The organism is Burkholderia sp. Bp8986, from assembly GCF_003854225.1.
Lineage (GTDB): Bacteria > Pseudomonadota > Gammaproteobacteria > Burkholderiales > Burkholderiaceae > Burkholderia.
Window position 1 is genome coordinate 1 of record NZ_QTQM01000008.1, and the last position, 185276, is coordinate 185276.

Consider the following 185276-nt stretch of genomic DNA (forward strand, 5'->3'; position numbering starts at 1 on the left):
ATCTCGGGTGCGATCCAGCATCTGGCCGGCATGAAGGATTCGAAGGTGATCGTCGCGATCAACAAGGATCCGGAAGCGCCGATCTTCAGCGTGGCCGACTACGGCCTCGTCGGCGATCTGTTCGAACGGGTTCCGGAGGTGGTCGATGCCGTCTGATGCCGCGATGCGCGCCGGCGGTGGCCGCGTGGCGCCGGCCCAGTCGTATCTGTTCGTGCCGGGGAGCAAGCCGGAGCGCTTCGACAAGGCGCTCGCAAGCGGCGCCGATGCGATCATCATCGACCTCGAGGATGCCGTCGAGCCGGAGGCGAAAGTGGCGGCGCGCGATGCGATAGCGGCGTGGGTTTCGCCCGAGCATCCGGTGCTCGTGCGGATCAACGCGCGGAACACGCGATGGTTCGAGGCCGATGCCGCGCTCGGCGCGTTGAAGGGCGTGGCCGGTATCGTGCTGCCGAAGGCCGAGCGTGCCGACGACGTGTGCGCTGCCGTTGCGCTCGCGCGCCGGCGTGTGCCGGTCTATCCGTTGATCGAAAGCGCACACGGCATGTGGAACGCGCTCGATGTCGCGAAAGCGCCGTACGTCGAGCGGTTGATGTTCGGCACGCTCGATTTCATCGCGGACATGGGCATGTCGGACGATGGCGTTTCGCTCAATCACTTCCGCTCGCAACTCGCGCTGATCTCGCGGGTGGCCGGGATCGAATCGCCGGTCGACGGCGTGACGCCGGATATCGATGACGGCGAGCGTATCGCGCGCGATGCATTCAACGGCAAGCAGCTGGGGTTCGGCGCGAAGCTGTGCATCCATCCGAAGCAGATCGGGTTCGTGCACCGATGCTTTCGACCGAGCGACGACGAAGCGCGCTGGGCCCGGCGGGTGCTCGATGCGATGCGCGATTCGAACGGCGGCGTGGTGACGGTCGACGGGAAGATGGTCGATCGGCCGGTGCTGTTGCGCGCCGAGCGGATCGCCGCGCTGGCTGCAGCGGTCAACGCCGGATCGAACGCCGCCGCCGGCGAATGCTCGGCGGCGTGAGTCGGGGTGGCCACGGCTGTCCGCTATCGTCGGATCAATGAACGGGTGCGTGCATGCCTCGGCGGCTTGCATCAGGCGGCGTTGCTTCTGTATTCGGTCGACCGAAGGAAGATGGTGGAGATGCAAAAGTCTGGGCGCCGGGAAGATGATCGTCGACGACGGTGATCGGCGTGGTCTTCATCTGGTCGACTCGCCACGGCGAAAGCGTTTCGACGAACGAGGGCACGGCGGCATGGGGTGAGCCGCGATCACGGCGCGACAACGCACTTCGTCATCTGCCTCGTTGCGGTCGAAATAAGATGGACACCCGATCGACGATGCGCGTATGATGGTTTCGTTCGAGCCTCCGTTTGCTGTTCGACCGCTCGCCCTCCACCTGCCACCGTGTTGCGTCGCGCATTGCCTCGCGCGCAACGTTTGTCCCTTTCACCACGACCCGTCGCGCCATGCATCAGGCGATGCTGGCTGCCTACGCTCGTCCTTGCGAGTCGCCGAGAAGCGATCGTCAGGAGTTCATGATGAGCATGCATATCTACCGTGGATTCGAGATCTATCCACTGATTTACCCGCACGTGCCTGCGCTGGATGGCTTGCCGCACAACTACGAGGCCGGCTTCGACGCAGCGGTCAAGATTTGTCTTCGCGGCACCACCGACACGCTGACGCAGAGCCAGACTTTCAGGCTCCTCGGCGACGGCCCGTTCGACACTGCCGGTGACGCACGGCGTGCGTCACTGCGTTATGCCGAGCGCGTCATTGACGACGATCGCGAAAAGCTGGGCTTCTTTTCGGACGCCCTCTGACAAGACTCGCATGGCAGCGTGACTTGCCATCAATTTGGAGAGCGAAATGATCGTCGACGAGCTTCTCGATCTGGTCCAGCGGTGCAAGCTCACTCGGAGCGATGCTGTCCTGCCCGCTGGAATGACCCATTCTGCGCGGTGCCATCAACAAGAGCTGCAGATGTTCGCGGCGGTGCGCGCATTTTCGATCGGAGCCGGGTATTCGGAGTTCGAATCCGACGCGATAGCGAGCACCGTCATGACACGACTCGGCTAGTTTTATTCGAACGTTTTCCAACAGGCATTACATGACAACCATCACACTGAAGATCAACGAACCCATCGATGTCGCGCTGCGGCGCTTCCGGCGCGGTATCGAGAAGACCGGGCTGATTCGCGAGTTGCGCAGTCGCACCAGCTACGAAAAGCCCACGACGGAGCGCAAGCGGAAAAAAGCCAGTGCCGTTGCCCGGCAGCGCTTGCGGGCGAAGCGCATGTTGCCGCCCCGCAAGATGTACTAGAAGAACGGCGGGAACAGCGTGCCGGCCGAGGGGGGGCATTACGGCGCCATCCCGATCCCCGGCGTGCGGTACCGCGGCCGGACGACGCAGGCAGCATGCCGGCCGGCCGCCGCGCAGCGGCAGGAAGAATGATCGGTACGCGCGTCGCGCCGTGCAGCAACCAGGATGAAAATCATGATCAGAAGGCGGCAAACATGAGCTGGTACTGCGACGCGGAACGCGAGTTGGCCCATATCAGACGATCGGTCGGGCTGCTTGAGCAAGCGCAACACGCCTTCATCAACCGATCGTCCGTGAACGATCCCGCGTACTGGAGAGTCAAGCTCGACAAGCTCCGCACACGATCCGAGCGAAGCAAGGTCCTCGCACTGCAGGTGGACGCGCTTTTGGTCCGCCTCGAACGCATTCAGGATTCGCGCTGCCGAAAATAGGAAGCTGCTCCTTCGTTCTCGTCTTGTTCCGGGTGCACGCGCATGGCAGGGAGCAGCCCACGGGAGTCGCATTCGAATTTCGGAGCAACACATGATTGACGCTAACCCAGGCAACACGTTTCGACACCTTCCACTCTCGCCCGAGCAAGACGCGGAAATCCGGCACTATATAAAGAAGAAGGCGCAAAAGGGCGAACCATGGGACACCCCCGAGTTGGCCATGATGCTCGCAGACATGCTTTCCCCGCCGCCTGGCGACGACGAGCAGCCAGAGACTATCGTTGAAGAAGTGAAACTGGCCTGCGAATATGCATTGACTTCGATCGACGAAGCCATGGAATCCGTATCCGCGAGTGAAGAGCGGCTCGCCGCGATGGAAGCCGAGGAAATGAAGCATCCCAGGCGGTAACGCAGCCACGATGCCCGACGCTCGAGCCACAGCTGCGCCACCGCCTTCTTGCCTTCAGCCAAATTGAGCGGCCAGCCATCCCTGCGCCCATTGCGTCGCGTACGCAATCGCATCGTCGCGCGCATCGAAGCCGGCCAGATCGCCGCTGGAATGCACCTCTCTCTCACCTCCGTCCAGCAGCGTCGTGGTGATTCTCGCATGTGCGATGTACTCGCCATCGGCCCTGCGGGGCGTCGGATCGATCCGGAAGCGTGTCGTATTGAAGAGCATGGGCTCCTCCCTGTCTGGTTGTCGCGAGCGGGGCTGCCGTGCGGGGCCGCACGAGCAGAAGCGTCCGCCGTCAGGATGTGTCGCGATCCGGCCGGCTTCACCATCCGGCCGTGGCCGCGCACGCTTCGATCGGGTCGATAACTTCGTCTGCAATGCGAACCGTTGGACCTCGTCGCGATGAAAATGGAAGAAACAACTGTGCTCACGAGAATTGATCACCGTTCGGTACCCTGTTACCTGATCCTCCGCGGTGGCTGGTCGACCTGTGTGCTGAATGCGGACCGTGTCGTTCTGCGCCGTGAAGCCAGTCCGCTGTTGCGCGCCTTTGCACGAACCCGCGGAGAATGGGCAAGTATCGACGGCGTCGCATGGAACACCTTCTCCGATGCTGAAGGCCTTTCTGCGATCGAGCGACGGGAGACGCGATGTTATGCGCTGGTCAAGGGAACGGAAACCGAACACCAGTTGCGATTGTTGATGACCCTCTGACGTCAAGGTGCGGGCGAGTCTCGTGCGGTCCGACGCACGGGAAAGCTGAAGTTCGGTGGCGTGTGCGGGATGGTCGTCGCGGTCTCAAGTATGCTCGTCGACAGTCGGGCAAATTCGCCTATAAACACCACGTTTCCGGTCGATTCATGGGCAATTCGTACTCCGTGAGTACCTTTGACTTTTGCGACTGCCATCCCCGCGGCATCGACTTGACCGGAGCGTGATTTCGCCGCGCTTCGTGCCAAATCGGCAGTGTCGATGCTTTGACATTCAAGCGAAGATCGGCGCATGGTAGCCAGCAAGCGACTTCGACTCATGGCGCTATCCATGACGACGATGCCGCGTGCCGCACAGCATCGTTGCAGTACATCGCGATATGCTGACGGGGTGGCAAGCTGGACTCGCGCTGCGCCGAGGGCAGTCCGATTCGGCCTGATGGGCGACGAAGTCAGCCTGCGAGGCCGCAGGAACGCGAATTGCACGGTGCTGGGCGTAGCCGAATTCGCGGCCGCGGATTCAAGCTGAAGCTGCGTCACTGGAGAAGTCGGTGAGCACCGAGAGAGAGCTTTTTGAACAATGGTGGTTCCGCGACACGCCGGTGGAATATCGCGCCGACCTGGCCTATCGCGTTCGGGACCAGGGCGGCTACGTCAGGGGAACACGTGCGGCGGCCGCCTGGGATGGATGGCAGGGGGCACGTCAGGGCCAGAACTGGATTCCGGCGGATCGGCACTGCCCGACGCGTCAGGATGCGGACTCGGCGTCTAATGTGTTGGCGTGGGATTCACGAGGATTTGCGGTCGTCGCTCGATTCGACGACGTCGCGCTGCTGCAGTCGGCGTACACGCACTGGATTCCTCTGCCGCCCGCGCCGAAGGATTAGCTGCGGCGTCACGACGCGAGGTCGCCGGTTACGGCGCAGCTTGCAGGCGCCCCATGTCGGCGGCCCGGCCAATCGCATGAGCAGCCTCATCGGTTTCCCGGCCACGGGCCATGCCCCCCGAGCCGATCCGCCGCGCCGCCCTCAGTCGAAATACGGTTCCAGCACCCGCTCGATCCAGTCCATGAACGCCCGAACGCGCGGCGACAGATTGCGCCGATGGGCCACGACGAGCCACGCGGCCAGCGGCTCCGGGCGCAGATCGGGCAGCACCTCCACCAGCGCGCCGCTTTCGATGTGAGCCGCGACCCCTGAATACCCGGCCTGGATCAAGCCGATGCCGGCCAGCCCGGCAGCGTGATAGGTCTGCACGCTGTTGACCTGCATCGCGCTCGGCAACGGCAGCGACGCATAGCCGGTGCCGTCCGGGTACTCCCATCCCGGATGACGCGCGCCGAGTGTCAGCGTGTAGTGGACCATCCGGTGTCCCTGGCCGAGCAGATCGTCGAGCGTATGCGGTACGCCGTATCGCGCCAGGTAGCCGGGGCTCGCCGCATTGATCATGCGCAGCCGGCCCAGCGGTCGCGCGATCAGCGTCTCGTCCACGATCGGGCCCAGACGGATCACGCAATCGAAGCCTTCCTGGACGAGATCGACACGCCGATCAGTGCTCGACAGCTCCAGTTCCAGCTCCGGATGCGCGGCCAGCAGTTGCGGGAGTGCGGGAACCACGACACTGCGGGCCAGTTCGGTCGGCATGTCGACGCGCAATCTTCCCCGCAGTCGCGTGCCGTTGCCGGAGAACATCGATTGCAATTCCTGGACTTCGGCCAGCAGGTCCCGTGCGCGCGAATAGAACGCGCGTCCGTCCTCGGTCAGCTGCACGCTCCGCGTCGTCCGATGCAACAGCGCAACGCCCACGTCGCGCTCGAGTCGACGGATCACCATCGAGACACGTCCCTTCTGGATGCCCAGGCTTTCGGCCGCCCGCGTGAAGCTCGTCATTTCGGCGACACGGGCAAAGATCAACAGCGCATCGAGGTTTTGCATTGTTCACTCGGCGAGTAACAGAACGTTCAATCGGCCGTCATTTATAACTCAATTGCGACCCAGTAGAGTGCTTTCCGATGTCGTCTCCCGACGACCACCTGAACGAAAGGGCGCAACCATGACACAACACATCGCACCGGTTAAGACGGCCGTCGTCTACCACTCCGGCTATGGGCATACCCGGTGTATGGCAACGGCTGTCGCCGAGGGCGCCGGCGCCGTCCTCGTCGCAATCGACGCCGACGGAAACATCGCGCCGGACGCGTGGGACACGCTCGCGGGCGCCGACGCCATCCTGTTCGGCTCGCCGACCTACATGGGCGGCCCCAGCTGGCAGTTCAAGAAGTTCGCCGACGCATCGTCGACGGCCTGGTTCGACGGCCGGTGGCGCAACAAGATCTTCGGCGGCTTCACCAATAGCGCGAGCGTCAACGGCGACAAGCTCAATACGCTCGAATACTTCGTGCTGCTCGCCGGGCAGCACGGCGGTGTCTGGGTGAGCATGGACATCAAGCCGGCGAACCTGAAGGCGTCGATGCGCGACGACCTGAATCGCATGGGCTCCTATCTCGCGCCGATGGCGCAGACGCCGGCCGACGCGTCGCCCGACGAGATGTCGCCGGGGGATCTCGAGACGGCACGCCGCTATGGCGCACGCGTCGCAACGATCGCCGGACAGTTTCGGGCAGGGCACGCGCGAATCAGCTGACATCCCGGCGTGCGGGGCGCCTGACCGGACGCCACCGCATGCGTTCCAGCCGACCATGAGGAAACGGCCATGAAATACAAGCAACTGGGCCGCACCGGCCTATATGTCTCCGAGCTGTGTCTCGGCACGATGACGCTGGGCGGCAATGCCGATGCCGGCATGTGGGCGTCGATCGGCGCGGTCGGCCAGGACGACGCGACCCGGCTGATTTCCCGCGCACTGGCCGAGGGCATCAACTTCATCGATACCGCCGACATCTACTCGTTCGGTCAGTCGGAACGCCTCGTCGGACAGGCGCTCCGGGACCTCGGCGTGCCGCGCGGCGAGATCGTGCTGGCGACGAAGACGGCGGGCGTGATGGGCCCGAAGCCCAACGATCAGGGGGCGTCGCGCGGCCACATCATGGATTCCGTGCAGCGAAGCCTGGAACGGCTCCAGGTCGACCACATCGACCTCTACCAGATACACGCGAACGATCCCGTCACGCCGATCGAAGAGACGCTGCGGGCGCTCGACGATCTGACGCGGCAGGGGCTGGTTCGCCATGTCGGCGTCTCGAACTGGCGCGCCGGAAAGATCGGCAAGGCGCTCGGGCTCAGCCAGGCGCTCCATGCGACGCGCTTCGAGACGCTGCAGGCCTACTATTCGATCGCCGGACGTGACGTGGAGCACGAACTGGTGCCGCTCGCGGTCGACGAGCAGATGAGCCTGCTCGTCTGGTCGCCGCTCGCCGGGGGACTGCTTTCGGGGAAGTTCGGCCCCGGGGCGCCGGCCGAAGCAGGGGCGCGGCGCAGCCATTTCGATTTTCCGCCGGTCGATCTCGAGCGGGCCTGGCCGTGCGTTGCCGCGATGCGCGCCATCGCCGACGCGCGAGGCGTGTCGGTCGCGCGGATCGCGCTCGCGTGGTTGCTCGCCAAGCCGCATGTCACGAGCGTCATCATCGGCGCCAAGCGGGTCGAACAGCTCGAAGACAATCTCGGCGCGGCCGATGTCGCGCTGACCGCGGACGAACTCGCGCATCTTGATGCCGTCAGTGCGGTGCCTGCCGGCTATCCCGGCTGGATGATCGATCGCCAGGCGGCGGGCAGGCGGCCGCAGCCTTTCACGCGCGGCGGGTCGAAACAGGACCGGTGACGCCGCATCGCGCGGCGCGGCGTTCGGCCCGCGCGATGCGGTCGCCGCGGCGGTAACGGCTAGAATTGCGGTTTTAGCCCGGAACACGTCCATGTCTTTTGCCTCGCTAGGCCTGATCGATCCCTTGCTGCGTAATCTGCAGGACCTCAATTACCAGACACCGACGCCGGTGCAGGCCAAGGCGATTCCCGCGGTGCTCGGCGGCAAGGACGTCATGGCTGCGGCGCAGACCGGCACCGGCAAGACGGCGGGTTTCGCGCTGCCGCTGTTGCAGCGGCTGGTGCAACACGGGCCGGCGGTGTCCAGCAACCGTGCGCGTGTCCTGGTGCTGGTGCCCACGCGTGAGCTGGCCGAACAGGTGCTGCAGAGCTTCGTCGCGTATGGCAAGGGCCTCGACCTGCGGTTCCTGGCCGCCTACGGCGGTGTGAGCATCAACCCGCAGATGATGAAGCTGCGCAAGGGCGTGGATGTGCTCGTTGCCACGCCGGGCCGTCTGCTGGACCTCAACCGGCAGAACGCGGTGCAGTTCGATCAGGTGCAGGCGCTGGTGCTGGACGAAGCCGACCGGATGCTCGATCTGGGTTTTGCGCGCGAACTCAACGCCGTCTTTGCTGCGTTGCCCGCCCGGCGCCAGACGCTGCTGTTCTCCGCCACGTTTACCGACGATATTCGCGCGATGGCGGCGACCATTCTGCACAGCCCGGTCGATATCAGCGTCAGCCCGCCCAACGTCACGGCCAGCAAGATCAAGCAGTGGGTCGTGCCGGTGGACAAGCGCAACAAGCCCGACCTCTTCATGCACCTGGTGGCCGAGAACAACTGGGACCACGCGCTGGTGTTCGTCAAGACCCGCAATGGCGTGGACTACCTGGCGGCGATGCTGGATGAAGCCGGCTATGCGGTCGACACCATCCACGGCGACAAGCCGCAGCCCGCGCGCCTGCGTGCGCTGGAGCGCTTCAAGGTGCGCGAAGTGCAGATGCTGGTCGCGACCGATGTGGCGGCGCGCGGGCTGGATATCGACGACTTGCCGCTGGTGATCAACGTGGATCTGCCGATCGTCGCGCAAGATTATGTGCACCGTATCGGCCGTACCGGCCGCGCGGGCGCCAGCGGCGTGGCGGTGTCGCTGGTGTGTGCCGATGAAGCACCGCAGCTGGCCGCGATCGAAGCGCTGATCCGGCAGACGCTGCGCCGTGAAGAAGAGCCGGGTTTCGAAGCCGAACACCGCGTGCCGGAAACCAGCGCGACGGGGCAGATCATCAAGAAGCCCAAAAAGCCGAAGAAGCCCAAGGTGCCGCAAGGTGGGGCGGGTGCCATGCCGGCGGCCGGCAAGAAGCCGAAGCCGCAAGGTGGGGACGGCAAGCGAAAGGCCGAGGGGCAGCGTGCCGGCGCCGCGGGTAAGGCGGCAAGCGTGTTGAGCGGCAGTCCGTTCAGCGTGCAAAAGCCGCGCGGCAAACCCGCCGGCAAGGCGGCTGCGGGTTCACGCAAGCCGGCCGGGAAACCCGCCGGTGGTCGCGGCAAACGTCAATCCTGATCTCCGGGGATGAGGCGTGCCGGCCGCCGCCGCTCGGCCGGAGCTTCCCGATCGTCGTCACGCGTTCTGCAACCGTCGACGTTCAAGGCGGTTGCGCAACAGGCCCGCGATCAACGCGCCGATGATCAGGCACACGTAGAGGGTGACGAGATAGTGACGCCACGCGTCAAGGGCGAGCTGGTGTGAAACCAGTTTCGGATCGGGGGGCAGATACAGCGAGCCCTTCGCCTCGACGACGCGCATCATATGAACAAAGCCGCCTGCGGAGAGCAACGGCAGCAGGGCGACGAATGCCAGCAGCGCGGGTTTGGCGCGGCACGCCCGCGGATGATGGCGCAACCGGAACCACAGTCCGAGACATCCGTGTATCCAGCCGGGTGCGAGCAGGGCCAGTTGCAGGCCCTGCGTGCCGCTGGTGAGCAGCACGGTGACGACACGCTCGTAGTCCGGCTCGAAGCCGTAGAGCGAGGACGCGAGCCGGGTTGTCACCGCGTGGCGGATCAGCAGCAGCGGCAGGCTGAGGCCTGCCCAGAGGCGGAGCCATTCGGCGGGCGGCAGGGTCCAGTGGCGGCGCCCGTATATCGTGTGCAACGCCAGCGCAAAATGAAGCGAAGCCGCGCCGTACAGCACGAACGTCCCCGGTGCGCTGCGCCAGAGCCGCAACGCCAGCACGAGACCGCGTCCGGCGAGTTCGAGTGACCAGATTCCGAGTGCATGATTGATCAGGTGCAGAAAGAGATAGGTCAGCAGCACCACGCCCGATCCGAGCTGGAGACCGCGCAGCACGGATTGCATCCGGACTTTCGATTCACGGTGCGGTGTGCGCACCGCGGGCGATTCCTGTTTGGTATCCGTTGCATGGGCCGTGTCGATGATGTCCATAGGGGTCACCCGGTTCGTGTTTCCTGCAATACCGTGAGCACACGACGGTTATTCCCGGATTCGACGGGACTGCCGGGAGAAGGCAATCCGAGGGGCGACCGCGCTCGACGCGCACGAGCACGTTGCAGCGGCGTTTGGTGAACGCTCAAACCGACGCATGAGCGGCGCTTTGCGAATGAGGCTCGACTTCCTCAGCCGCCATCGACGAATCTCGATCCGGCGGGATTTCCCGGCCTTGATCGAAAGGTATTCGCAAGGCATGGTTTTGATTTCGGTTAATCAGGGTATTTTTGATTTTTGACGTCCGCGATTTTTACTTCCTGCCAGTCGTCAAAAATATTCTTTCGGCCGATCGCGCGATCTGCTTCGATTTATTGCGGAACCATACCCTAAAAAATTCGGGCCATCCGATTTTGGTCATGTCGACCCCGGTCGGTGTCTCCGCCGTCACTGCCGGTTTGACGCTCAGCCCCGCCAGACGGCGTAATGCGAAGGAAGAGACGAGAGATCTCTCGGAAAACCGCGCGGATTTTCAGGCACTGATCGGTGCATCAACGCCCGATGCCGTTGGCGTTTCGTCTGAGAAAATCAATGCTCAACGATATCCCGAATGACCGAGAATTTCCCTATTCAACATATGAAAGTTTCGCAATATGCACTGCGAACTGCGACCCCTTTACTATTTACCGCTCAAATGTAAAAAGACGTGACCCGTCAATCAGTTCCGGAATCCAGGTCAGAACAATTCCGCATACTCCGTATCAGCAGAAATTGCGCCCGGTCCGACCCTTCTCTCGGCGCATTCAGCGCTCGTTACGTCCTTTGCATTTCGTAACAACTCGGGTTGATTCGTCAGGGCTCGCTGTTTTAAATTTTGCCGGTCGCCCAGCAGCATCCGGCAGTCGGGCGACCTTTCAATCTGCAAGTCACGCATGCCGGATACCCGGGTGGCCAGCCACCCGACACTGCAGGTCCGCACGCGGTGCGGGCTTGATCAAGTGGTCGAACTCGCGATGGGTGTCGGTTCGACTGCATTCAGCCCGTTGCGACCAGACGCACCGGAATGGGCTCACCACGTTGTTCATGTCATGCCGAACTGGAGCCAGCTTGATAGCGGAATCCATGATCGAATTTTGATGTTTGCGTCGCAATCCTAAATATGTATCGACGGAATTCGCCCAGATTCACGACGGTACAACTTAACTTTGCGCACCGCGCCGATAAAGGACAGAAAATGGAATTCGTACGAATGGGAATCGTCTATGTTCATCTCATTGCCTGCTGTGTCGCGATTGGTCTCGTGCTGACCAGCGACATTGCCATGGTCAGGCAACTGCTGGATACCGACGCGCCTACCGATCCTGCCCAGGTTCATCTGGCCAGCCTGCAGCGCACCGTCACGTTGGCGCTGACGATTCTCTGGATCACCGGCATCGCGATCATTGCGTTCGACATGCGGACCCAGGGTCTCCGGTATCTCGGCAATCCCAAGCTGCAGGCCAAGATCGGCATCGTCGCGTTGCTGACCTTCAACGGTATCGCGCTGCACTCCGCGGTCCTGCCGGCATTGCGGAAAGCGGGATCCTTGCTGAAGCTTTCGTTCGAACGGCGCATGGTTGCCATTTTCGCGGGCGTGATTTCCGCCGTCTCGTGGTTCTATGCGGCAATGCTTGGCGTCGGGCGCCCGTTGAGCTGGAAGTATTCCCTGGTCCAGATCCTGGCCGCTTACCCGGCACTGATCGCCGGTGGCATCGCCACCATGTTGTTCATCACGGCAGTGGCGAAATCCAGGACGTCCGTGGAACGACGCAATACCGAAAAGGTGGCGGCCTACTGATCGCCGCCCTCCGGGGGATGCGCGCTGCTCGCGGCAGTGCGTATCCTCTCGTCACACACGTGTGCGTGCTGGCCAGCGTCCAATTCCAAACGTTCGGCTGCACGCGGGCACGCGGGCACGCGCCAGGCGTGCGTTGTCCCCATCCCCCTCCTCGCGCAGAGCCGGATCGTACGTGATCCGAAGCGTTCGCCGCCGGAAGAACGAACCGGCGACGCGATCAATGAAAGAAGAGCGCCCGCATGCCGAACGTGTGATGCGCTTCGGCCGCCATCAGCACCATGAGCACCAGCAGGCACAGCGGCGGTATCAGGATCGCGTACACCAGCGCCAGACGCTCCCACATCATGTGCATAAAGATCGACACGATCAGCCCGGCCTTGGCGATCATGAGCACGACGATCAGCACCCAGCGCACCACGCCTTGCACCTTGAAGTAGTCGACCAGGTACGACAACGTGCTCAGGACGAACAGCAGGCCCCAGATTTTCAGGTAGATGCCGATCGGGTGCTGCTGGCCGTGCGCGGCGTCGGGTCGATCGGCGGGATCGGTGTGGTCCATGGCCTGCCTCACCACAAATAGAACAGCGCGAAGATGAACACCCACACCAGGTCGACGAAGTGCCAGTACAGGCCGGCGATCTCGACGATCTGGAAGTTGCCGTGCTCGGTGAACCCCGGCTGCAGGATCTTGCGTGCGATCAGCAGCAGGTAGATCACGCCGCAGGTCACGTGAAAGCCGTGGAACCCGGTGATCATGAAGAAGCATGCGCCGAACTGCGTGGCGCCCAGCGGGTTGCCCCACGGGCGGATGCCTTCATGGACGATCAGCTTGGTCCATTCGAAGGCCTGCATCGACACGAAGGTCACGCCGAGCAGCGCGGTCGCCAGCAACAACGCGGCGGCGCGCCGGGCATTGCGCCGATAGCCGAAATTCACGGCCATCGCCATGGTGCCGCTGCTGGTGATCAGCGTGAACGTCATGATCGCGATCAGCAGCAAGGGCACCTCGACGCCGGCCACGGTGAGCCCAAACACCTTGGACGGGTCGGGCCACGGCGCCGTGGTCGACATGCGCACCGACATGTAGCCGATCAGGAAGCTGCTGAACACGAAGGTGTCCGACAGCAGGAAGATCCACATCATCGCCTTGCCCCACGGCACCTTGAAGGCTTCGCGGTCGGCCGACCAGTCCGTGACGATGCCGCGCCAGCCGTCGGGCCCGGCGTCGGCGGGCGGGGTGGTGGCGGATTCGGGCGGGAGCGGAGGCGAGGTCATGGCGCGGCTCCATACAGCGGTCCGCAGATGGCGGCGACAACCGCGGGGGTGAGCCACCACATTGCCGCCAGCAGCACGAGCCAGACCGCCAGCAGGAAATGCCAGTAGAGCGCGCACAGCGAAATGGCGCGCTGGGCGCGGAACGGATCCGCACGCCGGCGCTGCGCGATCGTCACGGCCCAGGCCGCCAGCCCGCCCAGCACGTGCAGTCCGTGCAGGCCGGTGAGCAGGTAGAGGAAGCTGTTGGAAGGATTGGCGACGACGGTTTGCCCGGCCGCCGACAGCATGCGCCAGGCGATCAGTTGCCCGATCACGAACACGGCGGCCAGCACGCCGCCGCCCACCAGCCACGCGACGCGATGCCCGGTCAGCTGCCGGGCACGCTGCATGGCGACGCTGGCCAGCGCGAGCGCGCCGGTGTTCCACCACAGCAGCGCCGGATGCGGGATCGGCTGCCAGTCGGGCTCGCGCATGCGCATGCCGTAGGCGAGCAGCAGCAATGAAAACAAGGCCGTCGCCACGGCCATGAACACGATCAGGCCGACGCGGCTCGCATTCGGCAGGACGGGCGGCGGCGTGTCGGGAACGAAGGGGCGCGGCAGCGTGGTCATTTGCGTGCCTCGCCGGGTTGAACCGTCGGGCGGGCCGGTTCCGGCTCCGGCGCCGTTGCAGGCGGCTGGTTTTGCGGGACGAAGTCTTCCGCTTGTCCCGGCGGGCTGTATTCGTACGCCCAACGGTAGACGACCGGCAGCGCGGCGCCCCAGTTGCCGTGCACCGGCGGCGTTTGCGGCGTCTGCCATTCCAGCGTGGTGGCCCGCCACGGATTGCCGTCGGCACGCTTGCCGCGTACGAGGCTCCACGCCAGGTTGTACAGGAACAGCAACTGTGCGACCCCCACGATCAGCGCGGCGACGGTGATGAACGTGTTGAGCGTCTGCGCCGAATGCGGAATGAAGCTGTAGCCCTCGTACGCGTAATACCGCCGCGGCATGCCGAGGATGCCGAGATAGTGCATCGGGAAGTAGATCGCGTACGTGCCGAGGAAGGTGATCCAGAAGTGCGCGCGCCCGAGCCTGTCGTCGAGCATGCGGCCCGTCACCTTCGGATACCAGTGGTAGAGGCCGCCGAACACCACCAGGATCGGCGACACGGCCATCACCATATGGAAGTGCGCGACCACGAAGTACGTGTTCGACAGCGGAATGTCCACGCTCACGTTGCCGAGGTAGAGCCCGGTCAGCCCGCCCAGCACGAAGGTGCTGATGAAGCCGATGGCAAACAGCATCGGCACGGTCAGGTGGATATCGCCGCGCCACAGCGTCAGCACCCAGTTGTAGACCTTGAGGGCGGTCGGGATGGCGATGATGAGCGTGGTGGTGGCAAAGAAGAAACCGAAGTACGGATCCATGCCGGCGACGAACATGTGGTGCGCCCAGACCACGAAGCTCAGTGCGCCGATGACGACGATGGCCCACACCATCATCCGGTAGCCGAAGATGCTCTTGCGCGCGTGGGTGCTGATGAGGTCCGACGCGATGCCGAAGGCCGGCAGTGCGACGATGTAGACCTCCGGATGCCCGAAGAACCAGAACAGGTGCTGGAACAGCAGCGGGCTGCCGCCGGCATGCTTGAGCGACTGCCCCATCGACACCACGGCCGGTATGAAGAAACTGGTGCCGAGCGTCCGGTCGAGCAGCATCATCACGGCCGACACGAACAGCGCCGGAAACGCCAGCAGCGCCATGATGGTCGCGATGAAGATGCCCCACACCGTGAGCGGCATGCGCATCAGCGTCATGCCGCGCGTGCGCGCCTGCAGCGTCGTGGTGACGTAATTCAGGCCGCCCATGGTTGCCGCGACGATGAAGATCGCCAGCGACACGAGCATCAGCACGATGCCCCATTCGACGCCCGGCGTGCCGGGCAGGATGGCCTGGGGCGGATACAGCGTCCAGCCCGCGCCGGTCGGCCCGCCCGGCACGAAGAAGCTCGCCACCAGCACCAGCACGGCCAGCAGGTAGACCCAGTAGCTCAGCATGTTGAGAAACGGGAACACCATGTCGCGCGCGCCCAGCATCAGCGGGATCAGGTAGTTGCCGAAGCCGCCGAGGAACAGCGCGGTCAGCAGGTAGATCACCATGATCATCCCGTGCATGGTGACGAACTGGTAGTAGTGGTTGGCGTCGATGAAGCTGAACTTGCCGGGAAAGCCGAGCTGCAACCGCATCAGGTCCGACAGGACGAGGCCGACCAGGCCGATGGCGATGGCCGTCAGCGCATACTGCACGGCGATGACCTTGTGGTCCTGGCTCCAGACATAGCGCGTCCAGAAGCTTTTCGGGGCGTGGTCGAGGTGCGCGTAGGGCATTGCGTCTGCTCCGCTAGGGCTGGCGGTTGCCCGTGCTGCCGGCAGCCGTGCTGCCGGCAGCCGGGCCGCCTTGCGATTCGATGTAGGTCACCAGCGCGGTCAGCTCCTGATCGCTCAGGTCGAAATGCGGCATGATGGGCGAATAGCCCTTCACGACGCGGGCCGCCGGATCGCGGATGAAGGCGCGCAGATAGGCGTCGTCCACCTTCGCGGTGCTGCCGTCGGCCATCGTTTCGGTCTTGCCGTACAGGCCCTTCCAGGTCGGACCCACGCGCGGGCTGCCGTCCACGGTATGGCAGGCGAGACAGCCCTTGGCCGCGGCGAGCGCCTTGCCCTGGTCGGCGAGCGCCTGCGCGCTGCCGCCTGGCGTTGCCGCCGCGGCCTGAACCTTGGCCTGCTGCCGCTGCGCGAAGGTGGTCTGCTGCGCGAGCCAGCGCGAGAACGCTGCATCGTCTTCCACCACCACCACGCCGCGCATGCCCGCGTGCCCGACACCGCAAAGCTGTGCGCACAGGATGTCGTAACGGCCTGCCTTGGTCGGCGTGAACCAGAAGGTCGTCACCATGCCGGGCACCATGTTCATGCGCGCACGAAACGGCGGGACATAGAAGTCGTGCAGCACGTCGAGCGACCGTGTCAGGACCTGGATCGGCCGGTTCAGCGGCAGATGGACCTCGGGCGTCTCGATCAGGTAGTTGTCGCGGCCGTTGGGGTCGGCGGGGTTCAGGCCGAAGGGATTGTCGCTGCCGATATAGCGCACGTCCGTCGTGCCCAGCTTGCCGCCGGGGCCGGCGAAGCGGAAGCGCCATTGCCATTGCCGGCCGAGCACCTCCATCTGCAGCACGTTGCGCGGCGGCCGGATGTAGTCCGCATAGACGAACAGACCGGGGGCCAGCAACGCCGCGACGCCGACGGCGGTCAGGCCGATCAGCCACCATTCCAGCCGCCTGTTGTGCGGCTCGTAGGCCGCGCGATGCCCGCCGCGGTGGCGGTAGCGCATCAGCGCGATCGCGATGAACAGGTTGATGGCGATGAAGAACGCGCCGGTGATGACGAGCGTGATCGTCAGCATGTCGTCCATGCGCACCCAGTTCGACGCGATCGGCGTGATCCACCAGGGACTGGCAAAGTGAAACCCCACCGCCAACGCGATGATCACGATCAGGGCAATCGCAAGCACCATGGGCCGCCTCGCCGCGCGTCACTCGCCGGAGCCGCCAACCGGCGCTCCGGGCATCGTCGTGCCGCCTTGCCGAATTTCGTACGATTGTTTGCCGGCAATCCACCAGGACCGATTCGCCAGGCGGCGTCGGCGGCTCTAAAGAAAAAGGTAGTCTGCTGCCTTGCATCGCGCAAGGCAGCGCAAGAGGAAGGAGGGAAGCACCCCATACCCGCGTCGCACCACGGACGGCGTCACCTGCCGCGACAACATGCAAAACGGCCGCCTCCGGCGTGAGTTGTCGAGGCAGCCGTCCCGCGCGGCGCGAAGCAACGGCATGTCAGTGCATCGCGTTCTGCTTGCGCCGTTCGAGCATGCCGTAGACGACGGCGGTGACCACGCCGAACAGCAGGTTGGCCAGCAACGGTCCGGATCCCCGCTCCGAGATGAACCACGGGAACACGGCGGTCATCACGTAGAAGTTCCATACGTACGCGACGATCCCGAAAGCCAGCCCGATGACGGCCTCCATGCCGACGCTCGAATCGAAGCGGAACGGTGCCATGATCGCGGCGAGGATCATCCCCATGATGGCGCCGAGCACGTAGTGCAACAGCAGTGCCATTCCCACGATGCTGAAGCTGAACACCGACATCTGTTCGAGCGCGCCACGGCCCATCACCATCGCCGCGATCTTGTGGGTCGGCTGCCACGGACTTTCATCGAGCACCATGGTTGACCAGAAGAATTCGAGCACGATCACCAGGGCGCCCCCGGCAAGCCCGGCCACGGCCGCGGCGAGCCAGTCCGGCATGCGCCGTTGCCAATGGTGCGATTGAATGTGCAGTTCCATACGACCTCCTTGCTGACAATTCAGCTTCGGCACTCGGGTTCAGCACGCGCCACGCGCGTCGAAAATACGTCGGCTATTCGATTCAGAATGGCAGATATGGGGGGCAACGCAAGGTGCAAAAACCCTGCGCGTCGCATGGCAGTACGGTGTTCCGTTCAGGATCGGCGTGCGGCGGGTGTCGGCGGCGCGACATGGGAACGGAGGCCGTGGCGTTGCGCGGTCACGGGCATCTGACTGCATGCAACGCCAAAAGGGCAGGGGCCGTCACGGAATCGTCCTCGTGCCGGCACGCCGGGGCAAATTAAGTATTCCGACAAATCTTCTGCACCGACGGACGCCGATTTCACCCTTGCCTGCTGCCGACCCGCTCGATGCGGGTGCGGCTCCACGCGCCGGGCATGCCGGTTTCCGCGTGTCAGGGAAAAACCGGTGACGTAGGCTCGCCGCCCTCCAGATCCGCCTTCGGAAAATGCTGGGCGATCATCTGCTCGATTTCCTGCTCTCGCAATGCCGGCACGTCGGCCATGATCAGAATCTGGCCTTCCTTGATCGCCTCCCGAAATCGCTCGAGTCGCGCGTTCGGTTCGGCGATGCCGATCATCCCGGCCGTCCACGCCCCGAAGCCCGCACCCGCCACCGTCAATGCGACGACGGCGCCGCCCGCGATCACGAGCTCGGCAGGCGGGTAGACGAGCGCGACGAGGCCGATGAGCGCGCCCGTTGCGCCGCCGAGCGCGACGCCGCGCTCGAGCGCGTGCACGACATCGCTGCTTTGCAGCAAGGACGCTTCGGGTAACTCTTCGAGCGTGACACTGTGATCCGCGAGGACATGGATATGGCGCCAGATGATGCGAGCGCGCAGCAAGTCATCCACGATCGCCTTCGCCATCTGCGTGTCGGGTACGAGGAAATAGAGGCGCCTCATGTCGGCCCCCTTTTTTCAGTCCGGAATACGTTCTATTTTATGTCAGCTCCGGCCGCGCGGTAGGCGGGTACGTACCGGATGGAACCACCGGCAACGTCGAGCTTTAACCTCCATACCAAACGAAATCGCAGGTAGGACGGCCTTCAAAAAATCTCCAATGCAGTATCAGATTCAATAATTGTCGCTGCCGGATAATTTGTCCGAGCGTGCGGTTCTCTACACTTTTCATCGCCGAAAGCCAAGGCATTCGATGTCGGCGAGGAGCCGACTTTCCCCGGCCGCGTCATTGCGCAAGTCGGTTAAGGACCACGCATCGCTTGACGTGACGGAAATCTTTTATCGTTCATTCGGAGTCCGATGTGAGAGACGAACGCGCTCGATCGAGCCAGTATGGAAAGATTGTCTGCAAGCTTCTGCTGATGACCTGGATCTTCACTGCACCTGCAATCGGCCATGCGCAAACTGCAGCGCCCGCCCCCGTGCCGCTTCCGCATGTTGCCGTGCTGGCCACGGGTGGCACCATCGCCGGCACCGGTCTCAGCGAGACGCAAAGCACGGGCTACAAGTCCGGTGTGCTCACGGCGGATGCGCTGCTGAAATCCGTACCTTCGCTCGGAAAAGTGGCGCAGGTTTTCGGAGAGCAGGTGTCGAATGTCGGGAGCGAGAACATCACCAACGAAGTCTTGCTCAAGCTCGCGAAGCGCGTGAACCAGCTTCTTGGACAGCCCGACATCGCAGGTGTCGTCATCACGCACGGCACGGACACGCTCGAGGAAACCGCCTATTTCCTCAACCTCGTCGTGAAAAGCGACAAGCCCGTCGTGATTACCGGTTCGATGCGCCCGTCGACCGCGCTCAGCGCCGACGGCCCCGGCAACATCCTTCAAGCGGTGACGGTCGCGGCGTCGCCGGCGGCGCGCGGACGAGGCGTCATGGTCGTGCTCAACGATCGCATCGGCTCCGCCCGATATACGACGAAGACCAATGCGAACACGCTCGATACATTCAAAAGTCCCGACGACGGCCATCTGGGCACGCTGATCGACAACGTACCGCATTTCGAAACCGCCGTGACCAAACTGCAGACCACGCAGACACCGTTCGACATAGCGAAGCTGGATTCACTTCCCGAGGTCGATATCGTCTACGGGCACCAGAATGATGGCGGTTACCTGTACGACGCAGCGGTCGCGCACGGCGCCCGCGGGATCGTCGTCGCGGGCGTCGGCGCCGGCAGCGAATCCTTGCTTGCGCTTCCGTCCATCAAGAAAGCCGTCGACAAGGGTGTGATCGTCGTCCGGTCATCGAGGACCGGAAGCGGTTACATCCCTGATGATCCGGCGTATATCGGTCTGCTCGGCGACAACCTCAATCCGCAGAAAGCCCGCATCCTCTTGATGCTCGCGCTTACGGTGACGCATAACCCCGAGCAGATTCAACAGATGTTTCAGCGGTTCTAGGCGGCGCCCGAACGCACGACGCCGCTTTGCTGGCCGGACGGCAACAGCCGTCCGGCCTTTGCTTTTCGCGCGCGCCCAAAAGCCTCGGTTTCAGCCCTGATAGAAAGCAGTATCAGAGTTCGTAATACTGTCATGTGACCTGCTGTTTTCCTGAAGTCGTCGCTCTACACTGGTTTTCAACGCGCATCGGCATGGGCGCCATACCAGAGACAGGAGACAGACGTGAGCAAACAGGTACTACTGGAAGACTTGCCGCTTCGCCCATTCCATGTGGGCGTGGCGTTCAGCGGGACGGGCGGCCAATTCAGCGATGGCTTCGTGCTGGGCATCATCGGCATCGCGGTGAGCATGGCAGCCGGTCCGATGCACCTCGATGCGCTTTGGATGGGACTGCTCGGCGCGGCATCGCTCGCAGGGCTTTTCTTCGGCAGCATGTTCGCCGGCCCGATCGCTGACAGGTATGGTCGCCGAACGATATTCGCATGGGACATGCTGCTTTTCGCGCTCGTCTCGGCCGCCCAGTATTTCGTGACGTCGCCCGCGCAATTGCTGGTGTTGCGTCTCGTGCTCGGACTCATCCTCGGCGCCGACTACGTCGTGAGCAAATCGCTCGTGACCGAATATTCGCCACGCCGATACCGTGGCCGGCTGCTCAGCGTGCTCGCAGCCGCCTGGGCGGCGGGTTATGTCGGCGCCTACCTCGCAGGCTTCGCGATGCGCGATACAGGCCCCGATGCGTGGCGAATCATGCTGGCGGCGAGCGGCGTTCCCGCGTTGCTGATTCTCCCGTTCCGCCTGCTCGTGCCCGAATCGCCGATGTGGCTCATGAAACGCGGACGGGGAGACGAAGCCCTTGCCATTGTCCGTCGCAGATTCGGCCCGGAAGTCACGCTTGCGATGACGAAGGCGGCCGTGCCACAGCAAACGACGAGAGCCTGGTCGCAACTGTTCTCGCCGCGCTGGCGCAAGAACACGCTGGTCGGATGCGTGTTCTACACCTGCCAGGTCATTCCTTATTTTGCGTTGGGCACGTTTGCGCCAAAGGTGCTCGAGGCGCTGCACGTCAAGGACAAGTTCGTGGGCGGCCTCGTCTACAACATTCTGCTCCTCGCGGGCGCCGTGATAGGCCTGCTGTTGATCGACCGGATTTCGCGTCGCACGTTCCTGATCGGAACCTTCTATCTTGCGGCGTTAGGCCTCGCGGTGCTGACTTATGCGAACTTCGGTCCCATCGGAACGATGCTCGTCTTCGGTCTCTTCGCATGCATTCTTTCGGCCGCCGCGAACCTCGAGTTCGTCTATCCGCCCGAACTCTTTCCAACACATCTTCGCGCGTCGGGCGTAGGCCTTGCGGTTGCTTCAAGCCGATTCGGTTCGGCCATCAGCACCTTCCTGCTGCCGATCGCCGTGCAGCAGGCCGGCATTCATGCGGCATTGAGCGTGTGCGTCGCGGTACTGGTCTTCGGCGGCGTGTTCTGCCACTTCATGGCGCCTGAAACCGGCAGCGAGCATCTTGCCGACGTGAAGTCCGACGGCGCGCCGGAAGATCTTGCCCATGCCGCGGGACACCATGATGCGACGCTCGCGATATCCGCATCGAATGGACGCACGACGCGTCCTTGACCTTCGGCGTGTCGTCGATGACGGCCGCTACAGGACGCCCACATGAGGACTCGACATGCCGTCTCACAAACCCATTGACATGCACGCGGTGCAGGTCTTCGTCGCCGTCGCGGAAGAGGGAAGCATGTCCGCCGCGGCAGCGCGGATGGGCATATCGCAATCGGGCGTATCCCAGATCATCCGGCAACTGGAAGACGAACTGGGTGTCGTGCTGGTGAATCGGACCACGCGGCCGATGGCGCTGACGCCCTTCGGCATCGCGCTCAGAAATCGCGGTGCGGTACTGAGCGAGGAAATCGCGAATCTCAAGGCGCAAGTCGTCGAAGCGGGGCGCGGGATCAAACCCGACTTGCGCATCGGGCTGGTCGATTCGTTCGCATCTACGTGCGGCTCGGTCTTCACGAAGAAGCTGATCGGCAAGGTGTCGCAGTTGTCGATCCGCACGGGCCTGAGCCCTCAACAAGGCGAGGCGCTGCTGCGCCGGGATCTGGATCTGATCGTCACGAGCGATCCGCTGATCGATGCCAACGATGTCGTGCGATACCGGCTGTTCTCCGAGCGCTATTTCGTGATCACGCCGAAAGGCCTCGGCATCGCCGTGAAGACGCTCGACGACCTGCGCACACTGAGCGACAGCATGCCCATCGTGCGATTCAACCGGACGTCTCAGGTGGGTCTGCAGATCGAGAGATATCTTCGGCGTATCGAGATTCGCGCGCCCGCGCGGCTCGAACTCGACAACGCCGATGCCTTGACCTCGATGGTGGCGGAAGGCATCGGCTGGGCCATTACATCGCCGATGTGCCTGCTTCAGGGCGTGACGCATGCGGGCAACGTTGCTGTTCACGTGGTCGAACAACTGGGCCTGGAGCGCTCGTTATACCTCGTGGCGCGCCGGGACGAATACAACGCTTTCTTCGACGATGCCTGCGATACGGCACGCGAAGTCATCGAAACATCGTTTCTGCCGAGGCTGGCCGCGCTCGGCGGGGACATCGAAAAACTCATTACCGTTGGCGGAAGGAATCTCCATGAATAAGCCTGCTCAAAGCGACGCTCGCATCGAACGCGACTACGTCGGCGAAGTTGCCATTCCCGGCGGCAAACTGTATGGCGTGAACACGGTTCGAGGGGTCGATAACCTCACGGTGTCGCCGTTGAACATCGCCCACTATCCGGCGTTTCGCGACGCGTTTGCACAGGTCAAGTGGGCGGCGGCATTGGCTAATCGCGATAACGAAGTCATCACCGGCGAGCAGTGCGATGCGATCGTCGCGGCGTGCAGGGAAGTGATCGAAGGGAAGCTCGATGCTTCGCTCGTGGTCGATCTGATGGAAGGCTCGGGCGGCACGTCGACCAACATGAACTTCAACGAAGTCATTGCGAACCGGGCTCAGCAAATCCTCGGCCACGCGGCCGGAAACTACGAGGTCATCCACCCGAATGATCACGTCAACCGCTCGCAATCGACCAACGATGCGTATCCCGCCGCATTGAAGATCGCCACATACGCGATGCTCGGTTCGCTCATCGGGGAAGTCACGAAACTCGCAGGCCTGTTCAACGACAAGGCGAGCGAATTTGCCGATATCCTGCACCTGGGCCGCACCTGTCTGCAGGATGCCCAGCCGATGCGGCTCGGCCAGCTCTTCGGAGGCTACGCTTCATTGACGGCTCGCCTGGCCGACGAGCTTGCCGTGGTGCGTGACAAGCTGCGCACGCTGCCGCTCGGCGGCACGGCAATCGGAACCGGCTTCGGCGCGCCGGCGGGTTATCGCGCGGCGGCGTACGCGCATCTTTGCAGCATCACCGGCGTCGCTTATGAAGCGCCGGTCAATCCGTTCGACGCGATGCAGAACATGGACGTGTTCTCGCGCGTCTCGGCGGAATTGCGTACCTGCGCGGCGTCGCTTGCGAAGATCGCATCCGATCTGACCGTGTTGTCATCGGGTCCGGCCGGCGGGCTCGGAGAATTGAAACTGCCGGAAGCGCAGGCGGGTTCGTCGATCATGCCGGGCAAGGTGAATCCGGTCTTGCCGATGGCGATGATCCAGTTGAGCTTTGCGGTTGTCGGCAACGATGTCGCGGTCGCGCAGGCGGTTCAGTACGGCGAACTGGAGATCAATCATTTCGAGCCGGTGGTGGCTTCGCGCGTGTTCGACAGCATCGCCTTGCTCACCAACGGGATTCGACGCTTCGGCGAGAAGTGCGTGCGCGGAATGGAAGCCGACGTCGCGCGCAACGAGCAGCATGTGCTGGAATCCATGGCTGTCGCCACCGCGCTCGTGCCGAAGATTGGCTATGCTCGCGTGAGCAAGCTCGCGCGCCAATCCGTGGCTGAAGGCCGCTCGCTGGTGACGATTCTGGATGAATCGGGACTGCTCTCGAAGGATGACACGATCGCTGCGATCCGAACGGCGTCGTACCCGGTCTTCGATGCCTGACACTGAATGAAAGAGGGGCGACGCTGAAATGGGCGCAGGGTCGGCCCTCTTATGAACGAACATGAACGACACCATGCTGGGAAAAGACGAAGTTCTGAGGCTTCTTGAAGAAATCGGTATTCCGTTCTCGTGCGAGAGACACGACCCGGTACGCAACATGTCCGAGTCCGACATGCTGACGCTGTCCGTGGCGGGCGCCCGCTGCAAGAACCTGCTGCTGCAGGACCGGAAGGGCCACTATTTCCTCGTCGTCACGACGGCCGCGAAGTCGCTCGATCTTGCTGAACTCGCCGCGGCGCTCGGCAGCAAGCGTCTGTCGTTTGCGTCCGCGGACAAGCTCTTCGAGTTGCTGGGTATTCGTCCGGGGTCCTTGAGCCCGCTCGCGCTCGTCAATGACGAAACCGGACGTGTGCGTCTGATCATCGATGTCGAACTGCGCGGCGAGGAGCGTTTTCTGTTTCATCCGCTGGAGAACGATGCGAGCGTATCGCTCTCCGGAACCGGTCTCGACACGTTTTTGCGCCATATCGACCATCCTGCCGACTGGCTGCCCGTCTGCGCGCGGCAAGCGTTTGCCGCGGCCGGCCCGCCGGCAATCAGGCTTGCCTGACGCCGGAGTGGACCGCGGTGTCCTCCGCGTCCTGCATCCCCGGCGCGACTTCCTCCAGCGCCTGCCGTCCGGTTTCGACGCGCAGCAGCCCGATCGCGACACACAGCACGCCGAGCGTCGCGCTGACCATCGCGATCACGCCCGATACGCCGAACGCCTGGTAAAGCGCCAGGGCCAGCGCAGGCGTGCCGATCGACGACATCCGTCCGCACATCCCCGCGACACCGGTGCCGCGCAGCCGCACTTCGGTCGGGAACAGTTCGGGAATGTAGCCGAACAGCCCGAGCGTCGTGATCGTGTAGATCGCGCTGACGAGACAGAAGCCGACCACGATGATCGCGGTGGTATCGCGCAGCGACACATACAGCCAGCCGAGCGCGATGCTGAGAATCGACGCGATCACGATGCCCTTGGCCCGCCCGATCCGATCCGCGATCAGATAGCCGATCAACCCGCCGACCGGCGAGCCGATCGACATCAGGAACACGAACCCGAGCGACTTGACGACGGACAACCCTTCCGTGACGAAGAACGTCGGCAGCCACGCAATGAAGCCGTAGAGCCCGACGTTCACACCGATCGCGGTCAACGCCGCGACGATCGTCCGGCCCCGCATCCCCTTCGAAAACAGCACGCCGAGCGGCACCTTCCCGACATGCAGGTCGGCGGTGCGCCGCACCGGCGGCAGCGTGCCGACCTGCCGGCCGACCTCCTGCTCGATCGCGGCAAGCGTCGCCTCGGCCTCGTCGAGCCGCCCGACCGATTCGAGCCAGCGCGGCGACTCCGGCATCCGTTTGCGCATGAACCAGACGACCAGCGCGCCGACGCCAGCCAGCGCGAACATGTACCGCCAGCCGAGATGAGGAATGATCCAGTACCCCGCGGCCAGCGCCGCGAAGAGCCCGCTGTTGGTGATGATCGCGAGCAGCGACACCCACTTGCCGCGCGTCTCGGGCGGCACGAACTCGGCGAGCGTCCCGGCCGCGACGACCAGTTCCGCGCCCAGCCCGATTCCCATGATGAAACGCAGCACGATCAGCCACGCGATATCGGGCGCGAAACACGCGGCGATCGAAGCCAGCCCGAACACGGCCAGATTGAGCTGATACGAATAGCGCCGCCCGAGCCGATCGCCGACGTAACCCGCGACGAACGCCCCGATCATCATCCCGACGAACGTCGACGACACGAACATCGCGCCATGCCGCAGGTCGGTGAATCCCTCCTTGACCATCGCCGCGACCGAGCCGTTGGCGAGATAGATGTCGAACGCGTCGAGGAACGCGCCGCCGGCGATGAGGCCGAGTATCTTCCAGTGAAACCTTGAAATCGGCAGCCGGTCGAGCCGGCCGGCGGCATTGACGGTGTTCGCCATGATGTCTCCGGTCATGTGGCGCTCTCGCGTCCGTGACCGGACGCGGAGACGCTTCGAAACATGGGTGAGGGGCGCGCTTCGATCAGCGCGGCAAGGCCCGGTCAGACGGCACCGGATGCGTGCAACGTGTGAATCTGTTCGTCGGCATAGCCGAGCTCGCGCAGCACGGCATCGGTATGCTGGCCGAGCGCCGGCACCGGGTCCATGCGCGGATCGTCGCCCGGCGCGACGCCGGGCGGCAGCAGGGCAGGAATCTCGCCGGCGGGCGTGTCGACCCGCGTCCAGCGATGCCGCGCGGCGAGTTGCGCATGCGTCCAGACGCCGTGCATGTCGTTCATCCGCGCGTTCGCGATGCCGGCCTGCTCGAGCCGGTCGATCACGTCGGCGGACGTCAGCGTCGAGAACGCATCGACGATGATGGCCGCGAGTGCGTCGCGATTCGCGACGCGGCGGCTGTTCGACCCGAAGCGCTCGTCGGCCGCCAGTTCGGGCATGCCGATCACGGTCTCGCAAAAGCGCTTCCATTCGCGCTCATTCTGCAGGCCCAGCATCACGGTGTTGCCGTCGCCAGCCCTGAACGGGCCGTACGGAAAGATCGTCGCGTGCGACGCGCCGGCCTGCCGCGGCGGCGACTGGCCGTCGATCGCGTAGTAGAGCGGATAGCTCATCCACTCGACCATGCTTTCGAGCATCGACACGTCGATGTGCCGGCCGCGCCCGGTGCGCCCGCGCTCGATCAGCGCGGCGAGGATGTTCGTATACGCATACATGCCGGCGGCGATATCGGCGATCGAGCAGCCGGCCTTGGCTGGCTCGCCGTTCGATCCGGTAATGCTCAGGAATCCGGATTCACTTTGAATCAGCAGGTCGTACGCCTTCTTGTCGCGGAACGGACCGTCGAGCCCGTAGCCGGAAATGTCGCAGACGATCAGCCGCGGATAGCGCTCGCGCAGCGCATCGTAATCGAGCCCCAGGCGCTGGGTCGCGCCGGGTGCGAGGTTCTGCACGAACACGTCGGCATCCGCGAGCAGCTTGTGCACGACGTCGAGCGCCGCGGGCTGCTTGACGTCGAGCGTGAGGCTTTCCTTCGAGCGGTTGGTCCACACGAAGTGCGACGCGAGCCCCGCCACGCGTTCGTCGTAGCCGCGCGCGAAATCGCCGACGCCCGGCCGTTCGACCTTGATCACGCGCGCGCCGAGATCGGCGAGCTGGCGCGTGCAGAACGGCGCGGCGATCGCATGCTCGAACGTGACGACCTTGATGCCTTCCAGTGGGCGCATGCTCGTCACTCCCGTCAGAACGAACGCGGCAGGCCGAGGATGTGCTCGGCGACGTACGACAGGATCAGGTTCGTCGAGATCGGCGCGACCTGGTACAGGCGCGTTTCACGGAACTTGCGTTCGACGTCGTATTCGCATGCGAAGCCGAAGCCGCCGTGGAACTGCAGGCACGCGTTCGCGGCTTCCCACGACGCATCGGCCGCGAGCAGCTTCGCCATGTTCGCCTGCGCGCCGCACGGCTCGTGCGCGTCGAACCGGCGCGCGGCCTCGAAGCGCATCAGGCTCGCGGCCTCGACGTTGACGAACGAGCGGGCGATCGGAAACTGCACGCCCTGGTTCTGGCCGATCGGGCGGCCGAACACGACGCGATCCTTCACGTACTGCGACACCTTGTCGACGAACCAGTAGCCGTCGCCGATGCATTCGGCCGCGATCAGCGTGCGCTCGGCGTTCAGTCCGTCGAGGATGTACCTGAAGCCTCGGCCTTCCTCGCCGATCAGGTTCTCCGCGGGAATCTCGAGGTTGTCGAAGAACAGCTCGTTCGTTTCGTGGTTCACCATGTTCGGGATCGGGCGCACGGTCATCCCGTTGCCGATCGCGTGATGCAGGTCGACGATGAAGATCGACATTCCTTCCGACTTCTTCTGCACGTCCGACAGCGGCGTGGTGCGCGCGAGCAGGATCATCAGGTCGGAGTGCTGCACGCGCGAGATCCACACCTTCTGGCCGTTGATCACGTAGCGATCGCCCTTGCGTACCGCCGTCGTCTTGATTTTGGTCGTGTCGGTGCCGGTGGTCGGTTCGGTCACGCCCATCGACTGCAGGCGCAACTCGCCGCTCGCGATCTTCGGCAGGTAGCGTTGTTTCTGCTCGGCCGAGCCATGGCGCAGCAGCGTGCCCATGTTGTACATCTGGCCGTGACACGCGCCGGAGTTGCCGCCTGCACGGTTGATTTCCTCCATGATCACCGACGCCTCGGTCAAGCCGAGTCCCGAGCCGCCGTATTCCTGCGGAATCAGCGCGGCGAGCCAGCCGGCTTTCGTCAGCGCGTCGACGAACGCTTCGGGATAGCCGCGTTCCTCGTCGATCTTGCGGAAATACTCGGCGGAAAATTCGCCGCACAGGTCGCGAACGGCTTCGCGAATGTCTTGGTACGCGTCGGTCGGATTCATGTTTCGTATCGGGGAATGCTCGAAATGAGTCAGGCGAGGGTCGCGGTTGCGGACATGGTCAGCCAGCCGTCGTGATCTTTTGCCCAGAGCTCGATGGTCTTGCCGTCGTCGGCGAGGCGGCCGCACACGCTGAAGGTGTTGCCGAGGAAGGTCGGCCGTACCGCGCGATACGCGTATTCGACGATCGTCGCGCCGGGCAGCGAGCGCGTCACGAGGTCGAGCAGCAGCGTCGAGATCAGCGGGCCGTGCACGACGAGGTCCGGATAGCCTTCGACGTCGCGCACGTAGGTGCGGTCGTAGTGAATGCGATGGCCGTTGAAGGTCAGCGCGGAATAGCGGAACAGCATGACTTCGTCCGGCGTGATGTCGCGCTGCCATTGCGCGGCGTCGGGCGCGGCCTTCGGCGGGGGCGTGGCGGCGCCGGGCGCGGCCGCGCCGCGATAGACGATGTCGTGTTCCTCGCGGATCGCGACTTCACCCGCGGATTCGATCACGTGCTCGACGGTCACGAAGCCGAGCGTGCCGGTGCGGCCTTCCTTGCGTTCGACGGACAGGATGCGCGACGCGCGCGTCGCGATCGCGCCGATCGTCAGCGGGCGTTCGAACGTCAGCCGGCCGCCGGCCCACATGCGCCGCGGCAGCCCGAGATCCGGCAGGAAGCCGCCCTTGCGCGGATGGCCGTCCGGGCCGAGCTCGGCCTGCTGCGCGATCGACCAGAAATACAGCCAGTGCCAGGCGGGCAGCAACGCGTCGCCCACGGCGGGAACGACCGGATGGTCGAGCGTGGCCGCGAAGGCGATCGCACGTTCGGCGCTGATCAGGTCGGTCGCGACCTGTTGGACATCGTCGCTGGCATGCGACCGGGGAGCGTTCACTGTCACCTCCATCGCCGGGCGGGCCGGCTGTTCTGACTTGGCATGAAGTGACTTTAGGTGAAGCGCAGGCGCGGCGGAAATACCGTTTGGATGTGCCGGTCATAGGGGTATCCTATGGCTTTCGCATCGAACGAACCGCCATGGACATCCGCCAGCTCCGTTACTTCGTCAGCATCGTGGAATACGGGAGCCTCGGGAAGGCGGCCGAAAAGCTGTTCGTCGCGCAGCCGTCGCTGAGCCAGCAGATCGCGAAGCTCGAGGGCGACATCGGCGTCACGCTGCTGGTACGCAGCCCGCAGGGCGTGAAGCCGACCGCGGCCGGGCAGGCGCTGTACCGCCATGCGCGGCTCGTGCTCCGGCAGATGGAGCAGCTGCGCCAGGAAGTGCGGGAAGGCGCGGGCAGCGAGTCGGGCACGGTCGCGGTGGGTTTCCCGACCACGATGACGTCGATCCTCGCGGTGCCGCTGTTCGAGCGCGTGAGAGCGCGTTATCCGGGCATCCGGCTGCAGTACCTCGAGAGCATGAGCGGCTTCATCAACGAGCTGCTGGCGAACGGGCGGCTCGACCTCGCGATCCTGTTCCGCGAATCCAACACGACCGGCATCACCGCGATGCCGCTGTTCGACGAGGTGCTGTATCTGCTCGGCGAGCCGGGCGGCGCGGTGCCGTCGCGCGCGCGAACCTGCCCGCTCGCGTCGCTCGCCGGCGTGCCGCTCGTCGCGCCGGGCGTGCAGAACGGGCTGCGCCTGCTGCTCGAACGCACGTTCGCGCGCGAGGAGGTGCCGCTCAACATCATCGCGGATATCGACTCGCTGCCGACCATGATCTCGCTCGCGCAGTCGGGCCTCGCGTGCACGATCCTGCCGGCGTCCGCGCTGGCGTCGCGCGAGCCGTCCAGCCGGCCGAAGATGCGCCGGATCGTCGAGCCGGAGATCCGCCGGCCCGCGAGCCTGTGCTGGTCGAACACGTCTCCCGTCAATTCCGCCGCGCTCGCCGTGCGGCAGACGATCGTCGAGCTGATCGGCGAACTGGCCGCAAGCGGCGCGTGGACGGGTATCACGCTGCGCGAGGGCGAATCCGCGCCGTCGTGACGGGCGGGACGGGCGTGACGGGCGTGACGGGCGTGATGCGCGTGATGAGCGTGATGAGCGTGACGAGCGTGACGAGCGTGACGAGCGGGATGAGCGGGATGAGCGGGATGAGCGGGATGAGCGGGATGCGCGGGATGCGCGGGATGCGCGTGACGCGCGTGACGCGCGGGCTCAGCCCGCGAGCCGGTGCGCGGACGGCCCATCGCCGCGCACGCCCCCCGCGCGCGACCGCCTCGACCGCCGCTCGCGAAGTCCCTGCGCGTGCCGCGTGAACGATACGCATTCTCCAATGCCGCGCCCGGCCATTTGTTCGTGATGCTGATTGCGGACGATTCGATGAAGGTGCGTGACATGACACATTCGCCATTGCGCCCGGGCATGCCCGGGTCGCTCGATCCGCCCGCGCACCGACGGCCGGGCGGTCGCGCGCAAACATCGGCCGTCCTCAGGTTGTACGAATCTCCATATTGAAACTACACTGGTTATCGGCCGGCGCCGTGACACGCGGCTCTCCATTCAACACGCATCACAGTACTAATTAAACGCGTGCCAACAATCGCCATCGAGGATGGTTGTCTTGTTCCTCAACATCCAGCGGGGGGGAAGTGGCGATGAACATCGGGGCTGCGCATCATCCGTCAACGGTTCGCTAGCCGGGCGGCGCGCGCATGAGCACGACCGGAGGCATTGGCGCGACGTCACTCGGGCTGCACGGCTCGAGCCCGGCGATGACCGACCTGCGCCGCTATCTGGCGAAGGTCGCGCGCACCGATACGACGGTGCTCGTGACCGGCGAAACCGGCACCGGCAAGGAGCGCGTCGCCAGCGCCGTCCATCGCCTCAGCACCCGGACCGACAAGCCGTTCATCGCGGTGAACTGCGCCGCCGTGCCCGACAGCCTGTTCGAGTCCGAGATGTTCGGCCACGAGCGCGGCGCGTTCACCAGCGCCCAGCACGCGTTTCCCGGCCGCTTCGTCGAGGCCGACGGCGGCACGCTGTTCCTCGATGAAGTCAGCGAGATGCCGCTCGCCGTCCAGGCGAAGCTGCTGCGCCTGCTCGAGGACCGCACGGTGATGCCGGTCGGCTCGCAGCGCCGGCGCCCGGTCGACGTCCGGATCGTGGCGGCGAGCAACGAACGCCTGGAGGACCTGGTCGCGGAACGCCGTTTCCGTGCCGACCTGTTCTATCGCCTGAACGTCGCGCGCATCGAGATACCGCCGCTGCGCGAACGGCCGGAGGACATCGCGCCGATCGTCGATCACTTCGTCGCCGAACACAACCTGCAGCGGGCGATGCGGGTGGGGCGGCCCGATCCCGCCCTGCTCGAGTGCATGCGGCATTACCGGTGGCCGGGCAACGTGCGTGAGTTGCGCAACCTGGTCGAGGCGTTGTTCATCGATGCACCCGAAGGGCGCCCGTTCGGGCTGGGCGACCTGCCGCCGGCGTTTCGCCGGCTGTTCCTGCAGGACTTTTCGGCCGGCGAGCATGAGCGCGAGCGGCTCGTCTCGGTACTGCGCCAGACCAACTGGAACAAGATGGAAGCCGCGCGCCAGATGAACTGGTCGCGCATGACGCTCTACCGCAAGCTGGCCAAGTACAACCTGGACGCCGGCAACACTGCATCGGTGTGACAGCCGGGCTGTCACATGGTACAGCCCGGCAGCGTTCCCGAATCCCGCTCCGGCCGGGAAATTCCACGGCAAATCATGCGCTTGCGCCGGCGCACCCGCGTTGGCCCGCTCCTTGCGAAGCAGAACGGACAGACCGCCCGTCGCCATGCAAGGAGGCCGTCGTGCACGTCATCGAGCCAAGCCAGGACGCCCCGCCGGAGCCGGCCCAGCCGGCCGGCCAGCCACGGCCGCTGCTCGCCAGTTATGCGAACTATTTCGAGGTCGGGCACAACGCGTTCGAGTTCCTGATCGATGCCGGGCAGGTCGAGCCGCAGTCCGGCAACGTCCAGTTGATGAGCCGCGTCGCGATCAGCCCGGTGCACGCGAAGCTGCTCGCCCAACTGCTGGCGCGCGCGATCGCCCAGTTCGAAGCGACGCATCACGAAATCCCCGACATCGGCGACCCGGAACCGGATCTGGCGATGCTTTCCCCGCAGGAATTCGAACGGCGCGCGATCGATGCGCGCAGCAAGCCGATGCTCGGCGGCCGTCACGACGAGCCCGATCAAAACCAGAGCTGAGGACACGACATGGCAGCGCAACTCCATCCCAACCGCATGGTCCTGACCGACCGTTTCCCGATGCTGGGCTTCACGATTCGCGTCGGCCACGCGCCGTGCGTCGCGGAACTGGTGATCGCCACCGATCCCGCGCTGTTCACGCGCAAGGACGGGCGCACGTCGTCGACGTTCTATACCAGCCGCGAGGACGGCCTGCTGGCGATCCCGCGCGGCGAAGCGGTGTTCATGGTGCCGCCTGCCGTGCTGGCGCGCTTCGCGGGCGCGAGCCGGCTGTGGTTCGGCCTCGCCACCGCGGCGTCGCCCGCTGCCGATGCGTGGACGGTCGATGTCCTGCCGAATGCCGACAGTCCGTACGTGTCGCTGTCGGGGCTCAGCGACCGGGGATTGCGCCGGGTTCGCGTGTTCCCGACGCGCGGCACCGCCGCCGTCCGGAGTCCGCTGTTGAACTGGGCGGGCGACGCCACGCGGCCGGGCGCGACCGCCGTGCCGGCGCCGAGCGCACCGGGCGCCGCTCCCACCGCGGCGCAGCCGGCCGTCGAGCCCGTTGCGCCGCACCACGACGTTCATTACGACGACGGCTTCGGTCCGCTTCCGCCGCTCAATGCCGCAACGCCGGGCGCCGCGACGCCCGCCGCGCCGGCCCCGGCGTCGACCCCGGGCGCGCGCCCGGCATCCGCCGTCGCATCGGCACCCGCCATCGCACCGGCACCCACCATCGCATCAGCACCCGCCATCGCATCAGCACCCGCCATCGCACCGGCACCCGTGTCGCAGGGGATGAGCGACGATGCCGGGTTCCGCCTCGCGGGCGAACGCCGCGGCTTCACCTGGCCGCGGCCGCGCAAGCTCTCGACCGTCGAGCGGGCCGCGCTGCGCGCGATTCTGAGCGCGAATCCGGCCACCGCGTCGCTGATGCTGCTGCTGCCGGTCGCGATGCGCAACGGCCTGTCGGTCTCGATCGGCGCGGGTGCGGGCGCCGGCCTGGAATCCGGGGGCGCGGGCGCGGTCGGCCTCATCTTCGACGCCAATGGCGACGACATCGGCGTCTTCGTGTCGGGCGAGCTCGACTTCGGCTACATCGTGTCGGCGAGCCTCACCGGCCAGATCAGCCTGCTGCGCGGCCATATCGACGATTTCTCGGGCACCGGCACGACAGTCGGCGTGATGGTCGGCGAAGCCCCGGCCGGCGGCATCTCGGCGCTGTTCGACGCCCGCGGCGAATTCGTCGGCGTCACGCTGTCGGCCGGCGTCAGCGTCGGCAGCCCGGTGAGCGTGTTCGTCGGCGTCTCGCGCGCCGCGGCGGGCACGATCGCCACCTCGTCGTCGTCGCTCGGGTGGTCGCGCGGCCTGAGCGCCGACCCGGAGGCCTACGGCATCGATACGCCGCCGTACAGCGACGACGATGCGGCCGCCGAGCCTTCCGCGACGGCCAGTGCGCTGGCGCTGGGCGCGCGCGAGAACAGTCTCGTCACGCGTACCGCGGCCAGCCCGAATTTCGACGAGGGGCGCGGCAGCAAGACGATCGACCGCATCATCATCCACATCGCCGACGTACCGACCGTCCAGCAGGTGGTGAATACCTTCACCAATGCGTCGTCGAAGGTGAGTTCGCATTACCTGGTCGGGCAGGAGGGCGAAGTCGTCCAGTTCGTCTCCGAGGCCGACACGGCGTGGCACTGCAAGGGCTCGAACCAGCGCAGCATCGGCATCGAACACATCGCGGTGAAGCGCGGCGGCGCCGACTACCCGCGTCGCAACGGCACCGTCCAGCATTTCGATGCGCTGGCGCCGACCCAGCTCCAGTACGAAACCTCGGCGGCGCTGGTCGCGTCGCTGTGCGACAAGTATCAGCTGCCGATCAATCGCACGACGATCATGGGCCATCGCGAGGCCGACACCTCGACCGGCCATACCGCGTGCCCCGACGGCAACTGGGACTGGGACTACTTCATGCGGCTGGTCACCAGCCGCACCTGCCAGCCGCAGGCGGCCGGCCAGGCGCTGGGCCTCGCCGCGCGCGGCCTCGGCGACGACATTCCGCTCGATCCCGGCGTCGGCGGCCTGTCGATCGGCACCGACGCGCTGGAGATCGGCGACATCATTCTCAGCACCACCGGCAATCCGGGCTCCGGCGTCATTCGTGCGGGCTCGGGTGCGGAGGTCAGTCACGCGATGCTCTATGTCGGCCAGGGCGGGCAGGTGATCGAGGCGATTCCCGGCGGGGTCCAGTTGCGCCCGCTCGCGGACGCGCTGGCCGACGCGCGCCTCGCGGTCGCGTTCCGGGTGCCGGGCCTGACCGATACGCAGCGGCAGCAGGTTGCCGATGCCGCCGCGCGCTACCTCGATCGCGGTTTCAACTACGTCGGGCTGGTCCGCTGCGGCAGCTACCTGATCGACCGCCACGCGTGCGACCTGCTGTCGGGCGACGCGGCGGAGCGCTGCCGCCGCTTCGTCGGCCGCATCGAGCTCGGCGAAGGCGCCGACACCGACAACTTCTTCTGCTCGCAGCTGGTCGCCCAATCCTTCCAGGACGCGGGCAGGCCGATCGTCAGCGTGCCGCCGCACTGGGTGCCGCCGGGCGATCTCGCCAGCCTGTCGACCGGCACGATGGCCCCCGGAACGCTCGCGTATGTCGGCCATCTGAAGGCGCCGATCCCGAGCCGCGGCTTCTTCGGCACGAGCCAGGCGCTGTCGGTCGCCGCGGGCGCCGCGCGCACGCTGGGCGCCGACGACTGGTCGGTGAACTGGGACGAGGTGCAACTGACCCCGCAGCCCACCGACATGGGCTGCTGGGCGACGGCCGCGTCGATGGTGATCGGCTGGCGCGACAACCAGAGCGTCGATCCGACGCTGCTCGCGCGCTGCATCAGCCTCGAGCGCCAGATGCGCGATGGCCTGGCGCCGGCCGAGGTGGCGGGGTTCGCCGGGGTGTCGACGCTCACGGTCGAACCCAATGCGTGCTTCGCGCCCGAGGGCTTTCGGCGGCTGCTGGAGGCGAACGGACCGATCTGGGTTGCCGAAGTCGTGCGCGCGCCGGTCAACTTCTTCCATGCGGTGGTGGTGACGGGCATGTATCGCAGCGGCGACGCGTATTTCGTGCGGATCACCGATCCGCTGGACCGCGTGGTCGGCACGCCGGGCCATCCCGGCGCGCGGACCGTGCCGCCGACCCACTCGACCGGCAGCCGCTACATCATGACCTACGAGGATTTCGTGTCGGAATACGAGGCGGCGGCCGGCATCGGCGTGATCCAGCTGATGCATTCGGGCGGCACGTTCGGCCACACGATCAATCGCGGCAGCGCGGCGGGCGCGGGCTATGCGCTCGGCGTCGAGCCGCCGGCCGCGGGCGGCGAGTTCGGCTTCGGCGTGAGCCTGACCCGGCGCACCGAGAGCCGCGACGGGCGCAGCTACGATCTCGCGCAGCTGACCGGGCTGGTCCAGCCCGCCAACGCGCTGGCGGGCGGCGCGGGGCAGCCGCGCATGGCCGGCCAGCGCATCACCCTCGACGACTGGCCGTACATCGACGGGCCGGGCGGCCGCACGTCGGCCCCGGTGTCGATCGACTGGGCGTGGCAGGGCGGCGCGGTCGGCGACGTGACGATTGCCGCGGACCACGGCCAGATGCTCGACGGCTGGAGCGCGTTCGTGCGCGCGGATATCGGCCGCGGTTCCGGCACCCCCGAACGGGCGAGCGTCAGGCTGCGCATCACCACCACGTTCCGGCATGCCGGCGAGGAGGACCAGGTCGGCGTGACGGAGGTGACGCTGAACGGCGACGGCCGCTTCCAGACCGTGCACGGCGCCGACGGCGCGCCGCCGCTTCCGGCAAGCGGCACGCAGCCGGCACCGCACGAACTGCAACCCGCCTGACCCCGAGGGACACGCGCGATGGCCCGCCACATTCCCCCTCCGCCACCACGCGGCGCGATCGCGCCCGCGGTGGCCCTTGCTCGCGACGCGTTCGGCCGCGAGATCGTCGACGGGTCCGGATCGGGCGACCCGGGCAGGCAGGACGGCGCATTGCCGCAAGCAATGCCGGCCGGCGGCACGGCGCCCGCGGCCCCGGGCGGGTCGGCGCCCGCCAAGGAGAAGGCGACGGACGCCATCGGCCGGCGTGCGGCGGCGCTGGCCGATGCGATCGACTTTCCGACCTTCGTCGCGAGCCTCGTGCATGGCACGTACGACGCGATCGTCGACAGCTCGATCAAGCAGGTCGAGAGTTTCGCCGACCTGGTCGGCGCGGTGGCCAAGCCGCTGGACCAGTTCACGCAGGAGAACGTGACCGACGGGCAGGCGCGCGCATGGCTGGTCGAGCAGTATCCGCACGACGTGACGCTGACGCAGGACGGCGGCGATTACCGCCTCGCGCCGGTGGCCCGGCCCGGCGACGACGATGCGGCTCCCGCGCCCGCATGGCTCGCCGATTTCGGTGCGGCCGACAGCGCGTTCGATACCCAGACGCTCGAATCGGTGGTGCTGCCCCGCGCCCGCGAGCGCGTCGCGCAGCATCGGTTGTCGACGCTGTCGACGATGGTGCTGCTGGGCATGCAGCGGGTCGTGGTCAAGGACGGGACGATCGCGGCGAGCCTCAATTTCCAGGCCAAGGCGCGCGATCGCGCCGCCGTGCAGTATGCGACGTCGAACGACCCGTCGTCGGGGCAGACGACCTGGGGCGGACGGGGAACGTCGGGCGATGTCGTCACCACGGTCTCGACCGTCGCGGTCAATGCGCAAACCGACACCGATCTCAAGGCGACGCTGACCGGGAAGGTGAGCATCAATTTCGCATCGGAGACGCTGCCGCTCGACCGTTTCGTCGACGAGGCGTCGCGCAATCTGCTGGAGCGGCACAGCCGGCCGGCGGCGCGGATCGCGCCGCCGGCGGCGACGGCCGCCCAGCCTGCGGCGCCGCTCGCGGCGCCCGTTCCCGCCGCGACGCAGGCGCCCGCCGCCGCGCCTGCGCTGCCGGCCGCGTCCGCCGCCCCGTCGGCCTCATCGGCTTCGTCGGCGCCGGCGGCACCCGCACCCGCACCCGCACCCGCACCCGCACCCGCACGAGGAGAACCCACATGATCGCGCCGCGGCCGCTGGGCGAGACGCTGGGCGCGTTCGCCGACGTTGCCGGACAGCTGGCCGCGGGCGCGGCGCAAGGGCTGCGGGTGCGCTCGATGGCGATGGAACTGCCGCTCGACCTGCGCATTGCATGGGGCGCCGACGGCATCGAGCTGGTCGGCGACCTGCCGCAGTTCCTGACCCGCACGGCCTTCGATGCGGAGCCGGCGCGGCTCGCGATCGTCCTCGAAGCCGTGCCGGTCGACGGAGCGGTGCGATGAACAGCAACGCCAGCCTGCGCCTCGAGGATTTCATCCAGGCCGTGCAGAGCCAGCTCGACAACGCGCAGGCGGCGATGGCGATCAAGGCGCGCAACCTCAACCTGCCGCTGACCTTCGCGATCAAGGACGTCAACCTCGATCTGCGCGCCCATGTCGAATTCGTCGAAAGCGAGGTGTGGATTCGTCCCGCCGGCCCGGGCGACACCGACAGCAGCACCTTCCATCTCGTCTTCACGACCATCACGCGGCCGGCGATCGAGGAAAACGCGATCGCGCTGTCCGAGGACAGCAAGGACCAGCCGCTCGACGCGCTGGGCGACGAGTTCTCGGCCGAGGACCGCAAGCGGCTGGAATGGGCCGGCGTGCGCACGGTCCGGCAATTTCGGCAGGCCGAGCAGCGCGACATGGTGCATGCGATCGGCCGCGTCACCAACCTGTCCGTGGACCGGCTGCGCCGGGCGCTCGACCGGGCGTCCGCGCCGAGCGTCGAGCGGATCGAACCGGTGGCGCCCGCCACCGACGCGCAGCCCGATGCGGCGCCGCTGCTGCGCGTGATCGGGCGCAATCTCGTCAACGGCACGCACGCGCCGCTGGTGCGGATCGGCAATCGCCCGGTCGCCGTGCTGCAATCGGCGGACGACGAGCTGCTGCTCGCACCGGGCCGCGACCAGTGGGCCGGCGAACTCGCCGTCTCGCCGACGAGCCGCCACGCCGCCGCGCTGGCGTTCGACCTGAGCGCATTCGCGCCGCCGCCGGCGCCCGCGGCCAGGCCCATGACCCTGGCCGCCGTGCCCGGCCAGGAGGAGGCGCGGCCATGACGATCCATGCACTCGGCACGCCGTGGGCATCGCCCGGCGAGCGTCAGTTCAGCCTGCCGACCAGCCTGCTCGTCAAGCTGGCGCTCGGCGAAGCGCCCGAGCACGTGCCGTCGATCCGCGACGTGACGCGCGGCGCGCTGGCCGCCGCGCAATGCATCGACGGCGGCCCGGTCGACCGCATCCTGGTTGCATTCGCCGGCCGCTTTCTCGCGGTGCGCCCGTTCAGCGCGGCGGCCGGGCGCTGGGTGCCCGGGCACGCGCACCTCGGCTACGACGCGATCGAACAGACGACCGGCATGGCCCGCACGCTGCTGTTGCGCGTGCCGGCGGGCACGCCGATCGGCGCGCTGTGCGACTCGCTCGCCCAGCTCGCGACCGTGGAAAGCGTGACGCCCAACTACGTGGCGACGGTCCCGATGGACGCACCCGGCCGCCTCGCACCGGTGCCGCCGGCCGCGCGGGTCGCGCAGGATGCGCGCGCGCTGGTGCGCATGGCCGATGCGCACGCGATCGAGCCGGGCGACAGCGGCGTCACGGTCGGTCTGATCGACAGCGGCATCGCGCGCCAGCATCCCGAATTCGCGCATGCCTTCCGCGCGGGCGCCGATACGGTGCGGCTCGAGCCCGGCGACTTGTCGCCCGGCGTGCAGCTGCTGAGCGGTCACGGCCATCGCGGCGATTTTCCCGAGGACCGCTTCGTCGGTCACGGCATGGGCTGCGCGGGCATCATCGCCGCCGAAGGCGTGGCGATGCCGCGCGGGCTCGGCGGCGACTGCCGCATCCTGCCGATGCGCGCGCTGGCGGCCGCCCGCCTGCCGGGCAAGGCGCATGCGATCGGGCTCGGCGCGATCGCCGACCTCGATCGCGCGCTCAAGCTCGCGGTCGACCTCGGCGCGAAGGTGATCAACATGAGCTTCGGCACCGACGACGCGACGATCGCCGCCAACCGCCCGAAACCGCATGCCGACACGGTCGCGTATGCCGCTGCGCGCGGCTGCATCCTCGTGGCCGCGAGCGGCAACAACGGCGCCGTGACCCGCTACTGGCCCGCCGCCTATCCGCAGGTGATCGCGGTCGGCGCCGTCGGCGACGACGGCCGGCCGACCCCGTTCTCGACGCGCGGCCCGCACGTCGCGCTGTGCGCCCCGGGCGAACGGGTGTTGACGAGCGCGATCGAGGCCTATCAGCTCGCGACCGGCACCAGTTTCGCCGCGCCGTTCGTCGCGGGCGCCGCGGCGCTGCTCGTCGCGTACGCGCAGCGCCGCGCCTATCCGCTCGACGGCGCGACGGTACGCGAGCTGGTCGTCGCCACCGCGCGCCCGTTCGCGCCCGGCGCGGCAGACGGCTGCGGCGCCGGCATTCTCGACGCGGCGGCGGCGCTGCAGGCGCTGTCCGGCCGCATCGACGCGTACGAAGCGGCGGGCGACGACGGTTGCACGGGCAAGGACGGCCGTGCCGACGACGGCTGACTGGCGCACGGGATCCCGCTCACTCCCCCGAACCGACCGGATTTCAAGGAGAAGTTAAATGTTTCATGTCAACAATCAAGTCCGCTTCCTCGACCTCGTCGACCTCGAGACCCGGGCACGCGACGGGCTGGTCGATATCGTCAACCGGCTCGAGTCGCTGAAGCGGCCGCCGGTCGCCGCCGAGCGGGAGCAGCTCGCGCTGTGCAAGGCCATCCTCGCGGTCGTCTACGACACGAAGCCGTCCGACGGCGTGCCGCAGGTGTGCGATCCGCTGTTCGTCGCCACCCGCGAACTGCTCGCCAGCAAGTCGCTGGTGAATCCGCCGTTGCTGTCCGAGGTCAACGGCCAGCTCGTGTTCGACGCGGGCGACGTGAGCGGCGCCAACGGTGCCAATGCCGCCAATGGCGCGAACGGCTCGGACCCGGAGGCCGTGTCGATCACGCTCGTCGCGCTGGTGCTGGGCATCCTCGCGGTGGACGGGGCCACGCCGCCGCCCGTGAAGGTCGACGGCGGCAAGACCGTGCCGGACGGCGACAACGTGCTGATGAACGCCTTTACCCGCCAGTTCTTCGCGGCGGTGGGCGAAGCCAATTCGTACGGTGGGCTCGCGCAGCGGGTGCTGGCGCTGCTGTGCATCGAGGGCGATCCCGACGGCCGCGGCGGCGAGCAGCCGGGCGTGGTCACCACCGAATTCGCGCGCGTGATGCGCGGCCTGCAGGCCCGCAAGATCCAGGCCGACGAGCCGCAATTGCGCCGCCGCATCAACGAGGAGCTGAACACCGTCCAGAACATCGGCGGCGAGGACGCGATCGCCGATCTCGGCATCGACCTGCCGAACCTCGAGGATCTGGAAGACGCGAACATCGTCGCCGACAACGTGCGCGTGATGGGCCCGATGATCGTCGCCGCGATGTTCGACGAACTCAAGGTGTTCCAGGTGGTCGACCGCATCGTCGAGCAGTTCCAGCACGGCACGCTGCCGATCGGCCCGGGCAATGCCGGCAAGCTGCTCTATCGCTACTGGCGCGAAACGCCGAACCGCATCTCCGAGCAGGAGCGCAAGAACTTCGCGGCCATCACGCTCGGCGTGCCGGGCGGCGATCCGAACACGGCCGGCAATCGCGAGTTCAACGACCTGTGGATCCGCTTCGTGTCGTCGGTGTCGTCGTTCGTGCGCCAGACCGAAGTCGACTCGCTGCTGCGCGCGAGCGTGCCGAACCCGATCAACCACCAGCAGGTGCGCAAGGCCGCCCGCGATCTCGCCGGCAACCTGTCGCTGCACGGCTACGGCATGGCGCATTACGCCGCGCGCGAGATCCAGTCGCAGGTCAAGTTCATGATCGACCTGCTGCAGGACCCCGAGATCCGCGGCTGCTACGGCGCGAAGGACATGTGGCAGGTGATCGACCAGGTCGCGACCTACGACCTGGGCGGCGCGCGCACCAGCTCGCGCTATCGCACGCTCGCGACCTGCGGCACGATCATCACCGCGTGGCTGGCCAACAACGTCGATCGCGTCAACAAGGCGACCGGCCCGCTGCTCAGCATCGACCAGATCGCCAATCCGGACGTCTCGTCGAACCACAAGTCGACCGTCGACCCGACGGACTACGACCTGGTCAATGCGTGCGAGCTGTGGCTGGCCGATACCGCGACCACCGATACGCAGATCGAGCAGTTCTCGCAGCCGCGCGAGGCGCCGCAGATGACCTCGAAGCCGGTGCCGATCCCGGCGATGGCGCGCGAGATGCTGGATGGCGTCGGCGACATCGGCGCCGGCATCGGCCTCGGCGCGGGCGTGCCGGTGAAGGCGGGCTACGGTGTCGGCACGCACAACGGCGCGAGCTACTACTCGAACCGTCCGCACTGAAGCGGCGTCGCGTGCGCTGCGCCATTTTCGAACCCTGCCGGAGCCGAGCCATGCCCCTGACCTCAATCCGCGAACCGGTCGTCGCCCGGGTCGAACGCCGCCTGAAAAGCGCCGCGCGCAGCCTCGGCACCGCCGATCCATTCGCGCCGTCGCGCGACCTGTTCCTGCGCACCTTCGGCGACGGCGCCGACGATCTGCGGTTCCGCGACAACGCGCTGATGCCGATGGCGGTGCCGTTCGAGCCCAGCTTCTCGGAAAGCCAGCCGGGCAAGCTGCGGTTCACGATCGAGCCGTTGCCGCCGGAGGCGTCGGCGATCGACCGGCGCGACGAGTCGACCCGCGAAATGCGCAAGCTGATCCGCGACTTCATCGGCCGCGAGGCGCTGCACTGGTTCGACCAGGCGAGCGAGCCGTTCCGGGGCTTCGCGCGGCCGGGCGGCAACCTCGACTACGGCGCGTTCTTCGGCTCCAGCTACGACCGCGACGGGCTCTATGCGTCCAAGGTGTACTACGAGCTGCCCGGCGACGCCGGCACGATCGAGAACCTGCCCCGCGACCTGGCCGGCATCGTCCAGGCCGCGCTGCAGATGGTGCCGGGGCTCAAGCCGCTCTTCACCACGATGGCGGCCCAGCGCGATCTCGGCGGCCAGCGGCTCACGTTCGCGTGCACCCGCGCGCTGCGGCTCGCCGATCTGCAGCCGGTCATGGATGCGCTCGGCATCGGCCATCGGCTGCCCGGCATCATGCAGCTCCTGGGGCTGGTGCTCGGCGGGCGCTTCGACCTGCCGCCGCACGGCGCGCTGCTCGCGTTCGGGCTCGGCCCGGACGGGCCGGATTTCGAGCTCTACGTGCTGCTGTCGGCGATCCCCGACGTGCCGCCCGCGTTCCTCAGCCTGCTGACGATGGGGCTCGCCGAGCGTCCGCGCGGATTGCAGGCGCTCGAGCGCTGGATGGGCGCGTTCACGCCGGAGGACGCGCACTGGCCGGGCCGCTTCTCGATCATCAGCCTGCGCACGGACGCGGCCTGCCCGGCACGCGTGAGTCTCTACCTGCGCCCCATCGAGTTCGAACTGCCTGTGGACGCGCCCGCCCAGGCCAACTGAATCCGAATCGCTTCGTCACGCGTTTCCCGCGAGGTCGCCATGTTCCCGCAAGCTGCCCGTTCCACGCCGATCGCGCCGCCGCCGCCGCGCGCCGCGGCGGCCGCTCCGCGGCACACGCCGCCGGTGCCCGCCGACGAAGTGCGCCACGGCGTCGCGCAGATGTTGACCCGGTCGCAGGCGTTCAACGCGATGCCCGACGCCGATCGCCGCGACATCGCGCGCAACACCGCGTTGATCGCCGATTACCTCGCGCGGCCCGAAGGGTTCGCCGGCCACGAGATTCCGGGCGGGGTGGGCACCGCGCCGGCGCGCGCGCTCGACGACAACACGGATCATTCCGCGCACGAGGCGGATTTCTCGACGCACAACCAGGCCGTCGACAGCATCGGCAAGTCCAAGTTCACCGCGGCGGCCGCGCACGAGGGCGCGGCGGTCGCGGGCGAGCTGCTGAACCAGGTCAAGTTCCCGACCTTCGTCGCGAGCCTGATCAGCGGCGTGTTCCAGTCGATCACGCACAGCTCGATCGAGCAGATGAAGGCGTATCAGGAAATGATCGCGCAGGTGGCGAAATCGCTCGGCCAGTTCGCCGACGAACATGTGACGGAGAACCAGGCGCGCGATCATATGGTCGGCCAGTTTCCCGACCTGTTCGAGATCGGCATGGACGACAGCGGCGACACGCCGAGCCCGCGCGTGCAGGTGCGCGACGGGGTCGACCCGGACGAAGCGTCGAAGACCGTGCGCGCGCGCCTGCAGATGGGCGACGGCGATACCTTCGACCTGTCGGACGAGGCCTCCGAGCTGGCGATCGTCAACCGCTTCAAGATGCAGCTCGCCAAGCAGCGCCAGCAGATGCTGGCGTCGATCGTGCTGATGGGCATCAACCGCATCGTCGTCACCGACGGCAAGATCTCCGCGAAGATCATCTACGACGTGCGCGCGCAGGACACGCTTTCAAAGCAACGCAGCGCCACCGCGGTCGACCTCGCCCGCGACAAGGACGGCAACGTCCAGTCGACCTACGCCGGCAAGGGCACCTACGATCGCGGCGGCAAGTACGACTCCAGCAACGACAAGGACAACGGCCGCCAGTACAGCGCCGACTACTACGCGAAGGGCGACTACGAATACGAGAACAAGCCGATCATCACCGCGTCGACGGCCGCGTCGGAAACCAGCAACGCGGCGATGCAGACCAAGATCCAGCTGTCCGGCGCGGTCGACGTCAATTTCAAGAGCGACTACCTGCCGCTCGACAAGATGGCGACGCCGCAGATGATCGCCACCATCACCGGCAACGCGACGCCGGCCGATCCGAACGTGCTGCCCAGCCCGAAAACGCCGCCGGCGGCGTCCGCCCCCGCGGCGGCTTCGGCCCCGGCGGCGGCGCCGGCCGCCGCGCCGGCGCCGGCTGCGGCCAGGGGAAACTGAGCCATGCGCCTGCCCGCTCCCCCCGATGCGCTCCACCCGGTGCGGCCGCCCACGAGCGCCGCCGCGTTCGACGCGACGCGGCCCGAGGTGCGCCGCCTGCTGACCGCGATTCCGTCGTTCCTCGACCTGCCCGACGACGAGCGCCGCCGCATCGCCGCCGATACGGTGCGGGTGCTCGCCTACCTGGCCGACCCGAACGGCGTGCACGCCGAGATCGCCGAGCGCGAGGCGAACGGCGAGCTGCCGCCCACCGGCCTCGCGCACCCGCTCGTGCCGCCGCGTCCGGCGCCGGCCGCCGCGGCGCTGGCCGACGATCCCGTCACCGCGACCAAGCGCCAGCTCGCGCAGGATCCCGGCTTCGCCGGCAAGGACTTCCAGGCCGGCGCGGTGAAGCAGGGCGTCGAGCAGTTCGGCCAGATGGTGCAGAAGGTCGATTTCCCGAAATTCGTAGGAGGCCTGATCAAGAACGTGTTCCAGGCGATCGTCGAGAGCTCGATCGAACAGATGCGCGCGTACGGCGAGCTGATCGCCAATGTCGCCAAGACCACCGCCCAGTTCATGAGCGACAACATCAGCGAGGGCGCCGGCCGCGACTATCTCGCCGATTCGTTCCCCGACGTGCTGTCGGTGCAGGCGCAGGACGGCGCCGACGCGTTCGACGCGGACAGCGCCGGCGCGGCCGCGGCGGCGGCCCCGACGCGGCTGGTGGCGCAGGGCGACAACGCGCAGCAGCGGCTGGCCGAGATCAGCCGGAACTACAACCTCGATCCGCCCGTGACTGACCTGTCCGACGACAAGTCGGAACTGCGCCTCGTCACCGCGGCGCGGCTGCAGATGGCGAAGCAGCGCCAGCAGCTGCTGTCGTCGATGGTCATGCTCGGCATCAACCGCATCGTCGTCACCGACGGGTCGATCAACGCCAAGGTGGTGTTCGACATGCGCGCCAGCGACACGGCGAAACGCACCTACACCGCGTCGATGCACGACCGCGAGAGCCAGAAGTACAAGGAATCGCTCAACGCCCATTACGGCAGCTGGTACACGCCGTATTCGGCCGACGCCGCGTTCGAGGGGCAGCAGGAACACGTGGCCACCGTCGGGTCGGCGCTCGACGACACGAGCGAATCGAAGGCCGAGGTGAAGGCGAAGCTGTCGGGCGAGGTCCGCGTCAACTTCAAGAGCGACTACCTGCCGCTCGACAAGATGGCGACGCCCGAGATGATGTCGGTGATCCAGGGCAACTCGACGCCGTACAACCCCAACAAGCCGGCCCCTGCCGCCGGCGTGCCGGCCGGGCAGCACTGAATCATGGCGCGCACGCTCATCGTCCCGCCGGCGGATGCCGGGCTCGCGGCGGCCATCCGGTCGGGGGAGCGGCTCGTCGAGCGCGCGACCGCGCACGGCCTCGCGTTCGCGCTCGACGAGCTCGGCGACATCGCGATTCCCGATCCCGTGGCCGCGCGCGTCGACAAGGCGCAGCTGCGGGCGCTCGCGTCGCTCTATCTGGCGGCCGACCTCGAGCCCGCGGGCGTGATCCCCGCGGTCGAGGCGCTCGCCGGCCTGTCGGCGAGCGGCGCCGTCGGCGTCGATCTCGGCGGCGCGGAGCCGCTGGTCGCCAACTGGTGGCGTCACCGCGCCGAGAAGCTCGCGGCCGGCGAGCGCGCGGCGTTCTATGCACGGTTGTTCGGCACCGCGTACGGCCCGGCGGCCGCGGATGCCGAGCGCAACGTCCAGTTCGAGGAATGCATGCTGGTGCTTTGCGAGGCGCTCTACAAGCTCGACGAGACGCCCGGTGCCGACCCGGGCGGGGATCCCGGGCGCCAGGCGCGAGTCCGCAACGCCGCGCGCGCGCTCGCGCAGAATCTCGGCGCCGCCTGTACCGGCGTGACCGCATTCATGGCCGGCGAGATCGTCGGCATGCTCAGGGACGCGTTCGCGATCCTCGGCCATGCCGACCTGCGTCACGGCTTCGCCGCGCGCGACATCTGGGGCGTGGTCGCCGGCATCGGCCGGCTTTCGCGGCAGCCGCCGGCCCAGCCTGCCGCCTATGTCCGGCGCGGCAAAGCCGGGATGACCGTGATCGCATGGCTGGCGGACGTCGCGGATGCGCTGGACGGCGCGTCGCCGCTGCTGCGCACCGACAATCCGGTGATCGCCTCCGCCGCCGACTGGCTCGAGGCGACGCTCAGCCTCGGCGAGAAACCCGACGGCCCGGTGTCTTCCGTCCCGGACGACGGCCGCGCCGTGCCGCCGGCCGCGCGCCCGGCCGCGCCGTCGAACCCGTGGGCGGCGCTCGGAAGCTGACATGGAACCGCGTCGCTCAGGCCGTCGCGAGACGGTCGGCAGAACCCGGGTGCCGACGGCGGCGGACGTGCCGTCGCCCGTCTGGCCGTGCTTCACGTGTTGCGGGACGCGGAATACGCGATGCGCGGCGGAGCCGCCGAGATGACGGCAACCGCCCATCTCGCGCGTTCGCCGGTGCCGCGGCCCGACGTTCGCCACCGTCTCCGTGAACTGCTGTCGACGCAGCAGGGCTTCGGCGCACTCGATCCGGCCATGCGCCGCGATCTCGCGTCCGGACTGGCACGGATCGGCTCGCTCGCGGTCGATCATGACGAGCTCGCGGCGCGTCCCGGCACCGCGCTGGCCGTCGCGCAGGACGCGGGCTCGGCGTATTCGGGCACCGCCATCGACCGGATGGCCGGCACCACCCGGGCCGTGCTCAACGCGGTGTCGTTCCCGCGCTTCGTGACCGAGCTGATCACGGGCGTCTTCAAGGCGATGAACGATTCGAACCAGCAGCAGTTGACCGCGTTCGTCGACCTGATCCGCAATGTCGCGCAGACCACCGAAGGCTTCGCGGACAGCAACGTCGGCATCGCCGGCGCGCGGCAGTGGCTGGCCGAGCATTTCCCCACCGCCTACGAGGTCACCGGCGACGACGAGGCCGCCGACGACGCCGACGAACTGGCGGGCCTGCCGCCGGACGAGCGCCGCCAGCGCCAGCAGGAACTGCAAGCCGAGCGCGACGCGTCGACCCGGCTGGCGTTGCGCGCGGGCGCGACCCCGCCGGCGGAAGCGGCGCTGCGCACCGCGCTGGGATTGGGGCCGGGCGACGCGGTGACGGCCGCCGATCCCGAGCGCCTGGTGCCGCTCGCCCAGCAGGTGCTGGCCCGCAACCGCCAGCAGTTGCTCGCGACGATGGTGCAGATGGGTTTGCAGCGCATCGTCATCGAGAGCGGGCGGCTCAACGCCGCGATGAATTTCCATATCGACGCGAGCAGCGTCGCCGCCAACGACCGCGGTTCGCAGTTCGACACGCGCAACACGGTGGGCGTGAGCGGGGGCGCGCGCTTCGGGCCCTGGGGTGCGGAGGCCAATGTGCAGAGCACGATCGGCTACGTGTCGACCGACCGGACCCAGACAACCGAGAGTTCGCACGCCGATCTCAACCTGAGCAGCGGCGTCGAACTGGTGTTTCGTACGGATTACGTGCCGTTGAACCGGCTGGCGGGTGTGGGCGACGTCGAACGCATCCGCGTCAACACGATCAATCCGGATGCAGAAGCGGCGCACCTGTCCACCGATCGCGCCGCCCAGCGTAGTGCCGAACAGGCCGACATGGCCGCTCGCAGGACCGCGCTGGACGGTGGGCTGCGTGCGCCGCCGGCTGTTGGTCCGGTGGGTTCGGGCGGGGCGGGTTCGGGGGCAGCGGGTTCGGGAGCGGTGGGTTCGGGAGCGGTGGGTTCGGGAGCGGTGGGTTCGGGAGCGGCGGGTTCGGGAGCGGCGGGTTCGGGGGCAGCGGGCTCGGGAGCGGCGGGTTCAGGGGCAGTGGGTTCGGGGTCGGCAGGTTCGGGGGCGGCGGCGTCGGGATCAGCGGGCTCAGGACCAGCAGCTTCTGGATCAGCGGCGTCAGGCTCGGCAGGGAGTGCCCACACGAGCCAACCCGCCTCGTCGCCGCCGAATCCGGCGCCTGCTTCCGCTTCCGCGCCGCAGCCGCCTGCCGGGCCGGGCGCCGCGGCGTCCCGCTCGCCCGCGCACCCCGCGACGGCAGCACCTCGATCGCCCGCCGGCGCAACAGCAGCGGGACATCGCGCCGCATCATGAACGTGCGCACCGGCAGTCGTTCGCAAAACACCGTGCCGCGCCGAATCCCGCCGATGACGACGTTCAGCCACGCGAGCGAAGTGTCGAGCGCCAGGTGGCGCCGGGTTGTCGACGGCCCGCGCCGACCTGGCACGACGGCGTCGTCGGAAACACTTGACGGGTGTGCGAATCAGGCCAGCGGTGCGACCGACGCCCCGACGATGCCATGCCGCCGCAGTGACTCCGCGACGAAGCCCGACGCCTTCATTGCCTCGACGAATGCGCCGAGCACCGTCGCGGCCGCTTCGCCGCGGCTCTTCGGCACGCCCATCGCCTGGCGGATCACCATGAAACGCTCGCCGAGCAGGCGCAGGCCCGGCGTCTTCGCGGCATCGGCCTCGAGCTGCTGCTTCACGCCGGCCGCGACTTCGAGCTGCTGCTCGACAAAGGTCGGCACGACGGCCTGCGACGTCGGCGCACGCACGATCTGCGCGGCCTTCAGCTCACGCGTGAGGAACAGGTCGTACGCGCTGCCCTTGCCGACCGCCACGCGGTTGTGCGGCTGGTCGACATCTGCGTTGCCGCGGATCGGCGAAGCGTCGCGCACGAGATAGAAGCCTTCGATCAGCACATAGGGCTCGGTGAACGCGACCGTTTCGCCACGCAGCGGATCGACCGCGAAGAAGCCGAAATCGGCGCGCTCCTCGGTCAGCGCCTGCACCGACTTGGCGGCCGTATCGAACACGACGAGTTCGAGCTCGGCCGACAGCCGCTCGGCGAACGCGCGCGCGAGGTCGATCGACACGCCGAACGGCTCGCCCGTCGCCGGGTCGCGGTTCGCGAGGATCGGGTTGCCGAGATTGATCGACGCGCGCAGCTTGCCGGTCGGCGTGAACGCGGAGAGGACGGAAGGGTCGACGGTCATGAAAGGGCTCGTTGGGTAGGCGGGTGCGCTGGCGCGGCGGACGGTCAGGGCGCCAACGCAGCGGCATCCGCGATGGATCGGTTGGCTCGTTGCGGCGGTTGCTTCACCGCGCTTATTTCACCGCAACTTCCGTATGCACGACCTGCGGCGGGCTCTTGAAGAACGGGCCCGCCAGCTGACGCCACGCCTGGAAGTCGTCCGATTGCCGGAAATGCACCATGTGATCGTCGACGCTGTCCCACTTGACGACGAGCAGGTAGCCGCCGCTGCGCTCGATCACGCGATGCAGCTCGGCGCCGCCGCAGCCGCGCGCGCGGGCGAACAGCGGGAGGGCCTGGCGAACCGCCGCCTCGAATGGCTCGGCCTGCGACGGATCGATTTCGAGCGATGCCATTTCCAGAATCATGAATGCTCCTGTGGGGTGAATGAGGCGAACGGATCGCGATGCGACGGGGCGCCGCGATCGACGCGTCCCGCAACGATACCGGAAGTCGGCATCACGCGTTCCGGATGACCGGCTCGCGCGTTGCCGGTCGTGCGTCGCGTGCCGCTTCGGTTTATACGAATCAGCGTTTTCCCCAATACGGAATACGCGGCACGCGCCGATGTCACAGAGGTGGTGAAGATAAACAATCCGAGGCCTGCCATGACGACATCCGCGACAACCGGCACGAACGCTGCACCACCCGAACCGATCGCCGAAGCCGCATCCGACAACCCCGCCGCCGCCCCGTCGATCCTGCTGGTCGACGACGAGCCCGGCGTCCTGTCCGCGCTCAAGCGCGTGCTGCGGCCCGCACACTACGAGGTTCTGACCGCCGAAAGCGGCGAAGCCGCGCTCGAGATCCTTGCGTCGACCGAAGTCGACCTGATCGTGTCCGACATGCGCATGCCGACCATGAGCGGCGCGGCGTTTCTCGCCCACGCCCGCGCGCTGTATCCGGACACGATGCGCATCCTGCTGACCGGCTATTCCGACATCGCATCGATCGTGGCGGCCGTCAACGAAGGCGGCGTGTATCGCTACCTGAACAAGCCGTGGGACGATCACGACCTGCTGATGACTCTCGAGCAGGCGCTCGAGCAGCGGCGCCTGCGCGGCGAAGCAGCGCGACTGGCAGCACTGACCGAAGCGCAGAACGAAGTGCTGCGCCGCTTCAATACGGAACTCGAAACGCAGGTGCGCGCGCGCACCGAGGAACTCGGCCAAACGGTGCTGTTTCTCGAAGCCGCACAGCACGACCTGAAAAGCAGTTTCACCGCGATGGTCCAGGTGTGCGCGAGCATGATCGAAATGCGCTGCGGATCGGCGAGCGGCCATGCGATGCGCGTGGGTGAGATCGCGCGCCGTCTCGCGCTGTCGGCCGGGATGAGCAGCCTGCACGCGCAGGACGTGTATTACGCGGGACTGCTGCACGGCATCGGCAAGCTGTCGCTGCCCGACGAGCTGCTGCACAAGCCGCTCGTCAAGATGACGACCGACGAACACAGCCTGTTCCAGCAGCATCCGCTGCGCGCGCAGATGGTGCTCACGCCGGTCGCGCAGCTGCACAAGGTCGCGTCGATCGTGCTGCACCAGTACGAGCGCTTCAACGGCCGCGGCACGCCCGACGGGCTGGCGGGCGACGCGATCCCGCTCGGCTCGCGGATCGTCGCGATCGCGCGCGATTTCGAGGGGTTGCGAAACGGCGAGATCGGCTCGCCGCATTCGGTCGAACAGGCGATCGACGTGCTGCATTCGCAGGCCGGCGTGCGTTACGACCCGCTGCTCGTCGCGCGCTTCATCGAGCTGGTGCGGGATCCGGCGAGCCTGCGCATCGCCGCGTCCGTCGCGGAGATCCGGTCCGAACAACTGCGCGAAGGGATGCAGCTCGCCGACGATCTGCGCACGCATCGCGGCGTGCTGCTGATGACGAAGGGCAGCGTGATGTCGGCGCACCAGATCGAGCTCGTGCGGCGCTTCGAAGCACGCGAGGGCACGTCGTTCGACATTCTCGTGCAGACCGGCGCGGCCGCGTCGACGCAGGCGAGCGCCGCCGCGCCGCCCGCGTGACGCTGCACGGGGCCGCACCGCCGCAGCACCGCGTTCATTTCGACCGGGACGCCGATCATGCATGGCACCTATAATCTGCTGCTGGTCCTGCTGTCGCTCGTCATCGCGACGCTGGCCTCCTATACGGCGCTCGACCTGGCGGCGTTCATTTCGCTGCTCGACGACCCGCGGCTCAAGCGCGCGTGGCTGGCCGGGGGCGCGGCCGCGATGGGCACCGGAATCTGGTCGATGCACTTCGTCGGGATGCTGGCGCTGTCGCTGCCGATCCCGCTCGGTTATGCGCTGCCGGATACCGGCGCGTCGCTCGCGATCGCGGTGCTCGTGTCGTATTTCGCGCTGAACGTCGTCACGCGTGCGCGGCTGAGCCGCCGGCACCTGCTCGCGGGCGGCGCGCTGATGGGCGCCGGGATCGTCGGGATGCATTACACGGGCATGGCCGCGATGCGCATGGCGCCGGGCATTCGCTACGAACCCGCGCTGTTCGCGGCATCGATCGGCGTGGCCGTGATCGCATCGACCGCCGCGCTCTGGATGGCGCAGACGTTGCGCGCGCAACAGGCGCGCCATGCGACCGCGCAACGCATCGGCGCCGCGCTGATCATGGGCATCGCGATCACGGGCATGCACTACACGGCGATGGCGGCCGCGCATTTCGCGCCGGACGCGCGCTGCGGCGCCGCGAACGGCATCGACGGGCCGTGGCTCGCGACGACCATCGCGCTGTTCACGACGGCGACGCTGATCGTCACGCTGCTCGTCTGCCGCTTCGATGCGCGCACAACCTTTCTGCGCGGCATGACGGACACGCTCGAACGGCTGGTGCGATTGCGTACCGCCGAACTCGAAACGGCGTTGCGGCGCTACGAGCAGACGACGGCGATGCTGCAACGCACGCGCGAGAACATGGCGAGCGAGATCGACGAGCGCCGCGCGGCGCAGGGTCGGCTCGAACAGGAGAAGGACGAACAGCGGCGCCTGCTGCGCGCGCTCGAGGAAACCCACGTGCAGTTGCTTCAATCGGAAAAACTCGCATCGATCGGCCAGCTCGCGGCCGGCGTCGCGCACGAGATCAACAATCCGATCGGCTTCATCAGCGCGAACCTCAATACGCTGAAGACGTGGGTGCGCAGCCTGCTGGACGTGATCGCCGCGCACGAAGCCGCGCTGCCGCAGCTCGAACCCGCGGCGCGCGACGCGCTGACGGCGCTGCGCGGCGCGGCCGATCTCGACTACGTGCGCGACGAGATCGTGACGCTGATCGCCGAATCGATCGACGGCGCGGTGCGCGTGCGCCGGATCGTGCAGGACTTGCGCGATTTCTCGCGGCCGGGCAGCGGCGAGTGGAGCGTGGCCGATATCCACGCGGGCCTCGAGAGCACGCTCAACGTCGTCCACAACGAACTCAAGTACAAGGCCGACATCGTGCGCGAGTACGGCGACCTGCCGCTGGTCGAATGTCTTCCGTCGCAGCTGAACCAGGTGTTCATGAACCTGCTCGTCAACGCGGCACACGCGATGCCGACGCGCGGCGTGATCACGATCCGCACGTCGAGCGACGGCGAGCAGGTGTCGATCGCGATCAGCGATACCGGAACCGGCATGACGCCCGATATCGTCCGGCGGATCTTCGATCCGTTCTTCACGACGAAGCCGGTCGGGCAGGGAACGGGGCTCGGGTTGTCGGTGTCGCACGGGATCGTCGAGCGTCATCGCGGCACAATCGACGTGACGAGCGAGCCGGGGCGCGGCACGACGTTCCGCGTTCGACTGCCGATCCGGCGCGCGCAGGGCCACGCGGGCGCGGCGGCGGCAGTCGGGCAACGCGTGTGAATGACAGGTGACGCGTCGCTCCGTTACCGCTTGCGCCGCCGCCTTCGAAAGAAATTCCAGAACATCGCGGTCGCGTCCGGCCCGGTCGCGGAGTGGAATGCTTCGCGCGGATCGCCGCCGCTCCACGCGTGCGCCAGGCGGCGCACGATGCAGACCCGCACGATCAGCGTGCCGCCGCGCAGATAGTCGGTGTAATCCGCATCGTCGTGCGCGTACGTATGTTGCTCGCCGACGCGCAGCTCACCCTGTGCGTCGACGAGCCGATTGATCCGCGCGAACGCGACTCCCAGCTGCAGCGCATTCTGCTCGGCGACGACCGTATCGAGCCCGCCGTGCACGACGAGTGCCGGCATGCCCGGATAAGCGCGCCCGTCGACGCAGGCATCGACGACGCGTATCGGATCGTCGCGCAGACCGCGGCGCATCAGGCTCATCGCGGCCATCGTCGACAACGGCGGCGCGATGGCCGGCCCGGAGTGCAGGCCGACGGCCGCGAAGCGATCGGGAAAGTCGAGCGCCAGACGCGCGGCCAGCCCGGCGCCGGCCGAGATGCCGGCCAGATAGACACGGTCGCGATCGAACCCGCGCTCCCGCACGATCGCGTCGACGAGCGATGCGATCGCCGGGGCCTCCGACTGCGACGCATCGCCATGCCAGTTCCAGCAGCGATGGGCGTGGGCGGTCTTCGCCTGTTCGGGAAACAGCACGGCAAATCCGGCGCGCTCGGCGACACGGCAAATACGGGTGCCAGCGGCGAACGACTCGGCGGTCTGCTTGCAGCCGTGCAGCATGACGACGACGGGCAGGCCGTCGGTCGTCGCCGGTGCGGCGGGCAGGTACAGCGCGTACGCAAGATGGTTGACGAGCTGGCCGGCGGCGGGGCGCGCGGAATGAAACGAGCGCAGCCACGTGCCGGGTGCCTGGCGCGGCGATGTGCGGGCGGCGGGCGCCGGTGCGCGGGCGGGACGCGTGGTGCGTGCGGTGGCGGGGCGCTTCGCCGATGGCGCCGGCTTGGCGGTCTTCCTTTTGGGCCGCGCGCGCGTCGCGGCGGTCAACAGGTCGAAAGGCCGTAGCCAGAGGCTGGATTTTTTCCTGGGCATGGACGGATCTCGTGCCGGCGGCGCGCGCGACAGCATGCGGCGAAGCCGGCCGTCGGGTGGAAGGCGAATGATGGCGGCGCACGATGCGTGCCGCGGGAAGCGTCCGCGTCGACGTGCCGCGGCATGACCGGCACGGAGGCGACGGCGCGACCCGCGCCGCGCGACATGTTGCCGGCAGCCTCGCGATTCGGACAGGCCACGCGCCATGCTAGCAGGCATCGCTCGTCTCGGGTGCGATGGTTCCGTGACGATCAATGAATGCTTCGACCCTACCGCGGGCCGTCCCGAACGCGATGCTCGACATCGTCCATGTGCATTCGGCGACCGGCTTCGCGATGAACCGGGCCTGCTCCCCGACGACGCAATCCGATGCGGATGCGTTCGTCGCGATGCGTGGAATGGGTCGGCGATGCCACGACGGCATGCGGCCAGCCGCGCCGGCGGACCTTGTATCGATTGCGCGTTTGCAATCGCCGGAATCACATGTCGCGATGCCGGCGTGAAGGATTCACCGATATGTCCACACCCGGTGCAGCACGAACATCGTCGGCGGGATCAGCAGCGCGATCGCGACGATGGCCCAGCCGCGCGGTACGTCGAGCAGTTCGGCGGCGCGCGCGAGCGCCATCGTTTCGGCGAAGCCGGCCAGCGCAACGGTCAGATAGCGCACCAGGTTGCGCGAGTGCACCGTCGACGAGAAGCTCCACAGCGTATTCGCGAGATACGAGAACGCCGTCGCGCCGACGAACGCGACGGCGTTCGCGATCACTTGCGTCGCATCGAACAGCGCGTACAGCGCGGACGCGATCAGCACGTGCAGCGCGGTCGAGCAGAGCCCGGACAGGCCGAAGCGCGCCAGCCGCACGCGCTCGGCGAAGAGCAGTGCGAACATCGCCGGCTGCACCGATTCAGCGGGCGCCGACCCGCATGCGGGCCGGCTGGACGCGGCGGCGTGCGGCCGCGCGGCGCGTATCGCGCGCGACCGGCAGCTCGACCACCGTGCCTTGCGTCTGGTAGCGGCGGCGGATCAGATAGACGGGGCGCTGCTTCGATTCGTCGTAGATGCGCCCGATATATTCGCCGACCACGCCGATGCCGATGAGCTCGATGCCGCCGATGAACAGCACGACCGACAGCAGCGACGCGTAGCCGTGCACCGGATTGCCGAACAGCAGCGTGCGGCCCACGATGAACGCGCCGTACAGGAACGCGAGCGCGGCGATGCCGACGCCGATATAGGTCCAGCTGCGCAGCGGCACGGTGCTGAAGCTCGTGATCCCTTCGATCGCGAAATTCCACAGCTTCCACCCGGAGAACTTCGAATGCCCGGCGCTGCGCGCGTCGCGCTGGTACTCGACGATCACGGTCCGGTAGCCGACCCATGCGAACAGCCCCTTCATGAAGCGATGGCGCTCAGGCAGGCTGCGCAGCGCGTTCACGACCTTGCGGTCCATCAGCCGGAAGTCGCCGACGTTCTCCGGCAGCTTCACGTCCGACAGCACGTTGTGCACGCGATAGTAGATCGCGGCGGCGGTGCGCTTCGCGAACGAATCGCACGCGCGGTTGCTGCGCTTCGCGGCGACGACTTCCGCGCCGTCGCGCCAGTGCTCGAGCATCACCGGAATCAGGCTCGGCGGATCCTGTAGGTCGGCGTCGAGTGGGATCACCGCGTCGCCGGCCGCTTCGTCGAGGCCGGCGGTCAGCGCCGCTTCCTTGCCGAAGTTGCGCGTGAGATCGATCACGCGCACGCGGCGGTCGCCCATGCTGACCCGGATCAGGCGCTCGAGCGTGTCGTCGCGGCTGCCGTCGTTCACGCAGACGATCTCGAAGCGGATCGCGTCGAGGCCGGCCATCAGCGGGATCACGACGTCGAAGAAGCGTTCGACGGCTTCGCCTTCGTTGTAGAACGGTACGACCAGCGAGACGAGCGGTGTGTAGAGCGATTCGCGCATGATGGGTTCCCCTGTGATGACGTGTCAGCGGCCGACGCCGAAGGTCGGCCGGCCGCTGCGGCGCAGTCCGTGCGCCGGGCGGTGGTGTGGGCGGACCGGATGCGGGAAGCCGGTCTCGGTCGAGTTGTCGTGTGCGTCGGGCATCGACGGCACGTCGTGCCTTTCTTGTGCAATCCGGCTGACGAGCAACGCCAGCGAGGCCAGCGTGACCAGCGGCATGAACTGGAACGACAGATGCGGCACCAGCACGAGGCCGGCGAGCGGCATCACCCACATCAGCAGCAGCCATTCGCGATCGAAGCGCCGCCAGCCGTGCGTCCACGCATAGCGTGCGTACCATGCGATCACGAGCCCGTACCAGGTCAGGTCGTAGTCGTACAGATAGGGGCTGACGATCAGGCACGCGCAGGCGAGCGTCGCGGCACGCAGCGCGTACGAACACGCGCCGCGCCATGCGTACACCACGGCGATCGCGGCGGCCGCGGCCGACAGCAGCTGCAGGCCGCGCGCGACGTAGGCGGGCCAGCCGGCGAGGGTGGCGAGCGCGAAGACGGTCGGCATGCGCGCGAGCCGTGCGTGGCCGGCGCCGACGAGCTGCGCTGCGTCGTGAATTCCGTGTGCGAATGCGAACCACGCGCCGAGGCCGAACGCGAGCGTCGACAGCGCGAAGCCGCCGGCGATCGTTGCCGCCCACGCTGCCAGCGCGCGCCATTGAGCGGCGCACAGCAGCGCGAGCGGGAACAGGATCGCCATTTGCGGCTTCATCGTCAGCAATCCGAAGCAGATGCCGGCGATGACGGGACGACGATTCAGCATCAGCAGCCCGCAACCGGCGAGCGTCGCGCTCAGGAGGCTCGTCTGCCCGACGATCACCGTGAGAAACGCGCCGGGGAACGCGAGCGCGCAGAGCAGCGCCGCATCGCGCTGCACGGTCGCACGGATCGTCACCGCGAACAGCGCGTAGGTGACGCCGATCCACAGCACGAGCGCGAACATGTACGGCAGCCAGCCGAGCGGTAGCACGAACAGCAGCATGGTGGGCGGGTAGAGCCACGGCAGCGAGCCGTCCGCGGCGTTCATCGTCGGAATCGCGAGTTTCTCGATCGCGAAGAGCGACGGGAAATGCCACGCGTCGATCGCGTGGCCGTGCGCGGCGAGCCGTGCAGCGCTCCAGATCGGCGCGAGATCCTGCGCGAGCGGCCCGGGCACGGACGTATGCGACCCGTGCACGCGTGCGAGGTACACGCAGAGGAACAGCAACTCGGTCAGCAGTACCGCTGCCGCATAGAGGCGTACCCGATCGCGATTGAGCCAGTGCGGGAACCGGCGCGGGCCGGCGATCGGCAGTTCCGGGTGTGAGTCGAGCACCGAATCGCCGTGCAGAAGGGAGCGCGGCGATCTCATCACGCATTCCCCGATGCAAGCGTCGAGCGCCGCACGACGACGAACAGGACGGCGAGCAGCACGACCGGGCCGATCTGCGGCAGCTTCGTGATCCGGTTGAATATCTCGAATATGGGCAGCAGCCACGCGAGCACGATCACGATCTGGTCGCCCGGCAGCCAGCCTTCGTCGAGCCCGTGGGCGATCACGCAGATGAACGCGATGCCGAGCCACGCGAGTTCGTAATGCCAAAGATAGGGGGTCGTCAACAGCGTGGCGATCACCAGCGCCGCGCCGCGCAGCCGAATGTCGGCTGTGCGACGCCACACCTGGACGGCGGCGGCGATTGCGAGCAGCCCGACGGCGGCCTGGGCGGCGAGCGAGACCGGAATCGATGCGCCCGCAAGCCGCAGCGCCGCGAACGTCGTGGGCGAAACGAACCAGTAGGCGGGAAGGGTGAAATGCATGCCGCGCACGATCGACATCGCCTGAGCCAGGCCGTGCAGGGAGCTGGTGCCGGTCAGCGCAATGCCGGCCAGGGTGAACAGCACCGTGGTGATCGCTGCCGACGCGAAGGTGCGCCACGAGCGGGTCGCGACCAGCACGAACGGAAACACCACCGCCAGCTGCGGCTTGATGGCGAGCAGCCCGATCAGCACGCCGGCGACGATCGGGCGTCGGCCGAGGAAATGCAGCGCGAATGCGGCGATGCCGGCGGTCAGGATGCTGTTCTGCCCGTACAGGACGGACGCGAACACGCCCGAGTAGGCGAGCACGACGAGCGCGGCGGCGCGCGGAGCGGGCAGGTGCGCACGCAGACCCGACAGTCGCAGGACTGCGTACGCATAGCATAAAAGACTGCCCGCAAAAAAGAGGAAATACGCGGGCAGGAAAGGCACGAGGGCGACCGGCGCGATGAACAGCAGCATCGTCGGCGGATAAAGCCATGGCAGCGACTGGTGGCCAATGTAGGCACCGAATTGCGCGACCTCGGCATGGGAGAAGAGGACCGGATCGTAGATCGCGGCGGCATGGCCTTGCAGCACGAGCTGCGACGCGGTCCAGAAGACGGAGAAGTCGACACCCGGCCGTGCGGTGGTCTGTGACGTGAAGGCATCCGTCACGAAGCCCCATGTGATCAGGAATCCAACACACATCATCAGCATGATGCAGCTGTACGGAATGATCCGGTCGGCTGTCAGCCATTGAGCACAGCGTTTGGCGCGATAGCGCACTCCACGATTGGCTGTGTACATGATGCCCCGTTTGCGGTGAAGGCTGCTTCTCTGCCGCAGCCTTTTTGTGTTGCTGTGTATCCGGATCGAATCGCGTTCGATGGCGCTGTCCGGTGAATGCATTGTTGGAGAAAAAATCGCGTGACGCAAACCGCGGGCAGAATCGTGAGATATCGATTCGACAGCGACAGCGCGGAAAACCGGGTTTTCACGTCTGAGAAAACCGTACCGGCGCAAATGATGTTTCTCGCTTGAAACATTCCGGGTTTTTCGCCGGTCCGGCGGTGTGCGGAATTCGCGTCGGGCGACGGGCTGCATGGATTCGGGAAAATCCCGAGAAAATTTTTGGGTGCCCTTGCACAGCACGGCGGCGCCCCGCCGGCATCCCGGGCCGGCCTGCGTGCGTATATCAAATCTGAAACATTTTGTGCAGCGCGCCGAAACACGACTGACGGGGGGATCGCCGGAACCCTTGCTGCGTCTGGATTTCCTTCTGGCTGGCCTGCTCTTTGCGTCAAGGTCCGCACGAAAGTCGACGACGTGATGAACGACCGGTTGAAGCAACAGGCTGACAAGACCGGACTCAATCACCTGCGGAAAGCAACGGATCGGGGGCGCGTCGGGGAATACGCCGCCCAGGCCGTGAAAACCGCCGGAAACGTCGACCGAGCGAATAGGCGACGGCATCGTCCGCGCAACAAGAATCACATGACAGCATTTGGGGAATAAAAATGAAAGACCAGAGCACGTCGCGGCTCGCATGCCGCGAAGCATATCCGCAGCAGCATCGACGCGCTTGCGTCATCCGTTCAATCCGTATCCATGCACGGGGCGGTCGTTGCGCCGTTCTCGCTCTGCTCGATCGCGCCATTCGCCAGATCGCAGCGCGCATGGATATCGCACGCATCAGCCCACCGACAATCGTTCGCCCGGCCAGGCTCGTACCCTGCCGTGTCCGTCGCTGAGCGCCGCATCCGAATCCATTTGTTGTGCCGTTGTGCCGTTGTGCCGGTAGTGCCAGCTCCCCGCGTCGATACCCGACAACGGGATTTCAATAGTAGTGCGAAAGGAGATTAGCCATGTCCACGTTCATCCAGAAAGTCCGCGGTTTCGTCCAAGACGAGCAAGGTGTGACGGCCATCGAATACGGCCTGATCGCCGCGCTGATCGCAGTCGGCCTCGTTGCAGCATTGACGCTGGTCGGAAACGATCTCAAGACCGTGTTCAACACGATCGCAGACGACCTCAACGCGGCCATCTGAATGGCGGGGCGGCGAACGGTGAGTCCGGCCCGTTCGTCGTCATCCCGTCGCTCGATCAGGGCCGGACACCCAACCAACGGATGTCGAATGAACCGAACGGCGGATGACTCGGCCGGTGCACTGCTCGAGTCTCCCCCGCTCTCTTGATCAACCGAATCGGAGGTCGTCATGCGGACCAGGGGATGTGCGGTAGCGGTATCGCGATGGATCGCCGACGAGCAGGGGGTGACGTCGATCGAATATGCGCTGATCGCGGCGGTATTCGCCACCATCGTGCTGGGAAGCGTGGTCGTACTGAAGGGTTCGCTTGAAGACATGTACAACGCGATCGCGTCGATCGTGACCGCGGCGGTCAATACCGCACTGGGTCAGTGATCCTGATCATTAAATCCCGTCGAGGTTCGCCATGTTGCCTGCTGCGCTGCCTTACCCGGTCCCGTTGTGCGTGACGCTGCTCGTCGTCGTCGCGGCCAGCACGGACATCACGAGCCGACGCATCCCGAACCGGCTCGTCGTGATCGGGCTGGCCGGTGCGCTGATTGCCCAGTGCGCGCTGCACGGCGTCCAGGCGGGTGCGCTCGCATGGCTTGCCGGCGCCGCGACCGGCTTCGGCCTGCTGCTGCCGTTCTATCTGTTGCGCGGGATGGCTGCAGGCGACGTGAAGCTGATGCTCGCGATCGGCGCGTGGGTCGGCGCCCAGATGACGTTCTACATCGTGCTGGCCGCCTTTCTGGCCGGCGGGATCGGCGCGATCGGTTTCGCGCTGCTGCGCGGACGCGTGCGCCAGATGTGGGCGAACGTCGTGGCGCTGATCGCGCGTCGCGCGTCCGGGGCGCGTGCAGGGGCAACCGACGGCCCCGTGGAGTTCGCGTCGGTCGGTGCGTTGCCGTATGGCGTGGCGATTGCCGCCGGCACGCTGGGCATGCTGTTCGTATCGTGCGCGTAGCGCGCCGAACCTGCAACGAGGATGGACCGAACATGAACACGAATCCCACCGAACCGAGACGCGACGCGCAGGTTGCACACCTGCCGCTTCCGTCGCCCATGCGGGAGGCGCACGCGAAGCCGGGCGCGCAACTGCCGGCGGCGCCGCGCTCGCTCGAGGAAACCGGACTGAGCCAGGCGTTCATCGCAGGGCTCGTGCTGAAGTCGACGCTGGTGCTCGGCCGCCCGTCCTACGGCGACCTGATCGAGCGTCACTGTCTCCCGCTCGCCGTGCTCGACGACATCTTCGCGTTCCTGGTGCGCGAGCATCTGGTCGAACTGACCCATCGCGGCAAGACGGACCTCGACGTGACGTTCCGCCTGACCGAGGCAGGCCGCCTGGCCGCGCTCGAAGAGCGCGCGCGCAGCAGCTACAGCGGCCCTGCGCCGGTGACGCTCGACGCGTATCTCGACTGCGTGTCCACCCATTCGGTGCGCAAGCTGCGCGTGGCCCAGAACGACGTGTGGGCCGTCTTCGACGGCGTCGTCATGGATACGGCGATCCTCGATTCGGCGGCCGCCGCGCTGAACTCCGGCCGTCCGCTTCTGATCTACGGCCCGGCCGGCAGCGGCAAGACGTTCCTCGCGGAGCGGCTCGGCGCGCTGATGGGCGGCCACGTGCCGGTGCCGTACGCCATTTGCGCCGCCGGCGAAGTGATCCAGATCTACGACCCGCTCGTGCATGTCGATGCGGCAGCGCAAGCGGACGGCCAATCGGTCGATCGCCGCTGGCGCCTGTGCGAGCGGCCGGTCGTGATGTCCGGCGGCGAGCTGACGCTCGACGAGCTCGACCTGCGCCGCGATGACGCGGCGGGCTTCTACCAGGCGCCGCCGCACATGAAGGCGAACATGGGCATGTACATCGTCGACGATCTCGGCCGCCAGCGTGTCGAGCCGCGCGACCTGCTCAACCGCTGGCTGCGCCCGCTCGATCGCGGCGTCGATTTCCTGACGCTCGAGTCAGGCAACCGCTTCGTGCTGCCGTTCGACGTCTGGCCGGTGTTCTCGAGCAACCTGGCGCCGGAGCAGTTCGCCGACGATGCATTCCTGCGCCGGCTCGGTTCCAAGCTTCACGTCGGCGCATTGTCGATCGACCACTACCGCGCGGTGTTCGACGCCGCATGTGCGTCGCTCGGCCTGGTATCGACGCAGGACGCATTCGACTATCTGCTGCACCGGCTGCACCTGCCGACCGGCAAGGCCTATCTCGCATGCTTCCCGTTGGATCTGCTGCGCCTCGTCGCCGCCGGCGCGCGGTATCGCGGCGATCCGCTCGAAGTGACGCACGACGCGCTGCACGACGCATGGGCCAGCTATTTCGGCACGGCGCCCGAGCGCGACGGCGTGTATCTGCCGCCTGCCGACCACGGCGGTCGCACGCACGTAACCGGTTGAGCCGTTTCTTTCACGATTCGTTGAGGAGCATTGCCATGAAAAACAGTCGAGCGCTCATGATGCTGATCGTCGCGATGGTCGCGGGGCTTGCCGCGGTCGTGTTCGCGTCCCGCTGGTTGATGAATACCTCCAGCAGCTCGATCACGTCGGTCGCGGTGGCGACCACCGACCTGAACCTGGGCGAGCCGCTCGGGCCGAACCAGATCCATATGGTGAGCTGGCCGTCGGGCAGCGTGCCGACCGGCGCGTTCACCGACACGAAGGAACTCGAAGGGCGCGTCGTGCGCACGAGCCTCGCCCGCGGCGAGCCGGTGATCGAGTCGAAGCTCGCGCCGGTCGGCACGAAGGGCGGGCTGTCCGCGGTGATCGCCGACGGCAGCCGCGCGATTACCGTGCGGGTGAACGATGTGGTCGGCGTCGCGGGCTTCGCGCTGCCGGGCAACTACGTCGACGTGATCGTCAACACGCAGGAACAGCAAGGCAAGACCGACGGGCAGAGCATCTCCAAGATCGTGCTCGAGCACATCCTCGTGCTGGCCGTCGCGCAGCAGGTCAGCCGCGACGACACCGCACCGAAGGTCGTCAACGCGGTGACGCTCGAAGTCACGCCCGACCAGGCCGAGCGCCTCGACCTCGCGCGTAGCGTCGGCACGCTGTCGCTCGTGCTGCGCAACCAGGTCGACCAGAAGACGCTGACCACCGACGGCGCGACCAAGCTCACGCTGCTCGGCAAGGCACCGGTACCCGAAGCGCCCGCACCCGCGCCGGTGAAGACCGTGCGCGTGCGTGTCGCATCCCATGCGGCACCGGGAGCACGCCGCGATTGCGTCGGGGTGCTGACCGGGGTACACGGCAGCGTCGAATGTTTCTGAATTCGTAGAACACGTGCAAATAACCACATTAACCAGATCGGCCGCCGTCAGGGCACGGCGGCCTTGAAAGTCGACAACCGGCGCCTCGCCGGTCACTCGGGGGATCAGACGAAATGAAGATCAATCCGCAACATTCAGGTACCGGCCCGGTGCGCACGCGTATCGCACGGGGCGCGATGATGGCCGCGATCCTCTGTGCCGGAACGCTGACCGTATACAGCGCACTGGCCCAGGAAGCCGCCGAATCGGCCGCGCTGATGAAGGGCGGTGCAGCCGCGCCGGCGGCGGCCGCCAAGGGGCCGATGCAGATGACGATCAGCATGACGCCGACTCCGGCCGCCGCGCCCGCCGCGGCGCCGGGGCCGCTGCGCGGGCCGAACTGCGTGGGCGCGGTACGCGAGTCGACCAGCGTCAGCGTGCCGCTCGGCAAGTCGCTGCTGGTGCCGATGCCGGAGCCGGTCCGCAACCGGACCATCGGCAACCCGGCCGTCGCGCAGGCGACGATGGTGTCGCCGCAGACGCTGTACATCCTCGGGCTGTCGGTCGGCACGACCAACATGATCGTGCAGGGGCGCAGCGGTGCGTGCCGCGTGATCGACGTGGCAGTCGGCGCGGACGCCGGCGGCCTGCAGGCGTCGCTGATGCAGCTGATGCCGAACGAACACGACATTCACGTGTCGACCGCCGCCGGCACGATCGTGCTGGCAGGCAACGTATCGAACTCGCAGGCCGCGCAGCAGGCGGTGCAGATCGCCCGTGCGTACAGCGACAGCGCCGGCGACGGCGGCGGCAAGGGCGCCGGCGTGCTGAACATGCTGGCCGTCACGTCGCCGCAGCAGGTGATGCTCGAGGTGAAGGTCGCCGAAGTGTCGAAGACGCTGATCAACCAGATGGGCAGCGCGTTCAACATCCAGGGCGGCTTCGGCTCGTGGAGCGGCGCGCTCGTCAGCAACCTGCTCGCGGGCGTCGCAAGCGGCGCGGTGTTCAACAAGGCGAACAACAGGCCGTTCAGCATCGCGGCCGATGTGCAGAACACCGACAACCTCGTCAAGATCCTCGCGGAACCGAATCTCGTGACGATCAGCGGGCAGGAGGCGACGTTCCTCGCCGGCGGCAGGATCTTCATCCCGGTGCCGCAAAGCAGCGGCAATGGCACGTCGTCGATCACGCTGCAGGAAGAGGAATTCGGCGTCGCGCTGAAGTTCACGCCGACGGTGCTCGGGAACGGCCGGATCAGCCTGAAGGTCGCGCCGGAAGTGTCGGAACTGTCGCAGACGGGCGTGACGCTGAGCGCATCCAACATCGGCGGCACGTCGATCCTGCCGCTGATCACGACGCGGCGCGCGTCGACGACGGTCCAGATGGGCGACGGCGAGTCGTTCGCGATCGGCGGGCTGATCAAGGACAACGGGACCGGTGCGCTGAAGGCGATCCCGGGTGTCGGTGAAGTACCGGTGCTCGGCGCGCTGTTCCGCAGCACGTCGTTCCAGCAGGATCGCACCGAGCTGATCTTCGTGATCACGCCGCACCTGGTGAGGCCGCTGCAGACCGCCGACGTGCCGCTGCCGACCGACAGCTTCTCGAAGCCGAACGAGGCCGACGTGTATGCGACCGGCAACATGGAAGGCCGCAAGGGTGTCCGCCGGGCGGGCGCACAACCGGCGAGCGGCGCGATGGATGCACCGCAGACGCCGGCTCCCGCACCTGCTCCGGCGCCGCAATCGGCTGAGCCGGCCGCACCGGCCGCCGCATTGCCCGCACCGCGTGCGCCGCAGCCCGCCGATGCACCGGCGCCGGTGCCGGCGGAGCCGCAGAAGGCCGCGGCGGCCGACGCGGCAGGAGCGGTGAGCGCCGAACCGGCGCCGGCCGCGCAGCCGCAAGAGCAACCGCAGTCGCAGCCGCAACAGCAGTCGCAGCCGCAGGCCGAAGCGGCCACCGCGGCTACCGCGGCGCGGATCGCGCGCATCGAAGCGGCTGCCGCGCGTCTCGCGGCCGCCGGCTCCGCCGCGCCGGCAAAACCCGCGCCGCGTTCGAAGCACGGCTTGCCGGCCGCCGCGCACGCGCAGATCGCGCGGGCGGGCACGGAACCCCAGTCCACCGATCGTTGAAGCCATTCAAGGGGAAGCTCATGAAATCCGCCTACCTCGTATTCGTGCGCCGCGCGGCGCTCGCCGTCCCGCTCGCGTTCGCGCTCGCCGGCTGCATGTCGTCGACGCCGGTGTGGGACACCCGCTTCGGCGACTCGGTCCGCGCCGTCACGCAAGCCCAGATCATCGATCCGCATGCCGCCGAGCACGCGGCATCGACCCCGGGGGTCAACGGCAGCGCCGCCGCGTCCGCGCTCGACAACTACGAAAAGTCGTTCAAGCAGCCCGAGCCGAAAGCCAATGCCTTCGTAATCGGGATCGGCAAGTCGGCGCAGTAACACGCAGGCAAGCTCAGGGAGAACGCCATGTCCAGCGCAGCTCGTCATCCGAATCTCACGCGTCGCGGTATGCATCGCCAGCGAGGCGCCGTCGCGATCATCGTTGGTCTCGCACTGGCGGTGATGATCGGGTTCGTCGGTCTCGCGCTGGACCTCGGCAAGCTGTACGTCACGCGCAGCGAACTGCAGAACAGCGCCGACGCATGCGCGCTGTCCGCTGCGCGCGACCTTACGTCGGCCATCAGCCTGCAGGTCTCGGAAGCGGACGGCATCGCAGCCGGCCACTCGAATTTCGCGTTCTTTCAGCAGAACGCGGTACAGATGCAGACGGATTCGAACGTCACGTTCAGCGATTCGCTGACCAATCCGTTCCTGACCAAGACGGCGGTTACGACGCCGGCGAACATCAAGTACGTGAAGTGCACCGCGCAGTTGAGCAACATCGCGCACTGGTTCATCGAGGTGCTCAACACGATTCCCGGCGTGCGGGTCGCGAACGCGGCCCAGGTCGCGGCGAGCGCGATCGCGACGGTCGGCGCCGGGCAGACGGCCTGCGCGATTCCGGTGTTCGTGTGCCGTGCGGCTGCCGCCGCGCCCTACAAGGTCGGCGACTGGATCTCGTCGCCGTCCGGCTCGTCGTCGACTTACGGGCCCGGCAACTTCGGCTGGGCCGCGCTCGACGGTTCGACGAACGAGCCGACCATCGCCAACGAACTGTCCGGCAACACCTGCAACATCACGTCGCCGCCCGACCTCGGGTCGACGGGCCTGAAGTCCGCGTCGCTGCGTGCCTGGAACACCCGCTTCGGGATCTACACGAACGGCGCCAACGGCTCGAGCGGCCAGCCGGACTTCACCGGCTACGCGTACGTCGGCCCCAACTACGGGCCGCCGGGAACCGCGGGCATCGTCGGCGACGCATACACGCAGTTCGTGCTCGATCGCGCCAGCTTCAAGTCCTACCAGGGCGACGGCGCACCGCCCACCGGCAGCGGCATCTCGACCAACGGGACGGCGACGGCGAGCAATTACCAGACGTTCGGCGGCGACCGCCGGCTCGCGCTCGCACCGGAAGGCGACTGCTCGACGTTGTCGGGCAGCAGCAGCAAGCTTCACGTCACGCAGTGGGACTGCGTGCTGATGCTCGATCCGCTGCCGTTCAGCCCGGGCGCCGGCGGGGTGACGGCGCACCTCGAATACCTCGGCACGACGGCATCCGGCACGACGCCCTGCGCGACGCACGGCTTGCCGGGTACCGGAAGTTCGGCCGGCATCAAGGTGCCGATGCTCGTTCAATAGTGGAGACGCGATCATGAAAAGGCTCCCGATTCGCCGGTCACGCATGCGCGGTGTCGCCGCGGTCGAATTCGCGCTCGTGCTGATGCCGATGATCGTGCTCGCGACCGGCGTGGCCGAGTTCGGCCGCGCGATCTATCAGTACGAGACCCTCACCAAGGCGACGCGCAACGCGGCGCGCTACCTGTCGGTCTTTCTGCCGACCGACAGCGCGTATCCGCTCGCGGAGGCGCAGTGCCTGGTCGTGTACGGCAGCACCACGTGCGGCTCCGCCGGCACCGAGCTGGTGCCGGGGCTCACGACGTCGATGGTGATCGTCTGCGACGCCGCGCATTCGACCGATTGCGCCGATGCGTCCGACCCGCCGCAGTTCGCGAACCTGCCGACGTACGACTCGACCAACAACGCGGCAAGCGGCACGGCGACCGGCAGCATCAACGTCGTCGAGGTGAAGGTGAAGGGCTACCAGTACCAGCCGATTCCGGCCTACCCGGGGCTGTCCTCGATCACCTTCGGCAACATCGTCACCGTGATGAGGCAGGTGTCATGAACGCGCGCCCCTTTCCGCTGTTGCGCCGGCGCACTCAACGCGGCGCGACGATCGTCGAGTTCGCGCTGATCGCATCGATCCTGATCATGCTGCTGATCGGCGTGTTCGAATTCGGGCGCGTGCTGTTCTACTGGAACACCGCGACCGAGGCGATCCGGCTCGGCGCACGCACGGCGATCGTCTGCGACGTGAACGCCGCCGGCGTCGTGAAGCGCGTGAAGTCGCTGATGCCGATGCTGTCGAACGCGAACGTGTCGGTGAGCTACACGCCGTCGGGCTGCGACGTGAGCTCCTGCTCGTTCGTGACGGTCAGCATCACCAACGTGACGGTCAGAACGATGATTCCGATCGCGAACGTCTCGATCACGATGCCGTCGTTCACCACGACGCTGTCGCGGGAAAGCCTGAATTCGTCGACGGGCGGCACGGCCTGTCAATAATCGAACCGACGAGGCACAGTCATGATCAATATCCTCGTAGCTGCCGACGATACCGCCCGGCTCACGCAGATCGCGCGCCTGGTCACCGAGAGCGGACACTATCGCGTGACGCGCGCGCACGGACGGCCGTCCCAGATCGAGCATCGAACCGACGGGCTCGATTCGTTCGATATCCTGCTGATCGACGGCGCGACGACAGACGCGGCCGAGCTGTCGGCGCTCGAGCGGATCTGCCGGCTGCACCCGGGCCTGACCGGTATCCTGGTGACCGGGGATGCGGCGCCGCACGTGCTGCTGGACGCGATGCGCGCCGGCGCGCGCGACGTACTGCAGTGGCCGATCGACCCCGCGGCGCTCGCCCGCGCGCTCGAACGCGCGGCCGCGCAAAGCACGCGGCGCGACAGCGACGATACGCGCTTCGTGTCGTTCATGTCGTGCAAGGGAGGCGCGGGCACGAGCTTCGCCGCGAGCAACGTCGCGTACGAGATCGCCGAAGGCCACAAGCGCCGCGTGCTGCTGGTCGATCTGAACCAGCAGTTCGCGGATGCCGCGTTCCTCGTCAGCGACGAGACGCCGCCGTCGACGCTGCCGCAGCTGTGCGCGCAGATCGAACGGCTCGACGGCGCGTTTCTCGACGCGAGCGTCGCGCACGTGACGTCGACGTTTCACGTGCTCGCCGGCGCGGGCGACCCGGTCAAGGCCGCGGAGATGCGCGAGGACGCGCTCGAATGGATCCTCGGCGTCGCGGCGCCGCGTTACGACTTCGTGATCTTCGACATCGGCGTCAGCATCAATCCGCTGTCGATGATCGCGCTGGATCGAAGCGACCAGATCCAGCTCGTGCTGCAGCCCACGATGCCGCACGTGCGCGCGGGCCGCCGGTTGCTGGAGATTCTCGTGTCGCTCGGCTACCCGACCGACCAGTTGCGGCTGGTGGTGAACCGGATGACGCGAGCGAGCGAGCGGTCTCGTGCCGCGCTCGAGGAAGTGCTCGGGCTGCACGCCAGCAGCACGATACCCGACGACGCCGACACCGTGCGCGAAGCGCTCGACCAGGGGCATCCGGCCTCGCGCGTCGCGCGCGGCGCGGCGGTCACGCGTGCGTTGCAGGCGTGTGCGAAGCAGATCGTCGAAGGGGACGTGCGCACCAGGCACGGCACGTCCAGCAGCGAACCGTTGATGTCCCGGCTGTTCGGCCGCAAGGCCACGCCGAAGCTCAAGTCCATGTGAATCTTGCGGGGAAACCATCATGTCATTGCGCGAACAGATGTCCTTGTACCGGACGCAGCCGCAGGCTGCGGGCACCGAACCGGCAGGTGCGATGCATTCGTCGGTACGCAACGCCTACCAGAAGCTGCGCCGCGAAATTCACCTGGCGGTGCTCGAACGCGTCGAGCTGGAGCGTCTGTCGCGCCTGCCGCAGGAACAGGTCCGGCAGGAAATCTCGGCGCTGATCTCGCGCATCCTCGACGAGGAGCGCCTGCTCGCGAACGACATCGAGCGGCGCCAGCTCGCGATCGACGTGTACGACGAGATGTTCGGTTTCGGCCCGCTCGAGGCGCTGCTGCGCGACCCCGGCATCTCCGACATCCTCGTGAACACGTACCGGCAGGTCTACGTCGAGCGTGCCGGCCAGCTCGAGCTGACCGACGTGACGTTCTACGACGACGCGCACCTGATGAAGGTGATCGAGAAGATCGTGTCGCGGGTCGGGCGCCGCATCGACGAATCGACTCCGATGGTCGATGCGCGTCTGCCGGACGGCTCGCGCGTGAACGCGATCATTCCGCCGTCGGCGATCGACGGGCCGCTGATGTCGATCCGGCGCTTCGCGGTCAACCCGCTGAAGATGGACGACCTCGTGAGTTACCAGAGCCTAACGCCGCCGATGGCGGAACTGCTCGATGCGCTGGCCCAGGCGAAAGTGAACGTGCTCGTGTCGGGCGGCACCGGCAGCGGCAAGACGACGCTGCTCAACATCCTGTCGGGCTTCATTCCGCGTTCGGAACGGATCGTGACGATCGAGGATGCGGCCGAGCTGCAACTGCAGCAGCCGCATGTGCTGCGGCTCGAAACGCGGCCGCCGAACATCGAGGGCAAGGGCGAGATCACGCAACGCACGCTCGTGCGCAATGCGCTGCGGATGCGGCCGGACCGGATCATTCTCGGCGAAGTGCGCGGCGCGGAAGCGCTCGACATGCTCAATGCGATGAACACCGGCCACGAAGGCTCGCTCGCGACGATCCACGCCAACACGCCGCGCGATGCGCTCACGCGGCTCGAGAACATGATCAGCGTCGGCGGCCTGACGCTGCCGCCGAAGACGATGCGCCAGCAGATCGCGTCGGCGATCTCGGTGGTGGTTCAGGCCACCCGGCTCACCGACGGCAAGCGCAAGATCGTCAGCATCCAGGAGCTGACCGGGATGGAGGGCGACATCATCAACATGCAGGAGATCTTCACGTTCAAGCGCACCGGCATGGATCGCGACGGCACGGTGCGCGGACACTTCTGCGCGACCGGCGTGCGGCCGAAGTTCGCCGAGCGGCTGCAGGCGTTCGGCATCAACCTGCCGGATTCGCTGTACGACCCGGCGCAGCGTTACGAGACGAAGTGACGACGCGCGGTCGTCTGATTCCGGGGAGGCCTCATGGACTCGATCTTTTACGGTTTTGTGATTCTGACCTTCGTCGCGGTCGTGCTCGCGATCGAGGGCGTCTATCAATGGTGGAACACGCGCCACGGTGCCGCGGCGCGCCGGATCGAATCGCGCCTGCGCGCGATGTCGGCCGGCGGCAGCGTGCAGCAGGAGCGGCTGTCGATTCTCAAGAAGCGGATGCTCGACGAGTCGAAGCCGTTCGACCGGCTGTTGTTGCGCATGCCGCGCGTGCAGTCGCTGGACCTCCTGCTGCAGCAGTCCGGGCTCGACTGGACGGTCGCGAAACTGGTCACGCTCTGCGCCGCATTCCCGGTGGCGACGATGCTGGCCCTGACCCTGACCGTGTTGCCGCTGATCATCGTGGTGCCGATTGCGCTGCTGACCGTATGCATCCCGGTAATGTACGTGATGCGGCATCGCAACCGGCGGATGCTCAAGCTCGAGCGCCAGCTGCCGGATGTCTGCGACATGATCGCGCGCGCGCTACGCTCCGGCCACTCGTTTACGAGCGCGCTCGGGATGGTCGGCGAGGAGTTTCCCGATCCGATGGGCAGTGAATTCAGGATCACGTTCGACGAGATCAATTACGGCGTATCGCTGCACGATGCGCTGGTGAACCTCGCCACGCGCGTGCCGGCCCATGACCTGCGCTACTTCGTGATCGCGGTGCTGATCCAGCGCGAGACCGGTGGCAACCTGGCCGAACTGCTCGACAGCATCGCGTCGCTGGTGCGCGAACGCTTCAAGCTGTTCGACAAGGTCCGCGTGCTGTCCGCGGAAGGGCGGTTGTCGGCCTGGATCCTTGGCCTGCTGCCGTTCGGTACCGCGGGCATGATGGCGGTGTTGAACCGCGAGTTCCTGTCGGTGCTCTGGGAGGATCCGGCCGGCATCAAGATGGTTGGCGTGATGCTCGGGTCGATGGTATTCGGCCTGCTGTGGATTCGCCGCATCATCCGCATTCGCGTCTGACGCGTGTCCCGGGCTTCACGAACCGAATCGAGGCTGTCATGCAAAACCTGAGCGTAGTACATACCGTGATGCTGGCCGGCTTGTTCCTTTTCGTCGCCGGCGGCGTGCTGGTCGCGATGCTGCTGTTCGCGCCGCGCAACATGGAGCGCCGGATCCAGCAGGCGAGCGGAGCGAGCGTGGGCATCGGCACCGGTGCGAACGACGGCGGCGGGCAAACATCGCACTGGGTCGCGAAACTCGTCGAACTGTCGAAACCGATTTCCCGGCTGTCGCTGCCGCAGGAGGGCTGGGAGAACTCGCCGCTGCGGATCCGGCTGATGAATGCCGGCTGGCGCGATGCGAACGCGGGCGCGCTTTACTTCGCGGCGAAGACGGTACTCGCGCTGGCGCTGCCGGGCGCTGCGCTGCTGGCGCTCGCCACGACCCGCCTCGCGGGTCAACGCATGCTGCTGTCGTTCGTCCTCGTGGCGCTCGCCGGGATCGGCTACTACGTGCCGAACGTGATCCTCCGGCGCCGGATCGCGAAGCGTCAGCAGGTGATCTTCGAGGACTTCCCGGATGCGCTCGACTTGCTGACCGTATGCGTCGAAGCAGGGCTCGGGCTCGATGCGGCGCTGATGAGGGTGAGCGAGGAGCTGCGCTTTCGCAGCGAAGTGGTCGCGGGCGAACTCGACTTGCTGCTGCTCGAGATGCGTTCCGGGTTCACGAAGGATACCGCGCTGCGCAACCTGGCGCTGCGGACCGGCGTCGAGGACATCGAATCGTTCTGCGCGATGCTGATCCAGGCCGATCGCTTCGGCACGAGCATCGCGGAATCGCTGCGCGTGCTCTCGGACATGCTGCGCACGCGGCGGCGGATGCGCGCCGAGGAGCGGGCCGCGAAGATCGCGCTGAAGCTGCTGTTTCCGCTCATCTTCTTCATCTTCCCGGCGCTGATGTGCGTGTTGCTCGGGCCGGCGATGATTCACGTGTATCGCGTGCTGCTGCCGACCTTCACCAGCATCGGGCAGTAAGCGGCGGCGGGGGGCCGCGCGAACCGGATGTGCGTGTCGGCCCGGCGTCGCCGGCCGGCACGGTCATCGTCTTCATGGGAGGCTCCTTCTCCCCCCGGGCGGCGCCGCGAGACAGGTCGATCATAGCGGCGTCAACGCAACCCGGACCCATGGTCGGCCATGGACGCAGCCGTAGTCCACTGCCCGCGCGGGTGGCCCCCTACGGCTTCCCCTCAAGGCCGCCCCTCGCTCGGCACATCGGCCGCCTTGCTGAGCTCGCCCATGATGATCCGTGCGATCTCGTTGGCCGGTGCGCGTCCGTCCGGGCCGGACGCCGTGTTCGCCCACGTGACGATCGTCGTCTTCGTTGCCGGATCGTAGCCCGCGAACGTATTGAAACCCGGTATTTCCCCGGTGTGCCCGTAGAACGTGCCGAACTTCGCGAGCCCCATGCAGTAGCTCGCCGACGCCGGATTCGACGGATCGATCGGCGTGCAGCTCGCGAGGCGTTGCGCCTGCAGGTCCGCATTCAGGTAGCCGCCGCCGACCATCCGCTGCACGTACGCACCCAGTTCGGCCGCGGTCGAGATGCCGGAGCCGGCCGTCCATGCCCACGACGTATTGACCGTCGTCACGTCGGCCGGCTGCAGCGTGCCGTTCTTCGCGGCGGCCTGGCGCGTGGGAGACAGCGCGTCGCCGTCGATCGTCTCCACGTTGGTGCCCCATTGATAACCGCGCGGCGCCGGCGCGGGCAGCGCCGTGTTGTCCTGCGGCGGCAGCGATGTCTCGGTCAGCCCGAGCGGCGCGAACAGCCGCGTCCGGATCGCATCGGCGGCGCTCATGCCGGTGCGCTGCTCGATGATCAGGCCGAGCAGCACCGTATTCGTGTTCGAGTAGCGAAAATCCGCGCCCGGCGAGAAATAGACGGGCTGGTTCTCCGCGATACCCAGCAGTTCGTCGACGGTCCACACCTTGTCCGGCTGCATGTCGAGCGACTGGTTGAACGCAAGGCTGGTCGAGTAGTTGTAGAGACCGCTGCGCATCGTCAGCAACTGCTCGATCGTGATCGTGTCGCCGTTCGGCACGTTCCCGACGTACTGGCTGACATGATCGGTCAGGCGCAGCCTGCCTTCCTGCACGAGTTGCAGGATCACGGTGCCCGTCCACGTCTTCGTCACGCTGCCGATGCGAAAGTGCGCGTTCGTCGGGATCGGCGAGTTCGTGCCGCGCACGGCCGTGCCGAACGACGCGAGCCAGTTGCCTTGCGGCGACTGCACGTAGACGACCGCGCCGGGCGTCATCGTGCTCGCGAGCAGCGCATTGATCTGCGGGCGCGCCTGGGTGGCGTAGGCAGGCTCGTCGCTGTTCAGCGAGCTGTCGCCGCCGCAGGCGGAAACGGCGATGCCGACGGCCAGCGCCGGTGCAACCGTCGCCAAGTGATGCACCAGCCGCTGCGCGGCGCGCGGGAAAAGCCGGGGAGGAGCAGAGGTCGCCATCGCGTGTTCCCTTCCTTGTTGTGTTTAAGTGGTCTCCTTGCATCCCCGAAACTATAGGACACGCAACCGGGCTCCGAAGGTGCGCGATGCATTCGTCATACGATATCGGCCGGCAAGGCCGGCCTGGTTTGCGCGTCACTGAAAATGATGCACGTACCGCAACACCATCCGCGAACCCTGCGGCCGGTTGCGCGCAAGGACCTCGAAGTACGCGTTGAACAGCAGGTGATCCTGCGGCGAAAAACTGACCATCGCGCCGGGCCCGATCGCGAGCACGGCTTCCCGTGTGCCGGACACGTCCTGCCCGTTCACTTTCATGTCGGTGGTCTGGCGCAGCCAGTAGCCGTTGAGCCCCAACCGCAGCCCGGGCCGCACTTCGTACTCGGTCGCGAAGTTCGCATGAACGGCCTGGCCGGCCTGCGTCGACGTCACGTCGGGTCCGAGCGCGGTCGCCGGCTCGTGATTGGTCGCATTCCACAAATAGTGCAGGCGCCACGACACGGTCCACTTCGGCGTGACCCAGAACGTCGCGGCCCAGTACGGATCGAACGACCAGAAATGGCTGCCCGGATTGATCGCCCGCGCCGGGTCGTATGCGCCGGTCGGCGCGATGAACTGGAATTCCACCCGCTGCGCGAAGCGCGGCCCCTGCGGGCCCATCACCGGATCGAACTGGATGAACGGGCCGATCAGCAGGTCGCCGAACCCGGCCCGCGAATTCAGCGCGACGTTGCCGATTCCGTCGTTCGTGTGCACGGACGCCACCCACGGCAGGATCACGTCGAGCCCCGGATGCATGCCGCCGAACGCCAGCGGCGACTGGTAGACGAGCTGGCTCAGCCCTGCGAACAGGTCGATGTCCTGCTTCGGCAGCCCGACCTTGTTGCCGGCATTGTCGTTGACGCGTCCGGCCGTGTAGTACTCGAGATACTGCGTGCCGTACCAGCCGGCACCGGCCGGCGGCATCCCGTCGAGGAAGCTGGTCATCCCCAGGTTGACCGATGGCAGGTCGGTCGCATGCGCCGGCACGTGCCCGGTCAGGCCGAAGCACACGAGGCCTGCGATCGCAAGCAGGCGAGAGCCGCAATTCATCATCACCACCTCCTGAATATTTGTTTGTATAACTAATCAAGCGGCACGAGAAAGATCGGGGTGTGCCGAGATCGCGCGATACTGGCCCGCATGGAACACGAGCGGTGCATGGCCGAACGCATCGAATGCCTCGATCTGGCCGATGAACAGCAGGTGGTCGCCGCCTTCGTAATGGCCGACATGGCGGCACACGAAACGCGCGCTTGCGCCGTCGAGACAGGGCACGCCGCCCGCATCGGCATCCACGTGCGGCACGCCGTCGAACTTGTCGGCGCTCGGCGTCGCGAAACGGCGCGACAGTTCGATCTGGTCGTGCGCGAGGATATTGATCGCGAAGTGCGTGGCCGCGACGAAATCCGGACGGCTCGGCGCGACCTTGCGCAGGCTCCACAGCACGAGCGGCGGATCGAGCGACAGCGACGAGAACGAATTGGCGGTGAGGCCGACCTTGCGCCCGTCCGGCGCGCGCGTGGTGATCACGGTGACGCCGGTCGGAAACTGCCCGAATGCGGCGCGCAATTGCTGCGGGTCGAGGCCCGGATTGCCGGAAGCGGTGGCGTTCATGTCGCTTACTCCGAACGTGCGGCGTGTTCGCGGATCAGCGCGGCGCAGGCCGCCGGCTCGAACCACCACGGCGCGAACCGGCGCGGATCGTCGAAGCCGTCGACGATCGTCGCGGCGAGCGACGGCAGCTGGCCGGCGGCGCCGAGCAGCTCGAGGATGTGCGGCGGCGGCGGCGTGAGCAGCGAGTTGGTCCAGCGCACGACGTGCTGTGCGTAGGCCCAGTAGCGTTCGAACGTGTCGTGCATCCAGGTTTCGTCGAACGGCTCGGCTTCGCGTGCGAGGATTGCGTCGCCGTACACCTTCGCGCATTTCGCCGCATTGTTCGAACCCTGGCCGGTGATCGGATCGTTGACGACCACCGCATCGGCCATGCCGAACACGGTGCGGCCCGACGGCAGGCGGAAGAACGGCTTGCGCACGGTCGGCGTGAAGCGCCCGGACAGCGTGCCGTTCGGATCGGTCAGCGCAACGTCGCGGCAGCGCTCGAATTCCCACGGCACGTACTGCTGCAGGAACGACAGGCTGCGGTCGAGATGCTGCTCGGGCGTCTTCACGTCGGCCCAGCAGTCGAGCGGGCCGCCGGGGATCCCTTCGAACACCATGATTTCGCACGGGCCCGTCGTGGTCAGCGCCGGAAACACGAAGTATTCGCCGATCCCGGGCAGCAGGTTGAAGCGCACGCGCGAATACGGCTCGCTAGGCGTCATGCCCGTCACGTAGGTGAGGGCCAGCGCGCGTTGCGGGCGCTCGAACGCGCTGCGTGCGTCGTCGCGGCCGAGCAGGTTCACGATTTCGCCCTTGCCGGCCGCGAGCAGCACGAGATCGTGGCTGCGTGCGAGCGCCTCGAGCTCCGGCACGCAGACGTCGCAGATGCGCACGTCGGCACCGCGGCGCCGGATCGCGTCGAGCCAGTCGGCCATCTTCACGCGCTGGTCGACCGATTGCGCGTAGCGGGTCAGCCGCGACGACCAGTCGATCGCCTTGCGACCGTTGCCTTGCGGATGCGGCACCGCGATGCCGATGCCGTCGATGGACGGGCACGCTTCTTCCCAGGCGTTCAGGCCGAGATCGCGTTCGATCTGCAGTGCGGTATGGAACATGCACTGGCTCGACATGACCTTGCCGGCGCGAATCTGTTGCGCGTCGCGATTGGTCGCGAGCGTGACGTGATAGCCGTGGTCGAGCAGCATGAAGGCGAGTTGCAGGCCGGACTGGCCGGCGCCGACGATAGCGATGCGTTTCATGATGCAATCCTTTGCATGACGAATTAAATGGAGTGGAATGTGGGCGGGAAGGAACGGCCGGCGGTTATTCGGCCAACCTCGGAATCGCCGGCACCGCCTGCTCGGGGCCCATCGCGGAGTAGCCGCCGTCCACCGCGTAGTCGGCGCCCGTCACGAAGCTCGCCGCATCGCTGCACAGGAACGTGACGACCTGCGCGACTTCCGACGGATCGCCCACGCGCCCGAGCAGATGAAATGGTGCGGCCACGCGATCGGTTTTCGCGCGGTCGCCGTGCGTGAGCTCGTCCATCACGCGCGACCACGTCCAGCCCGGCGACACCGAGTTGACGCGAATCCGGTCGGCGGCGAGATCCATCGCCATGCTGCGCGTGAGCTGGCGCATCGCGGCCTTGGATGTGGGATAGAGCCAGCGGCCGGTCTGCGCGCATTGCGCGGAGATCGAGCTGAAGTTCACGATCGCGCCGCCGCCGCGCCGGGTCAGGTAAGGGTGCACGGCCTTCACGAGCATCGCGGCCGAGACGACGTTGACGTCCATCGCCGCGAGCCAGTCGTTGCGCGTGGCCTGGATGCCGTTGTCGACGTAGCTGCACGCGAGGTTGATCAGCAGGTCGATCGAGCCGAAGCGTTCGGCGACGGCCGATACCGCGCGCTCGATCGCGCGGTCGTCGGTGATGTCGGTCGCGATGAACGTGCCGCGTTCGCCGAGTGTAGCGGCGACGCGTGCGCCGTTCTCCGCGTCGAGATCGAGGATCGCGACGCACGCGCCGGCGCGGCTCAGGTCCTGCGCGACGGCGGCGCCGATCAGCGTGGCGCCGCCGGTGACGATCGCGACTTTGCCAGCAAGGGCAGTCATGGGGAGTCTCCTGGAATGATTGAGCGCAGGCGGCGCGCGTTCGACGTGCCGCCCGGGTATCCGTCGATTACGCGCTGTTGCGCCAGCGCTGCATCAGCCCGTTGGACGGCACGGTTTCGTCGAGCAGCTTGCGCGCCGTTTCGACACCGGCGACGGGCAGCCCGGCCGCGTCGAGCAGGCCGACCTGCACGAGCACGCTCGCCTGGTCCCAATAGATGTGCTCGTGATACAGCTTGTCGCCGCGGAACTTGACGATCGCGACGAGCGGGATCTCGACGCGCTTGCCGGTCGGCGCGACGCCGGGCAGCATCCAGTCGATCTCGGTCGTGTGCGTGAAGCAGAACAGCAGTTCGTCGACGATCTGGCTCGCGCCGATCGTGCGCGAGATCGGCGTGATCGTGGTGTCCGGCGGGTTCGCATGCACGAAGTGATGCGTGTAGAAGCGCTTGAGTTCGTCGTAGCCGACGCCGCCCGTCAGTGTCGGAATATGGTTCACGTAAGGCTGCGCGACCATCGTATCCATCGTCGCGTCGACGTTGCGCGTGTCGAATTCGTGCCGGAGATGTTCTTCCCACAGCGCGGACAGGTCGTAGCGCGGGCCGAGCGCCGCGCGGAACGCGGCGATCGCGCGCTGATGCGCCATCACCGCGGCCGCCTTGTCGAAATGATCGCCGCCGACGCGTGCAAACGCATGATCGACGTCCGGGTAGACATACACTTCCACGCCGTCGCGCCCCGCGAGCGCCGCGGCGATGCGTTGCTGCGCGTCGGGCGGACAGAAGCGGTCCTGCGCGGGAATCTGCAGCACGAGCCGGCCGCGCAGACGAGCGGCCTCGTCGAGCGCGTGTTCGATGCCCACGCCGTAATAGCTGACCGCGGCGGCCACGTCCGGCAGGCGGCACGCGGCGAGATACGCGAGCTTGCCGCCGAGGCAGTAGCCGAGCACGCCGGCCTGGCCCGTGCATTCCGGCCGTTGCGTGAGCACGGCCAGCGCGGCGGCGATGTCCTCGACGCCCTTGTTTTCGTCGTATTCGCGGTACAGCGCCATCGCACGCTCGAAGTCGGCGGCGGTGTAACCGAGTTCGATGCCGGGCGCCTGGCGCCAGAACAGGTCAGGCACGAGCACCGTGTAGCCTTCTTCGGCGTAGTAATCGGCCACGTCGCGCATCGTCGCGTTCGCGCCGAAGATCTCGTGGCACAGCACGATGCCCGGCCCCGTGCCGCCGGCCGGCGTGCTCAGGTACGCGCGAAACGCGCCGCCGTCCGGCGACGGGATCTCGATGTGTCGTCCTTGCATGTGTCTCTCCATTCTGTTCGTGACTGGCATGGGCCCAGTATTGGCGGACGAAACGCGCGCTTCTATCCGCTTTCTTCGACCGGTATCCGCGAATTCCGGAAACCTGCGGACCGGCCCGCCGCAGCGGGGCCGGGCACGGCGCTCTGCGGGTTTGTGCGGATGCGGAAGCGCCGCACAGTTTTCTACGATGCGCGAACGGTCCGCTTCTTGCATCGGGTGCGCAGGGCTTGCGTAGTGTAGCGAGGCGGACTGTCCGGATACTCCGGCCGCTATCCGGATCGTGCGACGGGATTCCCCGGAATCGGGAACGCGTGCACAGCGCAAGTGTGATCGAGCACGACGGGAGAACTTCGATGGGGCAATTTTCCGGAGCGGGCTGGCTGGGTGACGCCGCCTGTTTCAATCACGACACGCTGCTGCTGCAGTCGGATGACCTCGACGAGGTGCGCGCGCGGGTAGCGGACGTGTTCAAGCCGCATCGGCTCACGCTGACCGGCGATTCGCGCGCGCTGCACAGCCGCATGCACCATGCTCGCTGGGGCAACCTGTCGCTGAATCTGCTCGACTACGGTGGCGAGGTGTCCATCGAACCGGGGCCGCTCGAGCACTTCTATCTGTTGCAGATGCCGCTGCGCGGCGACGCCGAGATCGAGTGCGGCGCGACGCGCTTCGTGTCGTCGCCCGACACCGCGTCGCTGCTGTCGCCGACGCTGTCGCTCAGGATGCGGTGGGGCGAGGCGTGCCCGCAAGTGATCCTGCGGATCGAGCGCGAGGTGATGGAGCGGCATGCGCAGCGGCATTTCGGCGACGAGCGGCGCGCGCCGGTGGAGTTCGAGCCGGAATTCAGCCTGTCGTCGCAGCAGGGCGCGTGTCTCGCGCAGATGCTGCCGATGCTGGCCGACGCGATCGCGACGGACGGGCATCCGCTGCGCCATCCGCTCGCGTTCGAGCAACTCGAATCGACGCTGCTCAACCTGTTGCTGTACGGCCACCGGAACACCGCGCGCAACGGCACGCGCCACGCGCCGGCGCCGCTCGCGCCGTTCTACGTGCGGCGCGTCGAGGAATACATCCGCGCGCATCTCGACGAGCCGCTGACGATCGAACGGCTCGCCGAACTCGCGGGCGTCAGCCCGAGCACGCTGTTCGCCGGCTTCCGCAATCGCCACGGCATCACGCCGATGGCATTCGTGCGCCAGTTGCGGATGCAACGTGTGCGCGATGAACTGCTCGACGATGCGACGCCCGGGCTCGCGTCGGTGACGGACATCGCGCTGAAATGGGGCTTCGCGCACCTCGGACGGTTCGCGATCGACTACAAGCGCGCGTTCGGGGAATCGCCGTCGGCCACGCTCCGGATGCGGCGCGTGCGGTGCTGACGGGGCAGCCGCGACACAGGCTCGCGGTCGAAAGCCGAGTCGCGCGCCGGTGTGGGCTCTCAGAAAAGATGTCATTGGCACCCTATATAAATCAATGGCTTGGACATCTTTTTTGAGACGATCACATGCTCACCGTCTCAGAAAGGGTGTCCTTGGGCACGGAAATTCTCAGAAAAGTTGTCCTTGGAAGCATCGGTTGCCTGCGTTCGCGCATTCCGTTGGAACCGAGCGGTGAATGCCGTCGATCAAATCTGCACCAAATCTCGACCGAAACCTGTCCACCTCATCAGTCACAGCTAAGGCCTGCGCCCCAGATCCTTGGATATGGGGCGCGACCGATAAGGTGGAGGTCGAGCGTACCTTCCCCAGGATCGTGCATGTGGAGGCGGTTCGTCCGCGCGGCGTGGCGCAGGACTTGTGAATCCTTCCGCAAAGACGCCTAGAATTCAGTCATGGCTGCATTCCACATTCACAAGGAGGCTGTCATGACTCAGTCGATGATTGGTTGGGTGGTTGGTCTTGCGGTGGTCGCGGTGGTTGCAGTCGCGTTGGCGCGCCGTTACCAGAGCGAACATTCAAGTATGGAAGTCGTTCAGTGGCTGGACTCCCATCACTTGGGGTGGATGCATCGCAAACATTGACCTCTCGGCGCTGGCGGCGATAAACCCCGCCTTGCCGAAGTTTACCGGGAGCCAAACACACGGATGCAGGCGGGCGGGTGAAGTCTGCCATGTCGTTGTCTCGCCAGGGGTCTTGGCAAGGAAGGCATCATGGATGATGAAGTGTGTACGACCCACACGCACGTGGCACGCCTTCGCGTGATGCAGACCACGTCTGGGCGCTATCGCGGAATCGTCCACTTGCACCGCATCGGAGAGGATCCCGGCACCTCTGATCAACACGATACCGAAGGGGATTTTGCATCGGACGTGGAGGCGCGTGACGCCGCACGAACGCTCGCACGCAGATTGCTCGAAGAGCAAATCCAGGGGCACGAAAAGGCGCAAGGCATCGATTGAATCTGCGTCGGCGGCCTGGTCGTTACGCAACGTCGATCGGCAACGCGACGTCCATCAGCGCGTAGCGCGCCAGTCGCACAATGCGGCCGCTCGTCCGTTGATCTGCCTTGAGAGCACGGGACAGAAAGGAATGTCGGCTTACGACGCGAGTTTCCCGTTGACCGGCAGCATGGCGTCGGCTCGCGCAATTTCGGATCGGGACGCACGTCTCCGATTGACGCGCGCTCCCATGCATTGCTGTTCAACAGAGAGCCGTATCAAAGAACTGCGTCGAACATCCAATGTTCGCCTCGGTTCTGATCGATGATGTCTTCTGCGTAACGTTGCGAAGCCCGGCGTGCGTCACCGGCACTGGCAAACGGCGAACCGTCGACAAGCTTGAAGGTCTGGCTCCGGGTCAGCGTGGTGTTAGTGCCACGCAGGCAAACCTTGACCGCCGCGTCGAAACCGGCTTCGTAGTTGTGAGTACGGCCAGCGCCTGTGTGAAAGTGAGGATAAATCAGCGGATATATTTCGAATCCGCGATAGGTACGCATACTCATGATGAACTCCCGGTGATTGATGGCTACGAATTGCGTAGAGGAGCGCAATCAATCCTGTATCGGCGCTACATGGTTAGCGTCGAACAAATCTGTTTCGAGGCACACCGGGCGAAGCCCGTTCGTCTTTGTGCCGGAAATTGATACGCCCTTTGGTGAGGTCATAGACCGACAATTCCAGCGTGACCCGGTCGCCGGCGAGAATACGAATGCGGTGTTTGCGCATGCGGCCCGATGCGTACGCCGCAACGACCGCGCCGTTTTCCAGGGTAACGCGAAACCTGCTGTCCGGGAGCACCTCATCCACGACGCCGTCCAATTCCAGTAACTCTTCCTTTGCCAAATCAATTTCTCCAATCAATGTGACGCGCCGCAATCGCAGCGGCGTGCGGAGATCCGGTCCCCGACAGTGAGCGGTTTCAGTGCAAATATCGAAAACGCGTATGCGTGGGGGCGCGTACCAACGCGACATGCGGGCCGCACCTCGTCCGGGCGTTAACGTGTCTCGTTATCGCGTCTCGGTGGAGCGCTTCGTCTCGCTCGATTTGGCGGGCGCAGAGGGTGCCTTCGGTGGCACCCAGTTCAGCGCCGCGCCGAGCACCGGCAAATCCGTGGCGCGCCGTGGTCTCGCGAGTGATCTTTTGTTGCGCAATTGACTCTTGGTCAAAGTTACCTCTGTATGCGTCGATCGCGAGCCCACGATGAATGAGCCGTCCGATCGTTCGCCACCGGATGCGCGGCATCCCCCACTTTCTTCCTTGGGGTGTACGTCTTGAGGCGAAACGGTAGCCGAAGCAGGACTGTCGGCGCCTGCGACGGATGCGAAAGATCCCCGACGATGACTGCGGGGCCGATCTTGCACGCAGGACCGACGAATGATGTGGATTACTGAGGAACGATGTTCGAGGCCTGCAGACCCTTGGGCCCGTGCTTCGTCTCGTAGCTGACCTTTTGACCTTCGGCCAGCGTCTTGAAGCCATCGCCGCGAATCTCCGAGAAGTGCGCGAACAGATCATCGCCGCCGCTGTCAGGCGTGATGAAGCCAAAACCCTTGTTGTCGTTGAACCACTTGACGGTACCGGTATCCATGGAAATTCTCCTGATATTGGACAAATGTATGCGCCCCGATAGGGGGGCACGAAAAAGGATCAAGGAGGGAGAGGACAACGAATACCGCGTTCCGCGGTCAGTGATGAGCAGCAATCGCGCTTCTTGAAGGCTTCAGACACCCACCCTACGCGGGGCCAAACACCCTGTCAAGCTGTTTCGGTCGGAGCATTTCGGGTGGCAGCGCAAGAACACGCCACGATCGGCGAGGCTCGCCCCGGTTGTATACCCTTGGCTCCGTGTTTTTGATTTGCTTCGAATGTCTAATTGAAATTTCGACGATACCGTCAGGGCACCATTTCCCCGCGTATCGGCGATTGTTCACACGCGGCTGAGCCGGTCCGTCCCGCGCCCAATCGGGGCGGCATGCCATGCGGCGGTTCGCGCAGAACTTTCGCTGTACAAGTTCGCCAATGGGCGTAGGATGGATTTGCTGACTGACTCGCTACCGATTCCCGCGCCACTCAAGGCGCCCCCCTCCGAACGTGATCGGGCCTCTCATCGAAACCGCGCAATGCGGACGAGCGCGCCGCGTATCGGCTGCGTATGCGAAGCGCCTGATCGATGCATGTCTACAGGACACGAGCGTGTTGGATAACGCGTCCTGATCTCTTCCTCGGTCCATCCTGTTTCTGCGTCCGCGGTGCCGCCCCAGACTCAAACACGCCTGGCGCATGGCGCGCCGGTAACGTCGGGAGGCTGGATATGAACAGGAAAGACCTGTTGAAATGGATTCGACGCGATGGTTCTGGTGTCATCGAACAGTTCCTGCCGTATGACGCTCGTGCCGAGATGGACGGCGTCATTCTCGATCGTCGTCATGAAATCGATGAGGATGCCTTCCTGATGTTTTTCTCGATCCGCGCGCTGTTGTGCAAAGGCGGAATGGCGAGCTGCGAATCGGACCAGGAAGCAGGCCGGATCATGGCACTCCTCGAGCTTTGACTGTTCTGGTCGCGACGATACGCTTCGCGGTGGCCACGGGCCCCGCAGCAACTGAAGGAGGAAGGAAAATGCAACTCGACTCAAACCGATTCCATATCGACCCGACACCGCGCAGGGCCGACGGGGAATACATGGCACACGCGCGGATCAGCATCGATCGTGCAGACGGCAGTGAGTGCGACGTTCAACTGAGCGGAGATCTGGCTGGCTTCGACGTGCGCGAGGATGCGATTGCCTTTGCGAAAAACTGGGCGCACGAATGGCTCGACGCGCATTTGGTCGACGATCTCCCCGCGTCGATGAATTGAAATTCGGGTGGCACGCCAGCCGCCCGAGCAATCGGGGCGTCGCCGGGATCGAGGCCGACGGCAATACATGCTGCTGCCAAAGCAGGCTGACGCGGTGTCGAAGGTCGGTCGAGAGGATGGCCATCCTTGGAGGGCCACGGACCAAGGCAGCAAGCGCGCCCTCCAACGGGCTCATCACCGCCAGATCGGGCCGCATGCGTTCCGCATCCTCGAAGTCCGCGACTCTCGTGAGCCGAACTTCCTCCCAAGTGCGGCGCGTCGCGTCGGGATATCATTCCAGTCGGTCGAAGGCACCTGCTTCGAGATCTTTCCTGAAATGCTGTAGCCAGTCGCTTTCGTCGCCGATCACGTATTCCTTCGTAATCCGCGTCGAGAGCCTGATGATGGTGACATAGCCCTGTAGACCGAGGTTCTCATCACCCTTCGGGTCGGTCGTATCCGTTTCCTGAAGATCGAAATCACCCTCTGCCAAGCCACGGCGCTCCAAGGTCGCCAGAAAGTCTCTGTGTTCATCCGGTTCGATCAGCCGCATATCCGGCCCCCTCGTGTTCAGCGGAGATGTCGCGCTGCTCTTTGTCACGGGGCCGACGGCACGCGTTCGAGCGTTGAAATCATGCACGTCGAACTCATGCGGAATACCTCACGGTCCCCCACATACGGCGCTACCGGAAAGCAAGCGTCATCGCCTGCGGTTTTATCGTCTGGGTCCTTTCATGCTTTCCGACTCCATGGCCGCATTCCGCTCCTCGCTCGCCTCGATAGGGTCCATCGCTTCGTCAACCGACGCCGTTGCGCGCTCGGCGGCCGCGTTAGTTTCGTCTTCCGGGGAGTCGACATCGCTGTTGCCGTCACCCGGGGGTAGCAGCATGTCCTTGAGCATCGCGCTCAGCTCCGGCGTGTCCCATGGCAGGCCACGCCTGGTTCGGACCTTTATATAGTGTTTCACTTCCGCGTCCTGCTCCGCGGTTAGCGGCAGCCCCTGGAAGGTGCTTTGGGGGTCAGAGTCTGTCATCGCTGTCTCCTCCTGCTATAGCATCTTCAGTGTAGTCCCATTGCGGCCATGAAAGTCGTGACCGAAGCGCTCATTCGTCGAATCAAATGCCGTGCGTCGCTGCGGCAGACAACAGCCGGCCATCGGCTGTCGTTGGCTGCCTGCGTCGCCATGACATTCGATCGGCCGAATCCACCTCAGTCAAAGGACATTCCGTCCGTTCATGACCGACTGATCATGTAGGAATGCGAATTGATATGACCATGCACTCAGACGATATTGGAGCGAAGCTGACCAGCGACGGCCCATGGCTGCAACTGACCGATGCGGTTCAGGGGATGCAGCGACGATGCGGGCAATGACATGCGCACGTAGCACCTTAACCGATCCATATGTGCGTAGCATGTTGACGTCAACGGAACAGGACAACAGGTCGAACCGCTACTGGCCGGCTTCGGCTTGTGGCTGCGGGCACGCCGGAGAGCGAACATCGAGCGTGCGAAGGAGTAGGGGCGGACGCCACCGATCGCCTATGCTGGAAGCTCACGAGGAGCCGACTATGACGCCACATGACGTGATGATGATCTTCGAGCGGATGAACGCAGAGGGAAAGGCGGCCGCCGATCTGGACCATGCTTGTGCCGGATTCGCTGGCTGGTTGGCGGAGGCATGGACTCGATTGAGTGAGGATGAGATCGCAGTTCTGACGTCGATCGGCGCCTCGCTGTATCGCGAGGGGTATGCGAGGCGGTACTAGGCAGGCCCGGGGGCCAGCGTGAATATATGGGCGGGGCGGACCGAAAGGGCGTATAAAGTCCGAATGACTATCCCCTCCGTTACCGCCGAGTCCGTCCTGGGCCTGTTCCGGCTCATTGCCGGGAGGGAGGAGCGCCGGACTTCCGGCGAGTCAGCAAGGATGGCGGCGCTCCTGGCTCTTGCCGAGCAGCTTGCACGCAACCATCAGGCAATGACAGAAGATAGTTGGGATGCAGCCGTCCGTGTTGGCGGCCTGCTGTTGCGAGCGGAAATGATCAACAACGACGCTGACACGGTAGCGCTTGACCTGCTAAGCCGGCTGCGGCGGCGGAAATGAAAAGCTCGTTCGAGCGTATAGCGAGTCGCCCCCTGTGGAGGGGCCAACATGTCGACACACCTGCTTCTTCTCTACAAGGGGTACGAACTTCATCCCCTCGTCTTCGCCCGTACATTCAGTCGCTTTGACGGACATTCCCGTTACGCCGAAGGGTATGACATCGCGGTACGGATATGCCGCCCGGGCGCGATAGCAAGCTCCGCCGCGAGCCGTATTTTCAGGCTGGACCAACCGCATACATACTCCGACTTTGGTATGGCAAGGCGTGCCGCCCGGCAGCAGGGAAAGGACATCATCGACGGAAAGGTGAGTGGAGCTTCGGTCATCGACATGTAGTTCGGTCAAACGCAGCGGTCGGACCTATCCGTGATTTCGTGGGCGAGGCATATCATGAGGTGTAAAAACCATGGATATGTCGATGAAGAAGAAAAGGCAAACCGTAGCGCGTCAGGCAGCGGCCCGCGGGCCGCTGCCTGAGTTGCCTAAGGAACTGCTGGACCAACTGGTCAAGGGGCCGATGACGCCGACCGAGGTCCAGGACCTGATGCTGGCGTTCAACAAAGCGATCATCGAACGGGCGATGGGCGCCGAGATGAATCTGCATCTGGGCTACCCGTCGGGTCAGTCCAGGCCAGCCGGGCAAGCCAACGAACGCAACGGTGCCAGCGGCAAGACGGTCATCACGGATCGTGGTCCGGTTCGGGTCGAAGTCCCTCGCGATCGCGACAGTGAACGGCGCTCCGGCATGAGCAAAAGAATGGGAGCTTTACGCTCCCATATGGTTTTCGGCATATCGCAACCGGATGCCCATTGCCCCCTCGCCTGTTGATGTCCACGCAGAACTGACCGGTGGGGGATGCGTGGACATCAACACATCGCCCCGATCGTCTCGGCGCGACGCTTCGCGGCCGCCCTGCATATCGATATGCAAACACTCGCACGGCTGGCCCATGTATACCGCAATACGGTAAGCCAGCTTGGCTGGCTCCGAAAGCGTGCAAAAGCACCTTCGAGACGCTCTCCGGGTCATCCGAGCTGCAACCGATATCTCCCGAGACGTACGGAGCACGCTGTTTTGGTATCGCAATGAACCGATGTCGACCTTTGGCTACACGCACAACGCGTAAGCGCTCATTGGAGGCCGTTGTTCAGGCCCATTCGCTCGTCGTCAGTCGAGTCATCTGAGACTGCGGTTCCGAGGCAACCAGCACCATGGCAAAGGCCAGGGACTGCATCCCTCTTCATTTTCAACTTGTTCGCGAGGCCCTACATCGCAGTCACCGTTCACGCCTCCTCACTCTTCCGCGGACGTTAGAGAACGACTTTCCAGGCGCGTTCGCGCGGATGAGTCTCAAACGTGAACGGGCGGTAAGCGCCTCCAGCGTGGCAACAATGATACAGCTGGCTTGATTAAAAATTGCGCAAAAATACAATTCAGGAAAATATTCACTGTGACTTTTCGCGAATCGAGTCTGGTCTCAGCCTTTACGCACGGAATTGCAGTCAATTATTCAAAGACAACTTATTGAGACTGCGGACTTCTTTTCTGAGAGACAACAGCCGGGCGACGGATCGCGCAACGGCGATCGTTATCGGCTGGATAGAGGACGGGGTTCGGAGCATGCGTCGCGCCGGCTAAGCGTCGCGGCTTGCCGGCGCACTCGCGCAATGGGCCGGTTGCGGCAACCGGCTCCCTCGCGTGTGGTTCAGAAATGCACGACGGTCCGGATGGACTTGCCTTCGTGCATCAGGTCGAACGCTTCGTTGATGCCGGTGAGCGGCTTCGTGTGCGTGACGAACGGTGCCAGCTGGATCGTGCCGGCCATCGCTTCCTCGACCATGCCCGGCAGTTCGGAGCGGCCCTTGACGCCGCCGAATGCCGTGCCCAGCCAGCGGCGACCGGTGACGAGCTGGAACGGGCGCGTCGAGATTTCCTGGCCGGCGCCGGCGACGCCGATGACCACCGACTGGCCCCAGCCGCGGTGCGCGCATTCGAGCGCGGCGCGCATCACGTTGACGTTGCCGATGCACTCGAAGCTGTGGTCGACGCCCCAGCCGGTCATTTCGACGATCACCTGCTGGATGGGCTTTTCGTGATCCTTCGGGTTCACGCAGTCGGTCGCGCCGAACACGCGTGCGAGGTCGAACTTGCCGGGGTTGGTGTCGATCGCGATGATGCGGCCGGCCTTCGCGAGCTTCGCGCCCTGGATCACCGCGAGGCCGATGCCGCCGAGGCCGAACACGGCCACGGTGTCGCCTTCCTGCACCTTCGCCGTGTTCTTCACCGCGCCGAGGCCCGTCGTGACGCCGCAGCCCAGCAGGCAGACCTGCTCGGGGTTCGCGTCCGGGTTGATCTTCGCGAGCGACACTTCGGCGACGACGGTGTATTCGCTGAACGTCGAGCAGCCCATGTAGTGATAGACCGGCTGGCCGTTGTAGCTGAACCGCGTGGTGCCGTCGGGCATCACGCCCTTGCCCTGGGTGGCGCGCACCGACACGCACAGGTTGGTCTTGCCGCTCTTGCAGAACAGGCACTCGCCGCATTCGGCGGTGTAGAGCGGAATGACGTGGTCGCCGGGTTTGACGCTGGTCACGCCTTCGCCGACTTCCACCACGATGCCGGCGCCTTCATGACCCAGCACGGCCGGGAAGAGGCCTTCGGGGTCGTCGCCCGACAGCGTGAAGGCGTCGGTATGACAGACACCGGTATGGGTGATCTTGACGAGCACTTCGCCCTTGCGGGGCGGTTCGACGTCGATTTCGACGATCTGGAGCGGCTTACCCGCTTCAAACGCAACTGCGGCACGTGATTTCATGACAATCCTGTTGAAAAAATCATCGAATGGAGCGGAGCGTCGACGATCCTGCGCCGGTCAACGCAGGTAGGACCGGACGAGGGTCACGATATCGTCGATCGATTCGGAAGCAGGCCGCGGGGCATCCGCGAGCTGGGTGAATTCCTCGCGCAGATGGCTTTCGAGCACGCCGGCCATCACGCCGTTGATCGCGCCGCGGATCGCCGCCAGCTGCTGCAGTACCGGACCACAGTCGGCGCCTTCCTCGAGCGCCTGCTCGAGCGCATTCAGCTGCCCGCGGACACGGCGCACGCGGGTCAGGACGCGTTTTTTCTCTGCGGGGGAATGCGGCATGGGATCGTGGTTTCCGGATACTGGGGGGCAGTATAGAACAATGCGGTGCCGGAGGTATACCCGGTCGTGCCCGGATGCCGCAGGGCCGCCGCCGGCGGGGTGCCCGATGCCGGCGCGCGATCGGCGTCAGATCAGCAGCGAGAGCGTGCGGAACAGCGCGAGATCGTCCTTGCGCGCCGAGCGCGCATGCCGCCGGATCACCTGCAGCAGGCAATCGATGAAGCAGCGCGCGGCGTCGCTCAGCGTGCTGCTGCGGCGCGTGACGACGCCGAGTTCGCTCGGCTCGAAGGTCTCCTTCAGCGACAGCACGCGCATCCGCTCGCCGAATGGCGGCACCGCCGCGAGGATCGTCGGGCACCACGTGCACATGCCGGCCTGCTCGAGCATCGTCTGCAGCATCGCGACCGACTGCGCGCGCACGATGCGCCGCTCGTCGATCTGCGCGCCGTGCCGCGTGAACAGGTAGTCGACGAGCGCGGCCTGGCCGTCGGCCGACGAATTCAGCACCCAGTCGCAATCGAGCAAGTCGTGCACCGACGTCGCGCGTTCGCGCGGATGCCCGGCGCGCACCATCACCGACGTCTCGTAGCGCAGCAGCGGCTCGAACGCGAACTCCTGCGCGCCGCTGCCGGCCTGCACGTGGCCGAGCGCGAAATCCATGCTGCCGTCGCGCAGCAGCGGTTGCGCGACGGCCATCAGCGCTTCGTACAGTTCGAGGCGCACGTCGGGCATCCGCTCGCGAAACTGCAGCACGGTTTCCGCGAGGAAGGTCATCGTCAGCCACGGCGTGACGCCGACGCTCAGCCGCCCCTCGACGCGCCCGCGCATCCGTTCGAGATCGCTTTGCGCATGCTCGAGCTGCTTGAGCACGAGTTTCGCGTGCGTGAGCAGGGTCTTCCCGTATTCGGTGAAGCCGATGCCTTCCGGCGCGCGCACCAGCAGCGGCAGGCGCTCGCTGGCCTCCAGCTCGCGCAGCGCACGCGTGACGGCCGCCTGCGACAGCCCGAGCGTGCGCGCCGCGCCGCGGATGCTCCCGGCCTCCGCGCTCGCGACGAGCGCCTGCAACTGATGCAGCTTGATCGTGCTCATGGTGTGAAAGGGTGCGAAAGGGTGTGATAGCCGACAACGAAAGGTTGTCATCATAACGAAACTGCGGCTGTTCGCCGGCTTTTTCGCTGCCTACGATCTCGCCCACGACCTGCCACTCCGGCAGTCGCCACGCGGCACCTGGAAAGGAGTAACGGGGTTGGATCGAGTACGCATTCCGCCTGAAATGGCGGCCATCGAGACGGAGATGATCGCGCTGCGCCGCCGGCTGCATGCCCATCCGGAACTCGGTTTCGACGAACACGCGACGAGCGGGCTCGTCGCCGATTGCCTGACAACATGGGGTTATCGGGTCACGCGCGGCCTCGGCGGCACCGGCGTGGTCGGCACGCTCACGCGCGGCGCAGGGAAGCGGCTCGGGCTGCGCGCGGACATGGATGCGCTGCCGATCCGCGAGACGACCGGGCTGCCGCATGCGAGCCGGCACGACGGCGTGATGCATGCGTGCGGCCACGACGGCCATACGGCGATGCTGCTCGCCGCCGCCCGTTGCATCGCGCAGCGCGGGCGCTTCAGCGGCACGCTGAACCTGATTTTCCAGCCGGCGGAGGAAGGGCTGGGCGGCGCGAAACGAATGCTCGACGACGGGCTGTTTACGCAGTTCCCGTGCGATGCCGTGTTCGCGATGCACAACGTGCCGGGCCTGCCGGCCGGCGTGCTCGGCTTCTGCGACGGCCCGGCGATGGCGTCGGCCGACGAGGTACGCGTTCGCGTGACCGGGCGCGGCGGCCACGGCGCGGCGCCGCACACGACGATCGATCCGGTGGTCGTCTGCGCGTCGATCGTGATGGCGCTGCAGACGGTCGCGTCGCGAAACGTCAATCCGCAGGAACTGGCGATCGTCACGACCGGCTCGATCCACGCGGGCACCGCATCGAACGTGATTGCGCCGCATGCGGATCTCGAACTGAGCGTGCGGGCGCTGTCGCCGGACGTGCGCGCGCTGCTCGAACGGCGCATTCGCGCGATCGTGCACGGCCAGGCCGACAGCTATGGTGCTACGGCCGAGATCGACTATCGCCACGGTTATCCGGTGCTCGTGAATCACGCGGCGGAAACGGCGTTCGCGCGCGATGTCGCGCGCGAATGGGGCGGCGACGATGCGCTGATTCCGCATCTGCGGCCGATCGCGGCGAGCGAGGATTTCGCGTTCATGCTCGACGCGTGCCCGGGCAGCTACCTGTCGATCGGCAACGGCGACGGCGCGGCCGGCTGCGGGCTGCACAACCCCGGCTACGATTTCAACGATGCGTGCCTCGCGACGGGCGCGAGCTACTGGATCGCGCTCGCCGAGCGCTACCTCGCGTGACGCGCGGCCGGACCGATTCGATTTACCTTCAACGACGGCAACAAGGAGACTGGCAATGAAACAATGGATGGCGGCGCTCGCGGTGGCGCTGACGGCAACGACGGTGGCAGGCGCCGCGCATGCGGGCGACTGGACGGGCAAGGAGATCCGCCTCGCGGTCGATCCCACCTATCCGCCGCTCGAATACAAGCAGCCCGACGGCACGCTGACCGGCTTCGGGATCGACATCACGAACGCGTTGTGCGCGGAGCTGCGCGCGCGCTGCGTGTGGGTCGAGTCGAGTTTCGACGGGATGATTCCGGGGCTGCTCGCGCGCAAGTTCGACGTGATCGCGTCGTCGATGACGATCACGCCGAAGCGCATGCAGCAGATCGCGTTCACGAACCGGATCTCGAACGCGCCGGCGCGGCTGGTCGCGCGCAAGGGTTCGCCGCTGCTGCCGACGGCCGCGTCGCTGAAGGGCAAGCGGGTCGGCGTCGAGCAGGGTTCCGCGCAGGCCGACTATGCGATCGCGAACTGGCAGCCGGCCGGCGTGCAGATCGAGTCGTACCAGAACCAGGACCAGGTCTATGCCGATCTCGTGAGTGGGCGGCTCGACGCGGCGTTCCAGGCGTCGATCGCGGCGAGCGACGGCTTCCTGAAGAAGCCGCAGGGCAAGGATTTCATGTTCGTCGGTGCGGCGATCGACGACGCGAAGTACTTCGGACAGGGCGACGGTCTCGGGCTGCGCAAGCAGGACACCGAGCTGCGCGATGCATTCAACCGCGCGCTGGCGACGATTCTCGCGAACGGTACGTATCAGCGGATCAACCGCAAGTACTTCGACTTCGACATCTACGGCACGAAGTAAGCAGAGCCGACCCGTATCGCAAGGGTTGGGATAACGATATCAATAAGGAAAACGAATGAACTGGAGATTGTTTTTCGTCGCGATGCCGGCACTGTGCGCGGCACCGGCGTTCGCGCAAAGCAGCGTCACGTTGTACGGGTTGATCGATGCGGGCATCGACTATACGAACAACGTCGGCGGCCACGGTGATTGGCAGATGGCGAGCGGCTTCGCGCAGGGCAGCCGCTGGGGGCTGAAGGGCACCGAGGATCTCGGCGGCGGCTACAACGCGCTGTTCCAGATCGAGAGCGGCTTCAACGTGAACAGCGGCACGCTCGCGCAGGGCGGCCGCATGTTCGGGCGGCAGGCTTACGTCGGGCTCGGCAGCACGCGCTTCGGCACGCTCACGCTCGGCCGGCAATACGACTCGGTCGTCGACTATCTCGCGCCGACGACCGCGAACGGCAGTTGGGGCACTTATCCGTTCTCGCATCCGCTCGACAACGACAACACCGGCAACACGTTCCGCGTGAACAACACGGTCAAGTACGCGAGCCCGGATTTTGCCGGCTTCTCGTTCGGCGGCACGTACAGCTTCAGCAACGACACCGGGTTCGCGAACAACCGGCAGTGGAGTGTCGGTGCGCAGTACGAGCAGGGCGGCCTGCTCGTCGGCGCGGCGTTCCTGAACGCGGACAACCCGGGCGCGACGGCCGGCGGTGCGATCGCGGGCTCGGGGTCGGTCGGCGCTGATGCGAACTTCGCGTCGGCGCGGCTGCGGATTTTCGGGGCGGGCGTCAATTACACGGCAGGGCCCGCGACGGTCGGGTTCGCGTATACCAACAGCAACGTCACGCGGCCGACCGCGAACGTCGGCTACCTGTTCGGCGACGAGACGATCGAACCCGTCACCGGGCCGCTCGCGGGCGGCACGGTCACGGCGATCAAGTATCAGAACTTCGAAGTGAACGGTAAATACCAGTTCACGCCGGCGTTCTTCGTGGGCGCGCAGTATGTGTATACGACCGTGCGTTATGAAGCGACCACCGGCAGCGCGAAACCGAAGATCCATTCGATCGGGCTGATGGCCGACTACAACCTGTCGAAGCGCACCGACGTCTACCTGATGGGCGCGTACCAGCGGGTTGCCGGCGACGCGACGGGCTCGTCGCTCGAACAGGCGTATGTCCCGGGGGCGGCCGATCTTTCGTCGACGTCGAAGCAGTTGATGGTGCATGCGGGGATCCGGCATAAGTTCTGACCGGATCGGGGTCGAGGGATCGAAGGGCGGGGTGGGCGGCCGGCCTGGCGTCGCCCGCCCGCACAAGCGGCGCATTCCGGCAAGGACCCGCCGCAGGCACGTCAGCAGCATTTCCGAGTTGCCTGTAGTAGTTTGCGTCGGCTTCAGCGGGCGGAATGGAGCCGAGCGGCTCCATCAGCCGATGATGGTTGTACCAGGCCACCCATTCCAGCGTCGCCAGTTCAACGGATTCTCGCGTTTTCCATGGGGCGCGCCGATGAATCCGTTCCGTCTTGTACAAACCGCTGATCGTTTCGGCCAGCGCGTTATCGAAGCTGCCGCCACGCGCCAGCCAACGATGCGACGGGCGAGCACGTCGATCACCAATGCCACGGTCGTTATTCACCGACCTTCGTTTCCGACTCGGCGCGTTTCGCTAGATGTTCGACCATTCTTTGTGCTGCGGGCTGGATAGTGTCAAAGGTCTTGAAACAGACGACGAAGCGGCGCCGGGCCCATGAATCGGTGAGGGGGATGACCCGTACGCCGAGCGACTGCCGGTAAGCGGCCGCAACTTCGACAGGGATGACGCTGATCCCCAAACCGGCGGCCACGACGCGAAAGGCTGCGTCGAAACTCGACACGATCACGCGATACGACACGGTCCGGCCCCGATCCGCGGCTGCTCGCCTGAGCATCGTGTGAACGGCCGTGGCGGGCGGCAGTCCGACGTGATCGAAGTCGAGCGTGTCGTCGAAACCGACTGATTGAAGCCCGGCAAGCGGATGCTCCGGGTGCACGGCGAGCGCCAGCCGATCATGCCGATATGAACGCGCCTGCAGTCCTTGCAAGTCGACGTTGTCCCAGCACACGCCGACCGCAGATGCTCCTTCGCGTACCTGCCGGACGAGGTCGCGCGACAGGCGCTCTTCGACGTCGACCGTGATGTTCCGGTTGGCGGGGTCGCGCATGAACGATGCGATGTCGTCCAGTAACACTTCCGCGATCGCGGACGCCGACGCGCAGATGCTCACGCGCCCCTGCAGCCCGTCGCCGATCGCGATGACGTCGGCCGCGATCCGGTCCATCGTGAACAGCATGCTGCGCGCATGCTCGAGCAGCGCGACGCCGGCCGGCGTGGGCGTAACGCCGCGTCGCGACCGTGTCAGCGCCGGCGCGCCGAGGTCGCTCTCGAGCTGCGCGATGCGCTTGCTGATCGCCGAAGGCTCGATATGCGCTTCCTTCGCGGCTCGCGCGATGTTGCCGTGATCACACGCGGCCACGAACAGTCGTAGTGTCTTGAGGTCGAGGTCGCGCATCGGTGCTGTCTCCATGAGTCGATACGTTCCGGGTCGGAAGTTTTCTGCCCGTTTCGGCCGGTATCCGTGTTCTTCGGGAACGTCGGAAATTACCACGACGACGTCCCGCCGGCGCGCCGTGCGGGTTTTCTTCAGAAGATTTCGTGACGACGGCCGGCCCGTTCGCAACGCGGACGCGGCCACATTTCTGAGATTCCGTTTCGGAACGTTATAGCTTCCAAATCGATACTTTACGTCGCTTTCGGAATCTATAGAGTAAGGGCTATCGCCGGCGTGCAATGACCGGCCACAGATTGCGGAGACAGCAACCCCATGCCTTCTTTTCCCTCCCATGTCGTGATTCGCGAGGTCGGATTGCGTGACGGCCTGCAGAGCATCCAGACCGTTCTGCCGACCGAGCGCAAGATCGAATGGATTGCCGATGCGTACGCAGCCGGCCAGCGCGAGATCGAAGTCGGTTCCTTCGTGCCGGCACGGCTTCTGCCGCAACTTGCGGATACGGCCGAGCTCGTCGCCTACGCGAAAACGCTACCGGGCCTCACCGTGTCGGTGCTGGTGCCCAACCTGAAAGGCGCGCAGCGCGCCATCGAGACTTGCGCCGACTTGTTGCTCGTGCCGGTGTCCGCGAGCCGCGAACACAGCCTCGCGAACCTGCGCAAGACGCCCGACGAAGTGATCGCCGAGGTTGCGCATATCCGCGCCGAGCGCGACGCCGCCGGATCGACGACGCTGATCGAAGGCGGCATCGGCACGGCATTCGGCTGCACGATCAAGGGGCGCGTCGAACCGGACGAAGTCTTGCGTTGCATGCAGGCGCTGCTCGATGCGGGCGCGGATCGCGTCAGCATCGCCGATACGGTCGGCTATGCGGGGCCAGCGGCCGTTCGTGACCTGTTCGAGCGTGCGCGTCGCATTGCAGGCGAGCGCTTCTATTGCGGCCACTTTCATGACACGCGCGGCCTCGCGCTCGCCAACATCTATGCCGCGCTGGAAACCGGTGTCGCGCGTTTCGACGCGACGCTCGCAGGAATCGGCGGGTGTCCTCATGCACCGGGCGCAAGCGGCAATGCGTCGAGCGAGGACCTCGCGTTCATGCTGGACGAGATGGGCGTCGACACCGGTATCGACCTGACGGCGCTGCTGGTGCTGCGCGCCAAGGTCGCGCGCTGGCTCGACGGCGAAACGCTGCATGGCGCGCTGTGGCGTGCCGGTCTGCCGAAAACGCATCTTGCATCGACAGCGCTCAATGCCTGAGGACCTCATGGAAACCAACGCAAGACTTCCGCTCGACGGTGTGCGCGTGATCGAGTTTACACACATGGTCATGGGGCCGACGTGCGGGATGATCCTCGCGGATCTCGGCGCGGAGGTCATCAAGATCGAGCCGCCCGGCGGCGACAAGACGCGCAAGCTGCCGGGCCTCGGCATCGGCTTCTTCCGCACCTTCAACCGCAACAAGAAGAGCGTCGTTCTCGACATCAACACACCGGAGGGCAGGGACGCCGCGCTCGCGCTGATCGGCACGTGCGACGTGATGCTCGAGAACTTCCGCCCGGGCTTGATGACGAAGCTCGGTCTCGACTACGACACGCTTTCGAGTGCGTTTCCACGGCTCGTCTACGTGTCGCACAAGGGATTCCTGCCCGGCCCCTACGAGAAGCGTCTCGCGCTCGACGAAGTCGTGCAAATGATGGGTGGACTGTCGTACATGACGGGGCCGGTGGGCCGGCCGTTGCGTGCGGGAACATCGGTCAACGACATCATGGGTGGCATGTTCGGCGCGATCGGCGTGCTGGCCGCGTTGCGCGAACGGGATGTCACCGGACGCGGACAGGAGGTACAAAGCGCGCTCTTCGAAAACTGCGTGTTCCTCTCCGCGCAGCACATGCAGCAGTATGCAATGACGCATGAAGCGCCGCCGCCGATGCCCGCGCGCGTGTCCGCATGGAGCGTGTATGACGTGTTCACGCTTGCCGACGGCGAACAGCTGTTCATCGGCGCCGTTAGCGACAAGCAGTTCGTCACGCTGTGCGACGTCCTCGGCCGCCCGGATCTGCCGGCGGAGCCGCGCTTCGCGAGCAACGCATTGCGTGTGGCGGTTCGGCCCGAATTGCTCGAAGCGCTCGGCGCCGTGCTCAAGGACCATCGTGTCGACGAACTGATGCCGAAGCTCGAGGCCGCGGGCATTCCGTACGCGCCGATCGTGCGACCGGAGCAGCTGTTCGACGACCCGCATCTGAAGGCCAGCGGCGGACTCGTGCCGATGGAGACCGACGACGGCACGATGACCGATGTTGTCTTGTTGCCGCTGACGATGGGAGGTCGGCGGCCGGGCGTACGGCAGGCGCTCGCTCGGGTCGGCGAACACACGCACGAGATTCTTTCGCGACTGCGCGGACGAGCGAGCGCATGACCTTCCAGGCGCACTCGCGAAAGCGGTGAGGGAACCGACGGACGAACAGGTTGCGAACCTGCTCGAGGACAGATCCGCCGAGGTGTCGTAGGGAAACACAGTTGAACAACGCGCTCCACGCATGACGTGCGCGGAGCGCGATACACCGGCAGACGGACCACGATCCAACAACAAGGCCGTCGACATTTGCCGTATCCAGGAGACATACATGCATTCCACCGCAACCGCGGATTCCCGTCCGCACGATCAACTCGTCGTCAACGTCGACAACTCGCCGGGTGCCGCAATCGCCGCGCGTATGGATTGTCTTCCGATCACCCGCCATCTATGGATGCTGGTGCTGCTGATCTCATTGGGTGGCTTTTTCGAAGTCTACGACCTGATCTTCACCGGCTACATCGCGCCGGGCATGACGAAGAGCGGGGTGCTGCAAACGACCACGCACGCGTTTTTCGGCTTCACCGGGATCGCCGGCTTCATCGCCGCGACGTTCGCCGGCCTGTTCGTCGGGACGTTCGGACTGGGCTGGCTGCCCGATCGATACGGCCGGCGCTCGGTGTTCACGGTCTCGCTGCTCTGGTATTCGGTCGGTTCAGTGATCATGGCCTTCCAGACCACCCCGGAGGGGATGATTTTCTGGCGCTTCATCACCGGCATCGGCGTCGGGGTCGAAATCATCACGATCGACAGCTATGTGACGGAGGTTGTGCCACAACACATGCGAGGCCGCGCGATGGCGTTCAACCAGAGTGTGATGTTCGCGGCGGCTCCAGTCGCCGCGATCCTGTCGTACTGGCTCGTACCGACCACGGTGTTCGGTATCGAAGGGTGGCGCATCGTGGTGCTCGCAGGCGCGGCCGGCGCATTGCTGGTGTGGTTCATCCGGCGCGGTGTGCCTGAGAGCCCGCGGTGGCTCGCCATACGCGGAAAACTCGACGCGAGCGACGCGATCGTGCGGAACATCGAGGCGATCGTCGAGCGTCAGTCGGGGCGGTCGCTGCCGCCCCCGTCGCAGGTCGTGGTGCAGCCGAAGCATCGACGTGCATCGCTTGCGGAGTTGTGGCAGCAACCGTATCGATCACGCATGGTGATTCTGATTGTCTTCAACTTCTGCCAGGCGATCGGCTACTACGGTTTTGCGAGCTGGGTGCCGACGCTGTTGATCAGCCAGGGCATCACGGTCACGAAAAGCCTGCTCTATTCGTTCATCATCGCGTTCGCGTTGCCGATCGGGCCGCTGCTGGCGATGGCGGTCGCCGACAGGATCCAGCGCAAATACCTGATCGTTGGCGGTGCGTTGATCGTGATCGTATGCGGGATGGCGTTCGCACATGCCAGGACGATGGCACCGCTGATCATCCTCGGTGTGTTGATCAGCTTCGCCGGCCAGATCATCTCGGTCTGCTATCACGCGTACCAGGCAGAGTTGTTCCCGACAGCGATACGGGGCCGGGCCAACGGCATCGTGTATTCGGCCAGCCGGGTCGGTGCGATGATGTCGGGCTTTCTGATCGCATTCCTTCTCCGTGATTTCGGCGTGCCAGGGGTATTTGCCGGCATCACGGCATGCATGCTGATGGTCGCGGTGTCAATCGGCCTCTTTGGACCGAAGACCAATGGTGTGCGGCTCGAGGAACTGAACCACTGACCAGTCACGATTATCTCGACAACCGCGACGCGTACAAGGGCACGTTGCGGTTTGATGGATCGAAGATCGGTCCGGCATGGGGATCTTGCCATCGCCAGGCCGACGATGCCAAGGCCGTCAAGTGGCAGCCGGTGTTCGGCGACGATTGGCCGGCGAACCGATAGTTCCGGCGTCCGAATCGAACCCTCACCCCCGCGCCACCCCCGTCGACTCCCGCACGACAAGCTCCGGCGCCCCGATCGTATGCACGGCGGCAGCCGGCTCGATCCCGTCGATCATGTCGAGCGTCAGCGCGATCGCCCGCGCGGCGATCTGCGATGTTGGAAACCGCACCGTCGTCAGCGCGGGGCGGAACTGGTGCGCGAGCTGGATATCGGTCATGCCGATCACCGACAGATCGGCCGGCACGCGCAGGCCGAGATCGGCGGCCGCCTGCATCGCGCCGATCGCCATCAGGTCGTTGGTCGCGAACAGCGCGGTGAGGCCGGGCTGCGCCCTCAGTAACGCAGCAGCCGCTTCGTAGCCGCCTTCGATCGAGTCGTGCGCCGACACGGTCGTCAACGCGTCCGCCGGATGGCCACGTGCCGCGAGTTCGTCGGCGAAGCCGCGCAGCCGCACCGACTGCGGGCCGCCCGATCCCCTGCCGACGAGCGCGCCGAACGCGCGATGCCGCAGCCCGGACAGGTGCGTGGCCGCCAGCGCCCCCGCCGCCGCGAAATCGACCGTCACGCACGGCAGCGTGCGCGACGCATGCACGTGCTCCCACATGCACAGCACGATCGACGCACCGTGGCGTGCGATGTCGGCCAGCTCGGCTTCGGCGAGGTCGGTGTTCATCACGATCGCGCCGGCGGCGAGCGTCCCCGCGATCCGCTCGAGGTAGTTGCGCGTGATGGCCGGATCGTCGTCGGTATTCGACACCAGCAGGTAATGGCCGCGCTTGCGCGCCTCGCGCTCCGCGGCCAGCACGAACTCCGGATAGAACGGGTTCGTGATGTTCGACAGCATCAGCGCGAGCGTCGACGTGCGGCCCTCGGCCAGCGCGCGCGCGGTCAGGTTCGGCCGATAGCCGAGTTCGCGGATCGCGGCCATCACGCGTTCGACGGTCGCCGGCTTCACCTTCTGCGGATTGCGCAGCACGTTCGAGACGGTCGCAGCAGTGACGTTCGCGCGCTGCGCGACTTGCGCGAGCGTCACCATGCGCGGCCTGCAGGTGGTCGGGAGAAGAGGCGCGACGGAAGCGAAGCGGGGGAGTGTCTGCTCATATTCTGGGAGTGCGTCCCACTAGTTGCACAAGGACAGGCGATACGCTAATTTCTCGGCACATCAGATCAAGGAGACGACATGGTACGGCGAACCGGGCGAATTGCACCACTGAAATTTAAGCGATTAAATTTCTCGATCCGTAGCGCCTGACCGGAAGAGGAGAGCGCGATGACCGCCATTTCATTGAAGGACGTCTCGAAGCGCTACGGCGACCATGCGCCGGTGCTGCGCGACGTGAACCTCGAGATCGCGTCGCACGAGTTCTGCGTGTTTCTCGGTCCGTCGGGGTGCGGCAAGTCCACGCTGTTGCGGATGATCGCCGGGCTCGAGGACGTGACCGAAGGCGAGCTGCGGATCGGCGGTGCGCGGATGAACGACACGCCGCCCGCCGAGCGCGGCGTCGCGATGGTGTTCCAGAGCTATGCGCTGTTTCCGCACATGACCGTGTTCGACAACATCGGCTTCGGCCTGCGCATCGCCGGCACGCCGAAGGACGAGATCCGCCGCCGCGTGACCGAAGCCGCGCGCGTGCTGCAGCTCGACGCGCTGCTCGATCGCAAGCCGAAGGCGTTGTCGGGCGGCCAGCGGCAGCGCGTCGCGATCGGCCGCGCGATCGTGCGCGAGCCGCGCGTGTTCCTGTTCGATGAGCCGCTGTCGAATCTCGACGCGACGCTGCGCGGCCAGACACGCGTCGAGATTGCCCGCCTGCACGCACGCTTCACGCAATCGAGCTCCGTCTACGTGACGCACGACCAGATCGAGGCGATGACGCTGGCCGACCGGATCGTGCTGCTGCACGCGGGCGACGACGTCGCGCGCTTCGGCAGCATCGCACAGGCCGGTGCGCCGCTCGAGCTGTATCACCGGCCGGCCAACCGCTTCGTCGCGGGCTTCATCGGCTCGCCGCGGATGAACTTCCTGCCGGCGGTCGTCGAAGCGGGCGATGCGCATGGCTGCCGGCTGCGCCTGGACGGAACCGGCGAAACGCTGACGCTGCGCGATCGGCCGTTGCCGCGACACGTCGGCAGCGGCGCGCGCGTGACGCTCGGGATTCGTCCCGAGCATCTGACGGTCGCCACGGCGGGCGATGCCGACTTGCCGGCGATCGTGCGTGACGTCGTACTCGTCGAGCAGCTCGGCGAAGCCGCGTACGTGCATCTCGACCAGCCCGGCGGCGTGCCGCTGCTCGCGAAACTGCCGGGCCAGGCCGCGTTGCGGCGCGGCGAGCGGCATGCATTCCGCGTGTCGCCGTCGTGCTGCCACCTGTTCGACGAGGCCGGCATCGCGTTGCCGGCCGTCCACGCCGAAGCGGCGTTCGCGTAGCGGCGCACTGCCGACCCGCCGCGCGCGACGCGGCACCCATCACACCAATACCAGGAGACAACGATGAGACTTCGTGCGAGCCGATTGCTGCTTGCCCTGACGACTGCCGCGGCGTGCGCCGCGGGGACGGCCGATGCGGGCACGCTGAAGGTGAACGTCGCCGCGCGCGGCAACCAGCGTGCGACGTGGCAGGCGGCGTTCGACCAGTTCCACAAGGCGAATCCGGATATCGACCTGAAGGTCAGCTACGTCGGCGAGGAGGCGTACAAGGTGCAGATGTCGGGCTGGCTCGCGACCGATCCGCCCGACGTGCTGAGCTGGAACAACGGCGAACGGCTCGCGTACTTCGCGAAGCGCGGGCTGATCGAGGACCTGAGCGCGGACTGGCAGAAGAACGGCTGGAACGACACGTATGCGGCCGTGAAGCAGTCGTCGACCTACGGCGGCAAGCTCTATAGTTTGCCGCTCGGCTACGACGCGTATGGGTTGTTCTACCGCAAGGACCTGTTCGAGAAGGCCGGCATTCACGGCGAGCCGGCCGACTGGGCGCAGTTTCTCGACGCGTGCCGCAAGCTGAAGGCGGCGGGCATCGCGCCGGTCGCGGTGGCCGCGCGCGATGCGTGGACGCTGGCCGCGTGGTTCGACTACCTCGACCTGCGGATCAACGGCTACGCATTTCACCAGAAACTGATGGCCGGCGACGTCGCGTATACCGATCCGCGCGTGCGGGCCGTGTACGCGGCCTGGAAGAAGCTGATCGACGACAAGTATTTCATCGACAACGCGCTGTCCTACGACGTCGATTCGCTGAGCCCGCTGATCGTCAACGGCCAGGCCGCGATGACGCTGATGGGCACCTGGTATTCGGCGGGCCTGCTGAGTGCGGCGCGCAATCCGATCGGCTTCTTCCGCTTCCCGGTGATCGATGCGTCGGTGCCGCTTGCGGAAGATGGCCCGGTCAACGTGCTGATCGTGCCGGCGAAGGCGCACAACAAGACGGACGCGCGCCGCTTCCTCGCGTTCATGGGGCAACCGGCCGTCAGCGGCGAGTTCGCGAAGGGAATGGGGCAACTGCCGTCGAACAACAAGGCGCCCGAGCCGCAGGACCCGATCTCGAAGATCGGCTTTCGCACGCTCGCGACGACGCCCGGCGGCATCGCGCAGTTCTACGACCGCGACATGACGAAGGAAATGGCGGACGAGGGGATGAAGGCGATGCAGCAGTTCCTGTCGGACCCGACGCAGCTCGACGCGATCCTGCAGCGCCTCGATCAGGCCCGCAAGCGGATCTACCGGAAGTAGCGCGCCATGCGGCCGGGCCGGCGCATGCCGGTCCGGTCCTTCGTTGCCACCGTTCGCAGAAGGTCACCTCATGTCAACCAGCCTGTCCGAAAGCGCCGCGCGCCGCGAAGCCGGCCCGCAGCGGCATGCGCGCGCGTCGCTCGCGCGCCGGCGCAACCGCGCGGCCCTGTGGTTCGTGCTGCCGGGATTCGCGCTCTTCACCGTGTTCGTGCTGTATCCGATCGTCAGCAGCATCTGGCTGAGCGTCCATCACTGGGACGGGATGACGCCGATGACGTATGCCGGGCTCGACAATTATCGCGAGCTGCTGCAGTCCGATACGTTCTACGTCGCGCTGAAGAACAACGTGCTGTGGCTCGCGCTGTTCCTTGCCGCGCCGCCGCTCGGCCTCGCGCTCGCGCTGTACCTGAACCAGAACGTGTTCGGCATCCGGCTCGTGAAGTCGCTGTTCTTCGCGCCGTTCGTGTTGCCGGGCGTCGTCGTCGGCCTGGTGTTCTCGTGGTTCTACGATCCGACGTTCGGGCTGCTGAAGCTGATCGTCGGACACGGGATCCCGGTGCTCGGCGATCCGCGCTATGCGACCTACGGCGTGATCGTCGCCGCGCTCTGGCCGCAGATTCCGTTCTGCATGATCCTCTACCTGACCGGGCTCACCGGCATCAACGGCGAGATCGTCGAAGCGGCGCGGATGGAAGGGGCGCGCGGCTTCACGCTGCTGTGGCACGTGATCCTGCCGCAATTGCGGCCGGCGACCTTCATGGCGGTGGTGCTGACCGTGATCGGCGCGCTGCGCAGCTTCGACCTGATCTCCGTGATGACGGGAGGCGGCCCGTTCGACAGCTCCACCGTGCTCGCGTACTTCATGGTCGACCAGGCGATCAAGTACTACCGCGAAGGCTATTCGGCCGCGATCGCGGTCGTGCTGTTCGCGATCATGCTCGTCTATATCGTGTGGCAGCTGCGCAAGCTGGTGCGCGTCGAATCCTAAGGATCACCAACATGTATCCGATGCCTGTGTCACGCTGGGGACGTCCCGCCCGCCTGCTGTACCGCCTGTCGCTGCCGTGCGCGCTCGCGCTGTGGCTCGTGCCGCTGCTCGCGGTGCTCGTCACGTCGATCCGCTCGACCGACGAGATCACGGCCGGCCATTACTGGGACTGGCCGAAGCAGTTCGCGCTGCTCGACAACTACGGCACCGCGCTCACGCAGACGCCGATGCTGCATTACTTCGCGAACAGCATCCTGATCACGGTGCCGTCGGTCGCGGCATCGATCCTGCTCGCGTCGCTCGCGGGGCACGCGCTCGCGAACTACCGGTTCCGCGGCAATCTCGTGCTGCTCGGGCTGTTCGTGGCCGGCAACTTCGTGCCGATCCAGATCCTGATGATCCCGGTGCGGCAGATCATGCTCGGCGTCGGCCTGTACAACACCGTGTGGGCGCTCGTGCTGTTCCATACCGCGTTCCAGACCGGCTTCTGCACGCTGTTCCTGCGCAACTTCATCCGCGAGTTGCCGTTCGAGCTGATCGAGGCCGCGCGCGTCGAAGGCGCGTCCGAATGGGCGATCTACTGGCGCGTCGTGCTGCCGCTGGTGCGGCCGGCGCTCGCGGCACTCGCGATCCTCGTATTTGCGTTCGTGTGGAACGACTACTTCTGGGCGCTGTGCCTCACGCAAGGCGACGACGCGGCGCCGATCACCGTCGGCGTCGCCGCGCTCAAGGGGCAGTGGACGACCGCCTGGAACATCGTGTCGGCCGGCTCGGTGCTCGCGGCGCTGCCGTCGGTCCTGATGTTCTTCGCGATGCAGAAGCACTTCGTCACCGGGCTCACGTTCGGCGCGACCAAGGGCTGACCCGTCCCATCCTCTTTCATCTGCAAGGAATCCACGATGCACCTCGGCGTTTGCTATTACCCCGAACACTGGCCGCGCGAACAATGGGAGCGCGATGCGCGACGGATGGCCGAACTGGGCCTGACCCGCGTGCGGATCGCCGAATTCGCGTGGAGCCGGATGGAGCCGGAACCCGGCCGCTACGACTGGGCGTGGCTCGACGAGGCGATCGACACGCTCGCCGGCCAGCAGCTGAAGATCGTGCTCGGCACGCCGACCGCCGCGCCGCCGAAATGGCTCGTCGATCGCCATCCGGAGATCCTGCCGATCGGCGCGGACGGCGCGGTGTGGCAGTTCGGCTCGCGTCGCCACTACGATATCGCGAGCCCCGTGTATCGCGAGCACTGCGTGCGCATCGTGGACGCGATGGCGCGGCGCTACGGCGCGCATCCGGCGGTGATCGCATGGCAGACCGACAACGAGCTTGGCTGCCACAACACGCTGCCGAGCTATACGCGTGCGGCGCTCGAAGGTTTTCGCGCGTGGCTCGCGGTGCGCTACGGCGATATCGGCGCGCTGAATCGCGCGTGGGGCAACGTGTTCTGGAGCATGGAGTATCGCGGCTTCGACGAGATCGAACTGCCGCGCCATACGCCGACCGATGCGAATCCCGCCCATCTGCTCGACTTCCGCCGCTATCAGTCGGATGAGGTCGCGCGGTTCCATGCCGTGCAGGTCGATGCGATCCGCCCGCACGCACCGGGCCGCGACGTGCTGCACAACTTCATGGGCTTTTTCACCGAGTTCGATCACTACGCGTTCGCGCGCGGCGGCCTCGACGTGGCCGCGTGGGACAGCTACCCGGTGCCGCGCACCGAAGTGCTGCCGCTCGACGAATCCGACAAGCGGCGCTGGGCCCGCACCGGGCACCCGGACGTGTCGGCGTTCTCGCACGACCTGTATCGCGGCGTCGGCAACGGCCGGATGTGGGTGATGGAGCAACAGGCGGGGCCCGTCAACTGGGGGCCGTACAACCCGGTGCCGCACGCCGGCGCCGTGCGGCTATGGACTTGGGAAGCGTTCGCGCATGGCGCGGAGCTCGTATCGTATTTCCGCTGGCGGCAGTATCCGCATGCGCAGGAGCAACTGCATTCGGGGCTCAACGCACCGGACGACCGGCTGTCGCCGGGCGGCCACGAAGTGGCGCGCGTCGCGCGTGAACTGGCTGCGCTGGATCCCGGGTGCTTCGCGGGTTCGGAACCTCCGGCGCGCGTCGCGCTGCTGTTCGACTACGAGGCGGACTGGATGATCCGGATTCAGCCGCATGGCGCCGACTTCGACTATCAGCAACATGCGTTCGACTGGTATCGCGCGCTGCGCGAACTCGGGATCGACGTCGATATCGTCGCGGCCGGTGCGGACGTGTCGCGTTATGCGTTCGTCGTCGCGCCGACGCTGCCGGTCGTCACGGATCGCATCGTCGAGCAGGCCGCGCGTGGCGATGCGCAGTGGCTGTTCGGGCCGCGCACGGGTTCGCGTACGGCGGCATTCGCCATCGCGCCGGGCCTCGCACCCGGCAAGCTGCGTGACGTGCTGCCGGTGCGGATCGGCCAGGTCGAATCGCTGCGGCCGTCGCTCGCCCCGCGCGTCGCGTTCGACGGCACCGACGGCCACGCGCTGAAATGGCGCGATCACGTCGATATGGAATCGATCACCGGTGTCGACGTGCTCGCGGCCTGCGACGACGGCGTGCCCGCACTCGTGCGGCGCGGCCACGTGACGATGGCGACCGCCTGCTTCGATCGCACGCTGTTGCGTGCGATCGTCGGCCGCTGCGCGTGCGACGCCGGACTGCCGGTGCGTGCATTGCCGGACGGCGTGCGCTTGCGCCGGCGCGGGCGCGTCGTATTCGCGTTCAACTACGGCGATGCAACGTGCACGCTGCCCGCGCCGGACGGTGCGCGCTTCGTGCTCGGCGGCCGCGAACTCGGCGCGGTCGACGTCGCCGCATGGGTCGAGCCGGACTGACGCAATGCCGTCGTTGCCGTCGCTGCGGTCACGTGTCGCGCGCCTCGCCGGGATCGCGCATTTCCTGCCGCTGTCCGGCGCGGCGCTGATGCTCGGCGTCGCGATGTCGTTTACGGCGCCGTACCTGTCGCTGTTCGGCGTGCAGGCGGCAGCAATGTCGCCGTTACTGGCCGGTGTATTCATGACGCTGATCGCGGCGAGCGGTGTCGTCGCGAGCACGTGGGCCGGACGCTGGTCCGATCGCCGCGACCGCCACCGGCCGTTGCTCGTCGCATCGCTCGCCGCTGCCGCGCTCGGTTTCGCGCTGCTGTGCGTGCTGCGCGCGCACGGGCCGGTGATCGCGGCCGGCACGATCCTGCTCGGCGCGGGGGCCGTGTCGTTGTCGCAGATCTTCGCGTTCGCGCGCGCGGTGCTGCCGGTCGATGACGACGCACAGCGCGAGCTCGCGTCGGCCGCGCTGCGCACGATGCTGTCGGTCGCGTGGGTGTTCGGGCCCGCGCTCGGCGCACTGATCCTCGCGCAGACGGGTTTCACCGGGCTCTTTCTCGCGGCTTCGGCGGGCTTTGTCGCGTGCGCGGCGATCGTCGTGCGGATTCCGGAGCCTGCGCGCCGTTCGGCCGCCGTTCGCGTGCGCGCGGTCGACTACGCTCCGGCGCCGTCGGGCGACGCTGCGTCGGTCGTCGTCACGCCGCGCGCGCGCGTGCTGCGGACCCTCGTCGCGCTCACGCTGATGGGGCTCGCGGCGAACGCGACGATGATCGTGCTGCCGCTGTACATCGTGCGCGGGCTCGGCGGCACGCCGGCGAACGTATCGGCCGCGCTGGGTCTGGCCGCGTTACTCGAGATTCCGATGATGCTGTGGCTCGGCATCCGGTCGACGCGGCTCGACAAGGCACGCTGGCTGACCGCGTGCGCGGTCGTGCATGCGGCGTATTTCATCGGGCTCGCGGCGGTGACGCGAGTCGACCTGATCCTGCCGCTGCAGTTGTTGAGCGCTTGTGTGGTCGCGATCACGTCGTGCCTCGGGATGACGCGCGTATGCGACCTGATGCCCACGCGCCCCGGCACCGCGACCGCGATGTTCTTCAGCACCGCGCGCGTCGGCTCGATCGCGTCGGGTGTGCTGTCGGGGGCGTGCGTCGACCTGTTCGGCTATCGCGCGACGTTCGCGGGGTGCTGCGGGCTCGCACTCGTGGCGTGCGTGCTGCTCGCGCTGGATGCGCGCGGCGAGCGGGGCGGTGTGAGCGGAACGGCGCAGCGAGCGGTATGAGCGACGCAAGCGACACAAGCGACACAAGCGACACCACACCGCCCGCACGACACCGCTTCAACCTACCGCACTGACGCACGATGCGCCGGTGCGGTGAATCGGCGATGCCGTGAAGCGTCAACGCTTGCGATACGCGTCGAGCGACGCCAGCGCATTGCCGTGGAAGTCGAACAGCGTATTGTTGTCCCACTGATCGCCCGCGCCCAGCTTCCAGCCGACACCCGGCGTCGGGATCCATTCCGGCTCCCACCAGAACACGCCCTTGCCGCGATTGCCCGGCACGCCCTTCACGATATCGACGACCGCCGCGAGGAACTGCGCCTGGCCGGCCGGCGACGGCGGGAACGCGGTCGAGCCGGTGTTCGTCATCGCATTCGGCTCCGAGTCGCCGTCGCTGGTGGTCCACGGATACGCGGTCTCGACGACGATCAGCTCCTTGTCGTAGCGCACGGCGAGATCGTTCGCGTTGGTGCGCAAGTCGTCGAGCGCGCCTTGCCACTGCGGGTAATACGACAGGCCGATCACGTCGAACGCGACACCGCGTTGCGTCGCGCTGTCGAACCACCAGCGGCTTTTCGCGTTGTCGCCGCCGCTGTCGATGTGCAGCATCACCTTGATGCGCGGATCGACGGCCTTCACCGCATCGTGGCCCGTCTTCAGCAGTTGGGCGAGGTTATCCCACTGGTCGTAGCGGCCGAGCGGCCACAGCATGCCGCCCGTGATCTCGTTGCCGATCTGCACCCACTCGGGCCGCACGCCGGCGCGCTGAAGCTGGCGCAGCACGTCGGTCGTATAGGCGGACAGCAGCGCGCACGTATCGGCGAGATTCTTGCCGGCCCATGCATGCGGCGGGTATTGCTTGCCGGGGTCGGCCCACCAGTCGCTGTAGTGGAAGTCGATCAGGATGCGCATGCCGAGCGTGGCCGCGCGCTTCGCGAGCGCCACGACATGGGCCGCGTCGTTGTAGCCTGCCGCATCGCTCTGGTTCGCGGGGAAGAAATCCGGATTGCCGGGATCGTTCCATACCTTGATGCGGATCGAATCGACGCCATGCGCATGCAGGATCTTCAGGCAGTCGCGCGGCTGCCCGCGGTCGAAGTACCGTGCACCGTGCGCCTCGAGTTCCGGCAGCGTCGACACGTCGGCGCCCATCGCGAACGGGATACCCGCGCTGCCTGCGGCGCGAGCAACGCCTTGCGCGACGGCCGGCAACGCGCCGGCCAGGTCGACGCACGCGAGCGCCGCGGTCGAGACACTCCAGCGCAACATCGATCGTCTGTTCATCGTCATCCTCCAGTATCGGGCCCGGTCGATCGATCGCAGGATCGCGGGCTCCATTGGTTTAAGCGCTTAAATTTCGGCCTCGACACGAGGCCGGATCGAGCGTAGCGCAGCCGCCGATGCCAACGCAAAGAACGCGTGGGTTGCCTACTATCTGGCGACAGGCGTGGGGACGGAGAGGAGAGACAGGCGGATCGATGTTGCGCCCGGTGCAGAGTCGTGCTTTTTCTCAGGTGCCGTTCGTGGCGAATCTGTCGAGATATGACCGGGCTGCGACGGCCTCGCCGTCAATCAAACCCCGAAGAACGCCAACCCCGCGATCACGAGGCCAATCGCGGCCACGCCGATCGACAGGCCCTGCATCCATGAACGGCGCGTGAGGATCGTGATCGCGGCCAGTGCGATCGAGATCTGGATGACGGTCGTCGCCTGCGACCACCGATGGTGTCGGTGCATCCGCGCCTCGCTGGCCGCGTTGTTCTTCTCGACTTCCTTTTCGAGCGCCTCGGCTTGCGCCCGGATCGGTTCCTTGTCGGCGCGGTATCGTGCGGCGTCCGCCTCGAACCGCTTTCGCTGCGGCGACGATTCCGGGCTCAACGCCGCGCCGAGTTCGGCGAGGTTCTGCTTGTTGCCCTTCGCCTGATAGTAGGCCCACTGGTTCGCAGCCTCGGTTTTCCGGATCGCGGCGTCATTCTTGTAGAGCAGCGCGAGGCTTTCGTCGGCACCGCTCTGGTAGGCCGATATCGCACCGAAGCAGGCAAGCACGGCCGTCAGCACGGCGATGCGCGACGTACCTTGATCGCCGCCGTGAGCCGCATGATGTTCCACCGCATGGTCGTGAGGGCCATGAACTTCGTATTCTTCAGACATCCGTAAGGAACCCGCAAGAGTTGAATGAAATCCGGCGCCGGCCGACTGCGCACGGACGCTCGATCGCACATGGGAGTCTGACACAGGTTTGCGTGCTGGCGATGCTTTCGCGCGACGCGCCAGCCGGCGCGTCGCGCGCCATGTTCAGCGACGGATCCGGATCCTCTGGGACCGCATCGCGGCGGATAAACGATAAACCTCAGGCGGCCGCTGCCTGGACGGATTCGGTATCCCGGTTGACGTGATTGACCCAGTGGTTTCGGAGTGGGCATGCCGACCGGTGTACATGGCAGTTTGCGGACTGGCGCGTTCGCATGCGACCCGACCCGACCCGACCCGGCCCGACGTGTCCGCTACCGCTACCCGCGAACGCCGACCCGATACCGCGTCGTCTGGCGATAGGTCCGGCCCGGACGAAGGATGGTTTCGTCGCGCAACGCGTCCATGTTGACCTGGTTCGGAAAGCACCCGGCTTCGACGCACAGCGCCGCGTGCCGCCGGCACGCCACGCCGCCGCTCACGCGCACGCCGTCCAGATAGTTGCCCGTATAGAGCTGCAGCCCGCGCTGGTCCGTCGATACGGCAAGCTCCCGGCCGCTTTCCGGATCGTAGATCGATGCGACGGGCCGCACGCCGCGCCCAGGGTCGCGCAGCACATAACAATGGTCGAAGCCGCGCCCGCGCGTGAGCTGCGCATGCGGCCAGTCGAGGCGCGCGCCGATCGGCGCGCTCTGCCGGAAATCGAACGCGCTACCCGTCACGTCGGCGGTGCCGGTCGGGATCAGCGCATCGTCCACTTCGACGAACGCGTCGGCGTCGATCTGCAGCAGATGGCCGCGCACGTCGCTGCCCGCGCGCCCGCTCAGGTTGAAGTAGCTGTGATTGGTCAGGTTCAGCGGCGTCGGCGCATCGGTCACGCCCGCGTAGTCGATCGTCAGCGTGCCGTCGTCGTCGAGCGTATAACGCACCTGCACCGTCACGTTGCCCGGAAATCCCGCATCGCCTTCCGGCGAATCGAGCCGCAGCGTCAGCCCGCCACGGTCGTCGACCACGTCCCAGCGCGCGCGGTGAAAGCCGCTCGCGCCGCCGTGCAGCAGGTTGCCGTTCTCGTTGCGGTCGAGCGTGTGGTCGACGCCGTCGAGCGCGAAGCGCGCATTCGCGATCCGGTTCGCCCAGCGGCCGACCGTCGCGCCGAGGTAGGCGCCCGATTCGACGTAGTCGGCCGGCGTGTCGTGCGCCAGCACGATATCGGCGAAGCGCCCGGTGCGGTCGGGGGCGAGCCACGACACGACGGTCGCGCCGAGATCGCTGACGACGACGCGCATCCCGTGCGCGTTGCGCAGCGTGTAGCGCCGCACCGGATCGCCGCCGGGCAGCGTGCCCCATGGTTCGGACGGAATGCGGCCCGCGTCGGATGCCGGGCGGGGAGAGTCGGTGTCGATATGCATGAGTGGGTTCGCTCGTGAGCGGTGAATTCAGTGGGCGGGCGCGGTGCGCTCCTGGTATTCGCGCGGGGTGCAGCCGAGTTCGCGGCGGAATACCGCGTACATGTATTGCAACGACGTGAAGCCGCAGCGGATCGCGACTTCCGCGCTCGACGCGTTGCGGCTCGCGAGCAGCGCCTGCGCGGCCTCGAGCTTGTGACGCAGGATTTCCTGGTGCACGGTGCGCTGCAGTTCGCGCCGGAAGTGCTCTTCGAGCAGCGAGCGCGACACGCCGACATAGTCGGCGACCTGTTCGGTCTTGATCCCCTGGCACGCGTACTGCCGGATGAAATGCCGCGCGCGCATCACGTGCGGGCTCGCGAGCGGCTGGTGGCGCGTCGATTCCAGCACGTTGATGCCGACCGGCGGCACGAGGATGCGCTGTCCGGGAAAACGCGCGCCGCGCAGCATCCGGTGCAGCAGGTGCGCGGCGGTGCGGCCCATTTCCTCGGTGCCCTGGATCACCGACGACAGCGGAATGCGCGTCAGCGTGCGCGTGAGCGGATCGTTGTCGATGCCGATGATCGCGACCTGTTCCGGCACCGCGATGCCGGCGAGCAGGCACGCCTGCAGCAGATGCCGCGCGCGCGCATCGGTGACCGCGATCACGCCGACCGGCTTCGGTAGCGCATGCAGCCAGCCGATCAGCTGCTCGATCGCGTGATTCCAGCCCGACGCGCTCGTCGACAGGCCGCGGTAGATCGGCGCGTCGAGCCCGTCGGCGCGCGCGAGGCGATCGAACGCGAGCTCGCGCTGCTGCGCCCAGCGGTTCTCCTGCGCGACCGGCAGGCTGTACATCGCGAAATGCGCGAGCCCCGCGCCGATCAGGTGCGTATAGGCGAGCGACACGAGCTTCGGGTTGTCGGTCGCAATATATGGGACGCCGTGCGGATACTGCGCGGGATCCTCGTACGACGAGCCGACCGCGACGATCGGCAGCGGCGAGCCGGCGAGCGCGTCGGCGACGGCCGGATCGTCGAAGTCCGCGATGATGCCGTCGCCGTCGAAGCGTTCGATGCCGGCGAGCCGGCAGCGGAAGTCGTCCTCGAGGAACAGGTCCCACACGACGCGCGTCGTGTGCAGGTACTGGCCGATGCCGCTGATGATCTCGCGGTCGTAGACCTTGTTCGCGTTGAACAGCAGCGCGATGCGGTGCGGTGTCTGGGCGGAAGAGGCGCGGGTCATGTCGGTCTCGGGGCGGGCGCCGCTCGGGCGTCTTGCCGTTGTCTCCGGGGCGCGCGGACGGTGCCGCGCGATGCTCTGGTGTCCGGCGATTGTAGGCCGGAACGCGCACCGCGCGCAGCGGCTGGCAAGAAACGTTAAGCACGCTGCGCAATTTCGCAATTGCCGGCCGGCAGGCGCGCGGGCACGATCCAGCCAACCGGATTCGGCCGCGTGCGTCGTCGTCGCGACGCGCATTGCGCCGCAACAAGACCCTGCACGGAGACGCCATGTCGTATTTCGAACACATTCCCGCGATTCGCTACGAAGGCCCGCAGTCGGACAACCCGCTGGCTTACCACCATTACGACCCCGAGAAGCGCGTGCTCGGCAAGACGCTCGCCGAGCATCTGCGGATTGCCGTCTGCTACTGGCATACGTTCGTGTGGCCGGGGCACGACATCTTCGGGCAGGGCGCGTTCCAGCGGCCGTGGCAGCAGCCGGGCGACGCGCTCGAACGTGCGCGCATGAAGGCGGACGCGGCATTCGAGTTCTTCACGAAGCTCGGCACGCCTTTCTATACGTTCCACGACACCGACGTCGCGCCGGAAGGCGACACCCTGCGCGAATACGCGGCCAACTTCGCGCGGATGGTCGACTATCTCGGCGAGCGCCAGCAGGCGAGCGGCGTGCGGCTGCTGTGGGGCACCGCGAACCTGTTCTCGCACCCGCGCTTCGCGGCGGGCGCCGCGACGAACCCGAACCCGGACGTATTCGCGTGGGCCGCGACCCAGGTGTGCCATGCGCTCGACGCGACGCACCGGCTCGGCGGCGAGAACTACGTGCTGTGGGGCGGCCGGGAAGGCTACGAGACGCTGCTCAATACCGACCTGAAGCGCGAGCGCGAGCAGTTCGCGCGCTTCCTGTCGATGGTGGTCGAGCACAAGCACCGGATCGGCTTCACGGGCGCGCTGCTGATCGAGCCGAAGCCGCAGGAGCCGACCAAGCACCAGTACGACTACGACGTCGCGACCGTGCACGGTTTTCTCGTCCAGTACGGACTGCAGAACGAGATCCGCGTGAACATCGAGGCGAACCACGCGACGCTCGCCGGTCATTCGTTCCATCACGAGATCGCGAACGCGTTCGCGCTCGGCGTGTTCGGCAGCGTCGACGCGAACCGCGGCGATCCGCAGAACGGCTGGGACACCGACCAGTTCCCGAACAGCGTCGAGGAGCTGACGCTCGCGTTCTACGAGATCCTGCGCCACGGCGGCTTCACGACCGGCGGGATGAACTTCGACGCGAAGGTGCGGCGCCAGAGCGTCGATCCCGAAGACCTGTTCTACGGCCATGTCGGCGCGATCGACGTGCTCGCGCTCGCGCTCGAGCGCGCGGCGGTGCTGGTCGAGAACGACCGGCTCGACGCGCTGCGCCGGCAGCGCTACGCGCAGTGGGACGACGCGTTCGGCCGCAAGATCCTGTCGGGCGGTTACACGCTGCAGTCGCTCGCGGACGACGCGCTCGCGCGCGGCGTGGACCCGCGGCACGCGAGCGGCGCGCAGGAGCGGCTCGAGAACATCGTGAACCAGGCCATCTACGGGCTGCGCTGACGCCATGTATCTCGGACTCGATCTCGGCACGTCGGGCGTGAAGGCGGTGCTGCTCGACCGCGACGGTGCGGTGCGGGCGAGCGCGAGCCACCCGTTGGCGGTGAGCCGGCCGCGGCCGCGCTGGTCGGAACAGGCGCCGCACGACTGGTGGGACGCCGCCTGCGGCGCGCTCGCCGCGGTCGTCGCCGATGCCCGCGCGGGCGGCATCGATCCGCGCGACATCGCCGCACTCGGGCTCACCGGCCAGATGCACGGCGCGACGCTGCTCGACGCGCATGGCGACGTACTGCGCCCCGCGATCCTGTGGAACGACGGCCGCGCCGATGCGGAGTGCGCGGAACTCGAGCGGCTCGCGCCCGCGCTGCGCACGGTGGCAGGCAACGTCGCGATGCCGGGCTTCACCGCACCGAAGCTGATGTGGGTGCGCCGGCACGAGCCCGATGTGTTCGCACGCATCGCGCACGTGCTGCTGCCGAAGGATTATCTGCGCTACCGGCTGACCGGTGCGTTCGCAACCGATCCGTCGGATGCCGCCGGCACGCTGTGGCTCGACGTCGCGAAGCGCGACTACGACGACACGCTGCTCGGCGCGTGCGGGCTGTCGCGCGCGCAGATGCCGGCGGTGTTCGAGGGCAACCGCGTGACGGGCACGCTGCTGCCGGCCGTCGCGCGCGCACTCGGGCTGCGCGAGATCCCGGTGGTGGCCGGCGGCGGCGACAACGCGGCCGGCGCGGTCGGCGTGGGGATCGTGCGGCCCGGCGATGCACTGCTGTCGCTCGGCACGTCGGGCGTGTATTTCGCGGTGTCGGACGGGTTTCGCGCCAACCCCGAATCGGCGGTGCACAGCTTCTGTCATGCGCTGCCCGATACGTGGCACCTGATGTCGGTGATGCTGAACGCGGCCGGCTGCATCGACTTCACCGCGCAACTGACCGGTTACGACGGCGTCGCGGCGCTGCTCGCCGATGCCGAGGCGAACGCACGCGCGACCCGCCCGTGGTTCCTGCCTTACCTGAGCGGCGAGCGCACGCCGCACAACGACGTGAATGCGAAGGGCGTCTTTTACGGGCTGACACCCGATACCCGGCGCGCGGATCTCGCGAACGCGACGCTCGAAGGCGTCGGCTTCGCGCTGCTCGACGGCATCGACGCGCTGCATGCGGCCGGGCTCGAGCCCGCCGGCATCACGGTGATCGGCGGCGGCTCGCGCAGCGCTTACTGGACGCAGATGCTCGCCGACCTGAGCGGACGCGCGCTGACGCTGCGCGCGGGTGGCGAGGTCGGTCCGGCGCTCGGTGCCGCGCGCCTTGCTCGCCTCGCGCTCGAACCGGATACGCCGCTCGGCGACGTGTGCCCGCAACCGCCGGTCGTCGCGGTGCGCGAGCCCGATCTCGCGCGGCACGCGTGGTACCGCGACATGCGGCGGCCGACGTTTCGTGCGCTTTATCGCGCGCTCGAACCGGTGTTCGCGACGGGTGCGTGACGCGCGGATGGCGCGCGCGGTTCGCATCGCACGATGCCGCGCGTTGCGAGGACTCGATGCGGGCGGCGCACTCATGCGCCCGCCCGATGTTCGTGAGGTTGTTCGACAAGTTCGATAACAAGGAGTGGAGACAATGAAATCCGTGACGCGTCGTACCGTATTGAGTTCGCTTGCCGGCGCCGCTGCGCTGGCGATGTTCGCGCTGGGCGCGCCGCTCGCGCATGCGAGCAAGGACAAGCCCGAGATCGGCTTCTGCATCGACGACCTGCGCGTCGAGCGCTGGTCGCGCGATCGCGACTATTTCGTCGCGGCCGCGACGAAGCTCGGCGCCAAGGTATCCGTACAGTCGGCCGACGCGAGCGAGGCGCGGCAGATCTCGCAGATCGAGAACCTGATCTCGCGCGGCGTCGACGTGATCGTGATCGTGCCGTTCAATTCGAAGACGCTCGGCAACGTCGTCGCCGAAGCGCGCAAGGCCGGCATCAAGGTCGTGTCGTACGACCGCCTGATCCTCGACGCGGACGTCGACGCGTACATCTCGTTCGACAACCAGAAGGTCGGCGAACTGCAGGCGCAGGGCGTGTTCGACGCGAAACCGAAGGGCAATTATTTCCTGCTCGGCGGCGCGCCGACCGACAACAACGCGAAGATGCTGCGCGAGGGCCAGCTGAAGGTGCTGAAGCCGGCGATCGACCGCGGCGACATCAAGGTCGTCGGCCAGCAATGGGTGCCGGAGTGGAGCGCATCGACCGCGCTGCGGATCGTCGAGGATGCGCTGACCGCGAACAACAACAAGATCGATGCGATCGTCGCGTCGAACGACGGCACCGCGGGTGGCGCGATCCAGGCGCTCGCCGCGCAGCATCTGGCCGGCAAGGTGCCCGTGTCCGGGCAGGATGCGGACCTCGCTGCCGTCAAGCGCGTGATCGCCGGCACGCAGACGATGACCGTCTACAAGCCGCTGAAGCTGATCGCGAGCGAAGCCGCGAAGCTCGCGGTCGATCTCGCGAAGGGTACGAAGCCCGCGTTCAACGCGCAATACGACAACGGCAAGATGAAGGTCGACACGGTGCTGCTGCAGCCGACGCTCCTGACCAGGCGCAACGTCGACGTCGTCGTGAAGGACGGCTTCTACACCCAGGCCCAGCTCGCGAGCCAGTAACCGCTCGATGGGCATGATGCACGCGGCCGGCGAGGTGCGGCCGCACATGGTCCGGCCGCGTGCGCACTGCGAGGCAATGAACGTATGACCGAACCCTTGCTGACGATGCGCGGCATCGTCAAGGCATTCGACGGCGTGAAGGCGCTCGACGGCATCGACCTGACCGTGCGCCCCGGCGAGTGCGTCGGCCTGTGCGGCGAGAACGGCGCCGGCAAGTCGACGCTGATGAAAGTGCTGTCGGGCGTCTACCCGCACGGCACGTGGGACGGCGAGATCCGCTGGGAAGGCGCGCCGCTCGTTGCGTCCGGCGTGCGTGACACCGAACGCGCGGGCATCGTGATCATCCACCAGGAACTGATGCTGGTGCCCGAGCTGTCGGTCGCCGAGAACATCTTCCTCGGCAACGAGATCACGCTGCCCGGCGGGCGCATGCACTATGCGGAGATGGTGCGGCGTTCGGAAGCGCTGCTGCGCGAGCTGCGGATCGACGCGATCAACGTCGCGCAGCCGGTGATGAACTACGGCGGCGGCCATCAGCAGCTGATCGAGATCGCGAAGGCGCTGAACAAGCGCGCGAAGCTGCTGATCCTCGACGAGCCGTCGTCGTCGCTGAGTGCCGCCGAGACGCGCATCCTGCTCGACATCGTGCGCGACCTGAAGCGCCGCGGCGTCGCGTGCGTATACATCTCGCACAAGCTCGACGAAGTCGACGCAGTGTGCGACACGGTGACCGTGATCCGCGACGGCCGCCATGTCGCGACCGAGCCGATGCGTGCGCTGACCACCGACCGGATCATCGCGATGATGGTCGGCCGCGAGATCCGCAACCTGTATCCGCGCGAGCCGCACGAGATCGGCGACGTCGTGCTGGAGGCGCGCAACGTGACCTGTCACGACGTGGCGAACCCGCGCCGCAAGCGCGTGGACGACGTGTCGTTCAGCGTGCGGCGCGGCGAGATCCTCGGCGTCGCCGGGCTCGTCGGCGCGGGTCGCACCGAGTTGATGCAGGCGATCTTCGGCGCGTATCCGGGCGCGAGCACGGCGACCGTGCGGCTGAATGGCCAGCCGCTCGCGATCCGCTCGCCGGCCGATGCGATCCGCGCGGGCATCGCGATGGTGCCGGAGGATCGCAAGCGCCACGGGATCGTGCCGCAACTCGGGGTCGGCCACAACATCACGCTGTCGGTGCTGCGCCGGTTCGCCGCGCGCGGGCGGATCGACGCGGCCGCCGAACTCGATGCGATCCGCACCGAGATGCAGCGGCTGTCGGTGCGCGCGGCACACCCGTTCCTGCCGATCGCGAGCTTGTCCGGCGGCAACCAGCAGAAGGCCGTGCTCGCGCGGATGCTGCTGGCCGACCCGCAGGTGCTGATCCTCGACGAACCGACGCGCGGCGTCGACGTCGGCGCGAAGGCCGAGATCTACCGGCTGATCTTCGCGCTCGCGAAACGCGGCGTCGCGCTGATCGTCGTGTCGTCGGAGCTGCCGGAAGTGCTCGGGCTCGCCGATCGTGTGCTGGTGATCGGCGAAGGCGAGCTGCGCGGCGATTTCGTCAACGACGGTCTCACGCAGGAACAGATCCTCGGCGCCGCGCTGAAGCCCGCGCGGCTGCCGTCCGAACCCATTGCAGCGAGTGCGCCATGAATACCGAACTGTCTTCTTCTCCCGCCGTGCCGCCGGGCGCCGACGCGCGTCGCACGCACGGCCATCCGCTGCGCCAGGTGTTCGTGCGCTACAAGGTCCTCGCGCTGCTGTTCGCGGTCGCGGCGATCTGGGTGTTCTTCTCGGTGCTGACCGACGGCGCGTTCGTCACGCCGCGCAACGTGTCGAACCTGCTGCGGCAGATGTCGATCACCGGGATGCTCGCGTGCGGCATGGTGTTCGTGATCATCGCGGGCGAGATCGACCTGTCGGTCGGCTCGCTGCTCGGGCTGCTCGGCGGTGTCGCGGCGATCCTCGACGTCAATCGGCACTGGCCGGTCGCCGTGACGGTGCCGGCGGTGCTCGCGCTCGGCGTGCTGGTCGGGCTGTTCAACGGCTGGTGGTCGACCTACCGGCGGGTGCCGTCGTTCATCGTCGGGCTGGGCGGGATGCTCGCGTTCCGCGGGATCCTGCTCGGCGTGACGGGCGGCTCGACGATCGCGCCGGTGTCCGACGGCTTCGTGTTCATCGGCCAGGGCTATCTGCCGCGCGCGGCCGGCGACGGCCTCGCGGTGCTGCTGTTCGCGCTCGTCGCGCTGCTGGTGCTGCGGCAGCGCGCCATGCGGCACCGCTACCGGCTCGCCGTCGCGCCGCTATGGCAGGACGTCGCGAAGGTCGTCGGCGCCGGGGCCGTGCTGTTCGCGTTCGTCGCGACGCTCGACCGCTACGGCGGCATCCCGGTGCCGGTGTTGCTGCTGCTCGCGCTGCTCGGCGCGTTCTCGTGGATCGCGACGCAGACCGTGTTCGGCCGGCGCATCTATGCAGTGGGTTCGAACCTGGAGGCGACGCGGTTGTCGGGCGTCGACACCGATCGCGTGAAGCTCGCGATCTTCGCGCTGATGGGGCTGATGTGCGCGTTCGCGGGCATCGTCAACACCGCGCGGCTCGCGGCCGGCTCGCCGTCGGCCGGCACGATGGGCGAGCTCGACGCGATCGCCGCGTGCTTCATCGGCGGCACGTCGATGCGCGGCGGGTCGGGCACCGTCTACGGCGCGCTGATCGGCGCGCTCGTGATGGCGAGCCTCGACAACGGGATGTCGATGCTCGACGTCGACGCGTACTGGCAGATGATCGTCAAGGGCGCGGTGCTGGTGCTGGCCGTGTGGATCGATGTGGTGTCGCGCTCGAACCGGCGCTGAGGCGGCGTTCTACCGCGCCTGCGCCTCGATGAAATCGACGCACGCCCGCGGCGGCGCCGGCACGAAGCGCCGCCGCGGGTAATACGGATAACCCCGCGCGGGCGTCCGGCGACGGGCCGTTGACCTGCGCGACGCCTGAATGCAGCGAAATCCGGCGCCCGTTCCGCGACTACGTACGGTCGCGATGGCGCGCGCGCGTCGCGCCGGTGATCACCGCGATGCCGAACAGAATGACGGCGACGATCTCGATGATGTGCTGCGACACATGCAGCGTCATCAGGCCCCATGCCACGCCGGCGATGAAAACGATCCATCCGAGCAGGTAGATAAGCAGGGTCATCACTTTTCTCCTGTAATTGTGGGTCATGACGCCGGTTGCCTGCGTTGCAACATTTGCCGGGCAACCGGCAATCCGGGATGTGCGCATATTTCGTACCCGGTGCGGCCGCGTCGTGCCCGGGCCGCGGGCGAGGCTGCCTGCGTAGTGGTCGAATCGCGCTACGACGCTGCCGTGACGTCGGCCGGCGCCAGCCCGATTCGGCGCTCACGCATGCGATCCTCGACGTCGTTCTGGCCCGCGCGGCGGACATGGAAGGCGACGAAACGGGAAGTCCGAGACGCCTTTTTTGAAAATCCGGTGAGGGGCCAACGGCAATTTGCGGACACGCTATCCCCGAGGCAGTGGCATAGCGTCGTGGATCTCACCGGATCGATCGTGCGCAGGCGTCTACGTCGGACACGAACATCAGGATCGCGCGGCGAGCCAGTTCCGAACGAGTCGCGCAACCTGCTTCCGGCGCTCGATCATCACCATGTGCCCTTCGCCTGGCAGCGCATGATGGGTCACCGACGGCACCCACGCGGAAGTTTCGAGCGCCGCGTCGGCGAAGATTGGGTCGTCGGCGCCGCCGACGATCAACGTATCCGCGCGGATCCGCCGCGGCCACGGCGAATCGTCGCGCGCATCGTCACGCAATGCGCGCAGCGTGCGGACAATGACGTGTCGTTCGTTGACCGATGACGCGACGTGGCGGCGTCGACTGAACAGCGCCGCGCGCAGGAGCATGTTGCGCCAGCTGGCGCGGAAGCATCCGGACATCGTTTCGAGCAGACGGACGAAATCGGAGCGGGTCGTATGCACGATTTGCTGCTCGATGAGCCGGTAGCCTTTCGGGGCGAGGCGATGCGCGCTCGACACCAGCCCGAGTCGCGAGACGCGTTCCGGGTGGGCGGCCGCGAGGCGCGCCGCCACGACGCCGCCGAACGAGATGCCGATGAGCGTCGTGCACTGCCAATGCGCGGCGATGCCGCGCGCGAGATGCTCGACGATGTCGGCGATCCGGTATTGCGCACCGGGCTTGTCAGGATACCCGAGCAGGACGAATGGCGTGTCGGGCGGCAAGATACCGGCGACGCGGAGCAGGTCGCGCCGCAGCCGGCGCTTGGTCGTCTTCGAGACGAAGGCTTGTCCGCCGTTTAGTACGATGACCGCGGGTGGTTCGCTACCCACCTGTGCGGCCAGGATGCCGCCGTCCAGCTGCATCGTTCGAACGCGACGAGCACCGATCCGGAACGCGGTCGATTCGTCCGGTATGCGGTTCATGCGCTACCTCCTGATGAAAAGGTGCCGGCATCAACGCCGGGCAAGCGTGCCGACGGTTAATGGCTTATAGGCTCCGTCGGCAATTCAAAATATGACGGATGTCCGTCGTACGCACTGAAACAGAAAATGCCCGATGCGGCGCAGCGGGCGTTCTGGCGTCTGGTTACCGTTAGGTTCAGTAACGGACTATCGATTAAAGACCACGCTTTAAACGCCCTGCATAATCACTGGCTGCTTCATTCAGTGAATAGCAGGTGTCGATTGTCGCGATCAGCTCCTCCACGAACCACGGAAGGACGAGCGTCGTTTCTGCGCTCGACAAACCGACCTTCACGCGCTGCGAAGCGTAATCCGGTTGAGGTAGCGTCACGGGCAGAGCGCCATTGGATTGCGAGGTGTCAGCCGCAATGGCTTGCGTGTTCGAAATCTGCGCGCTTATCAAAAGCGCAAATGCGATGATTGCGTGTCGGACAGGTTTCTTCATTTTTCGCCATTCCCTGCGAGAAAATATGAATCGGAAAAGCAGGGAAATGATCCTAGCGAATCCGCTGCGCGAAAAGTATGTGAAATTTGTCATTATCTGTGCGAAAGCTCATGCTGAGTGTCCGGGTGGACACATTCACTCGGACCCAGACGACCGAGAAGCGAGACCTTCGAAGCAGAACGGCGATTGGCCGCTGACGGGAAACCGAATCGAACTGGAACGCGTAGGCGATCGACGCAAACCGGCTACGCGGTGCGCCCGGCGTGACCCACGGGCTGTCGCAGGAGCTGACGGATATGGCGCGATCGAACAGGTCGTTCAGCGCGCGCGCTCGAATGGGTAATGAAGCGCCGCGTCCGCACCGATGTCCGACGTGAACGACGGTGCGAACGGATCGTGTTTGCCCGGCACCGTATCGCGGACGCTGCCGTGGTTCCCGGTCATCGCGACGAAGCGGTAGCCGCCGACGCCGCCCACGGGCGGCGCCGTCGCAAGGATCGATGGCCGATGCCGGTTACGATGCCGACAACCTGACCGACACCCCCGTCGCCGTATAAACCGGCGTCGACTTGAACCCGTCGACCGTCACCGTCGAGAACTTCGCGGAAGCCGCCGCGCCGTCGATCAGCGCGATCGTGTCGCCGGCCTTCGGCGCATAGCCGTTCACGAACTTCACGTGCAGCGTGCCGCCGGCGACGGTGAGCGGGCCGCCCACGCGCAGGCGTCCGCCGCCGTTGCCGTCGATGTCGAGTTCGAGCGTCGTGTCGTCGAGCTGGGTGTAGCGCGTCGCGACCGTGACCGGTGCGCTTGCCGCGATCTTCACGCTGCCGCCGGCCCCGACGTACACGTCGCCGGTGCCGAACGCGCTAGCCGATGCCGCGGCGAGCGTGCCGCCGCTGACCTGCGTGCCGCCCGTATAGCGGTTGTCGCCCGCCAGCGTCAGCGTGCCGGTGCCTTGCAGCGTCAGCTTGCCCGCGCCCGCGATGTCGTTGCGCCACTGGTCGGCCGCATTGAGCCCGCCCTGCGACGCATCCATCGACACGATCACGTTGCCGTTGAACGCGCCGTAGCCGTCGCCCGCGGCGAACAGGTTCAGGCGGCCCCAGCCTTCCGCATCGTCCATCACCGGATAGCCGGACTGCACTTCGGTGGTCTTCAGCACGACGCGCCGCTGGTCGGCGCTCAGGTACGGGAAGCGCGTCTGCAGCAGAACCTCCGCGCCCTTCGGCACGACGGGCGGCGCGTCGGTCGATTCGATCGCGCCGAAGCCGAACGTCATGCGGCGCGTGAAAGCGGCCTTGTTGGTCGCGTAATCAGCGAAGCGGTCGGTGGCCGTCGTGCCCGAATGCGCGAACGCGGCGAAGGTCGCGCCGGTCGTCCCCGTGAGTTGCTGAAGCGCCTGGTGAGCCTGACCGTACGCGGCCTGCGCGTCGCTCGCGTACGCGGTGAGGTTCGCCGCGCTGATGGCCAGCGCGAGCATGCGGCCGCCGATCACGTCGAGCGGCGAGTGCATGCCGGCGAGGATCCGGTTCTCGCCCAGTTCGAGGCCGCGGCTGACCATCTCCTGGAAGCGCTCCGGCACGAGCCACGCCATCGTCATCGCGTCGCGCATCGCTTCGGCCGTGTGGCCGCTGATGAAGCCGCCGTCGGTCGCGGGCGTCGTGCTTTCCGCCGGCACGAGCGTCGGCGCGACGACCACGCTCGCGCTCCAGCGGTACGGCCGTGCGTACTTGTAGAAGCGCTTCGACGGTTCGGTCGACGCGTTGTTGCCCATTTCGTTGAGCAGGTCGACGACTTTCCCGAAGTTCGCGTTGGCGCTGCTGCCGACGCCGACGTTGTTGCCGCTGTCGTTGTACAGCACCGTGGTGGCGTCGGCGGGCACGCTGGTGATGCTGGTCGTCTGCTGTGCGGCCGTGCGCCACGCGTCGGTGAGCGGGCCCATGCCGTCGGTCACGCTGTAGCCCTTGCCGCGGCGGTCGTCGAAGTAGGCGGCATCGGCCTGCTGTTGCGTGCGCGCGGTCGTTGCGTTGATCACGTATTGAACGTTGGCCGCGAGCACCGTGTCGTTCAGGATCGTGCCGCACGGCGTGCCGCTGCCGGGCAGGCCCGAGCAGGTCGACGGCGAGATCGCCGGGAACGTGCCGTTCGCGGCCGCGGTCACGCCCGCGTCGACGAGCATCGTCGACGGCTGCCACAGGTCGAGGAAGCGGCTCACCACGCGTACCGCGGCGTTGGTCGACAGCGTCGCATAGCGCGCGTCGCCGCGCTGGTTGGTCGCGATGTTGTCGACGAAGGCCGGCACGCTCGGCACGGGCGCGCTGTCGACGAAGCCGGGGTCGGCCGGCGGCGCCGGCATGGCCGCGCTGGTCGGGGTGGTCGACGCGACATCGTCGCCGCCGCCGCACGCGGCGAGAACGATCGCACTCGACAGCGCTGCGACGTGCAGCGGGAAACGGCTTCGTGACGCAAACATGCAAAACTCCATCCGGTGTGTTGAAGATGGCGGATTGTCGTGGGCGATCGTGACGCAGCCGTTAAGGATTTGTTGCGGGGCGCGGTCGAAGCACGCGAATGCTCACTATTTGGTGAATTCGTGATACTGAACGTGATGGACGAGGCGAGCGGGCCATCGGCGGCGCATCGCAACGCGCCGGCCATGCGTGCGTCCGGCCGGGCATGTGTTCCCCGGAACGACGACGATAACCGGCGCGATCACGCCGCCTCGGCGGCCGATTCCGCGTCGGCGCGGCTCACGCGGTTTCTGCCGTGCCGCTTGGCCGCATAGAGCGCAAGGTCCGCCTGATGCGACAGCGCATGCACGGTCCGCGGGTGCGCGCGATGGCCGGTCGCGCAGCCGATGCTGACCGTGAACGGCGGAATCGTTGCATCGAAGCCGTCGAGCCGGCTGTGTTCGACGGCGCGCCGGATCGCTTCCGCGACTTCCGCGGCGCCGCTTTCGTCCGTATCGGGCAGCACCGCGACGAATTCCTCGCCGCCGTAGCGTGCAGCGATGTCGCCGCGCCGCCGCACGTTCGCGCGGATGCATTCGGCGAGAAAGCGCAGCGCCGTGTCGCCTTGCGCATGGCCGTAGCGGTCGTTGTATTGCTTGAAGTGGTCGGCGTCGATGAACAGCACCGACAGGCTGCCGCCGCTGCCGCGCTGCAGCCGCGCCCATTCGTCGGCGAGCGCCGCATCGAGCGCGCGGCGGTTGTGCAGGCCCGTCAGCGGATCGGTGCGCGTCTGGTCGGTGAGCAGCGTCTGCTTGCGCAGGTTGTCGCGCAGCGCGAACGCGAGCAGCCACACCACCGCGCAGAACAGCGCGCCGATGACGGACGCCGACACGCCGACCGTCCACGTCAGGCGCGTGATGCCGGCCAGCACATCGCCCTCGGCCGGGGCCACGACCGCGATCAACGGCGTGCCGGGCACGTGCTGGTACGTATAGAGCCGCGCGACGCCGTCGATGCTCGAGCGCGCCGCATAGAAGCCCGAGTCGCGGCTCAGCATCTGCACGAACGACTTCGTGCGGCGCAGCCGGCCGATCTGCTGATCGCTCAACGGCGGGTTTCTTGCGAGGATCGTGCCGTCCGCGCGCAGGATCGCGCTGACGCCGTGCGGTCCGACGTTCAGGCGCGACAGCAGGTGATCGAAGTAGGCGAGGTCGATCGCGACCACCACGATGCCGTCGAACGAGTGATCCGGCCGTTCGATGCGCCGCGACAGCGCGATGGATCTCGTGCCGCCGCGCGAACGCGCGCTATACGCCTCGGACACGTAGAGGCCGACGTTGTGCGCATCGCGATGAACCTTGAAGTAGTCGCGATCGCTGAAATCCCAGTTGTGGAGCGGGCCGCAGCATCCGTCGATCTGCCGGCCGTCGCGGTTCGTCACGCCCATGCCGGTCATGTATTGCGCGGTCGTGCGCTCGAACAGCACGTCGTGACGCAGCCCGGTGTCGATGCGCGCGACCGCGGGGTTGCGGAGGTTGGCGGCGAGTGCGACGAGCGCATTGTTGGACGTTTCGACGGTGCGCCCGATCTCGCTGACCAGGACGGCGGCGACGTTGCGCGACGTCTCGTGCGCATGTTCGACCACTTCGCTGCGTGCGGCCCACAGCGTGGCCGCGCTGATGCCGAGCGCCGCCAGCGACATCAGCGTGCCCAGCACGCCGACGATCAAGTAATTGCGGCCGGCCCAGTCGGCAATTTTCTCGATCGAAGTGGGTGCAGGCATGGCTGGCGCTCGTGCGGGAAGCTCGCTGCGTCTGCAGCGGCGCGGGTCAAATCCGGGTTAACGGCAAGTATGCCCGGAAATCGAGGCAGATTTGCGCCGCGATCGCCGCACCCGGCGCCGCAAACGTGTGCGGCAGCGGCGCACCGCGCAACGGGCATGCAGCCGCGGCGACGCCGGGCGGCTGCACGCGCCGGCGCGGGATCAGTCGAGCCCGCCCTGGCACAGGTACTTGATCGACAGGTAGTCGTCGAGGCCGTAGCGCGAGCCTTCGCGGCCGTAGCCCGATTCCTTCACGCCGCCGAACGGCGCGGCCTCGCTCGCGAGCGCGCCTTCGTTGATCCCGACGATGCCGGTTTCGAGCCGCGCCGACACGCGCGCGATGCGCCGCACGTCCTGCGTGTAGAAATACGCGGCAAGCCCGAACGGCGTGTCGTTCGCGGCGTCGACGGCTTCGTCCTCGGTATCGAACCGGAACAGCGCGGCGACCGGGCCGAAGGTTTCCTCGCAGGTCAGCTGCATGTCGGCGGTGGCGTCGGCGAGCACCGTCGGCGCGTAGTAGTGCGGCCCGAGTTCGGTCAGGCGCGTGCCGCCCGTCAGCACGCGCGCGCCGCGCTCGATCGCGTCACCGACGTGGCGCGCGATCTTGTCGACCGCGCGCGCGTTGATCATCGGGCCGATCTGTGCGGCCGGGTCGGTTGCAGGCGCAACCTTCAGCGCGGCAACGCGCGCGGCGAGCTTCGCGGCGAAGGCCTCGTAGACGCCGGCCTGCACGTACACGCGGTTCGGCGACACGCAGGTCTGGCCGCCGTTGCGGAACTTGGCGGCCATCAGCCCGTCGACCGCGGCGTCGAGTTCGGCATCGTCGAACACGATGAACGGCGCATTGCCGCCGAGCTCCAGCGACAGCTTCTTCAGCGTCGCGGCCGACTCGCGCGCGAGCAGCTTGCCGACGGGCGTCGAGCCGGTGAACGTGATCTTGCGCACGCGGCCGTCGGCGAGCCAGTCGGCCACCGCGTCGATGCCGCGTTCGCGCGACGCGGCGATCAGGTTCAGCACGCCGGGCGGCACGCCGGCTTCCTGCGCGAGGAAGGCCAGCGCGAGCGCGGTGAGCGGCGTGTCCTCCGCCGGCTTCGCGACGACCGTGCAGCCGGCCGCGAGCGCGGGCGCGATCTTGCGCGCGATCATCGCGAGCGGGAAATTCCACGGCGTGATCGCGGCGACGATGCCGATCGGCTCCTTCACCGCACTCAACCGCTTGCCGCGCTGCTGCTGCGGAATCAGGTCGCCATACGTGCGCGTCGCTTCCTCGGCGAACCACTGCACGTACGACGCGCCATAGGCGACTTCGCCGCGCGCTTCGGCGAGCGGCTTGCCCTGTTCGCGCGACATCAGCTTCGCGAGATCGTCGGTGTGCGCGACGATCGCCGCGTGCCACGCACGCAGGATCGCGGCGCGTTCGCGCGCGGGCGTCGCGCGCCAGCCGGGCAGCGCGCGTGCGGCCGCGTCGGTCGCGGCGCGCGCGTCGGCGGCGCCGCTGTCGGGTGCGTGGGCAACGAGGTCGAGCGTCGCCGGATCGGTGACGTCGAAGCGACGGCCGTCGAGCGCGTCGCGCCAGGCGCCGTCGATCAGGTTGGCGGTGCGAACGAGTTCGGTGCGGGACAGCGTAAGCGGCATGACAGGTCCTTGGGTGAGGCGGTTCGGCGGCGACGCCGGCGCGCGACGACCCCGCGCGGACAGCGGGCTGCCGCGTTCAAGGGTGCCGCGTGCCGCGGTCAGTGCCGTTCGCCGAACAGCGATTCGAGCGGGTAGTGCCGTTTGACGAACGGCGACTTGATGATCACGTAACTGAAATACTTCTCGATGCCGATGTTCTGCTCGAGCAGCCCTTCGACGATCGTCTGGTAATGGCTCACGCTGCGCGTGATGAACTTCAGCAGATAGTCGTAGCCGCCGCTCGCGAGGTGGCATTCGACGATCTCGTCGACGTTGCGGATCGCCGCGACGAAGCGGTCGAAGTCCTCGCGCCGGTGGTCGGCCAGCGTGACCTCGGTGAACACGACCTGCACGTCGCCGAGCTTCTCGAGCTGGATGTGCGCGCCGTAGCCGCCGATGTAGCCGGCCTTCTCGAGCCGCTTCACGCGGATCAGGCACGGGCTCGGCGACAGCCCGACCGCATCGGCCAGCTCGACGTTGGTCATGCGGCCGCGCTTCTGCAACTGGGAGAGGATGCGCAGGTCGATGCGATCCAGCTTGCTGTCCGTCATGGTTACGTGAGAGGGGAAAAAATGGAATGTCCGGTTACTTTAGAGTCGAACGATGGCCGCCACAAGCCCGGCTTTCCCTCGGCCCGTCAGGCCGGCTGCGCGTGCGCGACGTCGAGCGCGCGCTGCACGCCCGGGTCGGCCAGCACGTCGTCGAGCGTCTTGCGCACGCGTTCGAACATCAGGTCGAACTCGCCCGCGGTGAAGCTCAGCGCCGGCGCGAAACCGAGCACGCCATCGCCGAACGCGCGAAACACCACGCCGTTCGCGTACGCGGCCGCCGCGATCTTGTCCGGCACGTTCAGCGCCGGGTCGAAGCGCGTCTTGTGCGCCTTGTCGGCCACCAGCTCGAGCGCGCCGAGCAGGCCGGCCGAACGCGCGTCGCCGACGAGCGGATGCGCGCGCAGCGCATCGAGCCCCGCCGCGAAGCGCGGCGCCAGCGCCTGGCCGTTCGCGAGCAGCCCGCCTTCGTGATAGAGCTTCAGCACCTCGAGGCCGATCGCCGCGCTGACCGGATGCGCGGAATACGTATGCCCGTGACCGACCGCGGCCGACTCCGCGCGGCTGCCCGCGATGCCTTCGTAGATTTCGTCGGACATCAGCACCGCGCCCATCGGCGCGTAGCCGGCGGTCAGGCCCTTCGCGACGGTCATCAGGTCCGGGTCGACCTGTTCGGTCTCGCACGCGAACAGCGGGCCCGTGCGGCCGAAGCCGGTGATCACCTCGTCGGCGACGAACAGGATGCCGAGGCGCCGGCACGCGTCGCGCATTGCCTTCAGCCAACCGGCCGGCGGCACGATCACGCCGCCGGAACCCTGCACCGGTTCGCAGAAGAACGCGGCGACGTTGTCCGCGCCGAGTTCGGCGACTTTCGCTTCCAGCGCGGCGACCGACGCGCCGATCAGCGCCTGCGGATCGTCGCCGAGCGGATGGCGGTACGGGTAGGGCGACGGGATGTGGTGCTGGTCCGCGCGCGGCAGGTCGAAATGACGGTGGAACGCCGGCAGCGCGGTCAGGCCGGCGCCGATCGACGACGAGCCGTGATAGCCGCGTTCGAGCGCGATCATGTGCTTCTTCGACGGGCGGCCGGTCGCGTTGAAATAGTGCGTGATGAAGCGCACCGCGGAGTCGACCGCGTCCGAGCCGCCGAGCGTGAAGTACACGCGGTTCAGCGAAGGCGGCGCGAGCGCGGCGAGCCGCTCGGCCAGCTCGATCGCCGGTTGCGAGCCGAAATGGAAATAGCCGGTCGCGTAGGGCAGCTTCGCCATCTGGTCGGCGGCGGCCTTCACGATGCTGTCGCGGCCGTAGCCGACGTTCACGCACCACAGGCCCGAGAACGCATCGAGCAGCGTATGGCCGTCGGCGTCGCGCAGGAACACGCCGCTCGCGGAGTCGAGCACGGTGACGCCGCGCGCCTCGTGCACGCGGTAGTTGACGACGGGGTGGATCAGGTGTTGACGATCGGCTTCGATCAGCGCGGCTTGGTTCATGGCGGGGAGGGACTCTCGTCGGGTGTCAGCGTGAGTTCATGCTACCGGGCGAGAAATCCGCACGTGTCTTCAATTTGCGCCCTGAAACGTATGAAAACGGTGTTTGCACGGGACGCTTCGGCATTTTCTGCTGCGCGCCCCGCCGGGGCGGGCGCGCGCGTCAGTAGCCGCGCGCGCGATCGACGACGCCGATCATCGGCTGGCCCGCGCGGTGGCGCGCGAGGTTCGCGAGCACGGCGTCGACCGCGGTATCGGGCCGCGTCGCGCTCGCAATGTGCGGCGTGATCCGGATACGCGCGTGGGTCCAGAACGGGTGGCCGGCCGGCAACGGCTCGGGGTTCGTCACGTCGAGGATCGCGCTGTCGAGCCGGCCGCTCGCGAGCGCCGCGAGCAACGCGGCCTCGTCGAGCTGCGGGCCGCGCCCGACCTGCACGAGCGACGCGCCGGCCGGCAGCGCGTCGAACACGCGTGCGCCGAGCAGCCCGCGCGTGCCGTCGGTGAGCGGGAGCAGGCAGATCAGGATGTCGGTGCGGGCGAGGAACGCGTCGAGTGCCGCGTCGCCCGCGTAGCAGTCGATGCCGTCGAGCGTGCGCGGCGTGCGGCTCCAGCCGGCGCACGGGAAGCCGAAGCGCCGCAACGTGTCGAGCACGGCCTGGCCGAGCGTGCCGAGCCCGAGCACGCCGACGCGCCGCGACGCGGCCGCGCGCACCGGCCGCTCGCGCCACACCTGCGCGCGCTGCTGCGTCGCGTAGTCGAACAGGTCGCGGTGGATCGTCAGCACCGCCTGCGTCACGTACTCGACCATCCCTTCGACGATGCCCGGCTCGATCATCCGCACGACCGGGATGTGCGCGGGCACGCGCGACAGGTCGAACTGGTCGATGCCGGCGCCGACGGAGAACACGACCTCGAGATTCGGCAGCAGCGCGGCCGGATCGTCGGGCGGCTGCCAGGCGGCGAGATAGCGGACGGTTTCAGGGTCGCCGAGGTCCGGCCAGATCCGGAACGGGAGGTCGGGCGCCTGTTGCGCGAAGCGCTGCGCCCATTGCGCGCCGCGCACCGGGTCGGCCTTGTAGAGAAAGCTCATCGCGCGTGCCGCTCAGCCGAGCGCCTGGTTCACGATCGCGAACGTGCGCAGCGCCGGGTCGCGCGCGGGCGCCGCGCCGCGCGCCATCGCGACGACCGTGTCGACGCGCGGCAGCCCGAGCCCCTGCAGCCAGTCGGACAGCCCGCTGTCGCCCGGCACGTCGAGCCGCACGAACATCCCTTCGTGCAGCGCGAGCCAGTGGCTGATCAGCGCCTGCGCGCGCAGCGCGTCGGGCGCGACCACCGGGCCGATCACATGGCCGCGGCCGAAGCGGCGGAACAGCGCGAAGCCGAGCAGCTCGCCGTCGCGATCGAGCGCGATCCCGTTCGCGACGCCGAGCAGCGCATCGATCACCGCGTCGCGCGGATAACCTGCCGCGCGCGAGGCGAGCGCCGCGAGGCGCGGGCCGTCGTTGGTGCCGAGCGGGCGCAGGCGCTCGCCCGGCGGCAGCGAGATCAGCGGCGGCTGGAACGCGGCGCCCTGGTGCTGGTCGATCGTGCCGATCGCCTCGAAGCCGAATTTCACGTAGAGCGGTTCGCCGGACGGCGTCGCATGCAGGAAGATCGTGCGCGCGCCGAGGCTGTCGACGACGCGCGCGAGCAGTTCTCGGCCGATGCCGCGGCTCTGGCGCTCGGGCGACACGATCACCATGCCGAGCGATGCGTGCGCGTCGCCGAATCGCCAGCCGAGCGCGGTGCCGACGATGCCGCCTTCGTCTTCGGCGACGAAGCCGTGGCCGAGCTGGAGCGCGAAGCGCCAGTCGTCGAGACGGTGCGGCCACTTGACCGCTTCCGACAGACGATGCGCGGCGGGCAGGTCGGTGTCGGTGAACGGACGATAGATGAGCGTGCTGGAAGGGTTGAGATCGGACACGCCGGACTCCGGATGGGTAGGAATGACATATCGACTCTGCCAGCGACACCGCGGCGCGGATAGGACGATTCGCCTGTTTTCCGGCGGCGGCGGGCGGCCGGGCGAGATCGACGCAAACCGGCGCGATCGGCGCGCGCGAACGCGCGCTTCATGCCGGCGCGGCCCGCCAATCCGACAGCTTCTGCTGTGGGAATGACACTACGATGGAACTGCAGCGGCGCCGCCCGGGCGAGCCGCGCCGGGCCCGCCGGGTAGTTGGCGCGCCGCGGTTGCGCGAAGCCTGCCGGGGCGGCCCGCGGCGCCGCGCGCGACCGTGCCGCAGATCGTGCTGCCCGCGGCCCGCAACACGCGGCGAATCTGCGTTTCGACCGGCGTCGAACGATGCGCGACGGATTTTTTGCCCTGATTCAATTGCGTTGAACCCAGCCCGTCCCCGGCCCTGCCGGGGTTTCATACCGACAGGACCTCACCATGATCCAATTTGAACCGAAGTTCATCACGTTCGACTGCTACGGCACGCTGACCCGCTTCCAGATGGCCGACCTGGCGCGCGAGATCTACGCGGACCGGCTGTCGCCGGTCGCGATGGAGGATTTCGTGCGCGCGTTCGCCGCCTATCGGCTCGACGAGGTGCTCGGGGCGTGGAAGCCGTACCGCGACGTCGTCGTCAACGCGATCCGGCGCACCTGCGCGCGCATCGGCACGCCGTTCGACGAAGCCGAGGCCGAGCGCTTCTATCATGCGGTGCCGACGTGGGGCCCGCATCCGGACGTGCCGGCCGGCCTGTCGCGGCTCGCGCAGAAGTACAAGCTCGTGATCCTGTCGAACGCCATGGACGAGCAGATCATGAGCAACGTCGACAAGCTCGGCGCGCCGTTCCATGCAGTGTTCACCGCGCAGCAGGCGCAGTCGTACAAGCCGCGCATGCAGGGCTTCGAATACATGTTCGGCAAGCTCGGCTGCAAGCCCGAGGACGTGCTGCACGTGTCGTCGAGCCTGCGCTACGACCTGATGACGGCCGAGGATCTCGGCATCAAGCACAAGGCGTTCGTCAATCGCGGGCACGAGCCGGGCACGCCGTTCTACAACTATTACGAGGTGTCGGACATCGGCCACCTCGCGACGCAGCTCGGGCTGTAAGCGCCGCCGCCGCGCCGGCGGGCGGCTGCGCGCCCTGCGCGCGCGGCCGTGCCGGGCAGGCCTGTCGGCACGGCCAAGAGGGGCGCGACGGCCTTGCCGCTTTACGCGTCCGCTCACCGCACGAACCGAGGGTAATTACCGATACGGCGCCATTCAAGGCGGGGCCGTCCGAGCCGATATATGTACCGAACGGTTAATATCGCGAGGCCCCCCGCATGAAGTTGTCCACGAAACTGCTGATGCTCGTCGTCGCGGCGCTGCTCGGCGTTGCATTGCTCGCCGCGATGTCGCTGCACACGCTGCGCGACGCGCTGATCGACAGCCGTCGTGACGAGATCGTCATTCTGCTCACCAAAGCCGAGCATCTGGTCGACTCGTATCGCGCGATGCAGGCGAGCGGAACGCTCACCCGGGAGCAGGCCCAGCAGCAGGCCAAGGCCGCGTTGTCGGCGCTCAATGCGAATTCGAAGAGCTACTACTGGGTGACGACGTCCGACGGCGTCAACCTCGTGCATCCGAACGCGAAGTTCATCGGCACCCGCGCCAAGGGCAACCGCACGACCAGCGGCCTGACCGACAGCGAGGCGTACCGCGCCGGAATGGCCCAGGCGCATTTCGCGCTCGTCGACGTGCTGATCAAGCGCAGCCCGGACGCGGACGTGGAGCCGAAACTGCAGGGCGTGGTCGCCGTTCCGGACTGGGACTGGTGGATCGGCACCGGATTCTTCTACGACGACATCAACGCGGCGTTTGCGCGGCTCGCGCAGGTGCTCGGCGCCATCACGCTCGTCATCGCCGCGGCGCTCGCGGCGATCGCGTGGGGGGTGTTGCGCAGCGTCCGGCGGACGCTGGGCGGCGAGCCCGCGCAGGCGGCCGGGATCGCGGCCCGCATCGCCGCCGGCGAACTGGACGTGCAGTTCGATACGGCGCACGCCGCGCCGGGCAGCCTGCTCGTCGCGCTCGGCGACATGAAGGCGCGACTGACCGAAACCATCGCCGACATCCAGACCACGACCCGCTCGATCGCCGTCGGCACCGGCGAGATCGCGCAAGGCAACCTGGACCTGTCCCAGCGCACGGAGGAACAGGCCGCGTCGCTGCAGCAAACGGCCGCCAGCATGGAGCAGATCACGTCGACGGTCAAACAGAATGCCGACAATGCGCGTCAGGCGAACGCGCTCGTGACCCACGCGAAGGAGGCGACCGAACTCGGCGGCGCCGCCGTGCGGGAAGTCGTCGAAACGATGCGGCAGATTTCGGACGGATCGGTGCGGATCGCCGACATTACCGTCGTGATCGAGAGCATCGCGTTCCAGACCAACATTCTCGCGCTCAATGCCGCGGTCGAAGCCGCGCGGGCCGGTGAGGAAGGACGCGGGTTCGCGGTCGTGGCCGCGGAGGTCCGCTCGCTCGCGCAACGCAGCGCGGCGGCCGCGAAAGACATCAAGGGATTGATCGAGGCGTCGGTCGAGCGGGTCGGCAGCGGCAGCCGGCTCGTCGAGACGGCGGGCGCGCGCATGACGGAGATCGTCCGGTCGATCGACCGGGTCGCCGACATCATGGGCGAGATTACCGCGGCATCCGCCGAGCAAAGTACCGGCATCGAACAGATCGGCCTGGCGGTCGCGCAGATGGACGAAGTGACCCAGCAGAATGCCGCGCTGGTGGAGCAGGCCGCCGCGGCCGCGTCCTCGCTGGATGAACAGGCGGCACGGTTGAGGGCCGCCGTGTCGGTGTTCAGGCTGACGGCTTGATTGCTCGACTGTCTGACTCTGACTGCGTGACTGCGTGACTGCGTGACTGCGTGACCGCCAGACTGCGTGACCGCCCGACTGCCCGACTGCCCGACTGCCCGACTGCCCGGCTGCCTGATTGCTCGACGTCTGACTGCCCGACCGCCTGACCGCCCGACCGCTGACCGCCGCGTGCGCACCCGCCGGCAACGCCATCACCTCGTTTTCCTGACGCCACGCCGGCAAGTGTTCGGCGTGGTGCTCACCAACCTGCCGGCGCCGACCGCGTCGCAGCGGGGAGTCGCGGCTTGACGGCCCGTCACGGGTTCGTGCCCGGCGTCGGATCATCCGGCCGCATCCCTGTTGTCCGCCCGTCGTCCGGCAAAGCCGCTTCGACGTCGCGGCAATCTCCTGACCTTTCATGCGCCGGGCGTCCTCGCGGCCGGCGCCCGCCGTCCGATGCGCGCGCGACGTCCCGGTCGTACCGGGCGCCGCGGGCCGCGAGCGCGCATTCCACACAAACATGCGGTTTGCGAGTGTCGAACGCGTTTCGGATGCCGCGCGGCCAATTTTGTCGGCGCAATCTGCCGCGCGTATCACTTTACGATTTCCTTCGTCGCGCACGTATCGCGCAGTGGTCGCGACGCGGCATCGAGCCGATGGCGGTACGCGTGGTCACGCAGCAAATCATGCTGCGCGGGCGGTCCAAAACGGTCGAATCGTATCGTGCAGCCGCCCCGAATCGCGATAACCCGCATTTTGGCGATGCTTAAATGAACTCAATGCGCACGACGTCGCGCCCGCGACCAGCACACGGGCATGACGGAATTCTCGAACCACGCTGGACCCCAGGACCCACTTTCCACAGTCAGGAGCAGTTCGGATGAGCGACGATATCGACAACGGCAGCAAGGGCGGCTTCACGCGCCGCGACATGATGCGGGTCATGGCGGCGAGCGGCATGATGGCCGCCGGCGCCGGCGGGCTGCTGATGCAACCCGGGACGGCGTTTGCGGCACCCGCGCCCAAGCGCGGCGGCAAGATTCGGGTTGCGAACGAATCGGGCTCGACGGCCGATACGCTCGACCCGGCCAAGGGCTCGACGGGCGCCGACTACATCCGTTTCTTCATGTTCTACAGTGGCCTCACGCAGCTCGATGCGAGCCTGACGCCGCAGATGAATCTCGCCCAGTCGTTGCAGACGACCGACGCGAAGACGTGGATCATCAAGCTGCGCAAGGGCGTCACGTTCCACGACGGGAAACCGGTCACGCCGGCCGACGTGGTGTACTCGCTGATGCGCCACAAGAACGCGGCCACCGCGTCGAAGGTCAAGCCGCTCGCCGATCAGTTCGCCGACGCGAAGGCGAGCGGCCCGGACGAGGTCACGCTCGTGCTCGCGAGCGCGAATGCCGATCTGCCGGTGATCCTCGCGACGCCGCAACTCGTGATCGTCAAGGACGGCACGACCGATTTCAGCACCGGCATCGGTTGCGGCCCGTACAAGCTGAAGTCGTTCAAGCCGGGCGTGTCGACCGTCGGCGTGCGCAACGACAGCTACTTCAAGCCGGGGATGCCGTACCTCGACGAGATCGAGCTGATCGGCATCAGCGACAGCGCCGCGCGCCTGAACGCGCTGCTGTCGGGCGACGTGCACCTGATCAACGCGATCGATCCGCGCTCGACGCAGCGGGTCGCGTCGACGCCGGGCTATGCGCTGCAGGAAACCAAGTCGGGGCTCTATACCGACCTGATCATGCGCAGCGACAACCCGATCGTCGCGAACCCCGATTTCGTCGAAGGGATGAAGTACCTGTTCAATCGCGAGCAGATCCGCTCGGCGGTGTTCCGCGGCTACGCGGTGATCGGCAACGACCAGCCGATCCCGCCGGGGCATCGCTACTTCAACGCGTCGCTGCCGCAGCGGCCGTACGATCCGGACAAGGCGAAGTTCCTGTTCCAGAAGGCGGGCGCGCTGGGCGCCGCGCTGCCGCCGATCTATGCGACCTCCGACGCGAACGGGTCGATCGAGATGGCCGTGCTGCTGCAGCAGGCCGGCCAGAAGATCGGGCTGAACCTGCAGGTGAACCGCGTGTCGGCGGACGGCTACTGGTCGAATCACTGGATGAAGCATCCGCTCGGCTTCGGCAACATCAACCCGCGTTCGAGCGCCGACGTGCTGTTCACGCAGTTCTTCAAGTCGGACGCGCCGTGGAACGAGTCGGGCTGGAAGAACCCGAAGTTCGACCAGCTGCTGCTCGCCGCGCGCTCGGAAACCGACGACGCGAAGCGCAAGCAGATGTACGGCGACATGCAGGTGCTCGTCGCGCAGCAGTGCAGGGTCGGCATCCCGGCGTTCATCAGCTTCCTCGACGGCTACGACAAGCGGCTCGCGGGCCTCGGCTCGATCCCGACCGGCGGGATGATGGGCTTCATGTTCGCCGAGCACGTGTGGTGGAACGCCTGACACCTGCGCGTGCCGCCGCCGTGCGGCCGGTGCGGATTGCCGCGCCGGCCGCACGCGGCCTCTACGGGAGTGAAGTTTCATGAATCGAATCCTGCTTGGACTGATCGGCCGGCGCATCGCGGTCACCGCGCTGACGCTGCTGATCGTGTCCGCGATCATCTTCACGATCACGAACCTGCTGCCGGGCGATGCCGCGCAGGCCGCGCTCGGCCAGTCGGCGACGCCCGAGACGGTCGCCGCGCTGCGCCAGCAGTTCGGCCTCGACATGCCGGCCCACGTGCGCTACCTGAACTGGCTCACCGGGCTGCTGCACGGCGATTTCGGCCGTTCGCTGTCCGGCGACATGCCGGTGTCGGCGATGATCGGCGGGCGCCTGCCGAAGTCGCTCGCGCTCGCGGCGATCACGACCGCCGTGTCGGTGCCGATCGCGCTGCTGCTCGGCATCCTCGCTGCGGTCAAGCGCGAGTCGGTGGTCGACCGCGTGATCAGCCTCGGCACGCTGGCGCTCGTCGCGACGCCTGAGTTCCTGATCGCGACGGTCGCCGTGCTCGTGCTCGCCGTGAAGCTGCACTGGCTGTCCGCGCTGTCGTACAGCGGCCCGATCGAGAGCCTGCACGATTTCCTGCGCGCGTACGCGATGCCGGTGCTGACGCTGTGCGCGGTCGTGATCGCGCAGATGGCGCGGATGACGCGCGCCGCGGTGATCGAGCAGTTGAGCGCGTCGTATGTCGAGATGGCCGTGCTCAAGGGCGCGAGCCCCGCGCGCGTCGTGCTGCGCCATGCGCTGCCGAACGCGATCGGGCCGATCGCCAATGCGATCGCGCTGAGCCTGTCGTACCTGCTCGGCGGCGTGATCGTCGTCGAGACGATCTTCAACTATCCGGGCCTCGCGAGCCTGATGGTCGATGCGGTCGGCAATCGCGATTTCCCGCTGGTCCAGGCCTGCACGCTGATCTTCTGCGTCGCCTACCTGACGCTCGTGCTGTTCGCCGACCTCTGCTCGATCGTGTCGAACCCGAGATTGCGGACCTGAGCGTCCCGCCCACCTTCCGAGATGCCGACCATGCACCCGACCGAACCCGTTCATCGCAGCAGCGCGCTGCCGCCGTCAGGCGAACCGCGCTCGCCGTCGGGAGGCGCGACGCCGCCCGCCGCGCCGTCCCCCGACCAGCCGCGCAAGCGCCGCGCCGCGCGCATCAGACTGACGACCGGCGGCCGCATCGGCCTGTCGATGGTCGGCCTGATGCTGTTCATCGCGGTGTTCGCGCCGCTGCTCGCGCCGCACGACGTCGGCGCGATCGTCACGCCGGACGTGTTCGCGCCGTTCAGCGCGAAGCTGCCGTTCGGCGCCGACTTCCTCGGCCGCGACATGCTGAGCCGGATCCTGTACGGCACGCGGCTGACCGTGCTGCTCGCGCTCGCGGCCGTGCTGCTCGCCGCGCTGACCGGCACGACGCTCGGGCTGCTCGCGACCGTGTCGGGCCGCGCGGTCGACGAGACGATGAGCCGGCTGCTCGACGCGCTCACGTCGATTCCGTCGAAGATGTTCGCGCTGATGTTCGTCGCGGCCTTCGGCTCGTCGCTGCCGCTGCTGGTCCTCACCGCCGCAGTCAGCTACATGCCGGGCTCGTACCGGATCGCGCGCGCGCTGGCGGTCAACATCAGCACGCTCGAATTCGTGCAGGTGGCGCGGGCGCGCGGCGAGAGCGCGCTGTACATCGCGTGCGTCGAGATGCTGCCGAACATGATCCATCCGATGCTCGCCGATACCGGGCTGCGCTTCACGTTCGTCGTGCTGCTGCTGAGCGGCCTGAGCTTTCTCGGGCTCGGCGTGCAGCCGCCGTACGCGGACCTCGGCTCGCTCGTGCGCGAGAACATCGCGAGCCTCGGCGACGGCTCGGCCGTCGCGATCATGCCCGCGGTCGCGATCGCGATCCTGACGGTGGGCGTCAACCTGTTGATCGACGGCCTGCCGCATCGCGGCCGCCGCAAGGGCGCGGCCGCGGCCGCGGGAGAACACTGATGCGAGATGAATCGACTCCGCTCGTCGAGGTGCGCGGGCTGCGCGTGGTCGGCGGCCGGCCGGGCGGCGAGGAAACGACGATCGTCCACGGCGTCGACTTCGAGATCGGGCGCGGCGAGGTGCTCGCGCTGATCGGCGAATCGGGCTCCGGCAAGACGACGATCGCGCTGTCGCTGATGGGCCATGCGCGCACCGGCTGCCGGATCGCCGGCGGCTCGGTGAAGATCGGCGGCACGGACGTCTGCACGCTATCGGCCCAGGCGCTGACCGCGCTGCGCGGCCGCCGGGTCGCCTATATCGCGCAGAGCGCGGCCGCCGCGTTCAACCCGTCGCGCACGATTCTCGACCAGGTGATCGAGAGTGCGCTGATCCACAAGACGATGACGAAGCGCGACGCGCAGGCGAAGGCGGTCGAACTGTTCCGCGCACTCGCGCTGCCGGAGCCCGAGACGATCGGCAAGCGTTATCCGCACCAGGTGTCGGGCGGCCAGTTGCAGCGGCTGATGGCCGCGATGGCGCTGATCACCGATCCGGAGCTCGTGATCCTCGACGAGCCGACCACCGCGCTCGACGTGACCACGCAGATCGACGTGCTGCAGGCGTTCAAGAGCGTGATCCGGCGCTACGGGATGAGCGCGGTGTACGTGTCGCACGATCTGGCGGTGGTCGCGCAGATGGCCGACCGGATCGTCGTGCTGAGCGACGGCGTGATCCGCGAAGCGGGCGCGACCGAGCAGATCCTGCATGCGCCGACGCACCCGTACACGCAGAGCCTGATCGCGGCCGTCACGCCGAACGATGCGCAACGCGACGAGAAACCGGCGCCGGCCGAACCGGCGCCGCTGCTCGACGTGCGCGGTGCGGTCGCCGGTTACGGCGGCCGGACGGCAAAGGGCTGGCCCGCGAAGCTGATCCTGCACGAAGTCGACCTGCGCATCGGGCGCGGGCAGACGGTCGGCGTGATCGGCGAATCGGGCTCGGGCAAGACGACGCTCGCGAAGGTGATCGCGGGCCTGGTCCCGGCTGCTGCCGGGAAGATTCTGCTCGACGGCGAGCCGCTCGCGCTCGATATCGCCAAGCGCACGAAGGAGCAGCACCGCCGTGTGCAGATCGTGTTCCAGAACGCCGATACCGCGCTCAACCCGGTGCATACCGTCGAGCGCACGCTCGCGCGGCCGCTCGCGTTTTACCACGGGATCAAGGGCGCGCGTGCGCGGCAGCGCGTCGCCGAGCTGCTCGAACTCGTGCGGCTGCCGCCCGCGGTGGCCTCGCGGCGTACCGGCGAGCTGTCCGGCGGGCAGAAGCAGCGCGTGAACCTCGCGCGCGCGCTCGCGGCCGAGCCCGACCTGATCCTGTGCGACGAAGTCACGTCGGCGCTCGATACGGTCGTCGGCGCCGCGATCATGGATCTGCTGCGCGACCTGCAGGCGAAGCTCGGCGTGTCGTACGTGTTCATCACGCACGACATCGCGAAGGTGCGCGCGATCAGCGACGACATCGTCGTGCTGTACGCGGGCCGCCGTGTCGAAACCGGGAGCCGCGACGCGCTGTGCGCGCCGCCTTATCACCCGTATTCGCATCTGCTGGTGTCGTCCGCGCCGGAGCTGCGCGCGGGCTGGCTCGACGATGCGGCCGAGCGTTGCCACCGGCCGCTGGTGCCGATCGGCGAGCGCGAGAACGAGGCCGAGCTGTGTCCGTTCCTGTCGCGCTGCGCGATGCGCGTGGACGGCGTCTGCAACCGGACGGCACCGGCGCTGCGCACGCTCGGCAACGGCGCGCAGGTGCTGTGCCATCGCAGCGAGGAAGACCTCGCTCGCTTCCAGGCGGAACCGGCGCCGGAGGGTGCCGCGCCCGAGCAGCCGGTGCAGCTGTAGCGCGCGACACGCCGGAAGTTCGCCGCGCGCGACGTGGCAAGTGAAGCGGCGAACGGAGCACCGCATAGTCTGCTGCGGCGGTCGCGCAAAACGGCGCTTTGTGCGCGTGCCGCGCGCGAATACGCGGCAACTGCGGTTTTTGATGGTGATTTAATGATTTCCCATGAACGGCCGCCGATCGTCGTCGCCGACATGCTCGAGAAGAATCCGATGAAATTCGAATCGTACTGGCTGGATACCCGCCCCGCGTTTCGCGCCGGCTGCGAAGGGCCCGTCGAAGGGCGGGCCGACGTGGTCGTGATCGGCGGCGGCTTCACCGGCCTGTCGGCGGCGCTGGCGCTCGCGCAGCGCGGCGTATCGGTGGTCGTGCTCGAAGCCGCGCAGGTCGCGGGCGAAGCGTCCGGCCGCAACGGCGGCCAGTGCAACACGGGCGTCGCACAGGATTACGCGTCGCTGGCCGCGCGCATCGGCGCGGAGCCGGCGAAGCAGTTCTATCGCGCGTACGAAAGCGCGGTGAAGAGCGTCGAGACGATCGTCGTCGAGCACGCGATCGACTGCGATTTCCGGCGGGCGGGCAAGCTGAAGCTCGCCGCGAAGCCGCAGCATTTCGCGGGGCTCGAAAAGACCTTCGACGCGTTGCGCCGCGATGTCGATCCGGACATCGAACTGATCGAGCCGGCGCGGATTCGCGACGAAGTCGCTTCCGACGGTTTCTACGGCGGACTCCTGCAGCGCAACGGCGCGCAGATGCACATGGGCAAGTTCGGCGTCGGGCTTGCGCAGGCAGCCGTGCGCGCCGGCGCACGCGTGTACGAGCATGCGGCCGTCACGCAGCTCGAGCGGCTCGACGGCGAGCGCCACGCGATCACCTGCACGCGCGGCAGGATCGTCGCCGATCGCGTGCTGGTCGCGACCGGCGCATCGCAGCACGGCCCGTTCGGCTGGTTCCGGCGGCGCATCGCGCCGGTCGGCAGCTTCATCGTCGTGACCGAGCCGCTGCCCGACGCGCAATTGAACCGGCTGTTCCCGCAGCGCCGCGCCTACGTGACGTCGCGCCAGATCGGCAACTACTTCCGCGTGACGCCCGACAACCGGCTGCTGTTCGGCGGCCGCGCGCGCTTCGCGATGTCGAGCCCGCGCTCCGACGCGAAAAGCGGCGACATCCTGCGCGCCGGCATGGCCGGGTATTTCCCGGAACTGGCCAAGGTGCGGCTCGATTACTGCTGGGGCGGGCTGGTGGACATCACCGCCGACCGGCTGCCGCGCGCGGGCCAGCACGACGGGCTCTATTACTCGATGGGCTACAGCGGCCACGGCGTGCAGATGTCGGTGCACATGGGCCGCGTGATGGCCGACGTGCTGTACGGCGCGGCCGCGTCGAATCCGTGGCGCGACCTCGAATGGCCGGCGATGCCCGGCCATTTCGGGCACGCGTGGTTTCTGCCGATCGTCGGCGCGTATTACCGGATCCAGGATTTCCTGCACTGAAGCGACTGCCCCCGGAGGATTGGATATGACCGCACGATTCGTTTGCCCACTCGCCGCCGGCAACGGCCGCCGCGACGGGACCGGCGGCGACACGATGGCCGGGCCGGGCGCGCCCGGCGCCGCGCCGCGCGCTGCCGCGCAGGCGGCCGCATGAGGACGGCGAGCATGGTCACTCCGTTCCACGACGCGGACGAAGGCGCGACGCCTCGCGCACCGCGTGTTCCGCAGCCCGTATCGCCGGCGATCGGCGACGTGCTGCGCACGATCGATGCGTCGTTCGCGCAGCCGCTGAACCTCGACACGCTCGCGGCGGTGGCCGGATTGAGCGTGTCGCGTTTCACCGCACGCTTTCGCGGCGAAGTCGGGTTGTCGCCGCACCGGTATCTGTGCCTCGTGCGCGTGCGGCGTGCGCAGGACTTGCTGCGCGCCGGCCTCGCGCCTTCGGTCGTCGCGACCGAGGTCGGCTTCTTCGATCAGAGCCACCTGTGCCGGCATTTCCGGCGGGTACTCGGGATCACGCCGCGCGATTACGTGGTCGCGCGGCCGGGCACGCCTGCGCGACCGTCTTCGATGCGCTCGCACACCGAGCGCCGCGCAGCGTCGTGTCACGCCGCGTAGGCGCAACGGCGACGGGCACGCCTGACGGATGGCCGGCGAGCGCGCCGGCGAACGACCATTTCCGATATCGCGCGACGGTTTTCAACCCGGCCGCCGCGCACTGCACAGGAGCAGAAATGACCGCAGCTTTCGTGTTGCACCGTGCCGACGGCGCACCTTCGTCAACCGCGTTTCGCCAGCAGGCGTTCGGCGCGAACGATCCGTTCGCGCGACATCGGGAGATCGCCTGGGAAGGGCCCGACGCGATGGCCGCCGGACGTATCGCCTTCGCCGGCGAACTCGACGTGGCGAGCTTTCCGCACATCGAAACCATCGCGATCATCGAAGGCGAGCTGACGCTCGAAGCGGCCGGCGCCGCACCGCTCGTGCTGGGCCCGGGAGAAGGGGCCGTGATCGGCGGCGGCACGGCGCTGCGCGTCACCGCGGCATCGCGCGTGCTGTTCACGTTCTGTGCGGCCGCGTGCGCGACACCGACGAAGCGCGGCGTGTTCGCGCTGCGTGCCGACGCCGACTTCAAGCCGTCCGCGACGCTGCCGCCGGAGGTCCTGCTCGGCCCCGCGCCGCAATGCCGCAGCGACAACGTGTTCGTCGACGATGGGGCCGCGTACTGCGCGGGCACGTGGGATTCGACGCCGTATCACCGGATCGTTCGCCCGCATCGCGTGAACGAGTTCATGCTCCTGCTGGCCGGCAGCGTCCGGTTCGCGGCGCCCGACGGCAGCGTGCTGTCGCTCGGCGCCGGCGACGCGCTGTTCGTGCCGCGCGGCGCGTCGATCGGGTGGGAAAGCAGCGAGCGCGTGTCGAAATTCTACGTCGTGCAGAACGTCCACGTATCCACCGAACGAGACTGACCATGTCCCCTCCGCTGCGCCTTATCGAAACCTCGCCCACGCTGCCGGCCTCGGCCGACGTCGTCGTGATCGGCGGCGGCATCATCGGCGTCTTTACCGCGTACTACCTCGCCCGGCGCGGCATGTCGGTCGCGCTGGTCGAGAAAGGCCGCATCGGCGCCGAGCAGTCGAGCCGCAACTGGGGCTGGTGCCGGCAGCAGAACCGCGACGCGCGCGAATTGCCGATGGCGAGCAAGAGCATCGACCTGTGGGAACGATTCGCCGCCGAATCCGGCGAAGACACGGGCTTTCATCGCTGCGGGCTGCTGTATCTGAGCAATGACGAGGCCGAGCTGTCCCGCTGGGCCAGCTGGGGCGACTTCGCGAAGTCCGCGGGCGTGACGACGTACATGCTCGACAGCAAGCAGGCCGGCGAGCGCGGGCGCGTGACGGGCCGGCAGTGGAAGGGCGGCGTGTTCTCGCCGACCGACGGCACGGCCGACCCGGGCAAGGCCGCGCCGGCCGTGGCGGCAGCACTGATGAAGCTGGGCGGCAGCGTCCACCAGCACTGTGCTGCGCGCGGGATCGAACTCGAGGGCGGGCGCGTCGGCGGCGTGGTCACCGAGGCCGGCGTCATCAGGACGAAGACGGTCGTGCTCGCCGGCGGCGCGTGGGCGTCGTCGTTCTGCCGCCAGCTCGGCATCCGCTTTCCGCAGGCGTCGATCCGTCAGTCGATCCTGAGCGTGTCGCCCGTCGAACAGCGCTTGCCGGATGCGCTGTACACCTCCGGCGTGTCCGTCACGCGCCGCGACGACGGACGCTACGCACTGGCCATCAGCGGCCGCGCGCGCGTGGACGTGACGCCGCAGTTCCTGCGGTTCGCCCCGCAGTTCGTGCCGATGTTCGCGAAGCGCTGGCGCAATCTGCTGCCGGGCGGCCTCGAGGGCATGCGCGGCGGCCACGAAACGCTCAAGCGGTGGCGGCTCGATGCGCCGACCCCGATGGAGGCGGTGCGCATCCTCGATCCGAAGCCCGACATGCCGACCGTCACCGAAACCTATCGTCGTGCCGTCGAACTGCTGCCCGAACTGCGCGAAGCCACGATCACGCACGCATGGGCCGGGTACGTCGACAGCACGCCGGACGGCGTCCCGGGTATCGGCGAAGTGCCGGGCGTGCCGGGATTGATCCTGGCGGCGGGCTTTTCCGGACACGGTTTCGGCATCGGCCCCGGCGCCGGTCACCTGATCGCGGATCTCGCCACCGGGGCGCCGCCGATCGTGGACCCGGTACCGTATCAGCCGGGCCGGTTCGCCGATTCCGCCTGGGGCAAGGTTGCCGATTTCTAGTGTGAGGCCGTCTCGCGGACGACGGTGGCGGCCTCCGGGCTTCCGCCGTTCGCCGGCGCATGGTATCGATTCAAGGACACCCCGCAATGCATTCACCCATCGATTCACCGGTTCGTCACCTGATGGAAGCCGGCAGGCTGGAGCGCTTCTTCATCGACGGCGACTGGGTCTTGCCTGACGGCGGCGACCGGTTCGCGGTCGTCAGCCCGTCCACCGAAGACACGCTGTGCGAGATCCCGCTCGGCAATGCACGCGACGCCGACCGCGCGGTGCAGGCCGCGCGCAATGCTTTCGAGCGCTGGGCCGCGACTTCGCCGCAGCAACGCGCCACACTGCTCGACCGCGTTCACGCGTTGATGCTGGAGCGTGCCGAACGGTTCGCGCTCGCGCTCGCGATGGAAATGGGCGCGCCGATCAATTACGCACGCGGCGCCCATGTGCCGCTCGCGGCCGAACATATCCGCGTCGCGCGCGACAATCTGGCCAGTTACCCGTTCCTGACACGGCGCGGGACGACCGCGATCGTGCGCGAGCCGATCGGCGTGTGCGCGCTGATCACACCGTGGAACTGGCCGATCTATCAAATCACGGCGAAGGTCGGCCCGGCGCTCGCGGCAGGCTGCACGGTGGTGTTGAAACCCAGCGAGCTGTCGCCGCTCAGCGCGTTGCTGTTTGCCGAAGTGATCGCCGATGCGGGCGTGCCCGCCGGCGTGTTCAACCTGGTGAGCGGCAGCGGAACCGAAGTGGGCGCGGCGCTCGCGTCGCACCCGGAGGTCGACATGGTGTCGATCACCGGCTCGACGCGTGCCGGCGTGCTGGTCGCGCAGGCCGCGGCGCCGACCGTCAAGCGCGTCGCGCAGGAGCTTGGCGGCAAGTCGCCGAACATCGTATTGCCCGATGCGGACCTGTCGCGCGCCATCGCGCCGGGCGTTGCCGCCGCGTTCCGCAACATGGGCCAGTCGTGCAGCGCGCCGACCCGGATGATCGTGCCGCGCAGCGTGCTGGGCCGCGTCGAGGCGCTGGCCGTCGCGGCAACGCAGCAGCTGGTCGTCGGCGATCCGTTCGCCGACACGACGACGCATGGTCCGCTGGCCAATCGCGCGCAGTTCGGCCGGGTCGCGCAGATGATCGACGCGGGCCTCGACGAACGGGCGAAACTGATCGCCGGCGGCCCCGGGCGGCCGGCGGGATTCGACCGCGGCTTTTATGCGCGGCCGACCGTGTTTTCCGACGTCCGTACCGACATGACGATCGCGCAGCAGGAGATCTTCGGTCCGGTCCTCGCGATCCTGCCTTACGATACCGTCGACGAGGCCGTCGCCATCGCGAACGACACGGTCTATGGGCTCGGCGCACATGTGCAGGGCACCAACAAGGAACGCGTGCGCGCGGTGGCCGCGCGCCTGCGCTCGGGTCAGGTCCATCTGAACTACCCGGCGTGGGATCCTCAGGCGCCGTTCGGCGGGTACAAGCAGTCGGGCAACGGCCGCGAGTACGGGATCGAAGGGATGGAGGAGTACATGGAGGTCAAGTCGATCGTGGGTTTTGGCGATTGACGCAGCCGCTGCGCGCGAGCGCGGCGGCAGTACAGAATGGAAGCCGTCTACTTTCCGAAGGTGCCGACATTGGATAATCCCGATTTCCCCGAGACGTCCCTGCAAGCCCATTGCGCACACTGGGCGACCTTGCGTCGCGACCTGCATGCGCATCCCGAGTTGCGGTTCGAGGAACACAGGACGGCCGACGTCGTCGCCCGCGAGCTTGAAGATCTCGGCTATGAGGTGTCGCGCGGGCTGGGCGGCACGGGCGTCGTCGCGAGCCTGCCGGGTGTGGACCCGGACCGCGGAATCGTGCTCCGCGCGGACCTGGATGCGTTGCCGATCCAGGAGGCCAACGACTTCGCGCACGCATCGGGCGCGCAAGGCGTCATGCATGCGTGCGGGCATGACGGGCATACCGTCATGCTGCTCGGCGCCGCGCGCATCCTGAAAGACCTGCCGCAGTTGCCGGGCACCGTGCATTTCGTGTTTCAGCCCGGCGAAGAGGGCGGCGCGGGCGCGCGCAAGATGATCGACGACGGGCTGTTCGAGCAATGTCCGACGCAAGCCGTGTTCGGCATGCACAACTGGCCCGGTTTGCCGGCCGGGCAGTTCGGGTTGCGCACCGGCGCCATCATGGCGGCCGGATGCCGCTTCAGGATCACGGTGACGGGCAAGGGCGCGCATGCGGCGCAGCCGCACCTGGGCATCGACCCCATACCGCTCGCCTGTTCGATGGTGCTGCAGTGTCAGACCATTGCAGCGCGGCACAAGGATCCGGTGGACCCCGCCGTCATTTCCGTCTGCATGTTCCATGCGGGCACGACGGACAACGTCATTCCGGACAGCGCCGAGTTGCGCGGGACGATCCGCACGCTGTCGTCGGCATTGCAGCAACAGTTGCAGCGCGACGTCCGGCTCGTGTGCGAAGGGCTGGCCGCGGCTTATGGCGCGCACGTCGACATCGAGTTCTTTCAGTACTATCCGGCGACGGTCAACACGCCGGCCGAGACCGCACTCTGCGAAGCTGTGATTCGCGACACGTTCGGCGACGAGCGGCTTCACCCCGACGTGCCGCCGAACATGACGTCCGAAGACTTCGGCTTCATGCTGGAGGAGCGCCCGGGCGCGTACGTGCTGATCGGCAACGCGCCGGCGGGAGCGGCCGCGCCGGCGCTGCATCACCCGACGTACGATTTCAACGACGACATCATTCCGGCCGGCGTTCGCTACTGGGTCGCCCTGGCACAGCGTTACTTCACGCGATCGCCGTGAGTGCGTGCCGCAATGGCGGGCGACGTCGGATCCAATCCAGCTGATACCGCGCGATTCGCAGGCGCTCGTACCGCGGAGACTCGAATATCGTCGGTCCGAGGTTGCCCGCGAAACGCGCGAGACAGGCGCTTTCGTGCATGCCGAACGCGCGCGCCACTTGCTCGACCTTCGGCAGGTTGTTCAGCGAACGCGATGGACGGCGAATCGCCGTGCGCACGAACCAGGACTGAAATGGTCCGAAGCGATCAGGCAAGTCCGTGCGCAAGCAACGAGCGTGTCAAGCCGGAGAGGTCTCCGCAGTTTCCGGTGGCTCGTCGTCGCTATTCACGATACTCGTGTTCGTGCATGTGTTCATGCTCGTGTTCGTGTTCGCGCCACGGATCACGTTCACGCGGATGACGATGCATCCACGCCTCGTGCTCCCAGTAGCGATGGCCGTCCCAGTAGCGGTCGCCGTGCATGCCAATCGTGACCGACACACCCGGCGCCGGGGCGGGCTCCTCGTACCTCGGTGGCGGTACGACGTAGGTTTGCGCGAAGGCCGTGCCGGCCGCGACGAGTGCGCCGCCTGCCACGAGTGTCGCCAGAATTCGGCGGTTTGCAATGGTCATGGGCTTCATAGCGCTGTCCTCCATTCAATACCCGAGAACGCGCACGATTCGTTCCCATACGGAGCGGCGGCGCTTCGTTGCCATTTCAACCACGCCCCCCGCGTTGCTTCGTAGCCAGCACCGATCCGGTGGCCGCACGCACGACGTCATCGTCGCTGCGGATTTGACATGCAATCGCTTCGAGGCACAGTGCGACGCTTAAAGGGAAGGAGTGCAGAGCATGATGATGCGAAGCGAAACCACTTGCGGACGAGGTATACGACGCACTCGTCATTTCGGTTCCGATCCGACAAAGGAACACTTACATCGAATTGAAACGAAATGGAGGGAAACGGGGAAAAGTCTGACCAGGGGGAATCGAATTTGCGATCGAGGGGCTGAAAATCACCCGTTCTCGCCATGCCGATGTCGGGTCGAATATCGCTTCGATCCGAAGGGAAAGCCCTGCGCCGCGTTGCGAGAAGGCGCGCACTCGTCGGGATCACGGTTCTCCGCATCAGGCCGCCCGGCGCAGAGGCGGCGAGTCATTGCGTCAAGGAAAGACGCGCCATGTCGTCGTCTTTCTCGGTTACGCATCCACGTGCAGACGGCATAGGCGTTGCTCATTTCGCTGGCGGTGTCCGCCGCCGTGAACGCAAGCATGGCGTCACGATGGACTGATGCGCGTCCGTAACCGGCTATCTCGTGCTCATGTCAATTCAATGGATACGTCCGCCGAACAGACCGAGCAGCCCGATGATGATCAGGTAGAGCGCAACGATGTAATTCAGCAGGCGCGGTACCACGAGGATGAGAATGCCGGCGATCAGCGAAACCAGCGGGCCGGCGCTAGTGACGATATTCATGCTTCCTCCGCAAGATTGGCAACGAGTGGCCACAGCCTGCCTTGCCTCTGGCACCCGTTACAGACGCGCGAGCCTGGCGAGCGTCCAGCCTTCGACCGTCAACTCGCTGGTCACAAGCGCGAACGCTTCAGGCGACGCAAGCGCCGTGCCTGCACCGACGTTTTCATCGCGATTCGCTCAGCGTGCCGGACCGGTATTCGCAGTTCGCGCACCCGTCAGCCTCAAGGAGAAACTCATGAACAAGGATCAGGTAAAGGGCCGCCTCAGGGAAGCAAAGGGCAAACTGAAGGAGCTGGTTGGCAAGGTCGTGGGAAATCCAACGGACAGATTGACGGGCAAGGCCGAACAGATCGTCGGCAAGACACAGGCATCATTCGGCGATGCGAAGGAGCGACTCAAGAAGCGGCAATAGAGCCTGACCGGGGAGACATCGAACTGGAAGCCATAGGCACTGGCTTCGCTCAATGCAGGTCAGGCGGTAAGTAATGAACCCCGAATTGCTCCGCCAGTTGGGCGAGCCGCCGATCGCGCGTCCAGAGCCACGTGCTCGGGGTCAACAGCACCGACGCCAGCAGCGTGCAATCCACTGCGCCGCATCCGCGCCCATACAGCCGTTCCCGCTCGATCCAGTCCGCTACTTCGGCTGGCGTCGCGAGCCGCGTTTGGCGCAATAACGCGAGATCTCCCAGCGTTCGGGCCCGCGGTTCGGGGGGCGTCCCGCACGTCAGCTCGAGTATCACCAATGGATGCGTCAAGACGTCATCGACACGCAGCAGCTGGACAAGCGCTGGTAGCGGTCGCCGGAAATGCTCGACCCACACCGATGTGTCGATCAGAACGCTCATCGGGTAGCCGCCTCCGGGTTACGGCGTGGCACATCCGGCATGTCCGGGGCGCGACCGCCAAGCGCGGCTAGGCGTTGTCCGGCCTGGACACGCACGAACGTTTCGAGTGCAGCCCGGAACAGGTCGGCCGGCGACGTGCCCGGCTCGGCGAGTTCGAGGGCGCGCGCATAGAGCGCGTCGTCGACGGTAACAGTAGTACGCATGATGACTCCTTTGATGCCTTTACGCATCAATTTTAGCATCAATTCGGCAGCGGTCCAGTCGTTGATAAAAACGCCATGCCAGAATTTTTCACTTTCAACCGCGGCAGTTTTGTGGGCCCGGGCCCGGGTCAGTCCGCCGAAAACCCGTTCACACGACGGCAGTGTTTACCGGGAACCGCTCATGGGAGCGAACTCACCGATCTCCGTTCAAGCAACGCTGAATACGCAATATCGAAAGCTCGAATACTTGGTTGGGCACGCAAGGATGCTTCGCTAGTATCCAACGCTCCCATGCGAGCAGGAACCGGAAGGTTCCCGGTTGCGCCGCCCGTTGCGGCATTTCGCGATTTTCCAACGGCTGACATGTCTCCCCACTTGAATCCCGACGGCACGGCCGGCGACGTCACGCGCCGGCTGGCCGCAGCGATCGCGTGCGCCGAGCCCGCGCGCAATCCGCCCGCCATCGCTGCCGCGCGGCGCGGCCTGCTCGACTTCCTTGCCGCCGCGTTCGCCGGCGCTCGCGACAACGGTTACCGCAAGCTGCTGGCGGCGTGCGGTCGGGATTCGACCGGCGCCGCAGCGGTGATTGGCAGCGCGATACCGGCGTCGCCGCAACATGCCGCGCTGCTCAACGGCTATGCAGGCCATGCGCTCGATTACGACGACGTGCACAGCAGCGTGCGCGGCCATCCCGGCACCGTGCTGCTGCCGGCGTTGCTCGCGCTCGCGCAGGTGCGCGCACGCAGCGCGCTCGAACTGCTCGACGCCTACGTCGTCGGCGTCGAGACGATGGCGCGGGTCGGTCTCGCGCTCGGCAGCCGCCACTACGAACTCGGTTTCCACAACACCGCGACGCTCGGCACGCTCGGCGCGGCCGCCGCCGCGGCGCGTCTGGTCGGGCTCGATGCGGCGGCCACCGAAAACGCGCTCGGCATCGCCGCGACGCAATCGGCCGGGCTGCGCCTGCAGTTCGGCAGCGAGATCAAGCCGTTGCACGCGGGCCTTGCCGCGCGCGCGGGGCTGTTCGCCGTGGCGCTCGCCGAGGCCGGATTGACCGGCGCACCGGGCGCACTCGACGGCCCGGAAGGATTCTTCGCCGTGTTCGGCGGCGGCGCGTCGCAGCCGGCGCGCGTGCTGGCCGACTGGGGCGCGCCGTGGCAGATCGTGTCGCCCGGCCTGTACTTCAAGCCGTGGCCGTGCTGCACGGCAACCCATTACGCCGTGCAGGCCGCGCTCGATCTGCGTGAGCGCCACCGCATCGCGCCGGCGGACATCGAGGGCATCGTGATCACGTTCCCGCCGGGCGGCGACACGCCGCTGTCGGACCGACTGCCGGCCACCGGCCTCGAAGCGCGCTTCAGCGTGGAATACGCGGTGGCCGCCGCACTGACGGACGGGCCGCCCGGCGTCGCGACGTTCGCCGACGTGCCCGTGCGCGACGACCTGATCGCGCTCGCCGCACGCGTGACGCGGCGCCACGATGCCGCGGCGCCGCGCGCGTCGACCGATCCCGCGACGCGTTTCTCGGTCGTCGAGATTGCGCTGCGCAACGGCGACACGCTGCGGCAACGCACCGAACGCCTCGTCGGTGCCGACGACCTTGCCGCGAAGTTCGCGGACGCGACCGCCCACGATCCCGCACTCGCGTTCGTCCCGGAACTGATCGATACGATGCGAAGCACGGCCGATCTTGCCCGACTTTTCCACACCTTTACGTCGCTTCAATCATGAGCACCGATCGCAGCACACCTTCCCGCCGCCAGATACGCCTCGGGTTGTTCCTCCAGGGCGCAGGACACCACGTCGCCGGCTGGCGCCACCCCGATGCCGAATCCGGCAGCGAGAACTTCGATCTGCTGCGCCGCGTCGTGCAGACCGCCGAGCGCGCGAAGTTCGACATGGTCTTCCTGGCCGACGGCTTGACGAGCGGCCCCGACGCGCATCCGTCGATGGCGATGCGCTTCGAGCCGCTGAGCCTGCTGTCGGCGCTCGCGATGCATACGCGGCACATCGGCCTTGCGGCGACCGCGTCCACGACGTACAGCGAGCCTTACCATATCGCGCGCGTGTTCGCATCGCTCGACCACCTGAGCGGCGGGCGCGCGGCATGGAACGTCGTGACGACTTCGTATGACCGCACCGCCGCGAATTTCACGCGCGGCAATCATCCGGATCACGCGCAGCGCTACGAGATGGCCGGCGAATTCGTCGATGTCGTGAAGGGGCTGTGGGACAGCTGGGACGACGACGCGGTCGTCAGGGACAAGGCGCGCGGCGTGTATTTCGACCCGGCGAAGGTGCACACGCTCGATCACGCCGGACGCTTCTTCAACGTGAGGGGGCCGCTCAACGCGTCGCGCCCGCCGCAGGGCCATCCGGTCGTGATTCAGGCCGGCTCGTCGGGCCCCGGCCAGGAGCTTGCCGCGCGCACCGCGGAAGTCGTGTTCACCGCGCAGCAGACGCTCGAGGAAGCGCAGGCCTTCTATCGCGACCTGAAGGGGCGGCTCGCGGCGTACGGTCGTGCCGAGGACGCACTTGCCGTGATGCCGGGCGTATTTCCGGTGATCGGCCGCACCGAGCAGGAGGCCAAGGACAAGTATGCGCAGCTCCAGCAATGGACGGATACGTCGGGCGCGCTGACGCTGCTGTCCGACCGTCTCGGCCACGACGTGTCGAAGTATCCGATCGACGGCCCGCTGCCCGACCTGCCCGAATCCGATCAGCTGAAGAGCCGCGCGAAGCTGCTTACCGATCTCGCGCGCCGCGAGAACCTCACGCTGCGCGAACTCTACTATCTCGTCGCCGGTGCGCGCGGGCACCGGATCGTGTGGGGCACGCCGACGCAGGTCGCCGACGCGCTCGAGGAATGGTTCGACGGCGGCGCCGCGGACGGCTTCAACATCATGCCGCCGTATTTCCCGGGCGGACTCGACGATTTCGTCGCGCATGTCGTGCCGGAACTGCAACGGCGCGGCCTGTTCCGCACCGAATACGAGGGCACGACGCTGCGCGACCATCTCGGGCTCGCGCGCCCGCCGAGCCGCTACGCAGCGCGTTGAGTCAGACCGCGAAGCGCGTCAGGTCGAGTGCGACCGGCGCGCTGTCGCGGCTTGCGTGCGGGCTGCCGGCCGGGCCGAGCGTATGCGCGAGGAAGGCCCGCGTGCGCGGGCTTTGCGGCGCGCGGAACAGCTGCGTGGCCGACCCGTGCTCGACGATCACGCCCGCCTCGGTGAAATAGACGACGTCGCTGATTTCCTCGGCGAAGCGCATCTCGTGCGTGACGAGCACGCAGGTCATGCCGTCGCGCACGAGATCGCGAATCACCGACAGCACGTCGCCGACGGTTTCCGGATCGAGCGCGGACGTCACTTCGTCGAACAGGATCAGGTCGGGCTGCATCGCGAGCGCGCGGGCGATCGCGACGCGCTGCTGCTGGCCGCCCGACAGCTCGCCGGGGTAGGCGTGCGCCTTGTCCGCGAGACGCACGCGTTCGAGCAGCGCGTGTGCGGTGCGCACCGCATCGTTGCGATCGCGGCCGAGAATCCGGACCGGGGCAACGACGAGGTTGTCGAGCACGCTCAGGTGCGGAAACAGGTTGTATTGCTGGAACACGAAGCCGACCCGCTTGCGCAGTGCGATTTCGTCGCGCTCCGATGCGAGCAGGTCGACGCGCGTGCCGTCGACCTCGATCAGGCCGCGCTGCGGCCGCAACAGCCCGGTGATGCAACGCAGGATCGTCGATTTGCCGGAGCCGGACGGGCCGATGATGGACACGGCCTGGCCGCGGTGCACGTCGAGATCGATGCCGCGCAGCACGGGCGTCGTGCCGTAGGACAGGTGCACGTCGCGCAGGCGGACGAGCGGCTCGTCCGCGCCGCGCGGAGTTTCAGTGGAATGCATGACGTCTTTCGAGAAGGCGGGTGAAACGGGCGATCGGGTAGCAGTACGCGAAAAACAGGCCGAGTACCGTGAAATAGACGACGACGGTGAAGTCGGCTCGCGCGACGGTGTTGCTCGCGACCTGCGCGGTGTCGAGCAGGTCGTGCACGCCGACCAGCGACGCGAGCGCGGTGGCCATCGCGATGCTCGCATACAGGTTCATCCACGGCGGCAGCATGCGGCGTACGCATTGCGGCAGGATGATCCAGCGGAACACTTGCGCGCGGCTGAACGCGAGCGAGCGTGCGGCGTCCCACTGCGCGTGCGGAATCGACTGGATCGCGCCGCGGAAGATTTCCGCGAAGTTCGCGCTCGCGGGCAGCGCGAGGCCGAGCGTTACCTTGAACCAGTCCGGAAACGGCAGCGACGCATGGCCGAACCTGATTTCGAACGGGAACACGTAGGTCGAAAAATAGATCAGCACGAGCAGCGGCGCGTTGCGGAACAACTGCACGTACGCGCGCGCCAGCACGCGCGCGATGCCGAGCCGCGACAGCGTCAGCGGGCCGAGTACGAGGCCGGCGAGCGTGCCGATCGCGATCGCGATCGCGCTGATGCCGATGTTGACCAGCATCGCCTTGCCGAGCGCCGGCAGCCATGTGGCGAGCGCGACGAGGGTCGGGTGACGGCGGCCCGCGACGGCCAGCGCGACGACGGCCAGCGCGGCCAGGGTTGCCGCGACGGCGCGCCATCGCACGAGGCGCGCGGGCTGCGCGTGCATGTCAATGGCCATAGCCGGGTATCCTCAGGCGGTGTTCCAGCCAACGTCCCGCGAGGTTGACCGTGAACGTGAGCACGCCGAAGAAGAGCAGGATCAGGATCATCAACTCGAGCACATTGTCGCGTTGCGTCCAGATCATGATCGACGCATAGGTGACGTCGCCGACGGCGATCGCCGAGGCGACCGTCGTCATCTTCACGACATCGACCAGGTTGTTGACGAGCGCGGGCAGCGCGAAGCGTATCGCGAGCGGCAGCTGCACGTGCCAGAGCCGCTGGCGGCGGCTGTAGCCGAGCGATTGCGCGGCCTCGAGCGTTGCGCGCGGTACCGCTTCGAGGCCGGCGCGCAGCGCTTCCGCATGGAATGCGCCCTTGTGCAGCGAGATCACGATGACGCTCCAGATGAACGGCGTCAGCGGATTGCCGCCCAGATTGCGCAGTGCGGCGCTGATCAGCATGTTGACGACGAGGAATGCGCAGAACAATTGCACGAGCGTCGGCGTGTTGCGGGTGACCTCGACGAATGCGCGCGCGGGGCGCGCGAGCGCCGCGCTCGGCGACACCAGCAGCGCGGCGAGCACGACGCCGCAGGCGAGGCTGCCGACCGCGGTCGCGATCGACAGTTCGAGCGTCACGCCCATCCCGTGCACGAACGACGCGCGTTCGTCCGCGGCGAGCACGAAGCTGTAATCGAGGCCGAACTTGCGGAGCGCATCGACGGCGGCGGCCGCCGTCATGTGCGCTGCGCCTTGAGCTTTGCGTGCAGGTCGAGCACGGCTTGCGACGGCGTCATGCCGTTCTTGCGCTCGACGTCGAGCAACCAGCCGCTGCGGTGCCAATCCTGAACGATCCGGTCGAGCGCGCCCTGCGTGTCGGTCTCGCCCTTGCGGACCCAGATCACCGCCGGCGACGGAATCAGGTCGGTCGACAGCGGCGTCGTGTAGTCCTTCCAGTCGGGGTTGCGCGCGACGAGCATGCGCAACGTCGGCGCGACGTGCACGGCGGCCACGCAGTTGTTGCCGCGAAGTGCGAGCAGCGATTCCGGCTGGCCGCGGAAGGCCTTCACCTGCGCGCCGTATTCCGTCGCGAGCGGCTTCGTGTAGTTGCTGCCTTGCGACACGCAGACCGGCTTGCCGCGCAAGTCGGCCCAGGACTTGATACCGCTGTCCTTGCGCGCGATCAGCGCGCCGCCGATGGATTCGAACGGCGTCGGCGCATACGACAGTATCTCCGCGCGCTCCGTCGTCAGCTCCATGTTGGCGATCAGCGCGTCGACCTTGCCCTGCTGCAGGAACTGCACGCGGTTCGACGGCTGCACGGGTGTCAACTCGACGTCGACACCGAGTCGTTTCGCGACGTCGTTCGCCAGATCGACGTTGAAGCCGACCGGCTTTTGCGTCGCGGGATCAAGCGAGCCGAACGGCGGGCCCGACAGGATCACGCCGATCGTGATCGTGTGACGTTGATGGATGCGATCGAGCGTGCTGTCCGCGCGGGCGACGCCGGAAAAAACGGAAAGGAGGGCGGCGACGCACAGCGCGTGGCCCGACGTAGTGCGAAACGATCTGCTGAACATGGGAAAGAGGAACGTTGTTTGAGCGACGCGGGCCGGCGCATCGCGCGCCCGGTTGTCGGGAGCTGGTATTTTCGGGATGTGGAACGCATCCAAGAACCAAGAAATTCTCATACCGTTATCTGGTCCTCAGATTTACGCAGAGGAACGCGACGTTCTAGCGGCTGGAATGGCGATGTGGCGGAGGGTTTATGAAGGTTACCGACTCCGCCGTGCACGGCTTCGCAACCGCACGCTACGCTGACCGCCCGATTACCGTTTTGTAATCAAAGGCGCTTGCGCCCGCACGCAGCGATCCCTTGTCGCCGTTTGCCGGTAACATCGCCGGATGTCATCACGAAAGTGACGGAGCCGGCCATGCGTATCCTGATAGTCGAAGACGAACCGAAGACGGGGGCCTACCTGAAGAAGGGGCTCGAGGAATCGGGCTTCAGCGTCGATCTCGCGAAGGACGGCGGCGAAGGGCTGACGCTCGCGCAGGAAGAGCGTTACGACGTGATCGTGCTCGACGTGATGCTGCCCGTGCTCGACGGCTGGGGTGTGCTCAAGCGGCTGCGCGACACGCATACGACGCCGTTGCTGTTCCTGACCGCGCGCGACGACGTGCAGGATCGCGTGCACGGCCTCGAACTCGGCGCCGACGACTACCTCGTGAAGCCGTTCGCGTTCGTCGAGCTGCTTGCCCGTATCCGCACGCTCGCGCGTCGCGGGCCGCCGCGCGAGACCGAGCACCTGGCGGTCGGCGATCTGGAAATCGACGTGGTGCGCCGCCGCGTGAAGCGCGGCGCCACGCGCATCGACCTCACGCCGCGCGAATTCTCGCTGCTGCAGCTGCTCGCGCGCCGGCAGGGCGAGGTGCTGAGCCGCACGCAGATCGCATCGTACGTATGGGACATGAATTTCGACAGCGACACCAACGTCGTCGAGGTCGCGATCCGGCGCCTGCGCGCGAAGATCGACGACGCGTTTCCGGTCAAGCTGATCCATACCGTGCGCGGCGTCGGCTACGTGCTCGAACCGAAGGACGACGCATGACGCGGCCACGCTCGCTTGCCGCGACGCTCGCGCTCGCGTTCGCCGCGACCACGCTCGCCGCGTTCGCGCTGGTCGGCGCATACGTGTATGCGGGCCTCGAACGGCAGGTGAACACGCAGGACGACCTCGACATCGTGCTGGCCGCGCGCCACACGCGCCGGCTCGCGGGCGAGCTCGAGTCGCTCGATGCAGTCCGCACGCATGCCGAGCGCTTGACGAGCCAGGTGCTCGGCAACGAGGCGCTGTCGATGGCTGCCGTCGATGCGCACGGCGACGTGCTCGTGCGCCACAATGTGCGGCTCGCCGCGCTCGACGATGCGCCTGCCGCCGCGTCGGTTCCGGTGGCCGACGCGCAGCTGTTCGCGCCGCATGCGGCGCCGGTTCCGGCGGACGAGCGGATCACGGCCGACCGGCTGGTCACGTGGACGGCCGACAACGGCACGCCGATGCGCGGCGTCGTGATCGAGGCCGCGCTCGGCGACCGCACGCCGATCCGCATCGCGATCGCGCGCAACATGCACGACCGCGCCGACCTGCTCGACGGCTACCGCGACCGGCTCGAGATCGCCGGCGGGCTCGGCGCGCTGTTCGCGCTGCTGCTCGGCTACTGGCTGATCCGCACGGCGCTCGCGCCGCTGCGCGAGATCGTCGACAACACCGGCCGGATCACCGTCGACAAGCTCGATACACGGCTCGACGCGTCGCGTGCACCGAGCGAGCTGCGCGCGCTCGTCGATGCGCAGAACGCGATGCTCGGCCGCCTGCAGCAGGCATTCGCGCACCTGTCGCAATTCAGCGCCGATCTCGCGCACGACCTGCGCACGCCGTTGAACAACATGCGCGGCGCCACGGAAGTCGCGCTCGCGCGGCCGCGTGCGGCCGACGAGTATCAGGCACTGCTCGAATCGAATCTCGAGGAATACGATCGTCTCGCACGGATGATCGAGAACGTGCTGTTTCTCGCGCGCGCCGAGCATCCGAGCTTCGTCACGCGGCAGCGCGCGTTCGACGTGCACGACGAACTCGAGCGCATCGCGGAGTATTTCGAGGGGCTCGCCGACGAAGCGGGCTCGACGTTGCGCGTCGAAGGGCGGGGGCAACTGACCGCCGACGTCGAGCTGTTTCGTCGCGCCGTCGGCAACCTGCTCGCGAACGCGCTGCGTTACACGCCCGCCGGCGGCGTCATTACGCTGAGTGTCGATGACGCCGCCGACGCGGTGCGCGTCGTCGTCGCGAATCCGGGCGAGCCGATCGATTCCGCGCTGCTGCCGCGGATCTTCGACCGGTTCGTGCGCGGCGATCCCGCCCGCAGCGGCGGGGCGCCGGGCGGCACGGCCGGGCTCGGCCTCGCGATCGTGCGCTCGGTGATGGAGCTGCATGGCGGCACCGCGCAGGTCGAAAGCGACGCGCGCGGCACGCGCTTCGTGCTCACGTTCAACCGGCCGTCGGCCGCGTGACCGCGGAGTCGGGTAACGCGGCGACCGGGCGTTTGTGCGTGCCGGTGTTCGATTCCTCATCCGCGCTCGCTTGCCAGCCGCCGCCCAGCGCCTTCAGCAACCCGACCGCGGCCTCCATCCGGCGCGCGTCGATCTGATCGGCCGTGCGCCGGTTCGTCAGCGCGATCGTCTGCGCGGTCACCACGTCCAGATAGCTGACGGCACCGGCGTTGAAGCGATTCGTCGTCAGCCGCAGCGACAGGTCGGCCGCGTCGGTCGCGCGCTGCTGGCTGCCGGCTTCGGACGCGAGCGCATCGATCGTCGACAACTGATCCTCGACCTGCTGGAACGCGACGAGTACGGTCTGCCGGTAATCTGCGACCGCGCCGTCGTACTGCGCATGCGCGCCGCGCAGCGACGCGCTGCGGCGACCGCCGTCGAACAGCGTGCCGGCGAGTTGCGGGCCGAGCGACCAGAACAGGCTCGGCGCGGCGAGCCACGGCGCGAAGAACGAACTCTCGAGCCCTGCGCTCGCCGACAGCACGAGATCGGGAAAGAACGCGGCGCGCGCCTCGCCGATCTGCGCGTTCGCGGCCGCGACACGGCGCTCGGCCGCCGCGATATCGGGCCGCCGTTCGAGCAGTTCCGACGGCACGCCGGCCGGAATGGCCGGCACACGGAACGCCTGCACGCGCGGCGGCAGCGCGAACGTCGACGCGCTTTCGCCGACGAGCGTCGCGATCGCGTGCTGCAACTGCGCACGCGACGCGTCGATGTCGGTGTCCTGCGTGCGCGTCGATTCGAGTTGCGTCTCGGCTTGCGCGACCGCCGACGCATCGATCGCACCGGCTGCGAGCTGCTGCCTGAGCAGCGTCAGCGCGTTCGCGTATGCACGCACCGTGTCATCGAGCAACTGCTTCTGCGTATCGAGCGAGCGCAGCGCGAAATAATCGGTCGCGAGTTCCGCCGTGACCGACAGCTTCACGGCCTGCAGGTCGGCCGTGCTCGCAGCGGCGTTCGCCTGCGCGCCCGTCACCGCGTCGCGCACGCGGCCGAACACGTCGGGTTCCCAGCTCGCGGCGACGCCGGCCTGATAGTCGGGCGTCGTCTTGCCGGCGAGCGACGAGCCGAGCCGGTTCTGCGACACGCGCGCGCGGCTCTGCGCGGCGCCCGCCGTGATCGTCGGCAGAAACCCGGCGTGCTGGTAGTCGACCATCGCGCGTGCCTGTTGCAGATCGGCGACGGCTTTCTTCACCGTCTGGTTCGACACGTCGACGCGCGCTTCGAGCGCGTTCAGGTCGGCGTCGCCGAACACGGTCCACCACGCACCGCGCGCGGCCGCATCGGCCGGCATCGCGACGTGCCAGCCGGCCTGCGCGGCCGGTGCGCCCGCGTAGTGCGCGGGGACCGCGACGGCGGGCGGTGAATAGGGTGGCAACGTCGAGCACGCGGTCAACGTGGCCAATGCCGCGACGGCGCCGAGCGCGACGGCGTGGCGGGCGAACGGGAGCGGGTGAGGAAGGCGCATGGCAGGTATCTCGTGAGTCGTCATCGATGGGTCAGCCGCGGGCGGGCGCCGGAGCGGGCGTCGACGCGGCCGGCGCGGTGCCGGCCGCGCGCAGCGGCGGCGCGTCGCTGGCAATGGCCGCCACCCCTGTTTGCGCGACCTGCGCGACCTGCGCGACCTGCGCGGACGAAGGGGACGAAGGGGACGAAGGGGACGAAGCGGACGAAGCGGGCGAAGCGGACGAAGCGGGCGAAGAGGACGAAGCGGCCACCGGAGCCGCGGCGCGCACGGTCGACACGATCTTCACGGCTTCGCCGGCCGTGATCGCATCGCCCGGGTTGTCGATCACGCGATCGGTCGCCGCGAGCCCCGCGACGATCTCCACGCGCGTGCCGAAATCGCGCCCGATCTGCACGGTCTTCAGCACGGTTCGCCCGTTCGTACCGACGGTGGCGACCGTCACGCCGTTCGGGCGGAACAACAGCGCACTGACCGGCAGGTCGAGCGCCGGCGCCGCGCTCGGCACGACGAGATGCGCCTGCGCATACGCACCGGGCATCAGCGCGCCGTCGCGGTTGTCGACGTCGATCTCGACGCGCAGCGTGCGCGTGACGGGATCGATCGCGCCCGCGGTGCGCGCGACACGCGCGGCAAAGCGTCGCCCCGGATACTGCTGCGTCGTCAGGTAGACGGAGGTGCCGGTCGATACGCCGGACGCGCTGTCCTGCGGCACGTCGACGAACACGCGCAGCGTGCCCGTCTGTTCGAGATGGAACAGTTCCCCGGGCAGGCCCGGGCTGCCCGGCGTGCCGCCCGCGGTGACCAGCGTGCCGACGTCGACGCTGCGCGCGGTGATCACGCCGTCGAACGGCGCGGTGACGGACTCGTACGACACGAGTTCGGCAAGGTGCGCGACGTTCGCCTGCGCGGACGCGAGCATCGCGCGCTTCGCGTTCATGTCCGCGACCTTCGTGTCGGTGTCCTGCTGCGAGACTGACTGCGTTTTCAGCATGTCCTGCCAGCGCTGCGCGGTCGATTTCGCGTAGTCGTAGTTCGCCTGCGCGCTCGCTTCGTCGGCGCGCGCCTGGCGCAACTGCGCGTCGAGATCGGGCGCCGAGATCTGCGCGAGCGTCTGGCCGGCCTTCACGTGCGTGCCGAGATCGACGCTCCAGTGCGCGATGTAGCCGCTCGTGCGCGCGTAGATCGATGCGTCCGCATAGGGCGCCACCGAACCGGGCAACGTCAGCGTCTGGTCGGCCGGCGCTGTGCCGGGCACGATGACCGAAACCGGCAGCGCCTGTTGTGCGGCAACCTGTGCACGCTGCGCGGCGCGTGCATCGATACGCGGCACGATGCCGAGCGCGAGCAGTGCGGCGGCCAGCGCGACGGCCGCGACGGGCACGGCCAGCTTGCGGCCGCGGCGGCCCGGCGGGGTGTCGGGCGCGGCGCCGCGCGCGGCGGACGTCACGGCGGTGGCTGCTGTGGCCGCCTCGGCGGCGGGCGGCGGGGCGACGGGTTCGATCGAGTCGTTCATGATGGGTCCGGGGTCGGGCGAATCGAAGGATGATGAGAAGGGGCGGCCGTCCGAGCTCAACGCAGCGCCGGCGTGTCGGGCGCGTGCTGCGTGCGCCGCGTGGCCGAGGCGTCGCGGCGCCGCGCGAGCCATGCGTGGACGAAGCCGAACAGCACCGGGACGAACAGCAGCGTCGAGCACGTGCCGAACGCGAGGCCGCCGATCACCGCGCGGCCGAGCGGCGCGTTCTGCTCGCCGCCGTCGCCGAGGCCGAGCGCCATCGGCAACATGCCGATCAGCATCGCGAGCGCGGTCATCACGACGGGCCGGAAGCGGCTGAAGCCGGCGTCGAGCGCCGCCTGCCACGGCGACGCGCCGCCCGCGAGCAGCTCGCGCGCCGCGTTCACGACGAGAATGCTGTTCGCGGTCGCGATGCCGATGCACAGGATCGTGCCGGTCAGCGCGGGCACCGACAGCGTGGTGCGCGTGACGAACAGCATCCACGCGATGCCGGCGAGCGATGCCGGCAGCCCGCCGACGATCACGAGCGGATCGAGCCACGACTGGAAATTGACGACCATCAGCAGGTAGACCAGCGAGATCGCGAGTACCAGGCCGCCGAGCAGGCCCGCGAACGACTCGTGCATCGCCTGCACCTGGCCGCGCAGCACGATCGACGAGCCGGGCGGCAGCTGCGCGCGCGCGGCGTCGACGAGCTTCGTCACGTCGGCCGTGACGCCGCCGAGATCGCGTCCCTGCACCGACGCGAAGATGTCGAGCACCGGCTGCACGTTGTAGTGCGACACCACGGCCTGCTGCGTCGAGCGCGAGAACGTGCCGAGCGCGCCGAGCAGGTTCTGCGCGGGCGCACCCGCGGCCGGGCCGCCGGCCGGCGTCTGCGGCGGGCGCGCGGTGCCGGCCGGCAGCGGCACGTTCGCGAGCGACTGCAGCGAATTCACCGTGTATTGCGGCGTCTGCACGAGCACCGGGTAGCTGACGCCGTTGCGCGGATCGAGCCAGAAGTTCGGCGTCGTCTGCGAACTGCCGGACAGCGCGATCAGCAGATTTTGCGCGACGTCACGCTGTTCGAGGCCGGCCTGGATCGCCTTCGTGCGGTCGACGTTCACGTCGATCGCCGGTTCGTCGCCGGGTTGCTGGATACGCGCGTCGACGAGCCCGCGCACGCCGCGCAGCTTCGCGAGCAGCGTATTCGCGACCGCGCGGTTCTGGTCGAGCTTGTTGCCGACGATCTGGATGTCGATTGGCGCGGGCAGCCCGAAGTTGAGGATCTGGCTGACGATGTCGGCCGGCAGGAACGCGAACGTCACGCCGGGGAACGACTGCGCGAGCACGTTGCGCAGCCTGGCGACGTATGCGGCGGTCGACGCGTGATTCGGCTTCAGCGTGACCAGCACGTCGGCATCCTCGGTGCCGATCGGATCCGAGGAATCGTACGTGAGGTTGATCCCGCTCACCGGCACGCCGATGTTGTCGAGCACGCCAGCGAGTTCGCCCGCCGGAATCACGCTGCGGATCTTCGCTTCGACCTCGTCGGTCAGCCGCGCGGTTTCCTCGATCCGCGTGCCGGTCGGTGCTCGCAGGTGCAGGCGGATCTCGCCGGTGTCGACCGACGGGAAGAAGTCCTGCCCGGCGAACGCGTAGAGGCCCGTCGACGCGACGCATGCGAGCAGGAACGCGGCCGCGAAGCGGCGGCGCCGCGCGATCGCCGCCGAGAGCAGCGCGCGATAGCGCAGCCGCACGGCCTCGAAGCGATGCTCGAACGCAGCCTGGAAACGCGCCAAATGCACGAGCGGCGCGAATACGCCGCGCGGCGGCCGGCCGTTTCCTTTTGCGCGCATCAGCGCCATCGCGAGGGTCGGCACCAGCGTGCGCGAGAAGAAGTACGACGCGATCATCGCGAAGATCACGGCCTCGGCCAGCGGCACGAACAGATAGCGCGCGACGCCCGTGAGCAGGAACATCGGCACGAACACGATGCAGATCGACAGCGTCGACACGAAGGTCGGCACCGCGATTTCTCCCGAACCGGTCAGGATCGCGTCCTCGAGCGGCGCGCCGAGCTCGAGATGATGCGTGATGTTCTCGATCGCGACGGTCGCGTCGTCGACGAGGATCCCGACCGCGAGCGCGAGCCCGCCGAGCGTCATGATGTTGATGGTCTGGCCGAGCGCGGACAGCGCGAGCAGCGACGTGAGCACCGCGAGCGGGATCGTGATCGCGATGATCAGCGTCGCGCGCCAGCTGCCGAGGAACAGCAGGATCATCAGCGCGGTCAGGCACGCGGCGATCAGCGCCTCGCGCACGACGCCCTGGACCGCCGCCTTCACGAACACCGACTGATCATCGAGCGGCGAAATGTGCAGCGCCTTCGGCAGCCCGGCCGCGATCTTCGGCAGCATCGCCTTCACCTGGTCGATGATCGTCAGCGTCGACGCGCTGCCGGTCTTCTCGACCGTCAGCAGCGCCGCGCGCTTGCCGTCCACCCGCACGATGTTGGTCTGCGGTGCGTAGCCGTCGCGAACGTGCGCGACGTCGCGCACGTACACGACATTGCCGCCGATCGTCTTCACCGGCAGATCGTTCAGCGCGGCGACCGTCTGCGTGCTGCCGTTCATCTGCACGTTGTATTCGTGCGTGCCGATCTTCGCGGTGCCGCCGGGCAGGATCAGGTTCTGCGCGTTGATCGCGTTCACGACGTCGATCGGCGCGAGCCCCTTCGCCTGCAGCGCGCGCGTATCGAGGTCGACGACGATCTGGCGGATCTTGCCGCCGAACGGCAGCGGGACCGCCGCGCCCTGGACGGTCGCGAGCTGCGTGCGGATGAAGCTGTTGCCGAGGTCGTACAGCTGCTGCTCGGCGAGCGTGTTGCTCGACAGCCCGAGCTGCAGGATCGGCACGGTCGACGCGTTGTACGTGATGATGTTCGGCGGCAACGTGCCGGGCGGCAGGATGCGCAGGATCGACGCGGCGTTGCTCGCGGCTTCCGCGATCGCGCGATTGATGTCGGCGCCCGGGTGGAAGAAGATCTTCACCACCGACACGCCGTTCAGCGACTGCGACTCGATGTGCTCGATGTCGTCGACGTCGGACGTGAGCGCGCGCTCGTAGTTCGACGTGATCCGCTTGGCCATGTCCTCCGCGGAGAAGCCGTTGTATGACCAGACGATGCTGACGACCGGAATGTCGATGCTCGGGAAAATGTCGGTTGGCGTGCGCAGCAGCGCAAGCGGTCCCGCGATGAAGATCAGCAGTGCGAGTACGACGAACGTGTAGGGCCTGCGTAACGCCAGCCGGACGATCCACATGATGGTGCTCCTCGAAGCAGGGCATGGATGCCGCGTGCGATGCGGCGAGCGTGCAGTCTGCCGGCGCGGCGTTGACCCGACCCTGACCCGAGGATTACGAAACCGTTATCTGTGCTGGCGCGCAGGTGCGCAGTGTCCGACCGGACGGGCCGGCCCGTGACCGACATGCGGCCGCGATCAGATGACAAGACCGTAATCGAAGCCTCACCTTCCGGAAAGCGCGCGAATCGCAGAATGGACACAACTCTTCATCACATCGATGCGGAGCGGATGTCCGGCCTGATCTGCGGACGCGAACATGCCATCTTGAGAGGTGAACATCATGAACAACCTAATTCGTGCGGTCCTGCTGTCCTGTGCGCTGAGCGCACCGGTCTTCGCATTTGCGCAAACCACCGACCATGCGGTCACGCGGGCCGACGTGCGCGCCGATCTCGTGCGGGTCGAGAAGGCCGGCTATAAGCCGGTCGGTAGCGATCCTTACTATCCCGCCGACATCCAGGCCGCGGAAGCGAAGATCGCCGCGCAGCCATCGCAATCGGTGGCTGCACGGCCGAGCGTCGCCGCAGAGACGACCGCGCAATCGCTCGCGTCGCTCGATACGGAGCAGCCGTACGAGCATCACTGAGCCCGATTTTCAACTGCCATCCGCGGCCCGAAGGAAGCGGCCGCGGATTTCGAATGCGTCGTGTGCCGGTCGGCGCCGTGCGCGCCGCGATCGTGAGAATGAACGTGTCGGGCAGTACATCGCACGCATGGTCGTGCCGGCGGCGCACCTTCGGTGCGCCCTCATCGAGTCTTTCCCGGGAGTTTCACCATGCATCCGACGCGCGCGAGGAAGAGCGACGGCAGCCGGTGCGGTGAATCAGCTTCCGGTTTACCGGTGTGCCATCCAGCAAGTAAAGCACTCGATCGCGCAGCACTGCCGGCGATTTTGATACCCGGCGTATTTCACGCCAGGTCAACACTGTGTCCAGATGCTCGTCATCCCGCAACGGCCGATGCGCATTTGAAATCGTTCTTCGGCGGCTTCGCGAAGCCTGTGTGGTAAGCAGCGGTGAAGGAGGGCGCATAAGCGTTGGCGCGGGTCCCACTCCACGCATGTGTATCCGAAAGCGTGCAGTGAATAGTCGGACCCGGCCCCGGAACAGCAGTCACTCTCCCGTCGACTTCCGGTCGCACCACCGTTTACGCGTCGTTCAACCAGGGCATTTCCACGGGCGACACGACCAGTTGCCGGAATTCTCGCTTCAGATCGAAGATGAACCCGACCAGGATCATGGAGTCGGCGTAGGGAATCGGAAAGACCTGCGGATTCTCCGGCGTCCGCAGGGGCCGCTCGGGCGTGTCCGCTGTCGCTGCGGCGTTCTCGCGAACGCTTTCCAGGTCGTCAGCCATGGCCGGGCCACCGGCTTTCAGCACACGGCTACGCAGCTCGCTGAAGGGTTCGATGCGCGCAGCGTCTTCGTGGTATTCGGGCACTTCATAAACGAACCAGGACATTGTCGTCTCCCATGAGAAGGGGCGCTATTCTAACGCTGCGCAAGGATCCACCAAACATCGACAGTCGGCTTGCGAGGCGTCTCCGCGTCTCAACTTTCAAGAACGCCTTGCGGGCGGTATCATTTGCGCTGCAATGAAGTATCAAATGATACTGAATGGGAGTCGCCATGTTACTCGTTACCCCTGAGGCCGTGGCTGCGGTCATGGGGCTGCGGCCGCTCCCGCATACGCTGGCGGAGCTGGAAGCGCTTGTGCGCGGCGGTCTGCCGAAGTCCGCGCTGCGCGCGGGCGTCGAACACGCGACGCAAGGCGCCGATGCTCGGCGCGCGCTGCTCGCCCGCATCATCCCCGAAGCGACCTACAAGCGCCGCCGCGATCGACTAACGCAAGACGAATCGGAGAAGACGGAGCGTCTGGCCCGGATCGTTGCAACGACCACCTACGTCTGGAACGACGAAGAGGACGCGCGGGAATTTTTGTCGACGCCACATCCTGAACTTGAGGGGCGGGCGCCGCTCGACGTCGCGCTGACCGAGCTCGGTGCGCGCAGGGTTGAAGAGTTGCTCTGGAAACTGTTCTACGGGCTACCGGCATGAAGTTGTTTCGCATCGGTGACACGCGACACACGATCTGGAGCGGCACCGGCGCGATGCTGGTCGGTGGCCGCTTTGATAGTCCGGGCCGGCCTGTCATCTACGCGGCGTCGACCTTCGCGGGTGCGATGCTCGAGGTGCTCGTGCATGCACGCATCGGCAAGGTGCCGAAAACCTACGGATGGGTCGAAGCAATCGTTCCCGACGACGTCAGCGTCGAACGCCATACGGCAGAAACGTTGCCGAGAGGATGGGATGCGGCGGCACTGCAGGCAGCACGGCAGTTCGGCGACGAATGGATGGCAGAATCGCGTACAGCACTCCTGATCGTCCCTTCCGTCGTCGTCCGTGCAGAGTTCAACGTGCTCGTGAATCTGGCGCATCCTGACACCGCGCGGATCATCGTGACGGATCCACAACCGGTCGTGTGGGACGAGCGACTTTTTGCCATACCGCCAGTTGGCCGATCATAAATGCTTGATGGTGGTCTGCTAACCAACCTTCGAAGCGTCGGTTGCTCGCTCGTACCGCGACGCACGGTTGGAAGCCGATGTGGGAACCCATTCCGAAGCTTAAGCGAGTCGACATCGAAGCGTATGGCTTCGGGCTCACGATTGATGGTGTCGGCGTACCGCTTATTGCACGAATGCGTAGAGACGCGAAAGATGTGCTGTCGGTCAAGATGCCGGAGCGGGATCCTCGGCAGATGAGTTTTCTCTAAACGTCAATTTCAACCTCGCCATCGACGTATGGCCGCTTATCCTTGCAGGGGCAAGGTGACCGAACTCGTTCCTGTGCAGGGGCGGTTGGGGGAGGCGACTGCTACCCCCTTAATCGCAGCTATAGCGGGCTACACCGGTCAAGTGCATGGAAATCCAAGGGCCCCCGTGTTGTGCCGCACAATACTTTCCGGTATCATTCACGCCCCCCACAAGCTGCGCATACGGATTTCGAGCGAGGCGTCCCGGCCTCGACCATCTTTGCGTATCACGATTCCGTTCGCATCCCGGCAGGCAACCCATTCTGGAGTCATGCTCGCGACGATCGTCGGCTCATCTGTCGAGGAGCATGTATTGGCAATTTCTGATCGGAACGATTCCACATCCCCTGAAATCACGGCCACGGCAAAAGCCGGCCGCCGTGTGTCAAAGGGAAAGCCCCAGGCCCTGACGCCGACGGACATCGCGTCACTGGCACGCCAGAATGAGGAGCGCCAGCACCAGATGCGCGCGTTGATCGCGCTCGGTCGCGAGCGCGGCTATCTCACCCACGCGGACATCAACGATCACCTGCCCGACAACTTTGCTCAAACGGCGGCGATGGACACCATCGTCAGCACGTTCAGCGACATGGGCGTGGCCGTGTACGAACAAGCGCCGGACGCCGAAGCGCTCCTGCTCACCGACGCTGCGCCGGCCGTGGCATCCGACGATCAGGCGGACGAGGAGGCGGAAGCTGCGCTATCGACCGTCGATTCCGAATTCGGCCGCACCACGGATCCGGTTCGGATGTACATGCGTGAGATGGGGGCCAGCGAACTGCTGACCCGCGCCGGTGAAATCGAGGTCGCGAAACGGATCGAAGATGGTCTACAGGACATGATTCAAGCGATTGCCGCGTGTCCGTCGATCGTGTCCACGATTCTTGCCGATGTCGACCGCATCGTGGCAGGCGAACTCCGCATCGACGAACTGGTCGATGGCATCAGTGTCGACGCCGATGAAAGCGAAATGACGCCGGAGTCCCAAGAAGAGGATGCGGAAGCACTCGCCGCCGACGATGATTCGGACGAAGACGACGTCGAAACGGATGCCGGGGATTCGGAGAAGGCGAACGCGGCGCGCCTCGAAGAACTCACGAACGACAGTCTTGCGATTTTCGCACGCGTGCGTGCACTGTTCGAGCAGTTGCCGGATGTGCCTGTCGCTGGCGGAGCCCGTTCCGCAGCCGCTGCGCAGGTGCGCATGGCGATCCAGTGTGAGCTCGCGCCGATCCGCTTTACCGCCAAGACCATCGACCGCCTGTGCGCAATTGTCCATGGGCAAGTGACTGAGGTTCGCGCGATCGAGCGCAGTATCCTGGCGATTGCTGTCGACCGTTGCGGCATGCCGCGCGACGCGTTTGTCGACTCGTTCCCGGGCCACGAGACCGATCTTGAATGGACGACCCGGGCGGCGGCGACCTCGCAGCAGTTTGGCGCGGCGCTCGAGCGGCATCAGCCGGCGATTCAGGCGGCGCAGCAGAAACTCGTCGACATCGAGTCCCGGGTCTCGTTGCCGCTCCAGCAGCTCAAGCAGATCAACCGCCAGATGAGTGCCGCGGAACTGAAAATGCGGCAGGCCAAGCGCGAGATGATCGAGGCGAACCTTCGTCTTGTCATTTCAATCGCCAAGAAATACGTGAACCGCGGCATGCAGTTCCTGGATTTGATCCAGGAGGGCAATATCGGCCTGATGAAGGCCGTGGACAAGTTCGAATACCGGCGCGGCTGGAAGTTCTCGACCTACGCGACCTGGTGGGTCCGGCAGGCTGTCACGCGTGCGCTCGCCGATCAGGCGCGGACCATTCGCGTGCCGGTCCACATGATCGAGACGATCAACAAGCTGAATCGGATATCGCGCGAAATCTTGCAACAGACAGGGCAGGAAGCGCATCCCGCAGTGCTGGCAAAGCGCATGGAGATGTCCGAGGAGAAAGTGCTCGGTATCCTCAAGATCGCCAAGCAACCTGTCTCGCTCGAAACCCCGGTGGGTGACGACGCCGATGCAACACTCGGCGACATGATCGAGGATGTCTCGGCGAGTTCACCGGCCGAGGCGGCGATTCACGCGAACATGCGCGCGGCGATCGACGAGGCACTCGCCGGGTTGTCGCCGCGCGAAGCCAAGGTTCTGCGGATGCGATTCGGGCTCGACACAAACTCCGATCACACGCTTGAAGAGGTCGGCAAGCAGTTCGACGTGACCCGCGAGCGGATCCGTCAGATTGAGAGCAAGGCGATGCGCAAGCTGATGCATCCCAGCCGTGCAGACAAGCTCAGGCCCTTTCTTGAGCGCTGAGGCAATTTCGTCTTTCACCCTCGAACTCACTTCGCTGGCCGGAACAAGTCGGCAGGCGGCATGCCCGGCGAGATTTGCTGCTACGTCGCCCTCGGGAAATTCAGGCAACGTGCCTTCGAAAACTGAAAAAACGAACCCGATTGACACGGGGCGTCATATCAGCCGCCAAGGCACGGTTGCCCCGGCGCGCGCGTTCGACATCGAACCGCGTGGCGGGCAACGCGCCGGGTGTGAATCCGCGCGCACGGCGCCGCGCGCGGCTTCGCTCGCCGTTACGCCGGGTTGCCGCTGCCGCCGGTGCCGCCGGTGGGCTTGCCAGCTGCCTTGCCGGCGTCACCCACCTTGCCGAGCAACGTCGCAGACGGCTGGCCGTTTCCTCCGAGCGCACCCTTCGATTTCAGCGCTTCGAGGTCCGAATCCTGGCCGGCCTGGCCTGGCTTGAACGGCGTCGTCAGGAACGCGGACGTCGACAGCGTGACGCCGGTTTCGTTCTTGATGGTCTGGGCAACCCCATTCGCCGCGGCCGCAACGACAGCGGGGTTCGTCAACGCGCTTTGATACGTCGGATTGGACGCGAGGCCCGACAGCAGCCCGTTCAGGTCCGTGCCCAGTTGCCCCGCCAGATAGGCCAGCAGCAGTTCGGTCAACGGCGTCACGTTGAACGTGCCGCCGCCGCTCGCGAACGAGTGCAGCGTGGTCGTCCCGTTCGTGCCGGTGATCGCGCACGGCCCCGCGAGCACAAACGTGACCGAGAAAGCGCCGTTCGCGTCGGCCGTGCCCGAACCGTTGCCGGTCGCACACACGATCGTGATCGCCGCGTTCGCCATCGCTGCGCCGGTCGCGGCCGTGCCGTTGATCGTGGCCGACGACGCATTCGAAGGCGTCGTGCTCGGACTGTCGTCACCTCCGCCACAGGCCGCGAGCGTACCCGCGAGCGCAAACGTGCCGACTTGCAATGCCCTCAGTGCCGCTTTCTTCATGGTCTTCATTGATTTTCTCCGTTAGATCAACCCGATTTTCCCGAGGACTCTCCGGTCCCTCGATCATTGAATGCTTGCCTCGCGCGCGGTCGACGGCTGCACGCCGTCAGCCGGCAGCGCCGCCTCCGTCGCGGGCGGCGCCACGCCGGCGGAATGCGCGTAGCGCTTGTAGGCATCGCGCATCCGGTAAAGCTGCGTCGCGAAGTACTCGGCGCTGAAGCGCCCCTGGTTGAGCAGGAACTGTTGCGCGTTGTAGGCAAAGTCGAGATTCTCGGCGCCGTCTTGCGCGAGATAGTTCGACGATCCGACACGCGTGCGGAAATTGAGCGAGAACTGCTCGGGCCCGTTGATCTGCACGATCCCCGGCTTCATGCCCTGGCGCGGCGTCAACGGGAAACTGACCGACGCGCCGACGAACGAGCCGTGGCCGCTATGCCATCCCTGCACGCTGAACGACACGTCGTCGAACCAGCGCGTCAACGTGATCAGCGGGCCCTTGTCGCCACCGACATAGCGCGCGACGCCCGCCTCGATCCACATCTTCCATGCGGGCTCGACCCATCGGTACGTGAGCAGCGCGTTCTTCTCCGCCGGCAGCGCATCCTTGCCCGGCTCGTGATGCAGATAGGCGAGCTTCAGCCGCACCACGTCGGGACGGCCCGGTACGAACGCGGTCGTCTCGTTCTCGACGCCCAGGTACTGGAGGTCGAACTTGCCGAGCGCGGTCACGTTGAAAACGCGCGGCGCAATCCAGAAGCTCTGCACGAGCGCAACGGTCGACAGCCCGCCGCGCAAGCGGTATTGGTCGTAGACGCGGCCGTTGTCCATGTTCTTGCTGTTCGCAATCGGCACGATCACGCTCGAATACAGTTCCGCGCCGCGCCACAGCGGCACGAAGCCCTGGATTTTCGCGCCCACGGAGTAGTCGAAGTTGCCGTACTCAGTGCCGTAGAGGTAGTGCGTGACCGGCGCGATCTGGATCCGTACGAGCCCGTGCGCGCGGGCGTTGCCTACCCACGCAATCGAATCAGCGTCGTGCGTCGGCCGCGTGCGCATCGACAGCGACGCGCCGGCGGCGGTCGACGCGCCACCCGCGACGAAGCGCGCGTAGTCCGCCCGATCGACGCTCACCTCGCCCACCGGCTCGTTCGCCTTCTTGATTACGATGCGCACGGTTTCGACGCCCTTCGGCGCGTACTCCGCCGCCGCGCCGAGCGCGATGCCCAGCGCGTCCGCCTCGTTCTGGTTGTAGCGGTGGTTTTCATATTCGACGACGAGATCCGCGCCCGCCATGCCGGCGCGCACGCGCTCGAGTCCGGCGTCCGTCAGCGCGCGCACGATCCTGTCGAGCGCCGCGGGGTCCGGCGCCGCGTCGACTGCCGGCGCGGCGGTCCGAACGAGATCCGGCGGCGTGTGAAGCGACGGCATGACTCGATCGTCGCGTGACGCATCCGCCGCCGCAGGCGTGGCAGGCTCGATTCGCGTGAATGCGCTGAGCGGCGCGAGCGCGGCCGCAGGTCGCAGCGTGTCGTCCGGCGCCGATGTGCCTGCCGCGACAACCGGCGCGTCGCTACACAAGCCGTCGCCGCAGCGCACGGCATCGAACCGCCGGCCGAGCGGAATCTGCACGCCGATCGAGAACGACGTGCGCGGCGCGATCCCGTCCGTATGCCTGAGCGAGCGCATCACGGTGCCCACGAGGCTCGCGTCGGCCAGCCACTTGATCGGCGGCGATTGGAAGCGGATGCCCGCATAGGGCGTTTTCGAATCGTGCTCCGCCAGCAGCGACAGGCCCGTGTGCCACAGCCGAAGCTCGGCGCCGCCGAACACCCCGTCGAGCCGGTCGCCGTGCCCGTAGCCGACCGTCAGCGTCGCGGGCCCGAGCACTTGCGATACGACACCGTAGGTGGACCGGAAGTAATGCGTTTGCCCGCCAACGTCATTGATGCCGATCGCGATGTCCGGCTGGTATGTGAAGAACTTCGGAATCGAGACCTTTGCGTTCGCCATCAGATGTCGAAGCACGATGTGGTCGTAGCCCGGCACCGTCGTGCGTACGTCGCCTGGATAGTTCGCCAGACCGCCGGATATCTCCACGTGCGGAAACAGGCCGATCGCGCCCCAGACGATGTCCGAACTCGTCGTCTGCTTCCCGAACCGTGGATCGATGTAGTTGTTGTATTGCCCCTCGAATGTTCCTTCAGGCAGCGTGAATCCGTATGGAATCAATAGCCCGCCGGACTGCCCCAGCGATGTCAGCACGGGCGTGCCCGCCGCACCAGCCGGCAGGGAAAATGCCACCGCTGCCCCCAGGGCAATGGCCGCCGGCTTGTTCGTGGTCGCGTTCGCACGTAGCTTGATCGTCATCGGTCGTGTACTTGATTGTTCGTATCGTGTGTGGCATCCGACATCGCCGAACGTCGACATGCACCGCCGCGGCACTGGCATCGCTCGTGGCCGTGAACGCTCATGCGGCGACGATGCGATCGAAGATCCCTCTCGATCCTCTACCCAACCCCGTCCCGCGGAACGGCGAAGTGCCCGCATCACGCGCGACGCACCGGTATGCATAACTCCGATCGCTGTCGCGCGCCGATCACATGGGACCGTGATCGACACATGGCACCGTGATGGACACATGGCAACGCCCCCCCCCAACATCGCGCGCCCGTTAGCGATTTGGCGCGCCCACCGCGTCCTGCCGCGTGGACCGTTCCCCGAAGCGACTCGCTCGCGCAATCAAGCCCGGCGACCGCAATCGGCACCGGGTGTCGTCAATATCATTTCATTCGTATAACTTATAATTAGACCGACTTTCACCCCATGCTCATGCGTCCGGCGATCGGGCCGACGCCGTGCGGTACACGTCCGCGGGCAATCGTTTCATTCAGACGTGCGCTTCCCATGGGTTCGCATGTCTCGCTGCTGTATTACGGATCGTTACCTATATGCGAGTAAGTCTAGTGGAAACCGGAAGCGCAATCTGCGCCGGATTCTTGATCAAATCCGACAACTTGAGTCGACGGAAATAAGCATGCCCGGGCGCGCGAACGGGATCGCCTTTCGCTTGAACACCGGATAAACCAGTATTGAATCAATCGCTTGATGCGTGCGTGCGCACCTTGGAGCGGCTCTAACAGTACCTCGACGTGCTCGCGCGATTTGGCTATGGCGATCGCGCTTCAATCGTGGCTTTTCATCCGGGTTATGCCGCCGTGACGACCTGGTCACTGGTCAAACTGTTGACCGTGGCAGGACCGTTAAATGACCGGGCCGCCGCACCGGACGTGGCGAAGCCGGGCGGTGCGCGTCTACCGGCGCGCAAACGCGGAGTCGCTGGAGTACCTCGTCGACAGAATGCCGGCAAGGATCATGGACGCGTTGAATCAGAGGCTGTTCGTCATGGACATGTGTCTGACGCTCGTGCGCTATGTCGTCGAAGGGCAGAGACTGAACGATATCCGGTCACTGTATGACTGGGACTACGCTGAAGCCTGGGGCGATAAAGATTACGCGGGCTTCCGGACAATCGACGACGCCGAACGCGCGCTGATCGAAGATGCGTTTCGGCGTAAGAATCTCGCGGTGCGGGAGGGCAATCCAAAATGTCTCGATGACGTCGTCTCCGCGCACGTCCGCGCGGCCGTCCAGCACCGATCGACCACGCCGACGAAGGCTGGGAGGCGTATTGCGAAGCATGTCGCCAAACCGAGTGCCGTGAGCGTGACGCACTCTATCCGACTCTTCACGTCGTGCTCAATGAGACCGCGGGCATGCCGCTACGCAGCTTGCTGGAGGCGGCGACACAGGCGGGGCCGACTTTTCTGCGGCAATGTGATCGACAGGGCGTACGCCATCGGCTGACTCCGTTCTTCGTCTATTCGGAGATGCGGGCATATCTGGCGCAGTCACGCTTTTCTCGCTTATGGAGTCAACTATATTCGGAGGTGCAATTGCATTAATTTGAATAAAAATTTCAAATAGTCTATGGCGATGGGATACATCCTGAATGACCTTGAATCGGTCCAGCTCGCGCATCGTCATCGTGGTCACGGGGATTCTCCGAGGGCGAGTGGTTGTTGATCCGCGCACTTGCCGAGGGCCTCGAATGGTCGTACGGCTGGAGCCTGCCGGCCGCGCAGCGCCTCCGCTTCCTGCTGGACTTCGGCTATGCGACCGGCCTGCGCGCGAGCGAGCTGGTCGGCGCGACGCTCGGCGACATCCGCCGGGACGAGCACGGCGATCACTGGCTGCACGTGCTTGGCAAGGATGGCAAGCTCGGCAAGGTGGCGCTACCGTCACTCGCTCGAACCGCGCTGGATCAATATCTCGTGCAGCGCGGGCTGCCGATCACGCTCGCACGCTGGGACCCGGCGACGCCGCTCGTTGCGAGCCTTGACGAGGATGGCGCGGGCATCGAACCCAGACGGCTCTGGCGCGTGCTGCGACGGTTCTTCATGCTGGTGGCCGATGCAATCCAGGACGATCGGCCGGCGACCGCCGAAAAGCTGCGCCGCGCGAGCCCGCACTGGATGCGGCACACCCACGCGTCGCACGCGCTGGCGCGTGGTGCTGAGCTGATCATGGTGCGCGACAACCGGCAGCACGCCTCGATCTCGACGACGTCCACCTACCTGCACAGCGACGAGGTGCAGAGAGCCCGGCAATTCGATCAGGCGTTTCGTTCTCGGGATTTCAAGCAGTAGGTCTGCTTATGGCACCTTAAGCATAAGCACAATAGATTTCATAACTTCAAGGCTTATGATAGAAAGTTGCGCTTCCCGTGTTCATCCCCCATGAGCGCGCCGGGTCCAGTCAGCTGCGCCGCCCGGGCGAGTGTCATTTCCCGGTGTCCTGGGCGCCGCGATTGAAGGCGACCGCCGGCCGCGCGCTGCCGGCTCCCCACGCCTCGGCCGGCCGCCCGACGTGCAGCGTATCGAGCAACTGTCCCATGCCGGCGAACACCCGGTAGGCGCTCGCGGCTTCCGCATACTGGCCGCCGATGTAATCGATGCGCGCGCTGTAATACTCGTTCTCGGCATTGAGCAGATCGAGCAGCGAGCGCTGTCCGATGCCGAACTGCAGCATGTACGCTTCGCGCGTCGCCGCACTGGAATCGACGTACTGCTTGAGCACGACCATCCGGTCGCGCGCGGTGAGGTACGCGTTGTACGCATGCGAAACGCTTTCCTGGATTTCGAGGCGCGTGCGATTGCGTTCCTCTTCCGCTTCGCGGATCTGCGCGTGCGCTTCGCCGATGCGCGCCTTGTCGGCGCCCCCTTGGAACAGGTTGTAGCGAAGACGCAGCATCACGCGGCGGTCGTTGGTCGGGCCGAGCACGCCGTCGCGGTCGTGGCTCGCGCTGAGCTCCAGGTCGAGGCGCGGCCACAGCGCGGCCTTGGCGCCGTCGTACCGGGCGCGTGCCTGGGCCACGTCCGCCTCGGCGCCGGCGAGCGAGGGGTGGTTCGCCAGCGCCGCGTCCAGCGCGAGGCGTTCGGTCGGCGGCAGCGCGCCTTCCGGCGCCACCGGCTTGACGAGCGCATCCGGGGCCGAGCCTACGAGACGGGCGTAAGCCACTTCGGCATCCTTCAGGCTGCTTTGCTCGGTGCGCAAGTTGTCCTGGGCCAGCGCCAGCCGGCTTTCCGCCTGGTAAAGGTCGGCGCGGCGCCCGACGCCGCGGTCGCTGCGCAGCTTGATCTGGTCGTGGATCCGGCGATGGGATTCGAGGTTGTCCTCGGCGGCGGCCGTCGTCTCCCGGCGGCGCAGCACCTCGAGATAGGCGCCCACCACGCGCAGCGCCACGTCCTCGGACGTGGAGGCGACGCGATTGGCGGACGAGTCGATGCGCGCCTGCTGACGCGCCACTTCGCTCCTGACCGCGAAGCCGTCGAACAGCATCTGCGACAACGTCACGTTGGCATTGCGATGCGTGAACGTGGTCCGGTTCAGGCCGAGCAGGCGGGTCTCCACATCGTCGCGCTGCTCCTTGCCGATCGACGCGTCGACGTCCACGCGCGGCCAGTAGCCGGCCCGCGCCTGCTTCAGGCCCTGATCGGCCGCTTCGCGGTTATACGTGGTGGCGCGGACTTCGGGGTTGGTTCTGATCGCTTGCTCGACTGCTTCCTGGAGACTTTGCGCGGCGGCGAGCGACGAGGCGGCGGCAAGCGCCGACGCGAGTGCGAGCACGGCTAGCAGCGGGTAGTTTCGGTTCATCGACTCGGTTTCCTGTCGCCTGTCGCCTGACGGCTGCCAGCAAGCAGCACGGCTCAGGCACGATCGGATATTTCGCGATGCTCGGAATCATGCGGCCGGCGCAGCTCGCCGGAATCACGTTGCGCCTTCTGGCAGCTTAGTCCATTCGACGGATTTCCCGTGAAGATATTCGCGTCGGTGCGCTGCGCAGGATGCGTCGGACCTGCCGCCGCGAGCGACGGCGTGCTGCATTCGATCGCGCGTGCACGCGTCGCTCGCGGGGCGTTCCGGCCGGCTAGACCTCCTGGACGTGGGGCAGCGGCGGCGGGGTGTAAGTGACGACGGTGCCGCTGCCTTGATCGTGCGAAAGCTGGAAGCCGCCGGCCGACAGGTTGCCCTGCAGCGCAACCTGCGCCGTGTGGGCGCCGTCGCTGACGGTCAGCGTGCCGCCCGTTCCGGTGTCGTTGGCCGTGAAGCTGAGCGTCGTGTGGTCGTTGAACAGGACATCCGCGAGATCGAGCGTATCGGCCGCGCCGAAGCCGCTGACCGTGCCGGTGAAGCCGGCGGACTGGTCCAGCTTGAGCGTACCGGCGGCGCCGTCGGCGAACGTCGTGTTTTCCGCGGACGCGCCGCCGAGCTCCAGGGTCGCGGCGCCGCTGATCGTCGCGCTGCCGGCGCCCGTCACGTCGCCGTGGATCGTCAGGTTGCCGTTGTTGGCCCACAGGTTGCCCGTGTTCGCTACGGCGCTGTCGATCACGAGGCCGCCGCTGCCGGTTGCCTCGAGCGTGCCCGTATTGACGACGGCGTGGGCGCCCGTGTCGATCACGAGCGCGTTGGCGCCGCTGGCGACGATCGTCCCTTCGTTGACGAGCGTCAGCTGGCCGGCGCCGAGCTGGCCGGCCCCGGCGATCGTGTTGTCGACGTTGACGAGCGTCGCGTCCGGCGTGCTGCCGAAGATGACGTTGTGGCTGTCGTCCGACAGCGTCACGTGACCGCCGCCTTCCAGCGTCGCGCTCCTGACCAGCACCTCGAACCGGGTCAGGTCGCCCGTCGATCCGAGCGCGATCGTGCCCGTGTTGTCGATCGTGCCGCCGACGGGAAGCATCGCGCCGTCGTTGACCGTCATGACGCCGGCGTTGGTCGTGACCGCCTCTTGGTCGAACACGAAATTGTCGCTGGTGAGGTCGGTGGCGTGAACGCCCGCCACCGTGATGGTCGCGCCGTCGCCCAGTGCAATCACCGCGTTGCCGTTGGCGTCGTCCGTCATGTGGGCCTGGACGTCGCTGAAGCTCGTGATGCCGGTGAATCCGACGAGGTCGATCTTGTCGGCGGCGAGGTCGAGATTGTGCAGCGTGTCGTTGCCGATCGGCTGCGCGAACACGAACAGGTCGTGGCCGGCGGATCCCGTGAGCTGATCGTCGCCGGACCACGCGAAGATCGGCGCGTTGGCCGCGAACGCTTCGACGTTGTCGGCGACCGTGACGGCCTGGTGGCTGCCGTCCGCGGCGGTCCAGGTTTCGGTCACGGTGAGCACCGTGGCGCCCGTGAAGGACGCGGGCGGCGTGACGGTGAGTGCGCCGAGATCGTTCGTCGGGACGAGCCATGCGCCGTTGCCGAGGTTGGTGCCGGCGTTCAGCGTCCAGCCGGACGGGATGCCGGCGATCGTCACCGCGAGGTCGGACGCATGGCCGGACGGATCGGCCAGCGCCAGATTGATCTCGGATCCGGCGACGCCGGCGGGCGCCGTGTGCGTCGAGGATCGCGTGTTGCCTGCCGTGTCCCACTCGGTCACGGTGAGGGAGTCCTTGTTGAGGTTGAGGCTCTGTTGCGTGAAGGCCCAGGTACCGGCGCTTTGTTGCGTTGCGCTGTAGTCGGCGTTGGTGGTGTTGTCGTGGACCGTCACTTTCCAGACGTTCGACGTGTCGGTGTTGGCTGTGAGCGTGTTCCCGCTGTATTGCCACGACAGCGTGGACGGGGCGGTGGTGTCGAGCGTGAAATTGAAGCTGGTCGCGTTCGAGATGTTGCCTGCCACGTCGATCTGGCGGACCTGGACGTTGTTCGTGCCTTCGATGGCGTTGAAGGTGGTGTTCCAGTGCGCACCGTTGTCGACGCTGTATTGCACTGTGGCGCCCGTTTCGATGCCGGTGAGGTTCAGCGTGCCGACATTGGTGATGTGGTCGGACGCGCTGCTGCCGGAATCGGTGGTCAGGGCCACGCCGGGCGCCGCGGCCGATGTGTCGAGCGTGAAGCTGAAGGACGTCGCCGACGAGGTGTTGCCGGCGACGTCGATCTGGCGGACCTGCACGTTGTTCGTGCCTTCCAGGGCGCCGAAGCTGGTGCTCCAGTGCGCACCGTTGTCGACGCTGTATTGCACGGTGGCGCCGGATTCGACACCGGACAGGTTCAACGTGCCGACGTTGGTGATGTGGTCGGAGGCGCTGCTGCCCGAGTCGGTGGTGAGGGCCACGCCCGGCGCGGCAGCCGACGTGTCGAGCGTGAAGCCGAACGACGTCGCCGACGAGGTGTTGCCCGCGACGTCGATCTGGCGGACCTGCACGTTGTTCGTGCCTTCGACGGCGCTGAAGCTGGTGCTCCAGTGCGCGCCGTTGTCGACGCTGTACTGCACGGTGGCGCCGGTTTCGATGCCGGTGAGGTTCAACGTGCCGACATTGGTGATGTGGTCGGACGCGCTGCTGCCGGAGTCGGTGGTCAGGGCAACACCGGGTGCAGCCGCCGACGTGTCGAGCGTGAAGCTGAACGACGTCGCGGCCGACGTATTGCCTGCGACGTCGATCTGGCGGACCTGCACGTTGTTCGTGCCTTCCAGGGCACCGAAGCTGGTGCTCCAGTGCGCCCCGTTGTCGACGCTGTACTGCACGGTGGCCCCGGTTTCGATGCCGGTCAGGTTCAGTGTGCCGACATTGGTGATGTGGTCGGACGCGTTGCTGCCGGAGTCCGTGGTCAGGGCAACGCCCGGCGCGGCGGCGGAGGTATCGAGCGTGAAGCCGAACGACGTCGCGGCCGACGTATTGCCCGCCACGTCGATTTGGCGGACCTGCACGTTGTTCACGCCTTCCAGGGCACCGAAGCTGGTGCTCCAGTGCGCCCCGTTGTCGACGCTGTACTGCACGGTGGCACCATTCTCGACACCCGTCAGGTTCAACGTGCCGACATTGGTGACGTGATCGGACGCGCTGCTGCCCGAATCGGTGGTGAGGGCGACACCGGGTGCAGCCGCAGAGGTATCGAGCGTAAAGCTGAACGACGTGGGATCGGACGTGTTGCCGGCGATATCGGTCTGCCGGACCTGTACGTCGTTCACGCCTTCGGTGGCATTGAAGCTGGTGCTCCACATATGACCACCATCGGTCGAGTATTCGATGGTCGCGCCGGTTTCGACACCGGTCAGGTTCAGCGTGCCGACATTGGTGATGTGATCGGATGCGCTGCTGCCGGAATCGGTGGTGAGCGCGACACCGGGGGCGGCAGCCGACGTGTCGAGCGTGAAGCTGAACGAAGTCGGATCGGACGTGTTGCCGGCGATATCGGTCTGCCGGACCTGTACGTCGTTCAGGCCTTCGGTGGCGCTGAAACTGGTGCTCCAGGTATGACCGCCATCGGTCGAATATTCGACAGTGGCGCCGGTTTCGACGCCGGCCAGGTTCAGCGTGCCGACATTGGTGATGTGATCGGACGCACTGCTGCCGGAATCGGTGGCGAGCGCCACACCGGGCGCAGCGGCCGACGTATCGAGCGTAAAACTGAACGACGTTGCCGACGACGTGTTGCCGGCGATATCGGTTTGCCGGACCTGTACGTCGTTCAGGCCTTCGGTCGCGCTGAAGCTGGTGCTCCAGGTATGACCGCCATCGATCGAATATTCGACGGTCGCACCGGTTTCGACACCGGTCAGGTTCAGCATGCCGACGTTGGTGATGTGATCGGAGGCACTGCTGCCGGAATCGGTGGCGAGCGCCACACCGGGCGCAGCGGCCGACGTATCGAGCGTAAAGCTGAACGACGTTGCCGACGACGTGTTGCCGGCGATATCGGTTTGCCGGACCTGTACGTCGCTCACGCCTTCGACGGCGGTGAAACTGGTGCTCCACGAATGGCCGCCGTCGATCGAATATTCGACGGTGGCGCCGGTTTCGACGCCGGTGAGGTTCAACGTGCCGACATTGGTGACGTGATCGGACGCGCTGCTGCCGGAATCGGTGGTGAGGGCAACGCCCGGTGCAGCCGCCGACGTGTCGAGCGTGAAGCTGAACGAAGTCGAATCGGACGTGTTGCCGGCGATATCGGTCTGCCGGACCTGCACATCGTTCAGGCCTTCGGTCGCGCTGAAACTGGTGTTCCAGGTATGACCGCCATCGATCGAATATTCGACGGTGGCGCCGGTTTCGACGCCGGTCAGGTTCAACTTACCGACATTGGTGACGTGATCAACAGCGCTGCTGCCCGAATCGACCGCCAGCGCCACACCCGGCGCGGCAGCCGAGGTATCGAGCGTGAAACTGAACGACGTCGCCGCCGACGTGTTGCCTGCGACGTCAACCTGCCGGACCTGCACGTTGTTCAACCCTTCGACGGCACTGAAGCTGGTGTTCCAATGCGCACCGTTATCGACGCTGTACTGCACGGTGGCGCCGGTTTCGATGCCGGTCAGGTTCAGCGTGCCGACATTGGTGATGTGGTCGGACGCGCTGCTGCCGGAATCGGTGGTCAGGGCGACACCGGGCGCAGCGGCCGACGTGTCGAGCGTAAAGCTGAACGACGTTACCGACGACGTGTTGCCGGCGATATCGGTCTGCCGGACCTGGACGTTGTTCGTGCCTTCGATGGCGTTGAAGCTGGTGCTCCAGTGCGTGCCGTTGTCGACGCTGTACTGCACCGTGGCGCCGGATTCGACACCGGTCAGGTTCAACGTGCCGACATTGGTGACGTGGTCGGACGCGCTGCTGCCGGAATCGGTGGTGAGCGCCACCCCGGGCGCGGCAGCCGACGTGTCGAGCGTGAAATTGAACGACGTCGCCGACGAGGTGTTGCCCGCGACGTCGATCTGGCGGACCTGCACGTTGTTCGTGCCTTCCAGTGCACCGAAACTGGTGCTCCAGTGCGCGCCGTTGTCGATGCTGTATTGCACGGTGGCGCCGGTTTCGATGCCGGTGAGGTTCAACGTCCCGACATTACTGACGTGATCGGACGCACTGCTGCCCGAATCGGTGGTGAGTGCGACACCGGGGGCAGCCGCCGAGGTGTCGAGCGTGAAGCTGAACGACGTCGCAGCCGACGTATTGCCTGCCACGTCGATCTGGCGGACCTGCACGTTGTTCGTGCCTTCGAGCGCACCGAAGCTGGTGCTCCAGTGCGCGCCGTTATCGACGCTGTACTGCACGGTGGCGCCGGTTTCGATGCCGGTGAGGTTCAACGTCCCGACATTACTGACGTGATCGGACGCACTGCTGCCCGAATCGGTGGTGAGCGCCACGCCCGGTGCAGCCGCCGAGGTGTCGAGCGTGAAGCTGAACGACGTCGCAGCCGACGTATTGCCTGCCACGTCGATCTGGCGGACCTGCACGTTGTTCGTGCCTTCGAGTGCACCGAAGCTGGTGCTCCAGTGCGCGCCGTTGTCGATGCTGTATTGCACGGTGGCGCCGGTTTCGATGCCGGTGAGGTTCAACGTCCCGACATTACTGACGTGATCGGACGCACTGCTGCCCGAATCGGTGGTGAGTGCGACACCGGGGGCAGCCGCCGAGGTATCGAGCGTGAAGCTGAATGACGTCGCCGCCGACGTGTTGCCGGCGACGTCGATCTGCCGGACCTGCACGTCGTTCGTGCCTTCGATGGCGTTGAAGCTGGTGTTCCAGTGCGCGCCGTTGTCGATGCTGTATTGCACGGTGGCGCCGGTTTCGACGCCGGTCAGGTTCAACGTACCGACATTGGTGACGTGATCAACAGCGCTGCTGCCCGAATCGACCGCCAGCGCCACACCGGGCGCGGCAGCCGCCGTATCGAGCGTGAAGCTGAACGACGTCGCCGCCGACGTGTTGCCGGCGACGTCAACCTGCCG

At 66.8% G+C, this 185276-nt stretch carries 168 protein-coding genes and 6 pseudogenes; 103 read left to right on the forward strand and 71 right to left on the reverse strand.

The genetic code is table 11. The features are described 5' to 3' along the window. The 7 genes and pseudogenes from DID99_RS10255 to DID99_RS10290 form a co-directional block, all read left to right on the forward strand. Window positions 1-156, forward strand: a pseudogene (locus DID99_RS10255) (electron transfer flavoprotein subunit alpha/FixB family protein); the annotation flags it as partial. Then, window positions 146-1033, forward strand: a complete 888-nt coding sequence (locus DID99_RS10260) for a CoA ester lyase (protein WP_124666595.1) — start codon at window positions 146-148, stop codon at window positions 1031-1033. The pseudogene DID99_RS10255 and the gene DID99_RS10260, both read left to right, overlap by 11 nt. Window positions 1034-1551: 518 nt before the next feature. Further along, window positions 1552-1836, forward strand: a complete 285-nt coding sequence (locus tag DID99_RS10270; protein WP_124666662.1) for a hypothetical protein — start codon at window positions 1552-1554, stop codon at window positions 1834-1836. A gap of 46 nt (window positions 1837-1882) precedes the next feature. Then, on the forward strand, window positions 1883-2092 hold the full coding sequence (locus tag DID99_RS10275; RefSeq protein ID WP_044846941.1) for a hypothetical protein: 210 nt from the start codon (window positions 1883-1885) through the stop codon (window positions 2090-2092). Between the two features lie 31 nt (window positions 2093-2123). Then, entirely contained in the window at window positions 2124-2336 is a 213-nt protein-coding gene (gene rpsU / locus DID99_RS10280; RefSeq protein WP_124487370.1) for a 30S ribosomal protein S21, read from the forward strand. Between the two features lie 128 nt (window positions 2337-2464). After that, window positions 2465-2767, forward strand: a complete 303-nt coding sequence (locus tag DID99_RS10285) for a hypothetical protein (RefSeq protein WP_260444563.1) — start codon at window positions 2465-2467, stop codon at window positions 2765-2767. 91 nt (window positions 2768-2858) lie between these two features. Then, the gene (locus tag DID99_RS10290) at window positions 2859-3176 is read left to right on the forward strand and encodes a hypothetical protein (RefSeq protein WP_124487368.1); all 318 of its coding nucleotides are present in this window, start codon (window positions 2859-2861) and stop codon (window positions 3174-3176) included. A 54-nt stretch (window positions 3177-3230) separates the two neighbouring features. Here DID99_RS10290 and DID99_RS10295 read toward each other — a convergent pair whose 3' ends face one another. Next, window positions 3231-3446, reverse strand: coding sequence for a hypothetical protein (locus DID99_RS10295; RefSeq protein ID WP_044846937.1), 216 nt, complete (start codon window positions 3444-3446; stop codon window positions 3231-3233). Between the two features lie 177 nt (window positions 3447-3623). Between DID99_RS10295 and DID99_RS10300 the strand changes: the two genes are divergently transcribed. Further along, window positions 3624-3935: a hypothetical protein gene (locus DID99_RS10300; RefSeq protein WP_260426231.1), complete on the forward strand. Its 312-nt coding sequence runs from the start codon at window positions 3624-3626 to the stop codon at window positions 3933-3935. Between the two features lie 547 nt (window positions 3936-4482). Further along, window positions 4483-4818, forward strand: coding sequence for a hypothetical protein (locus DID99_RS10305; RefSeq protein WP_124666596.1), 336 nt, complete (start codon window positions 4483-4485; stop codon window positions 4816-4818). A gap of 141 nt (window positions 4819-4959) precedes the next feature. Here the strand turns inward: DID99_RS10305 and DID99_RS10310 are convergent, their stop codons facing one another. Further along, window positions 4960-5865: a LysR family transcriptional regulator gene (locus DID99_RS10310; protein WP_124666597.1), complete on the reverse strand. Its 906-nt coding sequence runs from the start codon at window positions 5863-5865 to the stop codon at window positions 4960-4962. A gap of 118 nt (window positions 5866-5983) precedes the next feature. On the opposite strand from DID99_RS10310, the gene DID99_RS10315 reads away from it, so the two are divergent. The 3 genes from DID99_RS10315 to DID99_RS10325 all read left to right on the forward strand — a co-directional run bounded on the left by DID99_RS10315 (window position 5984) and on the right by DID99_RS10325 (window position 9245). Further along, a complete protein-coding gene (locus DID99_RS10315; RefSeq protein WP_124666664.1) occupies window positions 5984-6574 on the forward strand; it encodes a flavodoxin family protein in 591 nt (196 codons plus the stop codon). Window positions 6575-6643: 69 nt separating this feature from the next. Further along, complete coding sequence (locus DID99_RS10320; RefSeq protein WP_124666598.1) at window positions 6644-7708, forward strand: aldo/keto reductase; 1065 nt, start codon at window positions 6644-6646, stop codon at window positions 7706-7708. A 91-nt stretch (window positions 7709-7799) separates the two neighbouring features. Further along, complete coding sequence (locus DID99_RS10325) at window positions 7800-9245, forward strand: DEAD/DEAH box helicase (RefSeq protein ID WP_185733750.1); 1446 nt, start codon at window positions 7800-7802, stop codon at window positions 9243-9245. Between the two features lie 57 nt (window positions 9246-9302). Here DID99_RS10325 and DID99_RS10330 read toward each other — a convergent pair whose 3' ends face one another. Beyond that, on the reverse strand, window positions 9303-10040 hold the full coding sequence (locus DID99_RS10330) for a hypothetical protein (protein WP_124666665.1): 738 nt from the start codon (window positions 10038-10040) through the stop codon (window positions 9303-9305). 377 nt (window positions 10041-10417) lie between these two features. Between DID99_RS10330 and DID99_RS10335 the strand changes: the two genes are divergently transcribed. Continuing rightward, window positions 10418-10741, forward strand: coding sequence for a hypothetical protein (locus DID99_RS10335; protein WP_124666600.1), 324 nt, complete (start codon window positions 10418-10420; stop codon window positions 10739-10741). Between the two features lie 620 nt (window positions 10742-11361). After that, the gene (locus DID99_RS10340; RefSeq protein ID WP_124487363.1) at window positions 11362-11964 is read left to right on the forward strand and encodes a hypothetical protein; all 603 of its coding nucleotides are present in this window, start codon (window positions 11362-11364) and stop codon (window positions 11962-11964) included. 217 nt (window positions 11965-12181) lie between these two features. Here DID99_RS10340 and DID99_RS10345 read toward each other — a convergent pair whose 3' ends face one another. From DID99_RS10345 to DID99_RS10375, 7 genes are all read right to left on the reverse strand, one after another. Beyond that, entirely contained in the window at window positions 12182-12523 is a 342-nt protein-coding gene (locus DID99_RS10345) for a cytochrome C oxidase subunit IV family protein (RefSeq protein WP_044846931.1), read from the reverse strand. A gap of 8 nt (window positions 12524-12531) precedes the next feature. Then, window positions 12532-13239, reverse strand: a complete 708-nt coding sequence (locus DID99_RS10350) for a heme-copper oxidase subunit III family protein (RefSeq protein ID WP_044846930.1) — start codon at window positions 13237-13239, stop codon at window positions 12532-12534. Next, a complete protein-coding gene (locus DID99_RS10355; protein WP_124666601.1) occupies window positions 13236-13850 on the reverse strand; it encodes a cytochrome c oxidase subunit 3 in 615 nt (204 codons plus the stop codon). Before DID99_RS10355 ends, DID99_RS10350 begins: the two co-directional genes overlap by 4 nt. After that, on the reverse strand, window positions 13847-15607 hold the full coding sequence (ctaD, locus tag DID99_RS10360) for a cytochrome c oxidase subunit I (RefSeq protein WP_124666602.1): 1761 nt from the start codon (window positions 15605-15607) through the stop codon (window positions 13847-13849). The genes DID99_RS10355 and ctaD overlap by 4 nt, the downstream gene beginning before the upstream one ends. A 13-nt stretch (window positions 15608-15620) precedes the next feature. Beyond that, window positions 15621-16790: a c-type cytochrome gene (locus DID99_RS10365; protein ID WP_124666603.1), complete on the reverse strand. Its 1170-nt coding sequence runs from the start codon at window positions 16788-16790 to the stop codon at window positions 15621-15623. A gap of 316 nt (window positions 16791-17106) precedes the next feature. After that, the gene (locus tag DID99_RS10370; protein ID WP_044846926.1) at window positions 17107-17619 is read right to left on the reverse strand and encodes a hypothetical protein; all 513 of its coding nucleotides are present in this window, start codon (window positions 17617-17619) and stop codon (window positions 17107-17109) included. Between the two features lie 415 nt (window positions 17620-18034). Then, window positions 18035-18544 (reverse strand): hypothetical protein, encoded by a 510-nt coding sequence (locus DID99_RS10375; protein WP_044846925.1) that lies wholly within the window; start codon window positions 18542-18544, stop codon window positions 18035-18037. 359 nt (window positions 18545-18903) lie between these two features. Between DID99_RS10375 and DID99_RS10380 the strand changes: the two genes are divergently transcribed. From DID99_RS10380 to DID99_RS10400, 5 genes are all read left to right on the forward strand, one after another. Then, a complete protein-coding gene (locus DID99_RS10380; protein ID WP_311767491.1) occupies window positions 18904-20004 on the forward strand; it encodes a type II asparaginase in 1101 nt (366 codons plus the stop codon). 222 nt (window positions 20005-20226) lie between these two features. Beyond that, window positions 20227-21627: an MFS transporter gene (locus DID99_RS10385; protein WP_124487359.1), complete on the forward strand. Its 1401-nt coding sequence runs from the start codon at window positions 20227-20229 to the stop codon at window positions 21625-21627. A gap of 55 nt (window positions 21628-21682) precedes the next feature. Then, window positions 21683-22666, forward strand: a complete 984-nt coding sequence (locus DID99_RS10390) for a LysR family transcriptional regulator (RefSeq protein ID WP_124487358.1) — start codon at window positions 21683-21685, stop codon at window positions 22664-22666. Then, window positions 22659-24071 carry an aspartate ammonia-lyase gene (locus tag DID99_RS10395; protein WP_124487357.1) on the forward strand — a complete coding sequence of 471 codons (1413 nt, stop codon included), beginning with the start codon at window positions 22659-22661 and terminating at the stop codon, window positions 24069-24071. Before DID99_RS10390 ends, DID99_RS10395 begins: the two co-directional genes overlap by 8 nt. Before the next feature lie 61 nt (window positions 24072-24132). Further along, window positions 24133-24681 carry a prolyl-tRNA synthetase associated domain-containing protein gene (locus DID99_RS10400; protein WP_124487356.1) on the forward strand — a complete coding sequence of 183 codons (549 nt, stop codon included), beginning with the start codon at window positions 24133-24135 and terminating at the stop codon, window positions 24679-24681. On the opposite strand, the gene DID99_RS10405 is transcribed toward DID99_RS10400, so the two are convergent. The 4 genes from DID99_RS10405 to DID99_RS10420 form a co-directional block, all read right to left on the reverse strand. Then, on the reverse strand, window positions 24668-26056 hold the full coding sequence (locus DID99_RS10405) for an MFS transporter (protein ID WP_124666667.1): 1389 nt from the start codon (window positions 26054-26056) through the stop codon (window positions 24668-24670). The genes DID99_RS10400 and DID99_RS10405 overlap by 14 nt on opposite strands. A 101-nt stretch (window positions 26057-26157) precedes the next feature. Then, the gene (locus tag DID99_RS10410) at window positions 26158-27336 is read right to left on the reverse strand and encodes a CaiB/BaiF CoA-transferase family protein (RefSeq protein WP_124519918.1); all 1179 of its coding nucleotides are present in this window, start codon (window positions 27334-27336) and stop codon (window positions 26158-26160) included. A 14-nt stretch (window positions 27337-27350) separates the two neighbouring features. Further along, window positions 27351-28508, reverse strand: a complete 1158-nt coding sequence (locus DID99_RS10415; RefSeq protein ID WP_124487353.1) for an acyl-CoA dehydrogenase family protein — start codon at window positions 28506-28508, stop codon at window positions 27351-27353. A gap of 29 nt (window positions 28509-28537) precedes the next feature. Beyond that, window positions 28538-29395 carry a MaoC family dehydratase N-terminal domain-containing protein gene (locus DID99_RS10420; protein WP_185733751.1) on the reverse strand — a complete coding sequence of 286 codons (858 nt, stop codon included), beginning with the start codon at window positions 29393-29395 and terminating at the stop codon, window positions 28538-28540. 128 nt (window positions 29396-29523) lie between these two features. On the opposite strand from DID99_RS10420, the gene DID99_RS10425 reads away from it, so the two are divergent. The 15 genes from DID99_RS10425 to DID99_RS37195 all read left to right on the forward strand — a co-directional run bounded on the left by DID99_RS10425 (window position 29524) and on the right by DID99_RS37195 (window position 48799). Continuing rightward, on the forward strand, window positions 29524-30474 hold the full coding sequence (locus tag DID99_RS10425; RefSeq protein ID WP_124487351.1) for a LysR substrate-binding domain-containing protein: 951 nt from the start codon (window positions 29524-29526) through the stop codon (window positions 30472-30474). Next, window positions 30471-30746 carry a hypothetical protein gene (locus DID99_RS37185; protein ID WP_185733752.1) on the forward strand — a complete coding sequence of 92 codons (276 nt, stop codon included), beginning with the start codon at window positions 30471-30473 and terminating at the stop codon, window positions 30744-30746. The genes DID99_RS10425 and DID99_RS37185 overlap by 4 nt, the downstream gene beginning before the upstream one ends. A 396-nt stretch (window positions 30747-31142) precedes the next feature. Next, entirely contained in the window at window positions 31143-32105 is a 963-nt protein-coding gene (locus DID99_RS10435; RefSeq protein ID WP_124487350.1) for a sigma-54-dependent Fis family transcriptional regulator, read from the forward strand. A 161-nt stretch (window positions 32106-32266) separates the two neighbouring features. Then, window positions 32267-32665, forward strand: coding sequence for a DUF3467 domain-containing protein (locus DID99_RS10440; RefSeq protein ID WP_124487349.1), 399 nt, complete (start codon window positions 32267-32269; stop codon window positions 32663-32665). Window positions 32666-32674: 9 nt separating this feature from the next. Beyond that, the gene (locus tag DID99_RS10445; protein ID WP_260444564.1) at window positions 32675-36538 is read left to right on the forward strand and encodes an N-acetylmuramoyl-L-alanine amidase; all 3864 of its coding nucleotides are present in this window, start codon (window positions 32675-32677) and stop codon (window positions 36536-36538) included. Between the two features lie 69 nt (window positions 36539-36607). Continuing rightward, window positions 36608-37741, forward strand: a complete 1134-nt coding sequence (locus DID99_RS37190) for a hypothetical protein (RefSeq protein WP_185733753.1) — start codon at window positions 36608-36610, stop codon at window positions 37739-37741. Beyond that, complete coding sequence (locus DID99_RS10455) at window positions 37738-38001, forward strand: hypothetical protein (protein ID WP_044844335.1); 264 nt, start codon at window positions 37738-37740, stop codon at window positions 37999-38001. The genes DID99_RS37190 and DID99_RS10455 overlap by 4 nt, the downstream gene beginning before the upstream one ends. Then, complete coding sequence (locus DID99_RS10460; protein ID WP_124666605.1) at window positions 37998-38819, forward strand: hypothetical protein; 822 nt, start codon at window positions 37998-38000, stop codon at window positions 38817-38819. Before DID99_RS10455 ends, DID99_RS10460 begins: the two co-directional genes overlap by 4 nt. Next, a complete protein-coding gene (locus DID99_RS10465) occupies window positions 38816-40288 on the forward strand; it encodes a S8 family serine peptidase (RefSeq protein ID WP_124570981.1) in 1473 nt (490 codons plus the stop codon). Before DID99_RS10460 ends, DID99_RS10465 begins: the two co-directional genes overlap by 4 nt. Window positions 40289-40346: 58 nt before the next feature. Beyond that, window positions 40347-42158, forward strand: coding sequence for a hypothetical protein (locus DID99_RS10470; protein ID WP_124487345.1), 1812 nt, complete (start codon window positions 40347-40349; stop codon window positions 42156-42158). 50 nt (window positions 42159-42208) lie between these two features. After that, window positions 42209-43261 carry a hypothetical protein gene (locus tag DID99_RS10475; protein ID WP_124487344.1) on the forward strand — a complete coding sequence of 351 codons (1053 nt, stop codon included), beginning with the start codon at window positions 42209-42211 and terminating at the stop codon, window positions 43259-43261. 39 nt (window positions 43262-43300) lie between these two features. Beyond that, window positions 43301-44692 carry a hypothetical protein gene (locus DID99_RS10480; RefSeq protein ID WP_124487343.1) on the forward strand — a complete coding sequence of 464 codons (1392 nt, stop codon included), beginning with the start codon at window positions 43301-43303 and terminating at the stop codon, window positions 44690-44692. A gap of 3 nt (window positions 44693-44695) precedes the next feature. Beyond that, complete coding sequence (locus tag DID99_RS10485; RefSeq protein ID WP_124666606.1) at window positions 44696-45997, forward strand: hypothetical protein; 1302 nt, start codon at window positions 44696-44698, stop codon at window positions 45995-45997. Window positions 45998-46000: 3 nt separating this feature from the next. Then, on the forward strand, window positions 46001-46996 hold the full coding sequence (locus DID99_RS10490; protein ID WP_124666607.1) for a hypothetical protein: 996 nt from the start codon (window positions 46001-46003) through the stop codon (window positions 46994-46996). A 141-nt stretch (window positions 46997-47137) separates the two neighbouring features. Then, window positions 47138-48799 carry a hypothetical protein gene (locus DID99_RS37195; RefSeq protein ID WP_185733754.1) on the forward strand — a complete coding sequence of 554 codons (1662 nt, stop codon included), beginning with the start codon at window positions 47138-47140 and terminating at the stop codon, window positions 48797-48799. Between the two features lie 169 nt (window positions 48800-48968). Here the strand turns inward: DID99_RS37195 and DID99_RS10500 are convergent, their stop codons facing one another. The 3 genes from DID99_RS10500 to DID99_RS10510 all read right to left on the reverse strand — a co-directional run bounded on the left by DID99_RS10500 (window position 48969) and on the right by DID99_RS10510 (window position 50351). Beyond that, a complete protein-coding gene (locus DID99_RS10500) occupies window positions 48969-49703 on the reverse strand; it encodes an ABC transporter substrate-binding protein (protein ID WP_124666608.1) in 735 nt (244 codons plus the stop codon). Window positions 49704-49815: 112 nt separating this feature from the next. Then, window positions 49816-50109 (reverse strand): antibiotic biosynthesis monooxygenase, encoded by a 294-nt coding sequence (locus DID99_RS10505; protein ID WP_044844322.1) that lies wholly within the window; start codon window positions 50107-50109, stop codon window positions 49816-49818. Next, window positions 50106-50351 (reverse strand): hypothetical protein, encoded by a 246-nt coding sequence (locus tag DID99_RS10510; protein WP_124666609.1) that lies wholly within the window; start codon window positions 50349-50351, stop codon window positions 50106-50108. Before DID99_RS10510 ends, DID99_RS10505 begins: the two co-directional genes overlap by 4 nt. Between DID99_RS10510 and DID99_RS10515 the strand changes: the two genes are divergently transcribed. Together DID99_RS10515 and DID99_RS10520 are read left to right on the forward strand one after the other, a co-directional pair. Next, window positions 50350-51756: an HD domain-containing phosphohydrolase gene (locus DID99_RS10515; protein ID WP_124666610.1), complete on the forward strand. Its 1407-nt coding sequence runs from the start codon at window positions 50350-50352 to the stop codon at window positions 51754-51756. The two genes, DID99_RS10510 and DID99_RS10515, sit on opposite strands and share 2 nt — an antisense overlap. A gap of 57 nt (window positions 51757-51813) precedes the next feature. Further along, a complete protein-coding gene (locus DID99_RS10520) occupies window positions 51814-53586 on the forward strand; it encodes a histidine kinase (protein WP_124666611.1) in 1773 nt (590 codons plus the stop codon). Window positions 53587-53609: 23 nt separating this feature from the next. Here DID99_RS10520 and DID99_RS10525 read toward each other — a convergent pair whose 3' ends face one another. Continuing rightward, the gene (locus DID99_RS10525; RefSeq protein WP_124646203.1) at window positions 53610-54686 is read right to left on the reverse strand and encodes an alpha/beta fold hydrolase; all 1077 of its coding nucleotides are present in this window, start codon (window positions 54684-54686) and stop codon (window positions 53610-53612) included. Between the two features lie 293 nt (window positions 54687-54979). On the opposite strand from DID99_RS10525, the gene DID99_RS10530 reads away from it, so the two are divergent. Next, complete coding sequence (locus tag DID99_RS10530) at window positions 54980-55189, forward strand: hypothetical protein (protein ID WP_148094672.1); 210 nt, start codon at window positions 54980-54982, stop codon at window positions 55187-55189. Between the two features lie 5 nt (window positions 55190-55194). Here DID99_RS10530 and DID99_RS10535 read toward each other — a convergent pair whose 3' ends face one another. Genes DID99_RS10535 through DID99_RS10550 form a run of 4 tightly spaced genes read right to left on the reverse strand, consistent with a single transcriptional unit; the run spans window position 55195 to window position 59277 of the window. After that, window positions 55195-55578: a GtrA family protein gene (locus DID99_RS10535; protein WP_124666613.1), complete on the reverse strand. Its 384-nt coding sequence runs from the start codon at window positions 55576-55578 to the stop codon at window positions 55195-55197. A 16-nt stretch (window positions 55579-55594) separates the two neighbouring features. Next, window positions 55595-56638 (reverse strand): glycosyltransferase family 2 protein, encoded by a 1044-nt coding sequence (locus DID99_RS10540; protein ID WP_124666614.1) that lies wholly within the window; start codon window positions 56636-56638, stop codon window positions 55595-55597. A gap of 24 nt (window positions 56639-56662) precedes the next feature. Further along, window positions 56663-58042 carry a glycosyltransferase family 87 protein gene (locus tag DID99_RS10545; RefSeq protein WP_124666615.1) on the reverse strand — a complete coding sequence of 460 codons (1380 nt, stop codon included), beginning with the start codon at window positions 58040-58042 and terminating at the stop codon, window positions 56663-56665. Next, complete coding sequence (locus tag DID99_RS10550; protein ID WP_124666669.1) at window positions 58042-59277, reverse strand: glycosyltransferase family 87 protein; 1236 nt, start codon at window positions 59275-59277, stop codon at window positions 58042-58044. The genes DID99_RS10545 and DID99_RS10550 overlap by 1 nt, the downstream gene beginning before the upstream one ends. Before the next feature lie 1058 nt (window positions 59278-60335). Between DID99_RS10550 and DID99_RS10555 the strand changes: the two genes are divergently transcribed. The 14 genes from DID99_RS10555 to DID99_RS10620 all read left to right on the forward strand — a co-directional run bounded on the left by DID99_RS10555 (window position 60336) and on the right by DID99_RS10620 (window position 73121). Further along, the gene (locus DID99_RS10555; RefSeq protein WP_011880534.1) at window positions 60336-60518 is read left to right on the forward strand and encodes a Flp family type IVb pilin; all 183 of its coding nucleotides are present in this window, start codon (window positions 60336-60338) and stop codon (window positions 60516-60518) included. Between the two features lie 168 nt (window positions 60519-60686). Further along, on the forward strand, window positions 60687-60893 hold the full coding sequence (locus tag DID99_RS10560; RefSeq protein WP_044844309.1) for a Flp family type IVb pilin: 207 nt from the start codon (window positions 60687-60689) through the stop codon (window positions 60891-60893). Between the two features lie 31 nt (window positions 60894-60924). Next, complete coding sequence (locus DID99_RS10565) at window positions 60925-61464, forward strand: prepilin peptidase (protein ID WP_124487332.1); 540 nt, start codon at window positions 60925-60927, stop codon at window positions 61462-61464. Window positions 61465-61496: 32 nt separating this feature from the next. After that, window positions 61497-62897, forward strand: a complete 1401-nt coding sequence (locus DID99_RS10570) for an ATP-binding protein (protein WP_124666616.1) — start codon at window positions 61497-61499, stop codon at window positions 62895-62897. A 35-nt stretch (window positions 62898-62932) separates the two neighbouring features. Continuing rightward, window positions 62933-63769, forward strand: a complete 837-nt coding sequence (gene cpaB, locus DID99_RS10575; protein ID WP_044844306.1) for a Flp pilus assembly protein CpaB — start codon at window positions 62933-62935, stop codon at window positions 63767-63769. A gap of 113 nt (window positions 63770-63882) precedes the next feature. Further along, the gene (locus tag DID99_RS10580) at window positions 63883-65877 is read left to right on the forward strand and encodes a type II and III secretion system protein family protein (RefSeq protein ID WP_124666617.1); all 1995 of its coding nucleotides are present in this window, start codon (window positions 63883-63885) and stop codon (window positions 65875-65877) included. A gap of 20 nt (window positions 65878-65897) precedes the next feature. Continuing rightward, on the forward strand, window positions 65898-66194 hold the full coding sequence (locus DID99_RS10585; protein ID WP_124666618.1) for a hypothetical protein: 297 nt from the start codon (window positions 65898-65900) through the stop codon (window positions 66192-66194). Window positions 66195-66221: 27 nt separating this feature from the next. Beyond that, window positions 66222-67493: a pilus assembly protein TadG-related protein gene (locus DID99_RS10590; RefSeq protein WP_124666619.1), complete on the forward strand. Its 1272-nt coding sequence runs from the start codon at window positions 66222-66224 to the stop codon at window positions 67491-67493. Window positions 67494-67506: 13 nt separating this feature from the next. Then, window positions 67507-68040: a TadE/TadG family type IV pilus assembly protein gene (locus tag DID99_RS10595; protein WP_124487327.1), complete on the forward strand. Its 534-nt coding sequence runs from the start codon at window positions 67507-67509 to the stop codon at window positions 68038-68040. Next, entirely contained in the window at window positions 68037-68480 is a 444-nt protein-coding gene (locus tag DID99_RS10600; protein WP_124487326.1) for a TadE/TadG family type IV pilus assembly protein, read from the forward strand. Before DID99_RS10595 ends, DID99_RS10600 begins: the two co-directional genes overlap by 4 nt. Before the next feature lie 21 nt (window positions 68481-68501). Beyond that, complete coding sequence (locus DID99_RS10605; protein WP_124666620.1) at window positions 68502-69710, forward strand: AAA family ATPase; 1209 nt, start codon at window positions 68502-68504, stop codon at window positions 69708-69710. Window positions 69711-69729: 19 nt separating this feature from the next. After that, window positions 69730-71097, forward strand: a complete 1368-nt coding sequence (locus DID99_RS10610; protein WP_124519891.1) for a CpaF family protein — start codon at window positions 69730-69732, stop codon at window positions 71095-71097. A gap of 33 nt (window positions 71098-71130) precedes the next feature. Beyond that, a complete protein-coding gene (locus DID99_RS10615; protein ID WP_124570975.1) occupies window positions 71131-72108 on the forward strand; it encodes a type II secretion system F family protein in 978 nt (325 codons plus the stop codon). Between the two features lie 38 nt (window positions 72109-72146). Continuing rightward, the gene (locus tag DID99_RS10620; RefSeq protein WP_124666621.1) at window positions 72147-73121 is read left to right on the forward strand and encodes a type II secretion system F family protein; all 975 of its coding nucleotides are present in this window, start codon (window positions 72147-72149) and stop codon (window positions 73119-73121) included. Between the two features lie 212 nt (window positions 73122-73333). Here DID99_RS10620 and DID99_RS10625 read toward each other — a convergent pair whose 3' ends face one another. From DID99_RS10625 to DID99_RS10650, 6 genes are all read right to left on the reverse strand, one after another. Continuing rightward, on the reverse strand, window positions 73334-74596 hold the full coding sequence (locus tag DID99_RS10625; protein ID WP_124666622.1) for a serine hydrolase: 1263 nt from the start codon (window positions 74594-74596) through the stop codon (window positions 73334-73336). A gap of 135 nt (window positions 74597-74731) precedes the next feature. After that, entirely contained in the window at window positions 74732-75691 is a 960-nt protein-coding gene (locus DID99_RS10630) for a transporter (RefSeq protein WP_124529557.1), read from the reverse strand. Window positions 75692-75724: 33 nt separating this feature from the next. Beyond that, on the reverse strand, window positions 75725-76252 hold the full coding sequence (locus DID99_RS10635; protein ID WP_124487309.1) for a flavin reductase family protein: 528 nt from the start codon (window positions 76250-76252) through the stop codon (window positions 75725-75727). 5 nt (window positions 76253-76257) lie between these two features. Further along, window positions 76258-77496 (reverse strand): styrene monooxygenase/indole monooxygenase family protein, encoded by a 1239-nt coding sequence (locus DID99_RS10640; protein ID WP_124666623.1) that lies wholly within the window; start codon window positions 77494-77496, stop codon window positions 76258-76260. Between the two features lie 64 nt (window positions 77497-77560). Next, window positions 77561-78349 carry an SDR family oxidoreductase gene (locus DID99_RS10645; protein ID WP_044844294.1) on the reverse strand — a complete coding sequence of 263 codons (789 nt, stop codon included), beginning with the start codon at window positions 78347-78349 and terminating at the stop codon, window positions 77561-77563. A 67-nt stretch (window positions 78350-78416) separates the two neighbouring features. Beyond that, entirely contained in the window at window positions 78417-79646 is a 1230-nt protein-coding gene (locus DID99_RS10650; protein WP_124666624.1) for a dienelactone hydrolase family protein, read from the reverse strand. Between the two features lie 353 nt (window positions 79647-79999). Here DID99_RS10650 and DID99_RS10655 point away from each other — a divergent pair, with 353 nt between their 5' ends. From DID99_RS10655 to DID99_RS10660, 3 genes are all read left to right on the forward strand, one after another. After that, window positions 80000-81025: an AraC family transcriptional regulator gene (locus tag DID99_RS10655; RefSeq protein ID WP_124666625.1), complete on the forward strand. Its 1026-nt coding sequence runs from the start codon at window positions 80000-80002 to the stop codon at window positions 81023-81025. A 485-nt stretch (window positions 81026-81510) separates the two neighbouring features. Further along, window positions 81511-81666, forward strand: coding sequence for a hypothetical protein (locus DID99_RS37200; protein WP_175804046.1), 156 nt, complete (start codon window positions 81511-81513; stop codon window positions 81664-81666). Between the two features lie 129 nt (window positions 81667-81795). Then, a complete protein-coding gene (locus DID99_RS10660; protein WP_230944700.1) occupies window positions 81796-82044 on the forward strand; it encodes a hypothetical protein in 249 nt (82 codons plus the stop codon). Window positions 82045-82301: 257 nt separating this feature from the next. Here the strand turns inward: DID99_RS10660 and DID99_RS10665 are convergent, their stop codons facing one another. Continuing rightward, window positions 82302-82586 carry a hypothetical protein gene (locus tag DID99_RS10665; RefSeq protein ID WP_012339002.1) on the reverse strand — a complete coding sequence of 95 codons (285 nt, stop codon included), beginning with the start codon at window positions 82584-82586 and terminating at the stop codon, window positions 82302-82304. Window positions 82587-82659: 73 nt separating this feature from the next. Continuing rightward, window positions 82660-82926: a translation initiation factor IF-1 gene (gene infA / locus DID99_RS10670; RefSeq protein ID WP_081067607.1), complete on the reverse strand. Its 267-nt coding sequence runs from the start codon at window positions 82924-82926 to the stop codon at window positions 82660-82662. A gap of 157 nt (window positions 82927-83083) precedes the next feature. Here infA and DID99_RS37205 point away from each other — a divergent pair, with 157 nt between their 5' ends. Continuing rightward, entirely contained in the window at window positions 83084-83239 is a 156-nt protein-coding gene (locus DID99_RS37205) for a hypothetical protein (protein ID WP_185733755.1), read from the forward strand. Between the two features lie 229 nt (window positions 83240-83468). On the opposite strand, the gene DID99_RS10675 is transcribed toward DID99_RS37205, so the two are convergent. Further along, window positions 83469-83672 (reverse strand): cold-shock protein, encoded by a 204-nt coding sequence (locus DID99_RS10675; RefSeq protein WP_012339004.1) that lies wholly within the window; start codon window positions 83670-83672, stop codon window positions 83469-83471. A 723-nt stretch (window positions 83673-84395) separates the two neighbouring features. On the opposite strand from DID99_RS10675, the gene DID99_RS10680 reads away from it, so the two are divergent. Together DID99_RS10680 and DID99_RS10685 are read left to right on the forward strand one after the other, a co-directional pair. Further along, on the forward strand, window positions 84396-84635 hold the full coding sequence (locus DID99_RS10680; RefSeq protein ID WP_124666626.1) for a hypothetical protein: 240 nt from the start codon (window positions 84396-84398) through the stop codon (window positions 84633-84635). Between the two features lie 68 nt (window positions 84636-84703). Then, window positions 84704-84943: a hypothetical protein gene (locus DID99_RS10685; RefSeq protein WP_059890281.1), complete on the forward strand. Its 240-nt coding sequence runs from the start codon at window positions 84704-84706 to the stop codon at window positions 84941-84943. Between the two features lie 271 nt (window positions 84944-85214). Here DID99_RS10685 and DID99_RS10695 read toward each other — a convergent pair whose 3' ends face one another. After that, window positions 85215-85475 carry a transcriptional regulator gene (locus tag DID99_RS10695; RefSeq protein ID WP_124666670.1) on the reverse strand — a complete coding sequence of 87 codons (261 nt, stop codon included), beginning with the start codon at window positions 85473-85475 and terminating at the stop codon, window positions 85215-85217. Between the two features lie 162 nt (window positions 85476-85637). After that, window positions 85638-85955 (reverse strand): hypothetical protein, encoded by a 318-nt coding sequence (locus DID99_RS10700; protein WP_124666628.1) that lies wholly within the window; start codon window positions 85953-85955, stop codon window positions 85638-85640. Between the two features lie 538 nt (window positions 85956-86493). On the opposite strand from DID99_RS10700, the gene DID99_RS10710 reads away from it, so the two are divergent. The 5 genes and pseudogenes from DID99_RS10710 to DID99_RS37800 all read left to right on the forward strand — a co-directional run. Further along, window positions 86494-86691, forward strand: a complete 198-nt coding sequence (locus DID99_RS10710; RefSeq protein ID WP_124666629.1) for a hypothetical protein — start codon at window positions 86494-86496, stop codon at window positions 86689-86691. Window positions 86692-86754: 63 nt separating this feature from the next. Then, window positions 86755-87027: a hypothetical protein gene (locus DID99_RS10715; RefSeq protein WP_059684828.1), complete on the forward strand. Its 273-nt coding sequence runs from the start codon at window positions 86755-86757 to the stop codon at window positions 87025-87027. Between the two features lie 48 nt (window positions 87028-87075). Then, a complete protein-coding gene (locus DID99_RS10720; protein ID WP_124666630.1) occupies window positions 87076-87363 on the forward strand; it encodes a hypothetical protein in 288 nt (95 codons plus the stop codon). 82 nt (window positions 87364-87445) lie between these two features. After that, window positions 87446-87754 (forward strand): annotated as a pseudogene (locus DID99_RS10725) (transposase); the annotation flags it as partial. A 147-nt stretch (window positions 87755-87901) separates the two neighbouring features. After that, window positions 87902-88139 (forward strand): annotated as a pseudogene (locus tag DID99_RS37800) (DUF2384 domain-containing protein); the annotation flags it as partial. A gap of 594 nt (window positions 88140-88733) precedes the next feature. Here DID99_RS37800 and DID99_RS10735 read toward each other — a convergent pair. The 3 genes from DID99_RS10735 to DID99_RS10745 all read right to left on the reverse strand — a co-directional run bounded on the left by DID99_RS10735 (window position 88734) and on the right by DID99_RS10745 (window position 91265). After that, window positions 88734-89843, reverse strand: a complete 1110-nt coding sequence (locus tag DID99_RS10735) for an S-(hydroxymethyl)glutathione dehydrogenase/class III alcohol dehydrogenase (protein WP_124487304.1) — start codon at window positions 89841-89843, stop codon at window positions 88734-88736. Window positions 89844-89900: 57 nt separating this feature from the next. Continuing rightward, window positions 89901-90176, reverse strand: a complete 276-nt coding sequence (gene frmR, locus DID99_RS10740; RefSeq protein ID WP_124519886.1) for a formaldehyde-responsive transcriptional repressor FrmR — start codon at window positions 90174-90176, stop codon at window positions 89901-89903. A gap of 126 nt (window positions 90177-90302) precedes the next feature. Continuing rightward, on the reverse strand, window positions 90303-91265 hold the full coding sequence (locus DID99_RS10745) for a LysR substrate-binding domain-containing protein (protein WP_124487303.1): 963 nt from the start codon (window positions 91263-91265) through the stop codon (window positions 90303-90305). 157 nt (window positions 91266-91422) lie between these two features. Here DID99_RS10745 and DID99_RS10750 point away from each other — a divergent pair, with 157 nt between their 5' ends. The 3 genes from DID99_RS10750 to DID99_RS10760 are packed head-to-tail and all read left to right on the forward strand — an operon-like array spanning window position 91423 to window position 94682. Beyond that, the gene (locus DID99_RS10750; protein ID WP_124666631.1) at window positions 91423-92592 is read left to right on the forward strand and encodes a M20 aminoacylase family protein; all 1170 of its coding nucleotides are present in this window, start codon (window positions 91423-91425) and stop codon (window positions 92590-92592) included. A gap of 55 nt (window positions 92593-92647) precedes the next feature. Further along, complete coding sequence (locus DID99_RS10755; RefSeq protein ID WP_124519884.1) at window positions 92648-93442, forward strand: ABC transporter substrate-binding protein; 795 nt, start codon at window positions 92648-92650, stop codon at window positions 93440-93442. Between the two features lie 55 nt (window positions 93443-93497). Further along, complete coding sequence (locus DID99_RS10760; protein ID WP_124666632.1) at window positions 93498-94682, forward strand: porin; 1185 nt, start codon at window positions 93498-93500, stop codon at window positions 94680-94682. 103 nt (window positions 94683-94785) lie between these two features. Here DID99_RS10760 and DID99_RS10765 read toward each other — a convergent pair. Together DID99_RS10765 and DID99_RS10770 are read right to left on the reverse strand one after the other, a co-directional pair. Beyond that, window positions 94786-95010: pseudogene (locus DID99_RS10765) on the reverse strand (integrase core domain-containing protein); the annotation flags it as partial. A 49-nt stretch (window positions 95011-95059) separates the two neighbouring features. Beyond that, on the reverse strand, window positions 95060-95980 hold the full coding sequence (locus DID99_RS10770; protein ID WP_124666671.1) for a LysR family transcriptional regulator: 921 nt from the start codon (window positions 95978-95980) through the stop codon (window positions 95060-95062). A gap of 312 nt (window positions 95981-96292) precedes the next feature. Between DID99_RS10770 and DID99_RS10775 the strand changes: the two genes are divergently transcribed. The 3 genes from DID99_RS10775 to DID99_RS10785 all read left to right on the forward strand — a co-directional run bounded on the left by DID99_RS10775 (window position 96293) and on the right by DID99_RS10785 (window position 100041). Beyond that, a complete protein-coding gene (locus DID99_RS10775) occupies window positions 96293-97234 on the forward strand; it encodes a hydroxymethylglutaryl-CoA lyase (protein WP_124529549.1) in 942 nt (313 codons plus the stop codon). A 7-nt stretch (window positions 97235-97241) separates the two neighbouring features. After that, window positions 97242-98393: a CaiB/BaiF CoA-transferase family protein gene (locus DID99_RS10780; RefSeq protein ID WP_124519960.1), complete on the forward strand. Its 1152-nt coding sequence runs from the start codon at window positions 97242-97244 to the stop codon at window positions 98391-98393. Between the two features lie 208 nt (window positions 98394-98601). Continuing rightward, entirely contained in the window at window positions 98602-100041 is a 1440-nt protein-coding gene (locus DID99_RS10785) for an MFS transporter (RefSeq protein WP_124666633.1), read from the forward strand. Between the two features lie 186 nt (window positions 100042-100227). Here DID99_RS10785 and DID99_RS10790 read toward each other — a convergent pair whose 3' ends face one another. Next, window positions 100228-101241 carry a LacI family DNA-binding transcriptional regulator gene (locus DID99_RS10790; RefSeq protein WP_124487296.1) on the reverse strand — a complete coding sequence of 338 codons (1014 nt, stop codon included), beginning with the start codon at window positions 101239-101241 and terminating at the stop codon, window positions 100228-100230. A 234-nt stretch (window positions 101242-101475) separates the two neighbouring features. On the opposite strand from DID99_RS10790, the gene DID99_RS10795 reads away from it, so the two are divergent. From DID99_RS10795 to DID99_RS10820, 6 genes are all read left to right on the forward strand, one after another. Beyond that, entirely contained in the window at window positions 101476-102630 is a 1155-nt protein-coding gene (locus DID99_RS10795) for an ABC transporter ATP-binding protein (protein WP_124487295.1), read from the forward strand. A gap of 63 nt (window positions 102631-102693) precedes the next feature. Beyond that, window positions 102694-103932: an ABC transporter substrate-binding protein gene (locus DID99_RS10800; RefSeq protein WP_124487294.1), complete on the forward strand. Its 1239-nt coding sequence runs from the start codon at window positions 102694-102696 to the stop codon at window positions 103930-103932. A gap of 70 nt (window positions 103933-104002) precedes the next feature. Next, window positions 104003-104920, forward strand: a complete 918-nt coding sequence (locus tag DID99_RS10805; RefSeq protein ID WP_124666634.1) for a carbohydrate ABC transporter permease — start codon at window positions 104003-104005, stop codon at window positions 104918-104920. 11 nt (window positions 104921-104931) lie between these two features. Next, the gene (locus DID99_RS10810) at window positions 104932-105783 is read left to right on the forward strand and encodes a carbohydrate ABC transporter permease (protein WP_124666635.1); all 852 of its coding nucleotides are present in this window, start codon (window positions 104932-104934) and stop codon (window positions 105781-105783) included. Between the two features lie 36 nt (window positions 105784-105819). After that, window positions 105820-107790, forward strand: coding sequence for a beta-galactosidase (locus tag DID99_RS10815; protein ID WP_124666636.1), 1971 nt, complete (start codon window positions 105820-105822; stop codon window positions 107788-107790). 4 nt (window positions 107791-107794) lie between these two features. Continuing rightward, window positions 107795-109060 carry a sugar efflux transporter gene (locus DID99_RS10820; protein WP_124666637.1) on the forward strand — a complete coding sequence of 422 codons (1266 nt, stop codon included), beginning with the start codon at window positions 107795-107797 and terminating at the stop codon, window positions 109058-109060. A gap of 117 nt (window positions 109061-109177) precedes the next feature. Here the strand turns inward: DID99_RS10820 and DID99_RS10825 are convergent, their stop codons facing one another. The 4 genes from DID99_RS10825 to DID99_RS10840 all read right to left on the reverse strand — a co-directional run bounded on the left by DID99_RS10825 (window position 109178) and on the right by DID99_RS10840 (window position 113880). Beyond that, complete coding sequence (locus DID99_RS10825) at window positions 109178-110344, reverse strand: arabinogalactan endo-1,4-beta-galactosidase (RefSeq protein WP_124666638.1); 1167 nt, start codon at window positions 110342-110344, stop codon at window positions 109178-109180. A gap of 288 nt (window positions 110345-110632) precedes the next feature. Then, window positions 110633-111211 (reverse strand): DUF4337 domain-containing protein, encoded by a 579-nt coding sequence (locus DID99_RS10830; protein ID WP_124666672.1) that lies wholly within the window; start codon window positions 111209-111211, stop codon window positions 110633-110635. A gap of 359 nt (window positions 111212-111570) precedes the next feature. Continuing rightward, window positions 111571-112659, reverse strand: coding sequence for an aldose epimerase family protein (locus DID99_RS10835; RefSeq protein WP_124666639.1), 1089 nt, complete (start codon window positions 112657-112659; stop codon window positions 111571-111573). A 27-nt stretch (window positions 112660-112686) separates the two neighbouring features. Further along, on the reverse strand, window positions 112687-113880 hold the full coding sequence (locus DID99_RS10840; RefSeq protein ID WP_124522717.1) for a DNA-binding transcriptional regulator: 1194 nt from the start codon (window positions 113878-113880) through the stop codon (window positions 112687-112689). Window positions 113881-114146: 266 nt separating this feature from the next. Between DID99_RS10840 and xylA the strand changes: the two genes are divergently transcribed. The 5 genes from xylA (at window position 114147) to DID99_RS10870 (ending at window position 120954) form a co-directional block, all read left to right on the forward strand. Next, a complete protein-coding gene (gene xylA / locus DID99_RS10850; protein ID WP_124519871.1) occupies window positions 114147-115469 on the forward strand; it encodes a xylose isomerase in 1323 nt (440 codons plus the stop codon). Between the two features lie 4 nt (window positions 115470-115473). After that, window positions 115474-116952, forward strand: coding sequence for a xylulokinase (gene xylB / locus DID99_RS10855; RefSeq protein ID WP_124666640.1), 1479 nt, complete (start codon window positions 115474-115476; stop codon window positions 116950-116952). Between the two features lie 133 nt (window positions 116953-117085). Continuing rightward, a complete protein-coding gene (gene xylF / locus DID99_RS10860) occupies window positions 117086-118114 on the forward strand; it encodes a D-xylose ABC transporter substrate-binding protein (RefSeq protein WP_124519869.1) in 1029 nt (342 codons plus the stop codon). An 84-nt stretch (window positions 118115-118198) separates the two neighbouring features. Beyond that, window positions 118199-119758, forward strand: a complete 1560-nt coding sequence (gene xylG, locus DID99_RS10865; protein ID WP_124666641.1) for a D-xylose ABC transporter ATP-binding protein — start codon at window positions 118199-118201, stop codon at window positions 119756-119758. Next, complete coding sequence (locus DID99_RS10870; protein WP_124666642.1) at window positions 119755-120954, forward strand: sugar ABC transporter permease; 1200 nt, start codon at window positions 119755-119757, stop codon at window positions 120952-120954. The genes xylG and DID99_RS10870 overlap by 4 nt, the downstream gene beginning before the upstream one ends. Window positions 120955-121123: 169 nt before the next feature. Here the strand turns inward: DID99_RS10870 and DID99_RS37210 are convergent, their stop codons facing one another. The 11 genes from DID99_RS37210 to DID99_RS10920 all read right to left on the reverse strand — a co-directional run bounded on the left by DID99_RS37210 (window position 121124) and on the right by DID99_RS10920 (window position 132985). Next, window positions 121124-121294 carry a hypothetical protein gene (locus DID99_RS37210; RefSeq protein WP_185640854.1) on the reverse strand — a complete coding sequence of 57 codons (171 nt, stop codon included), beginning with the start codon at window positions 121292-121294 and terminating at the stop codon, window positions 121124-121126. A 405-nt stretch (window positions 121295-121699) separates the two neighbouring features. After that, entirely contained in the window at window positions 121700-122497 is a 798-nt protein-coding gene (locus DID99_RS10875; protein ID WP_185733756.1) for an alpha/beta fold hydrolase, read from the reverse strand. A 253-nt stretch (window positions 122498-122750) separates the two neighbouring features. Next, the gene (locus tag DID99_RS10880) at window positions 122751-123041 is read right to left on the reverse strand and encodes a hypothetical protein (protein ID WP_124666644.1); all 291 of its coding nucleotides are present in this window, start codon (window positions 123039-123041) and stop codon (window positions 122751-122753) included. 318 nt (window positions 123042-123359) lie between these two features. Continuing rightward, window positions 123360-123518 carry a hypothetical protein gene (locus tag DID99_RS37215; RefSeq protein ID WP_185733757.1) on the reverse strand — a complete coding sequence of 53 codons (159 nt, stop codon included), beginning with the start codon at window positions 123516-123518 and terminating at the stop codon, window positions 123360-123362. 37 nt (window positions 123519-123555) lie between these two features. Then, complete coding sequence (locus DID99_RS10890) at window positions 123556-125514, reverse strand: phosphatase PAP2 family protein (RefSeq protein ID WP_124666645.1); 1959 nt, start codon at window positions 125512-125514, stop codon at window positions 123556-123558. 239 nt (window positions 125515-125753) lie between these two features. Next, complete coding sequence (locus tag DID99_RS10895) at window positions 125754-127274, reverse strand: GGDEF domain-containing protein (protein ID WP_124666646.1); 1521 nt, start codon at window positions 127272-127274, stop codon at window positions 125754-125756. A gap of 201 nt (window positions 127275-127475) precedes the next feature. Then, on the reverse strand, window positions 127476-128948 hold the full coding sequence (locus DID99_RS10900; protein WP_124570956.1) for an NAD-dependent succinate-semialdehyde dehydrogenase: 1473 nt from the start codon (window positions 128946-128948) through the stop codon (window positions 127476-127478). Between the two features lie 98 nt (window positions 128949-129046). After that, window positions 129047-129538, reverse strand: coding sequence for an Lrp/AsnC family transcriptional regulator (locus tag DID99_RS10905; RefSeq protein WP_006749694.1), 492 nt, complete (start codon window positions 129536-129538; stop codon window positions 129047-129049). Between the two features lie 86 nt (window positions 129539-129624). Further along, on the reverse strand, window positions 129625-131025 hold the full coding sequence (locus DID99_RS10910; RefSeq protein ID WP_124666647.1) for an aspartate aminotransferase family protein: 1401 nt from the start codon (window positions 131023-131025) through the stop codon (window positions 129625-129627). Between the two features lie 160 nt (window positions 131026-131185). Next, window positions 131186-132112, reverse strand: coding sequence for a glyoxylate/hydroxypyruvate reductase A (locus DID99_RS10915; protein ID WP_124522706.1), 927 nt, complete (start codon window positions 132110-132112; stop codon window positions 131186-131188). Window positions 132113-132124: 12 nt separating this feature from the next. Next, window positions 132125-132985, reverse strand: coding sequence for a GNAT family N-acetyltransferase (locus DID99_RS10920; RefSeq protein ID WP_044844273.1), 861 nt, complete (start codon window positions 132983-132985; stop codon window positions 132125-132127). A 471-nt stretch (window positions 132986-133456) separates the two neighbouring features. On the opposite strand from DID99_RS10920, the gene DID99_RS10925 reads away from it, so the two are divergent. From DID99_RS10925 to DID99_RS10985, 13 genes are all read left to right on the forward strand, one after another. After that, entirely contained in the window at window positions 133457-134125 is a 669-nt protein-coding gene (locus DID99_RS10925) for a haloacid dehalogenase type II (protein ID WP_044844272.1), read from the forward strand. Between the two features lie 215 nt (window positions 134126-134340). Further along, the gene (locus DID99_RS10930; RefSeq protein WP_124487277.1) at window positions 134341-135879 is read left to right on the forward strand and encodes a methyl-accepting chemotaxis protein; all 1539 of its coding nucleotides are present in this window, start codon (window positions 134341-134343) and stop codon (window positions 135877-135879) included. 862 nt (window positions 135880-136741) lie between these two features. Then, entirely contained in the window at window positions 136742-138325 is a 1584-nt protein-coding gene (locus DID99_RS10940; protein WP_124487275.1) for an ABC transporter substrate-binding protein, read from the forward strand. Window positions 138326-138404: 79 nt separating this feature from the next. Then, on the forward strand, window positions 138405-139358 hold the full coding sequence (locus DID99_RS10945; protein WP_044844269.1) for an ABC transporter permease: 954 nt from the start codon (window positions 138405-138407) through the stop codon (window positions 139356-139358). A 30-nt stretch (window positions 139359-139388) separates the two neighbouring features. Further along, window positions 139389-140348, forward strand: coding sequence for an ABC transporter permease (locus tag DID99_RS10950; protein WP_124487274.1), 960 nt, complete (start codon window positions 139389-139391; stop codon window positions 140346-140348). Continuing rightward, a complete protein-coding gene (locus tag DID99_RS10955) occupies window positions 140348-142222 on the forward strand; it encodes an ABC transporter ATP-binding protein (protein ID WP_124666648.1) in 1875 nt (624 codons plus the stop codon). The genes DID99_RS10950 and DID99_RS10955 overlap by 1 nt, the downstream gene beginning before the upstream one ends. A gap of 153 nt (window positions 142223-142375) precedes the next feature. Then, a complete protein-coding gene (locus DID99_RS10960) occupies window positions 142376-143710 on the forward strand; it encodes an FAD-binding oxidoreductase (RefSeq protein ID WP_185640852.1) in 1335 nt (444 codons plus the stop codon). 25 nt (window positions 143711-143735) lie between these two features. Continuing rightward, window positions 143736-143864: a hypothetical protein gene (locus DID99_RS37805; RefSeq protein ID WP_260444565.1), complete on the forward strand. Its 129-nt coding sequence runs from the start codon at window positions 143736-143738 to the stop codon at window positions 143862-143864. An 11-nt stretch (window positions 143865-143875) separates the two neighbouring features. Continuing rightward, window positions 143876-144328, forward strand: coding sequence for a helix-turn-helix domain-containing protein (locus DID99_RS10965; protein WP_124666649.1), 453 nt, complete (start codon window positions 143876-143878; stop codon window positions 144326-144328). A gap of 116 nt (window positions 144329-144444) precedes the next feature. After that, window positions 144445-145179 carry a cupin domain-containing protein gene (locus tag DID99_RS10970; protein WP_124666650.1) on the forward strand — a complete coding sequence of 245 codons (735 nt, stop codon included), beginning with the start codon at window positions 144445-144447 and terminating at the stop codon, window positions 145177-145179. A gap of 2 nt (window positions 145180-145181) precedes the next feature. Next, complete coding sequence (locus DID99_RS10975) at window positions 145182-146507, forward strand: FAD-binding oxidoreductase (RefSeq protein WP_124666651.1); 1326 nt, start codon at window positions 145182-145184, stop codon at window positions 146505-146507. An 86-nt stretch (window positions 146508-146593) separates the two neighbouring features. Further along, window positions 146594-148063 carry an aldehyde dehydrogenase family protein gene (locus DID99_RS10980; RefSeq protein WP_124666652.1) on the forward strand — a complete coding sequence of 490 codons (1470 nt, stop codon included), beginning with the start codon at window positions 146594-146596 and terminating at the stop codon, window positions 148061-148063. 36 nt (window positions 148064-148099) lie between these two features. After that, the gene (locus tag DID99_RS10985; RefSeq protein WP_409362695.1) at window positions 148100-149320 is read left to right on the forward strand and encodes a M20 aminoacylase family protein; all 1221 of its coding nucleotides are present in this window, start codon (window positions 148100-148102) and stop codon (window positions 149318-149320) included. A 320-nt stretch (window positions 149321-149640) separates the two neighbouring features. Here DID99_RS10985 and DID99_RS10990 read toward each other — a convergent pair whose 3' ends face one another. After that, window positions 149641-149940, reverse strand: a complete 300-nt coding sequence (locus DID99_RS10990; protein ID WP_044844263.1) for a hypothetical protein — start codon at window positions 149938-149940, stop codon at window positions 149641-149643. A gap of 689 nt (window positions 149941-150629) precedes the next feature. Continuing rightward, window positions 150630-150776, reverse strand: coding sequence for a DUF3096 domain-containing protein (locus DID99_RS10995; protein ID WP_082088472.1), 147 nt, complete (start codon window positions 150774-150776; stop codon window positions 150630-150632). A 235-nt stretch (window positions 150777-151011) separates the two neighbouring features. Between DID99_RS10995 and DID99_RS11000 the strand changes: the two genes are divergently transcribed. After that, entirely contained in the window at window positions 151012-151188 is a 177-nt protein-coding gene (locus DID99_RS11000; protein WP_124519856.1) for a CsbD family protein, read from the forward strand. Window positions 151189-151237: 49 nt separating this feature from the next. On the opposite strand, the gene DID99_RS11005 is transcribed toward DID99_RS11000, so the two are convergent. Both DID99_RS11005 and DID99_RS11010 read right to left on the reverse strand, forming a co-directional pair. Further along, window positions 151238-151621 carry a type II toxin-antitoxin system VapC family toxin gene (locus tag DID99_RS11005; RefSeq protein WP_124519855.1) on the reverse strand — a complete coding sequence of 128 codons (384 nt, stop codon included), beginning with the start codon at window positions 151619-151621 and terminating at the stop codon, window positions 151238-151240. Beyond that, window positions 151618-151824 (reverse strand): type II toxin-antitoxin system VapB family antitoxin, encoded by a 207-nt coding sequence (locus DID99_RS11010; RefSeq protein ID WP_044844336.1) that lies wholly within the window; start codon window positions 151822-151824, stop codon window positions 151618-151620. Before DID99_RS11010 ends, DID99_RS11005 begins: the two co-directional genes overlap by 4 nt. A gap of 363 nt (window positions 151825-152187) precedes the next feature. Here DID99_RS11010 and DID99_RS11015 point away from each other — a divergent pair, with 363 nt between their 5' ends. Then, on the forward strand, window positions 152188-153555 hold the full coding sequence (locus DID99_RS11015; RefSeq protein WP_124666653.1) for an MmgE/PrpD family protein: 1368 nt from the start codon (window positions 152188-152190) through the stop codon (window positions 153553-153555). After that, window positions 153552-154883 carry an LLM class flavin-dependent oxidoreductase gene (locus tag DID99_RS11020; protein ID WP_124666654.1) on the forward strand — a complete coding sequence of 444 codons (1332 nt, stop codon included), beginning with the start codon at window positions 153552-153554 and terminating at the stop codon, window positions 154881-154883. The genes DID99_RS11015 and DID99_RS11020 overlap by 4 nt, the downstream gene beginning before the upstream one ends. A gap of 1 nt (window position 154884) precedes the next feature. Here the strand turns inward: DID99_RS11020 and DID99_RS11025 are convergent, their stop codons facing one another. From DID99_RS11025 to DID99_RS11040, 4 genes are read right to left on the reverse strand one after another with little or no spacing between them, the layout of a single operon-like run. Beyond that, a complete protein-coding gene (locus tag DID99_RS11025; protein WP_124487262.1) occupies window positions 154885-155724 on the reverse strand; it encodes an amino acid ABC transporter ATP-binding protein in 840 nt (279 codons plus the stop codon). Next, window positions 155711-156496, reverse strand: a complete 786-nt coding sequence (locus DID99_RS11030) for an amino acid ABC transporter permease (protein WP_124487261.1) — start codon at window positions 156494-156496, stop codon at window positions 155711-155713. The genes DID99_RS11025 and DID99_RS11030 overlap by 14 nt, the downstream gene beginning before the upstream one ends. After that, window positions 156486-157220, reverse strand: coding sequence for an amino acid ABC transporter permease (locus DID99_RS11035; protein WP_124666655.1), 735 nt, complete (start codon window positions 157218-157220; stop codon window positions 156486-156488). Before DID99_RS11035 ends, DID99_RS11030 begins: the two co-directional genes overlap by 11 nt. Next, the gene (locus DID99_RS11040) at window positions 157217-158059 is read right to left on the reverse strand and encodes a transporter substrate-binding domain-containing protein (RefSeq protein ID WP_044844255.1); all 843 of its coding nucleotides are present in this window, start codon (window positions 158057-158059) and stop codon (window positions 157217-157219) included. The genes DID99_RS11035 and DID99_RS11040 overlap by 4 nt, the downstream gene beginning before the upstream one ends. Window positions 158060-158413: 354 nt before the next feature. Between DID99_RS11040 and DID99_RS11045 the strand changes: the two genes are divergently transcribed. Then, complete coding sequence (locus DID99_RS11045) at window positions 158414-159091, forward strand: heavy metal response regulator transcription factor (protein WP_124666656.1); 678 nt, start codon at window positions 158414-158416, stop codon at window positions 159089-159091. Next, a complete protein-coding gene (locus DID99_RS11050) occupies window positions 159088-160548 on the forward strand; it encodes a heavy metal sensor histidine kinase (RefSeq protein WP_124666657.1) in 1461 nt (486 codons plus the stop codon). The genes DID99_RS11045 and DID99_RS11050 overlap by 4 nt, the downstream gene beginning before the upstream one ends. On the opposite strand, the gene DID99_RS11055 is transcribed toward DID99_RS11050, so the two are convergent. From DID99_RS11055 to DID99_RS11065, 3 genes are read right to left on the reverse strand one after another with little or no spacing between them, the layout of a single operon-like run. After that, the gene (locus tag DID99_RS11055; protein WP_124666658.1) at window positions 160526-162055 is read right to left on the reverse strand and encodes an efflux transporter outer membrane subunit; all 1530 of its coding nucleotides are present in this window, start codon (window positions 162053-162055) and stop codon (window positions 160526-160528) included. The two genes, DID99_RS11050 and DID99_RS11055, sit on opposite strands and share 23 nt — an antisense overlap. Before the next feature lie 31 nt (window positions 162056-162086). Next, window positions 162087-163568: an efflux RND transporter periplasmic adaptor subunit gene (locus tag DID99_RS11060; RefSeq protein ID WP_124666659.1), complete on the reverse strand. Its 1482-nt coding sequence runs from the start codon at window positions 163566-163568 to the stop codon at window positions 162087-162089. 56 nt (window positions 163569-163624) lie between these two features. Further along, window positions 163625-166873 carry an efflux RND transporter permease subunit gene (locus DID99_RS11065; protein ID WP_124666660.1) on the reverse strand — a complete coding sequence of 1083 codons (3249 nt, stop codon included), beginning with the start codon at window positions 166871-166873 and terminating at the stop codon, window positions 163625-163627. 322 nt (window positions 166874-167195) lie between these two features. Here DID99_RS11065 and DID99_RS11070 point away from each other — a divergent pair, with 322 nt between their 5' ends. Then, the gene (locus DID99_RS11070) at window positions 167196-167501 is read left to right on the forward strand and encodes a DUF4148 domain-containing protein (protein WP_124519845.1); all 306 of its coding nucleotides are present in this window, start codon (window positions 167196-167198) and stop codon (window positions 167499-167501) included. A 229-nt stretch (window positions 167502-167730) separates the two neighbouring features. Here the strand turns inward: DID99_RS11070 and DID99_RS37810 are convergent. Together DID99_RS37810 and DID99_RS11080 are read right to left on the reverse strand one after the other, a co-directional pair. Beyond that, window positions 167731-167956, reverse strand: a pseudogene (locus DID99_RS37810) (ISNCY family transposase); the annotation flags it as partial. Window positions 167957-168061: 105 nt separating this feature from the next. Beyond that, entirely contained in the window at window positions 168062-168376 is a 315-nt protein-coding gene (locus DID99_RS11080) for a helicase (RefSeq protein ID WP_124487255.1), read from the reverse strand. 167 nt (window positions 168377-168543) lie between these two features. Between DID99_RS11080 and DID99_RS11085 the strand changes: the two genes are divergently transcribed. The 3 genes from DID99_RS11085 to rpoD all read left to right on the forward strand — a co-directional run bounded on the left by DID99_RS11085 (window position 168544) and on the right by rpoD (window position 172028). Then, complete coding sequence (locus DID99_RS11085) at window positions 168544-168972, forward strand: antitoxin Xre/MbcA/ParS toxin-binding domain-containing protein (RefSeq protein ID WP_124519844.1); 429 nt, start codon at window positions 168544-168546, stop codon at window positions 168970-168972. After that, window positions 168969-169442: an RES family NAD+ phosphorylase gene (locus tag DID99_RS11090; protein WP_124519843.1), complete on the forward strand. Its 474-nt coding sequence runs from the start codon at window positions 168969-168971 to the stop codon at window positions 169440-169442. Before DID99_RS11085 ends, DID99_RS11090 begins: the two co-directional genes overlap by 4 nt. 558 nt (window positions 169443-170000) lie before the next feature. Beyond that, on the forward strand, window positions 170001-172028 hold the full coding sequence (rpoD, locus tag DID99_RS11095) for an RNA polymerase sigma factor RpoD (protein ID WP_260444566.1): 2028 nt from the start codon (window positions 170001-170003) through the stop codon (window positions 172026-172028). Window positions 172029-172300: 272 nt separating this feature from the next. On the opposite strand, the gene DID99_RS11100 is transcribed toward rpoD, so the two are convergent. Both DID99_RS11100 and DID99_RS11105 read right to left on the reverse strand, forming a co-directional pair. Continuing rightward, the gene (locus DID99_RS11100) at window positions 172301-173017 is read right to left on the reverse strand and encodes a carboxypeptidase regulatory-like domain-containing protein (protein WP_124519842.1); all 717 of its coding nucleotides are present in this window, start codon (window positions 173015-173017) and stop codon (window positions 172301-172303) included. Window positions 173018-173071: 54 nt separating this feature from the next. Next, window positions 173072-175627 carry a YjbH domain-containing protein gene (locus DID99_RS11105; RefSeq protein WP_409362696.1) on the reverse strand — a complete coding sequence of 852 codons (2556 nt, stop codon included), beginning with the start codon at window positions 175625-175627 and terminating at the stop codon, window positions 173072-173074. Between the two features lie 645 nt (window positions 175628-176272). Between DID99_RS11105 and DID99_RS11110 the strand changes: the two genes are divergently transcribed. Continuing rightward, complete coding sequence (locus DID99_RS11110; protein WP_124666661.1) at window positions 176273-176872, forward strand: hypothetical protein; 600 nt, start codon at window positions 176273-176275, stop codon at window positions 176870-176872. A gap of 185 nt (window positions 176873-177057) precedes the next feature. Beyond that, window positions 177058-177714: pseudogene (locus DID99_RS11115) on the forward strand (tyrosine-type recombinase/integrase); the annotation flags it as partial. A gap of 133 nt (window positions 177715-177847) precedes the next feature. Here DID99_RS11115 and DID99_RS11120 read toward each other — a convergent pair. Both DID99_RS11120 and DID99_RS11125 read right to left on the reverse strand, forming a co-directional pair. Continuing rightward, entirely contained in the window at window positions 177848-179221 is a 1374-nt protein-coding gene (locus DID99_RS11120) for a TolC family outer membrane protein (protein ID WP_124570992.1), read from the reverse strand. A 274-nt stretch (window positions 179222-179495) separates the two neighbouring features. Then, window positions 179496-185276: Ig-like domain-containing protein (locus tag DID99_RS11125; RefSeq protein WP_260444567.1), on the reverse strand; the 5781-nt coding region annotated here is incomplete at its 5' end.

What these genes read in the sequence shown, in the direction of transcription:
- DID99_RS10260 (WP_124666595.1), top strand. Translation starts at nt 146, where the DNA reads ATGCCGTCTGATGCCGCGATGCGCGCCGGCGGTGGCCGCGTGGCGCCG.
- DID99_RS10270 (WP_124666662.1), top strand. Translation starts at nt 1,552, where the DNA reads ATGAGCATGCATATCTACCGTGGATTCGAGATCTATCCACTGATTTAC.
- DID99_RS10275 (WP_044846941.1), top strand. Translation starts at nt 1,883, where the DNA reads ATGATCGTCGACGAGCTTCTCGATCTGGTCCAGCGGTGCAAGCTCACT.
- rpsU (WP_124487370.1), top strand. Translation starts at nt 2,124, where the DNA reads ATGACAACCATCACACTGAAGATCAACGAACCCATCGATGTCGCGCTG.
- DID99_RS10285 (WP_260444563.1), top strand. Translation starts at nt 2,465, where the DNA reads ATGATCGGTACGCGCGTCGCGCCGTGCAGCAACCAGGATGAAAATCAT.
- DID99_RS10290 (WP_124487368.1), top strand. Translation starts at nt 2,859, where the DNA reads ATGATTGACGCTAACCCAGGCAACACGTTTCGACACCTTCCACTCTCG.
- DID99_RS10295 (WP_044846937.1), bottom strand. Translation starts at nt 3,446, where the DNA reads ATGCTCTTCAATACGACACGCTTCCGGATCGATCCGACGCCCCGCAGG.
- DID99_RS10300 (WP_260426231.1), top strand. Translation starts at nt 3,624, where the DNA reads ATGAAAATGGAAGAAACAACTGTGCTCACGAGAATTGATCACCGTTCG.
- DID99_RS10310 (WP_124666597.1), bottom strand. Translation starts at nt 5,865, where the DNA reads ATGCAAAACCTCGATGCGCTGTTGATCTTTGCCCGTGTCGCCGAAATG.
- DID99_RS10315 (WP_124666664.1), top strand. Translation starts at nt 5,984, where the DNA reads ATGACACAACACATCGCACCGGTTAAGACGGCCGTCGTCTACCACTCC.
- DID99_RS10320 (WP_124666598.1), top strand. Translation starts at nt 6,644, where the DNA reads ATGAAATACAAGCAACTGGGCCGCACCGGCCTATATGTCTCCGAGCTG.
- DID99_RS10325 (WP_185733750.1), top strand. Translation starts at nt 7,800, where the DNA reads ATGTCTTTTGCCTCGCTAGGCCTGATCGATCCCTTGCTGCGTAATCTG.
- DID99_RS10330 (WP_124666665.1), bottom strand. Translation starts at nt 10,040, where the DNA reads ATGCAATCCGTGCTGCGCGGTCTCCAGCTCGGATCGGGCGTGGTGCTG.
- DID99_RS10340 (WP_124487363.1), top strand. Translation starts at nt 11,362, where the DNA reads ATGGAATTCGTACGAATGGGAATCGTCTATGTTCATCTCATTGCCTGC.
- DID99_RS10345 (WP_044846931.1), bottom strand. Translation starts at nt 12,523, where the DNA reads ATGGACCACACCGATCCCGCCGATCGACCCGACGCCGCGCACGGCCAG.
- DID99_RS10350 (WP_044846930.1), bottom strand. Translation starts at nt 13,239, where the DNA reads ATGACCTCGCCTCCGCTCCCGCCCGAATCCGCCACCACCCCGCCCGCC.
- DID99_RS10355 (WP_124666601.1), bottom strand. Translation starts at nt 13,850, where the DNA reads ATGACCACGCTGCCGCGCCCCTTCGTTCCCGACACGCCGCCGCCCGTC.
- ctaD (WP_124666602.1), bottom strand. Translation starts at nt 15,607, where the DNA reads ATGCCCTACGCGCACCTCGACCACGCCCCGAAAAGCTTCTGGACGCGC.
- DID99_RS10365 (WP_124666603.1), bottom strand. Translation starts at nt 16,790, where the DNA reads ATGGTGCTTGCGATTGCCCTGATCGTGATCATCGCGTTGGCGGTGGGG.
- DID99_RS10370 (WP_044846926.1), bottom strand. Translation starts at nt 17,619, where the DNA reads ATGGAACTGCACATTCAATCGCACCATTGGCAACGGCGCATGCCGGAC.
- DID99_RS10375 (WP_044846925.1), bottom strand. Translation starts at nt 18,544, where the DNA reads ATGAGGCGCCTCTATTTCCTCGTACCCGACACGCAGATGGCGAAGGCG.
- DID99_RS10390 (WP_124487358.1), top strand. Translation starts at nt 21,683, where the DNA reads ATGCCGTCTCACAAACCCATTGACATGCACGCGGTGCAGGTCTTCGTC.
- DID99_RS10395 (WP_124487357.1), top strand. Translation starts at nt 22,659, where the DNA reads ATGAATAAGCCTGCTCAAAGCGACGCTCGCATCGAACGCGACTACGTC.
- DID99_RS10400 (WP_124487356.1), top strand. Translation starts at nt 24,133, where the DNA reads ATGAACGACACCATGCTGGGAAAAGACGAAGTTCTGAGGCTTCTTGAA.
- DID99_RS10405 (WP_124666667.1), bottom strand. Translation starts at nt 26,056, where the DNA reads ATGGCGAACACCGTCAATGCCGCCGGCCGGCTCGACCGGCTGCCGATT.
- DID99_RS10410 (WP_124519918.1), bottom strand. Translation starts at nt 27,336, where the DNA reads ATGCGCCCACTGGAAGGCATCAAGGTCGTCACGTTCGAGCATGCGATC.
- DID99_RS10415 (WP_124487353.1), bottom strand. Translation starts at nt 28,508, where the DNA reads ATGAATCCGACCGACGCGTACCAAGACATTCGCGAAGCCGTTCGCGAC.
- DID99_RS10420 (WP_185733751.1), bottom strand. Translation starts at nt 29,395, where the DNA reads ATGGAGGTGACAGTGAACGCTCCCCGGTCGCATGCCAGCGACGATGTC.
- DID99_RS10425 (WP_124487351.1), top strand. Translation starts at nt 29,524, where the DNA reads ATGGACATCCGCCAGCTCCGTTACTTCGTCAGCATCGTGGAATACGGG.
- DID99_RS10435 (WP_124487350.1), top strand. Translation starts at nt 31,143, where the DNA reads ATGAGCACGACCGGAGGCATTGGCGCGACGTCACTCGGGCTGCACGGC.
- DID99_RS10445 (WP_260444564.1), top strand. Translation starts at nt 32,675, where the DNA reads ATGGCAGCGCAACTCCATCCCAACCGCATGGTCCTGACCGACCGTTTC.
- DID99_RS10455 (WP_044844335.1), top strand. Translation starts at nt 37,738, where the DNA reads ATGATCGCGCCGCGGCCGCTGGGCGAGACGCTGGGCGCGTTCGCCGAC.
- DID99_RS10460 (WP_124666605.1), top strand. Translation starts at nt 37,998, where the DNA reads ATGAACAGCAACGCCAGCCTGCGCCTCGAGGATTTCATCCAGGCCGTG.
- DID99_RS10465 (WP_124570981.1), top strand. Translation starts at nt 38,816, where the DNA reads ATGACGATCCATGCACTCGGCACGCCGTGGGCATCGCCCGGCGAGCGT.
- DID99_RS10470 (WP_124487345.1), top strand. Translation starts at nt 40,347, where the DNA reads ATGTTTCATGTCAACAATCAAGTCCGCTTCCTCGACCTCGTCGACCTC.
- DID99_RS10475 (WP_124487344.1), top strand. Translation starts at nt 42,209, where the DNA reads ATGCCCCTGACCTCAATCCGCGAACCGGTCGTCGCCCGGGTCGAACGC.
- DID99_RS10480 (WP_124487343.1), top strand. Translation starts at nt 43,301, where the DNA reads ATGTTCCCGCAAGCTGCCCGTTCCACGCCGATCGCGCCGCCGCCGCCG.
- DID99_RS10485 (WP_124666606.1), top strand. Translation starts at nt 44,696, where the DNA reads ATGCGCCTGCCCGCTCCCCCCGATGCGCTCCACCCGGTGCGGCCGCCC.
- DID99_RS10490 (WP_124666607.1), top strand. Translation starts at nt 46,001, where the DNA reads ATGGCGCGCACGCTCATCGTCCCGCCGGCGGATGCCGGGCTCGCGGCG.
- DID99_RS37195 (WP_185733754.1), top strand. Translation starts at nt 47,138, where the DNA reads ATGACGGCAACCGCCCATCTCGCGCGTTCGCCGGTGCCGCGGCCCGAC.
- DID99_RS10500 (WP_124666608.1), bottom strand. Translation starts at nt 49,703, where the DNA reads ATGACCGTCGACCCTTCCGTCCTCTCCGCGTTCACGCCGACCGGCAAG.
- DID99_RS10505 (WP_044844322.1), bottom strand. Translation starts at nt 50,109, where the DNA reads ATGATTCTGGAAATGGCATCGCTCGAAATCGATCCGTCGCAGGCCGAG.
- DID99_RS10515 (WP_124666610.1), top strand. Translation starts at nt 50,350, where the DNA reads ATGACGACATCCGCGACAACCGGCACGAACGCTGCACCACCCGAACCG.
- DID99_RS10510 (WP_124666609.1), bottom strand. Translation starts at nt 50,351, where the DNA reads ATGGCAGGCCTCGGATTGTTTATCTTCACCACCTCTGTGACATCGGCG.
- DID99_RS10520 (WP_124666611.1), top strand. Translation starts at nt 51,814, where the DNA reads ATGCATGGCACCTATAATCTGCTGCTGGTCCTGCTGTCGCTCGTCATC.
- DID99_RS10525 (WP_124646203.1), bottom strand. Translation starts at nt 54,686, where the DNA reads ATGCCCAGGAAAAAATCCAGCCTCTGGCTACGGCCTTTCGACCTGTTG.
- DID99_RS10530 (WP_148094672.1), top strand. Translation starts at nt 54,980, where the DNA reads ATGCTCGACATCGTCCATGTGCATTCGGCGACCGGCTTCGCGATGAAC.
- DID99_RS10535 (WP_124666613.1), bottom strand. Translation starts at nt 55,578, where the DNA reads ATGTTCGCACTGCTCTTCGCCGAGCGCGTGCGGCTGGCGCGCTTCGGC.
- DID99_RS10540 (WP_124666614.1), bottom strand. Translation starts at nt 56,638, where the DNA reads ATGCGCGAATCGCTCTACACACCGCTCGTCTCGCTGGTCGTACCGTTC.
- DID99_RS10545 (WP_124666615.1), bottom strand. Translation starts at nt 58,042, where the DNA reads ATGAGATCGCCGCGCTCCCTTCTGCACGGCGATTCGGTGCTCGACTCA.
- DID99_RS10550 (WP_124666669.1), bottom strand. Translation starts at nt 59,277, where the DNA reads ATGTACACAGCCAATCGTGGAGTGCGCTATCGCGCCAAACGCTGTGCT.
- DID99_RS10555 (WP_011880534.1), top strand. Translation starts at nt 60,336, where the DNA reads ATGTCCACGTTCATCCAGAAAGTCCGCGGTTTCGTCCAAGACGAGCAA.
- DID99_RS10560 (WP_044844309.1), top strand. Translation starts at nt 60,687, where the DNA reads ATGCGGACCAGGGGATGTGCGGTAGCGGTATCGCGATGGATCGCCGAC.
- DID99_RS10565 (WP_124487332.1), top strand. Translation starts at nt 60,925, where the DNA reads ATGTTGCCTGCTGCGCTGCCTTACCCGGTCCCGTTGTGCGTGACGCTG.
- DID99_RS10570 (WP_124666616.1), top strand. Translation starts at nt 61,497, where the DNA reads ATGAACACGAATCCCACCGAACCGAGACGCGACGCGCAGGTTGCACAC.
- cpaB (WP_044844306.1), top strand. Translation starts at nt 62,933, where the DNA reads ATGAAAAACAGTCGAGCGCTCATGATGCTGATCGTCGCGATGGTCGCG.
- DID99_RS10580 (WP_124666617.1), top strand. Translation starts at nt 63,883, where the DNA reads ATGAAGATCAATCCGCAACATTCAGGTACCGGCCCGGTGCGCACGCGT.
- DID99_RS10585 (WP_124666618.1), top strand. Translation starts at nt 65,898, where the DNA reads ATGAAATCCGCCTACCTCGTATTCGTGCGCCGCGCGGCGCTCGCCGTC.
- DID99_RS10590 (WP_124666619.1), top strand. Translation starts at nt 66,222, where the DNA reads ATGTCCAGCGCAGCTCGTCATCCGAATCTCACGCGTCGCGGTATGCAT.
- DID99_RS10595 (WP_124487327.1), top strand. Translation starts at nt 67,507, where the DNA reads ATGAAAAGGCTCCCGATTCGCCGGTCACGCATGCGCGGTGTCGCCGCG.
- DID99_RS10600 (WP_124487326.1), top strand. Translation starts at nt 68,037, where the DNA reads ATGAACGCGCGCCCCTTTCCGCTGTTGCGCCGGCGCACTCAACGCGGC.
- DID99_RS10605 (WP_124666620.1), top strand. Translation starts at nt 68,502, where the DNA reads ATGATCAATATCCTCGTAGCTGCCGACGATACCGCCCGGCTCACGCAG.
- DID99_RS10610 (WP_124519891.1), top strand. Translation starts at nt 69,730, where the DNA reads ATGTCATTGCGCGAACAGATGTCCTTGTACCGGACGCAGCCGCAGGCT.
- DID99_RS10615 (WP_124570975.1), top strand. Translation starts at nt 71,131, where the DNA reads ATGGACTCGATCTTTTACGGTTTTGTGATTCTGACCTTCGTCGCGGTC.
- DID99_RS10620 (WP_124666621.1), top strand. Translation starts at nt 72,147, where the DNA reads ATGCAAAACCTGAGCGTAGTACATACCGTGATGCTGGCCGGCTTGTTC.
- DID99_RS10625 (WP_124666622.1), bottom strand. Translation starts at nt 74,596, where the DNA reads ATGGCGACCTCTGCTCCTCCCCGGCTTTTCCCGCGCGCCGCGCAGCGG.
- DID99_RS10630 (WP_124529557.1), bottom strand. Translation starts at nt 75,691, where the DNA reads ATGATGAATTGCGGCTCTCGCCTGCTTGCGATCGCAGGCCTCGTGTGC.
- DID99_RS10635 (WP_124487309.1), bottom strand. Translation starts at nt 76,252, where the DNA reads ATGAACGCCACCGCTTCCGGCAATCCGGGCCTCGACCCGCAGCAATTG.
- DID99_RS10640 (WP_124666623.1), bottom strand. Translation starts at nt 77,496, where the DNA reads ATGAAACGCATCGCTATCGTCGGCGCCGGCCAGTCCGGCCTGCAACTC.
- DID99_RS10645 (WP_044844294.1), bottom strand. Translation starts at nt 78,349, where the DNA reads ATGACTGCCCTTGCTGGCAAAGTCGCGATCGTCACCGGCGGCGCCACG.
- DID99_RS10650 (WP_124666624.1), bottom strand. Translation starts at nt 79,646, where the DNA reads ATGCAAGGACGACACATCGAGATCCCGTCGCCGGACGGCGGCGCGTTT.
- DID99_RS10655 (WP_124666625.1), top strand. Translation starts at nt 80,000, where the DNA reads ATGGGGCAATTTTCCGGAGCGGGCTGGCTGGGTGACGCCGCCTGTTTC.
- DID99_RS37200 (WP_175804046.1), top strand. Translation starts at nt 81,511, where the DNA reads ATGACTCAGTCGATGATTGGTTGGGTGGTTGGTCTTGCGGTGGTCGCG.
- DID99_RS10660 (WP_230944700.1), top strand. Translation starts at nt 81,796, where the DNA reads ATGGATGATGAAGTGTGTACGACCCACACGCACGTGGCACGCCTTCGC.
- DID99_RS10665 (WP_012339002.1), bottom strand. Translation starts at nt 82,586, where the DNA reads ATGAGTATGCGTACCTATCGCGGATTCGAAATATATCCGCTGATTTAT.
- DID99_RS10675 (WP_012339004.1), bottom strand. Translation starts at nt 83,672, where the DNA reads ATGGATACCGGTACCGTCAAGTGGTTCAACGACAACAAGGGTTTTGGC.
- DID99_RS10680 (WP_124666626.1), top strand. Translation starts at nt 84,396, where the DNA reads ATGAACAGGAAAGACCTGTTGAAATGGATTCGACGCGATGGTTCTGGT.
- DID99_RS10685 (WP_059890281.1), top strand. Translation starts at nt 84,704, where the DNA reads ATGCAACTCGACTCAAACCGATTCCATATCGACCCGACACCGCGCAGG.
- DID99_RS10695 (WP_124666670.1), bottom strand. Translation starts at nt 85,475, where the DNA reads ATGCGGCTGATCGAACCGGATGAACACAGAGACTTTCTGGCGACCTTG.
- DID99_RS10700 (WP_124666628.1), bottom strand. Translation starts at nt 85,955, where the DNA reads ATGACAGACTCTGACCCCCAAAGCACCTTCCAGGGGCTGCCGCTAACC.
- DID99_RS10710 (WP_124666629.1), top strand. Translation starts at nt 86,494, where the DNA reads ATGACGCCACATGACGTGATGATGATCTTCGAGCGGATGAACGCAGAG.
- DID99_RS10715 (WP_059684828.1), top strand. Translation starts at nt 86,755, where the DNA reads ATGACTATCCCCTCCGTTACCGCCGAGTCCGTCCTGGGCCTGTTCCGG.
- DID99_RS10720 (WP_124666630.1), top strand. Translation starts at nt 87,076, where the DNA reads ATGTCGACACACCTGCTTCTTCTCTACAAGGGGTACGAACTTCATCCC.
- DID99_RS10735 (WP_124487304.1), bottom strand. Translation starts at nt 89,843, where the DNA reads ATGAAATCACGTGCCGCAGTTGCGTTTGAAGCGGGTAAGCCGCTCCAG.
- frmR (WP_124519886.1), bottom strand. Translation starts at nt 90,176, where the DNA reads ATGCCGCATTCCCCCGCAGAGAAAAAACGCGTCCTGACCCGCGTGCGC.
- DID99_RS10745 (WP_124487303.1), bottom strand. Translation starts at nt 91,265, where the DNA reads ATGAGCACGATCAAGCTGCATCAGTTGCAGGCGCTCGTCGCGAGCGCG.
- DID99_RS10755 (WP_124519884.1), top strand. Translation starts at nt 92,648, where the DNA reads ATGAAACAATGGATGGCGGCGCTCGCGGTGGCGCTGACGGCAACGACG.
- DID99_RS10760 (WP_124666632.1), top strand. Translation starts at nt 93,498, where the DNA reads ATGAACTGGAGATTGTTTTTCGTCGCGATGCCGGCACTGTGCGCGGCA.
- DID99_RS10770 (WP_124666671.1), bottom strand. Translation starts at nt 95,980, where the DNA reads ATGCGCGACCTCGACCTCAAGACACTACGACTGTTCGTGGCCGCGTGT.
- DID99_RS10775 (WP_124529549.1), top strand. Translation starts at nt 96,293, where the DNA reads ATGCCTTCTTTTCCCTCCCATGTCGTGATTCGCGAGGTCGGATTGCGT.
- DID99_RS10780 (WP_124519960.1), top strand. Translation starts at nt 97,242, where the DNA reads ATGGAAACCAACGCAAGACTTCCGCTCGACGGTGTGCGCGTGATCGAG.
- DID99_RS10785 (WP_124666633.1), top strand. Translation starts at nt 98,602, where the DNA reads ATGCATTCCACCGCAACCGCGGATTCCCGTCCGCACGATCAACTCGTC.
- DID99_RS10790 (WP_124487296.1), bottom strand. Translation starts at nt 101,241, where the DNA reads ATGGTGACGCTCGCGCAAGTCGCGCAGCGCGCGAACGTCACTGCTGCG.
- DID99_RS10795 (WP_124487295.1), top strand. Translation starts at nt 101,476, where the DNA reads ATGACCGCCATTTCATTGAAGGACGTCTCGAAGCGCTACGGCGACCAT.
- DID99_RS10800 (WP_124487294.1), top strand. Translation starts at nt 102,694, where the DNA reads ATGAGACTTCGTGCGAGCCGATTGCTGCTTGCCCTGACGACTGCCGCG.
- DID99_RS10805 (WP_124666634.1), top strand. Translation starts at nt 104,003, where the DNA reads ATGTCAACCAGCCTGTCCGAAAGCGCCGCGCGCCGCGAAGCCGGCCCG.
- DID99_RS10810 (WP_124666635.1), top strand. Translation starts at nt 104,932, where the DNA reads ATGTATCCGATGCCTGTGTCACGCTGGGGACGTCCCGCCCGCCTGCTG.
- DID99_RS10815 (WP_124666636.1), top strand. Translation starts at nt 105,820, where the DNA reads ATGCACCTCGGCGTTTGCTATTACCCCGAACACTGGCCGCGCGAACAA.
- DID99_RS10820 (WP_124666637.1), top strand. Translation starts at nt 107,795, where the DNA reads ATGCCGTCGTTGCCGTCGCTGCGGTCACGTGTCGCGCGCCTCGCCGGG.
- DID99_RS10825 (WP_124666638.1), bottom strand. Translation starts at nt 110,344, where the DNA reads ATGAACAGACGATCGATGTTGCGCTGGAGTGTCTCGACCGCGGCGCTC.
- DID99_RS10830 (WP_124666672.1), bottom strand. Translation starts at nt 111,211, where the DNA reads ATGTCTGAAGAATACGAAGTTCATGGCCCTCACGACCATGCGGTGGAA.
- DID99_RS10835 (WP_124666639.1), bottom strand. Translation starts at nt 112,659, where the DNA reads ATGCATATCGACACCGACTCTCCCCGCCCGGCATCCGACGCGGGCCGC.
- DID99_RS10840 (WP_124522717.1), bottom strand. Translation starts at nt 113,880, where the DNA reads ATGACCCGCGCCTCTTCCGCCCAGACACCGCACCGCATCGCGCTGCTG.
- xylA (WP_124519871.1), top strand. Translation starts at nt 114,147, where the DNA reads ATGTCGTATTTCGAACACATTCCCGCGATTCGCTACGAAGGCCCGCAG.
- xylB (WP_124666640.1), top strand. Translation starts at nt 115,474, where the DNA reads ATGTATCTCGGACTCGATCTCGGCACGTCGGGCGTGAAGGCGGTGCTG.
- xylF (WP_124519869.1), top strand. Translation starts at nt 117,086, where the DNA reads ATGAAATCCGTGACGCGTCGTACCGTATTGAGTTCGCTTGCCGGCGCC.
- xylG (WP_124666641.1), top strand. Translation starts at nt 118,199, where the DNA reads ATGACCGAACCCTTGCTGACGATGCGCGGCATCGTCAAGGCATTCGAC.
- DID99_RS10870 (WP_124666642.1), top strand. Translation starts at nt 119,755, where the DNA reads ATGAATACCGAACTGTCTTCTTCTCCCGCCGTGCCGCCGGGCGCCGAC.
- DID99_RS37210 (WP_185640854.1), bottom strand. Translation starts at nt 121,294, where the DNA reads ATGACCCTGCTTATCTACCTGCTCGGATGGATCGTTTTCATCGCCGGC.
- DID99_RS10875 (WP_185733756.1), bottom strand. Translation starts at nt 122,497, where the DNA reads ATGCAGCTGGACGGCGGCATCCTGGCCGCACAGGTGGGTAGCGAACCA.
- DID99_RS10880 (WP_124666644.1), bottom strand. Translation starts at nt 123,041, where the DNA reads ATGAAGAAACCTGTCCGACACGCAATCATCGCATTTGCGCTTTTGATA.
- DID99_RS10890 (WP_124666645.1), bottom strand. Translation starts at nt 125,514, where the DNA reads ATGTTTGCGTCACGAAGCCGTTTCCCGCTGCACGTCGCAGCGCTGTCG.
- DID99_RS10895 (WP_124666646.1), bottom strand. Translation starts at nt 127,274, where the DNA reads ATGCCTGCACCCACTTCGATCGAGAAAATTGCCGACTGGGCCGGCCGC.
- DID99_RS10900 (WP_124570956.1), bottom strand. Translation starts at nt 128,948, where the DNA reads ATGCCGCTTACGCTGTCCCGCACCGAACTCGTTCGCACCGCCAACCTG.
- DID99_RS10905 (WP_006749694.1), bottom strand. Translation starts at nt 129,538, where the DNA reads ATGACGGACAGCAAGCTGGATCGCATCGACCTGCGCATCCTCTCCCAG.
- DID99_RS10910 (WP_124666647.1), bottom strand. Translation starts at nt 131,025, where the DNA reads ATGAACCAAGCCGCGCTGATCGAAGCCGATCGTCAACACCTGATCCAC.
- DID99_RS10915 (WP_124522706.1), bottom strand. Translation starts at nt 132,112, where the DNA reads ATGAGCTTTCTCTACAAGGCCGACCCGGTGCGCGGCGCGCAATGGGCG.
- DID99_RS10925 (WP_044844272.1), top strand. Translation starts at nt 133,457, where the DNA reads ATGATCCAATTTGAACCGAAGTTCATCACGTTCGACTGCTACGGCACG.
- DID99_RS10930 (WP_124487277.1), top strand. Translation starts at nt 134,341, where the DNA reads ATGAAGTTGTCCACGAAACTGCTGATGCTCGTCGTCGCGGCGCTGCTC.
- DID99_RS10940 (WP_124487275.1), top strand. Translation starts at nt 136,742, where the DNA reads ATGAGCGACGATATCGACAACGGCAGCAAGGGCGGCTTCACGCGCCGC.
- DID99_RS10945 (WP_044844269.1), top strand. Translation starts at nt 138,405, where the DNA reads ATGAATCGAATCCTGCTTGGACTGATCGGCCGGCGCATCGCGGTCACC.
- DID99_RS10950 (WP_124487274.1), top strand. Translation starts at nt 139,389, where the DNA reads ATGCACCCGACCGAACCCGTTCATCGCAGCAGCGCGCTGCCGCCGTCA.
- DID99_RS10955 (WP_124666648.1), top strand. Translation starts at nt 140,348, where the DNA reads ATGCGAGATGAATCGACTCCGCTCGTCGAGGTGCGCGGGCTGCGCGTG.
- DID99_RS10960 (WP_185640852.1), top strand. Translation starts at nt 142,376, where the DNA reads ATGATTTCCCATGAACGGCCGCCGATCGTCGTCGCCGACATGCTCGAG.
- DID99_RS37805 (WP_260444565.1), top strand. Translation starts at nt 143,736, where the DNA reads ATGACCGCACGATTCGTTTGCCCACTCGCCGCCGGCAACGGCCGCCGC.
- DID99_RS10965 (WP_124666649.1), top strand. Translation starts at nt 143,876, where the DNA reads ATGGTCACTCCGTTCCACGACGCGGACGAAGGCGCGACGCCTCGCGCA.
- DID99_RS10970 (WP_124666650.1), top strand. Translation starts at nt 144,445, where the DNA reads ATGACCGCAGCTTTCGTGTTGCACCGTGCCGACGGCGCACCTTCGTCA.
- DID99_RS10975 (WP_124666651.1), top strand. Translation starts at nt 145,182, where the DNA reads ATGTCCCCTCCGCTGCGCCTTATCGAAACCTCGCCCACGCTGCCGGCC.
- DID99_RS10980 (WP_124666652.1), top strand. Translation starts at nt 146,594, where the DNA reads ATGCATTCACCCATCGATTCACCGGTTCGTCACCTGATGGAAGCCGGC.
- DID99_RS10985 (WP_409362695.1), top strand. Translation starts at nt 148,100, where the DNA reads ATGGAAGCCGTCTACTTTCCGAAGGTGCCGACATTGGATAATCCCGAT.
- DID99_RS10990 (WP_044844263.1), bottom strand. Translation starts at nt 149,940, where the DNA reads ATGAAGCCCATGACCATTGCAAACCGCCGAATTCTGGCGACACTCGTG.
- DID99_RS10995 (WP_082088472.1), bottom strand. Translation starts at nt 150,776, where the DNA reads ATGAATATCGTCACTAGCGCCGGCCCGCTGGTTTCGCTGATCGCCGGC.
- DID99_RS11000 (WP_124519856.1), top strand. Translation starts at nt 151,012, where the DNA reads ATGAACAAGGATCAGGTAAAGGGCCGCCTCAGGGAAGCAAAGGGCAAA.
- DID99_RS11005 (WP_124519855.1), bottom strand. Translation starts at nt 151,621, where the DNA reads ATGAGCGTTCTGATCGACACATCGGTGTGGGTCGAGCATTTCCGGCGA.
- DID99_RS11010 (WP_044844336.1), bottom strand. Translation starts at nt 151,824, where the DNA reads ATGCGTACTACTGTTACCGTCGACGACGCGCTCTATGCGCGCGCCCTC.
- DID99_RS11015 (WP_124666653.1), top strand. Translation starts at nt 152,188, where the DNA reads ATGTCTCCCCACTTGAATCCCGACGGCACGGCCGGCGACGTCACGCGC.
- DID99_RS11020 (WP_124666654.1), top strand. Translation starts at nt 153,552, where the DNA reads ATGAGCACCGATCGCAGCACACCTTCCCGCCGCCAGATACGCCTCGGG.
- DID99_RS11025 (WP_124487262.1), bottom strand. Translation starts at nt 155,724, where the DNA reads ATGCATTCCACTGAAACTCCGCGCGGCGCGGACGAGCCGCTCGTCCGC.
- DID99_RS11030 (WP_124487261.1), bottom strand. Translation starts at nt 156,496, where the DNA reads ATGGCCATTGACATGCACGCGCAGCCCGCGCGCCTCGTGCGATGGCGC.
- DID99_RS11035 (WP_124666655.1), bottom strand. Translation starts at nt 157,220, where the DNA reads ATGACGGCGGCCGCCGCCGTCGATGCGCTCCGCAAGTTCGGCCTCGAT.
- DID99_RS11040 (WP_044844255.1), bottom strand. Translation starts at nt 158,059, where the DNA reads ATGTTCAGCAGATCGTTTCGCACTACGTCGGGCCACGCGCTGTGCGTC.
- DID99_RS11045 (WP_124666656.1), top strand. Translation starts at nt 158,414, where the DNA reads ATGCGTATCCTGATAGTCGAAGACGAACCGAAGACGGGGGCCTACCTG.
- DID99_RS11050 (WP_124666657.1), top strand. Translation starts at nt 159,088, where the DNA reads ATGACGCGGCCACGCTCGCTTGCCGCGACGCTCGCGCTCGCGTTCGCC.
- DID99_RS11055 (WP_124666658.1), bottom strand. Translation starts at nt 162,055, where the DNA reads ATGCGCCTTCCTCACCCGCTCCCGTTCGCCCGCCACGCCGTCGCGCTC.
- DID99_RS11060 (WP_124666659.1), bottom strand. Translation starts at nt 163,568, where the DNA reads ATGAACGACTCGATCGAACCCGTCGCCCCGCCGCCCGCCGCCGAGGCG.
- DID99_RS11065 (WP_124666660.1), bottom strand. Translation starts at nt 166,873, where the DNA reads ATGTGGATCGTCCGGCTGGCGTTACGCAGGCCCTACACGTTCGTCGTA.
- DID99_RS11070 (WP_124519845.1), top strand. Translation starts at nt 167,196, where the DNA reads ATGAACAACCTAATTCGTGCGGTCCTGCTGTCCTGTGCGCTGAGCGCA.
- DID99_RS11080 (WP_124487255.1), bottom strand. Translation starts at nt 168,376, where the DNA reads ATGTCCTGGTTCGTTTATGAAGTGCCCGAATACCACGAAGACGCTGCG.
- DID99_RS11085 (WP_124519844.1), top strand. Translation starts at nt 168,544, where the DNA reads ATGTTACTCGTTACCCCTGAGGCCGTGGCTGCGGTCATGGGGCTGCGG.
- DID99_RS11090 (WP_124519843.1), top strand. Translation starts at nt 168,969, where the DNA reads ATGAAGTTGTTTCGCATCGGTGACACGCGACACACGATCTGGAGCGGC.
- rpoD (WP_260444566.1), top strand. Translation starts at nt 170,001, where the DNA reads ATGCTCGCGACGATCGTCGGCTCATCTGTCGAGGAGCATGTATTGGCA.
- DID99_RS11100 (WP_124519842.1), bottom strand. Translation starts at nt 173,017, where the DNA reads ATGAAGACCATGAAGAAAGCGGCACTGAGGGCATTGCAAGTCGGCACG.
- DID99_RS11110 (WP_124666661.1), top strand. Translation starts at nt 176,273, where the DNA reads ATGACCGGGCCGCCGCACCGGACGTGGCGAAGCCGGGCGGTGCGCGTC.
- DID99_RS11120 (WP_124570992.1), bottom strand. Translation starts at nt 179,221, where the DNA reads ATGAACCGAAACTACCCGCTGCTAGCCGTGCTCGCACTCGCGTCGGCG.